Source organism: Paenibacillus sp. MZ03-122A (assembly GCF_024213325.1).
GTDB lineage: Bacteria > Bacillota > Bacilli > Paenibacillales > Paenibacillaceae > Paenibacillus > Paenibacillus polymyxa_B.
The window spans coordinates 57,672-288,357 of the sequence record NZ_JANAVI010000001.1; the positions used below are offsets into that span (position 1 = coordinate 57,672).

The 230,686-nt window shown below is 45.5% G+C and carries 213 protein-coding genes, 2 tRNA genes, 5 pseudogenes and 2 riboswitches (2 of these 222 only partly in view); of the genes and pseudogenes, 157 read left to right on the forward strand and 63 right to left on the reverse strand.

The window, feature by feature from the left end:
* Nucleotides 1-830 carry the 3' end of a DUF6382 domain-containing protein gene (locus tag NLX74_RS00295; protein ID WP_254327642.1) on the forward strand. It extends 991 nt beyond the left edge of the window, so 830 of the gene's 1,821 nt are visible here — the last part of the coding sequence; its start codon lies beyond the left edge, outside the window; its stop codon occupies nt 828-830.
* Nucleotides 831-1,027: 197 nt separating this feature from the next.
* Here the strand turns inward: NLX74_RS00295 and NLX74_RS00300 are convergent, their stop codons facing one another.
* A complete protein-coding gene (locus NLX74_RS00300) occupies nt 1,028-1,942 on the reverse strand; it encodes a TIGR01777 family oxidoreductase (protein WP_254327643.1) in 915 nt (304 codons plus the stop codon).
* A 297-nt stretch (nt 1,943-2,239) separates the two neighbouring features.
* Between NLX74_RS00300 and NLX74_RS00305 the strand changes: the two genes are divergently transcribed.
* The 4 genes from NLX74_RS00305 to ppnP all read left to right on the forward strand — a co-directional run bounded on the left by NLX74_RS00305 (nt 2,240) and on the right by ppnP (nt 7,255).
* On the forward strand, nt 2,240-3,367 hold the full coding sequence (locus NLX74_RS00305) for a deoxyribonuclease IV (protein ID WP_235307806.1): 1,128 nt from the start codon (nt 2,240-2,242) through the stop codon (nt 3,365-3,367).
* Nucleotides 3,368-3,389: 22 nt separating this feature from the next.
* Complete coding sequence (purU, locus tag NLX74_RS00310) at nt 3,390-4,289, forward strand: formyltetrahydrofolate deformylase (protein ID WP_254327644.1); 900 nt, start codon at nt 3,390-3,392, stop codon at nt 4,287-4,289.
* Nucleotides 4,290-4,680: 391 nt separating this feature from the next.
* Entirely contained in the window at nt 4,681-6,726 is a 2,046-nt protein-coding gene (gene tkt / locus NLX74_RS00315; RefSeq protein ID WP_254327645.1) for a transketolase, read from the forward strand.
* A gap of 214 nt (nt 6,727-6,940) precedes the next feature.
* Nucleotides 6,941-7,255 (forward strand): pyrimidine/purine nucleoside phosphorylase, encoded by a 315-nt coding sequence (gene ppnP, locus NLX74_RS00320; RefSeq protein WP_254327646.1) that lies wholly within the window; start codon nt 6,941-6,943, stop codon nt 7,253-7,255.
* Nucleotides 7,256-7,363: 108 nt separating this feature from the next.
* Here the strand turns inward: ppnP and NLX74_RS00325 are convergent, their stop codons facing one another.
* A complete protein-coding gene (locus NLX74_RS00325) occupies nt 7,364-8,263 on the reverse strand; it encodes an NAD(P)-dependent oxidoreductase (RefSeq protein ID WP_061829552.1) in 900 nt (299 codons plus the stop codon).
* A gap of 250 nt (nt 8,264-8,513) precedes the next feature.
* On the opposite strand from NLX74_RS00325, the gene NLX74_RS00330 reads away from it, so the two are divergent.
* The 3 genes from NLX74_RS00330 (at nt 8,514) to NLX74_RS00340 (ending at nt 11,237) form a co-directional block, all read left to right on the forward strand.
* Nucleotides 8,514-9,869, forward strand: coding sequence for a glucose-6-phosphate isomerase (locus NLX74_RS00330; RefSeq protein WP_254327647.1), 1,356 nt, complete (start codon nt 8,514-8,516; stop codon nt 9,867-9,869).
* Between the two features lie 148 nt (nt 9,870-10,017).
* Complete coding sequence (locus tag NLX74_RS00335) at nt 10,018-10,650, forward strand: YigZ family protein (RefSeq protein WP_029516377.1); 633 nt, start codon at nt 10,018-10,020, stop codon at nt 10,648-10,650.
* 5 nt (nt 10,651-10,655) lie between these two features.
* The gene (locus tag NLX74_RS00340) at nt 10,656-11,237 is read left to right on the forward strand and encodes a TetR/AcrR family transcriptional regulator (protein ID WP_061829550.1); all 582 of its coding nucleotides are present in this window, start codon (nt 10,656-10,658) and stop codon (nt 11,235-11,237) included.
* A 172-nt stretch (nt 11,238-11,409) separates the two neighbouring features.
* On the opposite strand, the gene NLX74_RS00345 is transcribed toward NLX74_RS00340, so the two are convergent.
* Complete coding sequence (locus tag NLX74_RS00345; RefSeq protein WP_069292090.1) at nt 11,410-11,811, reverse strand: secondary thiamine-phosphate synthase enzyme YjbQ; 402 nt, start codon at nt 11,809-11,811, stop codon at nt 11,410-11,412.
* Nucleotides 11,812-12,030: 219 nt separating this feature from the next.
* Between NLX74_RS00345 and NLX74_RS00350 the strand changes: the two genes are divergently transcribed.
* Both NLX74_RS00350 and NLX74_RS00355 read left to right on the forward strand, forming a co-directional pair.
* Entirely contained in the window at nt 12,031-13,092 is a 1,062-nt protein-coding gene (locus NLX74_RS00350) for a sulfate/molybdate ABC transporter ATP-binding protein (RefSeq protein ID WP_061829549.1), read from the forward strand.
* Between the two features lie 165 nt (nt 13,093-13,257).
* The gene (locus NLX74_RS00355; protein WP_023987639.1) at nt 13,258-14,028 is read left to right on the forward strand and encodes an MBL fold metallo-hydrolase; all 771 of its coding nucleotides are present in this window, start codon (nt 13,258-13,260) and stop codon (nt 14,026-14,028) included.
* 15 nt (nt 14,029-14,043) lie between these two features.
* Here the strand turns inward: NLX74_RS00355 and NLX74_RS00360 are convergent, their stop codons facing one another.
* On the reverse strand, nt 14,044-15,537 hold the full coding sequence (locus NLX74_RS00360) for an aminotransferase-like domain-containing protein (RefSeq protein WP_254327648.1): 1,494 nt from the start codon (nt 15,535-15,537) through the stop codon (nt 14,044-14,046).
* A gap of 132 nt (nt 15,538-15,669) precedes the next feature.
* Here NLX74_RS00360 and NLX74_RS00365 point away from each other — a divergent pair, with 132 nt between their 5' ends.
* Nucleotides 15,670-16,581 carry a DMT family transporter gene (locus NLX74_RS00365; RefSeq protein ID WP_254327649.1) on the forward strand — a complete coding sequence of 304 codons (912 nt, stop codon included), beginning with the start codon at nt 15,670-15,672 and terminating at the stop codon, nt 16,579-16,581.
* Nucleotides 16,582-16,720: 139 nt separating this feature from the next.
* Here the strand turns inward: NLX74_RS00365 and NLX74_RS00370 are convergent, their stop codons facing one another.
* Complete coding sequence (locus NLX74_RS00370) at nt 16,721-17,521, reverse strand: Cof-type HAD-IIB family hydrolase (RefSeq protein ID WP_061829546.1); 801 nt, start codon at nt 17,519-17,521, stop codon at nt 16,721-16,723.
* A 162-nt stretch (nt 17,522-17,683) separates the two neighbouring features.
* Nucleotides 17,684-18,685 (reverse strand): lipoate--protein ligase, encoded by a 1,002-nt coding sequence (lplA, locus tag NLX74_RS00375; protein WP_254327650.1) that lies wholly within the window; start codon nt 18,683-18,685, stop codon nt 17,684-17,686.
* Between the two features lie 159 nt (nt 18,686-18,844).
* On the opposite strand from lplA, the gene cobD reads away from it, so the two are divergent.
* The 10 genes from cobD to NLX74_RS00425 all read left to right on the forward strand — a co-directional run bounded on the left by cobD (nt 18,845) and on the right by NLX74_RS00425 (nt 29,312).
* The gene (gene cobD / locus NLX74_RS00380; RefSeq protein ID WP_254327651.1) at nt 18,845-19,948 is read left to right on the forward strand and encodes a threonine-phosphate decarboxylase CobD; all 1,104 of its coding nucleotides are present in this window, start codon (nt 18,845-18,847) and stop codon (nt 19,946-19,948) included.
* A complete protein-coding gene (gene cbiB / locus NLX74_RS00385) occupies nt 19,938-20,909 on the forward strand; it encodes an adenosylcobinamide-phosphate synthase CbiB (RefSeq protein WP_254327652.1) in 972 nt (323 codons plus the stop codon). The genes cobD and cbiB overlap by 11 nt, the downstream gene beginning before the upstream one ends.
* Before the next feature lie 44 nt (nt 20,910-20,953).
* Nucleotides 20,954-21,712 (forward strand): histidine phosphatase family protein, encoded by a 759-nt coding sequence (locus NLX74_RS00390; RefSeq protein WP_254327653.1) that lies wholly within the window; start codon nt 20,954-20,956, stop codon nt 21,710-21,712.
* 122 nt (nt 21,713-21,834) lie between these two features.
* A riboswitch (cobalamin riboswitch) is annotated at nt 21,835-22,028 on the forward strand.
* Nucleotides 22,029-22,236: 208 nt separating this feature from the next.
* Nucleotides 22,237-23,244, forward strand: a complete 1,008-nt coding sequence (locus NLX74_RS00395; protein WP_235307820.1) for an ABC transporter substrate-binding protein — start codon at nt 22,237-22,239, stop codon at nt 23,242-23,244.
* On the forward strand, nt 23,241-24,287 hold the full coding sequence (locus tag NLX74_RS00400; RefSeq protein WP_103047604.1) for a FecCD family ABC transporter permease: 1,047 nt from the start codon (nt 23,241-23,243) through the stop codon (nt 24,285-24,287). The genes NLX74_RS00395 and NLX74_RS00400 overlap by 4 nt, the downstream gene beginning before the upstream one ends.
* Nucleotides 24,284-25,117 carry an ABC transporter ATP-binding protein gene (locus tag NLX74_RS00405; RefSeq protein ID WP_235307821.1) on the forward strand — a complete coding sequence of 278 codons (834 nt, stop codon included), beginning with the start codon at nt 24,284-24,286 and terminating at the stop codon, nt 25,115-25,117. Before NLX74_RS00400 ends, NLX74_RS00405 begins: the two co-directional genes overlap by 4 nt.
* Nucleotides 25,118-25,160: 43 nt before the next feature.
* Nucleotides 25,161-26,231, forward strand: a complete 1,071-nt coding sequence (gene cobT, locus NLX74_RS00410) for a nicotinate-nucleotide--dimethylbenzimidazole phosphoribosyltransferase (RefSeq protein ID WP_068939920.1) — start codon at nt 25,161-25,163, stop codon at nt 26,229-26,231.
* Nucleotides 26,228-26,788 carry a bifunctional adenosylcobinamide kinase/adenosylcobinamide-phosphate guanylyltransferase gene (gene cobU / locus NLX74_RS00415; RefSeq protein ID WP_254327654.1) on the forward strand — a complete coding sequence of 187 codons (561 nt, stop codon included), beginning with the start codon at nt 26,228-26,230 and terminating at the stop codon, nt 26,786-26,788. The genes cobT and cobU overlap by 4 nt, the downstream gene beginning before the upstream one ends.
* On the forward strand, nt 26,785-27,654 hold the full coding sequence (cobS, locus tag NLX74_RS00420) for an adenosylcobinamide-GDP ribazoletransferase (protein WP_061829062.1): 870 nt from the start codon (nt 26,785-26,787) through the stop codon (nt 27,652-27,654). Before cobU ends, cobS begins: the two co-directional genes overlap by 4 nt.
* A 38-nt stretch (nt 27,655-27,692) precedes the next feature.
* Complete coding sequence (locus NLX74_RS00425; protein ID WP_061829063.1) at nt 27,693-29,312, forward strand: cobyric acid synthase; 1,620 nt, start codon at nt 27,693-27,695, stop codon at nt 29,310-29,312.
* 97 nt (nt 29,313-29,409) lie between these two features.
* Here the strand turns inward: NLX74_RS00425 and NLX74_RS00430 are convergent, their stop codons facing one another.
* Nucleotides 29,410-31,110, reverse strand: a complete 1,701-nt coding sequence (locus NLX74_RS00430; protein ID WP_235307825.1) for a methyl-accepting chemotaxis protein — start codon at nt 31,108-31,110, stop codon at nt 29,410-29,412.
* A 497-nt stretch (nt 31,111-31,607) separates the two neighbouring features.
* Between NLX74_RS00430 and NLX74_RS00435 the strand changes: the two genes are divergently transcribed.
* The 3 genes from NLX74_RS00435 to NLX74_RS00445 all read left to right on the forward strand — a co-directional run bounded on the left by NLX74_RS00435 (nt 31,608) and on the right by NLX74_RS00445 (nt 35,407).
* Nucleotides 31,608-32,843, forward strand: a complete 1,236-nt coding sequence (locus NLX74_RS00435) for a PTS sugar transporter subunit IIC (RefSeq protein WP_254327655.1) — start codon at nt 31,608-31,610, stop codon at nt 32,841-32,843.
* 219 nt (nt 32,844-33,062) lie between these two features.
* Nucleotides 33,063-34,460 (forward strand): L-cystine transporter, encoded by a 1,398-nt coding sequence (locus NLX74_RS00440; protein ID WP_061829066.1) that lies wholly within the window; start codon nt 33,063-33,065, stop codon nt 34,458-34,460.
* 248 nt (nt 34,461-34,708) lie between these two features.
* Nucleotides 34,709-35,407 carry a queuosine precursor transporter gene (locus NLX74_RS00445; RefSeq protein WP_069291426.1) on the forward strand — a complete coding sequence of 233 codons (699 nt, stop codon included), beginning with the start codon at nt 34,709-34,711 and terminating at the stop codon, nt 35,405-35,407.
* A 67-nt stretch (nt 35,408-35,474) separates the two neighbouring features.
* Here the strand turns inward: NLX74_RS00445 and NLX74_RS00450 are convergent, their stop codons facing one another.
* Both NLX74_RS00450 and NLX74_RS00455 read right to left on the reverse strand, forming a co-directional pair.
* A complete protein-coding gene (locus NLX74_RS00450) occupies nt 35,475-36,563 on the reverse strand; it encodes a M24 family metallopeptidase (RefSeq protein WP_254327656.1) in 1,089 nt (362 codons plus the stop codon).
* Nucleotides 36,564-36,635: 72 nt separating this feature from the next.
* A complete protein-coding gene (locus NLX74_RS00455) occupies nt 36,636-37,364 on the reverse strand; it encodes an MBL fold metallo-hydrolase (protein WP_254327657.1) in 729 nt (242 codons plus the stop codon).
* Between the two features lie 203 nt (nt 37,365-37,567).
* Here NLX74_RS00455 and NLX74_RS00460 point away from each other — a divergent pair, with 203 nt between their 5' ends.
* Nucleotides 37,568-38,080, forward strand: a complete 513-nt coding sequence (locus NLX74_RS00460) for a GNAT family N-acetyltransferase (RefSeq protein ID WP_061829070.1) — start codon at nt 37,568-37,570, stop codon at nt 38,078-38,080.
* 121 nt (nt 38,081-38,201) lie between these two features.
* Here the strand turns inward: NLX74_RS00460 and NLX74_RS00465 are convergent, their stop codons facing one another.
* The 3 genes from NLX74_RS00465 to NLX74_RS00475 form a co-directional block, all read right to left on the reverse strand.
* Entirely contained in the window at nt 38,202-38,636 is a 435-nt protein-coding gene (locus NLX74_RS00465) for a threonine/serine exporter family protein (RefSeq protein WP_061829071.1), read from the reverse strand.
* A gap of 20 nt (nt 38,637-38,656) precedes the next feature.
* Complete coding sequence (locus NLX74_RS00470) at nt 38,657-39,412, reverse strand: threonine/serine exporter family protein (RefSeq protein ID WP_061829072.1); 756 nt, start codon at nt 39,410-39,412, stop codon at nt 38,657-38,659.
* 112 nt (nt 39,413-39,524) lie between these two features.
* On the reverse strand, nt 39,525-40,379 hold the full coding sequence (locus NLX74_RS00475; RefSeq protein ID WP_250262103.1) for a hypothetical protein: 855 nt from the start codon (nt 40,377-40,379) through the stop codon (nt 39,525-39,527).
* 359 nt (nt 40,380-40,738) lie between these two features.
* On the opposite strand from NLX74_RS00475, the gene NLX74_RS00480 reads away from it, so the two are divergent.
* Nucleotides 40,739-41,470, forward strand: a complete 732-nt coding sequence (locus tag NLX74_RS00480; RefSeq protein ID WP_235307831.1) for an HAD family hydrolase — start codon at nt 40,739-40,741, stop codon at nt 41,468-41,470.
* A 137-nt stretch (nt 41,471-41,607) separates the two neighbouring features.
* The gene (locus NLX74_RS00485; RefSeq protein ID WP_069291431.1) at nt 41,608-42,288 is read left to right on the forward strand and encodes a protein kinase family protein; all 681 of its coding nucleotides are present in this window, start codon (nt 41,608-41,610) and stop codon (nt 42,286-42,288) included.
* A gap of 85 nt (nt 42,289-42,373) precedes the next feature.
* Here NLX74_RS00485 and NLX74_RS00490 read toward each other — a convergent pair whose 3' ends face one another.
* Both NLX74_RS00490 and speD read right to left on the reverse strand, forming a co-directional pair.
* Nucleotides 42,374-43,792 carry an NAD-dependent malic enzyme gene (locus NLX74_RS00490; RefSeq protein ID WP_134903719.1) on the reverse strand — a complete coding sequence of 473 codons (1,419 nt, stop codon included), beginning with the start codon at nt 43,790-43,792 and terminating at the stop codon, nt 42,374-42,376.
* A gap of 272 nt (nt 43,793-44,064) precedes the next feature.
* Complete coding sequence (gene speD, locus NLX74_RS00495) at nt 44,065-44,871, reverse strand: adenosylmethionine decarboxylase (RefSeq protein ID WP_013309324.1); 807 nt, start codon at nt 44,869-44,871, stop codon at nt 44,065-44,067.
* 693 nt (nt 44,872-45,564) lie between these two features.
* On the opposite strand from speD, the gene NLX74_RS00500 reads away from it, so the two are divergent.
* A complete protein-coding gene (locus tag NLX74_RS00500) occupies nt 45,565-46,413 on the forward strand; it encodes a hypothetical protein (protein ID WP_254327658.1) in 849 nt (282 codons plus the stop codon).
* 86 nt (nt 46,414-46,499) lie between these two features.
* Here the strand turns inward: NLX74_RS00500 and NLX74_RS00505 are convergent, their stop codons facing one another.
* Nucleotides 46,500-47,513, reverse strand: a complete 1,014-nt coding sequence (locus NLX74_RS00505; RefSeq protein WP_061829078.1) for an RluA family pseudouridine synthase — start codon at nt 47,511-47,513, stop codon at nt 46,500-46,502.
* Between the two features lie 223 nt (nt 47,514-47,736).
* On the opposite strand from NLX74_RS00505, the gene recQ reads away from it, so the two are divergent.
* From recQ to NLX74_RS00520, 3 genes are all read left to right on the forward strand, one after another.
* Nucleotides 47,737-49,635, forward strand: a complete 1,899-nt coding sequence (recQ, locus tag NLX74_RS00510; protein WP_235307834.1) for a DNA helicase RecQ — start codon at nt 47,737-47,739, stop codon at nt 49,633-49,635.
* A 56-nt stretch (nt 49,636-49,691) separates the two neighbouring features.
* Nucleotides 49,692-51,560, forward strand: a complete 1,869-nt coding sequence (locus NLX74_RS00515) for a B12-binding domain-containing radical SAM protein (RefSeq protein ID WP_254327659.1) — start codon at nt 49,692-49,694, stop codon at nt 51,558-51,560.
* 185 nt (nt 51,561-51,745) lie between these two features.
* Nucleotides 51,746-53,059: an alkaline phosphatase gene (locus NLX74_RS00520; RefSeq protein WP_254327660.1), complete on the forward strand. Its 1,314-nt coding sequence runs from the start codon at nt 51,746-51,748 to the stop codon at nt 53,057-53,059.
* 203 nt (nt 53,060-53,262) lie between these two features.
* Here the strand turns inward: NLX74_RS00520 and NLX74_RS25760 are convergent, their stop codons facing one another.
* The 4 genes from NLX74_RS25760 to NLX74_RS00535 all read right to left on the reverse strand — a co-directional run bounded on the left by NLX74_RS25760 (nt 53,263) and on the right by NLX74_RS00535 (nt 55,948).
* Nucleotides 53,263-53,352, reverse strand: coding sequence for a putative holin-like toxin (locus NLX74_RS25760; protein WP_007429455.1), 90 nt, complete (start codon nt 53,350-53,352; stop codon nt 53,263-53,265).
* Nucleotides 53,353-53,715: 363 nt separating this feature from the next.
* On the reverse strand, nt 53,716-54,006 hold the full coding sequence (locus NLX74_RS00525; protein ID WP_235307835.1) for a hypothetical protein: 291 nt from the start codon (nt 54,004-54,006) through the stop codon (nt 53,716-53,718).
* Nucleotides 54,007-54,751: 745 nt separating this feature from the next.
* Nucleotides 54,752-55,357, reverse strand: coding sequence for a DedA family protein (locus tag NLX74_RS00530; protein ID WP_254327661.1), 606 nt, complete (start codon nt 55,355-55,357; stop codon nt 54,752-54,754).
* A gap of 15 nt (nt 55,358-55,372) precedes the next feature.
* Nucleotides 55,373-55,948: a class I SAM-dependent methyltransferase gene (locus tag NLX74_RS00535; protein WP_250262004.1), complete on the reverse strand. Its 576-nt coding sequence runs from the start codon at nt 55,946-55,948 to the stop codon at nt 55,373-55,375.
* 287 nt (nt 55,949-56,235) lie between these two features.
* Between NLX74_RS00535 and NLX74_RS00540 the strand changes: the two genes are divergently transcribed.
* The 16 genes and pseudogenes from NLX74_RS00540 to NLX74_RS00615 all read left to right on the forward strand — a co-directional run bounded on the left by NLX74_RS00540 (nt 56,236) and on the right by NLX74_RS00615 (nt 67,410).
* Entirely contained in the window at nt 56,236-57,072 is an 837-nt protein-coding gene (locus NLX74_RS00540) for a hypothetical protein (protein ID WP_254327662.1), read from the forward strand.
* A gap of 81 nt (nt 57,073-57,153) precedes the next feature.
* The gene (locus NLX74_RS00545) at nt 57,154-57,504 is read left to right on the forward strand and encodes a FlxA-like family protein (protein WP_254327663.1); all 351 of its coding nucleotides are present in this window, start codon (nt 57,154-57,156) and stop codon (nt 57,502-57,504) included.
* Nucleotides 57,505-57,798: 294 nt separating this feature from the next.
* A complete protein-coding gene (locus NLX74_RS00550; RefSeq protein ID WP_254327664.1) occupies nt 57,799-58,227 on the forward strand; it encodes a GNAT family N-acetyltransferase in 429 nt (142 codons plus the stop codon).
* An 11-nt stretch (nt 58,228-58,238) separates the two neighbouring features.
* Nucleotides 58,239-58,700: a hypothetical protein gene (locus NLX74_RS00555; protein ID WP_254327665.1), complete on the forward strand. Its 462-nt coding sequence runs from the start codon at nt 58,239-58,241 to the stop codon at nt 58,698-58,700.
* A gap of 36 nt (nt 58,701-58,736) precedes the next feature.
* Nucleotides 58,737-59,549 (forward strand): helix-turn-helix transcriptional regulator, encoded by an 813-nt coding sequence (locus NLX74_RS00560; RefSeq protein ID WP_069291441.1) that lies wholly within the window; start codon nt 58,737-58,739, stop codon nt 59,547-59,549.
* Between the two features lie 105 nt (nt 59,550-59,654).
* On the forward strand, nt 59,655-60,611 hold the full coding sequence (locus NLX74_RS00565) for an aldo/keto reductase (RefSeq protein WP_254327666.1): 957 nt from the start codon (nt 59,655-59,657) through the stop codon (nt 60,609-60,611).
* A 255-nt stretch (nt 60,612-60,866) separates the two neighbouring features.
* Nucleotides 60,867-61,358: an 8-oxo-dGTP diphosphatase gene (locus NLX74_RS00570; RefSeq protein ID WP_165176227.1), complete on the forward strand. Its 492-nt coding sequence runs from the start codon at nt 60,867-60,869 to the stop codon at nt 61,356-61,358.
* Nucleotides 61,359-61,394: 36 nt separating this feature from the next.
* Nucleotides 61,395-61,595: a hypothetical protein gene (locus tag NLX74_RS00575; protein ID WP_235307842.1), complete on the forward strand. Its 201-nt coding sequence runs from the start codon at nt 61,395-61,397 to the stop codon at nt 61,593-61,595.
* Nucleotides 61,596-61,633: 38 nt separating this feature from the next.
* Nucleotides 61,634-62,155, forward strand: a complete 522-nt coding sequence (locus tag NLX74_RS00580; protein ID WP_235307843.1) for a GNAT family N-acetyltransferase — start codon at nt 61,634-61,636, stop codon at nt 62,153-62,155.
* A gap of 28 nt (nt 62,156-62,183) precedes the next feature.
* The gene (locus tag NLX74_RS00585; RefSeq protein WP_235307844.1) at nt 62,184-62,633 is read left to right on the forward strand and encodes a hypothetical protein; all 450 of its coding nucleotides are present in this window, start codon (nt 62,184-62,186) and stop codon (nt 62,631-62,633) included.
* A gap of 24 nt (nt 62,634-62,657) precedes the next feature.
* Nucleotides 62,658-63,014: a hypothetical protein gene (locus NLX74_RS00590; RefSeq protein ID WP_254327667.1), complete on the forward strand. Its 357-nt coding sequence runs from the start codon at nt 62,658-62,660 to the stop codon at nt 63,012-63,014.
* A 133-nt stretch (nt 63,015-63,147) separates the two neighbouring features.
* Nucleotides 63,148-64,182, forward strand: coding sequence for an NAD(P)/FAD-dependent oxidoreductase (locus tag NLX74_RS00595; protein WP_254327668.1), 1,035 nt, complete (start codon nt 63,148-63,150; stop codon nt 64,180-64,182).
* A gap of 73 nt (nt 64,183-64,255) precedes the next feature.
* Nucleotides 64,256-64,923 (forward strand): annotated as a pseudogene (locus tag NLX74_RS00600) (HD domain-containing protein).
* A 170-nt stretch (nt 64,924-65,093) separates the two neighbouring features.
* Nucleotides 65,094-66,155 (forward strand): SPFH domain-containing protein, encoded by a 1,062-nt coding sequence (locus NLX74_RS00605; RefSeq protein ID WP_254327669.1) that lies wholly within the window; start codon nt 65,094-65,096, stop codon nt 66,153-66,155.
* Nucleotides 66,152-67,153 (forward strand): NAD(+)/NADH kinase, encoded by a 1,002-nt coding sequence (locus tag NLX74_RS00610; protein WP_069291448.1) that lies wholly within the window; start codon nt 66,152-66,154, stop codon nt 67,151-67,153. Before NLX74_RS00605 ends, NLX74_RS00610 begins: the two co-directional genes overlap by 4 nt.
* Nucleotides 67,154-67,230: 77 nt before the next feature.
* Complete coding sequence (locus NLX74_RS00615) at nt 67,231-67,410, forward strand: hypothetical protein (protein ID WP_013309345.1); 180 nt, start codon at nt 67,231-67,233, stop codon at nt 67,408-67,410.
* Nucleotides 67,411-67,486: 76 nt separating this feature from the next.
* Here the strand turns inward: NLX74_RS00615 and NLX74_RS00620 are convergent, their stop codons facing one another.
* The gene (locus NLX74_RS00620) at nt 67,487-68,578 is read right to left on the reverse strand and encodes a LuxR C-terminal-related transcriptional regulator (RefSeq protein ID WP_254327670.1); all 1,092 of its coding nucleotides are present in this window, start codon (nt 68,576-68,578) and stop codon (nt 67,487-67,489) included.
* A 172-nt stretch (nt 68,579-68,750) separates the two neighbouring features.
* Here NLX74_RS00620 and NLX74_RS00625 point away from each other — a divergent pair, with 172 nt between their 5' ends.
* The 10 genes from NLX74_RS00625 to NLX74_RS00670 all read left to right on the forward strand — a co-directional run bounded on the left by NLX74_RS00625 (nt 68,751) and on the right by NLX74_RS00670 (nt 77,290).
* Nucleotides 68,751-69,317: a class I SAM-dependent methyltransferase gene (locus NLX74_RS00625; protein WP_254327671.1), complete on the forward strand. Its 567-nt coding sequence runs from the start codon at nt 68,751-68,753 to the stop codon at nt 69,315-69,317.
* Nucleotides 69,304-70,389, forward strand: coding sequence for a saccharopine dehydrogenase family protein (locus NLX74_RS00630; protein WP_254327672.1), 1,086 nt, complete (start codon nt 69,304-69,306; stop codon nt 70,387-70,389). The genes NLX74_RS00625 and NLX74_RS00630 overlap by 14 nt, the downstream gene beginning before the upstream one ends.
* A gap of 301 nt (nt 70,390-70,690) precedes the next feature.
* Nucleotides 70,691-71,248: an SMI1/KNR4 family protein gene (locus tag NLX74_RS00635; protein WP_061829100.1), complete on the forward strand. Its 558-nt coding sequence runs from the start codon at nt 70,691-70,693 to the stop codon at nt 71,246-71,248.
* Between the two features lie 250 nt (nt 71,249-71,498).
* Complete coding sequence (locus NLX74_RS00640) at nt 71,499-72,212, forward strand: HAD family hydrolase (protein WP_254327673.1); 714 nt, start codon at nt 71,499-71,501, stop codon at nt 72,210-72,212.
* Nucleotides 72,209-72,796, forward strand: coding sequence for a GNAT family N-acetyltransferase (locus NLX74_RS00645; protein ID WP_254327674.1), 588 nt, complete (start codon nt 72,209-72,211; stop codon nt 72,794-72,796). The genes NLX74_RS00640 and NLX74_RS00645 overlap by 4 nt, the downstream gene beginning before the upstream one ends.
* A 222-nt stretch (nt 72,797-73,018) precedes the next feature.
* Entirely contained in the window at nt 73,019-73,501 is a 483-nt protein-coding gene (locus tag NLX74_RS00650; protein WP_165176205.1) for a ribosomal maturation YjgA family protein, read from the forward strand.
* A 60-nt stretch (nt 73,502-73,561) separates the two neighbouring features.
* Nucleotides 73,562-74,773: a rhamnogalacturonan acetylesterase gene (locus tag NLX74_RS00655; RefSeq protein ID WP_254327982.1), complete on the forward strand. Its 1,212-nt coding sequence runs from the start codon at nt 73,562-73,564 to the stop codon at nt 74,771-74,773.
* 115 nt (nt 74,774-74,888) lie between these two features.
* Nucleotides 74,889-75,833 (forward strand): class I SAM-dependent methyltransferase, encoded by a 945-nt coding sequence (locus tag NLX74_RS00660; RefSeq protein ID WP_254327675.1) that lies wholly within the window; start codon nt 74,889-74,891, stop codon nt 75,831-75,833.
* A 309-nt stretch (nt 75,834-76,142) separates the two neighbouring features.
* On the forward strand, nt 76,143-76,700 hold the full coding sequence (locus tag NLX74_RS00665; protein WP_254327676.1) for a hypothetical protein: 558 nt from the start codon (nt 76,143-76,145) through the stop codon (nt 76,698-76,700).
* A gap of 29 nt (nt 76,701-76,729) precedes the next feature.
* Nucleotides 76,730-77,290, forward strand: a complete 561-nt coding sequence (locus tag NLX74_RS00670) for a GNAT family N-acetyltransferase (protein WP_254327677.1) — start codon at nt 76,730-76,732, stop codon at nt 77,288-77,290.
* A gap of 2 nt (nt 77,291-77,292) precedes the next feature.
* Here NLX74_RS00670 and NLX74_RS00675 read toward each other — a convergent pair whose 3' ends face one another.
* Together NLX74_RS00675 and NLX74_RS00680 are read right to left on the reverse strand one after the other, a co-directional pair.
* Complete coding sequence (locus tag NLX74_RS00675) at nt 77,293-77,634, reverse strand: GIY-YIG nuclease family protein (RefSeq protein ID WP_254327678.1); 342 nt, start codon at nt 77,632-77,634, stop codon at nt 77,293-77,295.
* A 33-nt stretch (nt 77,635-77,667) separates the two neighbouring features.
* A complete protein-coding gene (locus NLX74_RS00680) occupies nt 77,668-78,426 on the reverse strand; it encodes a DUF2087 domain-containing protein (protein ID WP_254327679.1) in 759 nt (252 codons plus the stop codon).
* 208 nt (nt 78,427-78,634) lie between these two features.
* Here NLX74_RS00680 and NLX74_RS00685 point away from each other — a divergent pair, with 208 nt between their 5' ends.
* From NLX74_RS00685 to NLX74_RS00705, 5 genes are all read left to right on the forward strand, one after another.
* Nucleotides 78,635-79,123 (forward strand): HEAT repeat domain-containing protein, encoded by a 489-nt coding sequence (locus NLX74_RS00685; RefSeq protein WP_235307859.1) that lies wholly within the window; start codon nt 78,635-78,637, stop codon nt 79,121-79,123.
* 27 nt (nt 79,124-79,150) lie between these two features.
* Nucleotides 79,151-79,798 (forward strand): hypothetical protein, encoded by a 648-nt coding sequence (locus tag NLX74_RS00690; protein WP_254327680.1) that lies wholly within the window; start codon nt 79,151-79,153, stop codon nt 79,796-79,798.
* Nucleotides 79,799-79,934: 136 nt separating this feature from the next.
* Nucleotides 79,935-80,303 (forward strand): barstar family protein, encoded by a 369-nt coding sequence (locus NLX74_RS00695; RefSeq protein ID WP_254327681.1) that lies wholly within the window; start codon nt 79,935-79,937, stop codon nt 80,301-80,303.
* A 331-nt stretch (nt 80,304-80,634) separates the two neighbouring features.
* On the forward strand, nt 80,635-81,009 hold the full coding sequence (locus NLX74_RS00700; RefSeq protein WP_254327682.1) for a hypothetical protein: 375 nt from the start codon (nt 80,635-80,637) through the stop codon (nt 81,007-81,009).
* A gap of 196 nt (nt 81,010-81,205) precedes the next feature.
* The gene (locus NLX74_RS00705) at nt 81,206-81,928 is read left to right on the forward strand and encodes a hypothetical protein (protein ID WP_254327683.1); all 723 of its coding nucleotides are present in this window, start codon (nt 81,206-81,208) and stop codon (nt 81,926-81,928) included.
* 692 nt (nt 81,929-82,620) lie between these two features.
* On the opposite strand, the gene NLX74_RS00710 is transcribed toward NLX74_RS00705, so the two are convergent.
* Nucleotides 82,621-82,833 (reverse strand): helix-turn-helix domain-containing protein, encoded by a 213-nt coding sequence (locus NLX74_RS00710; RefSeq protein WP_016820594.1) that lies wholly within the window; start codon nt 82,831-82,833, stop codon nt 82,621-82,623.
* 284 nt (nt 82,834-83,117) lie between these two features.
* On the opposite strand from NLX74_RS00710, the pseudogene NLX74_RS00715 reads away from it, so the two are divergent.
* Nucleotides 83,118-83,523: pseudogene (locus NLX74_RS00715) on the forward strand (hypothetical protein).
* A 32-nt stretch (nt 83,524-83,555) separates the two neighbouring features.
* Here NLX74_RS00715 and NLX74_RS00720 read toward each other — a convergent pair.
* Nucleotides 83,556-83,861: a hypothetical protein gene (locus tag NLX74_RS00720; RefSeq protein WP_254327684.1), complete on the reverse strand. Its 306-nt coding sequence runs from the start codon at nt 83,859-83,861 to the stop codon at nt 83,556-83,558.
* Nucleotides 83,862-84,026: 165 nt separating this feature from the next.
* On the opposite strand from NLX74_RS00720, the gene NLX74_RS00725 reads away from it, so the two are divergent.
* Nucleotides 84,027-84,100, forward strand: a tRNA-Pro gene (locus NLX74_RS00725).
* A gap of 248 nt (nt 84,101-84,348) precedes the next feature.
* Here NLX74_RS00725 and NLX74_RS00730 read toward each other — a convergent pair.
* A complete protein-coding gene (locus NLX74_RS00730; RefSeq protein ID WP_254327685.1) occupies nt 84,349-85,620 on the reverse strand; it encodes an MFS transporter in 1,272 nt (423 codons plus the stop codon).
* A gap of 518 nt (nt 85,621-86,138) precedes the next feature.
* Between NLX74_RS00730 and NLX74_RS00735 the strand changes: the two genes are divergently transcribed.
* From NLX74_RS00735 to NLX74_RS00745, 3 genes are all read left to right on the forward strand, one after another.
* Complete coding sequence (locus NLX74_RS00735) at nt 86,139-89,030, forward strand: 2-oxoglutarate dehydrogenase E1 component (RefSeq protein ID WP_250267858.1); 2,892 nt, start codon at nt 86,139-86,141, stop codon at nt 89,028-89,030.
* Nucleotides 89,031-89,035: 5 nt separating this feature from the next.
* Nucleotides 89,036-90,334 carry a 2-oxoglutarate dehydrogenase complex dihydrolipoyllysine-residue succinyltransferase gene (gene odhB / locus NLX74_RS00740; RefSeq protein ID WP_254327686.1) on the forward strand — a complete coding sequence of 433 codons (1,299 nt, stop codon included), beginning with the start codon at nt 89,036-89,038 and terminating at the stop codon, nt 90,332-90,334.
* A gap of 139 nt (nt 90,335-90,473) precedes the next feature.
* Nucleotides 90,474-91,004, forward strand: coding sequence for a YfiT family bacillithiol transferase (locus tag NLX74_RS00745; protein ID WP_165176181.1), 531 nt, complete (start codon nt 90,474-90,476; stop codon nt 91,002-91,004).
* A gap of 95 nt (nt 91,005-91,099) precedes the next feature.
* Here the strand turns inward: NLX74_RS00745 and NLX74_RS00750 are convergent, their stop codons facing one another.
* From NLX74_RS00750 to mnmL, 4 genes are all read right to left on the reverse strand, one after another.
* Complete coding sequence (locus NLX74_RS00750; RefSeq protein ID WP_254327687.1) at nt 91,100-92,107, reverse strand: alpha/beta fold hydrolase; 1,008 nt, start codon at nt 92,105-92,107, stop codon at nt 91,100-91,102.
* A 25-nt stretch (nt 92,108-92,132) separates the two neighbouring features.
* A complete protein-coding gene (locus tag NLX74_RS00755; protein WP_254327688.1) occupies nt 92,133-93,107 on the reverse strand; it encodes a type I phosphomannose isomerase catalytic subunit in 975 nt (324 codons plus the stop codon).
* A gap of 169 nt (nt 93,108-93,276) precedes the next feature.
* Complete coding sequence (mnmM, locus tag NLX74_RS00760) at nt 93,277-93,858, reverse strand: tRNA 5-(aminomethyl)-2-thiouridylate-methyltransferase MnmM (RefSeq protein WP_235307871.1); 582 nt, start codon at nt 93,856-93,858, stop codon at nt 93,277-93,279.
* Nucleotides 93,859-94,812: a tRNA modification radical SAM protein MnmL/YtqA gene (gene mnmL, locus NLX74_RS00765; protein ID WP_068940000.1), complete on the reverse strand. Its 954-nt coding sequence runs from the start codon at nt 94,810-94,812 to the stop codon at nt 93,859-93,861.
* Between the two features lie 306 nt (nt 94,813-95,118).
* Here mnmL and NLX74_RS00770 point away from each other — a divergent pair, with 306 nt between their 5' ends.
* Nucleotides 95,119-95,316 (forward strand): hypothetical protein, encoded by a 198-nt coding sequence (locus NLX74_RS00770; protein WP_013309373.1) that lies wholly within the window; start codon nt 95,119-95,121, stop codon nt 95,314-95,316.
* A gap of 104 nt (nt 95,317-95,420) precedes the next feature.
* Nucleotides 95,421-96,134: a tRNA (guanosine(46)-N7)-methyltransferase TrmB gene (trmB, locus tag NLX74_RS00775; RefSeq protein WP_254327689.1), complete on the forward strand. Its 714-nt coding sequence runs from the start codon at nt 95,421-95,423 to the stop codon at nt 96,132-96,134.
* 41 nt (nt 96,135-96,175) lie between these two features.
* On the opposite strand, the gene NLX74_RS00780 is transcribed toward trmB, so the two are convergent.
* Complete coding sequence (locus tag NLX74_RS00780; protein WP_442435584.1) at nt 96,176-97,309, reverse strand: MGDG synthase family glycosyltransferase; 1,134 nt, start codon at nt 97,307-97,309, stop codon at nt 96,176-96,178.
* A 51-nt stretch (nt 97,310-97,360) separates the two neighbouring features.
* On the reverse strand, nt 97,361-97,888 hold the full coding sequence (locus tag NLX74_RS00785) for a phosphatase PAP2 family protein (protein WP_254327691.1): 528 nt from the start codon (nt 97,886-97,888) through the stop codon (nt 97,361-97,363).
* 609 nt (nt 97,889-98,497) lie between these two features.
* On the opposite strand from NLX74_RS00785, the gene NLX74_RS00790 reads away from it, so the two are divergent.
* From NLX74_RS00790 to NLX74_RS00830, 9 genes are all read left to right on the forward strand, one after another.
* Nucleotides 98,498-99,736 (forward strand): glycosyltransferase family 2 protein, encoded by a 1,239-nt coding sequence (locus NLX74_RS00790; RefSeq protein WP_254327692.1) that lies wholly within the window; start codon nt 98,498-98,500, stop codon nt 99,734-99,736.
* Nucleotides 99,737-100,046: 310 nt separating this feature from the next.
* Nucleotides 100,047-100,544, forward strand: coding sequence for a translation initiation factor IF-3 (gene infC / locus NLX74_RS00795; RefSeq protein ID WP_013309378.1), 498 nt, complete (start codon nt 100,047-100,049; stop codon nt 100,542-100,544).
* A 20-nt stretch (nt 100,545-100,564) separates the two neighbouring features.
* Nucleotides 100,565-100,765, forward strand: coding sequence for a 50S ribosomal protein L35 (gene rpmI / locus NLX74_RS00800; RefSeq protein ID WP_013309379.1), 201 nt, complete (start codon nt 100,565-100,567; stop codon nt 100,763-100,765).
* Between the two features lie 52 nt (nt 100,766-100,817).
* Nucleotides 100,818-101,177, forward strand: coding sequence for a 50S ribosomal protein L20 (gene rplT, locus NLX74_RS00805; RefSeq protein WP_007429517.1), 360 nt, complete (start codon nt 100,818-100,820; stop codon nt 101,175-101,177).
* A gap of 378 nt (nt 101,178-101,555) precedes the next feature.
* The gene (locus NLX74_RS00810) at nt 101,556-102,593 is read left to right on the forward strand and encodes a BMP family lipoprotein (RefSeq protein ID WP_254327693.1); all 1,038 of its coding nucleotides are present in this window, start codon (nt 101,556-101,558) and stop codon (nt 102,591-102,593) included.
* A gap of 141 nt (nt 102,594-102,734) precedes the next feature.
* Nucleotides 102,735-104,273, forward strand: a complete 1,539-nt coding sequence (locus NLX74_RS00815) for an ABC transporter ATP-binding protein (RefSeq protein ID WP_254327694.1) — start codon at nt 102,735-102,737, stop codon at nt 104,271-104,273.
* Nucleotides 104,266-105,345, forward strand: coding sequence for an ABC transporter permease (locus NLX74_RS00820; RefSeq protein WP_254327695.1), 1,080 nt, complete (start codon nt 104,266-104,268; stop codon nt 105,343-105,345). Before NLX74_RS00815 ends, NLX74_RS00820 begins: the two co-directional genes overlap by 8 nt.
* A gap of 1 nt (nt 105,346) precedes the next feature.
* Nucleotides 105,347-106,306, forward strand: a complete 960-nt coding sequence (locus NLX74_RS00825; protein WP_010349245.1) for an ABC transporter permease — start codon at nt 105,347-105,349, stop codon at nt 106,304-106,306.
* A gap of 262 nt (nt 106,307-106,568) precedes the next feature.
* Entirely contained in the window at nt 106,569-106,916 is a 348-nt protein-coding gene (locus NLX74_RS00830; protein ID WP_023987757.1) for a hypothetical protein, read from the forward strand.
* A gap of 34 nt (nt 106,917-106,950) precedes the next feature.
* Here the strand turns inward: NLX74_RS00830 and NLX74_RS00835 are convergent, their stop codons facing one another.
* Nucleotides 106,951-107,391 carry a GNAT family N-acetyltransferase gene (locus NLX74_RS00835; protein WP_235307876.1) on the reverse strand — a complete coding sequence of 147 codons (441 nt, stop codon included), beginning with the start codon at nt 107,389-107,391 and terminating at the stop codon, nt 106,951-106,953.
* 613 nt (nt 107,392-108,004) lie between these two features.
* Here NLX74_RS00835 and ilvB point away from each other — a divergent pair.
* The 15 genes and pseudogenes from ilvB (at nt 108,005) to NLX74_RS00910 (ending at nt 128,549) form a co-directional block, all read left to right on the forward strand.
* Complete coding sequence (gene ilvB / locus NLX74_RS00840) at nt 108,005-109,750, forward strand: biosynthetic-type acetolactate synthase large subunit (RefSeq protein ID WP_061829126.1); 1,746 nt, start codon at nt 108,005-108,007, stop codon at nt 109,748-109,750.
* Between the two features lies 1 nt (nt 109,751).
* Nucleotides 109,752-110,237: an acetolactate synthase small subunit gene (ilvN, locus tag NLX74_RS00845; RefSeq protein WP_023987760.1), complete on the forward strand. Its 486-nt coding sequence runs from the start codon at nt 109,752-109,754 to the stop codon at nt 110,235-110,237.
* 163 nt (nt 110,238-110,400) lie between these two features.
* A complete protein-coding gene (gene ilvC, locus NLX74_RS00850) occupies nt 110,401-111,393 on the forward strand; it encodes a ketol-acid reductoisomerase (RefSeq protein ID WP_013309387.1) in 993 nt (330 codons plus the stop codon).
* 123 nt (nt 111,394-111,516) lie between these two features.
* Nucleotides 111,517-113,058 (forward strand): 2-isopropylmalate synthase, encoded by a 1,542-nt coding sequence (locus NLX74_RS00855; RefSeq protein ID WP_254327696.1) that lies wholly within the window; start codon nt 111,517-111,519, stop codon nt 113,056-113,058.
* Between the two features lie 204 nt (nt 113,059-113,262).
* Nucleotides 113,263-114,339 carry a 3-isopropylmalate dehydrogenase gene (gene leuB / locus NLX74_RS00860; protein ID WP_061829127.1) on the forward strand — a complete coding sequence of 359 codons (1,077 nt, stop codon included), beginning with the start codon at nt 113,263-113,265 and terminating at the stop codon, nt 114,337-114,339.
* Between the two features lie 322 nt (nt 114,340-114,661).
* Nucleotides 114,662-115,201 (forward strand): peroxiredoxin, encoded by a 540-nt coding sequence (locus NLX74_RS00865; protein ID WP_023987763.1) that lies wholly within the window; start codon nt 114,662-114,664, stop codon nt 115,199-115,201.
* 260 nt (nt 115,202-115,461) lie between these two features.
* A complete protein-coding gene (locus NLX74_RS00870; protein WP_013309391.1) occupies nt 115,462-115,878 on the forward strand; it encodes a hypothetical protein in 417 nt (138 codons plus the stop codon).
* A 342-nt stretch (nt 115,879-116,220) separates the two neighbouring features.
* Nucleotides 116,221-117,324, forward strand: a complete 1,104-nt coding sequence (locus tag NLX74_RS00875; protein WP_254327697.1) for an ATP-binding protein — start codon at nt 116,221-116,223, stop codon at nt 117,322-117,324.
* Nucleotides 117,325-117,665: 341 nt separating this feature from the next.
* Nucleotides 117,666-119,807, forward strand: coding sequence for a bifunctional diguanylate cyclase/phosphodiesterase (locus NLX74_RS00880; RefSeq protein WP_254327698.1), 2,142 nt, complete (start codon nt 117,666-117,668; stop codon nt 119,805-119,807).
* Between the two features lie 107 nt (nt 119,808-119,914).
* A tRNA-Gly gene (locus tag NLX74_RS00885) sits at nt 119,915-119,985 on the forward strand.
* Nucleotides 119,986-120,055: 70 nt separating this feature from the next.
* Nucleotides 120,056-120,142 (forward strand): annotated as a pseudogene (locus NLX74_RS00890) (hypothetical protein); the annotation flags it as partial.
* A gap of 365 nt (nt 120,143-120,507) precedes the next feature.
* Nucleotides 120,508-122,358, forward strand: coding sequence for a ribosomal protection-like ABC-F family protein (gene abc-f, locus NLX74_RS00895; protein WP_254327983.1), 1,851 nt, complete (start codon nt 120,508-120,510; stop codon nt 122,356-122,358).
* 449 nt (nt 122,359-122,807) lie between these two features.
* The gene (gene pheS, locus NLX74_RS00900; protein ID WP_269321413.1) at nt 122,808-123,839 is read left to right on the forward strand and encodes a phenylalanine--tRNA ligase subunit alpha; all 1,032 of its coding nucleotides are present in this window, start codon (nt 122,808-122,810) and stop codon (nt 123,837-123,839) included.
* A 28-nt stretch (nt 123,840-123,867) separates the two neighbouring features.
* Nucleotides 123,868-126,315 carry a phenylalanine--tRNA ligase subunit beta gene (gene pheT / locus NLX74_RS00905; RefSeq protein ID WP_254327699.1) on the forward strand — a complete coding sequence of 816 codons (2,448 nt, stop codon included), beginning with the start codon at nt 123,868-123,870 and terminating at the stop codon, nt 126,313-126,315.
* A gap of 209 nt (nt 126,316-126,524) precedes the next feature.
* Nucleotides 126,525-128,549 (forward strand): cell division protein ZapA, encoded by a 2,025-nt coding sequence (locus NLX74_RS00910; RefSeq protein WP_254327700.1) that lies wholly within the window; start codon nt 126,525-126,527, stop codon nt 128,547-128,549.
* A 150-nt stretch (nt 128,550-128,699) separates the two neighbouring features.
* Here NLX74_RS00910 and NLX74_RS00915 read toward each other — a convergent pair whose 3' ends face one another.
* Nucleotides 128,700-129,059, reverse strand: coding sequence for a phage holin family protein (locus NLX74_RS00915; protein ID WP_023987773.1), 360 nt, complete (start codon nt 129,057-129,059; stop codon nt 128,700-128,702).
* Between the two features lie 152 nt (nt 129,060-129,211).
* Here NLX74_RS00915 and NLX74_RS00920 point away from each other — a divergent pair, with 152 nt between their 5' ends.
* The 4 genes from NLX74_RS00920 to NLX74_RS00935 all read left to right on the forward strand — a co-directional run bounded on the left by NLX74_RS00920 (nt 129,212) and on the right by NLX74_RS00935 (nt 134,185).
* Nucleotides 129,212-131,581 (forward strand): endonuclease MutS2, encoded by a 2,370-nt coding sequence (locus tag NLX74_RS00920; protein ID WP_254327701.1) that lies wholly within the window; start codon nt 129,212-129,214, stop codon nt 131,579-131,581.
* Between the two features lie 58 nt (nt 131,582-131,639).
* Nucleotides 131,640-132,053, forward strand: coding sequence for a DUF350 domain-containing protein (locus NLX74_RS00925; protein WP_013309402.1), 414 nt, complete (start codon nt 131,640-131,642; stop codon nt 132,051-132,053).
* A gap of 54 nt (nt 132,054-132,107) precedes the next feature.
* On the forward strand, nt 132,108-132,815 hold the full coding sequence (locus NLX74_RS00930; protein WP_254327702.1) for a hypothetical protein: 708 nt from the start codon (nt 132,108-132,110) through the stop codon (nt 132,813-132,815).
* Nucleotides 132,816-132,931: 116 nt separating this feature from the next.
* On the forward strand, nt 132,932-134,185 hold the full coding sequence (locus NLX74_RS00935; RefSeq protein ID WP_254327703.1) for an MFS transporter: 1,254 nt from the start codon (nt 132,932-132,934) through the stop codon (nt 134,183-134,185).
* Between the two features lie 72 nt (nt 134,186-134,257).
* On the opposite strand, the gene NLX74_RS00940 is transcribed toward NLX74_RS00935, so the two are convergent.
* Nucleotides 134,258-135,496 carry an NAD(P)/FAD-dependent oxidoreductase gene (locus tag NLX74_RS00940; RefSeq protein ID WP_254327704.1) on the reverse strand — a complete coding sequence of 413 codons (1,239 nt, stop codon included), beginning with the start codon at nt 135,494-135,496 and terminating at the stop codon, nt 134,258-134,260.
* A gap of 114 nt (nt 135,497-135,610) precedes the next feature.
* Here NLX74_RS00940 and NLX74_RS00945 point away from each other — a divergent pair, with 114 nt between their 5' ends.
* From NLX74_RS00945 to NLX74_RS01000, 12 genes are all read left to right on the forward strand, one after another.
* Nucleotides 135,611-135,847 carry a hypothetical protein gene (locus tag NLX74_RS00945; protein WP_061829136.1) on the forward strand — a complete coding sequence of 79 codons (237 nt, stop codon included), beginning with the start codon at nt 135,611-135,613 and terminating at the stop codon, nt 135,845-135,847.
* Nucleotides 135,848-135,878: 31 nt separating this feature from the next.
* Entirely contained in the window at nt 135,879-136,265 is a 387-nt protein-coding gene (locus NLX74_RS00950) for a spore coat protein (RefSeq protein WP_069012837.1), read from the forward strand.
* 143 nt (nt 136,266-136,408) lie between these two features.
* Nucleotides 136,409-136,909 carry an Lrp/AsnC family transcriptional regulator gene (locus tag NLX74_RS00955; RefSeq protein ID WP_013370105.1) on the forward strand — a complete coding sequence of 167 codons (501 nt, stop codon included), beginning with the start codon at nt 136,409-136,411 and terminating at the stop codon, nt 136,907-136,909.
* A 12-nt stretch (nt 136,910-136,921) separates the two neighbouring features.
* Nucleotides 136,922-138,133 carry an aminotransferase class I/II-fold pyridoxal phosphate-dependent enzyme gene (locus NLX74_RS00960; RefSeq protein ID WP_061829137.1) on the forward strand — a complete coding sequence of 404 codons (1,212 nt, stop codon included), beginning with the start codon at nt 136,922-136,924 and terminating at the stop codon, nt 138,131-138,133.
* A gap of 114 nt (nt 138,134-138,247) precedes the next feature.
* A complete protein-coding gene (locus NLX74_RS00965; protein ID WP_061829138.1) occupies nt 138,248-138,454 on the forward strand; it encodes an aspartyl-phosphate phosphatase Spo0E family protein in 207 nt (68 codons plus the stop codon).
* 101 nt (nt 138,455-138,555) lie between these two features.
* Nucleotides 138,556-139,125 (forward strand): type 2 periplasmic-binding domain-containing protein, encoded by a 570-nt coding sequence (locus tag NLX74_RS00970; RefSeq protein WP_254327705.1) that lies wholly within the window; start codon nt 138,556-138,558, stop codon nt 139,123-139,125.
* Nucleotides 139,126-139,143: 18 nt separating this feature from the next.
* Entirely contained in the window at nt 139,144-139,707 is a 564-nt protein-coding gene (locus NLX74_RS00975) for a cob(I)yrinic acid a,c-diamide adenosyltransferase (protein WP_061829140.1), read from the forward strand.
* A 21-nt stretch (nt 139,708-139,728) separates the two neighbouring features.
* Complete coding sequence (locus NLX74_RS00980; RefSeq protein WP_254327984.1) at nt 139,729-140,688, forward strand: RluA family pseudouridine synthase; 960 nt, start codon at nt 139,729-139,731, stop codon at nt 140,686-140,688.
* Between the two features lie 43 nt (nt 140,689-140,731).
* Nucleotides 140,732-141,097, forward strand: a complete 366-nt coding sequence (locus NLX74_RS00985; RefSeq protein WP_069291482.1) for an arsenate reductase family protein — start codon at nt 140,732-140,734, stop codon at nt 141,095-141,097.
* A 72-nt stretch (nt 141,098-141,169) separates the two neighbouring features.
* On the forward strand, nt 141,170-142,066 hold the full coding sequence (locus NLX74_RS00990) for a 5'-3' exonuclease (protein ID WP_254327706.1): 897 nt from the start codon (nt 141,170-141,172) through the stop codon (nt 142,064-142,066).
* Nucleotides 142,067-142,298: 232 nt separating this feature from the next.
* A complete protein-coding gene (locus NLX74_RS00995) occupies nt 142,299-143,177 on the forward strand; it encodes an ROK family protein (protein ID WP_254327707.1) in 879 nt (292 codons plus the stop codon).
* Nucleotides 143,178-143,342: 165 nt separating this feature from the next.
* A complete protein-coding gene (locus NLX74_RS01000; protein ID WP_254327708.1) occupies nt 143,343-144,350 on the forward strand; it encodes an HRDC domain-containing protein in 1,008 nt (335 codons plus the stop codon).
* Nucleotides 144,351-144,510: 160 nt separating this feature from the next.
* Here the strand turns inward: NLX74_RS01000 and corA are convergent, their stop codons facing one another.
* Nucleotides 144,511-145,446, reverse strand: a complete 936-nt coding sequence (corA, locus tag NLX74_RS01005) for a magnesium/cobalt transporter CorA (RefSeq protein ID WP_023987788.1) — start codon at nt 145,444-145,446, stop codon at nt 144,511-144,513.
* 552 nt (nt 145,447-145,998) lie between these two features.
* A riboswitch (SAM riboswitch) is annotated at nt 145,999-146,124 on the forward strand.
* Nucleotides 146,125-146,242: 118 nt separating this feature from the next.
* On the opposite strand from corA, the gene metA reads away from it, so the two are divergent.
* The 4 genes from metA (at nt 146,243) to mqnC (ending at nt 151,210) form a co-directional block, all read left to right on the forward strand.
* Nucleotides 146,243-147,160, forward strand: coding sequence for a homoserine O-acetyltransferase MetA (metA, locus tag NLX74_RS01010; protein ID WP_061829145.1), 918 nt, complete (start codon nt 146,243-146,245; stop codon nt 147,158-147,160).
* Nucleotides 147,161-147,285: 125 nt separating this feature from the next.
* Nucleotides 147,286-148,470 carry a PLP-dependent transferase gene (locus NLX74_RS01015; protein WP_254327709.1) on the forward strand — a complete coding sequence of 395 codons (1,185 nt, stop codon included), beginning with the start codon at nt 147,286-147,288 and terminating at the stop codon, nt 148,468-148,470.
* Entirely contained in the window at nt 148,467-149,645 is a 1,179-nt protein-coding gene (locus NLX74_RS01020) for an aminotransferase class I/II-fold pyridoxal phosphate-dependent enzyme (protein WP_165176141.1), read from the forward strand. Before NLX74_RS01015 ends, NLX74_RS01020 begins: the two co-directional genes overlap by 4 nt.
* Before the next feature lie 431 nt (nt 149,646-150,076).
* Entirely contained in the window at nt 150,077-151,210 is a 1,134-nt protein-coding gene (gene mqnC, locus NLX74_RS01025; RefSeq protein WP_061829148.1) for a cyclic dehypoxanthinyl futalosine synthase, read from the forward strand.
* A gap of 96 nt (nt 151,211-151,306) precedes the next feature.
* On the opposite strand, the gene NLX74_RS01030 is transcribed toward mqnC, so the two are convergent.
* The 4 genes from NLX74_RS01030 to NLX74_RS01045 all read right to left on the reverse strand — a co-directional run bounded on the left by NLX74_RS01030 (nt 151,307) and on the right by NLX74_RS01045 (nt 154,582).
* A complete protein-coding gene (locus NLX74_RS01030; protein WP_254327710.1) occupies nt 151,307-152,170 on the reverse strand; it encodes a YitT family protein in 864 nt (287 codons plus the stop codon).
* A gap of 84 nt (nt 152,171-152,254) precedes the next feature.
* On the reverse strand, nt 152,255-153,481 hold the full coding sequence (locus NLX74_RS01035; RefSeq protein WP_254327711.1) for a cation:proton antiporter: 1,227 nt from the start codon (nt 153,479-153,481) through the stop codon (nt 152,255-152,257).
* A 4-nt stretch (nt 153,482-153,485) separates the two neighbouring features.
* Entirely contained in the window at nt 153,486-153,980 is a 495-nt protein-coding gene (locus tag NLX74_RS01040; RefSeq protein ID WP_254327712.1) for a cation:proton antiporter regulatory subunit, read from the reverse strand.
* Between the two features lie 206 nt (nt 153,981-154,186).
* Nucleotides 154,187-154,582, reverse strand: coding sequence for a hypothetical protein (locus NLX74_RS01045; protein WP_061829149.1), 396 nt, complete (start codon nt 154,580-154,582; stop codon nt 154,187-154,189).
* Nucleotides 154,583-154,822: 240 nt separating this feature from the next.
* Here NLX74_RS01045 and NLX74_RS01050 point away from each other — a divergent pair, with 240 nt between their 5' ends.
* The 12 genes from NLX74_RS01050 to NLX74_RS01105 all read left to right on the forward strand — a co-directional run bounded on the left by NLX74_RS01050 (nt 154,823) and on the right by NLX74_RS01105 (nt 167,585).
* Nucleotides 154,823-155,704, forward strand: a complete 882-nt coding sequence (locus NLX74_RS01050) for a putative sporulation protein YtxC (RefSeq protein WP_061829150.1) — start codon at nt 154,823-154,825, stop codon at nt 155,702-155,704.
* Nucleotides 155,705-155,765: 61 nt separating this feature from the next.
* Nucleotides 155,766-156,341, forward strand: a complete 576-nt coding sequence (locus tag NLX74_RS01055) for a 3D domain-containing protein (protein ID WP_069291488.1) — start codon at nt 155,766-155,768, stop codon at nt 156,339-156,341.
* A gap of 84 nt (nt 156,342-156,425) precedes the next feature.
* Complete coding sequence (locus tag NLX74_RS01060) at nt 156,426-156,734, forward strand: hypothetical protein (protein WP_069291489.1); 309 nt, start codon at nt 156,426-156,428, stop codon at nt 156,732-156,734.
* Between the two features lie 195 nt (nt 156,735-156,929).
* Entirely contained in the window at nt 156,930-158,516 is a 1,587-nt protein-coding gene (locus NLX74_RS01065; RefSeq protein WP_103048234.1) for a S1C family serine protease, read from the forward strand.
* Between the two features lie 149 nt (nt 158,517-158,665).
* Nucleotides 158,666-159,355: a response regulator transcription factor gene (locus tag NLX74_RS01070; protein ID WP_013309432.1), complete on the forward strand. Its 690-nt coding sequence runs from the start codon at nt 158,666-158,668 to the stop codon at nt 159,353-159,355.
* A gap of 1 nt (nt 159,356) precedes the next feature.
* Nucleotides 159,357-160,835: a sensor histidine kinase gene (locus NLX74_RS01075; RefSeq protein WP_061829156.1), complete on the forward strand. Its 1,479-nt coding sequence runs from the start codon at nt 159,357-159,359 to the stop codon at nt 160,833-160,835.
* Nucleotides 160,836-160,946: 111 nt separating this feature from the next.
* The gene (locus NLX74_RS01080; protein ID WP_013309434.1) at nt 160,947-161,903 is read left to right on the forward strand and encodes a 4-hydroxy-3-methylbut-2-enyl diphosphate reductase; all 957 of its coding nucleotides are present in this window, start codon (nt 160,947-160,949) and stop codon (nt 161,901-161,903) included.
* Nucleotides 161,904-162,167: 264 nt separating this feature from the next.
* Nucleotides 162,168-163,205, forward strand: a complete 1,038-nt coding sequence (aroF, locus tag NLX74_RS01085) for a 3-deoxy-7-phosphoheptulonate synthase (RefSeq protein WP_013309435.1) — start codon at nt 162,168-162,170, stop codon at nt 163,203-163,205.
* Between the two features lie 271 nt (nt 163,206-163,476).
* A complete protein-coding gene (glnA, locus tag NLX74_RS01090) occupies nt 163,477-164,901 on the forward strand; it encodes a type I glutamate--ammonia ligase (protein WP_061829159.1) in 1,425 nt (474 codons plus the stop codon).
* 265 nt (nt 164,902-165,166) lie between these two features.
* Nucleotides 165,167-166,258 carry a 3-phosphoserine/phosphohydroxythreonine transaminase gene (gene serC / locus NLX74_RS01095; protein WP_081112429.1) on the forward strand — a complete coding sequence of 364 codons (1,092 nt, stop codon included), beginning with the start codon at nt 165,167-165,169 and terminating at the stop codon, nt 166,256-166,258.
* A gap of 238 nt (nt 166,259-166,496) precedes the next feature.
* Entirely contained in the window at nt 166,497-166,961 is a 465-nt protein-coding gene (trmL, locus tag NLX74_RS01100) for a tRNA (uridine(34)/cytosine(34)/5-carboxymethylaminomethyluridine(34)-2'-O)-methyltransferase TrmL (protein WP_061829161.1), read from the forward strand.
* A 375-nt stretch (nt 166,962-167,336) separates the two neighbouring features.
* On the forward strand, nt 167,337-167,585 hold the full coding sequence (locus NLX74_RS01105) for an AbrB/MazE/SpoVT family DNA-binding domain-containing protein (RefSeq protein WP_013309439.1): 249 nt from the start codon (nt 167,337-167,339) through the stop codon (nt 167,583-167,585).
* A 98-nt stretch (nt 167,586-167,683) separates the two neighbouring features.
* Here the strand turns inward: NLX74_RS01105 and NLX74_RS01110 are convergent, their stop codons facing one another.
* Both NLX74_RS01110 and NLX74_RS01115 read right to left on the reverse strand, forming a co-directional pair.
* Nucleotides 167,684-168,751 carry a phosphodiester glycosidase family protein gene (locus NLX74_RS01110; protein ID WP_235307888.1) on the reverse strand — a complete coding sequence of 356 codons (1,068 nt, stop codon included), beginning with the start codon at nt 168,749-168,751 and terminating at the stop codon, nt 167,684-167,686.
* Nucleotides 168,748-169,155: a hypothetical protein gene (locus tag NLX74_RS01115; RefSeq protein ID WP_013309441.1), complete on the reverse strand. Its 408-nt coding sequence runs from the start codon at nt 169,153-169,155 to the stop codon at nt 168,748-168,750. Before NLX74_RS01115 ends, NLX74_RS01110 begins: the two co-directional genes overlap by 4 nt.
* 276 nt (nt 169,156-169,431) lie before the next feature.
* Between NLX74_RS01115 and NLX74_RS01120 the strand changes: the two genes are divergently transcribed.
* Both NLX74_RS01120 and NLX74_RS01125 read left to right on the forward strand, forming a co-directional pair.
* Nucleotides 169,432-170,088: a response regulator transcription factor gene (locus NLX74_RS01120; RefSeq protein WP_023987808.1), complete on the forward strand. Its 657-nt coding sequence runs from the start codon at nt 169,432-169,434 to the stop codon at nt 170,086-170,088.
* Nucleotides 170,089-170,138: 50 nt separating this feature from the next.
* A complete protein-coding gene (locus NLX74_RS01125; protein ID WP_061829165.1) occupies nt 170,139-171,392 on the forward strand; it encodes an aminotransferase-like domain-containing protein in 1,254 nt (417 codons plus the stop codon).
* 19 nt (nt 171,393-171,411) lie between these two features.
* Here NLX74_RS01125 and NLX74_RS01130 read toward each other — a convergent pair whose 3' ends face one another.
* Complete coding sequence (locus NLX74_RS01130; protein ID WP_254327713.1) at nt 171,412-172,245, reverse strand: DUF2161 domain-containing phosphodiesterase; 834 nt, start codon at nt 172,243-172,245, stop codon at nt 171,412-171,414.
* A gap of 283 nt (nt 172,246-172,528) precedes the next feature.
* Here NLX74_RS01130 and NLX74_RS01135 point away from each other — a divergent pair, with 283 nt between their 5' ends.
* Nucleotides 172,529-174,424, forward strand: a complete 1,896-nt coding sequence (locus NLX74_RS01135; RefSeq protein ID WP_254327714.1) for a PrkA family serine protein kinase — start codon at nt 172,529-172,531, stop codon at nt 174,422-174,424.
* 295 nt (nt 174,425-174,719) lie between these two features.
* Nucleotides 174,720-175,746: pseudogene (locus tag NLX74_RS01140) on the forward strand (protoglobin domain-containing protein).
* A gap of 38 nt (nt 175,747-175,784) precedes the next feature.
* On the opposite strand, the gene NLX74_RS01145 reads toward NLX74_RS01140, so the two are convergent.
* From NLX74_RS01145 to NLX74_RS01175, 7 genes are all read right to left on the reverse strand, one after another.
* On the reverse strand, nt 175,785-176,663 hold the full coding sequence (locus NLX74_RS01145) for an arylamine N-acetyltransferase family protein (RefSeq protein ID WP_254327715.1): 879 nt from the start codon (nt 176,661-176,663) through the stop codon (nt 175,785-175,787).
* A gap of 244 nt (nt 176,664-176,907) precedes the next feature.
* Entirely contained in the window at nt 176,908-177,804 is an 897-nt protein-coding gene (locus tag NLX74_RS01150) for an aminoglycoside phosphotransferase family protein (protein ID WP_254327716.1), read from the reverse strand.
* Between the two features lie 18 nt (nt 177,805-177,822).
* On the reverse strand, nt 177,823-178,833 hold the full coding sequence (locus NLX74_RS01155) for an aminoglycoside phosphotransferase family protein (RefSeq protein ID WP_254327717.1): 1,011 nt from the start codon (nt 178,831-178,833) through the stop codon (nt 177,823-177,825).
* A gap of 207 nt (nt 178,834-179,040) precedes the next feature.
* Nucleotides 179,041-179,589, reverse strand: coding sequence for a PepSY domain-containing protein (locus NLX74_RS01160; protein ID WP_254327718.1), 549 nt, complete (start codon nt 179,587-179,589; stop codon nt 179,041-179,043).
* A 119-nt stretch (nt 179,590-179,708) separates the two neighbouring features.
* The gene (locus tag NLX74_RS01165) at nt 179,709-180,302 is read right to left on the reverse strand and encodes a PepSY domain-containing protein (RefSeq protein WP_069291540.1); all 594 of its coding nucleotides are present in this window, start codon (nt 180,300-180,302) and stop codon (nt 179,709-179,711) included.
* A 22-nt stretch (nt 180,303-180,324) separates the two neighbouring features.
* Nucleotides 180,325-181,686, reverse strand: coding sequence for a sensor histidine kinase (locus NLX74_RS01170; protein WP_069291541.1), 1,362 nt, complete (start codon nt 181,684-181,686; stop codon nt 180,325-180,327).
* Entirely contained in the window at nt 181,683-182,384 is a 702-nt protein-coding gene (locus NLX74_RS01175) for a response regulator transcription factor (protein ID WP_076294949.1), read from the reverse strand. The genes NLX74_RS01170 and NLX74_RS01175 overlap by 4 nt, the downstream gene beginning before the upstream one ends.
* A gap of 326 nt (nt 182,385-182,710) precedes the next feature.
* Between NLX74_RS01175 and NLX74_RS01180 the strand changes: the two genes are divergently transcribed.
* The 7 genes from NLX74_RS01180 (at nt 182,711) to NLX74_RS01210 (ending at nt 190,411) form a co-directional block, all read left to right on the forward strand.
* Nucleotides 182,711-183,406, forward strand: coding sequence for an AroM family protein (locus tag NLX74_RS01180; protein ID WP_254327719.1), 696 nt, complete (start codon nt 182,711-182,713; stop codon nt 183,404-183,406).
* Between the two features lie 26 nt (nt 183,407-183,432).
* Nucleotides 183,433-184,383 (forward strand): aminopeptidase, encoded by a 951-nt coding sequence (locus NLX74_RS01185; RefSeq protein ID WP_254327720.1) that lies wholly within the window; start codon nt 183,433-183,435, stop codon nt 184,381-184,383.
* Nucleotides 184,384-184,399: 16 nt separating this feature from the next.
* Nucleotides 184,400-185,053 carry an aspartate/glutamate racemase family protein gene (locus NLX74_RS01190; protein WP_254327721.1) on the forward strand — a complete coding sequence of 218 codons (654 nt, stop codon included), beginning with the start codon at nt 184,400-184,402 and terminating at the stop codon, nt 185,051-185,053.
* 226 nt (nt 185,054-185,279) lie between these two features.
* A complete protein-coding gene (locus NLX74_RS01195; protein ID WP_254327722.1) occupies nt 185,280-186,803 on the forward strand; it encodes a PucR family transcriptional regulator in 1,524 nt (507 codons plus the stop codon).
* A 33-nt stretch (nt 186,804-186,836) separates the two neighbouring features.
* Nucleotides 186,837-187,523 (forward strand): response regulator transcription factor, encoded by a 687-nt coding sequence (locus NLX74_RS01200; protein WP_254327723.1) that lies wholly within the window; start codon nt 186,837-186,839, stop codon nt 187,521-187,523.
* A complete protein-coding gene (locus NLX74_RS01205; protein ID WP_254327724.1) occupies nt 187,520-189,103 on the forward strand; it encodes a sensor histidine kinase in 1,584 nt (527 codons plus the stop codon). Before NLX74_RS01200 ends, NLX74_RS01205 begins: the two co-directional genes overlap by 4 nt.
* A gap of 126 nt (nt 189,104-189,229) precedes the next feature.
* On the forward strand, nt 189,230-190,411 hold the full coding sequence (locus NLX74_RS01210; RefSeq protein WP_254327725.1) for a TolB-like translocation protein: 1,182 nt from the start codon (nt 189,230-189,232) through the stop codon (nt 190,409-190,411).
* A 135-nt stretch (nt 190,412-190,546) separates the two neighbouring features.
* Here the strand turns inward: NLX74_RS01210 and NLX74_RS01215 are convergent, their stop codons facing one another.
* The 4 genes from NLX74_RS01215 to NLX74_RS01230 all read right to left on the reverse strand — a co-directional run bounded on the left by NLX74_RS01215 (nt 190,547) and on the right by NLX74_RS01230 (nt 194,558).
* Nucleotides 190,547-191,989: a SpoVR family protein gene (locus NLX74_RS01215; protein ID WP_254327726.1), complete on the reverse strand. Its 1,443-nt coding sequence runs from the start codon at nt 191,987-191,989 to the stop codon at nt 190,547-190,549.
* On the reverse strand, nt 191,986-193,152 hold the full coding sequence (gene yhbH / locus NLX74_RS01220) for a sporulation protein YhbH (protein ID WP_025723949.1): 1,167 nt from the start codon (nt 193,150-193,152) through the stop codon (nt 191,986-191,988). The genes NLX74_RS01215 and yhbH overlap by 4 nt, the downstream gene beginning before the upstream one ends.
* Nucleotides 193,153-193,512: 360 nt before the next feature.
* Nucleotides 193,513-193,836, reverse strand: a complete 324-nt coding sequence (locus NLX74_RS01225) for an AzlD domain-containing protein (protein ID WP_254327727.1) — start codon at nt 193,834-193,836, stop codon at nt 193,513-193,515.
* Entirely contained in the window at nt 193,833-194,558 is a 726-nt protein-coding gene (locus NLX74_RS01230; protein WP_235307904.1) for an AzlC family ABC transporter permease, read from the reverse strand. Before NLX74_RS01230 ends, NLX74_RS01225 begins: the two co-directional genes overlap by 4 nt.
* 342 nt (nt 194,559-194,900) lie before the next feature.
* Between NLX74_RS01230 and NLX74_RS01235 the strand changes: the two genes are divergently transcribed.
* Complete coding sequence (locus tag NLX74_RS01235; RefSeq protein ID WP_061831444.1) at nt 194,901-195,869, forward strand: LacI family DNA-binding transcriptional regulator; 969 nt, start codon at nt 194,901-194,903, stop codon at nt 195,867-195,869.
* A gap of 220 nt (nt 195,870-196,089) precedes the next feature.
* On the opposite strand, the gene rpoN is transcribed toward NLX74_RS01235, so the two are convergent.
* Nucleotides 196,090-197,472, reverse strand: a complete 1,383-nt coding sequence (gene rpoN, locus NLX74_RS01240) for an RNA polymerase factor sigma-54 (RefSeq protein ID WP_254327728.1) — start codon at nt 197,470-197,472, stop codon at nt 196,090-196,092.
* 274 nt (nt 197,473-197,746) lie between these two features.
* On the opposite strand from rpoN, the gene NLX74_RS01245 reads away from it, so the two are divergent.
* The 9 genes and pseudogenes from NLX74_RS01245 to NLX74_RS01280 all read left to right on the forward strand — a co-directional run bounded on the left by NLX74_RS01245 (nt 197,747) and on the right by NLX74_RS01280 (nt 208,749).
* Nucleotides 197,747-198,568: a Cof-type HAD-IIB family hydrolase gene (locus tag NLX74_RS01245; protein WP_235307906.1), complete on the forward strand. Its 822-nt coding sequence runs from the start codon at nt 197,747-197,749 to the stop codon at nt 198,566-198,568.
* A 49-nt stretch (nt 198,569-198,617) separates the two neighbouring features.
* Nucleotides 198,618-201,398 (forward strand): sigma-54-dependent transcriptional regulator, encoded by a 2,781-nt coding sequence (locus tag NLX74_RS01250; protein ID WP_254327729.1) that lies wholly within the window; start codon nt 198,618-198,620, stop codon nt 201,396-201,398.
* Between the two features lie 200 nt (nt 201,399-201,598).
* Nucleotides 201,599-202,018 carry a PTS sugar transporter subunit IIA gene (locus NLX74_RS01255; protein WP_013309476.1) on the forward strand — a complete coding sequence of 140 codons (420 nt, stop codon included), beginning with the start codon at nt 201,599-201,601 and terminating at the stop codon, nt 202,016-202,018.
* A 1-nt stretch (nt 202,019) separates the two neighbouring features.
* Nucleotides 202,020-202,502: a mannose/fructose/sorbose PTS transporter subunit IIB gene (locus tag NLX74_RS01260; protein ID WP_039269822.1), complete on the forward strand. Its 483-nt coding sequence runs from the start codon at nt 202,020-202,022 to the stop codon at nt 202,500-202,502.
* A 39-nt stretch (nt 202,503-202,541) separates the two neighbouring features.
* Nucleotides 202,542-203,312 (forward strand): PTS mannose/fructose/sorbose transporter subunit IIC, encoded by a 771-nt coding sequence (locus tag NLX74_RS01265; protein WP_023988666.1) that lies wholly within the window; start codon nt 202,542-202,544, stop codon nt 203,310-203,312.
* Between the two features lie 28 nt (nt 203,313-203,340).
* On the forward strand, nt 203,341-204,165 hold the full coding sequence (gene manZ, locus NLX74_RS01270; RefSeq protein WP_165176079.1) for a PTS mannose transporter subunit IID: 825 nt from the start codon (nt 203,341-203,343) through the stop codon (nt 204,163-204,165).
* Between the two features lie 184 nt (nt 204,166-204,349).
* Nucleotides 204,350-204,970, forward strand: a pseudogene (locus NLX74_RS25975) (glycoside hydrolase family 32 protein); the annotation flags it as partial.
* Between the two features lie 645 nt (nt 204,971-205,615).
* On the forward strand, nt 205,616-207,943 hold the full coding sequence (locus NLX74_RS25980; protein WP_483311644.1) for a glycoside hydrolase family 32 protein: 2,328 nt from the start codon (nt 205,616-205,618) through the stop codon (nt 207,941-207,943).
* Nucleotides 207,944-208,158: 215 nt separating this feature from the next.
* A complete protein-coding gene (locus tag NLX74_RS01280) occupies nt 208,159-208,749 on the forward strand; it encodes a class I SAM-dependent methyltransferase (protein ID WP_254327730.1) in 591 nt (196 codons plus the stop codon).
* A 399-nt stretch (nt 208,750-209,148) separates the two neighbouring features.
* Here the strand turns inward: NLX74_RS01280 and NLX74_RS01285 are convergent, their stop codons facing one another.
* Together NLX74_RS01285 and NLX74_RS01290 are read right to left on the reverse strand one after the other, a co-directional pair.
* Nucleotides 209,149-210,123, reverse strand: a complete 975-nt coding sequence (locus NLX74_RS01285; protein WP_254327731.1) for a carbohydrate kinase family protein — start codon at nt 210,121-210,123, stop codon at nt 209,149-209,151.
* A 22-nt stretch (nt 210,124-210,145) separates the two neighbouring features.
* Nucleotides 210,146-211,180 carry a LacI family DNA-binding transcriptional regulator gene (locus tag NLX74_RS01290; protein ID WP_235307911.1) on the reverse strand — a complete coding sequence of 345 codons (1,035 nt, stop codon included), beginning with the start codon at nt 211,178-211,180 and terminating at the stop codon, nt 210,146-210,148.
* Between the two features lie 506 nt (nt 211,181-211,686).
* Here NLX74_RS01290 and NLX74_RS01295 point away from each other — a divergent pair.
* The 6 genes from NLX74_RS01295 to NLX74_RS01320 all read left to right on the forward strand — a co-directional run bounded on the left by NLX74_RS01295 (nt 211,687) and on the right by NLX74_RS01320 (nt 218,175).
* Nucleotides 211,687-212,571 (forward strand): ABC transporter permease, encoded by an 885-nt coding sequence (locus tag NLX74_RS01295; protein WP_254327986.1) that lies wholly within the window; start codon nt 211,687-211,689, stop codon nt 212,569-212,571.
* Between the two features lie 14 nt (nt 212,572-212,585).
* Entirely contained in the window at nt 212,586-213,467 is an 882-nt protein-coding gene (locus NLX74_RS01300; protein WP_013309484.1) for a carbohydrate ABC transporter permease, read from the forward strand.
* A gap of 18 nt (nt 213,468-213,485) precedes the next feature.
* On the forward strand, nt 213,486-215,105 hold the full coding sequence (locus NLX74_RS01305) for an ABC transporter substrate-binding protein (protein WP_254327732.1): 1,620 nt from the start codon (nt 213,486-213,488) through the stop codon (nt 215,103-215,105).
* Between the two features lie 92 nt (nt 215,106-215,197).
* Nucleotides 215,198-216,769, forward strand: a complete 1,572-nt coding sequence (locus tag NLX74_RS01310; protein ID WP_254327733.1) for a glycoside hydrolase family 32 protein — start codon at nt 215,198-215,200, stop codon at nt 216,767-216,769.
* 241 nt (nt 216,770-217,010) lie between these two features.
* The gene (locus NLX74_RS01315) at nt 217,011-217,559 is read left to right on the forward strand and encodes a helix-turn-helix domain-containing protein (protein WP_039269838.1); all 549 of its coding nucleotides are present in this window, start codon (nt 217,011-217,013) and stop codon (nt 217,557-217,559) included.
* Nucleotides 217,560-217,659: 100 nt separating this feature from the next.
* A complete protein-coding gene (locus tag NLX74_RS01320) occupies nt 217,660-218,175 on the forward strand; it encodes an acyl-CoA thioesterase (protein WP_013309488.1) in 516 nt (171 codons plus the stop codon).
* A 110-nt stretch (nt 218,176-218,285) separates the two neighbouring features.
* Here the strand turns inward: NLX74_RS01320 and NLX74_RS01325 are convergent, their stop codons facing one another.
* Nucleotides 218,286-219,752, reverse strand: coding sequence for an RICIN domain-containing protein (locus tag NLX74_RS01325; protein ID WP_254327734.1), 1,467 nt, complete (start codon nt 219,750-219,752; stop codon nt 218,286-218,288).
* Between the two features lie 227 nt (nt 219,753-219,979).
* Here NLX74_RS01325 and NLX74_RS01330 point away from each other — a divergent pair, with 227 nt between their 5' ends.
* Both NLX74_RS01330 and NLX74_RS01335 read left to right on the forward strand, forming a co-directional pair.
* Nucleotides 219,980-220,672, forward strand: a complete 693-nt coding sequence (locus NLX74_RS01330; protein WP_254326023.1) for a 4'-phosphopantetheinyl transferase family protein — start codon at nt 219,980-219,982, stop codon at nt 220,670-220,672.
* Nucleotides 220,673-220,724: 52 nt separating this feature from the next.
* Nucleotides 220,725-222,314, forward strand: a complete 1,590-nt coding sequence (locus NLX74_RS01335; protein WP_254326022.1) for an amidohydrolase — start codon at nt 220,725-220,727, stop codon at nt 222,312-222,314.
* 69 nt (nt 222,315-222,383) lie between these two features.
* On the opposite strand, the gene NLX74_RS01340 is transcribed toward NLX74_RS01335, so the two are convergent.
* From NLX74_RS01340 to NLX74_RS01350, 3 genes are all read right to left on the reverse strand, one after another.
* Nucleotides 222,384-224,009: an S-layer homology domain-containing protein gene (locus tag NLX74_RS01340; RefSeq protein ID WP_254327735.1), complete on the reverse strand. Its 1,626-nt coding sequence runs from the start codon at nt 224,007-224,009 to the stop codon at nt 222,384-222,386.
* Between the two features lie 157 nt (nt 224,010-224,166).
* Nucleotides 224,167-225,018 (reverse strand): DegV family protein, encoded by an 852-nt coding sequence (locus NLX74_RS01345; RefSeq protein ID WP_254327736.1) that lies wholly within the window; start codon nt 225,016-225,018, stop codon nt 224,167-224,169.
* A 32-nt stretch (nt 225,019-225,050) separates the two neighbouring features.
* Nucleotides 225,051-225,524 (reverse strand): hypothetical protein, encoded by a 474-nt coding sequence (locus tag NLX74_RS01350; RefSeq protein WP_069291559.1) that lies wholly within the window; start codon nt 225,522-225,524, stop codon nt 225,051-225,053.
* 219 nt (nt 225,525-225,743) lie between these two features.
* Here NLX74_RS01350 and NLX74_RS01355 point away from each other — a divergent pair, with 219 nt between their 5' ends.
* Complete coding sequence (locus NLX74_RS01355) at nt 225,744-226,127, forward strand: DUF423 domain-containing protein (protein WP_254327737.1); 384 nt, start codon at nt 225,744-225,746, stop codon at nt 226,125-226,127.
* Nucleotides 226,128-226,233: 106 nt separating this feature from the next.
* Here the strand turns inward: NLX74_RS01355 and NLX74_RS01360 are convergent, their stop codons facing one another.
* From NLX74_RS01360 to infC (NLX74_RS01370), 3 genes are all read right to left on the reverse strand, one after another.
* Nucleotides 226,234-226,782, reverse strand: a complete 549-nt coding sequence (locus tag NLX74_RS01360) for a hypothetical protein (protein ID WP_103048183.1) — start codon at nt 226,780-226,782, stop codon at nt 226,234-226,236.
* Nucleotides 226,783-227,154: 372 nt separating this feature from the next.
* The gene (locus NLX74_RS01365) at nt 227,155-227,925 is read right to left on the reverse strand and encodes an ANT(4')-I family aminoglycoside nucleotidyltransferase (protein ID WP_254327738.1); all 771 of its coding nucleotides are present in this window, start codon (nt 227,923-227,925) and stop codon (nt 227,155-227,157) included.
* Between the two features lie 60 nt (nt 227,926-227,985).
* Nucleotides 227,986-228,498: a translation initiation factor IF-3 gene (gene infC, locus NLX74_RS01370; protein ID WP_069291562.1), complete on the reverse strand. Its 513-nt coding sequence runs from the start codon at nt 228,496-228,498 to the stop codon at nt 227,986-227,988.
* A gap of 168 nt (nt 228,499-228,666) precedes the next feature.
* On the opposite strand from infC (NLX74_RS01370), the gene NLX74_RS01375 reads away from it, so the two are divergent.
* Together NLX74_RS01375 and NLX74_RS01380 are read left to right on the forward strand one after the other, a co-directional pair.
* The gene (locus NLX74_RS01375) at nt 228,667-229,662 is read left to right on the forward strand and encodes an ABC transporter substrate-binding protein (protein WP_254327739.1); all 996 of its coding nucleotides are present in this window, start codon (nt 228,667-228,669) and stop codon (nt 229,660-229,662) included.
* Nucleotides 229,659-230,686, forward strand: the 5' portion of a protein-coding gene (locus NLX74_RS01380) for an iron ABC transporter permease (protein ID WP_235307921.1). Its footprint extends 1,021 nt past the window's final position; the window shows 1,028 of its 2,049 coding nt (coding positions 1-1,028); the start codon lies at nt 229,659-229,661; its stop codon lies off the right edge, out of view. The genes NLX74_RS01375 and NLX74_RS01380 overlap by 4 nt, the downstream gene beginning before the upstream one ends.

A 230,686-nucleotide genomic window follows, 5' to 3' on the forward strand; every position in this document is an offset into this window, starting at 1 on the left:
GCTGGACGGGGAAATGGGAGCGGAATAGAACTTCGTCTCATATGTACAGCGATTCAGTACCTGTATTGGATTCGGAATGGTTAGGAACTACTTCTTCCCCAGCGCAGCGGAAAAATGATCGTTATCAGGTAGATAAGCTGACCGGATTTGTAGCGGGACAGCATCATCAAGACAAGCGATCTTCCGATTTGAGTGATCAAGGGCAGGAGAGCTGGAGATGGACTTTTCCAAACTCAGAATCTAAAAGCGTGGGAGACCGAGTTACGGAAGACAGGGAGAAAACTTCAGCAAATTATGACTTACACGAGCCATCGTGGAAAGGTGCGGAGCGGGGAAATGAATTGGAAGCCAATGATACCAGTGAGGCTTATTATAAGTCTCTCTCCGGGGTAACGGAGCTGCTAAATGCTGCATCTAAGCAGGAAACGATGCTGCTTCGTCCAGATCAAGAGATACAGATTTCACCTGTTCAGCAATCACCGATTGCTTGCCTGGATCGCAAGCCACCAGGTAGTGGAGGGACCGAGCGCATCCGGTTACAGCCAGACCATTTCGTTGCAGGCAGCTTTATCATCGGAAGAGACCCGCAACTGGTCCAGTTTGTAGAGCATACGGATGGAGCCTCCCGTTCTCATATTGAGCTTTGTATAGTTACAGGAGAACATAGCCACATTGTTAAGGATTTATCCTCGACGAACGGAACTGTTCTGAATGGAGAGCCTATGGTGCCTTATAAGGAGTACACAATGAAGGATGGAGACACTTTTAAAATCGCCGGGGTATCTTATACTTATCGGTTGGACTCTTTTAAATCCTCCAATGCATCATAAATAAAGGTTATATGGATATATGTCAAGAAGAGGCCTGTTATGTTCAGGGCTTCTTTCTTTGTAATAGGGGGCTATTGATAGGAATAAAATGAGCATCTTAAAAACTTGCAGTCTGCTTGAGAGATTGTGTCGGACTAAAAAAGAACTCTAAGCTGGCAGTGACACTACCTACCAGCCTGGAGTTCCTCTTTTTAGATTCAATGCTGTTTTTGGGAAGAATGGAGTTCCTCCAGAGCGTCCTTAAGTGAAGGATAGTTAAACTTAAATCCGTGCTCCAGCGCTTTGCGCGGTAGTACCTTTTGACCATCCAATATAAGCGTGCTCATCTCACCAACTAGCTTTGAAACGAGAATGCTGGGCACGGGAAACCAGTGCGGACGGTGATATACCGTAGCTACTGTCCTCCCAAACTGGTCGTTCGTCAAGGGATGTGGTGATGAAGCATTCACTGCCCCGACGATTTCCGTCGTATGGATGCAGTACGTGATCAGACGAACGATATCTTCAATATGAATCCAGCTCATCCATTGATGACCACTGCCTATTTTGCCGCCGAATCCGAAGCTATAAGGCATCTTCATGAGGGGGAATGCCCCTTTTTTTCTGTCCAGCACAAGGCTAATGCGTAACTTGATTAAACGGGCATCAGAAGGGTAGGCATTAGCGGCTTCCTCCCATTGCTCTACCACCTGAGACAGAAAATCTTCCGAACAGCGAGGGCTCGTTTCATCGAATTTTTCGGTCAGGGAAGTACCATAGGCGGCAACAGCCGAAGCCTGAATGATAACTTTCGGCTTTTTTTGTAGAGCATTCAATGCTTGAGCCAACCGTGCAACAGATAGCAGTCGTGATTGAAGAATTCTTTGTTTAGACTTATCCGTCCAGCGCTGATTCAGCGTTTCGCCTGCTAAATTAACGACCGCATCGGTGCCTTCCAGTACTTCAGGCTTTTGTTTTAATTCGTTCCAACTCATATATTGCAAACGGGGGCTCGCTTCGTGTCCTACCAGTGGCTTGCGGGTAACGACTTTCACGGTGTATCCGTCGTCTAGTAAGCTTTTGACCAGTGCACTCCCCACCAATCCAGTTCCTCCACATACGATGATGTTCATGGAGCAGCTCTCCTTCCGATTCACAAAAAAAATACATCTGTTATAGAATATAACCCTTTTCGAGAGAAAAACTTCATATGAATGTACCTTTATACGGTTAAGGATGTCAATCCATGATTTTATTTACCCTCGTTTGACTAACATATATTCGGATGTGTACTTTATCTACGTCTTCCCTTAATAGAGCCATTTAAGAAAGCTGCCATAAAAGCTATGTTGTTTGATTTCAATAATCACGTTAAAATGATTAAATTAAAATAAGACAAGCATAACAGGATAAGGGGATGAATCAGGATCATGCTGAAAATTGGTTCTCATGTGTCCTTCTCGGACAAGGGTCTGCTCAGCGCTACAAAAGAAGCGTCTTCTTACGGGTCCAGCTCCTTTATGATATACACGGGAGCACCGCAAAACACGCGCCGTAAGCCGATGGAGTCCATGTATTTGGAGGAAGGCAAGCAGTTAATGGCTGAGAAGGGAATGGAAGATATCGTGGTGCATGCCCCGTATATCATCAACCTTGGCTCTTACAAAGAAAATACCTATGAGCTTGCGGTCAGCTTTCTTCAGGAGGAAATTCGACGCACACACGCGATTGGTGTGAAAAATATCGTGCTACATCCAGGCGCTTTTACCGATAAGGATGCAGAATACGGAATTGGGCGTATTGCTGATGGTTTGAACGAGGTACTAAACGGTGTGAAGGAGACAGATGTTAACATTGCGCTTGAAACGATGGCAGGCAAAGGAACGGAAATGGGTCGTAGCTTTGAGGAGATTGCCTCCATTATAGATAAAGTAGAGCATAACGAGCGTCTTACAGTTTGTATGGACACCTGTCACATTCACGATGCGGGTTATGATATCGTAAATGATCTGGACGGTGTATTAGAGCAATTCGACCGCATTGTCGGCTTGAATCGCATCGCAGTTGTTCACATTAATGACAGTAAAAATCCAGTTGGCGCTCATAAAGACCGACATACTCCGATCGGATCAGGCTGGATTGGCTATCAGACGATTCATAATGTGGTGCATCATGAAGCACTTCAAGGACGTCCGTTTATTTTGGAGACGCCATGGATTGGGAAGGAAGCCAAAACTCAGCGTCCGATGTATGAGGTTGAAATTGCCCTGCTTCGAGGAAATGTAAAGGAGCGCTTTGGGGATGAGTTTTTGGGTCAGGTAGAGCAATTGCATTCGTTTTTCAAAAAACAGGATGTGGATGTCCGTAAATTTGTGCTGGACACCTGGACTCTGCTGAAAAATGATGCCAAAGCAAGAAAAGCCGATCCACGTGAGCCGTTGGAGCGTTTGTATGACATGATAACGGAAGCAGCACTATTTCCAGATTTGAGCGAAGAACACATTAATCAACGGTTGATTGCCTGGTTTGCCGGCAGTCATTTGCCAGTGACGGTATAAGCTAAGGGGGATTAATAGCCACATGGAAATTCACGTAAAACATCAGCCAAGTAGCACTCTATCAGCCCATGAAAACCGCGCGCGTATGCTTGTATCTTGTCCAGACGGACCAGGTATTGTAGCGGCCGTGTCCCGTTTTTTGTATGAGCATGGGGCCAATATCGTTCAATCTGACCAATATACAATGGACCCGTCCGGCGGTATGTTTTTTATGCGGATTGAATTTGATCTGCCGAATTTGAGTGCAACCCAGCCACAGTTGGAGCAGGATTTTGCCGCTGTTGCTGAGCAATTCCGTATGGAGTGGACGATTTCTGCGGTCAGCCGCAAGAAAAAACTGGCTATTTTCGTTTCCAAAGAAGATCACTGTTTGGTAGAACTGCTGTGGCAATGGCAGGCAGGAGATCTGGACGCGGATATTTCATTGGTAGTTAGTAATCATCCGGATATGAAGGAGTATGTGGAATCGTTTGGCATCCCGTATTACCATATTCCGGTAACCGCCGATACCAAACCGGAGGCGGAGCGCCGTCAACTAGAGGTCATTGGCGAAGACATTGACGTTATCATTTTGGCCCGTTACATGCAGATTATTTCTCCCAAGTTTATTGAGCATTATCGCAACCGAATTATCAATATCCATCATTCCTTTCTGCCTGCATTCGTGGGTGGGAAGCCATATGCCCAAGCCTATAATCGCGGTGTGAAAATTATTGGTGCTACTGCGCATTATGTAACTGAAGAATTGGACGGCGGCCCGATCATTGAGCAGGACGTGCAGCGGGTAAGTCATGGAGATGATGTAAATGAGCTAAAACGGATCGGTCGCACCATAGAGCGGGTCGTTTTGGCAAGAGCCGTGAAATGGCATGCAGAGGATCGTATTCTGGTTCATGAGAACAAAACGGTCGTTTTTAACTAATCTTAAAATTTTAGAAAAAAATTTGTGAGTATATATTTTTTGTTGAACAAAGCCCGTCGCATAACGGGCTTTGTTTTTCTATGTGAGTTATTTGCCTTATAAACGGTCAGTACATAATATTTTTTGTGATTTTATAATTTTTTAAATGAGGTTAATACATTACGGGTATATTTATATGAGGATCCGGTACAACATTTCCACAATCATCTTTATAAACGATCTGGCAAACTTTCACGGCAAATGGTACAATACTTAAGAATGTATAAGTCATATTGAAACATTCAAGCAGATTCACTCACTTCAATAGACATCGTTTCTATATCGGACGGTGGTGTTGAAGAGTATGACCGAATGCAATTGACATACTTTATACAATATGAGGAGGCAAACCATGACTGACCAGAATCAAGCGATTCAAAAGGATGAAAACTCCACGATCGACAATTTGTCCATCACAACTATTCGTACGTTGGCAATTGACGCCATCGAGAAAGCAAACTCGGGACATCCTGGTATGCCGATGGGCTCCGCGCCAATGGGATACCAACTTTTTGCTAAAACGATGAATCATAATCCGGATCAACCTACGTGGGTTAACCGTGACCGTTTTGTATTGTCCGCAGGACACGGTTCCATGTTGCTATACAGCCTTCTACACCTGAGCGGCTATGATCTTCCTATGGAAGAACTGAAACAATTCCGTCAATGGGGCAGCCTTACACCGGGCCACCCTGAGTTTGGGCACACTGCTGGTGTAGATGCTACAACTGGACCTCTGGGACAAGGTCTCGCAATGTCCGTAGGTATGGCAATGGCTGAAGCTCAACTGGGTGCAACATATAATAAAGACGAATTTAAAGTTGTAGATCACTTCACGTATGCAATCTGCGGCGATGGCGATCTGATGGAGGGTATTTCTCACGAGGCTGCTTCGTTGGCTGGTCGCTTACAACTGGGCAAGCTGATTGTATTGTTTGATTCCAATGATATTACACTGGACGGCAAGCTTAATCTGTCCTCTTCCGAGAGTGTTGCCAAACGTTTTGAAGCTTACAACTGGCAAGTACTGCGCGTAGAAGATGGTAACGACCTTCCAGCCATCCAAAAAGCCATTGAAGAAGCGCAAGGCGACTCGACACGCCCTACGCTGATTGAAGTGAAAACAGTTATCGGCTACGGAAGCCCGAACAAACAAGGTAAAGGCGGACACGGTGGTACTCATGGTTCCCCGCTGGGATCAGAAGAAGCTAAGCTGACTAAAGAATTCTACAAATGGGTATACGAAGAGGACTTCCACGTACCACAAGAGGTTCGCGAGCATTTTGCTAAAGTAAAAGAGCGCGGTATCGCGGCGAACAAAGCATGGGATGAACAGTTTGCGAAATACAAAGCAGCTCACCCTGATTTGGCAGCTCAGTTCGAAACAGCTGTAAACGGCGATCTTCCAGAAGGATGGGATCGTGATCTTCCGAAATACACGACTGGAGACAAAGCCGTTTCGACTCGTGTAGCTTCTGGTAATGCTCTGAATGGATTGGCTCCAAACGTACCTTTCCTGACAGGCGGATCTGCCGATCTGGAGAGCTCCACGATGACACATTTGAACAACCTGACGAACTTTACGCCAGAAGACTACGCCGGCCGTAACATCTATTTCGGTATCCGTGAATTTGGTATGGCTGCTGCGATGAACGGTATGGCGTTGCACCAAGGTGTAAAAGTATTCGGCGGTACATTCTTCGTATTTACAGACTATCTGCGTCCAGCCGTTCGTCTGGCAGCTCTGATGGGATTGCCTGTAACCTACGTTCTGACTCACGACAGTATTGCTGTAGGTGAAGATGGTCCGACTCATGAGCCGATCGAACAATTGGCTTCCCTGCGTATTATCCCGAACCTGACAGTAATTCGTCCGGCGGACGGTAATGAAACTTCTGCTGCTTGGGCTTATACATTGGAAAACAAGAAAAACCCGGTTGCTCTGGTATTGACTCGTCAAAACCTGCCAATCCTGGCTGCTAGTGCTGAGCATGCACGCGAAGGTATCAAACGTGGTGCTTATGTGGTTGCAGATGCAACAGACGGCAAACCGGTTGCTCAAATTCTGGCTACAGGCTCCGAAGTGCAATTGGCTGTTAAAGCTCAGGAAGCACTGGCAGAACAAGGTATTCAAGTACGTGTTGTCAGCTTCCCAAGCTGGGATCTGTTCGAAAAACAAGACAAAGCATACAAAGATTCCGTTCTGCTGCCAGAAGTGAAAGCTCGTTTGGCTGTCGAAATGGCGTATCCACTGGGCTGGGAAAAATATGTTGGCGATCAAGGCGACATTCTCGGTATCAGCACGTTCGGTGCATCCGCACCTGGCGACCGCGTAATTAAGGAATACGGTTTTACAGTAGAGAATGTTGTTAGCCGTGTGAAAGCTTTGTTGAAATAAAACACTGAGCATCTAAAACAGACAGTCGTAACCTGAGAAAGGCTTACGGCTGTTTGTTTCATACAGTTGATGCTTTGCAATGAAATCACTATTGAATTCCAATGTATAGGATACGGTGATACAGTGTGTATTTTCATACTGAAGCTGGAATCAAATCTATGTTATGATGCACCAATATTCATTCAACCATTGAGAGCAGATGAGGGGATAACGAATGACACAGTTCGATGGAGTAAGCGTAGTTAAAAAAGCAAACGTTTATTACGATGGTCAGGTTACAAGCCGTACAGTCATCCTGGGTGACGGCAGTAAGGTTACACTGGGTATTATGCTGCCAGGAACGTATGAGTTCGGCACGGATTCCCGTGAGATCATGGAGATTTTGGCAGGGGATGTGAGAGTGTTGCTTCCAGGTACTGAGGAATGGCTAGAAATACAAGGGACGGCAACCTTTCACGTACCTGCAAAGTCTTCATTCAAGCTGGAAGTACGAAGTGTAACTGATTATTGCTGTTCTTATCCCGAATAAAAGCTAAAAAGGGTAAGTACACTCAGCCTTCAAGCCAAGTGTTGCTTACCCTAAAGCTATGCCATATGTACACAAGCACAGCCGTATGGTTACAAAGAAAGGTGCAGCTTATTCGAGAGGTTGACCACCAATGGTGTGGCCAATCCATGCTTCGTATGTCTTCACGACAGCGGATAGGTCTTCATCGCCGTAGCCTTGAGTTTGCCCGGCTTGAAACAGGCTTTTGGCAATGGATAACATAGGTGCAGGGATGGACAGGCTGTCTGTTAGTGAGGAAGCAAGCTTCAAGTCCTTAAGCATCAAGGCAAGTGAGAACTGGTTGCTAAAATCATGTTCAATGATTTTGCGCCCTTTCAGGTCAGCGGCCTTACTACCTGCCGATCCGAGTTGTACCAATTCAAGGAAGCTGTCTGCCGGGATGCCGGATTTAGCCGCGATAGCAAAGCCCTCAGCCAGAGCGAGGTTATGAATACCCACCATCGTATTATGAGCGAGCTTGGCTACGGCCCCGCTGCCATTAGGTCCCATATGAAGTACCTTTTTGCCCAGGGTATCAAAAACATCTGATTGTGCCGCAATGGCTTCTGCATTACCGCCAACCATGAACACAAGTGTACCGTCTACAGCAGCAGGCTTACTGCCTGTTACGGGTGCATCAATGAAAGAGCAGCCCAGCTTGTCCGCTTCGGCGGCCAGTTGCTTGACCAGCTCAGGTGAAATCGTACTGTTGTCCATCACGGTCATGCCAGCCGTAAGTCCGGCAAACACGCCGTCATCGCCGTAATAGATGTCACGAATGGAGTGATCATCGCTGACCATGGTAATGACCAAGTGCTGACCTTCAGCTGCTTCACGAGGAGTTGAAGCTGTACGTGCACCTTGCTCTGCCAGTGGTTCGCAGCGCGAAGCGGTACGATTATAAACTGTGACTCCGAATCCCTGCTTTAGCAGATTGGATGCCATCGGGGCGCCCATGGTGCCCAGTCCGATAAATCCGATGTTTTTCATTGCTAATCACCTTTCTTGTTGGAAGTTGCCGTCCGATGCAGATTGCGAGTTCGGCTTGAAATGAATATAAAACAGGTTGATCTCAGTTAATTGTAGCATGGGCATGCTACCCTATCTACAGGAGGGGCTGTCAAGCACAGGATACACAGGTAACGCAAGCTTGTCAGGCCCCGCAAATTAAAGTATCCTATTCCTAAGTCCTTATGTTCGTATTCATGGTCTTAGTAATACCAAACAGGAGGTTCCAAACATGTATAAAAAAGTTAATTTTGATTACACTAAAGCGCTCTCCTTTATAGGTCAGCACGAAATTGATTATTTTGCAGAGCCCATCAAGCTGGCTCATGAGCAACTGCACAACCAAACCGGTGTAGGGTCCGATTTCTTGGGTTGGATTGACCTGCCTACCAATTATGATAAAGAAGAGTTTGCGCGCATCCAAAAGGCTGCTGCTAAAATTCAAAGCGATTCCGAAGTATTGATCGTAATCGGTATCGGTGGTTCCTACCTTGGAGCACGTGCTGCGATCGAAATGCTGTCGCATTCTTTCTACAATGCGCTGCCTAAAGATCAACGTAAGGGTCCAGCTATCTATTTTGCTGGTAATAACATCAGCTCTACATATGTGAATCATCTGTTGGAACTGATTGAAGGTAAAGACTTCTCTGTGAACGTCATTTCCAAATCAGGTACGACAACAGAGCCAGCGATCGCATTCCGCGTATTCCGTGCAGCTCTGGAGAAAAAATACGGTAAAGAAGAAGCACGCAAGCGTATTTATGCAACGACGGATAAAGAACGTGGCGCTTTGAAAAAATTGGCTAACGAAGAAGGCTACGAATCCTTCATTATTCCTGATGACGTGGGTGGTCGTTACTCCGTGCTGACAGCAGTAGGCTTGTTGCCGATTGCTACTGCAGGCATTAACATCGAGGAAATGATGCAGGGGGCGGCAGACGCTTCCAAAGAGTACAGCAACCCGAATGTAGCTGAGAACGAAGCTTATCAATATGCAGCCGTTCGTAACGCTTTGTACCGCAAAGGTAAAGCAATTGAAATTCTCGTAAACTATGAGCCGTCTCTTCATTTTGTATCCGAGTGGTGGAAACAGTTGTACGGAGAAAGCGAAGGCAAGGATTACAAAGGCATTTATCCTGCTTCTGTTGATTTCTCGACAGACCTGCATTCCATGGGACAATTCATTCAGGAAGGCAGCCGCAACATTTTCGAAACGGTAATCCAAGTAGAAAATGTACCAAGTCACATCACCATCGAAGCAGATGAGGATGATCTGGACGGGCTGAATTTCCTGGCAGGCAAAACTGTGGATTTTGTAAACAAAAAAGCATTCCAAGGTACATTGCTGGCTCACACAGACGGACAAGTACCGAACTTGATTGTAAATATTCCTGACTTAAGCCCTTACTCTTTCGGCTATCTTGCTTATTTCTTCGAAAAAGCTTGCGGCATCAGCGGCTACCTGTTGGGTGTAAATCCGTTCGATCAACCGGGCGTAGAAGCTTACAAGAAGAACATGTTTGCGCTGCTCGGCAAACCAGGCTTCGAAAAAGAAAAAGCTGAGCTTGAAGCGAGATTGTCTGAATAAGAGTGCTGTAATCTCTGATGCGAAACAGGATTTCGGTCAGAAGTGTTATAGTGTATAGCATCAATTAAAGTACAGGAAAGCAGTTCACCAGCTGCCAGAAGCGGGGGACTGCTTTCTTGTAAAATGAAGTAAGGAAGGTTATACGTGTATGTTGGAACAATACCGAACCGTACGCGGTGCCGGCAACAAGGAAATTGTGATCCGAAAATCCCGTTTTATCGGCCATATTCAGCCTGTTCAAACTGAGGAAGAAGCAGTTGCTTTCATAGAGCGCATCAAAAAAGAGCATTGGAACGCTACCCATAATTGTTCTGCTTACATGATTGGCGAAAGAGACGAAATCCAAAAGCAATCGGATGACGGAGAACCGAGTGGTACGGCTGGAAAGCCTATTTTGGAGGTGATCCGCAACCAGAAGCTAAAAAATGTCGCTATTGTTGTTACCCGTTACTTTGGTGGGATTTTGTTGGGAGCAGGCGGTCTGATTCGCGCGTATTCAGATGGTGCTGTTGCAGCAATCGAGGCAGGAGATGCAATTACACGTGTGCTGCATCGCGAAGTCTTTGTAGAATTGGATTATACCTGGTTGGGCAAAGTGGAAAATGAATTACGCAATCGCAGCATCCGCACTGGAGAAACAATGTTTACGGATAAAGTTACCTTAACCTGTCTGCCGCTGGCTGGTGATGCGGAATCCTTCAGCAACTGGATAACAGACTTGACGCAGGGGCAATCGCTTGTGTCGGAGGGAGAGCAGCTTTACTTTATTGAAGGGGAATAAATAATATGGCTAGAAGAGCAGTAGAACAGGAGTTGTCAAGAGGGCGGATTCTGGAAGCGGCCAGGCACTTGTTTATTACCAAGGGCTACCGTGCGATTTCAATGCGCAGCATTGGCCAGCATCTGGGTTACAGTCATGGTTCGTTATATTATCATTTTAAAGAGAAGGCTGAACTGTTCTATGCCATTGTAATTGAAGATTTTAATACATTGCGTGGGATTCTACTGCAAGCAGCAACAGGTACGCCTGATGATGGCTTGAGCAGGTTGGAGTACTTGATGCTGGAATTTATCCGTTTTGGTTTGGAAAATCCATATCAATACGAAATTATGTTCATGATGCACGATGAAGAACTATTTGCATACTGTCGCACAGAGCAAAACCGTTGTGTGGAACTATTTGCGTCCATGATCCGTCAAGAATTGAGTGGTCAGGGGCATTCGGAGGAATATTGCTCTAGGGTACCGAAAAGTCTGTTTTTATCCATGCATGGCTTTGTATCATTTTATATTCAGGACGGTTTAACATTTGAAGAAATTAGGCCCGCTGCTTTAGCACATGTAAAGCTGCTGTGCAGACACCTATGAGCGTACCTGCATTCACACACTTCAGCCATGAACATGTAGGGCGCTTTTCTGGGTGTATGCACTTCATGACGGTGACTTATCATTACGGTACTTTGCGAAAGCGACTGAGAATTTAACAGACGATGATGCATCCAGTAGGAAAACATCATGGTCTGTTTTTTTACCCGGTCCGTCAGCCTTTCATGATCTTTACATGGTATTGGCGTCTGCGTGGTCCGTCGAATTCACAAAAATAAAGTCCCTGCCATCGTCCGAGCAACAGCTTTCCATCATGGATGATGATCGTTTGTGAGGGGCCTGTCGTAATGGATTTTAGGTGGGAAGCCGTATTTCCCTCCATATGGCGATATTGGGGATGCTCCCACGGATAAACTTCATCTAGTGTTAATATCACATCATGTTTGACGTCTGGGTCTGCATTTTCATTAATGGCGATGCCGGCTGTCGTGTGTGGACAATAAACAAGTGCGGTTCCTTGTTGTACCCCGCTTTTTTCGATCAATGAAGCAACCTCTCGTGTAATATCGCGCATTTCATCTCGCCGTGTAGTGGATAATTCTAAAGTATGCAACAATAACTCCATCTCCTTTCTTCCTAATACTTTACCCTTTTAATTCCTAATATAATATATAGTTGACGAAAATTACTTTCCTTTGATAAAGTATCACATAAGAAAAAACATAGTATATACATTGGAATAATTAAATGATTTCAAATGAGGTACGTGCTTTGCGGAAAGCAAGGCTGCTGCTGTTCCTGAACAGGTCCAGAAGCGGAAAGGAAGTGTACGGATATGCATGTGGAAGTAAGAGGATTAAACAAGCATTTCGGTAATTTTCATGCAGTAAAGGACGTATCTTTTGATATTCAGGCGGGCCATCTTATTGGCTTACTCGGTCCAAGTGGTGGGGGAAAAACCTCCATTCTTCGCATTTTGGCGGGTCTGGAGCAACCGGATGCGGGAGAAATTCATTTTCATGGAAAAAGGGTAAACGAGCTGTCCCCGCAGGAACGTGGAATCGGATTTGTATTTCAAAACTATGCTTTGTTCAAGCACATGAGCGTCTACGACAATATTGCCTTTGGCCTGAAAGTGAAAAAAAGCTCCAAAACCCGCATCAAGGAACGGGTCACAGAGTTGGTCGAACTAACGGGGCTCAAAGGATTTGAGCATCGTTATCCGCATCAGTTGTCAGGTGGACAGCGACAGCGGGTTGCCTTTGCGCGTGCTTTGGCACCAGAGCCTCAATTGCTGCTGTTGGATGAGCCTTTTGCAGCTATTGATGCCAAGATTCGTCAGGAGCTGCGCACCTGGCTGCGAGAGTTGATTGAGCGGGTGGGTATTACTTCAATTTTTGTCACCCATGATCAGGATGAGGCGATTGAAGTAGCGGATGAAATTATGGTGATTAATCAGGGACGACTGGAGCAGAAGGGAACACCTTGGGATATTTATAAAAAACCGGGTACTCCGTTCGTGGCTTCCTTTATTGGGGAATCTACGGTGATTGAACAGGCAGGCAGTCTCCGAGGCTTCGAAGAAGCTGCTGGAGTGGGAACACGTGCCTTGATCCGTCCAGAGTATATTGATGTCGGGCCAAGCGAGGAATTTACGCTTCTGTCGGCGACCGAGGAAGGCACAGTGAAGCATTTGCATTTTCGTGGAAGTGAGTGGATGGTTGAAGTACAGGTCGGGGATCATCGTCTCATGACATACCGCTCGCTGGAGAAGTCTACGCTGGAACCTGGTCAGCAGGTGCGAGTGTTGGTGCATCGAGCCTATCTCTATAATGACCAGTCCAGCTGGATGGTGGAAAACCGCCTGAAGGAAGATCCAATGCCTATTATCATTTGAAAATAAATACGATCACGCATGAGGGGATGTCTGGCCGGATTTCACGGCTTTGGGCATGCTCCTTTTGGCGTTGGACGCTGGAAGGATTTACGCAGATGATTTACGTAGAATCGGTCTGTTCGTTATAATAGTAGTAAAAAGACCCAAGTAGATAGGAGTTAAACCATGAATCGGCTTATTTTTCTTGGCACGGGGGATGCAATGGGGGTTCCGCGTGTATATTGTGATTGTCTCGTATGCACAGAAGCTCGCACGACAGGGGCGAATGTAAGATTGAGATCGTCTGTGCTGATCGAAAGCGAGACGGAGGACTTTATGATTGATTGTGGCCCGGACTGGCGCAGACAGCTAGAATTGCGCGGTCTGCGTTTTATCCCTACGATCCTTGTGACACATGCACATTTTGACCATATTGGAGGATTACCAGAATGGGCAGATGCCTGTCGCTGGACTGGGAACAGAGGTCGCTTGTACGCGCCACAGGAAGTGATCGACACAATCTTGCGTCAATTTTCCTGGCTCTCTGGAAACTTGGATCTTATTCCAGTAGACCAGGGAGCCCAACTTGGCGGATGGAATATCCGGGGATGGCGTGTGAATCACGGGAAGAACGGATATGCCTACGCTTATCGTCTGGAAAAGGACGGTTTCTCGTGGGCTTACTGTTCGGATTCGATTGGATTGAATGAGGCGGAAATTCTGCCCTTGCACAATCTGAATTTGCTCGTCCTGGGAACGAGTTTTTATCATGAGGAGGCCGAGTATGCCACCCGTTCCGTATATGACATGCTGGAGGCTCAGGAGCTTATAGGAAGGCTTAAACCCGAAAGCACAGTGTTTACACATATGTCCCATGATGTAGATGTCACACGCAACTATGGGCTTCTGGAAGGGATTAGCTTGGCACACACCGGCATGAGTTTGCCGTTAGAATAAAGGTGACCTTTACCTTTACATCGTTTGACTGATACGTAGAAGTGTGGAGATTCCTTCTTTGATTTGTAGCTCGTTGGCGTATGAATAGGACAGCCGTACATGCGTTTTACCCTCTGCGCCGATGGGATCAAATACATTGCCGGGGACAAAGGATACAGACTCTTGTAAACTTTTGGCAAGTAATTCATTAGGTTTCAACGTAGAAGGCAGCTGGAGCCACAGGTTGAGTCCCCCTGCCGGGCTGGTCCATGTCCAACCGGAGTCGCGGAGACTGTCTTCCATCGTTTCTTTACGAATCTGGAGCGCGATACATAGCTTTTTAATATGCTGCTGCATACGTGGAGATTGAAAGTATTCTAAAAACAGCTTTTGATTCAGCAGTGGCGATCCATTGTCCACTAACGCTTTGACGTTCAGCAGGCTGTTCATGAGCTGTGGTCGGCAGGTCACGGCTGCGATTCGTAGACCGGGTGCGACATATTTACTGTAACTTCGAATGTAGACGACGCTTCCCGAAACATCATAGGCGAAAATTGGAGAAGGGGGCTTTTGCCCAAAGCTAATGTCATAGGTGCTGTCATCCTCAACAATGAGGCAGCCATAGCGCTCGGCTAGTTCAGGCAGTCGTTTGCGCTGCTCATCGGGGACCGTAAAGCCCGTCGGGTTGTGGAATGTTGGATTCATATAAAAGAGGCGTGGTTTTTCCATTTTCATGCACCACTCAATCTGGTCCAGATCATAACCTTCTGGTCGAATATCAGTCATAGTCAGACGTGCGCCGAGTCTACGGAATATTTCCATTGCGGGGCCATAGGCAGGGCGTTCGATCAATACACGGTCTCCTGTACGGAGCAGAGATCGGCCAATTAAATCAATGGCTTGCTGTGCTCCGGAGGTAATCAGCACTTCATCCGGTGATAAAGCAAAATGCTTATCCACGCTAAAATGCTGCGCCATGGCCTCCCGAAGCTCGGCATCACCCTGCACAGCGGAATAGGTGGCTGCTACTTTCGGATGCTTTTCAAATACCTGTATCATTAGCTCTTTCCAAAATCTATTGGGCAGGAGAGAGGGGTCAATCAGCGCTTTGGAAAACTGGAAATTCGTATTTACGGATTGAACGCGGCTAAGTCCATCCATTCCTCTCCAGGCTGAAACTGACGGATCATCTGCCGCATGGGCAGATTCGGAGTGAAACGTGAGGTCAATGGACGAATGTCCCGAGTAGCCAGCATATTTTGCATGCCCAGTCGCTTGGGAAGCATGAACGTAATATCCTGATTTGTCCTTTACATAGACCAGTCCCCGTTGCTTCATCTCCTGATATGCCCGGAAAACAGTTAGCCGATGTACACCCAGCTCCTGAGCCAAGCTTCGTACGGACGGCAGCTTCATGTCTGTTTGCCAATCCCCGCGATCAATCCGCACAGTTACATAATGGATAACCTGCTCATACAGCTTTAAGGCATGATCGGCTGCAAAGAGTAGTTCGCTGTTGTTCTTACCCATGCTATCCACGCTCCTTTCTGTGTATTGTACTATATAGCACTTCAAAAACGTATACAACTGTTCTGTAGTTATACATCTGTTCTGTTCGTCTCCCTGTATGCTTAAAAGCAACTGAAGGGAGAGGGACGTATCATGATAGGTATCGCGTTTACAGTAATGTGTCTTATTTTTGGCACAACGTTTTTGGCCATAAAAGTGGGAGTGGAAGCCGGACTTCCGCCATTCCTATCGGCAGGTGTACGTTTTTTCGCGGCAGGGGCGATATTGTTCATTGCTATGAAGCTGACCGGAAAAGTACGATGGTCGTTATTATGGCGTAAGGAAATGTTGCTGATTGGAGCAGGAACGACCTTCGGTACATTTTCAGCCTTGTATTGGGCAGAGCAATATGTCAGCTCCGGGATCGGAGCTATTTTGTCAGCTACCGGGCCGATGATGATCGTCATTTTACAATCTGTACTGCTACGGCAAAAAACGTCACGGATTACGGTCGTTGGCTGCATGATCAGCTTTCTTGGTGTGGTGCTGGTTGTGCTGCCCGGATTGGCGGTTCAGATCAGTGGTCTGTGGCTGGCGGGATGCCTTATCATTTTGCTGGGGGAGCTGTGTTATTCCGGGGGAGCTCTGTATTCCAAGCGAGTGATGGATGTATTTCGTGAAACGAACCCGATTGCCCTGAATGCGGCGCAAATGATCCATGGGGGATGGATGCTGCTGTTACTGTCTGCGATCACGGAACCGTGGAGTTCTGAGGGGTGGCAGTACCTTCCTGCCATGGGGTCTTTACTTTATCTGATCCTGTTTGGTTCGATGATTGCACATACACTATTCTACTGGCTCATGGAGCGTACAAATCCCCTGTTTCCGACGATGTGGCTGTATATATCACCGCCGATTGCGGTGGGCTTGGGAGCGTTGTTGTATGGAGAGCATGTAAGCTGGTGGATGCTGGCTGGGGTGCTGCTCATTGTGACCGGATTAATCCTTATGAACAATGGAATTATCCGTCTGGTGAACAGGCGTAAGGTACGTTCTGCTGCCTGATATTTTAAAGGGGGCAGGTTATTATATGATCTGACAGAAAAGGCCTCCAAACTGTCATATGTTACTGAACATGCGACGTTTGGAGGCTTTGTTGTTGTACTACTTCATTTAAGTATTATAGGAACAGTTACTTTTTACTTTATTCAACGTTGAGTACGAATTTGTCGATGGCGTGCTTAACACCGTCTTCGTTGTTGCTGCGAGTGATGTAATCAGCCAGCTTTTTCAAATCGGGAATGGCATTCTCCATCGCTATGCCGAGACCAGCGCATTCAAGCATCTCGTGGTCGTTCCAAGAGTCACCGATAGCAATTGTTTCCGACAGTTCACAGCCAAAATGATTTGCAAGGAAGGTAAGCGCATGGCCCTTAGTGCCTTCATGATGCATAATTTCCAGAAAATGAGGCTTGGATTTTGTAATGTGAACTTCATTGCCAAGCAGTTCGCGAAGTTCAGGAATTAATTCATCCAACACTTCAGGCTCGTCGATAATCAGCAATTTAGGAGCCGGCTGCTCTATAACTTTACTGAATACAGGCTCTACAAAATATTCCGTGTTGTTCAGCTCCGTGTAATCTTTGATTTTCTGATTATCTTCACGTGTGTACAATTTGTCATCAATATACGTTTGCAGATGCAGATTGCGTTCCACGCAGAATTCAAACAGACGACGTGCAGCCACGAGTGGAACATAACGCTCATACAGCACGTTTTCGTCCAGCAGGTTTTTAACCAAAGCTCCTTGGTACGTAATGATCGGCACGTTCAAACCCGTCTGGCGAGCAATTTTGTGTGCAGAGGCATAAGCTCGTCCAGTAGCGAGGGTAACCACCACACCTTTTGCTACAGCAGCTTCTAATGCCTGTTGTGTCGCTGGTGTGACTTCTTTCTGGTCGTTAATGAGTGTATCATCAATATCAATGGCAATTAATTTATACATATCGGTATTCTCTCCTTTATCTCTATCATGGGGCAATGCTAAAATTGTATCTTATAATATTCAAAATGACAATATCGCAATGAAAAGGGGACAGCTCCTATAAGAGCCTGTCCCCTTATAACCACTGAAGTATTGGCTTGAAACGATGGGAAAAAGTAACGGTTAGTCTTCCAAAAAAACAAGTCCAACAAAATCGTCCAACTCAATATTACCAAAATAGTGCTTCAAATCGAGAGAGGATAAGGCTTGACGTACCTCACCTTCATCATAGCGCTTGCCGCGCAGGATATTTTCAATATCAGCAACGTCACCCACACCGAAGAAATCCCCATAGATTTTAATATCACGGATGTAGCCTTCCTTAAGATCCATGCGGATATCAATAATACCGACCGGAAATTTACGTGTGTGCTTGATATTGCTCTCGGGGGATAGACCGTAGTTCCAATCCCACGATTGGTAGCGTTCTTTGGATATATCATGGATTTTGGCCCAATCGGTATCGGTGAGCTTATATTGAGGTACTTGATCCAATTCTGATCCGAATATGAAACGCAGTAGTTCCTCGCGAAATTGCTCTATGGTCATCTCACGGTCCATTAGTTCGCTGATGTTAGCTACGCGACTGCGGACAGATTTAGTGCTTTTGGATTTGAATTTTTCGGGATTGGCATGCAACGATGCAGCCACATTGTCCAGATTCAGGTTAAACATCAATGTACCGTGGCTGAACATACGTCCGCGTGTGGCAAATTGAGCGTTTCCTGAAATTTTACGTTCTCCGACCTGTAGATCGTTGCGGCCTGTCATTTCAGCTTCTACTCCCATTTGGCGGAGGGCATCAATCACAGGTTGCGTAAATTTGAGGAAATTATGAAAGGACTCCCCGTTATCCTTGGTAATAAAGCTGAAATTTAAATTACCGAGATCATGATATACAGCCCCACCGCCGGACAGGCGACGAACGACTTGAATATTGTTGTCCCTAACAAACTCGGCGTTGATTTCTTCAATAGTGTTTTGATGCTTGCCTATAATAATAGAAGGCTGATTAATGTAAAACAGCAAATAGCTGTCGTCCAGCGGTAGATGCTTGAGCGCGTATTCCTCAATAGCAAGATTAATGGCTGGATCGTGTATCCCCTGGTTGTCGATGAACAGCATGTCCATTCCTCCGTATATAAACTGTGTAATTTATGTGTGCCTCCTTCTATTGTAACCCAAGTGAGCCATGTACAAAAGCTCATTTGCATTGACGGGACGCAAAAAGCAGCCTCATAATGGAGCTAAATGATTGGAAACGGGCGGAAAGGATGAGAGGCAATGATAGAGGTTTACGGTCATGGTGGAGACAGGGAAACAGCTGCCGCGACTTTTGGCGGAGCTGCTGCGGATTTTGTAGATTTTAGTGCAAATATTAATCCGCTTGGTCCACCGCCAGAGGTGCTTGAGGCGCTGCAACACTCATTTGACACTGTGATTCGCTATCCAGACCCTGGGCATCGGAATTTTAAAAATATGCTCGCACGGCGACTGCATGTTCCACCGGAGTCGCTAAGTATCGGAAACGGAGCGGCTGAAAGCATGGCGCTCCTACTATTGGGACTAGCTCCTAAGCGTGTGGGTACAGTGGAGCCGTGTTTTTCGGAATATGCCGAGCTGGCTGGCAAATTCGGAGCCGAGGTCAAACGGGTGTATGGGAAGGCCTCGCTTCAATGGAAGGCGGACGTGGAGGACATCCTTCAGCTCATGGAGCAGGTAGATGTTTTGTTCCTCGGACAGCCGAATAATCCAAATGGCGTGCAATATAGTGAGCAGGAGCTGTGCGAGCTGGCAGAGGCGGCTGGCACAACGGGTACCGTGCTGGTGGTGGATGAAGCATTCATTGATTTTATTCCGCTGGAACGGCGAATCTCACTGCTGCCTGTGCTGGATCGCTATCCTCATGTGATTTTGATCCGGTCAATGACCAAATTTTATGCCATTCCTGGCTTGCGATTGGGATATGCGATTGCTCATCCGGACTATATCCGGCGAATGACGGCCAAACAGGTGACCTGGAGTGTGAATGGATTGGCATTGCTGGCTGGGGAGGCGTGTTTGAGAAGTGGGCAAGCATATGAGCGCCAAACACAGGAGCTGATTGCTGCGGAGCGCAACCGCCTGTTGACCGCCTTGGCGGAATGGGGCTGCGGTGTCGTTCCCGGCGAAGCCAATTACGTGCTGGCAAGGGCGCCGGGTACGTGGAGCGCATCGGCTATTCAGCAGGCGCTTGGACAACGCGGAATTCTTATACGTAGCTGTGCTATGTATCCGGGACTGACGACGAGCCATTTTCGGATTGCGGTCAAGGATGCAGAAGCCAACGACAGGCTGCTGTCTGTATTGGGTGAAGTGCTGGAGGAGGAACAGCGGCGTGACAGTTAGCTTGATTATCCTGGCAGCCTACCTTTTGGACAGGCTGATCGGTGACCCGAGGTGGTTGCCGCATCCAGTCATCGGTATGGGACATGCCATTTCAGCATTGGAAAAAGCGATTCGTCGCCAGGTCCGCAGTGATCGGGGGCTAAAACGTGCGGGTATACTGCTTCCGCTCATTGTGGCGGGAGGCTCCTTTGCGCTCGCCTGGGCGCTGTTGCACTTGCTTGCCTGGATTCATCCGTGGTTGTCTGTCGGCGCAGAAATGGTGCTGATTGCGACCACGATTGCTTCCAAAGGACTAAAGGATGCAGGAATGGCAGTATATCGAGCGTTGCAGGCGGATGATCTGGCAGCGGCACGGCGGGAGCTGGGCATGATTGTCGGGCGGGATACGCAACAGCTTGATGAGCCTGAGATTGTACGTGGTACGGTTGAAACGGTCGCTGAAAATATCGTGGACGCGATTATTTCCCCGCTTTTTTATGCCCTGATCGGAGGAGCACCCTTGGCGCTGGCCTATCGTGCTGTGAATACGCTCGATTCCATGGTTGGCTATAAAAATGAAAAGTATCTGCATTTAGGCTGGGCTTCAGCACGTCTGGATGATGTGGCTAACTACATTCCGGCACGCCTGACAGCGGCAATGCTTGTGGTAGCGGCGTGGATATACAAGCGAGATGCTGCTAGAAGCTGGCGCACAGTCAAGCGAGACGCTCGTCTGCACCCAAGCCCGAACAGTGGCTTCCCGGAATCAGCTGTTGCTGGAGCACTGGGGATTCGTCTTGGAGGCTATAATGTGTATCATGGCGTACGCTCTTTTCGTGCATACATGGGCGATTGGATACGACCGCTAGAGTCGAAAGATATACGGCATACAATCCAGCTGATGTTCGCCGTGTCCAGTATGTTCGTAGGATTGTGTTTGTTAGGAGCCGCAGGTTGTTTTGCCTTGGGATGGGTGCGGTGAGGGTGAGGCGTGACACACTGAATAATGATCGAGCAGGAAGTGACATGATCTTGAAACAAGATATAGCAGCAAAAAGGACGGTAGAAGACGTACAAAGTCCGAACTCACAGGAGGATAAGGTGCCGTATGATGCTAAAGAAGATCTGCATTGGGACATGGAGCTCGTGTTAGTTCGTCACGGCACAACCTTATGGAATAAGGAACGTCGATATATGGGACACTCCGACTTAGGTTTGCTACCAGGAGCAGAACAAGAATTAAAGCCTTTGCAAGAAGAATTGCAGGGGCAGTCCTTTGCTCGAATCTATTGCAGCGATTTAATGCGATGTTGCCAGACCTTGCAGATCATTGTGCCGGAGTCAGAATTGACGTCTGGAGGTTCCCTATCCACTATGTCTCCTATGATGGAACCACGTCTGCGAGAGCTTCATTTTGGCGAGTGGGATGGAAAAACGTATGACATGCTCAAGGATGTGTCGTTGTATCGCGCTTGGATTGATGAGCCGCAACGGATAACCCCTCCTGGAGGAGAGTCTTGGACAGATTTTGTGAATCGTTTGCGGAAATTTCTTGACTCTCTGTATGAATGGCGTGTTGCTATGGAAGTTCGACCCATGGATTTGACTGCTGGGCCGCTCTCTGTTTTGGTCGTTACGCATGGTGGCGTAATTCGTCAGTTAGCTTGTATGCTGATACCGGGCCATGATTTTTGGAGTCTGAATCCGAAGCCGGGAGAAGCATTTAGGATTCAATTGAGGCTGGCAGGACCGCACAATTACATAGCGGAAATGCTCCCTCGTTAGGTTAGGCACCAGTGGATAAAGAGGCTGTTTGGGTTGTAAGCCGCCTCATTTTAACCTATAATCATCAAGTAAAAGAACGGCTTGACTACCACTACATCAAATATCCAGCAGACGAGGTCGGCGCAGTGTGATGAAACTATGGTTTCCCTTGCCTGCGCTGTTAAAAGGGAAGTCGGTGTAAGTCCGGCGCGGTCCCGCCACTGTAAATGGAAACATGCCCGTTAGTCCTGCTTTATGTGCTACTAAGCATATGAAGGAATTTCAGGACATGCATCTTACCATAAGTCAGGATACCTGCCCGTCCGCCTGTCACCATAATCCTTCGAGGAAAGGATGACGTGTTCGCAGTGACTGTCCGTGCGGAAAGAAGCTGCCGCCTGCGCACGATCTGCGCTAACGTGACCCCTGTGTCCTGATATAAGGATGCGGGGGTTTTTTGATAGGAAAAGAAGGCTGGATTTAGAAGATATCTGATGATGCTCAAGTAACGCTCTTAACGATTTTTTTATGAAGGGGTGCAAATCATGGCAGGAAAAAAAATAAAGGTTTGGACAACAGGTTTATTGGTTCTGATTTTGGCAGTTGTGCTGAGTGCATGTGGCGCTAATGGGAAAAATGCTGAAAATAAAGAGAATCAGACTTCTGCACAGCAGCCGGGAAAGACCGTAACCGCACAAGAGCCTCCGGGCAAAACAGTTTACCCACTAACAGTTAAGGATGCAACAGGACAGGAATTTACATTCAAAAAAGCGCCGGATAAAATCGTTTCCGTCTCCCCGGCAGAAACCGAGGCGCTGTTCGCCATCGGACTGGATAAGGAAATAGTTGGCGTCTCCGACTACTCTGATTACCCGGAAGCAGCTACGAAAAAGCCTAAAGTAGGCGGTATTATGAAACCGAACGAAGAGGCGATCATTGCTGCTAACCCGGAAGTCGTTTTTGCAGGGATATCACTTAGTGAACAGGCTACGACCAAGCTGCGCGACATGGGAATTATGATTTTTAAAACGGAACCGAAGACAGTTGAAGATGTCATAGCTAACATCGAATTGTATGGAAAAATCACCGATCATCAGAAAGATGCGAGAGCGGTGACTGACAAGATGAGAGCAGATGTAGCGGAAGTGAAAGAAGGAGTTAAAAATATCGGTAAAGGGCAGAAGCTGCGGGTATACGTCGAGTTTTCACCAGGCTGGACAGTTGGTAAAGGTGAGTTTATGGACGAGCTGATTACTTTGGCGGGCGGCGAAAATGTAGGTGCCACGCAGAAGGGGTGGTACCAAATTAGTGAGGAAAATATTATTGCTGCGAACCCTGACGTGATTTTGTACAGCAAAAGTGTCAAGGACGACAAAACTGGCCAAACGCTCGGCGAAATCATTAAAGCTCGCAGTGGATGGGATCAAATATCGGCTGTTCGCCACAACCGGGTGTTTGCCGTGGATGATAATTTGATCAGTCGTCCGGGTCCACGCGTAACGGAAGGTCTCAAGGAAGTGGCCAAGGGCGTGTATCCTGAAATTTTCAAATGAACCGTAAACTGATCGGCTTTGGAGGGACAGGTCTTGTCTTGCTGTTGCTGACGCTGCTGCTCTGTCTTGGCATCGGCTCGGCCAAGCTTCCGGTCAGCCAGATCACGGGCATTCTGGTTAACCACCTTCCGTGGTTAGGCGATACATTTACACCGGATTGGAATACATCCTCAGAGCAGATTATTTTGAAGGTCAGATTGCCACGAGTGTTACTAGGAATGTTGGTAGGAGCAGCGCTGGCGCTGGCGGGAGCCGGATTTCAGGGTGTGCTGCGTAATCCTTTGGCTGATCCGTATACACTGGGGGTATCCTCGGGGGCTTCGGTAGGAGCGGCAGTACTGATCTATTGGGGCCTTCAATTTTCATTTGTTGGCATATGGACGCTGCCGCTAGTGGCATTTACGACCGGAATGCTGACGCTGTGGATGGTGCTGACGTTGGCACGGGAAGGTGGAAAAATTCCGACACAAAGTCTCATTTTGTCGGGTGTAGTGATGCAATCCTTTCTAGGAGCAGTTGTTTCCTTTCTGACAGCCATGTCGAAGGAGACGGTCAATGAAATATTGTACTGGACGATGGGAAGTCTTAGCCTGCGCGGTTGGTCATATACAGGAATCCTTTTACCTTATGTGGTCATAGGACTGGTATTTCTATGGAACCGGGCACGTGTACTGAATATTTTGGCTTTGGGTGAACGGCAGGCGGCTCACATGGGAGTTCATGTAGATGCGACGAAGCTATCTGTTCTGATCATTTCCACGCTGCTGACAGCTGCCGCTGTCTCGGTATGTGGAGTGATTGGCTTTGTGGGACTTGTTGTACCGCATATCATTCGTCTGGTGACAGGTCCTGATTACCGGATGATTGTTCCATTATCTGCGCTCGGTGGAGCCATTTTTATGGCTTGGGCAGATACGGCGGCTCGCACGTTGTTAGCCCCCACGGAAATTCCTCTGGGCGTGATGACGGCCTTTGTTGGGGCACCGTTCTTCGCATATCTCCTGTACCGGAACAAGAAGCTGCGCAGGGGGGAACTGCTGTGACAGAACAAAGTGAATCACAGAAGGTGCGGGATCGGGCATTAGAGGTAGCGGGTCTGACACGTGCCTATGGAGAGTTCCATGCGTTAAAGAATATAAGCTGGAGCGTCGACGAAGGAACTTGGTGGGGGATTATTGGTCCGAACGGCAGTGGAAAATCGACCTTGCTGCATCTGCTTTCGGGTGTAGATCAGCCAACTTCGGGAAACGTTCATATCTATGGCAAAAAGGTCGGTAGCTACAGCAGAAAAGAGCTTTCCCGACTCATAGCCGTACTCCAACAGGAAGGGCTTCCTCCAGTGGGATACACTGTCAGGGAAGTCGTAGAAATGGGACGTTTTCCTCATCAGGACTGGTTAGGCAGGGAAAAGGGTGTTGATGTGGAGGCGATCACGGATCGCGTGCTGGAGCGATTGGGTCTTGCCACGTTGGCGGACAGAGCATTGGACCGCTTGAGTGGGGGACAGCGACAGCGTGTAGCTTTGGCAAAAGTAATGGTGCAGGAGCCACGAATATTGCTGCTGGACGAGCCTACGACCTATCTGGACTTGCGCTATCAGCTTGAATTTATGGAACTGCTGGCAGATTGGCGCCAAGAAACGGGTGTGACGATCATTGCGGTCTTGCATGATCTTAACTTGACAGCCCAATTTTGCGAAGATTTGCTTGTACTCAAGGATGGAATGGTTGAAGGATTGGGAGCTTCATCGAAGTTATTAACCGAGGATCGGATTCGACGAGTATACGGTGTTGAGCCTGTGATGCTTCCGCATCCAGATAGCGGTGTGCCGCAGCTCTTGCTGCGCAGAAGTGCTTCGGATACAGCAGATTAAATAAACGATGAAACACACTTAAAAAGAGCAGGGAGTGGAAGGTATGAACAACAAGCTGCGTCAGCTGATCGATAGCATTGCCCAGCCGGATGGGGTGGCGGCCTCGGCAGCTTCAGCCCATTTGGACCAATTAACAAAGCCACCGGGAAGTCTTGGAAAGTTGGAAAGTGTGGCCATCAAGCTAGCAGGAATTACAGGAGTGGACAAGCCTGAATTTGATCGTAAAACGGTTATGGTCATGGCTGCGGATCACGGGGTGTGTGAAGAGGGAGTCAGTGCCTTTCCGGCTGAGGTTACACAGCAAATGCTGTATAACATGCTGTCAGGTGGCGCGGCAATTAATGTGCTGGCACGCCATGCGGGCGCAGATGTCAAGGTGGTAGATGTTGGCGTGAATGCGGATGTCGCTCACGCGAATCTGGTGGACCGTAAGGTACGCATGGGTACTTCGAATATAGCTAAAGGGCCAGCGATGCTACGTACGGAAGCGGAGCAGGCGGTTTTGGCCGGAGCTGAAGCCGTAGCAGAAGCGGTCAAAGGTGGCACACGGCTATTCGTTACCGGAGAACTGGGCATCGGGAATACGACAGCCAGCGCTGCGGTCGTATGTGCTCTTACCGGGCTAGAGCCGGAAGTTATCGTAGGCCGGGGAACGGGTGTAGATATGGCTGGGCTTACCCGTAAAATATCGGTTGTCTGCCGCGCATTGGACGTGAACCAGCCAGATGCAAATGATGCGCTCGATGTGCTCACTAAGGTCGGCGGTCTGGAGATTGCCGCCTTGGCAGGAGTCATCCTCGGCGCAGCCGCACATCGCTGTCCAGTCGTGTTGGACGGCTTTATTTCAGGCGCAGCCGCCCTTGCAGCGCGTGCACTTGCGCCTGCTAGCGCTGCGTACATGCTCGCTTCGCACGCCTCGGACGAGCGCGGGCACGCGGCGGTGCTCCGCCAGCTCAAGTTGGAGCCCATGCTTTATTTGGACATGCGGCTCGGGGAGGGCACAGGCGGTGCGCTTAGCTTGCACCTGATTGATGCGGCGTGCCGCATCATGCGCGAAATGGCGACCTTTGCCGATGCAGGCGTATCGGACGGTCAGGGGGCCGCGCAGCGATGAAAGCGCTCGTGACCGGCGGGGCACGCAGCGGGAAAAGCGGCTTTGCCGAGCGATTATGCATGTCGCGCGCTTCGCGCGCCTGCTACATTGCAACGGCGCAAGCCTATGACATGGAGATGAAGGAGCGCATCGCCCTTCATCGGGTCCAGCGCGAGTCTGCCGGGTACGACTGGCAGACGCTGGAGGAAGCGCAGGCGCTGCCGGAGCTGCTGCAGCGGCTTGGTGGCGATCAAGCGTCGCAGCCCGCGCCTATGTTGCTAGTCGACTGCCTGACCCTGTGGCTGTCGAACGTACTGCTGGCCGCAGGCGAGGACGGCGAAGCTGCGTCCAGAGCTGCCATTAATGAACTGGCGGCAGCTGTGGAGCAGTATCCAGGGCAGCTCGTCATCGTAACCAACGAGGTTGGTGACGGTATTGTGCCCGAATATCCGCTGGGTCGGCTGTATCGGGATTTGAGTGGGTTTATGAATCAGCGGATTGCCCGTCTTTGTGATGAAGTATTTTTGGTGACGGGTGGCATTCCCGTAGAACTCAAACAGTTGGAATATAAGCTATGAGCCGCGAACGTCAGGCTGTTGCTGCGGCTTTTCAATTTTTAACGCGTCTTCCGGTGAAGGCGGAAATAGATTTTTCCCCGGATTTGCTTAAACGCAGTGCAAGTTATTATCCGCTGGTGGGAGTGGTTATTGGCATCATTGTCTGGGGCTTTGCGGCGCTTACTTCTATGGTATTGCCGCCGTTGCCGTGTGCGATTCTTACGCTTGTTGTCTGGGTTTGGTTGACGGGCGGATTGCATTTGGACGGGTGGATGGATGCGGCCGATGCCTTGTTCAGCTACCGATCTCGTGAGCGGATGCTGGAGATTATGAAAGATAGCCGTGTAGGGGCTATGGGCGTTATTGCTTGTGTGCTGCTACTCATGCTCAAGGCTTCTTTGCTGTATACGGTGCTGGTTGAACGGAATGTGTCTGGCTTGCTGCTGCTTCCGATGGTTTGGAGCCGCTGGTTTATGGTACATGCAATGAAACGCTGGCCTAAAGCCCGTAATGATGATGGGCTGGCTGCGCGTTTTGCTGATATGAGTGGTGGCCGCGTAGGGTTGGCCGTATTCTGGGCAGTATTAGTGACCCTAAGTGCTGCCGTAGGACAATATCTTCTGGCAGATTTGGCTACAGCAACAAGGGGGACTGGGAATCTGTCGTTGGCAGGATCCTACTTACAGACGTTCCTTTCATATTCTGAGAGCCTTCCAATCTCGCTAGGTTTTGTGTTTCTTCCGGTCTTGGCTTACGGTGTTGGAACCTTCACGGCAAACCGTATTAACCGCCGCTTGGGTGGACTTACAGGAGATATATACGGAACTTTAAACGAATTGCTGGAGACTGTTTTATTGTTGTTTATTGTCATTTTGTACGGGTTGTGACCAGATTTGAAATGAATTCGTTAAAGGGGAAGAGGCAATTGTCAACTTTCGAACCGTCCTACACAAACCCGGCAGCCGTATTGATGCTTCAAGGAACAGCGTCGGATGTGGGCAAAAGCGTGGTGACGACTGCGCTTTGCCGTATTTTTACGCAGGACGGATATCGTCCCGCACCGTTTAAGTCGCAAAATATGGCGTTAAACTCTTATGTTACCGAGGACGGCAAGGAAATTGGACGCGCTCAGGGGGTGCAGGCTGAGGCCTGCGGTATTGAGGCCACAACTGACATGAATCCGATTCTGATTAAGCCGGTCAAAGATATGCACTCACAAATTGTTGTACACGGTGTACCTTATGCCTATATGAGCGCCTCCGATTACCGGAAGGATTTTTTGCCAAAAGCCAAACAGACCGTTATGGATGCTCTGAGTCGGTTGCGTGATACCTATGATATTGTCCTTATGGAAGGGGCAGGCAGCCCGGCAGAGATTAATTTGAAGGACCGCGATATCGTAAATATGAATCTGGCAGGTTGGGCGGATGCTCCAGTGTTGCTTATTTCAGATATCGACCGGGGTGGTGTTTTTGCCTCTCTCGTAGGAACTATCGAATTACTGGAACCCCATGAAGTACAGCGTATCCGCGGATTTATCATTAACAAATTCAGAGGCGATCTGTCTCTGCTTCAACCAGGATTAGACTGGCTGGAAGAACGGACAGGCATTCCTGTACTCGGTGTATTGCCCTATCTGCCAGACATTCGTATTGAAGCTGAGGATTCGGTAGTACTGGATAAGAAGCCCAAACAATCTGCAAAGGATAAAGAACTGGATATTGCGGTGATACGATATCCGCGGATTTCCAATTTTACAGACACGGATGCTCTGGCCGCAGAACCGGATGTGAGTGTTCGTTATGTCACAGAAGCCGGACAGTTGGGCGTACCGGACGCCATTATCTTACCGGGGACCAAAGACACCATTGGAGACCTGCTGGAATTGCGTGAGAGAGGTCTGGAGAAAGACATTCGGCAGGCTATGAATACCGGACGCACGCAGCTCGTTGGCATTTGTGGAGGTTATCAGATGCTGGGTACCGCACTATTTGATCCCGAAGCCGTCGAATCTGGGTTGCCGCAGCAGGCAGAAGGGTTAGGTTGGCTTGCTCTATCCACGACCTTTTTAAAGGAAAAGCAAACCGTACGCGTACAGGGAACCCTGTCTAATCATTGCCCGCTTTTGCTTAGCACTGCGACTGATTCAGGTTCTGCCTGCAAGCCAAGCATTGAAGGTTATGAAATACATATGGGCGTTACGGAGTATGTTACGGAACCATGCGCACCTACAGATAGAACTTTAAACCTAAGCGAAATGAAAAGGTTATTCTATATCCGGCGTGGCGAAGGAACAGCTTTTGAGGAAGGCTGGGGTACAACAGACGGTAAAGTATGGGGAACCTATTTGCACGGTGTGTTTGATAATGACCGTTTTCGCCGGTGCTGGCTGGATGGATTGCGACAAGCCAAGGGTTTGGCACCTTTAGAAAGCACTTTTACTGTACGTGAAGCCAAGGAACGAGAGTTTGACCGTGTCGCAGAGGTGGTCCGGGCTCATTTAGATATGGAGCAAATTTATCGTATTATGGGAATGGATTCATAAACTTCATGGATGATTATTAAAATCGCTTTTAAAAAATAAAGAGGTATCTCTACAGCCATTTTCAAGACTGTGAGATACCTCTTTGTATTGTATCGGCTTACGTAATTTTAAATTTTTGGACAGCCTTTTGTAGTTCGGTTGCTTGTTTGCTTAATTGGCGAACAACCTCGCTGTGGCTTTCCATTTCATTCAGTTGCTCATCGGCATTTAAACCGATTTCTTGAATCATATGCTGTGCATTGGCTGCGATGAGTGCTGTCTCTTCCACGGAAGCAGATACTTCCTCCGAGCTGGCAGATACCTGCTCTGTTGCTGCAGATACCGTTTGAATCGTAGCATTGATCTTTTGCATAAGCTCACTTAGCTGGTTAAAGGCTGAGCTCGCTTGTTGAACCATTTCCGTTCCCGAATGAATTTCACGGCTCACCTGGGTCACAGAGTCCACAGATTGTTGCGATACTTCTTGAATGGTAACCAAATAGTCGGAAATTTCTTGTGTGGCTTCTTTAGATTGCTCGGCAAGCTTACGTACTTCTCCGGCTACTACGGCAAAGCCCCGTCCATGTTCGCCCGCACGGGCAGCTTCAATGGAGGCATTCAGGGACAACATTTGAATTTGCTTCGTAATATCGAAAATAGCCGAAACGATACTGCCAATGGCTTCTGAGCGCTCATTCATACTATGGATGTATCGAAGCGATTCATCGGCAGCATGTCCTACCTGTGACATTTGAGCTACAGCCTTTTGAGCGAGCGTATTACCGTTAACCGTTTCTTTTGTCGCTTCACTGATTTGATCGGATACATCATTGGCAGAGGAGGCGATGTGCTGAACACCTTGAGCGATTTCCTCCATAGCCTGTGCATTTTCAGCAGCAGCTGTAGCTATGCTGGTACTGCCCTTTGCTACTTCCTCTGCGGCAACTGTAGAGTCCTGCACTTTTACACTGATAGCCTCAGTCCGACGAAGTAGCTCGTCCGATCCTTCAACAACCGCACCGGATGTAGAAAGTACATGGCCGATCATTTCTTTCAAGTTATGAGACATGGATTGGAAGCTGCGGGCAAGTTGGGCAATTTCATTAACTCCATGAACCTTCGCTTCTTGTGAAAGATCACCTTGAGCAATTTTTTCGCTATGACGAACCAATTCAGCAATGGGTTCTACAACTTTACGTATCACGAGGGTAGAAATAATTCCGCCCAGCAGGAGCGTTGCCACTGTAATACCTATGCAAATCCATAGAATTTGTTGGGATTTTTCCTGTACAAATCCGACGTCTTCGTTCACACCCAGAACTAGATTACTACCTGATATAGCAAAGAAGGCGGTTTTGTGTACTCCGTATGAATCGCTGTAAATTTCACTGATATTCATCTCGCCTTGTTTTGCTTTTTTAATATCCTCAACAGGAATGAGTGCATCCTTGACCTTGTATACTGATTTTACATTCCGTGCGACGACTTCGGCTTTATCATCCTTCACTACCGTGATATATGCCGATTCTAATTTGAGGGTATCGACCTTGTCCTGAAGATAGGATTCCATCTGTATAGCGGAGCCGGAATCAGAACCGCTTCCTTGCCCAGCCTGAACAGCTAAGGAAATATTGAGATCCTGATACACATTTTTAGCTCCAGTTTCTAGCAATTGGTCTACCTGAGGCATGACACTGTTATTAATGATACTCATGGATATTGCATAGAAACTGATGCTGAACAAAAGGGACGCAAAGAGCTGAATCAGCAAAAACATAATTCGTAATTTCGCGCCAATGGAACGATTAAAACGCTTCATGAAAAATCTCCTCTCACATGATGGTAATAAAATCAGACGAATTCCCTGCTTGAAGTAGGCCGCTTGTCCAATAGATACTTGACACGCCATGATCTACTTGTGTTCCTTTCCTTGCTTGAAGAAAAGACTGAAAATGTTCGGATTCTATGTATATTTCAGCTGAATTCAAGGGACAAGAATATGAAAGGGAAGTAATCCATGATTTACTAAAAAGTAGGTTAGACCTATTTTACATAATTAACAGACGGTTGAATAGTCATATTTGCCCAAAAACAAACAAAAAATATATAACTATGGTCTTAGGTGTTTAGATGTAAGTTAGATGTAAATTATCAGGTGCATAAAAACGAATAGATTACTCCTTCTTTAAAACTATTGTAAAAAAGAAGTAATATAAGTAGCATAAGGAATACGGCTTTTTTACAATATTCTTCTAAGCTTGGTTTGTAAGTTCGAAAGTGGTCTTCAATATACATATAAAAGGGGAAACGGTTGTTATGAATCGGGATTTACTTTCCAAAGAAGTGATTTCGCAGGTCAGAGGAGAAGATACACAGGAGCTGACTTCCGGCAGTTATAGAGCTGCCACAGGGAGAAATCCGATAAGTCGACTATTAGATTATGTATCAGGCGTATTTACTCCGATCTTGCCGGCAATGATTGGTGCGGGAATGGTTAAGGTAATTATATTAGTTTTAATATCCTTCGGTTTATTGTTGTTTGATCCGCAGGTATATACTATTTTAACGGCTATCAGCGATGGGATATTTTATTTTTTACCTATTTTCGTTGCGGCAAGTGCGGCAAGAAGGCTGCGCAGCAATGTGTTTGTTGCGGCAGCCATCGCAGCATCCGTATTCCATCCCCAATTAACAAGTTTACTCCAGTCTGGTGAGGAGGTACGTTTTGCCGGTCTGCCAGTTATAGACCCACAAGCTGCTTCATCTATAGTACTCATACTTGTTGTCGTCTGGATAGCATCGTATGTCGAAAAATGGTTAAACAGGTATATCCCTTATTCACTTAAATTAATGGTTGTCCCGACTTTGACACTGATGATCACTATACCTTTAATGGTGTTCGCTTTCGGGCCACTGTGGAGTTATCTCGGCCAACATGTATCCGATGGACTAGGCTGGTTGTTTGACAATGCAGAAGTATTTACAGGGTTGTTGCTCGGAGGCACGATGTCTTTGCTTATTATTGCAGGTATGCAATATATAATGCTACCGATTATGATCAGCTCGCTTACAACATTGGGTTATGATCACCTTTTTCCCGTGGTCATTGCAGCGGCTTTCGCTCAGGCTGGCGCAACATTTGGCGTATGTGTTAAATCCAAAAATGCCAAAGTCAAAACGCTGGCTGCGTCCACAGGTTTGTTGGCCATGCTGGGAATCATTGAACCGGCCATGTATTGTGTCAATATCCGTTTCAAAAAACCGTTAATAGCAGTTATGATCGGTGGAGCCGTTGGTGGGGCTTGTATGTGTCTGTTTGAAACGGAGCTTACTAGTATTGGTGTCTCTGCTGGGCTGCTCAGTTTGCCTTTATTTTCTGAACCCACGCTTGTGTACGGTATTGTGGGTATGCTGATTTCGTTTGTTACGGCTGGCGTAATTACGTATTTTGTGGGCTTTGTGGATGAAAAAGACGAGCATTCGCAAGGAGTATCTACATCTGGCATGAATGCTTCTCCGAACTCGGTTGTGGAAAAGAGCCCCGGCAGCTAAGTTGAATACATGTCGTTCTGTTCAGGACAAAAAAACAGCAAGCCCTCGAAAGATGAAGGCTTGCTGTTTGGCGTTTTCGATAAAATCCAAATTTGAAGCTGCTTAACTATTTTATTGTTAGAAAACCTACAAAAATAGTTGGTTTTGTGATATAGTATTCTTCGGATTGAAGGATCACCTTATAAAACATATTAAGTATAAGTTTGGAGGAAATAATACATGGATACCTTCTTTATTATTTTAAATGTAATCGTGCTGCTTTTGCTGCTAGGCGTATTGGTCTGGATGCAGAAAAAGCACATCTCCTTTACAAAAAGGGTATTTGCCGGACTTGGCTTCGGACTGATCTACGGGGCTATTCTACAATATGCTTATGGCGCAGGATCAGAGGTCATTACAAAATCGGTTGATTGGTTCAACCTCGCAGGTAACGGTTATGTCCGTTTGCTGCAAATGGTCGTTATTCCGCTTATCATGGTGTCGATTATTTCGGCTATTATGAATTTGAAGGGAAGACAGAACCTTGGCAAAATCAGCGTGTCCATTATTGCAGTACTACTGATTACAACGGCAATTGCTGCTTCAGTTAGTATTGTAACCAGCCTGTCGTTTGACCTAAAGGCAATTGAGATTCAAGGTGGGGAAAAGGAACAAGCACAGGGCTTGAAGATGGAAGAGCGCCTTGGAACAGTTCAGGACATGACCATTCCACAGCAGGTGCTGGAATTTATTCCTTCAAATCCTTTTGAGGATATGACGGGAGCACGTCGTACGTCGACGCTGGCGGTGGTTATTTTCTCGGCCTTTATCGGGGTGGCTGTGCTCGGATTGGATCGTAAAAAACCGGAACAGGCGCAAACCTTCCGTAAGGTGATTGATGCAGTGTACGCTGTAGTGATGCGGATTGTAACGCTGGTGCTGAGATTGACTCCTTACGGCATTTTAGCACTGATCACTAAAGTAGTAGCTACGACCAATCCAGATGAAATTTTGAAGCTAATCAAGTTTGTGCTCGCTTCTTATGTGGCTCTGTTGGTCATGTTTATCATTCATCTTATTTTGCTGGCCTTGTTCGGCTACAATCCGGTGACGTATGTGAAAAAGGTATTGCCTACACTGGTTTTTGCTTTTACTTCTCGTTCCAGTGCGGCGACCATTCCGTTAAATGTTGAAACACAAACGAAAAAGCTTGGTGTGTCCGACGGCATCGCGAATCTGTCTGCGACCTTGGGAGCGACTATTGGGCAAAACGGCTGTGCTGGTATTTATCCGGCAATGCTGGCGGTTATGATTGCTCCAACCGTGGGTATTGATCCAACGAGCTGGGATTTTATCCTCACGCTGATTCTGGTCGTTACGGTCAGCTCGTTCGGCGTGGCGGGTGTAGGCGGTGGTGCCACTTTCGCTTCCCTGATCGTGCTTTCCACCATGAATCTTCCAGTGGCATTGGCAGGATTGCTCATCTCAGTCGAACCGTTGATTGATATGGGACGCACAGCGTTAAATGTCAATGATTCTATTACTGCAGGTCTCATTTCAGGCAAGGTGCTCAAGGAGAACGATCAAGACGTATTCAATAATCATGGTATGGATTTGGATGCAACGGCACACTCTTAAGTAATGATAAATGAAGGGTGTACGATCAGTCTCATATCACATCTGTAGCCTATATAACACACGTACTGTATGTACGCTGTACAAAGAGCCGGCCATAAGGTCGGCTCTTTGTATTGAGTTTAGGGCAGTGTAAATTATGGCTGTTCACAAATCCTAATCTATGATACATTAAAATAATGTTTTTCCGGCTTGCTTCGGATGAACCGCGGTTCGCAACCATCCCGCGCTATCAAAACTAGGAGGATTTCATGTTTAATCTGTTATGGGGGGCAGCTTTTGTCCTCGTCAATTTTATGTTCTTTTTGTTATGTTTTCGGTTGTTCGGTAAAAAAGGGCTGTACGCCTGGATTGGTGTTGCTACTGTACTGGCCAACATTCAGGTAACCAAAACGATTGATCTGGTCGGCATTACCACGACATTGGGAAATACGATGTATGTTTCTATGTATATGGCCAGCGACTTACTGAATGAAAAATATGGGCCTAAAGAAGCGCGTAAAGCTGTGTGGTTCGGCTTTTTCACTCTGATTATGACGACGATAACGATGCAGATGGTGCTGCAGTTCCAGCCTACTGCAACGGATTTTGCCCAGACACCGATGCAACAGCTGTTCGGATTGTTGCCAAGACTTGCGCTTGCCAGCTTGACAGCTTATGCGGTCAGTCAATTGCTGGACGTGCGTCTGTACGCCTGGATTCGCAAGTTCTTCCCGGAACGTCATCAGCTCTGGATTCGCGGCAATGGCAGCACGATGATCAGCTCGTTTATAGATACGCTCATTTTCTGTACTATTGCCTTTTACGGTTATGCGTGGGGGATATGGCTCGAGATATTATTCACCACCTACATCTTAAAATTTGTACTGACCGCGGCGGGTACACCCATTTTGTACATCGCACGCAATTTCCGCTTTATAGAAGAGGAGGGGCAAACCCTCAAGCCATGATGGCTTGGGGTTGCCCCTCCTTTTTTTCATCCTTTTTTACATACCAATATAATGAATAGCGATGGGTTTATCCGAGCACTGTCAGTTCTTTTGGAAAAGAGGTAAGCACTTCAACACCATTAGAGGTGACCAAAACGTCATCTTCAATCCGCACACCGCCGAGGCCTGGCACATAGATGCCGGGTTCGATTGTGAACACGAAGCCTTCATGAAGCAGATCGCTATTGCCTCCGTGTACAGATGGATATTCGTGAACACTCATACCAAGGCCGTGTCCAACTCGATGGTTAAAGGCAGGGCCGTATCCAGCGGCTTCAACAACAGCCCGTGCTGCCTGATCTACGGATGCGCAGGAAACTCCCGGGCGAATGGCGGCAATTCCCGCTTCGTTCGAGCGAAGAACCGTATTATAAATCGTTTCCAGCTCAGCCGTCAGCTTTCCAAAAGCAAAAGTACGCGTAATATCCGAAGCATAGCCATCGGAATATACGCCCATATCAAACATGAGCAGATCACCAGGCTGTAGCTTGCGGGTGCCCGGAACACCATGAGGCAAGGCTGTTTTGGGTCCAGATAGCACTGTCGTGTCAAAGGACGGGCCATCTGCGCCGATTTTTTTCATCTGATATTCGATTTCGGCCACCAGCTCGACTTCCGTCACTCCTTCGCGCACATGGGTGAGGCCGTGGCGAAGAGCATCTTCCACCAAACGAGCTGCATGTTTCAGACGTTGTACTTCCTCAGGAGTTTTTCTCACACGCATTTCTTGAAGCACAGGACCCAGATCCACATATTGAACCGCGCCAATAGCAGTATGTAACTGTTCATAACGGAGGACGGAGACGTGCTCCTTTTCCAGCGCGAATGTTTTCACTCCGGTGCCTGTACGTTGACGCAACAGATCATATGGATTGTCCGTATCGGTGTGGGTGGATATACGAGTCACAGAAGAAGCAGCTTGGGCGGCTTCTGCATCCAGGGCGGGTACGATCAGTTCTGGTTCTTGGTCTCGAAGCAGCACGAGGCCAAGAAAACGCTCATGCGGATCACTGGCAAAGCCCGTCAAGTAGTAAATATGTTTGGGATCGGTCACAAGCAGGCCATCCCAAGATTGTGATTTCAGTTCATCATATAATCTTGTAATTTTATCATTCATAGAGTCTCATTCCTTTCTGTCCATGTATTCATTATAGCTCTTATTACATCTTAATTTATAGTTTTGAATGTCTTATTCTCTTGCCTGACTTAATGTTTGCAGACGTGCTTGTACGTTCTGATCATAGTAGCCGCCATGGTAGCAGATTACCTTTTCAACATCCAATACCGTCAGCTTTTCGAGGCTCTTCAGAGCCAATGGCATATCCGGCGTAGCCGACTCAGCGGGACCGACCAGTTCACCTTCGACTACCAGCAGTTCATCTGCTGCCAATAGTAGCTTTTGTGCGGGCATATACAAGCTGATATGCCCGGGCGTGTGACCGGGTGTATGAATAATCTGTATGCCCCCACCATAAGGCAGATGCTCACCGTCCTCAAGAATATGAGCAAAGCGCAAATCTGGCAGGCGGCGAATCATATCCTCTGCTTGCTGCTTGAGCACAGTATCCATTTGTTTAATCCGTTCCGACGTCAGCTTCACAAACGGTCGCTCCCCTGTCATATAAGGAACGTCATCCTTATGGGCTAACAGGGCAGTATTCGGCAGCAGATCCAGCAGTGCATGAACATTTCCGATATGGTCAATATCCTGATGTGTTAAAATAATTCTTTTCACGCGGCTGATATCTTCACCCACATCTGAGATAGCCTTGCGTAATGGCTCAAATTGGCCGAGCATTCCCGTGTCAATCAGTGTAAGTCCATCCTCGTCCTTGAGTAGTACAGGATAAATAGTCGTTTTTCCAAAAAAAGATTCCATAGGTATTTCCAAAATCAAGAGTTGAGTTCCAATATTCATATTAAGCTGCTTCAGAATCCTTGACTCCGAAACATACCTCCCGTCTCATCGTGTTAAATCGCTTTCCCCGTTTTTATTTTTCCTTATCTTCAAGCTCTATTATAAAACCCTTTGGGACTAATCCGCAAAACAACTCGATATGGCTGATCGGGCGCTTGTCTTGTACAATAAATAAATCACACCATAGGAGGCGGATACGAATAATGAATCAGGACCAATCTTTTTCCATTGAATTTGCGTGTAGAGAGGATCTTCCCGATATTGTGGATATTTATAATTCTACGATTGCAGGACGAATGGTCACCGCAGATCTGGAACCGGTGACAGTGGAGAGCCGCATTCCATGGTTTGAGGCTCATCAGGAGAACCACCGCCCTTTGTGGGTTTTAAAGCAAAAGGGGACAATTGCCGGTTGGGCCAGCCTTCAGTCCTTTTATGGGCGTCCAGCTTATAACGGTACAGCAGAAATTAGCATTTACGTCCATGAGGATTCTCGTGGAACCGGAACAGGAAGTCGACTGGTACAGCACTTGCTAAATGAATGTCCGAGACTGGGGATTACAACGTTGTTGGGATTTGTTTTTGGTCATAATGAGCCAAGTATTGGGCTGCTGCGGAAGTTTGGTTTTGAGCAATGGGGATACTATCCGCGTGTAGCTGTGCTGGACAGCATAGAGCGAGATTTGGCGATATTGGGCAAGCGAGTGGATGAATAATAGCTTATGACAGTTAAATATTTTTTGTAATGTGTACAGAAAAAGGCTGTTTCCAAAATCGTCTCATACACTGCGGATGATTTTGGGAGCAGCCTCTTTTATTTTGCTTTTTTCATCGCTTTTAACGCTGAGGTCTAAAACGTATGTTGTGAAAAATTTGATTAAGCACCTCAGACAGCACCAAACCGACAGCAATAGCTCCTGCGATCATCAGCGTGCTCAGGGCCAGCTCCAGTGCCTGAGGATAATGTTGTTGTACGAACTGGCGCATGGCATTATAGGCCATTCCCCCTGGAACGAGCGGAATCATGCCTGCTACGCTGAAAATAATCACAGGCATTTTGTACAGCCGCGCAAAGCCTTGACTGACGATGCCGATAAGGATCGTTGCTAAAAGGCTGGCGCTCACAGGTCCCATGCTGTCCGTGGTTGAATAATAGACCAGCCAGCCTAGCATACCGACAAAACCACATTGCAGTAGCGAGCGCCGGGGGGCGTGGAAAAGTATGCCGAAACCAGCGGTGGCAATAAAGCTTGTGAATAATTGTGCAAGCATAGACTTGAATCTCCTCCGAATCACATATAAGAAATGATAACCGCAACGCCAGCTCCAATGCCGAAAGACGTCAGGCAAGCATCGGCTCCCTTGGAAAGACCCGAAACAAGGTGCCCTGACATTAAATCACGAATGGCATTTGTAATTAACAAGCCTGGAACCAGTGGCATGACGGAGCCAATTATAATTTTATCCATCATCTGTCCCCAGCCTACTATCGTTAACAGAGCCGCCAGCAAGCCGATTAGAAAAGATGCAGAAAACTCTGAGAAAAACTTGACCTTAACGAGCCTGTGAAAATACTGTACGGCTGCAAATCCGATACCGCCGCATAACACAGCTGCGGGGAAGTCTCGCCAGACACCACCAAACATAATCATAAAGCAACCGCTGGCCAACGCAGCAGCCATCAGCTGTACACGGTTGGAATAGCGGAGGGGGCCACGCTCAATCTCCGCAAGCTCCTTGACGGCAGCGCGGGGAGACAAATCACCTGTGCTGATTTTACGTGAAATGGAATTGACCTCTGTCACCTTGTGCAAATCGGTGGTCCGCTCTACGATGCGGATGAGCTTGGCAGGCTCCGAATCATTAATGGCAAAAAAAATCCCAGTTGGTGTTACATAGCTATGGGACTGGGATATGCCATAGGCTGAAGCAATGCGGGACATCGTGTCTTCAACACGATAGGTTTCGGCTCCATTTTGCATCATCAGTTTGCCCGCCAACAGACAAACTTCAATGATTTCAGGAGTAGGATAGGAATGATTATTCATACTCGCTCTCTTTCATTCGTACCGGGCCGTTCGACCCTATTATTTTCATTTATTGTAGCACAAAAAGCCGCCTTTTCAGAGGCGGTTATGTTAGGGGGGATCGAAGTTTTCGTCAAGATTCTATCATATCGGGAATAACGGTATAGTAGGACTCTTCCAGATATGTTGCGGCCTCAGATAGGCCCATCAACTTAAGCTGTCCAGCTACAAAAGCACGAAGGGCAGAATGGGTGAACAGATGCCGTGTCTGGGCATCCCGAATAAAGGCCAGTCTGGCTTCACGCGAACCGTTATAGAACAATTCACGTACAGCTTCGCCTTGTTGTTCCCAAAGGAAAGGCTCCGTTACGGTCAAGAGGGTACTTTCCATAGAAGAGCTATGTTTCGCGGAAGAAGATACCTGAATGCCCAAGCCGTTCAGCGTAGGAGCTGCTTCATTGTGCTTCCGTTCTGCTCGCAAGCTGTCGATATAGGCAGCCATATCCTGAATCGGTTCGATACCAAATCGTTCCCGAAAGCATTCGCGTACAAACGCGGTGCGTTCATCTACAAGCTGAGGCAGTCGCTGACCTGCATGTCCAGAATAGTCGTCTCCGCTGGCGTAGTATCGTTTTAATGAACTGTTCTCTGTATAAACAACGCTTAAAAAATCCTGCAAATGACGGGCAACCACCCATACACCCGTCCAATCGACGGGAGATACGCATACGATAGGGGCCTGTGAAAGGTCCTTTTCAAGACCAAAATCCGTTAAAAAGCCATAATGTATTCCGTCCACTCCTGCGTGGGCAAAAGGAATAACATCTGGTGGTGTAGCCATATATCGTGGCGCGCGGCCCTGCTCCATAATCAATCCCAAATCAAAACTCAGAGAATGCCGGTTCGCTTCGAGCTCCTTTTCAAATTCTATAAGTGCCTCAATCAAAGGTGTAGCTGATCCATAGGCTAGGTTAGAACCGGAATCCATCGTGTATGCCTCCCTTATCCAATACATCCATTAAAGCGTTCATCCCTAAAAGGTACGTGATTTTACACGAAATGTAAACCTGTATGACGAATATTTTCAAAAATGTGACCTTTTACCCGTGTGTTGTCAAATAAAACGCTTTCGAGCAAAGCAGGACAAGATACCTATGTTAGCTCGGTAGAGAAGTAAAGTGGGTTTGCGAAAATGCGGTCTTTTCAGTGTATGTTAGCAACGGTGAAGTGTGATTGCAGGATGCGCAGTGTGAAGGACAGGGTGCAACGTAACAGGCCAACGGGTATAATATCAGGACAAGGTGAAAAGGAGCGTCATCCGAAGATTTAACAGAAAGAAGTGGGCATATGAACTTGCAAAAGAAGGCTGTTTTTTTTGATGTAGATGATACGATGTACGATCATTTGCACCCTACACGCGATGCATTGCGTACAGTATTAGGATTAAGTGAGCGTTTTCCTTATGAGAAAGCCTACCATCGTATTCGCTATTACAGCGATGTACTGTCGGCTAAAGGAGGACTATTGGAGGGGAAGGCAGGGCCGGATGAACTGGATGAGATGAGGGAAGGCCGTTTCATTCTGGCTTTACAAGAATTCGGGGTAGAAATCACCCGTGAGCAGGCAGTACATGTTCAGCAAGAATACTTGGATCGTCAGTACCGAATTGAGCCTTTTGAGGGGGCTACCTCGTTAATAAATGATTTGAGCTCGGCTGGCTTTTTAGTTGGATTAATTACAAACGGTCTTGAAGAACACCAGATGAGCAAGATCAAGGCGATGGCGTTGGAAAATCATGTTGCGGCAGAGCATATCTTTGTATCTGGGACTGTTGGCTATGCCAAGCCTGATCCGCGCATCTTCGAAGTAGTGAATGAGCGGACAGGAACGTTAGCAGAGCATTGCTGCTACATTGGGGATTCCTGGCGTAATGACGTGGCGGGAGCTATAGCTGCAAATTGGCAGGTGATCTGGTTCAATCACAGGAATGCTCCCCCGGAAACTGATGTGCTGGGGAACTATAAAACAGCAGCAAGCTATGCAGAGTTAAGAAGGTTGCTGCTGCCGGACGCCCGTTAGACACGGTACATACCGTATTTTTTAAAAGAATCAACCTATTTTGAAGCCATTCCAAAAGATAACCCGTAATACTATTTATCTGTTATAGAACTAACTTCATTGGTAAAGGTTTAGAACAGAGAAGGAGGGGATCGCGCATGGTAGAACAATGGAGGCAGGCAGAAGACATCATAAGTCAAGTGACCGTATACAGTACGGAGGATAATGATCCGGTTACCATTAAAACAGCCACTCAAGACGTCCGCTGTATTGGCATCGGGACAGATGCGGCCGTATTTACGCTCGATACGTTGCCAGGCTACGCGTTCAAGGTGTACTCAGACATGGCGATCGAGAAAAAAGATGCGGAGGCCGACGTATATGAGCGTTTGCGAGGGTCTGACTTTTTTCCTCATTATTACGGAAAAGGCGACAAGTATATTGTCATAAGTTATGAATCCGGTATTACGCTGCTGGATTGTTTGCTGCAAGGAATTCCTGTGCCAGAGCAGGTCATTCTGGATGTGGAAAAGGCGAGGGAATTTGTCCGGTCCAAGGGGCTGAATCCCCGTGATATTCACCTCAAGAATGTACTTATGCAAGATGGGCGTGCCAAGGTATTGGACGTATCGGAATACGTGAAGGAAGGCGATGACAAGCGCTGGGAGCATTTGGTGTGGGCGTATCATACGTTTTATTCCGGTATCTCGGAGGTTAAGGTGCCCTCATGGATTTTGGATACGATTAAAAAATGGTACTACAAGCTGGATAACTCCAACTTTAATCTGGAGGAGTTTGCTCAGCGTGCCAGTCAATTGTTCTCTAAATGGAGGTCATAACCGCTGTAAAGATAACGGATATGAAGCTTGATCTCTCGATAGCAAAAAGGATTGCACCCGCATTTAGGGGAGCAATCCTTTTCTTTTATCTGAAATCCCGAGGCACTCTTCTGGCTGTACCGCTCGCAATCGCGGCTTGAATTACCTTTTCACGTACCCGTTGAACCGCACTCTCGTTAAATACACCTGGGATAATATACAACTTGTTTAGTTCTTCAGGACGGATCGTGCCTGCGATGGCCTCTGCGGCCGCCAGCTTCATCTCTTCGTTGATTTCACGGGCACGGCAGTCGAGCGCTGCTCGAAAGATGCCAGGGAAACAAAGTACATTGTTAATTTGGTTGGGATAGTCCGAACGTCCGGTGGCGATGACACCTGCAATGTCCTCGACGTCCTCTGGCGCAATTTCAGGAACCGGGTTAGCCATAGTGAACAGCACCGGGGCTTCTTTCATACGTTTCACGTCTTCTCGTTGCAGTATTCCACCTGCCGACAGACCGATAAACACGTCAGCGTCCTTCAGAACCTCGGACAGCGTGCCAGACAGCCGTTCAGGGTTGGTATGCTGCGCATACCAGTTCCACATCGGATGCTCGTATGTTTCATCAGCTGTAAGAGCCCCATGGCGGTCTACGCCAATGATGTTGACAGCCCCTGCAGATAGCAAAATTTTGGTGCAAGCCACACCCGCAGCCCCGATACCACAGACGACAATTTTGACGTCAGACAGGGCTTTGCCGACAACTTTGAGCGCATTGATCAGCCCTGCGTATAAAACGACAGCTGTGCCGTGCTGATCGTCATGAAAAACAGGTATGTCCAGCTCTTTACGTAACCGCTGTTCAATCTCAAAGCATCGTGGCGATGAAATATCCTCCAGATTAATACCGCCAAAAGCTGGGGCCATTTGCTTAATGGCCTTAATGATCTCTTCGGTGTCCTGCGTATCCAGACAGATTGGAAAGGCATCGACGGAGCCGAGCTGCTTGAACAGCATAGCTTTGCCTTCCATAACCGGCATGGCTGCATAGGGACCGATGTTACCTAGCCCGAGGACAGCGCTTCCGTCAGAGACGACAGCGACCGTGTTGCGCTTGATCGTCAAACGGAAAGCTTTGTCGGGTTCCTCGTGAATCGCCATGCATACGCGTGCCACATCGGGGGTATATACCCGGGATAAGTCATCGCGGTTTTGAATTGGGACTTTGGGCTGCATTTCAATTTTGCCCCCGAGGTGTAATAGGAAGGTACGATCAGAGATGGATAATACTTTAACACCTTGTGCTTTTTTAATTCGGGCAATCATACGGTCGATTTCTGCTGGATCGGCAATGGTCACCGTAATATCCCTCACGGTGACCTTCTCAGAGGTGCTAATGACGTCAATGGCAATCACATCTCCGCCATGTTCGTTTACCAGCGTAATCAATTGACCAAATTGGATGTGCCCGGTGGAAATTTCCAATCGTAAAATGATGTTTTTACCGCCAATACCGCCTTGCATACAAATTCCTCCTTTGTTTTCCATAACAAAATCATACGTAGGATCAATTGATTGCGCTTACAATAAGAAGCGGATGTAAAATCCATGCTGTTATTTTAAATTAGTGGTTTCTTCCCCTATCATAGTGAACAATCTCTCGCTTGTACAGATCAAGTTGAGTAATATCTATTATTTTGTATTTAACAAAGGACGAAAGCCCGGCTATATTCCAGTCCAAGCGATCATCCTTTTTTCAATGAAATGATCTATTTTATTTTTACGCATTCGATCTGTTACGTCATATTTTTACCGTAGTAAATTTCGTCCATTTCGATTTTGAGACGTGTTGATATATTTTGTTGCTCTTTTTCACTCAGGCTTTCCTTGGTGTAGCCGAACAGGTAATTGTCCAGATCGAATTGTTTTAGCTTACATTTGGTATGGAAAATATTTTCCTGATACACATTCACGTCGATCATGTCATACTGACTGCGCACTTCGTCCGGAATATAGTTTTGAATGGAGGCGATATCATGGTCGATGAAAAGCTTATGTCCATTCGTATCACGTGTGAAGCCGCGCACCCGATAATCAATCGTCATAATGTCGGTGTCGAAAGAATGAGTCAAATAGTGGAGTGCCTTGAGCGGGGAGATTTCCCCACAGGTAGAGACATCAATATCGGCTCGAAACGTACTGATCCCCTCGTCTGGATGATATTCCGGGTAGGTGTGAACCGTAATGTGGCTTTTATCCAGCTGTATCACGACAGATTCAGGTAGGGGGCCGGGTGACTCGGCATAAGATTCAGTCGGTACCTCCACAATGGGTCCTTCTGATATAAGTACGGTCACGCTGGCTCCTTGAGGTACATAATCCTGCTGGGCTACGTTGAGCACATGGGCGCCGATAATGTCAGATACATTTTTTAAAATAGCTGTCAGTCGATCTGAGTTGTATTGTTCATCAATATATTCAATATACGCCTCGCGTTCTTCTTTGGTTTTGGTGTAACAAATATCGTACATGTTGAAGCTCAATGATTTGGTCAGGTTGTTAAATCCGTGCAGGGTAATCCGCTGTTCCGGTGTTATGGTCATAGGCTATTTCCCCTTATAGTCGCAGTATTCGTACATAATATTCCCAACACGCCTTTTCATATACCGATTCATAAAATCATTTTGTAACTGTTAGATTAAAGGCTTGAACAAGTATGTCTTACCCGTTTGGCATAATTAAAAACAGGTAGGGGAGTGGCTTTGTTTTTACATGTATGGAAATTTTAATGTATATATATTTTATTTCTTACTCAGCAATTTTTAAGTAACAGGACTTATAATGTGGACTATGCATACGAAGAAGGAACTGAATGGACAGAGGAGTCGTAGTAAGACATAAGAACCGGGTTAGTATTCATTAATTCATTAATTTAATGTGTTTCACCTTCACAATGCCGAAAGCTTAACCGAATATGATTATAGACCCAAAAAAATAGTGATTTTGTATATTGCGAAAATCGAGAAAAGCAACTTCAGCTAATAATATGCGTATAATGAAATAAACGTAAGAAGCTGAGAATTATGAAGTTAAAATGAATTTTGATAGCAAAATTCATTTTATAAACCGATCGCATGTTACTATCAGGATTTTACAAAATTCGATTCCAGTCGCTCCGAATTTGTAAGATATAGACGAACTAAACCATTTCGATCTATATCTTGTTCATTGGAGTTTGCTTATTGGATTTTTGCAAAATCCTCTACTGTAAGAAAAACGGTGGAAGGAGTATCAAGATGCTGGCTTTGTCCGATCCGGCCTGGACTCTGCTCCAAGGCCCCTACGGTTCCTCTCAATACGTCCCAAAAATGTTGAAACAGCTCCAAGCTGGATATGACGGCGAAATGGCTGACACCTTGTATTGGGAGGAACTGTATCACCAAAATACATTGTATACTTGTACATTTGCGGCTGTTCCTTACCTTGTAGACATTGCGTTAAAAAGTTCTGATATAAGGATTCGTGCAGATATCTATAACATTTGCGGAATATTCGAAGCGAAGAATAACAATCCCTTACATACCAAAGTTCCATTGGAATTTACAAGGGATCAGGTGAAAGTGGATTCTAGTGTGGCTGAATATATTTATGCGCAATATCGGTGTGCCATTGTCCGACTTGCAGAATTGACTGAAGAAATGGTGCTCTATGCGAAAGAACACGAAGGAGATGTAGGTAAACGCTATGTTCTGGCTGCGGGTGCCGCTTTTCAGGGATATCGCTGTATAGCTTATATGCTACAAAGCTTCGATACAGGTGACGAATATACGCTGGATTGTCCGCATTGCGGTACCCCGCTCTATATTTGGCCTGATGAACAGAATGACACCCTGGTTGTCTATGATAAGGACCCTGTAAATTCAGACAATCTGGTTCCCCATCCAATCCGCCCCCGTTCATTGGACCATAAAGGTGCTAATATACAGTGGTTACACGAATATGCCCAGAAAATTGAAGAGAACAAGCTTCTTGCTCAATTACCCTATTTAATCGGTTGGCTAGATTGTCCAGTGTGTAGTACGCCCATATATATATGGGATGAGTTGATGAAAATGGCTGATGGTATTCGGAGGTATACCGCTTAATCAATCAAAAAAAGGGTGCTGTTTTCTACAGCCCCCTCATTTCCTCTTCTATTTTTCCACTTAATCTCCGTATGCTTTGCTCAATTCTACTCCCGAAACGGATTCAAAAAAGTTTTAGGAATATCGGATTCAAAACGCAGCAATACTCCGGTGACGGGATGAATAAATGACAATACCCTCGCATGTAGGCCAAGGCGCCCAATCGACTTGGATTTGGAACCGTATTTTTTATCTCCAACAATTGGATGACCGATATCCTCCATATGTACGCGGATTTGATTTTTGCGTCCGGTTTCCAAACGTACTTCCAGCAAAGAAAAATGACGATTGGCTTGAAGCAGCTTGTAATGAGTGACTGCGTGCTGTCCGTCATTCGGATAAGGACTGGAATACATTTTTAGCGTCTTGCTTTCTTTCAGCCATGAGGTGATTGTACCCTCAGCTTTTTTAACCTGTCCTTCTACAAGAGCAATGTATGTTCGTTCATACACAACTTCCTTCCACGCTTTTTGCATTTCCTGCTGTATGGCTTCGCTTTTTGCAAACATCATCACTCCTGATGTATCACGATCCAAACGATGCAGTACAAAAATACGATTGTACGGATGTTCGCGCCTCACATGGGCCGTAAGCTGGCGATAGGCTGTTACTTCCTGCTCCTGCGCTGAAGCCACGGACAGCAACCCGGCATCCTTATGGATAACGATAATGGCTTCATCCTCATGCAAGATACGTAGCCCAGTCAGTGGTACGACGGGAGTTACTTTTTCCTTGGAAAGCGCGACAGTCTGACCTTGCTCCAGTGGAAAATTGTGCACGGTGCGCGGAATGCCGTTGACGGACACCTGCCCACGAGCCAGTGCTGATTTAATGGAGTTACGACCCATGCCAGTCACATGCTCTACTAAAAAGCTTAACAGCTCGGCAGGCTCCTGGACGATGTATGTTTTGGCAGGGGCTTTATCAAAAGCATTCGTTCTCCGTTGAGCTTCCGGTCTATGGGAGCCAGATCTTCCGGCAGGTTTATGACTGCGTTTGGAATGGCTTGCGTTTGACGTAGATTTTGTATGATTTTTCCGTTGGGGTTTCCGATTGTTCATAGGTTCTTTCTCCTTCTTGGAACCGTGTCTCTTCATAATTATGGACAAATTTGCGGCACCGTGTTCACTATATCATGAGAAAACAGCGAACGCCATAAGGGACTAAACCAGATTGGCAGTCTTCTAGCGGTTGAACATTACCCTGAACCCCGGTAAACTAAAGGTAACGAAAGAAAAGCCGATATGCGTCAAGGACGCTAGAAATATGAGGAGTTTTGAAACTATGAGTGTACAAGCACCAACATTGGAACGGGCGCAGGACTTGCTGCAAAAATTTTATGGCTATCCCGATTTCCGGGAGGGACAAAAGAAAATTGTGGCCAGTATGCTGGAGGGCAACGATACGTTGGGCATCATGCCGACAGGGGGCGGAAAATCGATATGCTACCAGATCCCCGCGTTGTTGCATGAGGGGCTGACCATTGTCGTGTCACCGCTCATCTCGCTGATGAAGGACCAGGTGGATGCGCTGACCACCATGGGGATTGCTGCTGCCTACATCAATAGTACGTTGAGTGGTCGAGAAGTGAATGATCGCATACGAGCCGCACGGAATGGTGACTTGAAGTTACTATATGTCGCACCGGAACGACTGGAACTGGACTGGTTTCGCGATGAAATGGCTCAGTTGCCAATTTCCTGCGTTGCGGTAGATGAGGCTCACTGCGTATCCCAGTGGGGCCATGATTTCCGTACCAGCTACCTGGCTGTGGCTCCATTCGTGGACGGGCTGTATGAACGCCCAATCGTGGCGGCGTTTACGGCAACGGCGACACCGCAGGTCATGGATGATATCGTGCGCCTGCTTCGTCTGCGCTCACCGGAGACGTTCGTTACAGGCCTTGGACGGCCCAATTTGGCGTTCAGTGTGCTGCGTGGGGAAGACAAACGCAGCTTTTTACTGAATTATACCCGTGAGCATGAGGGTGAATCGGGCATTATTTATGCGGCGACACGTAAGGACGTGGACGATTTGTACCAACGGCTACGTGACGCAGGCATGGCGGCTGGACGCTATCATGCCGGGATGACAGATCAGGAACGTGCAGATAGCCAGGAAGGGTTTCTGTACGACGATATCCGTGTCATTGTAGCAACCAATGCCTTTGGCATGGGGATAGATAAATCGAACGTACGCTATGTCATTCACTACAACATGCCTAAAAATATGGAGGCTTACGTACAAGAGGCGGGGCGCGCAGGACGTGATGGCGACCCAAGTCAATGTATTTTACTGTTCGGACCGCAAGATATTGTGACGCAGAAGTTTCTGATTGAGCAAAATCCACAGGATGAAGACCGCAAGCGCAACGACTACCGCAAACTCCAACAGATGGTTGATTATTGCTACACGACTCGTTGCCTACGTACGGCACAGCTTGAGTATTTTGGAGAAGCGGAGGAGCATGAAGCTTGCGGCATATGCAGTTCATGTACAGATGAGCGGGAATTGGTTGATATGACCATAGATGCGCAGAAGATTTTTTCGTGTATTCATCGCATGCGGGAACGTTATGGGGTCTCGATGGTCGCTTCGGTGTTGAAGGGATCGCGTAACAAAAAAGTGCTGCAATATGGTTTTGACAGCCTGCCAACCTATGGCGTGATGGGCAACCGAACGGAAAAAGAAATTGCCGAAATTATCAATGTTCTTGTTTCGGAAGGCTATCTAATGTTGTCCGAGGGACAATATCCAGTCGTACGCTTGCAGCAGCTTGCGGCTGAGGTGCTGAAAGGCCAGCGAGAAGTCATGCAGCGTGTGGTGCGACATGCCACGGCTTTTGCAGGTGGAGCAGGTTCACGCGGACGACAGGGACGCGATGCATACCCGGCTGCAGTCAACGAAACCGTGTTCGAGCAATTGCGCCTGATTCGCCGCGATCTGGCCGCTCAGGAGCATGTACCGTCTTATATCATTTTCAATGATGCAACGCTGCGTGAGATGAGCGTAGCGAGCCCGCAATCCGAGGCAGACATGTTGCGGATCAAGGGTGTCGGCGAAGTGAAGTTCCGCAAGTACGGCAAGCCGTTTCTTGATTTTTTTCAAAATCAGGGGAGTATCGGGGGAACGGTAAGCGAGGAAGAGATTTATGCAGACGATGTGTACGAGGATTTTGAATAGCTATACTAAGGTAAGGGGATATAACAGTTCATGCAAACTATAGAAGGTTGTGACCTATGAAAGTCATTTTATCAACGTTAAATGCAAAATATATTCATACCTCGCTGGCCATTCGATGCCTCAAAGCCTACAGTGAAAAGGACTTTGATATCGAGTTGGCGGAGTACACGATTAAGGACCCGGTGATGAACATCGTATCCGATTTGTTTCAACGCGGGGCAGATGTCATCGGCTTTTCTTGTTATATTTGGAACATTGAAGAGACGATCAAAGTCATTGATGTGTTGAAAAAGATTATGCCCGAGGTCAAAATTGTTCTGGGTGGTCCAGAGGTATCCTACGATACGGATCACTGGATGAAGCGCTTGGCGAATGTGGATTTTATCGTGGTTGGTGAAGGAGAGGAAACCTTCCATCAACTGCTGCAGGAGTTGGAAGGGGATGGCAAGTTCCATTTTGTGTATGGACTGGCTTACCGTAAGGGAGAAGAGGTTATTCAGATGCCCGGTCGCCCGAAAGCGGACTTGAACGAGCTACCGTCGCCCTATCGTTTTGCAGAGGATATACCGGAACTTGGGAAACGGGTTGTTTATTTTGAAACGAGCCGAGGCTGTCCGTTCAGTTGCCAGTTTTGTCTGTCGAGCATCGAAGTTGGGGTGCGCTATTACGATATCGAGCGTACAAAGTCGGATATTCTGTATCTGATCGACAATGGAGCCAACCTAATTAAGTTCGTGGATCGGACGTTTAATATTAAACGCGATTATGCGCTGGAAATGTTCAAATTTTTGATTGAAAATCACCGTGGTTGTGTCTTCCAGTTTGAGATTACGGCAGATATTATGCGTCCCGAGGTGTTGGATTATTTGGCGGAAAACGCGCCACCGGGCGTATTTCGTTTTGAAATCGGCGTCCAATCAACGAATGATCCTACCAATGAGTTGGTTAAGCGTCGCCAGAACTTTACCAAACTTTCCCGTACTGTTACCAAGGTCAAACAAAGTGGTAAAATCGACCAGCACTTGGATTTGATCGCCGGATTGCCCTTGGAGGACTACAACACATTCCGTAAAACGTTTAATGACGTTTTTGCGCTCGGCCCGGAAGAGCTTCAACTTGGCTTCCTCAAAATGCTGCGTGGCACCGGACTACGTATCGACGCAGACAAGTATAACTATACGTATATGGATGTTGCGCCGTATGAAATGTTGAGCAATGACGTCCTTTCCTTTGCCGATATCGTCCGGCTCAAGCGCTTGGAAGATGTATTGGAAAAATACTGGAACTCTCATCGTATGGATCATACAGTTAACTATCTGATCGAGCGCGAATTCTCGTCCGCCTTTGATTTCTTTCAGGAATTCGGAGACTACTGGGAAGGACAGGGCTGGCAAAAAATCGGACATCAGCTCGAAGACTTGTTCACGCGTCTCCAGTCCTTTCTAGAATCGCGTGGAACAAAGCGAATGGATATGGTGCTTGGACTGATGAAGCTTGATTATTTCCTTAACCATAAATACAAGCCGCGTAAAATTTGGTGGGAGCATACCTTGGAGAAGAATGATTGGTCCAGCTATATGAAAATGGTTCTCCAGCATCCGGATGCGCTGTTGTCACCTGCGGTTACAGATTTTGTGGCAGATGCGAGCAAGGAGAGTACAGGTGGGACGGATGTAGGCAGTCAACAGCCGCAGCCATACCGCGAGATTATTCCAGCCTTTGCTTCCTTGAAGCTGAGTGAAAAGGAACTGCAAAAGCATGCTGTGCTGGATGTTCTGCCGTTCAGTTTGGATCATATCCTAAGTGGGGGTAGCCCATTGACAGCCGAAGGCCGCACCCTGCTGCTTGTAGTCTATCAGCAAAATGGACAGCAAAAACCGCTCTACTACGCCATGCCGATCGGCAAAAATATCGCCGCCATTTAAATAAAAACGCCAGAGGGCATCGACTTTGATATACCAAGAGTCGGTGTCTTTTTTTGTTTTATAAATAAATAGGCGCTCATTCCAAATTTTACATTCGCATAATCTATTGCTTTACGATGCTTTACAAAACAAATATATGATTACTTTATCATATATGAATATCAAATTTATTGGAGTGTGACCTTGTGAAAAAGCGTTCGATGAAAAAGAGTATCCTTGCTTTAGGTGCCATTACCGTTTTGAGTGCGCCATTGTTATCTGCTAATATCCCTAACGCTTTTGCAGCCTCATCTAATACCAAGTCTACTACCGCACAGGTATCCAAAGGACTGAAAACTTCGTCAGCGAAAGTCGATGCTCCTAAGAATGTCATTCTTTTTATCGGCGATGGTATGGGAGAAGCAAGTCGCAACGCGATTCGCTTGGCGACGGTAGGGAAATCGGGATTACTTGAAATGGACAACATGCCTGTAACCGGCCTGGTTAGTACAAGTTCAGGGGATAACCTGGTTACGGATTCTGCCGCGGCTGCAACTGCCATTGCAACAGGTGTGAAAACGTATAACGGCGCAATCGGAATGGATTTGAATAAAAAACCAGTGGCAACGATTATGGAGCTGGCTAAAAAAGCAGGCATGTCTACAGGTGTCGTGACGACAAGCCAAGTGACAGACGCAACGGGGGCCGCCTTTGGTGCGCATGTCGAAAAACGCTCCGCTCAAAGCGAGATTGCCAAGCAGTATCTGGAGAAAAGCAAGCTGGATGTTATTCTGGGCGGTGGTGAGGATTTCTGGTACCCTGCCGGAACAGTAGGCAAACATCCAGATGCTCCGGCAGAAGATCCTGAGGAAGCTAGTAAGGGAACTCAAGGGAATTTGGTAGAACAAGCGAAGAAGCTGGGTTATAGCTATGTGACGGATCAGGCAGGAATGAAAGCAGCCAAAGGTTCTAAGTTGCTAGGACTGTTCGCCAATGAAGAGATGTTTCAAGCTCACAACAAGCTGGGTAACTCTTACAACCCAACCGTTTCTCTACCGGATATGACGGCTAAAGCGATTGATGTTCTTTCCAAAAACCAAAAAGGTTTTTTCCTGATGGTAGAAGAAGAAGGAACGGATGAGATGGCGCATGACAATGAAGGGGAGTTAACGATTAAGGCTGGGCAACAACTTGATAAGGCCGTTAAAGTAGCTAAAGAGTATGCCAAAGCGCATCCAGATACATTAGTGTTGGTGACGGCAGATCATGAAACGGGCGGTTTGGCGATTGAAGGCGAAGATGCGGAGGATGAATCCGGTGAAGGCATTTCCAAAGAGGATGGTCCTTTTACTGTAAAAGGCTCCGATGAGAAGTTTTATATCGATTGGACCACGGGTGGACATACATCTGTTGATGTGGCGTTAACCGCGATGGGACCTGGGTCTTCTCAGTTTAGCGGGAATTATCCGAATACTGCCATTCATGACAAGCTGGTTAAGCTGCTTCAATTAAAAAAATAGCTCGGTGTGAAAGCGGCCACTTAAAAGGTTTTCCATATTGGCAATATGGTTTTTCCTGTGATAAACTAAAGCTAATAGGTATATACTAAAAAAGAGTAAGGATGCTACCAACATCCTCACTCTTTTACAACAGCCGCTTATAAGGGCGGTGGCTGTAGGGTTGGATTAGTGAAATAGACCGCTAACCTTTTCCAGAGGGCGGTCTATTTCTTTTTGTTGAAGGAAATAATCAAGATCACCAATGTCGCAAATTGAATCATCAACATCAATGTATCTTTAACCTCCACAGGCATCACCTCCTTTGCAGGAGACTAGCCGACCGCCCATCTAAGCCATTCTGTTGTTAGTTTATAGTATATCATATGGATAGTATTGCTAAAAAGGACAAAAATGAAAACGCCTGTTTCTAGGCGTTCAGGCTGTCGAGAAACCCCCTGTTTTTTTGCAGGGGGTTTAAAACTGTCTTAGTGGTCTAAAAACTAGGGTCCTCAGATCGTTTTAAATCGATTTTTGTTTTAAAAGATGCGTCTCCCCATATAAAAATAGAAGTGTCGAAAAGTCCTCTAGACTTTCTCGACACTCTGAACGCCTGTTTCTAGGCGTTTTTTGTTTTTTCAAAAGATATATTTTTAAAGTTGAAAATTATTATGTAGTTCTTACCCAGTATAGGTGTTACGTAACTCATCTAAAATTTGCATAGCATCTTTGAATCCCTGTAAATATATTTGGTTCTCTAGAATAGATTGTAGAGAGATTTGGGCATCTTCATATAAAAACAGGGTATGTTCGAGATGCTCGGGAACGGATTCACGGATTTGTTGAAAATACTGGTTGCTTTCCGTGGAAAATTGGTTGTATTCCGGGATGGTTTTAGAAAGATTGCTATACAATGTTTCTAATCGGTTTCTGATTATGGGTTCAACTAATATTTCTAAAGAATTAGACATGATTTGCAAACCTCCGGAGGGAAAATATTTTAATGTGTAATGACAAAATATCATGTAAATATTGTATCATTGCATAGCGATTTGGTATACCGAAAGGTGACATCATAGTGACGTCAAATCAATAGGAAATTTCAATAAATATCGAATATTTCGTGAACATTCTTGATTTTACTTAAAATGATAAGCAAAAAAGAAAGTGATTGAGTTTACACAATTGTTTCTTTCGTTTTCTTCTATTTCTATAAAATGATCTTGGATGTTGATGATTTATGCGTGGATGAAGAATACCGAAAACGAGGGATCTCCCAACTATTATTGACCGCAGCTCAGCAACATGTACACTGACAGGATTCAAGGGAATTGGGTATCGATAGGAAAGAATAATATTTCAGTACAAGAGAGTATGAAGGAAATCAAAATATCAATGATGGGGGATTTTACCGTTATGAGCTGATCCTATAGCTCTGTCCTGTCATGTGAGGAAATAATAGTCTCTATAGGTTGAACTTAAAAAATGTACATGGAAAACGGAGTAGACGGAATGGTGCTGTACAAGCGAAGCGGTCGCTTTAAAAGCTTTCCGTAGGAAAGCTCACTTCGGAAGCATCACCTCCCCGGATTTCTACTGTTGAAGACTTTATTTCAGAAATCCGGGGGCGGTGGCGATGGGAAGCACCATCCGTCTGCGTATGTTCATAATATAAGCAAATTTAAAAGTTATCTTAGTGCCACTCGTATTCTACCTTTACTCCTCTGTTGTTTTCTTCCCCCATACAAATTTCATTATAAGAAATATAATTGTCAGCATGATGAGAAGCAATACCATCTGCAAGCCATAACGATGGATTAGTTCTCCTACTGCTTGTACATGATCGCCAAAGATACGTCCGAGTAGAAAGAAGATCAGCGTCCAGATCAAACCTGTTGAATAAGAGAAGAGGGCATAGCGTTTGAAACTCATTTTATTGATTCCGACAATATAAGGGATAATGTGACGGACGATCGGCAGCAAATAACTGATGCAAATAGTGAAATTTCCATACTTATGTATCAATTTTTCCGAAAACGTAATGTACCTGTCCATTTTTTTCTTCCGACGCAAACGTTCTAGAATCGGTGTGCCCACGGTTCTCCCCAATACATAACCTAAGGACAAGCCTGATACAACCCCAAGATATACAATTAAAAAAGCGGGTAACGGGTGAAGTATGCCCATGCCTGTTACAGCCCCGCCAGTCATCACGATGACTTCATCCGGGATGGGTAGACCCACAATCCCCAGCCATAGAGAAAAGAATAATGCGGCATAGCCGTATTGTTCGATGATGGAAATTAAATATTCCACGTCCATACCCGTACTCCTTTCTTAGGTTTTCTTTCGACATACATACACGAATGCGGGTGGAACATTCATTGGCACAAACTTGATTTCTTCAATATCAAACCATTCACCTAACTGTTGTTTCATCTGTTTAGAGTATTGAAAGGCCACAAACATTCCTCCATCCCTGAGCGATAGATGAATTTGTTCTACAATTTGATTCCGCATCGCTTGTGGAAAATTGAAAAATGGCAGCCCGCTGATTATGCAGTCAAGCTGTTCTATTTGGGCATTTTTCATAGCAAGCTGAAGCTCACGCGAGTCGGAATAGCACAGATAATTCGGGAATCTTCTTTTTAAACTCTGCTGCATGGTTTGGTCTTTCTCAAAGAGTAAAACCTTGGGGTGAAATTCAGCAGCAGACGGGATGTATTGGGTAATTGCCCCTGTTCCAGCACCAAGCTCGGCAACAGCATGAACTTCACTCCATGGAATGGATTCTATCATATTTTTAGCTAAAAATCTGGAACTTGGTGTTACACTACCCACGTATGCAGGCGAGTACAAAAATTTGACTAGGAACATAAGTCTCTCGTGAACCAAATGGCTAATACGGATCATACATCATTTCCCTACTTTCAATTTTTAAAATACGTTCATTTATTCTTTGCTAAGAGTAACAAATTATCCCTTTACTTACTCCTGTCTCAAGTAGGGTTGATCCCCCCGTCTTGCGGAGGGAATCTTCCTTGACTATGGTCTAGGAAATAATAAAAGGGTTACGGTATTAATGAGTTTGTATTTATTCAGTTATCATTCAGCATACCCTCAGGTTGCATTCAGATTTGTTACCGATGAAAGGTAGGTGGGCAGCTAAAAACATTATGTACACTGAGAGGGGATCTACTTTGTCACTATCCATTAACAGGCATCTCATCACGACTTCCTATGATCAATCGAATACGGTGAAGTCAAATGAGAATGGACTAAATACCGCGGGTCATACCACACACAAGAAATCTAACGATTCACTCGAATTGAGCAAGGAATTCATGGAATACACGGGAGGAATGCAGGCTCCGCTTCCTACGGAAAACTACAGTAATGATTACAAGTACGATGACCAGGATACCATTGCACTAACTACAGACCAACAGAAAACGCTGTTGTCTGATCTGCAAAGTTACCTGATGTCTTCCAGTGCTTCCACTGATACAGATGAACTCACCAACAGCACGAAGAATCCGTTGGCTTCGGTTAGCGACTTATTAGCCGGTGTGGATCTTGCGACGGCAACAGATGAGGAAGTATCGGATCTATTCGATAAGATAGCAGAAACGATCCAAAATAATCGTCCTGCACCGCCGTCTGAAGGTGACCAGTCCCATCCTGAAATGGATAGCAGTGGTCTGCCTCCTATGATGCAGGCAATGGGTGGAATTATGCCTCCATTCGCATGGAATATCCAAGAAACTTCCAATCAAGAGAATAACAGCACTACATCTGAAAAAGAGCCTACAGTAGATGAAAAAAGATCCTTACTGAGTGATTTGCAGAGCGTTCTGAGTTCCAGTCTTATATCCGGGTCAACAGCTTCGGACAAAGATCAGGAAACAGATCTGCTTTCTGCATTAAAAGACGCGTGGGGAAATAAAGATGAATCGAATGCCACAGATGAAGAAATATCGGCTTTATTCGATAAAATCGCTAAGATTTTTGAACAATCTGTATCATCGTCGTCATAGTCATTAGAGTGCAATGCCATAGCTTAGAACCGGTTAGCCCACACGTGTAAAACTCATACTTTTATAAAGGGGAAATCTCGTATGAACATTTCATCCACATCCAGCAGTTCAATATCTATTGCAAGCACATCATCATCCAGTACCAACGATACAGCTAGTCTGGAAAAGCAAAAAGCTCAACTTGAAGCGGAGTACAACAAGGTACAGCAAAGTAAGGATAATAAAGATACAAAAGAAACAAAAATGAAGCAGCTTCAGCAGCAAATTAAACAAATTGAAGCTCAAATTGCACAGCAAAGTTCGCAATCCAGCAGTACGTCAACTCCAAAAATGGAAAAGCCCGCTTCAAGTAACACAGAAAAAACTCGTATCAACAGCGCTAACAGCAGCGATATTACGGGAGTTGGGAAATCACTGGATATTTCAATTTAATCATCCCCTCTCTTCTCCTGTATGACAGACGATGTATAAACGATAGCAGGTCTCCGTTTCATAGGGGCCTGCTTTTTTCGTTTACTAAATATTTTGCATGAGTCCAGGGAGCGACTTTAATCAGCGATATTTAGATTAGAATAATTCTGTCCATCTAAATTGAATCATGTGACTAAACATAGAAAAGTATATACAATATATAACAGTAGGAAGATGAAAGTATTTTAACCCTATTATTTTCTATATTTAAATCAGTAAGTGCTAGTAATCATTTCAAATTGGAGGATTTATGCCATGACGCTGGAACCTCAGATGAATCGAAGTAGTAGAGATGAAGCACGTTTAGTCAGAAACAAGTTGATTGAGTTTAATGCGAAACACGTCCCAGCAGATATTCAAACCCGATACGAAGAGATTAATCTTACGCTCAAAGATGAAGACGGTCAGGTCATGGGCGGTCTCCTAAGTGTACTATGTTGGAACTGGGTGGAGGTTGATATTTTGTGGGTAGATCAGCGTTACAGAGGAAAGGGCTACGGTTCACAACTTCTTGGTGAAATTGAACAGATTGCTAGAGATAAAGAGTGTAATTTTATACAACTTAATACGTTTACTTTTCAAGCGCCTAAATTCTATGAAAAGCATGGGTATGAAGTCGTTGGTGTCATTGACGATGCTCCGAGAGGCTTTAAACACTATTATTATAAGAAAAGTATCTACTGAGGACTCTATATATGCGTGTACAGATCAAGGAAATAAATAAAGATCAGCATATCATCATTCGTAGTATGGGCGAGAAAAAAGTATACGGCTACTGGACATATTTTTGGCATGAACTGACTTCCGGATATGCGTATGTTGTCCCGTATGAACAAAGCTTGAATAAGATGATTCCCGGTTGTGTAATTTCGGTCGAGACTTCTCAATCCAGTATAGAGGGGTTCAGAAGGCTGAAGTCTACTGAAGAGACAGGGATTTTTCGATCTCAACCAAAGCTAGGCGACTATTGGATTCAAGGAACGATACATCAAGTGATACAGGGCGAAGCAGGCGAGATAGAATGTCTGGAGATTGTAGTAGGAGACACTACGTTTATTTTGGATTTTAAAGAAATAAATGGTGATGTTAACGTTAAGGCGGGTGAAGGTGTCGCCTTTGAAATCATAGGCCTACAGTTGTTTGACGAGGGACTGTGATCGTTCTATGGCGATTGATTGGAAAAGAGGTGACACATGTCTAATGATTATAGTAAATCGAAAACGTTGGGAGCTTTTCTGAAATCACGTAGAAATCGACTTCAACCAGAGCAGGCAGGCCTTAGACTTTCACAGGGTCAGCGAAGAACACCGGGGCTTCGCCGAGAAGAAGTTGCTATGCTGGCAGGTGTCAGTGCGACGTATTACACATGGCTGGAACAAGGTAGAGAAGTAACAGCATCTAAGGAAATTATCGAAAGTATAGGAGAAGCTCTACAATTAACTCATGATGAGAGAGCACATCTAATTCAATTGTGGAATCCCAATGAGACGGTTGCTATTTCGCCCATCCATACAACGCTGAATCCACAGTGGCAACATATTATTGATCAGTTGTCCTATCCTTCCTTCATCAGCAATGAGAAAGCGGAAGTGCTTGCTTGGAATAGCGCGGCGAATGAGGTCATTACCGATTTTTCTTCCCTGTCTATTTCTGAACGTGTCATGATTCGTTTATTGTTCGTGGATTCCGAATTACGTCGTCGAATGGTTAACTGGGAAGAATTTGCGTCCTATTCGGTAGCTGTTTTTAGAACCTATTATGACAAGTATTTAGGAGATCCTTGGTTTGAGGAGACGGTAGAACGGCTACGTGTGGAAAGTATGGAGTTTGACACCATGTGGAAGCTGCATCATATCCAGCTCAAAAAAGTGAATCGGGTTTCCTTTCAAATCCCTGGCGCTGTGGAGGCAGTTTCCTATGATATTAATTCTTTAGCAAGCATTACGGACCAACCGGGTCTGCACTTTTGTATCTACACGCCAGTAAGCCAATCCTCTGCCTGGTAATCTTGTTACTAGTATAAACGTACTGTGGTTGCCTCCATATGGGTCCATTAGAATGAGTACATGTTCATTCCATCCATTTACCCAAAGAAAAGAGGGAACCATGATATGCTGAAAAGGAAATTGGGACATGAAGGGCTGGAGGTATCAGCTCTGGGCCTTGGCACGATGATGATGCCGAACAACGAGGAGTCGGTGCGTACACTTCAGGGAGCGCTGGACCTTGGTGTAACGCTGTTTGATACAGCAGATCTTTATGGTGAGGAATACGCACAGCAGAAGTTCGGCGGCAATGAGAAGCTGGTTGGACGTGCGCTCAAGGGTCGTCGGGAGGAGGCCGTGATTGCCACTAAATTCGGAATCACGCACACTCAGGGGCCCAAAGGAGATCCGGCATATATTAAAAAATCCGTGGACGCCAGTCTATTTCATCTGGGGATTGATTATATCGACCTGTATTATCAGCATCGAGTCGATCCCAATACTCCGATTGAAGAGACCGTCGGAACGATGGCCGATTTGGTTAAGGAAGGGAAAATCCGTTATATCGGCTTGTCGGAAGCGTCGGCTGAACAGATCCGCCGCGCGCATGCGGTGCATCCAATTAGCGCGGTAGAAACCGAATATTCCTTGTGGAGCAGAGAAGTGGAAGATGATGTTCTTCCGCTACTGAACGAATTGGGAATCGGCTTCGTACCCTACAGTCCACTGGGTCGAGGTTTCCTCACGGGACAGATCAAGAAATTTGACGATCTGCCAGAGGATGATTACCGCCGTCATTTTCCACGCTTCCAAGGCGAGAATTTCAACAAAAATCTAGAAGTTGTCCTCCTGATCGAAAAACTGGCTGCCCAAAAAGGCTGTACTTCTGCTCAGTTGGGGCTGGCATGGCTGCTGGCGCAAGGCGACCATATCGTTCCGATTCCGGGAACGAAGAGACTGGAAAGAGTGCGTGAAAATCTTGGTGCTCTACAGGTCTCCTTGTCGGAAGCAGAGCTTCAAGAGATCGAGCGCATTTCGCCTAAAGGCTTCGCAGCAGGTTCTCGTTATCCGGGGCGTGTCTAGAAAACTGATTATTGGCATGATGGATAAGACCGTTCCTTTCTGGAGTCGCTTGGTAGTACCAACGGCTTTGCAGAAAGGCGGTCTTTTTTTGCTAATTTTGACCGACCTAGGCATGAGTCTTCTAAACTAGTCTATGGTTAGAGTTATTGCGCTCTACAAAATAACGAGTTAAAGTAGGAGAAATGCCATATTTAACCACAGTTTGTCGGTGTGAAAGTAAAGCAAGATTACAGTGAATCGTGAATAAAGAAAGGTATGATCGGATTGACAACAGAAGTGACACACAAAATATATACCATGTGTATGATTCAAGACGGAAGCAAGGTATTGCTTATGAATAGACCCAATCGAAAGGGGTTTCCGGGTTATATTGCTCCAGGAGGAAAAGTAGAGTTTCCAGAAAGCATTGTGAATGGGGCCATTCGTGAAGTAAAGGAAGAAACAGGCTTAACCGTTACGGAAATTGTATTTAAAGGAATCGACGAATATTGTGATCCAAATCAAGGGCTGAGGTATATGGTCTTTAACTATTTGGCTACAGCCACTGAAGGTGAACTATTAAAAAATCCCCCTGAGGGAGAATTGCTGTGGGTGGATATGAAGGAGGCGCTAAATCTGCCGATGCAGGATTGGTTTAAGCGGAGATTTCCATTGTTTTTCGAGCCGGGAACGTTTGAGGTTAGTTTCGTTTGGCTGGCAGATACGGATGAAACCCTGGAAGCAACGATTAAGAGCTATGGTGTGTAAAGATGACGACGACATCTGGAGAACGGCGAAGAAGAGTTGGCAAAAGGGTTTCTTACTGCTTACGCACAAGGGATGGAAGCCAAAGAAGGATTTACTGAGCGTTTCCGGGTGCATGTGCTGCATCAGCATGTTCTAAACTGGGGATGTGCCAAAGCGATGAAGCGAGTCACTTGGGATGATAAGCTCTCTTTTGCAGATTGGGCGCAAAAATTCATGGATATTGAATATAAGCAATAGCAGATGAATTGAACGTTTAAAGAGGAGGCCGTGAGTGGATGCAGACCGTTAGATTGGTAAAGCCGGATCAGGACTGGAAGGAAGCTTATCTTTCATTTTATGAGGAATGGAAAAAGAGTCAGGAGCATATGGTACCTTGGGTGATCTCTGTAGAGCCGTACGATTTTGAAGGTATGCTGACGTTTTTGAGTAATCAGGAAAATGGAATTAATCTGTCTGAGGGCTGGGTCAAAAGCTCAACATACTGGCTTATGGATGCGGATAATCAGGTCCTCGGAGCAGTGAATATCAGGCATGACCTTAACGAACACCTAATGAATGCCGGGGGTCATATCGGTTACGGTATTCGTCCTTCTGCACGAGGGAACAGGTACGCTGTTACAATGCTGGCCTTGGCGTTAGAAAAAGCAAAAGAGCTGGGGATTTCCCGAGCCCTGGTCGTATGCGACTCCGATAATATTGCCTCCAAAAAAACAATCATACAAAACGGCGGAACGCCGGACAAGGATTACATAGAGGAAGACGGAAACCGTGTAAACCGGTTTTGGATCGAACTGTGAGTGAGAAAGAGGGGAACGCGAGAAGCTCATGAAATTATGGCCTGAATATGCACAAAATATCATTGTTGGTGTTATTTTTGAAGGGAAATGGAATTGGTATGTGACGGAAAGAGAGTATTGGTTTTTGAATACCGAGATGGAGGAACGGTTTGGCATCTCTATTTTGGATGAAACCACAGTGGGAGCATTTTTGCATCACATCTGTGAATATAAGGTGGCTACAGGGGAACTAACTTCAATGCTTCAGTTGCTGGATGAGGCTATTCAGCATCAGGATGAATTGTTGGAGTTCTGTCCTGCTCTGTATGTTAACTTTGACGAGAAAGTTCTCTATTCGCTATTTCCTGAGCCAGCTTCGTTTGAACACTATGTCCCAGCGGGGTGGAAAGGGGAATATCAAAACTTTTTGAACGAGGTACCTTCACCTGAACAGTATTGGATGATTGATGGAAGTGATTTTTTTGAAACATTCACTTGATAGGACGAAGGAGGAAATGAATATATGGATTCTTCCATGCATGAGTTTATAATGATATCCAAGCACAGAATGTACGATCAATATTTGGTAAAGTTGCGGGCATGCATTGTGCTTTTGGATGAACAGGTGCTATGGCGCGTCGGTGAGGCGGAAACGAACAGTATTGGTGGGATCATCAACCATATCATGGTGCATGTGCGCAGAAACGCAGCCAAGCTTATGGACCCGACGATTACATACAAGCAAGGAATGGAGGACAGCTTTATACCTTCCATGCAAAACAAGGAACAACTGATGGATGAGGTAGAAGAAGCTTTTTCATCCTTCTGTGCAGCAATCCTCGCGAAATTTACGAGAATAACGGAAGTAGTAGTTATATAAACCTATAAAATACAGTTCTAAGGTCACGAAAAACTCTGTAATGGTCATGTTTCTATTTCTTAATTGATATTGATAATTATTATCACTTATAATAGGAGCAGACATATTACGCTATGATAGGGAGAGTTGCAGAGTGACAATATCCTTGGAATTATATGATGTAACGATCATCGGCGGTGGTCCTGCCGGTATGTATACCGCATTTTACAGTGGAATGAGAGATATGAAGACCAAGCTGATCGAAGCCAAGCATGAGCTGGGCGGACGGATGCGCATATACCCAGAGAAGATGATATGGGATGTCGGGGGGGTTACCCCAGTTTTATGTGAAAAGCTGATTGATCAGCTGGAGCAGCAGGCGCGGACGTTCGAGCCTACCATTGTGTTGGGACAGCAGATCACTGGTTTGGATCGGCAAGAGGATGGCACGTTCCTGCTAACTTCTGCCACAGGGGAACAGCATTGGACACGCACGATCGTTCTGGCAGTAGGCTATGGTATTCTCAAAATGGCTAAGCTGGAGATTGAGGGGGCGGACCGCTATGAGGTTACGAACCTGCATTATACGGTACAAGAGCTGGAGCCATTCCGGGGCAAGCACGTCCTGATTTCCGGTGGGGGCGACTCGGCGGTGGATTGGGCGAATGAGCTGGAGTCTATTGCGGCGAGTGTGACTGTCGTACATCGTCGGGATCACTTTGGCGGACATGAGAAAAATGTAGCTCGTATGAAATCATCTTCGGTCCGTGTTCTCACACCATACGCGGTGAGTCAGCTACATAGCAACAATGGAGAGACAATTGAACAGGTGACGATCAGTCATGTAGATACGGACGAAATACAGGTGTTGAATGTCGATGCAGTCATCGTAAATCATGGACTAAAATCCGATTTCGGCCCGCTTCGGGATTGGGGGCTGGATATGGGTGAGTGGCATGCCCGAGTGAGCGAAAAACTGGAAACGAATCTACCAGGGATTTTCGCGGCAGGCGATTTTGTTGAGTACGGAAGCAAGTTGTATCTGATTGCCGGTGCGTTCACAGATGCCGCCCTTGCACTGAACAGCGCGAAGTTGCACATTGATCCAGCAGCTGACAAAGCGGCATATGTATCTTCTCATAACAGCCGTTTTAAGGAGAAGAACCGCGAGCTTGGTGTCGTGGAGTAGAATAAGATACGGAATTAAGTTAAATAGAATCGAACCTACCATAGAAAGTATGGACGGGATTGAAAGGTGACATATGAAGAGACGAACGGAGCAACAGGAAGCGATGATGGCAGATATTATTCAAAAGGCGGAGCCGTATGTACAGCAACAGCTGGAGCATGACCACAGTGGTCACGATTGGTGGCATATATAGACCGGGTGAGAAAGCTGTCCCTTAAAATTGCTGCCAAAGAGGGCGCAGATTCGTTTATTTGTGAGCTGGCAGCACTGCTGCATGATGTAGCGGATGAAAAATTAAATGATTCCAAACAAGCCGGACTAGATAAAGTAGAGCAGTGGCTGCGTCTGCATATCAGCGATCCGAATGTAATCACGCACGTGATGACCATTATTGCTACGATGTCCTACAATGGTGGACAAAACCCGCCTATGGAGACGCTGGAAGGTCAAGTAGTGCAGGATGCGGATCGGTTGGATGCTCTTGGAGCGATTGGGATTGCAAGAACCTTTATGTATGCAGGCTCAAAAGGCAGTATGATGCATCACCCGGATAAAGACTTTTCACAGCATGAGTATCGTGCCGCAGGTAAAAGTGCCATATACCATTTTTACGAAAAGCTACTCAAGCTCAAAGATTTAATGAATACCACTTATGCCCGAGAGCTGGCGGAGGTTCGGCATCAATGGATGGAGATGTACTTGGAGCAATTTTATAGAGAATGGAATGTGGATAATAAATAAAGTGTTTCAATAAGGCTGTTTCCTCTAACCGAGTATATCGGAGGGGAAACAGCCTTTATTTTTTTATAAATGTCATATTGATATTATTGAAAATGTGTGTTATTTTAATGTTAATAACAAAATGATAATAACATAATATTATAAACTATAAAGAAAGCGGGGAAGCGGCTATGTTTGGATTTAATTTTGTTAAATTTCAGCCCAGTGAATATGTGATGAAGGTGAAAAACGGGAAGGTGGTTCGGGAGGGTGTTGGATTATCTTTTTATTATTATGCCCCGACCACCTCGGTCGTCGTGGTGCCCGTCTCTTCCATTGATGTACCGTTCATGTTTGAAGATATGACGAATGATTTTCAGGCGGTGACGGTGCAGGGACAACTGACTTATCGAATTGTAGATTATCGGAGAACGACGCAGATTTTAAACTATACGTATGACTTGAAGGAACGACGCTACATTTCGGATGATCCGGGTAAGCTGGCCCAACGGGTGATTAACATCGCCAAAGTGCTTACCAAAAAGTATTTGGAGCGTGTCCCGCTCAAAGAAGCTGTTCAGTCCAGTGAACGTCTGGCCCAAAACATGACGAAGGATATTGCTCAGCATACGGAAATGGAAAAGCTCGGCATTGAGGTTATGGGGTTGTCGATTTTGGCGATTCTACCCAATAAGGAGACGATGAGAGCGCTGGAGGCTCAAGCGAGGGAAGAGATTCTTCGCAACGCGGATCACGCTTTGTATGAGCGTCGTAATGCATCTATTGAGCAAGAGCGGCGTGTGAAGGAAAACGAGCTGAACACCGAGATTGCAGTGGAGACGAAAAAGAAACAAATCCGCGAAACTCAACTCGATGCCGAGCGTTCTGTGAAGCAAAAGCAAAGCGAGATGAAAGAGGAGCAGCTACGATTTGACACGGCCTTGGAGGAGAAAAAGCGTGAGCTGATTGAGCTGACCGTAACGAATAAAAAGGCAGAAGCCGATGCCAAGGCCTATGAGCTGACAGCAGTCATGAAATCGTTGCAGGATGTTGAGCCGAACGTACTTCAAGCTATGGCCAACATGGATATGAGCCCCGATAAGCTAATTGCGATAGCATTCCAGGAGCTTGCAGAAAATGCAGGGAAAATCGGTCAGCTGAATATTACACCGGATCTGCTGCAAGGTCTCATGTCAGATACGGGAGCAAACGGATCAGCAGGATCGAGAGGGTCTGGAGGAAGAGCACGATGAGCAGCCGAATGACAGAGCAAAAGATCATTTTAGTGAAGCGTAAAACGCGACTGGAGGAACTGATTGTTCGATACAATACGGTGCAGCAGGCTCGCTTCTTTATGGAACGGCTGGGTGCGGATTTCAGTGATTATGTGCTGGAGGACGAAAATTACCGCAGGGCGGTGGCAACGGCTACGTCGGAGTTAACGGCTTTGGGTCGAGTTCAGATTGTGGAGCGGGAGCATGTGCCGAACTTTATTTTTGGTGAGCAGGATACAGTGGTGGTGCTGGGTCAGGATGGGCTGGTAGCCAACACGTTAAAATATTTGACCGAGCAGCCGCTTATCGGTGTGAATCCAGATCCATTGCGCTGGGACGGGGTATTGCTGCCGTTTACTGTATCCGATCTGCGCTGGGTGGTGCCGGATGTATTCGTGCACAGACGGCCAATTAAGGAAGTTACGCTGGCTAAGGCCCAATTAAATGATGGCCAATCCTTGTATGCTGTAAATGATTTGTTCATTGGGCGCAAAACTCATGTCTCCGCGAGATATGAGTTAAGACTGGAGGATCAGGTAGAGCAGCAATCCTCCAGTGGTATTATCGTTTCAACCGGATTGGGAGCGACAGGCTGGCTGACCAGCGTGCTTGCTGGAGCGGCCGGGATTGTCGGCAGTGCTACACGGCATCCCATCTCGCTGACTCCAGGCCAGCTGATGCCAGGTGCAGCCTTCAGTCAGGAAGGGGCAGTAGACGGAACGAGTCAGGATCATCGTGCAACCTGGAGTTTGCCATCGCTTTATTTTACAGTGAGAGAACCCTTCCCCAGTCGAACGACTGCTGCGGATCTTGTGTTTGGTCAGGTAGCAGCCGAAAAGCCGTTACGGATTGCATCGCAGATGCCGGAAAATGGAGTTATTTTCAGCGATGGAGTGGAAAGCGACTTTCTGGAGTTTAATGCTGGCATTGAGGCAACCATTGAACCAGCGGAGAAAAAAGGGCATCTGGTCGTGTAGAGGTTTGTACAGGACGGCAATGGGTAATTATGAGTAAGGTACAACCATCAGATGAAATTAAAAAAGGAGGAATCAACATGAGCGATCACACTCAAGACGAAGCGAAAATCCGCAACAAGAAGGACGAGGACGGAGATTCCTTGATGGAGAAAACGAAGCTGGAAAATGGCGTGGATATCGAGCCTGAGGCTGATGAATGGATTGCGAAGCCCTCACCAGTGTCATACGATGATACGAACTCCTCTTCGAAGAAATAAGGCTCTTGTGTCCAAATAGAGCAGTGAAGCAAAGACAGATGACCCCTAATTGGGTCATCTGTCTTTTTTACATAGGTTAGTTGAATCTGGAATATACCTTCCATACGAGCTCACGACGGCTGCTTACATCTGTTTTCAAGAAAATCGCTTTCAGATGATCCTGCACCGTGTAGGCAGTAATATGAAGTGCGCTGGCCAGCTCCTTGGTCGAAAAGCCTTGAACAATGAGCTGGACAATTTGTCTCTCTCGTTCGGACCATGAGTACACCTCGGTCATAAGCGGCAGCATGTCAGTTGCTTTAGCAGCCTCAAACCATACGGCTAGCTGTTTCTGGCCCGTATGCTCCTGTCCGCCTTGCAAAAGGGTGGCCCTGATGGTTACCCATGGGGTTCCTGCGTCTGCGGAAGGGATACATAGTCGAGCTGGTGCAGTGGCAGTGGATAGCGCTCGCAAGCATACCGCCCGGACAGGAGCCGGAAGGCTGTCTTCATGGATTCCCTCCTGCTGCCGAAGCAGCTGTAGCCACTGCTCTGCTACTGTATTGGATGAGATCGGTTCTAGCTTATCAGAAAGTATGAGAACTCCTGGTTCAAGTTCATTTTCCGTAATCATGGCAGGGGCTGGAGATAGACCGACACTGGCCTGACGCAGATGGTAGGCTATGGACGGCGCTAACGCTTCAAGCAGTTGTTGCTCTTCCACGCTGAATACAGGCTTTCCATGATGACGGAACAACGTAAGAAATCCCCAACAGCTCCCTTTGTACATAAACGGAACACGTAGCTCGTCCCCGAATCCGGCGGGTTGCAAAACATCTCTATATCGTGTGCTCCGATCCGGTTGGCCTTGTGTAGACCCATGTAGCGTCGCTACAGACTGTCCTTCTCGCACCAACTGATCATACTTCATCATATCGTCGTGCAGATATTCGTATTCTAGCAGTTTGTTATGAATGTCCTCCACACCCGATTCTGTAAATGCCCCCGTGGAAAGCAGCGTACGCGGATCTACTGAGGTACAGCACGCCGCATCGAAAGCAACCTGAGTACGCAAGCGTTCGATTAGGGTGTGCTTGTACGTTAGGGATGAGGGGGCTTTTTTCCCCAGATCCATGATCTGCTGTCGAGCGTCCTTAAGTTGTGCAAATGGCGTGTAATGTGCGTTCATCATTTACTCCTATCGTGAAAGCTGGAGGTTCTCAAGCGCGATTATTAAATCCCACATTTATGGGATGGTGGATATTCGTATTGTCTTTATAATTGAGAATGATTCTTAATTAAATCAACAATAAACGAATGGTCTGAGAAGATCAAGGCTAAATGTTTGGAGGAAAGCACATATGAAACAAACCCCTATTGGAAATACGGACTCAAATCAACCGATGAGCTGGAATCATCCGAATGTGCATAAGTACGCGGATACGATTGCTTTAAAAATACCTGGATATGCTCATTTGTACGAGATGACAGACTGTTTGATAGCCGCACAACTTGGGGCACAAGCTCATATTCGAAATATAGATCCAAATGTGCTAATTGTCGGAGCTGGAGGCGGCCAGGAATTGATTACGCTCGGAGAGCGCCATGAAGCATGGTCCTTTACGGCAGTTGATCCCTCCGAGCATATGCTGGATTTGGCACGTAAGCGTGTGACACATGCGGGCATCAGTTCAACAATATCATTTGTTGCAGGTACGTTGGAAGAGTCATCCAGAGGACCGTCACTGGAGGATTGGGAACGATTCGCTGCTTCCATCGGTCGTGAGTCAAACCCGGTGTCCAATGCGGCAATACAGGAACTGTTGATAGATGCAGGCTTTACCCACATTACCCGGTATTATGGCGCTTTTTTAGTAAATGCATGGTTTGCGGTTAAAGAGGGAGAGACGACTTATGACAAAGGATAACATCATCATCATTGGCGGGTATGGCCATGTTGGAAAAATTATATGCACGGAGTTAAGTGAAATGTTTCCCGGCAAGGTATTTGCCGCAGGTCGTAGCCTGGAGCGGGCCACTGAATTTAGTAGACAATCGAATGGTAAGATACGGCCCTTGCAGCTAAATATTCATAAGCCGATGGACCCGTCGATATTAGAGCAAGCTAAATTGGTTATCATGTGTCTGGATCAGGACAATACGGCCTTGGTACGTGCCTGTCTTCAACATGGGGTGCATTACATGGATATTACAGCGAATGCGGCCTTTTTGAGTCAAGTGGAGCAGTGTCATCAAGAGGCCCGAGCTTATCAGGCCACAGCCCTGTTAAGTGTAGGATTAGCTCCGGGGCTGACCAATCTGTTGGCACTGCAAGCGACACAGCTCATGGATCAGACGGATGAGTTGAACATATCTTTGATGCTAGGCTTGGGAGATCAACACGGTCAGGCTGCCATTGAGTGGACAGTAGATCAGATTCATGCCGATTTGGAGGTTATAGAACAGGGACGCCTGGTGACTCGAAAAAGCTTTACTGACGGCATAGTGGCAGACTTTGGTGCAGGAGTGGGGCGCCATCGGGCGTATCGATTTCCTTTTTCGGATCAGCAGACACTTCCTCGTACGCTCAAAGTTCCTACCGTTAGCACACGCCTTTGCTTTGATTCGCGCTTGACCACCCGGCTTCTGGCAGGGCTTCGGACGATAGGAGTATCAGGTTTACTCCGACAGCAAACCGTGCGTGATGCAGTGGTTCGCAGCTTTGGCAAGGTACATATAGGAGGGAATGCTGTAGCGGTCAAGGTAGATGCCCGAGGAACGCTCAATGGCAAAGAGACGAAGGTTGAATGCCGGCTAAGGGGCCACCATCAGTCTGATTTAACCGCTAAGGCAGCCGTCTTTGCAGCGCTCGCCCTGTACCGTTCAGAACTTCCATACGGTGTATTTCACATGGAGCAGGTTTTTTCGTGGAATCGCATGCAGGCTTGGTTGGGGCAGCAAGTATCCGCAGATATTCAGGTGAACGGACAGCATGTATAGAAGTCATATTTTCAAATAAAGGACTCTCATATAATCCAAGCTTATTCAGCAACGCATTGCGGAGAGGTCTTGGATTTCTTTTCCTATTGAATTACACTAGAAAGGAGTACATATTTTTGGAAAAGACCTAAGGGGATGATATGAAATGTGAAACCCCTATGAAAATAGCAGACAGCATACGCAGGAACGAGGGGATATTTTATGGAAGGCTCGCGCCGTGTTGGTGAAGTTGAAGTTACAAGGCTGGTAGGCCTCTTGACCAATCCGGTCAACTAGCTAGCTGCTGAGGAGTCGATAAGAGATGGATATCGCTTATATCATAGATTTATTACGTAAACACGATGTGACCTTAGCTCCAGGCTTATCCATGCAAGAGGTTACCGATGTCGAAGGCAGGTATGATATTCATTTCCCGCCCGATTTGAGGGAGCTTCTGATGAGTGTTCTTCCCATCGGTAAAAGCTTTATCCCTTGGAGAGATACGTCACCACAGCGGATGGGTGTAATTCGGCAAAGGTTGAATTGGCCGCTGGAAGGTATGATTTTTGATGTGGAGCAACATATATTCTGGCCTCCCGAATGGGGCGAAAAACCGACAGATTCGGCGGAAGCCGTTGATATATGTAAACGTGAGATTTTACGTGTGCCCAAGCTAATCCCGATCAACGGACATCGATATATCCCAGAGCAGCCATCTGAAGAAGGAAATCCGGTATTTTCAGTGTATCAAACGGATATTATCGTGTATGGGGAATGTTTGCAGGAGTATTTCAAGCTGGAATTTGGAGAGAAGCCTTATGAACAAATTGATTTTAATGCCGTAAAAAAGGTGCGTTTTTGGAGCAACTTTTGTGAGTGAGTGTCAGGAAGATGAATAAGTCGAAACGAAGAAAGGGGAGCATGATGTGAAGGTGGAGCAGGATTTGGAAGAAATCAAAGAAAGGTTGACCCAGATCGAGACCAAACTGGAACAAAAGTCGACCTCCAAGAGAATCTTGAAGTACATGATCATCATTTTCTTGTCTATTTTTTTTCTTTTATTTCTAATAGGAATTATTCAATTTGTTTCAACCTAATCGGTGCAAGAGGATGAAGGAAGGGAGTTATTTATGTCCATAGAAGCGATTATTTTTGATCTGGATAATACTCTTATTCATCGTAAACAGGCGTTTGCGGCATATACAGAGCGCTTTATAGAACGATTTATTGTGGCAGAAGAACCTGCGATCCGCGCGGCTGTCGTTGAACGGATACGTTTGGCGGATCAGGACGGATATCGGGATAAGAGGGAACTGTATACCGAGCTGCACGCAGACTTGGAACTGAAAAATCCCGATACGTCAGTACAAGAGATGTTGGGCTTTTGGTATGGTGAATTTCATAAGTTTACGGTGTTGATGGACGGGGCCAAGGAAGTGCTGTCCGAACTGCGGTCGCGTGGCTTGAAGCTTGGTATTATTACCAACGGCTCACTCCGTACGCAGCAAGCGAAAATCGACCGAGTTATGCTGAGGGATTATGTGGATTCTATTATCGTATCGGGCGGCGTCAACATCCAGAAGCCTAATCCTCGAATTTTCGAGTTGGCTCTGAATGAGCTGGGCATTGTCGATCCCGGCCATGCCTGCTATGTAGGCGATCACCCGACAAATGATATTCGTGGTGCACAAAGTGCAGGATTGCATACCATCTGGCTGGAAGGCTTTATGACGTGGCAGGAAACGGGCATTGTACCGGACTATCAGATTGGGAGTTTGCGTGAAATCACAGGTTGGCTGGATCGTCGCAGTTATTCAACGAATAAGGAGGAGGGTGCATCATGAGTATGGAGCAGCAAACGAATCCCATTCTCTTATCGTTCCCTGACCAATTCCAGACGGAACGATTGACCATACGTGCCCCGCAGTGGGGGGATGGGGCGGCAGTCAATGAGGCGATGCGAGAGAGTGCGAATGAACTGCGGCCTTGGCTTCCGTTTGCAAGAAATCTTCCTACGGCAGAGGAATCTGAAATCCGTTCGCGCCAAGCCAGACTTAAATTTCTGGATCGGTCTGATATGATGTTGTATATATTTGATACGGTTTCGGGAGAATTTGTAGCCAGCAGCGGTCTGCATCGTATTGATTGGGATGCACGAAGATTTGAAATTGGGTATTGGCTCAGAACATCATGGACCGGAAAAGGCATTATCACAGAGGCCGTGCACGGTATTACGAATTTTGCCATACAGCATTTGAATGCCAATCGGGTGGAGATTCGTTGTGATTCCAGAAACACACGCAGCGCCAAGGTAGCGGAACGTGCAGGTTTTACACTGGAGGGGATTTTAAGAAACGTCGAGTATGATGAAGAGGGAAGCATGGCACACGAAATGGTTTTTGCCAAGGTGCGTGGTATTGAATTCTAGTATCCTCACATGAACAGTTTGGAAGTTGCTGATGGTTTGTACGATATTACGGAGGCTCATTATGATTAATTATATTATGAAAAATACAGACAAGTTAGTGTGCATACAATATGTCATCAGCAAAAGGTTCAGCAATCTTGCAAGCGCTATCCAAGAGAGGATGCTTTACGAATTTCCAGCAGCTTGGCGAAGATGTCCCAGCATTAGGACAGGTGATTTAGCATGAGGAGCGTTCGTAAGAGCATCATCAGGAAGGCCAATCGGGAAATAAAGGCGAAATTCCGCTGGAAGGCCCGCGCTGCGTACCTAATTGCTGTGCTGGTCACGATTTTGTTGGGTTTGGGAAGCCGGGTTTTCTCCTCCCAGTTGCCTGAATTCGTTGCTAATCACTTTGGGGATGCTTTGTGGGCGTGCATGATTTATTTTGGGCTGAGAATGTTGTGGGTGAATCGTCAATTGTCTGTAGCCCTGTGGGGCAGCTTGCTGTTTTGCTTCGCTATTGAGTTCAGCCAGATGTACCAGGCTCCCTGGATTAACCACATTCGGGCAACGACGCTGGGTGGCTTGGTGCTTGGGAAAGGGTTTCTGACCGCGGATCTGATCAGGTACACGGTTGGCATTGTGGTATCCTGGGCGCTGGATCAAGGCTGTCAAAAGCTGGCGGGGAGCAATACACGTAGAGACAATGACAAACCACTCAAATAACCTGAAAAGCGAGGGTTGCGCTTGAAACAAAAGGGAAAGCGTCACAGGTTGTTCGGTAAGATGATTGGATTATGCGCAGGATTCAGCTTGTTGTTTGCAACCATACTTATCCCAGGGCAGGCACTGGCCGAAAGACAGCTTGCGGCGCCTCTTCGTTTCGACTTTGGCCCAGGGAACGTAGCTGACGGCTACACCCAAGTGACTGCCAAGGATGTTTACACGCCTGAGCGAGGCTATGGATTTACCGATCTTTCCAAGGTGGATGAAGAGGATCGTGGTGGAAGTGATGCTATACGCTCAGATTTTGTTCGTGTTCAAGGATCATCATTTGTTGTCAATTTACCACCTGCGGATTACACGCTTTCCCTTATTGCCGGAGATACTGCCGGAAACACAGACATTACGGTTAAAGCCGAGTCCATTGTCAAGGTAGAACCTACTACCAAAACAGCAGGACAATTTGTCGAGGCTGGATTTGAACTTGCACTCATCGACGGTCAGCTCGAATTGTATTTCTCAGGTAATGAAGCGAAGATTAACGCTTTGGTTATTACTCCAAAGGATGCTCGAACGGCTGGAGAACGCCCTTCGGTATATCTTGCGGGAGATTCTACGGTTCAAACCTATAAATCCGCGATGAAGCCTCAAGCGGGCTGGGGGCAAATGATTGCTCCGTTCTTCACAGATGAGCCTATTTTTGTGAACCGTTCTATTGGTGGACGAAGCACGAAAACCTTTCTGGTACAAGGGCGATTAGATGATATTTTACGCAATATCCGACCAGGAGATTATCTGCTCATTCAGTTTGGACATAATGATGCCGCGATCAACAATCAAGAGCGTTATGTTTCACCCGCGGATTACAAAGTTTACTTAAAAACCTACATCCAAGGAGCCGTACAACGCGGTGCAACACCTGTGCTAATTACTCCTGTTGGCCGCCGGGATTATGATGCGGCAAGTGCCTCGTTTCGGATTAGTTTCCCGGAATATGTGCAGGCCATGAAGGAAACAGCATCGGAGACAAATGTTGCACTGGTCGATCTTAGCCGCTTGAGTGTAGCATACTATGATACACTTGGCCTCGAAGGAACACTCCCGTTATTTTTACATGTGGAGCCAGGGGTGTATCCTGCATTTCCTGATGGAGTGAAGGATGATACACATTTTCAGGAATACGGTGCGGAGCAAATAGCTCGGCTGGTAGCTCAGGGAATACGTGAGCTGAACATTCCTTTATCCTCTTATGTACAGGCGGAAGGTTCGCAATAAAACATTATTTCCATAGTCATGGTATACTTAGAAAATAAGCTGGCCCTACCCAAAGATAGCATTGCTTAGGCTTGGGTAGGGCTTTAATGTTCTGGATCTTAAGGAGGAAGCGAGAATGACAGTCGCTCAACTTCATAATCTTATTAACGGTCAACTCCTGTACAATCAGCATCGGAGTTTATTTTATATGCGCGAGGGTTCTGTTCTGTTAGGACCTTCAACAGAAATGACGTACTGGCTGACGCAGAGAAGCTCGGAGCTGATCCTCATGCTTCAAAGCTTGAAGCGCCAGCATACGTATAACGCTTTTGTGACGGATGTAGCGGCTAAAATACTGTCCCAGTTTGTAAATACCAATCAGTATCTACATTTTCACACAGATCATGCGAGGGAGCTTACGGAGCTGTATGATCGACTCTTCACTCGGATTGAAAAGTTGTTCCAGAAGAAATCTATAGATAGAGCAATCCTGGACTTGCTGCTTCAGCAGCATTACGGACATTTGAGAGATTTTTTAACTCGTACCAATGGACGTGAAATGTTTGCTAAGTATGCAGAGTGTGAGTATACCTTTTGGATACCTTGTGAGGAATATACGCCGGAGTTGCAAGCTAATCTACTAGGATTGGACATTGCTCGTTTACAAGAGCCTGTTCTAGATGTTGGTTGCGGATCTGAGGCACGGTTAATTACTTATTTACGTGCCTGTGGAATTGAGGCTTACGGAACAGATCGGCTGGCTGAAACAGAAGGTTGTGTCACTCGAGGAGATTGGTTAGAGACCACCTTTGGAGAAAGTGCATGGGGGACGATCATTTCACATATGGCATTCTCCAATCATTTTATACATCATCATCTGAAGGCAGATGGTAATATTCATGGGTACGCTCGCAAATATATGGAATTGCTTAGATCCATTCGGCCAGGAGGGAGTTTTATTTACAGTCCGTGCCTTCCGTTTATGGAAGAGCTTTTGGATGCCCGAATGGGTTATCAAGTAGAGTATATCCAGTCATCTGAAGGTTATAGGGCCACGAAAATAACGCGTGTACATTCATAAGCGCTAGTAGTAGTCCATTCATTTGTCAGATTCATTCTTGGAATGGTAGTATAAGGATAGATATTACTCTATTTGGGATTCTGTTAATGATAAAGTTTCTCATGACGCTAATTAGATACTATTAGAGGATGATCATTAGCAGTATGGCTGCACTGAATAATATTGATTAGCTTACGGATAACGGAATTTTCAGGAAAGATTAAATCATATTTTCCTAAAAGCCGATATATGGGAATGAGGCGAGAACATACTGTTATTATACCCGCCCGAAAATGGAAGTATATAATTTGGGTTAGGAGAGTAGAAGAAGTGTCAGATCTGTATACGAAAAAAGAAGTAGAAGATTATGTAACGAACGTGGTTTTCGAACGACCTTTAGGTGTAAGCATTTCAGCCATTTTATTGATCTTTAATGGGGCACTTCTGTTGGTGACCCAGCTATTGACGCTTAATGCATTAAATGAGGCTTCTACGTTAGTAGGCATTTGTAGGGGCATGTTTCAAGGATTTATCGCGTTACTCGGTTTGGCAGGGACGACTGCCGGTGTCGGTATGTTATTTGGCAAGAAGTGGGCTTGGTGGCTGGCAGTATTTTATTTTACATATGAGACCATGCGTTATACGTGTGCAATTCTGTTTATTCCGGATGTCCCTCCAACGTTGGGCGGTGTACAGCTAAACCCTGCTCTATACTACGTAAAATATGGTATGCGTATTATTTGGAATTTGTTGTTTACGTTGTTCATGTGTCGTAGTAAAGTCACAGGTTTTTTTCAAACAAGTGGAATCCACAAGTGGAGAGCATGTATTGTATTATTCTTCATAAATGGAGTGATGGTTGGGGTTGGCTGGTGGCTGATAAGATAGGTTCTTCGATGTGAAGAAGGAGATGGATAATGTCAATGGAAACGTTTCCGATTTTAGAAACCGATAGGCTTCGTTTAAGGCAGCTTACAGTAGGGGATGCGGCGGATGTGTTCGGCTATTTTTCCAAGGATGAGGTCACACAATATTATGACTTGGAAAGCTTTACAGAGGTAGAGCAAGCCGAAAAATTTATTCGTTCGATGCTAACCAGATATGAGAAGCAAGAGGGCTTTCGTTGGGGGATTACGTTAAAAGAAGCTCCTGAGCGGATCGTGGGTACAATTGGATTCCATAACTGGCACAAGGAGCACTCCCGTATTGAAATTGGGTATGAGCTGGCACCGGAATATTGGCGGCAAGGTCTGATGACAGAAGCGATGAAGGTGGTCGTGAATTATGGCTTTCAATTGCCGCAGGTTCACCGTATAGAAGCCTTCATTGATCCAGATAACGAAGGCTCCAGACGGCTACTGCTCAAAAGTGGCTTTACTAAAGAAGGTCACCTGAGAGACTATTTTTATGAAAAAGGTCAGTTTGTCGACGCTGTTATTTTTGGCTACCTTCGGAAGGAGTTTTCCGTGGATCGGTAAGTTTACAAATATCCCTTGTCTCCGTATGGCTGGAGTCGATCAAGCCAGGTCTGCTCCAGCTTTATCAGTGCATCTTTGACATCAAAGAACGCTGAGTCCTTTTTCTTCAAAACGTCCAGCACTTCAAATTCAAACGAATCTTCGCCATACTCATTCCATTCCTGTTGCAGTTGTTTATTCTTAAATCCACCCATGTTCAGCTCAAAACGCCGTCCATTCAGCGACTTTAAATTCGGCGTGGAAGAGACGAAAATTTTCCCATTACGTGTATTGCGAATGCAATAGATTCCTGCCTCTGTCTTCATCTCCATGTACTGCTGCACCAATTCTTTTCTTCGATTCATTGTCGAATCCTCCTATTGTATAAACGTTGAGATTCAAGATTCCTTCAACCAATATTCACTGCCATCCGGCTTACAATCCAATAGATTGTATTCAATCATATACCTTCGCACCGTGACATAATCGTCATATACTTCCTGTAAAATCGCATTGATATCCTTCTCATGATATATTTGTCCCTTTACAAAACGGCCCGCAATTTCACGCAGCACAATCAGCTTGTGCTTTTCTTGCATTTTAAAGGTCTTTAGGCGTCCGTCTGTCCCATTCGGAAAATACTTCGTGAGTACCTTTTGCCGCTCGTTTTCCGTAATGTTGTAGCGTTCGTCCACCATCCGTGCTTGTACTGGTACTTCTACAATGGCAGGAGCGTGTCGGTCTTTCTCCTTTAACAGCTCCATTAATGTGAGAAAAACCTTGGCCTGTCGTTCTTTTTCTTTGAGACCAAAGCGATGATTACGTATGGTGGATGCGCTACCGATTCCGGTTTCCTTTTGAATATCCGCATCGCCCATGCCTTGATAAAATAACTGAAGCAACCGATTCTGATGATCCGTCAGTCCAGTCAGCTTTTTGTCCAGACCGATCAAATAGTCAAAGACCGAACCGTACGTCCGCTCAATATGAAGTCGCATGTACCTCTCCGCGTCATAAAATACCCCTTGATCCTGATATATGATGCCTTGCTCGTATCGCTGTCCGTCCAGCAGGCAAATTACTTGTTCTTCTTGGCGAATATATCCTCGCTTCAGTTCTTCGATTCCAGCATTCCAGAATAGTTCGGAATGATCCATTTTAGCAAACACCTCAATTAATTGATGATTATTTTATAGACAATATAACATTTTGTTTATTTTAAATCAATGAGTGGATATTTATTTAGGGTCTCGACAATGTTCGCTATATACAAAAGAGACATCGGATTGTTATCATATGTAAATTATTGAATTGTATTAAGACTGAATAGTTGCTATATATTGTAATAAGGTGGGTTGGTAAACTATGAACAAAATGCGATTAGAAGAAGTCATAGAAAGTGGAGATTTAAAGGAAGCGGTAAAGATTATAGAGGAGATAGGTGAAAAGCTGGATTATACATTTACTCCAATATTATTGAGATATTTAGCAACGACGGATAGTGTATTGCTAAGAAATGTAATCGCCATTACGTTAGCTGATCTAGTAGACCGTGAAGCGGTGTTGCCTCTTATCGACTTGTTAAGAAATCCAAAGACCAAGGGGAATAGAGGAACACTGTTATATGCTTTAGAATTTTTTGACGTATCTACTCATGTTGTGGCGCTGGTAGATTTACTGGATGATACCTTTGAAGCGAGTAGACAATCCTATCAACTGATAAGTACCGTAAAAGATAAAATTACTAAGGCGCAAAAGGACATATGTAGACAAAAGATAAGAAGAAAGCTAGCCGATTATAAAAACAAATATAAGCGTGACTTTTTGCTGGAATCTTTAGAGCTTTTTACATGATTCTTTTATTAGAGAGGTTTGGTTGGAGTGGTAAAAAAAGCTGTTTTATTCGTGATCATTATTGTAATTGCATATACAGTTGTATCCATTACAACAGGAAGTCCGATAGAAAGAGTCCAATTTCGGAGTAACGTCACTGACTACCTACATAAAACGTACACTATGAACTGGAAAATTGATTCAATAGATTATGATTTTAAGAATGATAAATTTATAGCAAATGTGATCTCTGACTCAGGGATTTCTTTTTTGGTGGATGAAGACTATTATAGGCAAATGATGGATAACTACGCCTCTTCTGTGTGGAGGGATGAGCTAAAAAAAGCTGTAACACAAAAAACAAAGGAAGTTACAGGATCAGATGCAGAAGTCATCATAAATGTTTCTCATATGGGGCGGGATGCTTTAACCTACCATGACGAGGTTCCAAGCTATTCTAAGGTTAGTCAAAAACTCTCCTCAGAAGCTTCAATTTGTATTAAAGGTAACTTTTCAGCCACTCATTATCTTCAAGAGATGTTGGAAATAAAGCAGTGGATTGTTGAAAAGAAGTATGATGCTTCGTTAACGTTTAAGCCCAAAGATAAGGATGTTTACTTCTATTTACCTACTGAAGATCTGAAAAAAATTAAAAAGCCAGAGGATCTCAATCCTTATCGCCTTCAAATTAATTAATTATTCTACCCAAGAACTTGAAACAGAGCCCTCCCCTGTGGAATTAAGATTATGGGAGTTTTTAAAGGGTGCTCAGTCGCTTGAAAATAATATATGGCAAGGCTTTTCTAAAGAAGAACGGTCCGGGTGGCTAAACGTGACTAGAATACATTCTGCATCTAATCATTTTGCCAGACTGGATAAACGAGGAGAAGTCTACACCTTGGACGGCGAATACATATCTGATTTTACAACATTTTTCATAGCACTTGGTGAAGCGATTAATGGGCCCGGAGGGTACTATGGATTTAGCTTGGACAGTATATCGGACTATCTCTGTGGAGGTTTTGGGACAATAGGACCGTTCACGATCCATTGGAAAAACGTACATTATTTCTTGGAAAGATTCGAGGAAGAATGGGATCAAGAAGAGAGATGTTATAGATTTTCACCACAGCAATATTTTACGGATCTTCTAACGATCTTAGTATCAGGTGGTGTTACCGTGAATTTTTCTTCGCATTAAGATGGCAAAGCAAGAAGGGAATTTTGAATGGAATATAATTAATGCAACCACCTTTTGACATGAAATAATACTCTGAAATGAGTAAAAACGAAGGGAAAGAACATTTAGAAGCAGATGAACTTGTGGCAAATTCCTTAAAAGAAATTTTAATCCGGGAAATGGAACGAGAAATCTAATAAGAGATATTAATTACTTAAGGGGGAAAAAGGAGCAAGAGTGTTTTTTAGAATGAATAATGGCCAAATGAACATTTTGGCTAAGGCTAATATGGCTAACGAACAAACAGTTATTGATATCATATATAATGTTTATGGTAAATGAGGAGGCCCAAATGAGAGTGAAAAAAATTGTATATCCAACTTCACTATCTCAGATAGCAGATATTGAGGATGATAATATAGATGTATTTATTGAACTTGAAGATGGGACTAATATTTCTGTTGCTGTTTGTACCCCAAAAAATCTAATTAGTTATATGACCAAAGAGAATATTAATTTTATTCCTGCATCGCCACCAGATATTATTGTGAAGTCATTAACAGAAGAAACTATTGAACAAGCTATTGAAAATTACGCTCAGGAGGATGCTTTCTGGCTAAAGTTGTTTTTTGTAGCTGGCGTTGATAAAACAGTCATAGATTTAGACAGAATTGATTTGTGCCTTAAAGAAATGAAAAGAATAAATCAGGAACTCTTGAACGATTAAAAATTAATTGTATAGTTATTTTGACCATATGGAGTATAAAACTCTATGAGTTTCTTTTTAGCTCCTCATTCTGAAAATATATAAATTAGGAGACAACATGCTCTAAGATGATCATTTGCTCGTTAAATTGAGAGTAGGAGGATTTTTTCCTGTTCCACGGATGCATGTTCCAATTATCTTGTAAGGAGAATATTTTGTGAAAATATCAAATATTATCAGAAAAACCATAGGGAACAAATTAGCTGCTTTGAACTTTACTTATGAGCATTTAAACAATACTTGGTTTTTTACAAGAGTTGTCAATGGATTTAAGGAAACAATCCAAATCGATAAAAGTTATTGGACAGAGAATGCAATACGCATTACTTTTATGACTGAGTCCGAATCAGTGTATAGCTTTTATTTCATTGATGGATCAAAGATGGAGAAATTTCATTATTATGAGGATGAAGAGTCATTACGAGATATATTTATCACCCTAGAAAAGATTATTGATCAGTGTGCTCTAAAATGGTTTGAAGAGAATGTGCCTAAAGATACGCTTCCTCCTGCTAACTTTTTAGATAAAGGATGGTTTGAGAAGCTACAGAAATTTGTCGAGGTAAATAATCTGAACTTTAAAGATGAAAATTCATTAAAAACTATCGAAGCTTTGCTAAGTTCAGAACCGACGGAGGGAAACGTTCTGTTATCAAGCTATTTCTTAGGAGAATTTTTTATCCATACGTTAGATGGTGAGTGGTACTACGATCAGAATTATGGTCCTTCTATTGAAAATATAGGTGGAATTAGTAATTTTAATAGAGAGCCATACCAAATCTCTAATAGTTTTGCTTCTAATCCTCAAAACAACTCAATTATTAATCACTATCAAGCCATTGCTGGAACTGTAAAGAATCTTCAAGGTAATAGGAAATAATCAAATTAAATTGAGAGCAAAAACATGTTCCGATTTTTTATTCGGTCTAAGATGATTCTTTAATAGTGAGTTTGCACTCCAACCACATGGATTAATTCTGTGTGGTTTTTCTTTTCTAAGGGTTTAAAAGGAGTTGGGAATCTGCATCGATTATATAAATTTATATAGGATAAAAAAGGAGTGAAAGGAGGGAAATATATAAGTGAACTATAAATTATGCAACCACCTTTTGTCATGAAAGAATACTCTGAAATGAGTAGGAGAGACTGTAAAAAGTAATCACAGTGGGTTGGATTGGGGAGTTATTTTTAAACCAAAGTCTTATATTAGCGTTAATCGCCCAGTTATTATTGGATTCAGGAACAAAGAAATGGATGTGATCAGGATTGTATCGAATAAAATGTACGTAATTTTAAAAGGAAAACGTAACCCTAATGCATTATTTGATATTTATCATACGTGGGAAGAGTTTATTTGAAATCGCTGATAGGAAGGGATTATGATCTTCAAACCTAATTTGAATGGGAAGATCGTTAAAAATTTGAATATTATATAAAGAACAGAGAGCCGTTAAGCGTGTTAACGGCTCTCTTCGTCGTCTTCCGGCAAATATTCGATCAGTTCACCAGGGAGTCGCCAAGGGTTCTAAACCTAATTGAAACAGTTTCTCATAACAACAGAAGTTCATTTTACTAATTTGTATCATCCTCTACATACTCGATAACATCTTGAACATGGCAGTCTAGAGCTTTACAAATTTTATCTAGCGTATCAAATTTCACACCGTCTGTTTCTTCGTTGTAAAGTTTGGTGATTCCGTTTCTATGTAATCCAGTCATGCGGGAAAGCTCGGCAATATTTATTCGTTTTTCGCCCATAATACGGGAAAGATGAATCTTTATCATATTTTCCTCCAGCTAAATGCATCCTATAGTGTTAAAAAGTAACATCAAAGTATTGACAATAAACACTGTTCGATGTATTCTGAAAACAACGAAAATAACACTATAATGTGCATTTGGTTTATTGAAATGTTATTTGTGAACGTCGTAGTAATATGTTTATCGTACCAAAACGTTTGACAATTAGCAATTAATTATCGTTCAACCCCCTAGTTTGAAAAACTACCTATAGAAGAAAGTATATTGGCAAATAAGAAACTTTGAACAAAGGAATGGAGCGAGGATGTATGACAGAATGGGTAATGGGATTGGAACGGGTATCCATGGTTCAGGGGCCGTATGATTCACCTCATGCATATGAGATATGCGAAGGGGTTCTTTATGACCATCAATACTTCTTTTACCTCGAAAACGGCATACTGTGTCTGCGCCATGTGAAGAAGGTGGAGCAATCATATCATACGCATCTTTACCTAGATGGAGAGAGCGGAGGCTTGCAACTGGCAGCAGGGTGTACAAGGGGAAGTTATGCAAGTTGTCACGGAGATCATCGAATGCTTACGCGCTAAGGATGGACTAACATTTTTATTCGATGAACTGCTGTGGCTACATGGGAGGGGCCCCATTGAATTAAACCTTTTCAATAAGAAGGATGAAGTGACCCCGAGTGGCAGACAACTTGCTACGAAATAATGCTCTATATCATGGAACTTGTAGAGTAAAAATTATAATTTCAGTGAATGTACCAGTTGTTGACTGATAAAAATGAGCGGATACCGAATCAATATGGTCAATTCCACCACAACAGCATCACCAGAGGGAGTAAATCCAAAATCACCTCCCAATAATATGTTTTGCTGCTGCTTTGATGAAGGAAATTCCGGTTCATCCAAGCCATATTGTTCTTTGATTCTCTCTTTCGTTTCATGATCTATGACAAGGTTATCCTGTGCAAAGGTATAGAAGATAGGAACACTTAACTGTATTAAAAGAAGTAATGCAACGGGTATAAGCACTTTTTTGCTCCGCATGGTTAGCTCCTATGATCTCTGTTTTTGACCTCTTAACTTTTGTATCTACCATAATGAAAACAACTTAAAAATGCAACGGAAGGATGAGAAAATAATCCCTTTACAGGATTTTATGACCAGAATATAATGGTAAATAACAGCATCGATCTACATACACTTGGTTATCGGGGTATAGCGCAGCTAGGTAGCGCGCACCCTTGGGGTGGGTGAGGTCGTGGGTTCGAATCCCGCTACTCCGATTTCAATCAAAATGTCCTGCTGATGCAGCTAATGCGTCTGCCGGGCGTTTTTTTTTGAATATTATATACCCTATCGGTCTATGCATCTACTGGGTTGTGACGAGCTAGTCGTATGCAACCAACGTATGTACTTGTGGAGTATTTGAGGGGAGATATGATGAAGCCACCTCTGCACTGGATTCGGAGGCAGAAGTGGCAACTCAACAATCGCTGGCGGAATGGTCTGTTGTTTGACTTTTTTAATTTGCCTATAAAGATTCCTGAAGGGTCTTGGAAGAAGTGCTGTAATCAGCATAACGGGGAAGCACAATAGTGTAGTATATTCCTACAATAACGGTACAGACCCCAACTAATAAAAACAAGAGCTCAATTGAAATAAATGAAGGAAAGCTTATAGCAATGAAACCTAATGTAAGAGATTGGGACAGCATCATTAACGGATTAATCAAACCTTGCACACGTCCCATCATTTGAGGATCTACAATACGAGGAAGCCATCCTCCTATGCCAATGTTAATGAACGGAAGTATCAGTGCAATGACAAAGTTGATAATCAGAAAAGCGTAGATGTGGTTAACAAATCCTAGTATGCACATACCTATTCCGGCTACCAGAACTCCCGCTGCAATCATTTGGTGTAGCTTTAGCTTGGCGGAGATGAGAGAAGCGATTAGGGTACCAAGCAACACACCAGCTCCAAAAATAATACCTGTCCAAACCATATACTGCTCATAGTTGCCTGGAGCTAGCTTATATTTAAGAATAAACATCGGTAAAACGCTAAATCCACCATTTAAAATACCGAACATAAAAAAGCCTGAAACCAACCAAAGCAGTAGTCTATTGCGTAATATGTAAAGAAACCCTTGTTTAAAATCGATCATGACAAGTTTGAATTTTAATTGTTTGAAATGATGTGCCCCGTTCGGAAGGCGTACTTCCTTTGGAATTTTGCAGGAACGAATAAGCAGTGCAGACACAATAAAAGAAATAGCATCAATTAGGATGGCTCCAGTAATTCCAAAGTGCCAGTAAACGACGGCCCCCAGAGTTCCTCCAAATAACATGAAAAGACTCCCCATCATTTGATTGAGGCCTGCGGCAATAGTGTAATCATCTTCGCTTAATATTCCCTGTATAATGGCACTTTCGGCTGGGAAGAAAAATTTGGAGGCAGCACTACGGATAAAGAGAAGGGCAAATATCAAAGGAATCGAATCGATCCAAATAAAAATAAGCAAACATAAGGATAAAAAAGCGCTGATCCAGTCACAATTAACAGCAATTTTTTGTCTGTCCATCCGATCTGCCAGCACTCCAACCACGAGAAACACTACCAGCATCGGGAGCGAATACATTAACTCGGCAAGCGTTGCATAGTATGGCTGATTTGTAAACCGTTTCAACAAATAAAACATGAATGCAGTAACCCCGATAATTCCTCCCATTTGTGAGGCGAAGGTTGCCAGAAAAAACCTGACATAATTCTTGTTTCTGAGTACTTGTTTTAATCCAGTCACAGTTCCATCCCTTTCGCTTTCAAAGCGGTTTTTAGATGCCTAATTAAAATAATAGTGAAAAGTAGGAATATTGTACAGAAAAGTGACTTTAATGTCACTTTAAGTTTGAATTTGCATCGTATCGGACCCTCTGCCTTTTAAATTCTGCTGTTAACGATAATCATAGTGGGTGGACTGGGAAGTTGTTTTCAAAATGGTTTGGCGTAGTATGAGGAGCAATATAAACTTAAGTAACCAGCCGACGGTTGATATCCGACGGCTGGTTATTTAAGTTGCTAGGTGTTTGATTACAGATTAGCCCGATTCATCTCATTTACGCATGGATATGTTGAGAAAAAGGAAATGCTCATAGCTAGAAAACTTTATACAATGGAAGAGGAATAAGAATTGTGAAATTCGACTTTTGATGAAGGATTTCATATAATGTGAGCATATTGTGAACAAAATTGAAGACTTAATAAAAAATGAAAATGATTTCCGTCCAGCTATGAATTTCAAAATTTGACGGAGGGAACGAGATGACAATGGAAGAGAGCAGCAGACAGGTACCTTGGCAGGCGTATTATGGACCTAATCTAGGTTATGTGCAGGACCAGTATGAAAAGTATGTAGCGGACCCCGGAACGGTTGATCCGGCTTACCGCGAGCTGTTTGATCAATGGGGTGAGCCGCCACAATCCGAATATTCGGCTGCTTCCATGATAGACAACAAATTGCAAGGCCCCCCCACAAGTGCTTTGGGGCACCTTGATTCAAACACATTACAGAAAGCGGTTACAGCGGGGAAAATGGTGTGGAATATCCGTGAGTACGGACATTTAGCCGCCCAAATCGATCCGCTGGAACTGGATGCAGAGCAGGATACACGCTTGCTTAATCCAGCATCTTACGGTTTAACTGAACAAGACTTGAAGGCTTTTCCAGCCTCTTTAATATGGGATAACGCTCCTGCGGGAACACTTAACGGATGGGAAGCCATTCAACGGTTACGTGTAGCATACACAGGACCGATTGCCTATGAATTTAGTCATATTCATAACGAGGAGGAACGCCGCTGGCTGAACAGCTATGCAGAATCTGGCTGGTCCTCCAAGCCACTTACAACACAGGAACGCAAGTCGTTGCTAGGCAGATTGGTAGAAGTAGAACAGTTCGAAGAGTTTTTGCATAAAACATTCGTCGGACAGAAACGTTTTTCCATCGAGGGTAATGATGTGCTTGTCCCTGTTCTCGACGAGATTATTCGTCTAACGACAAATGCAGGAGCAAGTCATGTCCTGATGGGTATGGCGCATCGCGGCCGTTTGAATGTACTGGCTCATGTGCTGGGCAAGCCTTACAGTAAAATTTTCTCTGAATTTCATCATTCGCCGAATAAGGATTTGATCCCGTCAGAAGGTTCCACAGGAATTAACTACGGCTGGACTGGCGATGTGAAATATCATCTGGGTGCTGATCGTTTTGTAAAAGATGGGGAAGCAGTGCAGGCCCGTCTGACATTGGCGAATAACCCGAGTCACCTGGAATATGTAAATCCGGTAGTACAAGGATTTTCACGAGCTGCACAGGAAGATCGCAGTGAGGCTGGTTATCCGAAGCTGGATGTGAGCAAGGCAGCTACAATTATTATGCATGGTGATGCGGCTTTCCCAGGTGAAGGTATCGTGGCAGAATCACTTAATTTCACAAATTTGCGTGGCTTCCGTAATGGCGGCACGGTCCATATTATTGTGAATAATCGTTTGGGTTTTACGACAGAGAGTGTCGATTCACGTTCGACCCGTTATGCCAGTGATTTGGCTAAAGGCTATGAAATTCCAATTGTACATGTGAACGCGGATAATCCTGAAGCCTGCATTGCAGCGGCACGTATGGCTGGTGAATATCGCAATCGTTTCAAGAAGGATTTTTTGATTGATCTGATTGGTTACCGTCGTTATGGTCACAATGAATCCGATGACCCGGAAACAACACAACCGCTGGTATACCGTAAGGTGAAGAATCATCCGACGGTGAGCAAATTATATGCTCAAAAGCTGATGAAGCAGGGTATAGTGGATGAAGCGTTTAGTGCCGGTCTCATTGAAAAGGTCCAAAACAGACTGAAGGAAGCGCATGAGCATGTGAAGAATCAACCGGAACAAGAGCCGGAAATGAGTCCTGTGAAGGCGAAAAAGAATCAGAATTCTATGGTACGTACTGCAGTGGAATTGAAAAAGCTGCGCCAAATCAATGAAAACTTACTCAAATGGCCACAGGCTTTTCATGTATATCCGAAGCTGGATCGAATTTTACAGCGTAGAAAAACCGCTCTGAACGAAGGGGAAAAGGTAGATTGGAGCTTGGCGGAGACGCTGGCTTTGGCCACCATTCTCGCAGACGGCAAGCCTATTCGTATGACAGGTCAGGATGCGGAGCGAGCTACATTTGCTCACCGTAACCTTGTGCTGCATGAGCCTGAAACAGGCCGTACACATTGCCCGTTGCATACATTGCCGGAAGCACGTGCTTCATTCAGTATTCATAACAGTCCATTGTCTGAGGCATCTGTCCTCGGCTTTGAATATGGCTATAACGTGTATTCTCCTGAAACGTTAGTGATTTGGGAAGCACAATTCGGCGATTTTGCCAACTGTGCACAGGTTATTTTTGACCAATTCATCTCCGCAGGCCGTGCCAAATGGAGACAGAAATCGAGTCTGGTGATGCTGTTACCGCATGGTAGCGAAGGACAAGGACCAGAGCATACAAGCGCACGTCTGGAGCGTTTTCTCCAGTTGTCCGCACAAAATAACTGGACTGTCGCTAATTTGAGCAGTGCCTCACAGTATTTCCATCTACTGCGCCGTCAGGCTGCATTAAGCGAAAGTGAGGAAGCCCGCCCGCTTGTGATGATGTCGCCGAAGAGCCTGATTCGTAATAATCGTGTCGCTTCGCCTGCTTCTGAATTCAGCGAAGGAGCGTTCCGTCCTGTGTTGGAACAGCCTGGTCTGGGTGCACGTCCGGATCGTGTAGAGCGCATTGTACTGTGCAGTGGCAAGATTGCCATCGATCTCGAAGAAGCATTGGAAAAGGATAAGAATGAGGCAGAAGAGCGTCTGCATATTATTCGTGTGGAGCAGCTATACCCTTTCCCGGAAGAGGAAATTCGGAATATTTTCGGCCGCTTCCCGCATGTTAAGGAGTTCGTATGGGCTCAGGAAGAACCTAAAAATATGGGGGCTTGGAGTTACATTGAACCTCGTCTGCGGAATGTTGTGCCACAGGGAGCGGAAATTCGTTACGCAGGCAGACCAGATCGTTCAAGCCCGGCCAGCGGTTATCAGCAAGTACACAGCCTAGAACAACAGCGAATTATTCAATCGGCGTTGAAGCAGGATTCCAAAAACAATATTACACTTGGGAGGTAGCGGCTGTGAGCGATATTATAGTGCCAGCAATGGGAGAATCCATCACGGAAGGGACAATTTCCAAATGGCTTGTGAAGGAAGGGGATTCCGTAGGACAGGGAGATGTTCTACTGGAGCTGGAAACCGATAAGGTCAATCTGGAAATTAGTGCGGAAGAAGCAGGTGTGGTCCAGAAAATCCTTCGTCAGGAGGGAGATACTGTAGTCATCGGTGAAGCTGTTGGCTTGATCGGAAGCGGCAGTGGTGGTGCGGAATCAACCGGTGCTGGAGAAGTTGCAGCGACTCAAGCGCCTGAAGCACCGCCCGTAGCAACTTCACCGTCTTCCGTAGGAGGCGGCGTTAAAGCAGAAGAAAAGTCTGCACCGCCTATTTCATCGAATGGCGACGGGAATGGCCAGACGGCATCACCATCCGCCCGGAAGTTGGCGCGTGAGCGCGGGATTGATCTTGAGCAGGTACAGGGAAAGGACCCGCTCGGACGTGTTTTCCAGGAGGACGTAAAAACGCATAACAGCTCTGAAGTGTCACGTGCAGCATCTGTACCTGCGTCTCCCGCTACTAGCAAGCCTGCGCCTCCGTCTCCAACACAAACGGAGTACAGCAAGCCTGTGGAACGCCAGCGGATGTCTCGGCGCAGAGCGACGATCGCTAAGCGTCTTGTTGAAGCACAGCAAACAGCTGCCATGCTCACCACTTTTAATGAAGTGGATATGACCGCCATTCTCGATGTGCGTAAACGCCGTAAAGATAAGTTTAAGGAAAAACATGATGTAGGTTTGGGCTTTATGTCCTTCTTTACAAAGGCAGTGGTTGGCGCACTCAAGCGCTTCCCTACCGTGAATGCAGAAATTAACGGCGATGATATCGTACTGAAAAAATACTATGATATCGGGATCGCTGTATCTGCCAAGGAAGGTTTGGTCGTGCCAGTTGTGAGGGATGCCGACCGTCTTGGCTTTGCTGAGATCGAGAAAAGTATTGCAGATTTGGCTGGCAAAGCACGCTCCAATTCGCTTTCTCTGGCCGACTTGCAAGGAGGAACGTTTACTATAACCAATGGAGGTATTTTCGGTTCCCTGCTGTCTACGCCAATTCTCAATACGCCGCAAGTGGGTATTTTGGGCATGCATAAGATCCAACTTCGCCCGATTGCCATCGACGAGGAACGCATGGAAAATCGTCCGATGATGTATATCGCGTTGTCCTACGATCACCGGATTATTGATGGTAGCGAGGCGGTTCGTTTCCTGGTAACGGTCAAAGAATTGCTGGAAGATCCGGAATCATTGTTGCTCGAAGGATAAAATAAATCGGGCAAGTGTATCTCCCCTTTACGTGTATGACAAAAGCAGACTCTTGCGAGTCTGCTTTTTTTCCTGCATAGTTATAACATAAAGCAACTGACATTACAGGCAGTAAATGCAGAGAAGGGCGGGAACCGTTTTGGACAAAGACTTGCGCTATCCGATAGGATCATTCGTTGTTCCAGATACCATTACAGAAGAACAGCTTATCGCATGGATTCACGACATTGCTGAATTGCCTGCACAGCTGCGTCAGGCGGTCGAAGGACTGAATGAGCAGCAGCTCAATACGCCTTATCGCGAAGGGGGCTGGACGATTCGGCAGGTAGTTCATCATGTGGCAGACAGCCATATGAACAGCTATATCCGTTTTAAGCTGGCACTGACGGAGGATACGCCGACGATCAAGCCATATGATGAGGGGCGTTGGGCCGAAATACCAGACGCCAGGGAGCTTCCACTGGAACCTTCGTTGCAATTGCTGGAAGGACTGCATGAACGGTGGGTGACCGTGTTACGATCGTTGGGAGAGGATCAGCTACACCGAACATTTATTCATCCTGAATCGGGCCAGACGATCCGCCTGGAACGAAACATCGGCATCTATGCCTGGCATGGCAAGCATCACACAGCTCATATTACTTCCCTGAGAGAACGGAATGCATGGTGATTTTTAAAACTATATCCAAATGAATATAAGGCAATAAAAAAGAAACCTTCAATCCCACTTTAATCGTGGTTTTAAAGGTTTCTTTTCTTATTTCCTCACAAGGCTGATGACTTGGGCGAGGTTGAATGTCCAGGTGCCTCGGAGTCTCCAGACAATGCGGAAACAGAGGCCGCCCCTGTGTTAACATGACGGTCGAGCCAGTCCACGATGTCACTCATCACCTCGTCGCGGTTTGTTTCATGAAGCATCTCATGGCGACCGTCAGGATAGAGGCGGTATTCGATGTCCTGAAGCTCTAAGCTTCGATACATTTCCACTAGTGACAACACACCTTTACCGAACAAACCCACTGGATCACGATCCCCGGCAAAAATATAAACTGGCAGTTTGGGATTGATGTGTTTCAGCGAGGAAGGCCAGTGGATTTCTTGTAATAGCCTGAAAAAATCCAGAAAAAAGCCTGTCGTACATATAGCTCCACATAATGGGTCGTGCACGAATTGATCTACTTCCTCAGGATCACGGGACAGCCAGTCGAACGCCGTACGCACCGGACGGAAGGCACGGTTAAAGCCACCAAAGACCATAGCGTTGAGCAGCATGCTGCGATGATCCATTCCTTGCAGTTTGGCTTGCAGTAGAGCAACTTGCTCTCCGAGTTTTAGGAGACCACGTCGTCCGTTGGTTCCCGATAAAATAAACCCGTGATACGTTTGCCGATCATCATACATAATTTTCTGGGTTAAAAAGGACCCCATGCTGTGACCCAGCAAAAAACGAGACTGATCAGGGAATTCCTTAGCCGCAATTTCGCCTAGCTCCAGCATGCCGTCTGCCATTCGATTAAACGCATTAGCTCCCGGCATACCTAGCTTATCAGGATCACCAGCCGTGCGCCCGTGACCGATATGATCGTTGGCATACACGCCATAACCGCAAGCAGTAAGTTTTTCGGCCAGTCGGATGTAGCGATAGGACGTCTCGCACATACCATGCGAAATTTGAACAATCCCCTTAATGGGCAAATTCTGATCAGGCAGCCAGCGGTAGGCAAAAAGCTCTGTTCCGTCATTTTCAGCGATGGTGAAGGTGTATTCCCGCATAATTAGACATCACATCCTTTAAGCATTAAGGAAGATAAGATCTAAGTACGGTCATTCCGTCATTCAGCGTGTAATCGCTCAGGTTAGCGGGCAACAGGAAGCAATCTCCAGCTTTACAGGAAAGAGACTCGGTATTATTGTTCCATGTTATGGTCCCACTGCCTTCACAAATCACGAGAATGGTGAAGCTGTCTTCCGTTGTAGAAAGTGCCCAACTTCCATCTACGATACCCTTTTCCACAACAAAATACTCACAGGCTGCCAACTGGAGCCATTTTCCAGGCTGTAAGCCGTCCGTTTTCATCGTTGTTGCGCCTGCACCTTCGTAGGAGGTTACATTGAGGGAATCCTCGATATGCAACTCACGAGGCTTGCCGTCCAGTCCGGGGCGATTGTAGTCATATAAGCGATAGGTAGTATCCGAATTTTGCTGGATTTCAGCAACGACAACGCCTGCACACAGTGCATGTACGGTTCCGGCGGGGATGAAGAACGTATCGCCTGCTTCGACTGGAACCTGGCGCAAACTGCCAAGGATATCCCCACTTTCAAGAGCTGTGCGCAGACTCTCGCGGGTTACACCTTCGGTTAGACCATAAATAATCTTGGCATCTGGCTTGGCATCAAGCACGTACCACATTTCAGTTTTTCCTAATTCTCCGGCTGGAAGTCCTGCGTAATCATCTGTCGGATGCACCTGAACGGATAAGTCATCATTACAATCCAGCAGTTTGATTAAAAGTGGGAATCGTCCGCCTTTTTCCGATACACCCTTGGCCCCGAGCCAATCCTGCCCGTAGGTCTCGCGGATTTCATCCAGTCCTTTGCCTGCCAGCTCACCATTGATAACCGTTGTTGTTCCGTTTAGATGATCGGCAATCATCCATCCTTCCCCGATATGTCCTTCTGGTGGGGTTAGACCAAATTGCTCTAAGGCCCGTCCTCCCCAAACTCTCTCTTTGAACTCAGGTTGAAATTGCAGCGGGTATGGCTTTAGCATAATTTCTCTCCTCCATATTGAGTAATGAGTGCGACCTAACAGAATAGGGAAATCAATAACGTGCCGCTGTGGCAATAAACTGGGATGAATAGTGCCCAAACGAGCTTGAAAAATAATATATGTAAGGCGGCTTAAAAAGCCGCTCATAACCTGAGTTTAAAATCCAACATTATTTCTTCTCAACCGCCACTACGAAAGGCGAAGCGGCTCGTTGTAATTGACGATAAATAATGCTTTGACCACTGGAGACCGGGAGAGCAGAAGCCCATTGAAGAACGGCATCTGCTTCTTCACTGCCTCCGGCGTGTCCTGGATATAACACGGCAGTCAGAATGCCGCGTGGTCGCAGCAATTGTAAGGCAGCATCAAGTGCGACGAGCGTGCTGTCTGTATGGGTGATGACAGTAGGATCGGCGCCTTCGGAAGGCAAGTAGCCGAGGTTAAACATGACCGCAGCGACTTTGCCATGCAGCATGTCCGGAACGGCCTCCCGCATTTGCTCATGACCTTGTAGCAGTAGCGATACTTCTGCTAATGAAGGAGAAGCGTTTTCTTCCAGTCGACGACGGGCGCAATGGAGTGCTTCTTGTTGGATGTCGAAGCCATAGACACGACCCCGTTTGCCAGCAGCTTTTGCCAGAAATAACGTATCTGCTCCTGTGCCGACGGTGGCGTCTATAGCAGTATCGCCTGGCTGCACCCGCGCAGCCACCAATTGATGAGCGTAGCTCAGGACGGATAGGAAGCCCATTTAAGGTTGCCTCCAGTATTTTCCCTGCCACGTTTCACGTGACTTCAGTTCATGATCAATGGCATTAAGCACTTCCCATTTTTTAAGCGACCACATGGGTCCCACTAGCAAATCGCGTGGGGCATCTCCGGTTAACCGATGAACGATCATTTCGGGAGGTAAAAACTCCAGCGTATCAACTATCAGCTTCACGTATTCGTCCTTTTCCAGAAAACGTAGTAATCCCGCTTCATACTGCTTGACCATAGGCGTTTTGCGCATGAGATGCAGCAGGTGGATTTTGATGCCCTGCACATCCATAGCCGCTACTGCACGTCCCGTATCAAGCATCATTTCATGCGTCTCTTGGGGCAGACCATAAATGATGTGGGCGCACACGCGGATATTCCGCTTGCGCAGCTTTTCCACCGCATCCAGATAGCATTGAGTATCATGAGCGCGGTTAATCAGCTCTGAGGTCGATTCATGGACAGTTTGCAGACCCATTTCGACCCATAGGTACGTGCGTTCGTTTAGCTCGGCAAGGTAATCCACTACATCGTCAGGCAGGCAATCAGGACGTGTAGCGATGGACAGACCGACAACACCGGGCTGCTCCAGAATAACTTCGAAGTATTCTCGCAGTTCCTCAACCGGGGCATACGTATTCGTGTAGGCTTGGAAATAGCCAATATATTTGGCGTTTGGCCATTTTAGATGCTGCCGATCCCGAATCGTATTGAACTGGGTAACCAGATCATCCCGACGACGCCCGGCAAAATCACCCGATCCGCGTGCGCTACAAAAGGTGCAACCCCCTTTAGCGATGGAGCCATCGCGATTCGGACAGGTAAAACCCGCATCCAGCATGACTTTGAACACTTTATTTTGAAATTGCTCACGCATTTCGTAATTCCAAGTATGGAACCGTTTATCTCCCCACAGGAGAGGAGCAGGCAATAAATCTGTTTTCATGGGTGTACTCCTTTTTTTACGATCACCCTATTGTAACAAAAATCAGTCTTCATTGGGAATCATTTGACCGAACTAGTCAATAAAATGTGCGTATTTTATGGCGTTGCGGATTGAAAAAGGTTACACAATGTGTTATATTGTAAGCGGTACCAGACATACAATAAAAGGACTGTTTTCGATCCTGAAGATAAAAGTTATCCGTTGCTAATGATTATTCTTTAGGGAGGCAGCTATGCTGTTTCTATCGCCTGTTTTAGGGTAAGTGCACGTCGGTTCCATCACAAATAACCCGTGAGGTGATCTTTTATGAATGCGCAGGATAAGACGCGTATGGATAAAGTTACTGTTGAGTTAACCTTTGATGAGGCGTTGGCATTGACTGGTGTCCGTTTTGGGCAGGATCGTCAGATTGGAACGACCGCACGTCAAAAAATCAGAGCGGCTTGCCAAAAGACAATTGATTTTTCACCTGCTGATGGGGTAGACTATGAACAATTAAATTAGTTGGACCCCAATCCAAATATATTGAAAAAGGAATTTCATTTCCGTATCTTCAAGCGGGGGTGAAATTCCTTTTTCCTTGATAACAGAGTATATGGAGGAGTAACATGCGTTTACGCGGAAGAAAAGGAATTCGGGAAAGTCTGGAAGAACAGCAGGACCTAGTCATCTTGGAGCCAGCACAGTATAAGGGGAAATGGCAGCAGCTTTTTGGTAATGATCGTCCCATTCATGTAGAGTTCGGTATGGGTAAAGGGCAATTTATAAGCCAAATGAGCTTCCGGAATCCGGAGGTTAACTATATTGGCTTTGATATGTATGATGAGCTGGTTCGCCGTGCAACAGAAAAGTCTCGTCTGGCCTGGAGTAATTCAGAGGTTGATACGCCGCCTAATATCAAATTGGCACTGGCAAACATCGAACAGATCGAAAATGTTTTTGAACCAGGAGAGATTGAACGCATTTATCTGAATTTTAGTGATCCCTGGCCTAAAGCCAAACATGCACGTCGTCGTTTGACGCATCCGCGTTTTTTGGACAAGTACCGTCAGCTTTTGAACAGCAAAGGACAAATTCATTTTAAGACCGATTCGGAGACACTGTTTGAGTTTTCTCTGAATTCGTTTGCCGATAGCGGTTTGCAGATGACGAATATTTCGTTAAACCTTCATCGTGAGGGGATTAACGAGGAGCATGTCATGACGGAATATGAACAAAAGTTTATGGGCAAAGGTATGAATATTCATCGAGTCGAGGTGCTGATCGGCAAAGATGCTTTGAAAGAGTACGGAAAAACACGCCTTGAAAAGTACGGGAAATAAAAACAGATCAAATGGATAAAATAAGACAGGGTGCTTCCTTATTAGGAAAGCACCCTGTTCGGTTCCAGTATATCCAAAATACTCTGTGCGCTCTGAAGAGGATAATATCGCGCTACATTATGGACGTGCTCCTGTCGCTTGCGGACGATTTCTGGAAAATCGTGTAGCAGTCGGTTCATCCATTTAACGACAACATCCAGCGAAGTAATCGGTTCTCCGAAGCCTTGAGCCGTAAAGTATTGACAATTTTCCTCCTCCTGTCCAGGGAGAGGTTTGTGAAACAGCATCGGAATCCCTTTGGCCAATCCCTCGGTGCATGTCATTCCGCCGGGTTTGGTGATGAGCAGATTCGATACCTCCATTAATTTGTCGATTTCCCGTGTAAATCCGAAGATATGAATATTTGGATGATTAAACCTGGGATCCAACTGCATTTTACGACGAATTTTATCATTATGCCCCAAACAAAAAATAAATTGAATGCTATCTCTCCACTGAGTAAGCGAACGATGTATGACTTCGTCATTCATAAGGCCCCAGCCGCCACCCATAACGAGTACGGTCGGGATGGGTTTAAGTCCAAATTGTTCTCTAATTTCATCGTGCCCAGGATGTTCCCAAAAATTTGGATGAACGGGAATACCGGTCACCTGGATTTTCGAGACGGATACTCCGCGTGCGCGCAGCTTACGCATGACTTCAGGCGTAGATACAAAGTACCGGTCAACCTCGGGACTAATCCATGTTCCATGTGCATCGTAGTCTGTAATGACAGTACAAAGCGGAACATGTAAGCCTAAGCGCTTCAAACGTGAAATTACCGCGCTTGGGATGGGATGAGTACATACCACCAAATCGGGACGAAGCTGCCGGAGAATGTTTCGGGTCTGCGTGTAGAACAGACGGTGCAAAGCGAGCGTTGTAAGACGGTTTAATGATTTTTTGTACTGATGACGGTAAACCAATCCGACTAGACGAGGCTGCGATACAACAGTCTTCTTGTATGCTGTAATAATAAGCGGGGCCATTCTTGGATTCAAAAAACTCCCCAGCTCCAGCACTCTGGTCTGCACATTCGGAGAAAGCTTCCGCAAACTGCTTGAGAGCGCGTAGGCAGCTTGAGTATGTCCGGCACCGAAACCTTCCGATAATAATAACACTCGTTTTTTAGCCACTCTCATTTCACCTGTTCCTGCTGGGATGTTCTCAATCATACCATATCGGCTTTAAGGCCAGAATGCAACCGTTCCTATTGCTGCAGACGTTCCGATGACCGCTCCTGCGAGTACATCCGTTGGGTAGTGAAGACCCAGATAAATTCGAGAAAAACCTACAATTGTCGCTACAGGCAACAGCAGCAATGTTAGCATCGGTGACTGTAGCATAAAAGGCACGGTAGCTGAAAAAATAGCGGTCGTGTGCCCTGAGGGAAAAGAATGGTCCGACAAGGGGTTGCGGAATGTATTTGTACCTGGTAGCGCCAAATACGGGCGAATCCGCGGGTACAGCTTTTTAACGATAACTACGGGGATGTGACTTACCCCGAGAGCGATGGCTCCCTTCATACCGGTATCTTTCCACGGATTCGGAGCGAGCCACCAAATAAGGAGTGTGGAGGCTATAGTAAAGGTAGCCCCGCCTAAATGTGTGAGATAATAAAGCCAGAAGTTCAAAAAACGGTTGTGTAAGCGTCCGTTGATCCATTTGAACAACTGCTGCTCCAGATTTACAAGTTTTACGACTAGACGTTGCATTTGGTTTCCTCCGGTTGCCGGTTCAGGTCAGTCGGCAAATATTTTGAGTCATTTTGACATAATCAGACCATAAGTAATTATTCTCTTGCTCTCATCATATTTTTAAACGCTGTTCATTTCAAGAATCACTAAAGATTCATAACTTACTTGGTTCAATTCTACACAAAAATGTTAATGGAATATAAGCCAAATTGTATAACTTTCTTTGCGTTCATCCGTCTAATAAGATAGAGTGTTTAGAAGTGGTTGCTAATTGGCCTACAAAAAGGAGGGACCAAAGAAATAAAAAGTTAGCAAATGGATGAAAATAAGACCTAAGCGTCATGAATGAGAAGTCCAGCGCCGCATTCCCGGTTCAAACGGGAGTTTGTTGTGTTTTTTTGCTGCTGAGACCGGTTTAAGGGCTTTGACAAAAGATTGAAAACCAACGAAAATCGTAATGGCATTCCTGTGTCAGCCAAAAGGGGCTGCGCACAGCCAATGAAGAAAGCAAGGGTCGGGTCAAAAACTACAGAAAAGGCGCGCAAAGCGCCGCAACTTGCGCTACACAGATAGAAAACAAACAAACGCAAGATTTTAAGGGGTATAAAAAGGGGGTAACAAGAGATCATGTTAGACGCTATTTTCGTGACGCTCCAGGTCATACTGGCGGTGATCGCAGTCTATCAGTTTGCATTCTCCTTGTTCGGATTGGTTCGCAAGAAAAGGAAAGAGCACGCGGCTCCAGAAAAATCATTTGCCATTTTAGTCGCTGCCCACAATGAAGAACAGGTTGTCGGAGCATTGATGGAAAATTTGAAGCAACTTGATTATCCGAAGGAACTTTACGATGTGTTCGTAATCTGTGATAACTGTACAGATAAGACTGCGGATATCGTTCGCGCTCACGGCATGAATGCTTGTGAACGTACGAATCCGAATCTGCGTGGTAAAGGCTACGCTATTGAGTGGATGCTCAAGGAATTATGGGCTATGCCGCGCCAATATGATGCCATTGTCATGTTTGATGCTGACAATTTGGCGCATACCAATTTCTTGAGTGAAATGAACAATGATCTGTGCACAGGTGCCCGTGTTATTCAGGGGTACATTGATACTAAGAATCCTGAGGATTCTTGGATTACAGCGGCATACGGGGTATCTTATTGGTACATCAACCGTTTGTGGCAGCTGTCACGTCACAATCTGAACATGGCTAATTTCCTCGGTGGTACAGGCATGTGCTTTGAAACAAATCTGCTTAAGGAAATGGGCTGGGGTGCGACAAGTCTTGTAGAGGATTTGGAATTCACCATGCGCTGCACACAGTGCAACGTATATCCAAGATTTAATTACGATGCCAAGGTATATGATGAAAAGCCATTGACATTCAAGGCCTCGTCAAGACAGCGTCTGCGCTGGATGCAAGGTCACTTCACGGTCGCTCGTCGTTATTTCTTCCCGTTGCTGTGGCAAAGTATTAAGCATAGAAGCCTGATCAAATTCGATATGGCTCTCTATGGTTTGAACGTGTATATCGTACTGTTCACCTTTTTGATGACAGCAGCGATGTGGGTAGATATTGCCTTCTTTGGTGGGCCTAATATCGAGAACATCTATGTACAGTTACCAGCTTGGACCGGTGTTATAGCTATTGGTCTGAATGTTGCTACTTTTGTGATCGCAATGATTTTGGAAAAGGTCACATTCAAAAAAGTATATCTGTACTTATTGCTGTTCCCGATCTATGCGATTTCGTGGTATCCGATTACGGTCTATGCGTTCTTTACACAGAACAACAAGCAATGGAGCCATACCCAGCATACGCGTGTCGTTCGCCTGGAAGAGGTTCAGAGCAAGCAAGGTTAATTGGATGGTGAAATAGGACTGAAGATCGGTGTCATTCATTTTTTATTAAAGTGTTGACACCTCGATTGCACCGTGATAAGATATTCGAGTATGTTAATTGAAAAGTATGGATTAACAAGTAGAAGGACCGACTTCTCACCTGCCCGGTATTGCCGGCTGGTCATGATCCAATGATTTGTGAATTGAACTTTCATGATGAATTGAGTATCAGACAGGGATGTCGGCTGTATAGTCGTCATCCCTTTTTTGTGCTTAAACACAATACAACAATAACAGGTTCTGGAGGTGGAGGGTTATTAGTAAGGAACATATGATCAATGATGAGATTCGGGTGAGAGAAGTACGTCTAGTTGGTGCGAATGGGGAACAAATCGGGATTACACCGACGCGTGAAGCTTTGCAAATGGCGATTGACGCAAACTTGGATCTCGTAAACGTGGCGCCTCAAGCGAAGCCGCCCGTGTGTCGGATTATGGATTACGGTAAATTCCGCTATGAGCAACAGAAGAAAGAAAAGGAAGCCCGTAAAAACCAGAAGATCGTTGACATCAAAGAGGTATGGTTCCGTTCCAACATCGAGGAACATGACTACCAAACCAAGTTTCGCAATGTGGTAAAGTTCCTGAATGAAGGGGACAAGGTGAAATGCTCCGTTCGTTTCCGTGGTCGTGAAATTACCCATGCTAATGTGGGTCAAAAAATTCTCGAACGTGTGAAATTGGAAGTTGCTGATCTTTGTACCGTGGAGCGCCAACCCAAGCTCGAAGGACGCAGCATGATTATGATATTGGCTCCAAAGAGTCAATGACAAATTAAGGAGGAAGTTCAATGCCTAAAATGAAAACACATAGCAGCCTTAAAGGCCGCTTCAAAATTACCGGTACTGGTAAAGTAATGCGTTACAAAGCTTACAAAAACCATTTGCTTTCCCACAAATCCAAACGTGCAAAACGCGTTCTGGGTACTAACCCTGAGATGGCACCTGGGGACGTTAAGCGTCTGAAACAAGGTCTTGCTAACCTGAAATAGCACTAGCACTGCAATGAATGAAGTATAAACATTATTTGGGAGGTCTATTGATATGGCAAGAGTAAAGGGCGGATTCGTCGTTCGTCGTCGTCATAAAAAAGTATTGAAGCTTGCTAAAGGTTATTTTGGTTCCAAACACCGCATTTTTAAAACAGCTAACGAGCAGGTAATGAAATCGCTTGTTTACGCATACCGTGACCGTCGTCAGACGAAACGTAACTTCCGCAGACTGTGGATCGTGCGTATCAACGCAGCAGCTCGTTTGAACGGTTTGTCTTACAGCAAATTGATGCACGGCCTGAAATTGGCTGGTGTGGACATTAACCGCAAAATCTTGGCTGATCTTGCAGTCAATGATATTAATGCATTCAACTCTTTGGCAACTGTTGCTAAAGGCAAAATCAACGCTTAATTATTAATAATGAAGGCGTGGAAACCGCGAAAACGGTAAAAAGGTATCCCAAGCAGTACGCTGTGTAGGGATGCCTTTTTTTGTACATACTCAATGGTACGAAAAGACTTCGTTTTCTCCAAAATACGAATAAATATGACGTCAGATGGAAGAATGTATGTTTTTTTTTAGTTTTGTAACGCTTACATTGATGAGATTTTAAAAAAAATTGACCCAAGGTTATTAATTGTCTAGATTTTAGCCGATCATAATTGTATAATCTCTAAAGTAAGTCTTCTGTACGATCTGTCTCGTCAGTAAATGACATGCATGAGCATGTACATGTTCAAAGAAAAGAGACAGTCCAGGGATCTAACACTAAGGGGGAACAGTATCAGCATGAAGAAAATGTTCAGTATGTCTTTGGTTATGCTGCTGGCGATCTCGGTCATTCTCGCAGGCTGCGGTAACAAAAATCAAGGTGCGTCCAACGCAAATGGCGGAGACACAGGTGGTTCTGCCAAAACATCGAATGTCCAAATCGGCATGGTTACAGATGTGGGTGGAGTAAACGACAAATCGTTTAACCAATCTGCTTGGGAGGCACTACAAGCCACTGAGAAAGAATCGGGCGTTAAAGTTAAATACCTGCAAAGTAAATCCGATCAAGATTATATTCCTAACCTGAACCAATTTGTTAAGGGTGATTTTAACCTTACTTGGGGAATCGGTTTTAATCTGGCGAATGCGATTGGACAAGTAGCGAAAGACAACCCAAGCAAGAATTTGGCGATCATTGACAGTGTCGTGGATGCGCCTAACGTAAAATCGGTTGTTTTTGCTGAAAATGAAGGTTCCTTCTTGGTGGGGGTTGTAGCTGGTAAGCTTACCAAAACAAACAAAATTGGTTTTGTGGGTGGACAAGAAAGCCCATTGATCAAACGTTTTGAAAAAGGATTCGAAGCAGGAATTAAAGCTGTAAATCCAAATGCAAAATTGGAAGTTAACTACACAGGTGCATTTGATAAGCCGGATCTGGGTAAAGCAGCAGCGGCGACGATCTATAACAGCGGTGCGGATATTATTTTCCATGCAGCTGGCGGATCTGGTACAGGTGTATTTAATGAAGCACTCGCACGTAAGCAGCAAGGTCAGCAAGTATGGGTTATTGGCGTAGATAAAGACCAATCACTTGAGTTTGGTGACGACGTAACATTGACTTCGATGGTAAAACGTGTAGATGAAGCTGTAAAACGCGTATCTAAAGAAGTAATTGATGGTAAATTTAAGGGCGGTGTCGAGACACTGGCTCTGAAGGATAATGGTATTGGTTTGGCAGACACATCAACGAAAAACGTACCTAAAGACGTGCTTGATCTTGTAGAACAATACAAGCAAAAAATTATTAAGGGTGAAGTTACAGTTCCTTCGAAATAAGTTTTGGCTTGAAGAACATAGAAGTAGCGACAAGGCTGGTTCATAAGACTAGCCTTGTTCTTACGTCTGGAGTTATATGGATTATAACGGGCAAAATCAGCTCATTGGAGCACATACTATAAAGTGTATAAGGGTGATCTCATGGATGCAGCGACCCCCGTCGTTGAGTTAAAGCAAATTACAAAACGATTCCCCGGCATCGTTGCCAACGACTCCATCAGCATCAAGCTGCATAAGGGAGAAATTCATGCCCTATTGGGTGAGAATGGCGCGGGTAAATCTACGCTTATGAATATTCTTTTCGGACTGTATCAGCCGGATGAAGGGACAATTGAAATCGGAGGTAAACCCGTACAGATTGATAGTCCAAATAAGGCGATTGATCTGGGGATTGGCATGGTGCATCAGCATTTTAAACTCGTACAGCCGTTTACCGTTACCGAAAATATTGTCCTGGGCTCGGAGCCACGTAAGGGTCTGAAAATCAATTATAAAAAGGCTGCCGCAGAAGTACAGCGGTTGTCTGAGCAGTACGGTCTTCAGGTAAATCCGAATGCCAAAATTGAGGATATATCTGTTGGTATGCAGCAACGTGTAGAAATTATCAAAACGCTCTATCGCGGTGCAGATATTCTGATTTTCGATGAGCCTACAGCTGTGCTGACACCGCAGGAGATCACTGAGTTGCTGGACATTATGAAGCGCTTGGTTGCTGAAGGCAAATCCATTATTCTTATTACTCATAAACTTAAAGAAATCATGCAAATTGCAGATACCGTTACGATCATTCGTCGAGGTCAGGTTATTGATACGGTCAAGACGTCTGAAACAACACCAAATGAGCTGGCTGAGAAAATGGTGGGCCGTCGCGTGTCCTTTAAAGTGGACAAGCAGCTTGCGAAACCAGGACAAACGGTACTGGAAATGAACAATGTAATTTCTAAAAACAAGGATGGCATTAATGTTCTAAATGAGTTGAACCTGCAGGTCAAGGCGGGCGAGATTTTGGGGATTGCCGGAGTAGATGGAAATGGACAGAGTGAGCTGATTGAAGCTTTGACAGGCTTACGCAAGGTGGATGGCGGAAGCATTCGTTTGCTCGGACAAGAGGTGGCCAATCAGCCACCGCGCAAAATTTCAGAGGCAGGCGTTTCCCATATACCAGAAGACCGTCATAAGCATGGGCTGGTGCTCGATTTTTCTATGAGTGAAAATATGGTGCTGGAGACGTATTACCAGGCGCCTTACAGTAAAAATGGCTTTTTGAACAAAGATGCTATAGAGAAACAGGCCAAAAGTCTTATCGAAAAGTTTGATGTAAGGACACCGGATATTCACACGAAGGCAAGAGCATTATCTGGTGGGAACCAGCAGAAGGCTATCATTGCGCGTGAAATTGATAAAAATCCAGACCTTCTCATTGCAGCACAGCCTACACGCGGTCTGGATGTCGGAGCTATTGAATTTGTCCAGAAACAACTGATTGCCCAACGGGACCAAGGTAAAGCTGTGTTGCTCATATCTTTTGAACTGGATGAGATTATGAATGTATCCGACCGAATTGCTGTCATCTATGAGGGCAAGATTGTCGGAGAAGTGCTGCCAGAAGAAACGAATGACCAGGAACTGGGACTGATGATGGCAGGAAGTGCAGTGAAGAAAGGAGTAGAGAATGGCTAATCTATTGAAAATATTCACAAAAGACTCCTTTGTACTGGCGCTGGTCTCTATTATTTTGGGTCTCCTTCTGGGTGCTATTGTGATGCTGATTGGCGGGTATGACCCTATTGTGGCCTATTCTGCTTTGTTTAGCCGTGTATACGGAGATTCTTATAACTTTGGAGAGGCTATCCGTGAGATGACTCCGCTGGTTTTAACGGGGTTGGCATTTGCTTTTGCGGCCCGCGCCGGATTGTTTAATATTGGCGGCGAAGGTCAGTTTCTGGTAGGTATGACAGCTGCTTCGATTGTGGGCATTAAACTCCATGGGTTGCCAGCTATCATACATGCACCGTTGGCTGTGATTGCAGGTGCAGTTTTCGGAGGCCTGTGGGCTGCGATTGCTGGCTATTTGAAGGCCAAACGAGGCGTGAATGAAGTTATTACATGTATTATGATGAACTGGATCGGTCTGTATTTGGCTAATTTGGTGATCAATCAGTTCGCACTTATGGATGGTGAAAATCGTTCTGTCGATATTCAGCCTTCTGCTTCAATTTCCATCGAATGGCTGTCCCAGATGATGGGGAATGCTCGGGTACATTGGGGTACGGTTATTGCTGTGCTGGCGGCAGTCTTTTTCTACATTTTCATGTGGAAAACAAAGCAAGGCTATGAGCTTCGGGCTGTCGGATTTAATCAGGATGCATCCCGCTATGCAGGTATGAATGTAAATCGTAATATCGTAAAAGCGATGTTCATTAGTGGAGTTTTTGCCGGATTGGCAGGCGCCTTTGAAGTACTGGGAGTATTCCATTATCAATCTGTTATGGCAGGATCACCGGGAACCGGCTTTGACGGTATCGCTGTAGCCCTGATTGGGATGAATAACCCATTCGGTGTGTTGCTCGGTTCTGTTTTGTTCGGAACGCTTACGTATGGTTCTGCGGGGATGAGCTTTAGCGCAGATGTACCGCCCGAAATTATCCGGGTTGTCATTGGCTCGATTATTTTCTTCATTGCGGCCCAAGGTATTGTACGTTGGGTTGTGAAGCCGCTCTACTCCAAGCGGAAGAAAGAGAAGGTGTTGTAAAATGAGTTGGTTAACACTTGGTGAATTAATCCATACAACGCTCGTTTTTGCGACGGCGATTATTTTTGCGTCTCTCGGCGGAGTTTTTTCAGAAAAATCCGGTGTAACGAACCTCGGGTTGGAAGGACTTATGGTATTCGGAGCGTTTGCAGCGGGTGTTGGCGGATTTTATGCCGAGCAAGCTGGACTAGGAGGCACCTCTGCGGCTTGGGTAGGTGTGCTGTCAGCTGCGGTGTTCGGTATTTTGGTTTCGCTAATTCATGCTGTAGCCTCTATTACGTTTAAAGCCGATCAGGTAATAAGTGGTATAGTTATCAACTTTTTGGCAGCAGGTAGTACACTGTACATGGTCAAGCTTTTATTTGAGGGTGATGGTGACACAGGTCGGATTCAGGGTTTCAACGAAATATCCATCCCTTACCTTGTGGATATCCCGATTGCAGGAAAAGCCTTTTTCCAAGCTTACCCAACGACATACTTAGCCATTCTATTAGTTATTATTGGCTATTTTACTTTGTATAAAACACCGTTTGGCTTGCGTTTGCGTTCCGTTGGGGAGCATCCAGGAGCGGCCGATACAGTGGGTATTAAAGTAAATCGTCTTCGGTATATTGGTGTTATGATCAGTGGGGCGTTGGCTGGTATTGGTGGAGCTACCATCACCCTGACTACAACCAATATGTTCTCGCACAATACAGTTTCGGGGCAGGGATATATTGCTATTGCTGCTATGATTTTCGGTAAATGGAATCCGCTCGGCGCTTTTGGCGCAGCAGTGTTTTTTGGTTTTTCACAAGCCATTCGCAACTATGTGCAGCTGTTCGCATGGTCCCAAAGTATTCCCCAGGAAATTATTTTTATGTTGCCGTATCTCCTGACGATTATTGTACTGGTAGCGGCTGTCGGACGTTCACGTGCTCCGGCCGCTTTGGGTCAACTTTATGATCCAAGCAAGCGTTAAAACTTATAAACAGCTGATGTGTATATTTTGAAAATGTACATTGGTGTATAAAAAAATCTGGTATCTGCATGTGCAGGTACCAGATTTTTTTATATTGTGCAGGCATTTAAACATACGCCACTGGCATGAATGGAATAGACTGTGCTATGCAGATTGGACGGGACGCTCGGCCCCTGTCAGCTCCGGTCTATTTTGTGGTGGTGATGAGCTATCAAGGAGCCGTTCAATCTGTCCATCCGTTGAGAAAGAAGGAGGAAATACGATGAAACAGGCAGTAACCAGAAAGCAGGTGGAGAAGCTTGTTGGCAAAGTCATCTTTGCTACTCGCAAGGATGGTTCCCAGGTCAGCGGCAAGCTGATTCGCATTTCGGGTAACCGACTGGTTCTTCAACCAAACCGCAAGAAAAAAGTAAACACGAAGGCGATTATTCCTCTGGTGCTGTTTGACTTGCTTGCCATCGGCACAGCTCCATACATTGGTGCCTATGGTGGGGGATATGGTGGCTACGGTCCAGGTTATGGAGGACCAGGATATGGTCCGCAGCCAGGCCCGTATACAGACGGGGGGTACCCCGGAGTAGGATATCCGTATTACCCTAATTTATTTTAGTCATACAAAATCTTGAGCTCGAAAAAGATACTTTTTACAGTGACTTTTCGAGTTCGTGGCATCGGCTCAGAGCTACGTAGCGCAGCATTTGATATTGATGACGCAGATAAAAATGGATCCCCCTGATATTGTCTTCGTCCACCATAACTTTAGCCCGCTTGCAGCGACGCAGTCGTCCGTAGTGTTCGGCATGCTCCAGCAGTTTTTTTCCGTATCGCATACCTTGATGAGCCGAAGAGATTGCGATCAAATCAATGTATAATAGTTCGCCATGCAGCATAACATGAATGAAGCCAACAACCTGTGCATTATCCGGTCTGCAAGCCACAAAAGTGATGCCCCGGTTTAAGCGCCGGGGTAATTCTTTGCGTATTTGTTCCATTTCTTGGACACTTAAATGCGATAGAGGGACAAGCTCTTGCTCGATGAGACGAAAGATGATGGTGTCATCTTGATAGCTGCGTTTTCGAATCATAAACGGGCCTCCTTTTCTACCCTTTTAACAAGATAAGACGTGGCTTTGGAGGAGTGCACTGTCTCACCGTGTGGTCTTTTTTATAATATGCGGGTACCTCTTACAAGCGTGCGACTCTGAGGTGCTTCAGAAAAGAAACATAAATTTTTATGAAATATGGGTATTGACTATCCCAGATGAGAGACATATAATGTGTCTAAACATTTGAAAGAATGACATGAACTCAACGGCAATGAAGAGGACGAAGTGATTAGGGCTCTTTTGTTCAGAGAGTGAGGCATTAGCTGCAAGCTTCACCAAAATCCCTTTTTAACGAGCTCACCTTGGAGCTGTTTTCCTGAAAAGTATTTGGGCCCGATGATATTAACGGTGCGCTGAATCACCTATTAGGGAAAATCGTACGGTCTACGTTACAGACGCCAGATATGGAGATCCTTTGTGATTTCTGTACCTGCCAAGGTTCGATATTGCGAAATATCGGGCAAACACGGGTGGTACCACGGAAGCTACAGCCTTTCGTCCCTCAGTAACAGCAAGTCTGTTCTAGGGATGAAAGGTTTTTTTGTTTTTACAAATGTCAGATGTATGTAAATTTTGTAAAGGAGGATGACCAATGAGTGCACAAATTCCTGAAGTTAGGTCAACCAATGAATTACGTGAAAAGTGGATGAAGCCTGAAGTGATTACAGGTTCGGAAATTTTACTCCGTAGCCTGTTGCTGGAGGGAGTAGATTGTGTCTTCGGATATCCTGGTGGTGCAGTGCTTTATATCTATGATGCCATGTATGGCTTTAAGGATTTCAAGCATGTCCTCACTCGTCACGAGCAAGGAGCTATTCATGCGGCAGATGGTTATGCACGGGCGAGCGGTAAAGTGGGTGTCTGTATCGCGACTTCCGGACCTGGAGCGACAAACCTGGTAACTGGTATTGCGACGGCTTTTATGGATTCGGTGCCGTTAGTGGTCATCACGGGTAACGTTATATCTTCCCTGATCGGTACGGATGCTTTCCAGGAAGCCGATATCACGGGAATTACAATGCCGATTACGAAGCACAGCTATCTGGTAAGAGATGTGGAGGATCTGCCGCGAATCATCCATGAGGCATTTCATATTGCCAACACAGGGCGCAAGGGACCGGTGCTGATTGATATTCCGAAGGATATTTCTGCAGCCCAGACGTTGTTTGTTCCACAAACGGAACCTGTGACCATGCGGGGTTATAACCCGAAAGTGATACCCAACAAAATTCAACTAGACAAGCTAACTCAAGCTATTTCCGAAGCAGAACGTCCATTCATTCTGGCTGGTGGAGGAGTTGTATACTCCGGTGGACATGAAGCACTTTACGAGTTTGTTCGTAAAACGGAAATTCCTATTACGACAACATTGCTCGGATTGGGTGGTTTCCCAAGTGGACATGAACTGTGGACGGGGATGCCGGGGATGCATGGAACATACACCTCCAATCAAGCGATTCAACAGTCCGATCTGTTGATCTGTATCGGAGCCCGCTTCGATGATCGGGTAACAGGCAAGTTGGATGGCTTTGCTCCTCAAGCTAAAATCGTCCACATTGATATCGACCCTGCTGAAATTGGAAAAAATGTTGCAGCGGATATTCCTATCGTGGGTGACGTGAAGGCAGTGCTGGAATTGCTGAATCAGGATGTAAAACGTGCGGATCGAGCTGATGCATGGAGAGCGCAAATTCAGCATTGGAAGAAAGAGAAACCTTATTCATATAAGGATTCTGAAACGGTGCTTAAACCACAATGGGTTGTTGAGTTGTTGGATGAAACGACCAAGGGCGGCGCAATCGTAACGACGGACGTGGGACAGCATCAAATGTGGGCAGCGCAGTATTACAAATTCAATCAGCCACGTTCATGGGTCACCTCTGGTGGACTTGGTACGATGGGATTTGGTTTCCCTTCTGCAATCGGTGCTCAGATGGCAAATCCCGACAGATTGGTAATATCGATTAACGGGGACGGCGGTATGCAGATGTGTTCGCAGGAATTAGCCATCTGTGCAATCAATAACATTCCGGTTAAAATCGTAATTATCAACAACCAGGTTCTTGGAATGGTTCGCCAATGGCAGGAATTGATCTATAACAATCGGTATAGTCACATTGACCTGGCTGGAAGTCCGGATTTTGTGAAACTTGCCGAAGCATACGGAGTCAAAGGACTGCGTGCTACGAATAAGGAAGAGGCACGTCGGGCTTGGCAGGAGGCGCTTGATACACCCGGACCGGTCGTTGTCGAGTTTGTAGTCAGCAAGGAAGAGAATGTATATCCGATGGTGACGCAAGGTTCGACAATTGATCAAATGCTGATGGGGGACGAGTAAAATGACAACAAAAAATACCATTGCTGTACTGGTAAATGATCAACCCGGCGTTTTGCAACGTGTGTCCGGCCTGTTCGGTCGCCGAGGCTTTAACATTGAGAGCATAACTGTGGGACAATCGGAAGAAGTTGGATTATCCCGTATGGTCATTGTGACTGTAGGGGATGAGAACAACTTGGAGCAGATTGAAAAGCAGCTTTACAAGCTGGTTGATGTGATCAAGGTCATCGATCTCAGTTCCAAGCCGATGGTAGCTCGGGAATTGGCGATGATAAAGGTAAAGGCAGAACCGCCTCAGCGGCCAGAGATCATGGGTGTGGTAGAAACATTCAGAGCAGCTGTAATTGATGTTGGAACGACGAGCTTGATCGTACAGGTCATTGGCGATACAGAAAAAATTGATGCCATGATCGAGTTGTTGAAGCCTTACGGTATTCGGGAGTTGACTCGAACCGGGGTTACAGCTATGATACGTGGCAATGCTTAATATGGAGCTTTAACGAATTACCGCTTATAGCGCATTACATCAATAAAGAACCGCCCGCATAAGAGCGGGGGCTCGAAGAGATTTTTGGATACTGAGCACGAGGGAAAGTCTCTTGGGGTACCCGCTCATTATGAAGGGTCCAATTAAAAGGAGGAAATTAACCATGGCAGTTACAACGTACTACGAAAAAGATGCAGAACTCAGCGTATTGAAAGGAAAGACAGTGGCCGTTATTGGTTACGGTAGCCAAGGACATGCTCAAGCACAAAACTTGCGTGACAGTGGTGTGAATGTTGTTATTGGTTTGCGTGAAGGCAAATCAGCTGATGTCGCAAGAAACGACGGTTTTGAAGTTCTGAACGTAGCTGATGCAACAAGCCGTGCAGATGTGGTTCAAATTTTGTTACCTGATGAAACTCAAGCTTCTGTGTACAAAAATGAAATTGAACCTAACCTGAAAAAAGGCGCAGCTCTTTTGTTCTCCCATGGTTTCAACGTTCATTTTGGACAAATCGTAGCTCCTAAAGATAGCGATGTATTGCTGGTTGCTCCAAAATCCCCAGGACATATGGTACGTCGTACCTATGTAGAAGGATTTGGAGTACCGGGGTTGATCGCAATTGAGCAGGACGCAACGGGTCAAGCCAAAGAAATCGGTCTTGCATACGCAAAAGGCATTGGCTGTACACGTGCGGGCGTAATTGAAACCTCCTTCCGTGAAGAAACGGAGACGGATCTGTTCGGTGAGCAGGCGGTATTGTGTGGCGGCGTGAGCGCACTCGTAAAAGCGGGCTTTGAAACATTGACTGAAGCAGGTTATGCTCCTGAGATGGCATACTTTGAATGCTTGCATGAGCTTAAGCTGATCGTTGACCTGATGTATGAAGGTGGATTGGCAACGATGCGTGATTCCATCAGTAATACAGCGGAATATGGCGATTATGTAACTGGACCACGCGTGGTAACGGAAGATACGAAGAAAGCCATGAAGGATGTATTGACTGACATTCAACAAGGTAAATTTGCTCGTGACTTCATCCTTGAAAATCAATCTGGACGTGCATTCCTGACGGCTACTCGTCGTAATGAAGCTAACCATCCGATTGAAGTGGTGGGCGGACAATTGCGTGAAATGATGCATTGGATCAAAAAGTAATAATCTTTTGTTCTATGAATTCGACAATATGAATTATTATAAATATTAATTACAATGCGGCCCTGCTTATTGCGTGAGCCGCATTGTAATTTAAGGGTCCTAATCCTGAGGAGGTGCGTTAGGTTGCGCAAAATATATATATTTGACACAACGTTGAGAGACGGAGAACAGTCACCTGGCGTGAACTTGAATACTCGTGAGAAAGTGGAGATCGCTCATCAGTTGGAGAAGCTGGGAATCGATCGTATGGAGGCTGGGTTCCCGGCTGCTTCTCCGGGTGATCTGGCGGCTGTTAATGCAGTAGCAAAAGCTGTGAGAAATTCGACGGTTATTGGTCTTTCGCGTGCAAGGGAACAGGATATTGATGCGGTTCGCGAGGCACTTAAGGGAGCTCAGGACCCGTGTATCCATATCTTCTTGGCAACTTCTCCTATTCACCGTCAGCATAAGCTGCGGATGGAGAAGGCACAGGTCTTGGAAACTGCTCGTGCTGCCATACGATATGGGTTGAAATATTTGCCTAAAGTGGAGTTTTCTTTGGAGGATGCAGGTCGTACAGAGCTTGATTTTGTGGTTGAAATGGTTACCATGGCTGTACAAGAAGGGGCTTCTGTCGTCAACATTCCAGATACGGTAGGTTACTTGACACCCTACGAGTATGGAAATATATTCAAACACATTAAGGAAAATGTGGTCGATGTGGAGAAGATTCAATTGAGTGCACATTGCCACAATGACCTGGGAATGGCTACTGCTAATACACTCGCTGCCATCCTGAACGGCGCGGATCAGATCGAGGGAACCATTAACGGTATTGGTGAACGCGCCGGAAACACGGCCATTGAGGAAATCGCCATGGCACTGGAGACGAGACAAGAATTTTTTCAGGCCAAAACATCTCTGCAATTGTCTGAAATTGCGCGCACGAGCCGTTTGGTTAGCCGTTTGACGGGGATGGTAGTGCCGGGCAACAAGGCGATTGTTGGAGCCAATGCTTTTGCGCACGAATCAGGTATTCATCAAGACGGCATGTTGAAAGAGAAAACGACTTATGAAATCATGACACCAGAAAGTATCGGTCTAAAAGAAAGCAAGCTGGTACTCGGTAAGCACTCAGGTCGTCATGCTTTCCGTGAGCGTTTGATCGAGTTGGGCTACGAATTGAACGAAGAAGATCTGAATCGCGCTTTTGGGCAGTTCAAGGACTTGGCTGATAAGAAGAAGGAAGTTTCGGACGATGATATTTTGGCATTGCTGGAAGAAAAATTGGCCGATGCACCTGAAGTATTCAAGCTGGAAACCATTTTTGTTACCTATGGAAACAAAGCTACGCCTTCCGCACAAGTACGTCTGGTTAACGATGAAGGTCAGGTTATCGAGACAGAAGCTGAAGGAAATGGTTCAGTCGATGCGATCTACAATGCGATTGACCAAGCCAGCAGCGAAAGCGTTGTACTTTCAGATTACTCCATCAAGTCAGTTACCCATGGTAAGGACGCCCTGGGTGAAGTCCATGTAGTGCTGACGCAAAACGGACTGTCTGTGCAGGGACGTGGGGTAAGTACCGATATTCTGGAAGCAAGTGCTCGGGCTTACGTAGATGCGCTAAATGGTTTGATCGACAAGCGTAAAAATTACAGTAATCGCGTAGATTATAAATCTTAATTTTATGCAGACTTAAGAGTTGGATATATACAGGATCGGATGTTTCCGGTCCTGTTTTCTTTTTCTCTGATGAAAAAATCAACTTATAGGCTGTGCCTATTGAATTGATAGATTCTATATCTTGGTCAAAGCCCTGCCATATATGTTACAAAGAAGGTATGAAAAATACGGTTGTATAGCTGTATAACAAGAGGAGTGTACGTGATGGCAGACGTTAAAAAGATTGCGGTAATAGCGGGAGATGGAATTGGACCGGAAGTGGTCGCAGAGGCAGAGAAAATTTTGAAACGTACGGAAGAAGTGTTCGGCCTTTCATTTGAAACGGAGCATGCGCTGTTCGGTGGGATTGCCATTGATAAGAAAGGCACACCATTGCCGGAAGAAACACTGGCAGTATGTCAAGCTGCAGATGCCGTTCTGCTGGGGGCGGTAGGAGGACCACAATGGGACAACAATCCAAAGGAACTTCGTCCTGAAACCGGACTGCTGGGCATTCGTAAAGAGCTCGGTCTGTTTTCGAATCTTCGTCCTGCTGTCGTCTTTGACTGTCTCAAGGACGCATCTACATTGAAACCGGAAGTGTTGGAAGGAACGGACCTGATCGTGGTGCGCGAACTGACGGGCGGCATTTATTTCGGTGAGAAGTTCAGACGAGAAAGTCCACAGGGTGAGGAAGCAGTCGATACTTGTGCATATAATGTAACAGAAGTAGAGCGTATAGTGCGCCAATCTTTCGAAATTGCACAAAAACGTCGCAAGAAACTAGCATCGGTGGATAAGGCTAATGTACTGGAAACCTCCCGTTTATGGCGTGAAGTCGTTAACCGGGTTGCTGTAGACTACCCGGATGTCGAGCTGGAGCATGTATTGGTTGATAACTGCGCCATGCAATTGCTGCGTCGTCCATCTAGCTTTGACGTCATCGTGACGGAAAATATGTTTGGTGACATTCTCAGTGATGAAGCGGCTATGCTGACCGGATCCATCGGCATGCTCTCCTCCGCATCACTTGGAGAAGGCAGCTTCGGCCTATACGAGCCGGTACATGGCTCGGCGCCTGACATTGCAGGTCAAGGGCTGGCGAATCCCATTGCAACGATTTTGTCCGTTGCTTTGATGTTCCGTCTCACCTTCGGGTACGAGAAGGCAGCTGATGCCATTGAGAAAGCGGTAGCTGAGGTATTGGATGCAGGGCACCGTACGGCGGATATTGCGGTGGATAAATCTCAAGCGATCTCGACAACTCAAATGGGAGATCTGATCGCAGCAGCTATTCGTTAAAAGCTCCGTAAATCACCTGTTCTGAAAAAAAGCTTCCTATTATATAGTAAGGTTATACAGTACAGCCTTTTTCGGCAAATGTTTAGCACAGTAGCTCCTGAGCAATCAGGAGCTACTTGTATATTCAAAAGTTCAAAATGTGAATAAACCGTGAATTTTTAAGCTAGTTTAAAATAATTATAAAAAAGTAATGGTTATAATGTTGACTTTGATTTCAGCGAATGATAACATTTATCAAGTAAGTTGTTCATTACAATACAGATGATTGAGGAAAACACATTCGGTGTTTTTCTTACATATTTTAAAGGAGGATTTCATTATTATGGCAGAAAGATTGGTAGGAAGACCCGCCCCTGATTTTGCATTGGAAACAGTGACTGGAGACGGTCAAGAATTTGGTTCGGTAAAGCTTTCCGATTACCGTGGCAAGTGGCTCGTATTTTTCTTCTATCCACTGGATTTCACTTTTGTGTGCCCTACGGAAATTACAGCGTTGAGCGATGCTGCTGACCAATTCAAAGAGCTGGATACTGAAATTCTGGGTATCAGTGTAGACTCCGTGCACAGCCACAAAGCATGGATCAACACAGCTAAAGAAAACAATGGTCTGGGCAAACTGAACTTCCCATTGGCTTCTGACATCACGAAGAAAACAGCAAGCGATTATGGCGTTCTGATCGAAGAAGAAGGCGTTGCATTGCGCGGCTTGTTCATCATTGATCCAGAAGGCGAATTGAAATATCAAGTGGTTAACCACAACGACGTAGGCCGCAGTGTGGAAGAAACTTTGCGTGTACTGCAAGCTTTGCAATCCGGTGGCTTGTGCCCAATGAACTGGAAACCAGGCGATCAAAATCTGTAATATAAGCTTCACAAGTTGAAATTAAACAAGCAAGCCCCCAACTAGCGGTTACTCTGCCGTTATTGGGGGCTTGCTTGCCTGCTCTGTGCAGCGCAAGATGTGAGGATATCCTGTTTAAATGAGACAATATAGAGTGAAGTAACAAATAATTATGGAAATGTTGTTGTGTTCTGGAGGAATTTTGCCTGATGAAAGCGAATAAGGTATTGTAGAAGATAAACAAGGCAGAACAGGTTTTGTTCAGAGGAGGCTGAGCCCGGATGAGTTATTGCTGTGGAGCAAGCATGGTAGGAACCAAGGGAACGCTGAAGCATTACCGCACCCAAGTTCATAATGTTCCTTTGCTGTTTTGCCCGGTATGTCGTCGCATTGAAGTTCATTATAAAGTCGAAAATGAGTATGAAATTCTGGCTGAATATGCACATGGAGATGGGGCAACCGAGATTGATTTTCAGGATTATGTCATGGAAGACGATGATACGATATTTGAAAATTGTGTGAATCGTGAAAGTGAAGATGCCTTTGAAATTGTGAAGCGTCAAATTGACATATCTCTGGATTTATTGATGGTAGCCAAACAGATGAATGATGAAAAATGGCAGGGAGAGCTTAAGAGAAGACTGGCCGTTATGAGCCAAAGACGATCCCGACTTCAACATAATAAGAGCGGCAGTTGACATCCTACACACCAAAGAAGCTCTCAATTCTGGAGAGCTTCTTTGGTGTGTAGGGCGCTTGTTCCTAACGTAATCTTTCATTTTGGTAATGTTGCGCAGATATTATGACGAAAGAAAACAGGATAAAAATTTGGATTCGACACTTTTTCCGATTGACTGCGATCCTTAATCTTGTCTATCATAAAATAAGACTCGACTCGAATTGGAAAGAGATGGTCGGATTTCTGTGAAACTGTTTTCTACATCATTGAAGGGTAGTCGATAGATGCCTTTCTCTTCTTCAAGATTATTACGCGTCCGAAACGGCCAGTTTGTCATTCCGAAACAAGGGGGAAGCCTGGCATGATCAGTGAATTCCAAGAAGCCTTGCTTGATACCGTGGGAGCTTGTCCTTCCACACAGATCGCCAATAACAAGTATGAAAATGTGCTGGAGAACCTGGATAGTGGTATCATGCTGTTTGACAGTGACGGGGTACTGACCTTTATTAACGTGCAAATGGCGAAATTGCTGGAGCTACCACGGAGTTCGCTAGCAGGTCGCAATTTGATGCAAATTTTGCATCATCCTGAGTTAAGTCGGTTTAAGAAGAAGAAAATCATGCGGATTTATAAAGAAACTATCTTTCATAGAAAGCGCTATCATGAGTTGATTGATGAGTATGGTCGGCATTGGTTGATAACAGTGACCTATGGTGATCAGATGGATGGGGACTTTTTGTTTAGCGTCAAGGATGTGTCGGATTATAAGCAGATTGAGCAGACGGCGTATCAAAACGATAAGCTAGCGATGCTGGGACGCATCTCTGCCTCTATCGCCCATGAAATCCGTAACCCGCTTACCGCAATTCGGGGCTTTATTCAATTGCTTCGGCCACATTTGGTGGAGTTGGGCAGGGACGAGTATGCCCGCATTATATTAACAGAGATTGATCGTGCGAACGACATTATTTATGAGTTCTTAAATTCGTCCAAGCCTTCGGCTCCGCAAAAAACAGCTGTATCTGTGATGGGCTTGCTGAAAGAGGTAGTGATGCTGACAGAAAGCGAAGCATTAATGAAGGGTTGCCAGATTGCATTGGACGAAAATGATGAGCTCATGAAGGTTTCCATTGATGTGAAGCAAATTAAGCAGGTTATCCTCAATATGATTAAAAATGCGATGGATGCCATTGAAAGCATCAGTGGGGAACGAGAGGGCTGCATCGATATCCATACAGTGCTTGAGGGTAACTATGTCCACATTTGTATTGAAGATAACGGATTAGGTATGGATCACAATACATTGGCGCGTTTATTTGATCCTTTTTTTACAACAAAAGAAAGTGGAACCGGATTGGGATTGGCTGTGAGCTATCGAATTATCAAAAATCACGGAGGCTTCATACATGTAGACAGTAGACATGGAAGTGGCACACAATTCAAAATCACGCTTCCTGTAGTTTAATATGGGGAGGTTATCGCAGAGGGGTCCTGTACATACTATTTCTTTTATGTTGTGCAGCGTTGGGGTATAGGTATCACCTTTTTGGAAAAGGTTGTCTGAAGCGCATAATCTGACAAGATGATGCGCTTTTTTGGTGCTGTAAGCTCGGTTATTTGCGTAAATGCGAAAATGAATTCATGAATTTAAGACAAAAAAATGATTCACCTTTCACAGATTAAATGCTATTATATACCAGAATACAACATTATTTTTGATACTATAGACTTAAACAACGGCTTCCAAAGCTGTCAAACGTCTTAGATGATCGGAATCTCCGATATGCAGGGGGCTGAAGAGGCTGAATGAGTATACGGCTGGAAGTAAAAAAAACGATAGGTATCGGCATTGCTTCGATAGTTTTGTTTGTCTTGGTTCAGTTATTTCACGTAACTTTGAATAAGATATACTCCCATAATGTTTTTTTCTTGTTATATCCGATTGTAGGATTTTCCTGTGCTGCGATTTGTTTTTCTATTTTTTATCAGTCCTGGTCCGTTTTACTGGAACAGTTATCCTTGCAGAGACTTCTTATTGCCCCGACGTTTTTGGTGGCTGGTCTGCTTTACCTTGTTCATATTGTTTCGTTTAGTTTCGTAAGCCTGACGGACTTTGCTTTGTCTCCGGGCATTTCGTTATGGCTGCTATTTGTAAATCGTGCCTTTACTTCTGTCTTGCTCTTATGTGTTTGTTTCCTCCCGTTTAGCAAGACGAAGTCTGAATACAAGACAGTGGCTTTGTGGGCAGGGATAGGCTGCACTTTGCTGATTCTAGGAGTTATTAAGACATTTGGTGCAGACTTACCGGATCTACGTATACGATACGAAATAGGCAACTTAGGCTGGACATTAAATCTGGCTGTCATGTTACTGCTTGTGCTCACTTTTATTTTCGGGGTGCGAAAATATCGGAAAGCCCGCCCGGCGGAGTTGGGCATGTTGCTTATTGTTCGTGGGATTGGGCTGTGTGTTGTGAGTCAGTTGTTCTATTTATTTTCTGAGCAAATGAGCGATATTAATCACCTTTTGGGACTTTTGACCAACGCGGTAGCATTTTATAATATGTTGAGCGGGCTGGTTCGGTTGATGGTTCTGGTTCCTTATCGTGAAAAGCAAGCAGCAGAATCTGAGTTTAATCACATTGCCTATAATGATGATATAACAGGACTCCCCAATCGTCGTCGCCTTTCCCAACGCTTAGATAAAATATTGCGCAAATCATTGAAATCGGATGAGACAGTAGCGCTTTTAGTGCTAAATATTGATCGTTTCAAGGCGATTAATGACTCGCTTGGACATATGGCAGGGAATTATTTGCTGTATGCGGTAGGCGAACGCTTGGGGCATTTTAGCCATGAAGGGGAAGCAGTCTTTAGCATGGGCGGAGATGAATTTGCCTTTCTTCTAACGGGATACGAAGATACAGATGCTATGAGAAATCGTATTGATGATATGGTGAAGCTGTTCGATCAGCCTTTCGATATTAATGGCGAATCTTATCATGTGATGGTGAGCGTTGGTATAGCTTTATACCCGTTGGATGCGAATCAGAGCGAACAGCTTATTCAGCAGGCGGATACGGCTGTCCATAGTGCCAAAGAGCAGGGAGTGAATTTTCAGCGGTATGCTAGCGCGATGCAGATGCGAGCGCATGAAAGACTCCAGCTGGAAAATGATCTGCGGCGAGCACTTGAAAATGAGGAATTTTCATTGGTATATCAACCACGTGTCCACCTGCAAAGTGGCGAGCTAACGAGTTTGGAGGCGCTGGTGCGGTGGAATCATCCTCATCGTGGGATGGTGATGCCGGGCGATTTTATTCCGGTGGCTGAAGAAAGTGGCTTAATTGTGCCCTTGGGGGAATGGGTGTTAAGGGAGGCCTGTCTGCAAAATAAGCAATGGCAGGAGCTCGGGTACCCACCCATCCCGATTTCGGTCAATTTATCCATGCGCCAATTTCAGCAAAAAAAGCTGGTGGATGTCATTCGGGGCATTTTGACCTATACGGAACTTGAAGCACGCTATCTAGAGCTTGAGATTACCGAAAGTATGACCTTTGATAAGGATCGGGCCTTTGAACAGTTGAAAAAAATAAAGGCTATTGGTGTCGCAATCAGTATTGATGATTTTGGAACTGGCTATAGCTCATTGCATTATTTGAAGAATCTCCCGATTGATCGTCTAAAAATTGACCGTTCCTTTGTAAAAGAGGTACTGGTCGACAGCAAAAATGCGGCAATTGTATCTACTATTGCCTCCATGGCTCACCATTTGAAGCTGAAGGTTACGGCTGAAGGAGTGGAAAATGAGGAGCAGCTTCATTTTTTGCAGGCACAGGATTGTCATGAGGGTCAGGGATATTACTTTAGTCGCCCCATTCCTGCAGAAGTCTTTGAAAAATTGTTTTTACGTAAACCTATGAATTGGCTGGCTCAGGATAGTATGTAGTATGCTTGCATTTTGCTGAAAGGTAAGTTATACTAAATAACATCCTGATTCAGCTGGTTGACGATAGGTTAAGCGTGTCATACATAAGAATCGAGATGTTATAAAATGCGGGTGTAGTTCAATGGTAGAACTTCAGCCTTCCAAGCTGATAGCGTGGGTTCGATTCCCATCACCCGCTTACTGTTTTAAGAAATTCGAAACCCTTGTGACACAAGGGTTTTTTGTTTTGTTTGGAGCTAGATAAATGCTATCAGGTTCAGATCCCTGAATATACTAAAGAGTTTGTAACGAAATATGCAGGTTCGTCCAATACAACTTTGGTATTTGAAAAATAACGTGGGTTATTTGCAAATGTGCTGTGATCTGCTATACTGACTGCAAGTAAGTATCCCATGAAAAGGAAGGTAACCATACGTCCGATGAAGTAAGCACACTGATTTTCCCACTTAACTGCACAGTTACTGGCAGGCGGCTGTAAGCTGCAACGGGAGAAGTGTGTCTGAAAATGAATATAGGGACGTATGCGTTTATTCCGGAACGGGATTTGGCTTATTCGTTTGCGGTGTTATTTTTCATAAGCGTATGTTCTGAGACGATTCATAACAGTCATTCTATATTCCTTGTATGCAAGCCGCAGCCTTCTGCGGCTTTTTTTATTGCTTCCGGGGTCAAAAAACCGGACTGGGAAAGGATGATCGGTATGAGAACGATTTTGCGTATTCGCAATGTAGTAAAGGATTGGAACGGGACATCTTTATTTGAGAATGTGTCGTTGGATGTGATGGAAGGAGAACGGCTCGCACTGTTTGGAAGAAATGGAGCAGGTAAAACGACGCTATTGCGAATTCTGCTGGGAGATGAAGCGCCAACCTCTGGTCAAGTAGAGCATGATTTGCCACTGGAAGAGCGGGGCTGGCTGAAGCAGCAGGATACGGTGGATTGGTCTCGAACCGCACTTGAGGCCGCACAGCAGGCCAGCCCTCGGCATTGGCTTCTCAAGCAAGCATTGGGACAGCTGGAAGTTGACCTAGCCGATGCTGGGAAGGATATGGAGAATCATCTGGAGCGTTACGGCGAGCTGATGGATGAATACGAACGCCTGCAAGGCTTTGCCTGGGAGTCTGAGGTGGAAAAGGCGCTCACTCGAATGGGAATGCCTGTCCAGACGTGGTCCATTGCTTATGGTGACCTGAGTGGCGGACAGAAGACGAGAGTGCGATTAGCCGGACTCATGGTCAGGCAGCCGAAGCTACTGGTGCTGGATGAGCCGACTAACCATTTGGATGCCGAAAGCTTGCTTTGGCTGGAGCAGTGGCTGTCCACGTATCCAGGAACACTGCTGTTTGTATCGCATGACAGAGCCTTTTTGGATCGGGTGGCTACGAGTATAGTTGAGCTCACATCGACAGGTATTGGGCGCTATAAAGGCGGCTATAAGGAATATAAAGCGCAAAAGGAGCGAGAACTGCGAGAGCAGGAAGCCAACTATCGGAAGCAGGAGCTGGCGAAACAGGCGCTGGAGGAAACGATTCGAAATTACAGGGAATGGTTTCATCAGGCGCATCGTGGCGCATCCAAGGTTGAGATGGCCGTTACACAGAGCTTTTATAAGGCCAAGGCTAAAAAAAATATTTCCCGTTACCATGCGAAGGAGAAGGAACTGGAGCGACTGGAAGCCAATAGAGTAGAGCAACCGCGTGAGGCTGCGTCTTTGCACATGAAATTAAGTGACAGCGGGTTTCAGGCAAAATATTTGCTGCGTGCTGAGCAGGTTGACTTTAGCTACGACGACCGTATCATTGTGAAAAATCTAAATCTGATCGTTGCACGTGGAGACCGTCTGGCTGTTCGGGGGCCCAATGGAATTGGTAAAACCACGCTGCTTCGGTTATTAACAGGTCAACTGGAGCCGCAGACAGGAAAAATCACAACCAACCCACAGTTGAACATCGGATATTTTTCACAGGAGCTGGAGCAGCTTCCGGAGGATCAAACGTTGCTGGACAGTCTGCTTGCACTCCCGACGATGACTCAAACAGAAGCGAGAACGGTGTTGGGCTGCTTTCTTTTTGCGAAAGAGGACGTATTTAAAAGGATCGGGACACTCAGTATGGGAGAAAAATGCAGGGTAGCTTTTCTGCGTCTGTACTTTAGTGGAGCCAATCTGCTGGTGCTGGATGAACCCACGAATTATTTTGACATTGAAACCCGTGAAATTGTAGAGGATTCTTTGCGTAACTATGATGGAGCACTGGTGCTCGTCTCACATGATCGGGAGCTGGTGAGGTGCACGGCAACTCGGTTACTGGATATGAAGCCGGGGGGCGGATATGAAATCTATGAGGGGACAGCTGACGAAAAGCAAGAAGATGAGCGGAGCCGTCAACGGGAGCCAGAAGACCAGGAGCGGCGTGAGGAACGGCTTCGATTACAATTGCGTCTTACAGAGTTGATGGGAATGACGGGCACGAATGACGAAAACGAGAAGTTGTTGAGCGAAATCAGGCGCATTCGTGCAAATCTGGAACGGTTGGATGATCTCGATATCTAAAGAAATGAAACGTATGCCCTGCTTGCCAAAGCGCGGTAGTTTGCATATAATAATGAACAATAGTTCGAATTTTTGAAAATGTCTTGATGGAGAAGAGTAGACAGTGTCCGATTGAACAGGGAGGAAGCGCCGTAGGATTGAGAGCGTTTCTGCAAATACTGGGCTGTTGAAGTTCGCTCCGGAGCAGTTCCTTGAACCTCAGGCGCCATGTGAATGGCGAATGTGCAAGTAGGGGATACCGGTTCACGACCGTTACAACGTGTAGAGCGAGACGATGATGCATAGCATGAAAATCACCTGTAACTAGTTGCCGTAAGGCAGAACGCTGGGTGAGCTGAGCTTATTGTCTAACGAGGGTGGTACCACGGTCTTTTCGTCCCTTACCGGGAGAAAAGACCTTTTTTTGTTGTCTGAAAAGCTGGAAATGAAGAAAGGGGACTGAACAGGCGATGAGCGAAACCATCCAAATGAAGGAACATTTGCTGGCCTTGAAGGAAGAAGCACTGGAAGTATTGGAGAAGGTGGCAACACCCAAGGAGCTGGCTGATTTACGGGTCAAATATTCGGGGAAAAAGGGCGCATTGACTGAAATCTTGCGCGGTATGGGCAAGCTGAGCGCGGAAGAGCGTCCAGTTGTTGGACAGGTAGCCAATGAGGTGCGCGAGGCGATTGAAGAAGTGGTTAACCGTAAGCAGGACGAGTTCACGAAAGCAGAAACAAATGAGCGTTTGCAAGCGGAAAAGATCGACGTTACGCTGCCTGGACGCGCGTTGCCGCAAGGTGGACTGCACCCGCTCAACAAAGTGATTGAGCAAATCGAGGATATTTTTACAGGTATGGGCTATCGAGTGGCTGAAGGTCCACAGGCAGAGACGGATTATTATAACTTCGAAGCATTGAACCTGCCTAAAAATCACCCAGCACGGGATATGCAGGATTCATTTTACCTCACCGAGGATCTGTTGATGCGTACCCATACGTCACCGGTTCAGATTCGTGCAATGGAAGCGATGAAGGGCGAAACGCCTATTAAGGTTATCTGTCCGGGTACGGTTTTCCGACGTGATGATGACGATGCAACGCATTCTTTTCAATTCCACCAAATTGAAGGGCTTGTCATTGGAAAAGACATTCGTATGAGTGATTTGAAAGGAACCTTACTTCAATTTGCACGCGAAATGTTCGGAGAATCGACCGAAATCCGTTTGCGCCCAAGCTTCTTTCCGTTCACAGAGCCGAGCGCTGAAGTAGACGTGACTTTTGTGAAGAAAAATGGCGAACGTGTATGGATTGAAATTTTAGGCTGTGGCATGGTCCATCCGAAAGTGTTGGAGATGGGCGGTTTTGATCCCGAGGTTTACAGCGGCTTTGCATTCGGTATGGGTGTAGAGCGGATTGCTATATTGAAATACGGTATCGACGATATTCGTCATTTTTATAACAGTGACCTGTCGTTCCTGAAACAGTTTGCGCGTCAATAAACAACTATATCAAGGGAAGTGAACCCATATGAAAGTATCATTCGAGTGGCTGTCCGAGTATGTATCGCTGGATCAGGTAAGCGCGGAGGATCTAGCAGAGAAAATCACCCGTTCGGGCATAGAAATTGATGAGGTCGAGCAGCGCAATCAAGGAATTACTGGTGTCGTTGTCGGCTATGTTAAAAGCAAGGAAAAGCATCCAGATGCTGATAAGCTGAATGTATGTATTGTCGATGCAGGTCAAGAGGAAGATCTGCAAATCGTGTGTGGTGCTAAAAACGTGGATGCAGGTCAAAAGGTTCCTGTTGCAGTTGTAGGTGCAAAGTTGCCGGGAGATTTCCACATTAAAAAGGCCAAGCTACGTGGTGTTGTATCCATGGGCATGATCTGCTCGGCCAAAGAACTGGGCATGAATGACAAGCTGCTTCCAAAGGAATTGCAAGAAGGTATTTTGGTGCTGCCTGAGGATGCTGAAATTGGTATGCCAATTACGAAGCTGCTGGCGCTAGATGATCAGGTGCTGGATTTTGATCTGACACCCAACCGTTCGGATTGCCTGAGCATGCACGGAGCAGCATATGAAGTGAGTGCGATTCTGGGACGTGACATTTCGCTGGCTGACCCGGCTAAGGATTTGGTTGAAATTAGCGATGCAGCGGCAGATCATCTGTCTGTGAAGGTAGATACTCCTGAACTGTGTACGCACTATGCGGCCCGTTATATCACAGGTGTAAAAGTGGGGGCTTCCCCGTTATGGATTCAAAACCGTCTGATGGCGGCAGGTGTTCGTCCGATCAACAACATCGTAGATATTACGAACTACGTTATGCTGGAATACGGTCAGCCGTTGCATGCTTTTGATGCGGATAAGCTGGAAAATGGAAATATTGAAGTTCGACTCGCTCGTGCAGGCGAAACATTGATTACACTTGACGATCAGGAACGTAAGTTGGAGCCGCATATGCTGCTGATTACAGACGGTGTGAAACCCATTGCATTGGCAGGCGTGATGGGTGGAGCCAATTCCGAGGTTACGGATGCGACGATCAGCATTGCGCTGGAATCTGCCAAGTTTGACGGCGGTACAGTTCGCAAAACATCCCGTCAACTTGGACTGCGTTCAGAAGCAAGTCTGCGTTTTGAAAAAGAGGTTGATCCAGGCGCTGTTGTGCCTGCTGTGAATCGTGCAGCTGCGCTGATTCAGCGTTATGCGGGAGGCACTGTACACCAGGGCATCGTAGAATCAGCGTCTGCAAAAGCTGAAAACCGCATTATCAAGCTGTCGCTAGATAAAATAAACCGATATTTGGGAACCGAACTGTCGCTGCTTGAGGTGAAAACGATTTTCGGTAGACTTCATTTCGGATGTGGCGACGCAGAGCAAGGTGTACTGGAAGTTCAAGTTCCTACACGCCGTGGAGATATTACCATTGACGTGGACTTAATCGAAGAGGTAGCTCGTCTGTATGGTTACGACAATATCCCGACCACGCCGATTGAAGGTCCTACAACTCCGGGAGCTTTGACAGCATCGCAATCATTGCGCCGCTCCCTGCGCAGATTGCTGGCTCATGGTGGTTGGCAGGAGACGATCAGCTACTCTTTTGTACATCCGCAAAGTACGGGGTTATTTAATGCCCTGACAGAAGGTAGCCATCCGGTACGTTTGGCTATGCCTATGAGCGAAGATCGTAGTGTTTTGCGTACGAGTATCATTCCACAGATGCTGGATACAGCGGTGTACAACATGAATCGCAAGCAAGACAATCTGGCGATTTTTGAAATGGGAACTGTATTTTATACAGAGGAACAAACATTAACCCGTCAGCCGCAGGAAATTCAAGTGCTTAGTCTATTGCTGACTGGGGTACGCCGTGAAAAACAATGGAATATTGGTGCTGAAAAGGTTGATTTCTTTGATATTAAAGGCGCGCTTGAAACGGTGTTTGACTATTTCGGATTGAGTGCCAGCATTCGTTATGTGGCTGACCAACCACAAAGCTACCATCCGGGCCGTTCCGCTTCGGTATGGCTGGATGTGAATGGAAACTCTCAACGGATCGGTACCATTGGGCAGATTCATCCGGAGCTTCAACAATCTTATGGGCTGAATGATACGTATGTAGCGGAAATTGCGTTGCAACAGGTCGTTGAACACGCCAACTCGCATATTCAGTTCAGAGAGCTGGCTCGCTTCCCATCCGTGGAACGTGACATTGCCCTCGTGGTAAATAAAGACGTTGAGGCAGGCGAACTGCTTCGTGTTATTCACGCTGCAGGCGGAGAGCTGTTGCAGGATGCACGAGTGTTTGATGTATTTACAGGCAGTAAGCTTGGTGAAGATAAGAAGAGCGTAGCTATCTCTCTGACCTATCGTCATTGGGAACATACGTTGACGGATGAAGAGATCAATGCGGCGCATACTCCTGTCGTTACGTCTCTGGAACAAACTTTTGGAGCGGAATTGAGAAAGTAGCAGGAAATGCGGGAAGCCGTATCGAATCTTAGTGACAGAGGTTCGATACGGCTTTTTGGCCTATCATCATAGAAGCTCTCTTACTCTGATATTTACCCGCTGCGGGGAAGCCGGACTAATAAGGTTGAACGCTTCACGGAAGGCGGGTTACCATAGTACCGGACACACCTTAGAATCAACATACAGTAGTATTGAAGGAGGGCATAATTGTGACTACACCAGATCGTACTCGCGTCACTGTAGAGATCTACGGTACTTCTTATAAACTCGTCGGCAGCAATACCGATTATATGAAGCAGGTTGCCAATTACGTGGATGAGCGTATGCACAGCATTTCTCAAGCTCATTCGCGTCTGGATATGCCCCGAATTGCCGTGCTGGCTGCGGTTCATATGGCAGAAGAAGCTGTACAAATCCAGGAAATTCAGAGTCATATGAACCGCTTAGCAGCGGAACGAGCAGAGCTCCGGGGAGATCTGGCGCAACTCCAGACGGCTCTAGGGGAACAGCAGCAAAAAAATACAGATCTGCATCAATCTTTTATTCAACTAAAGGAAGAAAAGGAAGCAACGCAGAAGAAGCTGATGGAAACCGAATCTGTATCAGCCAAAGAGATTGCCCAATTGAAGGCAAAGCTGGAACAGCAGGAGAAAAAAGCGACTGAACTTGAAAATGGACAAAAACAAGCTAAACGTGAATTGGAGGAGTCTCGTCAAGAAGCTTCTCGCAAGCTGAAAGAGCAGCAGGAGGCGGCTAATGCCCGTATCCGGCAAATAGAAGAGCAGATGAAGAAGGAAGTAGCTGAAGCGACTAAACAGGCTGAAGCCAAGCTGTCAGCTGCAGAGAAGACTCATCAGGAGCAAAAGCGTACAGAACTGGACAAGCTGCGATCTGCTTTGCAGCAAGAGCATAGTAAGAAGGTAAGCGAATGGCAGACCAAGTGCTCAGGGCTGAATGAGCAGCTGGAGCAGGAACGTAAACAGGCTGAATTGGCGTTGAATGAAGAAAAGATCCAGCATCAGGAAGCTCAGAAGCGAGCTGATGAAGCTGCACTGGAGCAGGAGATTCGGGTTGAGGAGCTTCAGGAACAATTAGAACAAGTACAAGCAGGCAGTACAGAGCTTGCTTCTCGTCTGGGAGAGGCTCAAGAACAAGCAAGAGTACTGAAGCAACAACAGTCCGAGCTGGAGTCTGTGCTGGAAACACAGCGACAGGCTGCGATAGAGCGAGAGCAGGCAGATACGCTTGCGCGTGAAGAACTGCAAAGCCGATATGATCAATTAGAAGCTGAAGCCAAGGCTACGCAGCAGCAGACGGCTAAGCTGGAGGAAGAACAGCGGCGGATGCAGAAGCTGCTGGAGCAAGCTCACGTATCTTCTCGCAAACTGCAAAGTGAGCTGGCTACGCTAGCTGAAAGCGAGAAGTCATGGAAGAAACTCGCAGAAGAACGCCAGTTGGCAGTTGATGAGCTGGAGCTCTCCCTGCTGGAAGCACGTGAACAGAAGGAAGCGATACAGGAGCAATTACAGCACGCAGAGGCTGAGCTCGAAGCTATTAATGATAAATTTGCTTCACAACAGCAACGGCTAGTTCAACTTGAAGCGAGAATCAAGGAGCTTTCACCTGAGCTGATTCGCGTTCAGGATGAGCTTGAGAAAGCCAAAGTCCGAGAGCAAGAGGGAGCTAAGGCATATCAATCGCTTCAGGAGCAATATGGAAGCATGAAGAGCCGAGCTGGACAGCTGGAGCAGAATATTAAGCAGCTTCAACAGGAAGATCACGAACGGCGGAGTAAACTGGAACGTGCTGAGGAAGAATCTTTAGAGTGGCAACTTAAATACGATCAGTTGAAGGCAGAAGCGGAACGTCTGGAAGCTGAAGATGCTGCCCGTAAGGAAGAATTTGCATCTTGGGAACGGGAAATAGCGGTAACCGTTGAACAAAAGGAACAGCTTCAGGAGGAGACTCGTTTGGCGGTTGAAGCTGCCAAAACAGCGAAAGCTGAACAGCAGTCCATAGAGCAGGAACGAATGGCCTTGCAGTCTGAATTGGACGAAGTGGGTCAAAAATATGAAATGGCGGCGCATCAGCTTCGTCTGTTACAAGTACAACAGGACGTAGATCGGGAAAATACGGAGAAGATTTCTACAGAATTACGTCAATTACAGGAAGAATACACTAAACTTCAAACGGAGTACAATGAATGGATTGAACTTATCGAACAGGATCAGTAGATATGGATTAAAAATGTAAGGCAATCCCCGGCTGCTCATCGCCGGGGATTGTTTGCTTATTGTATCCACTCAGAAGTTATATGACACAAAGCTGTCCTTTGGCAGACGAAATCTGCTTCGGGACAGCTTTGTCGGGAGTGTCTATTGAAGTTATTTCCCGTCTTTGCGACCGGCTTCAAACGGTGTCGATACCGGAATAAACAGGTCGATAATCCCGATAACCAATGCAGCGAGCAATGCGCCCAGAACGGAAACACTGACATTGGTCACCACATATTGAGCGATCCAGATCACCAGAGCGCTCACAAGAAAACCTACGATACCGCGTCCAAATGGAGAAACGCGTCGGCCGAACACTGCCTCGATAATGTAACCAACCAAGGCAATGACAATGGCAAGAATCAGCGCGCTCCAAAAGCCGCCTACACTAAATCCGGGAACGATCCAGCTTACGACCATCAGCACCAGAGCGGCAACGATGAAACGTACAATGTGCCCGAGAATGCTCACGGAATAACCTCCTTTGTTTTTTGAATTTACAGGGTTAGACAAAGGTTAGTGTGTGGCATGAAGAGCTTTCTTATGTGTAAAAGAGAGTTGGCAAATAGCGTAAGTTTGCTGCTTTCGGTATAATATAGATATATGTGAAAGGAGTAGTGAAGTTGGACTCTAAAATTTTTAAAACCCTTGAATATCAAAAAATTCTAAATAAACTAAGTCACTATGCTCAAACGGCAACGGGACAACAGACAGCCCTTCAACTACAGCCCAGCGATGATTTGGAGCATATCAAGAAAATGTTGAAAGGTACGGATGAGGCCTATGCTGCTGATCGACTCAAAGGAGTGCCTTCATTTAACGGAGTAGTGGATATCACTCCGGCAGTGAAGCGTGCCCGTATTGGCGGAACGTTAAGCCCGCAGGAGTTGCTTGGCATTCGGACAACAGTTCAGGCCGCACGCCGTATACAGGTATACGTGGCAAGTTTGCATGAGGAAAATCCTGTCGAAACATTGCTGTATTGGAGCGAGCAGCTTTCGGAGCAGAGAGGTTTAGAAAACTCCATTAAAGGCTGTATTGATGAAAATGCAGAGGTGCTGGATTCTGCCAGCACAGAGCTTTCTCAAATCCGTCGGGAGCTGCGCTCGGGAGAAGTGCGTATTCGTGAAAAGCTGGATTCCATGATTCGTTCCTCAACTGTATCCAAAATGCTTCAAGATCAGTTGATAACGATTCGTGGAGATCGGTTTGTGATCCCAGTTAAGGCCGAATACCGTTCTTATTTTGGCGGAATTGTTCATGATCAATCCGGGTCTGGTGCAACATTGTTTATCGAGCCTGAATCCATTGTAGCCATGAACAATAAGCTGAGGGAAACAAGGCTGAGAGAAGAGCGTGAAATTGAAGTCATTTTACAAAAGCTGACCGCACTTGTCGCAGAACAAGCAGATATGTTGCTGTATGATGTGGACATATTGGGTAATCTTGATTTTATTTTTGCAAAAGCGCGTCTCGCCCGTGAAATGAAAGCAACCTTGCCTTTAATGAATGACCGCGGATACTTGAAGCTGAAAAAGGGCAGACATCCTCTAATTCCGTTGGAGCAGGTTGTTCCCATTGATGTGGAGCTGGGCAATTCATACACCTCCATTATCGTTACCGGACCGAACACAGGGGGGAAAACCGTTACCCTGAAAACCATCGGCCTACTTAGTTTGATGGCGATGTCTGGACTGTTTGTACCTGTGGAGGATGAAAGCCAGCTGTGTGTATTTGATGCAATCTATGCCGATATTGGTGACGAGCAGAGCATTGAGCAAAACCTGAGTACATTTTCTAGTCACATGACCAATATCATTAGCATCCTGAAAAATATGACGCCCAAAAGTCTTGTATTACTTGACGAAGTGGGGGCAGGAACGGACCCTGCGGAAGGTTCGGCTCTGGCTGTATCCATTCTGGAGCATATACATGCCATGGGTTGCCGCATGGTTGCGACGACTCACTATAGTGAATTGAAGGCGTATGCCTATGAGCGCAAAGGAATTATTAATGCAAGCATGGAGTTTGATGTCGCTACATTAAGCCCGACCTACCGCCTTCTGGTCGGTGTACCCGGACGAAGTAATGCATTTGCTATTGCCGAGCGATTGGGATTGCCAGGGCGTATTTTAGACTATGCCCGTGGTGAGGTAACGGAAGAAGACCAGCGCGTCGAGCACATGATCGCGTCACTGGAGCAGAACCGTTTAACCGCTGAGCAAGAACGGGAAAAAGCGGAGCAGCTGCGTAAGGAAATGGAAGCATTGCGTAGCCGTCATCAGACGGAGTTGGATAAGCTGGAGTCCCAACGGGACCGTATGCTGGAAAAAGCTGAGGACGAAGCAAGAGTTCTCGTGGATAAGGCTCGTAGTGAAGCAGAGAAAATCATTACTGATTTGCGTAAATTGGCTCAGGAAGAAGGGGCCTCGGTTAAGGAGCATAAGCTGATTGCAGCTCGCAGAGAATTGGATGAGGCTGAACCGAAGCAACGCAAGAAAAGTACCGTCAAACGTCCGGCCGCTACACGTACTCGTTCTATCATGGCTGGCGATGAAGTATCCGTTCACAGTCTGAATAAAAAAGGCCACGTGGTTGAACTGTCCGGTACCAAGGAAGCTGTGGTTCAACTGGGGATCATGAAGATGAAGGTCAGTCTGGATGATCTGGAACTACTGCAACCTGCCCAAACAACGACTCCAAGAGTTCAAAAACCAGTGACTGGCGTTAAGCGGACACGGGATGATAACGTACGAAGTGAACTTGATCTTCGGGGGGCGAATGTGGAGGAAGCCTTGATGGAAGTGGACCGCTTCATGGATGAAGCGTTTCTGGCCAATCTGGGTCAGGTACACATTATACATGGCAAAGGTACAGGTGTCCTGAGAACCGGTATTCAGGAGTACCTCCGCAAGCATAAACATGTGAAAAGCTACCGTATCGGTAATTACAATGAAGGCGGCACAGGCGTAACAGTTGCTGAATTGGAATAGCTATGGGTTGCCGGCTTTGCCCGGGAACGCTTGGTAGAACGGGAGGGACGAAGTGAAGATGGCGATTGATGAATTGCTGTCGCATCCGTTGGGGATGATGCTGGGTTATTTCTCGGTGGCGGTGCTGGAGCTAATTGTATTTTTGTCGTGTTTTGAGCTGGTAACCCGCTATAAATGCTGGGAAGAGATCAAGCGCGGCAATGTTTCGGTAGCCATGGCTACGGGAGGGAAAATGTTCGGTATTTGCAACGTGCTCCGCTTTGCGATGGAAGCCAAATCTAGTGTGTATGATACGATGATTTGGTCGTTCGTTGGCTTTTTACTGCTACTTGCGGCGTACTTTCTTTTTGAGTTTCTAACACCGGTATTTTCTATCGATCAACAGATTAAAGAGGATAATCGTGCTGTCGGCTTGTTCTCCATGATTATTTCCATATCTTTATCTTATGTGATCGGTGCCAGTGTAACTTGACACATCTTGTATACTAGAGCTTGGTATACGCTTGGAACGGAAGGATGATAAAGCTTGGAAATGACTATTTGTCCATGGTGTAACATGGAAATTATTTGGGATGAAGAATTAGGACCTGAGGAAGAATGTCCTTATTGCCATAATGATCTGAAAGGGTACTCTGACATCACCGATGATGAAGATGAGTCTGTTTCTCCACCTGTGCATAGACATGCTAGTGAGCATGGACATGAAGAGACGAAACATGATCATGTGGCTTCTGTAACCCCGGCGCCCCACTCTCATGGAAAAGAAGACCTGAAGGGTTATCGGACATTGAGTATTCAGCTCGGTGATGATGAGGAGCAGGATATTTTATATGAGGCAGAGGATGAAATCGTAGCTGAAAAACCGGTTGATGCACCGTTGTTGCAGGATAATGAGCTTCATAAGTTGCCTGTGCTGCATACTTTGCAAAAATTCGAAGAAAGCGGTGCGGATCTGATGGCTTATGAACAAGGTGCTGAACAAATACTCGACAGACAAGATGAGGTTCTTGAATGTTCCCAATGTGGAGAGTACATGCTGCATGCGGGTTCGCAAACCGTAACCAGAGAAGGCTTTGAACCGTCGATGTCTCCAGCGCTTGGCAAGCCTGTTCTGGATTTGCCGTTCGTCTTGAATGTTTATGTGTGTCCTAGCTGCTTCCATGTACAGCAGACACTATCAGAGAATGACCGACTGCGGATGCTGGAGAAGCTCAGCGGTATTTCCAACAATTAAATAGCAATCCCCCGGATAGGCCCAAGCTCAATACGGGCATCTTAAATCGAATAAATCTTTGAACAAGCTGGCTTGAAATAAGCTGATTGGTGATTTTTCGGTTAGGGGGAACTGCATTGAAATCAAACCTGAACGGACAATCCATTCTGCTATTAAGCTTGAATGGATTGTTTGTGTTTGCAGCAGCATTGTCAGGCACATTTCTTAACGTGTATTTGTGGAAAAGCAGGCAGGATTACGCGATGATCGGCTGGTTTAATGTCAGTCAACAAATTGCACTGGGAATTATGGTCTGGGTGGCTGGAAAGTGGGTCAAGGAACATAATAAAATGAATGCCTTGCGCGTGGGGACCGCATTATCCGGCCTATTTTATCTGATCGTGTTATATACGGGACCGCAGGCTGTGAACTACATATGGCCGCTCGGGATGTTGCTGGGTGCAGCATTAGGTTTATTCTGGCTGGCGTTTAATGTGATTTTTTTCGAAGTCACGGATCAGGCAAGTCGTGATCATTTTAACGGTTGGGTGGGTCTGCTAGGCTCGTTTTCCGGTATAGTGGGACCTTGGCTGTCCGGTTGGATTATTGCCCGTATGGAGGATGACGCAGGTTACCGCGTGATATTCAGTATTTCCTTGGCCTTTTATGTCGTAGGAGTGGTGCTTAGTTTCTTTCTTCGCAAGCGTAAGCCGACAGGAAATTACAATTGGAAGGAGCCCAAGCAGCGATTGTCACAAAAAGGGAGTATGTGGCGTCCGTTGTCGTTATCACTTGTTGCCCAGGGCATCCGTGAAGGGGTATTTGCCTTCCTGATTACGCTGCTCGTGTATGTAGCTACTCAACAGGAATGGAAGCTGGCGCAGTTTTCACTTATTACATCGGCGGTTTCATTTTTCAGCTTTTGGGCTGTCGGAAAATGGCTCAAGCCACACTATCGTTCGGCGGGTATGCTTTTGGGTGCTGTGTTGTTAGTGATCGCGCTTTTACCGTTATTGTGGCGTATGGAGTATAGTACACTACTGATTATGGGGATCGGCACCGCTTTATTTATGCCCCTGTATTTAATTCCCATGATTTCTGCCAGCTTTGATTTAATGGGTACGAGTAAAGGAGACGCCAATCAGAGAGTGGAACTGGTTGTACTGCGCGAACTATGCTTAATGGTAGGCCGATTGACCGGAACACTCATTTTCTTGGGTGTCCTAAGTATCAGCAAGGCTCCTACGGCGATGATCTGGTTGTTGATTGGACTGGCATTGATGCCAGTGCTCGGATGGTTTTTTATGCGAAGTGTGCTGAAAATGGAACAAAAGACAAAGCAGAGCCAGTCTCATTCCCACGCACGACGCTTGCACAAGCAAACCGAATAGTCTGAAAATATATTTAAAAAGACCTCCAGACCCACTTAAAGGGAAAGGAGGTTCTTTTTTTGTTTCCACACGTTAAACCATCGGTTCCGTTGTTTCGGGCGAGGGCTTGGTAGTACGGGTCAGAGAATAAAGCTCCATTTCAGGTCGATGTGTGCCCGTCAGTTCATCAGCCAAAAGTTGTGCGGCCATCATACTCGTGACTGCTCCATTTCCCCCGTAACCTTCCAAAAAGTAGCAGTTGGGAAAACGCGGATGTGGACCAATATACGGCAAACCGTCTTGAGAGGAGCCGAATACAGCAGCCCATGCAAAGTCGATCTGAAATGGTATACCCGGAAAAAATTCCCGTAATGTTTGTAGCAGCTTTTGCTGTTGGTGCAGCAGCCTGACTTCACGTTGATTGGCGTCCAGTACAGGTTCGTCTAAACCACCAATAATGATGCGTCCTTCCGGTGTGGAGCGCATATATAGATAAGGACGAGCAGTTTCCCAGATGAGACACTGTTCATGCCACAAGGGTGTATCTCCGATTGGATTGGTGGCGATAGCATATGAGCTTTCTAGAACGGCTCCGCGGTCTTTTTTAATCTCTTGTGTTTCATAACCTGTTGCAAAAATAACTTTTTTCGCTCGGATAATCCCACCGCTGGTATGACAAACGACCTCATTATCGTTGAATTCAAAATGCTCAGCTTCTGTATGCTCGTATAAGCGAACACCAAGACGGCTGGCAGATCGCAGCAGTCCTTGGGCGAACAAAAATGGATTAACCTCGGCATCTTCGCGTGTATATAAGGCTGCTGGTTTTCGGAAAGGAAATCGGGCAGCAATCTGTTGATCATCCCAGTATTCGACGGGAAATCCAAACCGGGTTAGCTGTTTGTACTCTTCCTGAAGTGTCTGCACATCCTCCGATGTACTTGCATAGTACAGGCTACTTCGGCGTGAAAAAGACGGATCAATTTCCAGCGTGGTAGACAGTTTTTCCAACTGATCCAGAGCATCTTTACTCATACGGTAAAACAGTACACCGTTCATTTCACCAAACGTATTGATGAAGGAAGTTAAGGTCTTATCATTGCTATATTGCAGCAGTCCGTTATTGGCCGAAGAACTTCCATGTACTAGCTTGCGTTTGTCAATAACCACGGCGTCTACCTGTCGTTCTCCCAACAGTCGGGAGCAGATGGATCCACCCATGCCGCCACCTATGATCAATACATCACAATTTAAATCCTCTGCCAAAGGCGGGAAATCCAACATTTGCTCCAAGGTACTGGGCCAATATGTATTCCCGCTTATCAATTCCATATAAATAGCACTCCTCATAAGGTAATATGTAATATTTCTTAGGTGTACATAGTATTTCGCCAAACGGACAAGATAACCAGCGTGCAACAAAACATTCAAGGAGGCACAGAGATTATGCAATCTACGAACATGCAACCCTTGTCAGGCAAAGAGCTGGAGTACATCGTGGACTCCATTTCCAATGAAGAACTACTACTCAAACAAAGTGCGGCGACAGCGGCTTCTATTCAGCACCCAGCCATCCAACAAGCCTGTTTGCAACTGGCAAGAACTCATGAGCACCACTTGAATCTGCTTTCTAATGCTCTTCAACAGCATCAGCAGCTTGCCCCAATGCAACCGCAGCAGTAATTTGGATTTACAATAAAGGAGGTTTGACAGAATGTATTCACAAAACAATATGTCATTTATGCCCGAAGAAGATTTGCTCTATACCATTCTTGCTGATATGAAACGTACGGTGCGCGAGTACACAACGGCGACGACAGAATCCAATTGTCCGTCTGTGCGTCAGATGTTCACCGACCTTACGAATGATACATTGCGTCTGCAAGGTGATTTGTATCATCTGATGAGCCAAAACAATATGTATGCCACTCCGACTAAAGCACTGCGCATCGATTTGGACAAACAGATTCAAGAAGCTCGCAAGACCCAACAAGAATGCCAACAGTTCATTCAGCAAAAATCGACATCCGCGGGAGTATATGGCCAATCTATGCACCAGCAAGGCCAGTCTACTCATCAAAACAACCCTTATTATATGTAAACGGGATTTTTCGTTTTTGAAGCAGATTCCCATAACAGCCGTCCATCTGCCGGGTTTACCGGAGTGGACGGTTTTTCTTTGCAGGTTTAAAGTGCGTATTGTATGATGTATAGTAATCTCTTTCGATGGAGGCCTTATGTAGAATGACAGAACTGAATGAATTGAAATTAAAAGTGCTGGAATTGTTAAAAGAAGATGCAAGAAGAACACCGACTCTATTAGCTACTATGCTGGGGGTTGACGAGCAGGATGTTCGCACCTCAATTAAAGAGCTCGAAGACCAACATGTGATCGTCAAATACGCCGCTGTAGTCAATTGGGACAAAGTCGACGACGAAAAGGTTACCGCTTTGATCGAAGTACAGATTACACCTGAGCGTGGAAGAGGCTTTGAAGGGATTGCAGAACGGATTTATTTGTATCCGCAAGTTAAATCGGTCTATCTCATGTCTGGAGCATACGATTTGCTGGTAGAGGTTGAAGGCCGCAATCTCCGTGAGGTTGCTAATTTTGTGTCGGAAAAACTGTCGCCTATTGATTCGGTCTTGTCTACCAAGACTAATTTTACGCTTAAAAAATACAAGCAGGACGGAATTATCTTTGAGGACCATCAGGAAGATAATCGTCTGATGATTTCGCCGTAAAGGAAGATCATGATGAATCTCAAAACAGAAGCATTTACCGACAGTAACAAAGCCATGAGTTCCTATTTGTCCCCGTTGGTGCGCGAGATCCCATCTTCGGGTATTCGTAAGTTTTTTGACTTGGTGGGTGGCAACAAGGATATTATTACCCTTGGTGTGGGCGAACCGGATTTTACAACCCCTTGGCATATGCGGGAAGCCTGTGTCTATTCATTGGAGCGAGGTTTTACCAGCTACACGTCTAATGCGGGAACGCCAGAACTGCGTGAAGCGATTAGTGATTATCTGAATGAGCAATTTGAAGTCCGTTATGATCCCAAAAATGAGATTATCGTGACCGTTGGGGGAAGCGAGGCGATTGATCTTGCTTTGCGTGCTTTAATTGTACCTGGCGACGAAATTCTCGTGCCCGAGCCATGCTACATTTCATATTCTCCAATCACTTCGATTGGAGGCGGGATTCCAGTAGGTATTGAAACATTTGCTAAGGATGAATTCAAGCTGACGGCTGAAGCACTGGAGGCAAAAATTACACCTAAATCCAAGGTGTTGATTTTATGCTATCCGAGCAATCCAACTGGGGCTACGATGACTTATGAAGATTGGCTTCCGATTGCCGAAGTCGTGGAAAAACATGATTTGATCGTCATTTCTGATGAAATTTATGCTGAATTGAATTATGGAGAAAAGCATGTCAGTTTTGCCGCTATGCCTGGTATGATGGATCGTACGATTCTCGTCAGTGGTTTTTCCAAAGCCTTCGCCATGACAGGCTGGCGTATTGGATATACATGCGGGCATCCAGATCTGATTGCCGCTATGCTCAAAATCCATCAGTACACCGTAATGTGTGCGCCTTCTATGGGTCAAGTTGCGGCACTGGAAGGCTTGCGGAATGGTTTGGGTGAGAAAGATCGTATGGTAGAAGCCTATAATCAGCGTCGCCGTCTGATGGTTGAAGGGTTCCGGGAAATCGGCCTGGAGTGCCATGAGCCAAGAGGGGCTTTTTACGTTTTCCCTAGTATTCAAAGCACGGGACTCAGCTCAGATGAATTTGCACAGCGTCTTTTGGCAGAGGCTAAAGTTGCGGCTGTACCGGGTAATGTGTTCGGTTTGGGAGGCGAAGGCTATCTTCGTTGCTCATACGCGACTTCTGTTGCTCAGCTGACGGAGGCACTGGATCGGATTGGTCATTTTGTAGAAAAAGTAAGAAAAGAAGGTTAAAATTATTTTTTTATGGGTAATTCATAAAAAATAGTCTTTTATTTCTAAATTTCTATGCTATAATTTGAAATCGGAAGCAGGAAGTTCAATTTTTCAATTGTAGGAGGAATGCTCATGTCATATGTTGGATATAATTCATCTAGTTCAATAGGATACGACATTTCCCTGGAAGATGAAATTTTGTTCCTGCGCAATGAGATGATGCGGACGTTTCAGGAAGAGCAGTCCTTCACCTCTGATCTTGTTATCCAGATCAGTTGCAAGCTCGATTTGAAAATCAATGAATATATGAAGCTGTATGGTACGGAATGCAAGGTTTAACCGTATGAAGTCAGCCAAATGTAAGAAGAAGGCCGTCGGGCCTTCTTTTTTTGCGTTCACAACTTATGATATATTAATGGCATGGAAGAGGGGGCGTACATATGAGAGCAGGGCTAAAAAGGCTATCGCCATGGATCATCGGAATGCTTGCACTTGTATTATTGGCTGGATGTGGGGGACGGGACAAGGACAGCTTCTCCATTTTTATTATGGATAAAGGGGATGCTTCAGTCATCCGTGAAGAGCTGGAACAAAAGCTTAAGGATAAGCTAGGCGAACAGGCTCCGACTATTGAGATTTCAGTCAGTCCGCTGTATAACCAGCAGAAGCTGGTTGTAGAATATGCGGCCGGGGAGCATGATCTGTTTCTTTTGCCGGAAGAGGACATGAAGCTGTATGGACAGAATGGCTCGAATCTGCCGTTAGATGATGCTTTTGACAAGAAGACGTACGCTCGGGGCGTGTTCGAGGGCGGCGTATTTAAGAAGAAGGGGCAGGAGGAAGAAGGATCAGATGTAAGCAAGGAAACTCATTTGTTCGGAATTCCGGTGGAGCAGATGAAGATGTTTAAGGAGCTAAAATATAACTCCAAAACATTATTTGCTACCGTGCCGCCTCGTACAAGCAATAAGGAAGAAGCCATCAAGGTGCTGAAAGCACTTACGGAATGATAAAGGAGATGGAATGAAATGGGCATATATACTAGAACAGGTGATGAAGGACAAACTTCTGTGATCGGCGGTCGAGTGTCCAAAGATGATGATCGTGTGGAGGCATACGGTACAATTGACGAGCTGAACAGCTTTGTAGGACAAGCGATCAGCTTTGCCGAAGGGGAAGAGTTTACGGATATTCGGACTCAATTGGAAGAAATACAGCAGGAGCTGTTTGATTGTGGTTCGGATTTGGCGTTTGTTAAAATTAGTGAAAGCAAATATAAGGTGAAAGACGAGCTGGCAGAGCGTCTGGAAGGCTGGATTGATGCATGTCAGGAGGAAAATCCGAAGGTGGAGCGTTTTATTATACCGGGTGGTAGCACATTATCCTCAACGCTTCATGTTTGCCGTACAGTTTGCCGACGCGCGGAACGCCGTGCTGTTACACTAGGTAAACATACGGACATTAATCCGGCGGTACGTCGGTATTTGAACCGCCTTTCTGATTATTTCTTTGCCGTTGCTCGTACAGCGAATGTCCGTCAGGGTGTGCCCGATGTCGAATATGTGCGCAGCAAAAAAGTGTTCCGCAAATAAGGAGGCAACCGGGAATTTGTGATGAGCTTGTATTATGAACCTATCGTATATACGATCCCTCCTGAGGAGGAGGGCATGCTGTTGAAGACTATTTTACAAAAACGTATGAACATTTCTCGAAAGTTAATATCCAAACTCAAGCTGACCGAGCAAGGCATTATGCTGAACGGGACACGTGTGTACATCAGCGTAAAGGTGAAGTCCGGGGATCGAGTAGAAATTCGTATGGAGCGCGAGCGTTCTGATGATATTTTACCTGAACCCATTCCTTTTGAGATATTGTTTGAGGATGAACATCTGTTAGTGGTGAACAAAGCGGCGGGCATGATTGTCCATCCGACTCACGGTCATTACACAGGAACGCTGGCTAATGGGGTTGTGCATTATTGGCAGGCCAAGGGAGAACTGTTCCGGTTTCGTCCTGTTCATCGTCTTGATCAGGAGACGACGGGTGTGCTGGTAGTAGCCAAAAATCCGTATGTACATCAGCATATTTCTGAGCAAATGATTGCGGGAACGGTGGATAAGCGCTATACAGCTCTGGTGCATGGACGGCCTGAGCTGCAGGAAGGAAAGGTAGACGGACCGATTGACCGCAACCCGCATGATCCGCATTTACGTATGGTGACCCCGGATGGTTATCCTGCCCTTACGCTGTATAAGCTGGAGGAAGTGTGGAACGGGGGAAGCCGCATTGGGCTAAAGTTGGAATCCGGGCGTACGCACCAAATTCGAGTGCATATGACTTATATCGGTTGTCCGTTGATCGGAGATAAAATGTATCGGATTACACCCGATGACGCTGCGCAACGTGAGCGATATGATCAGCTTGATGCCAGGATGCCTCGACAGGCTCTGCATGCCTCAGAGCTATCCTTGGAGCATCCTGTTACCGGGGAGCGGCTGACGTTCTATGCTCCTCTACCTGACGATATGGCTGAAATGCAGGAGCTATTAAGAGCGCAATATCTTTCAGAATAAAATATAAATAAGCGATGAAAACCAAATGGAGGTTAATCTAGCGATGAGCCAACTGAAAGTATATCAGTATTCTAAATGCAGTACCTGTCGTAATGCAGTGAAATGGCTGCAAAACAAGGGACATGAGACGGAACTTATTCCTATTTTTGAACAACCGCCCGGCCCGGAGGAATTGGAAGACTTGATTCGCAAAAGCGGGCTGGAGCTGAAAAAGTTTTTCAATACAAGCGGTGAGGTGTACAAAGAGTTAAAGCTGAAAGATAAGCTTGGAGACATGAGCCGTGAAGAGCAAATTTCGCTTTTATCCTCGAATGGAAGATTAATCAAACGCCCGATTGTAACCGATGGTAACAAAGTAACGGTAGGATTCAAAGAGGAAACATTTGAGGGCACATGGGGAGCTCAATAACGCCCAATTTACCCCCACGATATGTTATACTGTGGGGGTTAAATATTATGATGAATGGGAGCAATACAATCTGTGACACAACGCAATGAACAATCCGTAATGCTGGTTGACGGCATGGCCCTGCTATTTCGCGCTTATTATGCAACCGCCGCAAACGGTTATATCCGTCGTACAAAAGCTGGAGTGCCAACGAACGCCATATATGGTTTTATTCGATATTTTTGGGATGCAGTCCAAACATTTAATCCTACACACGTCATTTGCTGCTGGGATATGGGCGGAACGACATTTCGTGGGGAACATTTTGCTGCGTATAAGGGAAACCGAGCCGACGCACCAGATGATTTGATTCCCCAATTTACATTGATTCGGGAAGTAACGGACAGCCTCGGCATTCCCAACATTGGAGCGGAAGGTTTTGAAGCCGATGATTGTATCGGTACGCTTGCACGCCATTATTCGCAAAATGAGGACATGGATGTAATGATTCTCTCGGGAGATCATGATTTACTTCAATTAGTGGATGATTGGACACGGGTCATTATTATGAAAAAAGGGCACGGCAATTATATGATATACACCCCGGAGACCCTGCTGACTGAAAAAGGGCTTAAGCCACGCCAAGTGGTGGACCTTAAAGGCCTGATGGGGGATGCAAGCGATAATTATCCAGGAGTACGAGGTATTGGTGAGAAAACGGCACTCAAGCTGGTGCAGGAATACGACTCTATTGAAGGCATTCTGGAGAATTTGGATCAATTAACACCCTCGGTCCGTAAAAAAATCGAGAGTGATTTGGATATGCTGCATCTTTCACGCAAGCTTGCTGAAATTCACTGCGGTGTACCTGTAGCATGTGCTTTGGATAGTTGTCTGCTAACGCTGGATCACGTGCAAATTGTAGACAAGTTTGAGCAGCTTGAAATGAAAAGCTTGTGTACATTGATGGGTGTCGCAACCGGATCATAATGAAGCTGTTAGGCTTGATACGGACAATTACGGACAATTTAAGTGAAGTAAGTTTATAGGGATGCTGACGCTGGGTGCGTTAGTGTCCTTATTTTTATACCGTTATGTCAAGGGAGTTGTATAGTCATGTGAAGGATTATATACAATTGCCATAAGGGGATTGACCTCGGGCACATTTCAGGTGAATATAGTGGAGAGAGAACCGGATTATTGAAAGGGGACAACAGCAACTATGACAGTATTGGGAGCAATTGAGGCAGGCGGTACCAAATTTGTATGTGGAATTGGCAACGAACATGGGGAGGTACTGGAACGAGCAAGCTTTCCAACGACCACCCCAGCAGAAACAATGGAGAATGTCATCGCATTTTTTGAAGGCAAGGGCATTGAAGCATTGGGTGTAGGCTCGTTCGGGCCGATTGATCCTATCGAAGGCAGTGATACATATGGCTATATTACAACAACGCCAAAGCCACATTGGGGAAATTACAATTTAATTGGCAAACTGAAACAGCATTTTGACGTGCCTATGGGGTTTGACACGGATGTGAATGGAGCAGCACTTGGTGAGTCTATTTGGGGTGCCGCCAAGGGATTGGACAACTGTCTGTATATTACGATAGGTACAGGCATCGGGGCAGGTGCTTTGGTTGGTGGAAAGCTGATACATGGATTATCCCACCCAGAAATGGGGCATATTCTGGTACGTCGTCATTCAGAAGATACTTACAAGGGGACATGTCCTTATCACGGAGATTGTTTGGAGGGACTGGCAGCAGGTCCTGCGCTCGAAAAAAGATGGAAGGTTAAAGGACATGAGCTTTCTGTCGATCACGCAGCCTGGGAAATGGAAGCGTACTATCTGGCACAGGCTTTAATGAGCTATGTATTAATCCTGTCACCGCAAAAAATTATTATGGGCGGGGGAGTGATGAAGCAGGACCAACTGTTCCCGCTCATTCGTACCAAGCTTCAAGAACTTTTGAACGGATACGTACAGCATTCGAGTCTGACAACAGATATTGAGCAATATATCGTATCTCCGGGATTGGGTGACAATGCTGGATTGTGCGGTGCTCTGGCATTGGCAAAGGAAAAGCTGAATCATTAGAATTTATGGTTGACGGCACTCCGAGGTACGGTTATTATATAGGCAACAGCATAGTACGGCTCAAAAAGGGAAGCACCTTTCTTGCGAATACGCAGGATAGGTGCTTTTTTTGCGTTTTTGTGTTGTGCGGGACTGTCTTTCAACGATATGAGGGAGGAAGAAATCATGGAGATTGTATTTTTAAATCGCTTGTCCAAACGGAATGAACAGGGCTATGAGGACTTTGCTCAGGTATGGATTGGGCAACATGAAGGGGGATGGAGTGCAGGCTGGAGCACACACCATGTCCCGGATGAAAGTATAGACGACCTTTGGTATGAGGGCAGCTTGTGGCAGGAATTACTGCATGTATACCGTCATGAGCTGGCGCTCAAAATGGCTGAGGGCTACAGGCCCTTAATCCATGGCGTATTTCATGAGCAAGAAGGATCATCAGGACGAGGACAAACGCTGCAAAAGCTGTATTGCTACAGTGATTTGTTTCCACGTGATGAAGTGTATGAGCAGTTGACAATGTGGAGACGGCAAAAAGCAGCAACGGAACGAAAAGCGCCTTATTTTATTGCTACGAATCGGCTGCTTCGGCTCATTAGCGTCTATCTTCCCCATACCGAAGAAGAATTGTTGGAGCTGCCTGGTATGGGTCAGGGTAAGGTGTCGCAATATGGGACGGAGCTATTGGCTATTACGACACAAAATGACCGGACCACGCCATTTCCGTTGAACTGGGTAACAGAGACGCTGGAAGAAGAAGTTTTCTTGTCATGGCTATACAAGCAAAAAGAGAACCAATACAGGCAGGAGCTGAATAAGTTCAGCCTAACTAGAACGATTATCGAAGGTATTTCGGACGGTCTTTCACTGGAGCATATCGGGATGAAGACAGGTTTGCATCGTAGAGAAATGATTGAAGCTGTGGAGCATTTGGACAGGGATGGCATTGATATGGAGAAGCTGATCCGCAAGGAATTGGTGAATGTATCTGAGGAGGAGCAGGCAGTCATCTGGTCTGCTTATGAAGAGTTGGGGGATACGTTGCTCAAGCCTGTCATGCTGAAAGTGTATGGGGAAGAAAAGGCGACAGAAACAGGATTGGATCAAATTTATGAGCGTCTGCGTCTGATCCGTATACGGTTTCGCCATCAGCAGGTACCCGACCGACATGTTGGATAATATAGAACTGATTGGATAAAGCTAAAGTATTAAAGTACATTCAGGGTCCAACATACTAAAAAGCAGCAGCCAGTTCCTCATAGGACACGGCTGCTGCTTTTTATGATCAAGCTTGAAAATCGAAATAGGTATCCAACTCCGTACTTTTCCCCTTTTCTTTTTAAACCCAGTCTTTCTTACGGAAAATACAGAACATACTGACACCTAGTGCCACCATAATACCAATGACGACAAAATAGCCATAACGTGTATGAAGCTCAGGCATATTATCGAAGTTCATCCCATATATTCCGGTAATGACCGTCAATGGCATAAATACGGTCGTTATTGCCGTAAACACACGCATAATTTCATTGGCACGATTGGCGATACTGGATTGATAAGCTTCTCGAAGGTTACCCATCAAATCGCGGTAAGTTTCAAAAGTCTCCGAAATTTTCACAGCATTTTCATAAATGTCGCTGAAATATTTTTGTAATTGATCGTCGATGAGTCGCAAATCCCGTTTGTTCAGGGTATTGATGACTTCCTTTTGCGGACCCAGCACCTTTTTCAGCCACAGAATCTCACTTCGTAAGCCGATGATTTCGTTCAAATGCGACTTTTTCGTATGCATTAGAATATCTTCTTCCAGCTTTTCAATGCGGACCTCAATCCGGTCACCAACCAGAAAATAGTTGTCAACAATCAAGTCGACCAACAGATACATAAAACGGTCAGGCTGGCTGACTTCTTGCTCCCACAGCATAGGCTTGAGGGTACGAAGCTCATTGATTTTCTGCTTGGTCACCGTAATGATAAAATGGCGGCCGAGAAAAATGTTCAAAGCTCGCAAAAATATTTCTTCATCATCAAAACGAATGCTATTTACAACGATAAAATAATGGCTTTCATAAATTTCGATCTTCGGACGCTGTTCTTCTTCACTCAAACAGTCTTCTACTGCAAGATCATGCATGGAAAATAAAGGTTGGAGCACTGCCAAATCATCGACATCAGCATCAATCCAATAAAAACCTTCTGCCGGTGCAGTAAGCGCCATTTCAATTTCTTCGACAGGGGTAAAAACCCCGTTGTTGACCAAACGGATTTTCATATATGTCACTCCTTATGCTCCGTCGTAACGGAAATACGTTTACCTTAAGCATAAGGAATGAACTCAGTTAGCCAGTTAGCCGGTGCGGGTAAGCGTGCATTCTCATCAAAAGCCGGAGGCTTTTGGAGCATGCAGAGCCTGGCGTCCCGTCTTTCGGCAAGCTGAAGTCATTCCTATGCTGTTGTTCAGGGATCGCCGCCTATTCGGACTCGGGTCGCCTTCCATTCCGGATTCACCTCTCAAATGTTCTTTTTTAGATTGCCACAGTATCGCAGGAAACACTCAAAGTCTGCACTACTGCTCCATATTTTTGCCTAATAGCACTTGTATAGTATAACGCTCGGCCTACGGCCTTTCAAGCGCAAAATCATGGGCTAAATCGACAGTAGTGGCAAGAGCTTCAGCGAAAGGAGGGATATGATTTAACCTATGGAAAAGGTAGACAAAATGTGATTGCAGGGCACAAATTTAAAAGTCCCATCTTGACGAAGCCCAGCCGATGCATTAAAGTGAACAACAAGAACTTTGTGAACCCAAAATGAATATAGCGAAATCTTATCAAGAGCAGGTGGAGGGACTAGCCCGATGATACCCGGCAACCGGCGATTTTAATCGCACGGTGCTAATTCTTGCAGGACGCGCGCTTTGTACAAAGAGCGTTGCCCTGACAGATGAGAGAGGCGCATATGGATACAAATATGACCTTTCTCTAACCAGAGAAAGGTCTTTTTATTATATGCCCGGCATCTCAGCAGGACGATTTTCGCAAAACTTACCGAACAAGGAGTGAGTTTACATGCCGATTAAAATCCCAGACACGCTACCTGCCAAGGAAGTGCTGGAGGGCGAAAATATTTTCGTAATGGATGAAAGCCTAGCTTATCATCAGGACATTCGTCCGTTGCGCATCGCCATTTTGAATTTGATGCCTACAAAGGAAACGACGGAAACCCAACTATTGCGCCTGGTCGGCAATACGCCGCTGCAAGTGGACGTCACGCTGGTACACATGAAGTCTCATGTATCCAAAAATACATCGCAAGAATATTTGAACATGTTCTATAAAACGTTTGACGAGATCAAGAACAGTCGTTTTGACGGCATGGTCATTACAGGAGCTCCGGTTGAACAGCTTGAGTTTGAGGATGTGAACTACTGGGAGGAGATCCGGCAAATCTTTGAGTGGACGAAAACGAATGTAACTTCGACCATGCATATCTGTTGGGCCTCACAGGCAGGTTTATACCATCATTTCAATGTCCCGAAATACGGGCTTGACTACAAATGCTTTGGCGTATTTCCACACACCGTGATTAAACCTAAAGTAAAATTGCTACGCGGCTTTGATGAACTGTTTTATGCCCCTCACTCCAGACATACGGAGGTTCGGCGGGAAGATATTGATCATATCGCCGAATTAGAAGTTTTATCCGAATCCGAGGAAGCCGGAGTGTACCTCGTAGCCACGCTTGACGGTAAACAAATTTTTGTAACTGGGCATTCTGAATATGACCCGCTTTCATTGAAATGGGAATACGACCGCGATGTGGCCAAAGGAATGGATATTGAAGTTCCCAAAAATTATTTTCCTAATGATGATCCTGAGCGCACACCGCCCTCAATCTGGCGGGCGCACGCCAATTTATTATTCTCGAATTGGCTGAACTATTATGTATACCAAGAGACACCTTACGATATCGGGCCCCAGATTTAAAAAAGGGGCTTGTAGTTTACCCTTGTACAGTACCACCTTGCAGTAGCGCAGCAGTATAGTCTTTGACATCCATTTTTGCAGGATTGGTTATAGCACCCACTATGGAAGTTAACAGGAGGATTCATATGAGTGAAAAACAGTGGAAAATCGAAAGCAGATTGGCACAAATCGGTTCAGTAGAGGAGCCAGTAACCGGGGCTGTTAATTACCCGATTTACCAATCTACGGCGTTCCGCCATCCCCGTCTGGGTCAAAGCACAGGATTTGATTACATTCGGACGATCAATCCCACGCGAAAGGTACTGGAAGAGGCTTCTGCTGCACTTGAATCTGGTGATGCAGGCTTTGCATGCAGCTCAGGTATGGCGGCGCTTCAAACGGTATTTGCATTGTTTGGACAGGGAGATCATCTCATAGTATCGCTGGATCTGTATGGCGGGACATATCGTTTGCTGGAGCGCATATTATCTAAATTTGGTATAACAGCCAGTTATGTGGATACGAACGATCTTGAAGCACTCGAACAGTCATGTCGACCGAACACCAAAGCTGTATTCATAGAAACACCTACAAATCCGTTAATGATGATTACTGATATTCAAGCGGTGGCTGAATGGGCATCACAACATCAGTTGCTTACCATTGTAGATAATACGCTGCTAACACCATACTTCCAGCGGCCATTGGAACTGGGCGCGGATATTGTGGTACATAGCGCAACCAAGTATTTGGGCGGACACAACGATGTGCTGGCAGGGTTAATCGTAACCAAAGGCAAAGAGCTATCAGCTGAAATTTCCTTTCTGCACAATTCCATAGGAGCCGTGCTTTCCCCGAGTGACTGCTATCAGTTGATGAAGGGGATGAAGACGTTAGCGCTGCGTATGGACCGACATGAGCATAATGCAACAGTGTTGTCTAACTATTTACTGACGCATCCGGCGGTGGCAGAAGTATTCTATCCAGCTCTCGAAGGCCACCCAGGTCGTGAGATTCAAAATAAACAATCCAGCGGAAATACAGGTATCTTCTCCTTTAAAGTAAAGGATGCTCGTTATGTGGAACCTTTGCTTCGTCACATTAAGCTCATTGCGTTTGCGGAAAGTCTCGGCGGTGTGGAATCGTTAATGACCTATCCCGCTGTGCAGACACATGCGGACATACCAGCAGAAATTCGGGATGCTGTCGGGGTAGATGACAGGCTATTGCGTTTCTCCGTAGGCATTGAGCATACAGACGACCTCATTGAAGATTTGCGTTCGGCGTTGGAAGCGGCACGTCAAGAAGTAGAAGGAGGAGAGCTGCAATGATAGAGGATGCGAGGAGGATCGGGCAGGATTTGAACAAAGAGCGGAAGTTCGCTACCAAGCTGCTGCATTTTGGTTCTGAAATTGACAGCGTTACGGGGGCCTCGAGCGTCCCGATCTATCAAGCTTCTACCTTTCACCATCATGATATTTTTAATCCTCCCCAGCATGACTATAGCCGTTCAGGTAATCCGACACGACAAGCTTTGGAGGATTATATCGCTTTATTAGAAGGCGGGGCGTGCGGCTTTGCCTTTGCGTCAGGTATGGCGGCCATCTCTACTACCTTTATGCTTTTATCCGCTGGAGATCATGTCATTGTTTCCGAGGATGTATATGGGGGAACATATCGACTGCTGACCTCCATTTTGAAACGGATGAATATCGAAACGACCTTCGTCGACATGACGGACCTCAACCTTGTGAAAGAGGCGTTGCAGGAGAATACAAGGGCTGTATATATGGAAACCCCGTCCAATCCGACACTCAAAATTACCGATGTAGCAGGAATAACCTCTTGGGCACAGGACAACGGACTTTTAACTTTATTGGATAATACTTTTATGACACCTTATTATCAACGTCCGATTGAGCAGGGAGTCGATATTGTATTGCACAGTGCGACCAAGTTTCTGGGCGGACACAGCGATGTGCTGGCAGGACTTGCGGTAGCGCGTACCGAATCGCTCGGGAGACAAATCAAGCAGCTCCAAAATGGACTGGGTACCGTACTGGCTCCGCAGGAGTCATGGTTGCTCATGCGCGGTATGAAGACACTGGAGGCTCGTATGGCTCACAGCGAAAAGAGTGCAGCTAAGCTCGCTAACTGGCTGAACGAGCGCAACGACATTGAGGCAGTATACTACCCTGGTCTGGAAAATCATCCAGGGCGTGAAGTTCATGAGCGTCAATCCAGCGGTTATGGTGCAGTGATATCGTTTGATGTGGGTTCTGGTGAGCGTGCAAAAGAAGTCCTCAGTCGCGTACGTATTCCAATTGTAGCGGTGAGTCTGGGAGCTGTGGAAAGCATCTTGTCGTATCCGGCGATGATGTCACATGCGGCTATGCCCCATAGTGTACGATTGGAGCGCGGGATTACGGACGGACTACTTCGTTTCTCCGTAGGTTTGGAGGATATTGATGACCTGATCAGTGATCTGGATGAGGCGCTGCGATAGAGCGTTAGCACATCCGCAGCATCTTTGTCGTTTTCACGCCGAGAGCAAATATGTACAGTGCTAAACAGCAAGTTTCCAGTATTTCTGGAGGCTTGCTGTTTTGTATAAGAATGACATGAAGGACAGTGTGAAAAAAGGCACTTTCAGTCCTGCTTTGTTATTTCTTGGCTATACGCAATGTTGAGATAAGCTTGCAGTTGCCTGTTTTCCTAGGTGAAAAGCAGAAAGAAGCGGGAATAAGTATGGTTCCTTACCTAAAGATATGTTAGTATTATCATTAGGTTTTACTATGCTAAATAGCACAGACAACATACAAGGCCAGTCATGAACATACATTACGGCAGGGTTCGAACGCAGGTTTGTGAAAGCATTCTCGTTCATAAGTCCTGTCGTTCATTTCGTCGCCCTGTGACAGCGAAGGAGGATACACCATGAGTGTAATCGACCATATTTTAGATAAAGCCCTACGCGGTGAACGCCTGAATTTAGAGGATACCGTTGCTTTGTTCGAATCAGACGAGGTAGAAAAAATAGGTCACGCGGCGAATAAAGTCATGAATCGCATGCACCCCGATCCCATTAAAACCTTCGTCATTGGACGAAATATTAACTATACGAACGTATGTGACGTATACTGTCGCTTCTGCGCTTTTTACCGTAGACCGGGTTCCGATGAAGGTTATGTTTTGCCGGATGAGGTGATCTTTCAGAAGATCAAGGAAACGCAGGAGGTAGGTGGCACCGAAATTCTAATGCAAGGCGGTGTAAATCCCAATCTGCCGTTCAGTTATTATACGGATTTGCTGAAAGCTATTAAGGAGCGTTTTCCCGATATTACGATGCACTCCTTCTCGCCAGCTGAAATTCACAAAATGAAGGAAAAATCCGGTCTATCCATGGAAGATACGATTCGAGCCATTCATGAAGCTGGATTGGATTCGCTTCCGGGCGGAGGCGGAGAAATTTTGGATGACCGCACACGCCGCAAAATTAGCCGTCTCAAAGGCTCTTGGCGTGATTGGATGGATGTCATGCAAACGGCTCACAAGGTTGGGATGAACACAACTGCTACGATGGTCATCGGCTTCGGCGAGTTGATGGAGGAGCGTGCGCTGCATTTGTTGCGTGTTCGTGATGCTCAGGATGAATGCATTGAAAACAAATATAATTCTGAAGGATTTTTGGCCTTTATTCCTTGGACCTTCCAGCCAGACAATACCAATCTGAAGAAGGAACGCCAGACGCCAGAGGAATATCTGAAGACCGTTGCCATCAGTCGTCTTGTATTGGATAACATCAAGCATATTCAATCCTCATGGGTAACTATGGGACCTGAAATCGGTAAAAAATCGTTATACTACGGTTGCGATGATTTTGGCAGCACCATGATTGAGGAAAACGTAGTATCCGCTGCGGGCGCAACATATAAGGTTAACATCGAATCCATTTTACAGTTGATCCGCGAGACGGGTCACATTCCGGCACAGCGCAATACCCGTTATGATATTATTCGTACTTTTGACAGTGCCAGCAGTATTGAACATGATTTTATCATGCAAAATTAATATCCGTTAATATATTGTTAATTACAAAACGCTTATCCATCACTAATCTATGTACAAGGATTAGTGTAGATAAGCGTTTTTTGATGTGTTACTTTGCTATGTTTTCCATCGTTTCATATACATGATCTCAGCCTGCGGGTCAGCCATTTGGATGACTACCTTAAAGCGCTGCAAATCCAACAGATGAACGCTGTAAACGATGACTATTTGTTCTTTTTTATCCTCAGATTCGCTTTTAATCTTACTCTCTATCTGTGCAGAGCCTCCAACAGGTGTGCTGTGTATACGCAGCCTGCGATATATGGCATCCTCGACGGTTTGCTGTTTCTTGCTGACAACACAAACCATACGCGTCAGACCGGTAAACATCAGCCGGGTCGTTTCATAGGCGGCGAGGCAGGATAAGGCTGAATAGAGAGCTGGCTCCCAGCCTAGCACAAAGCCAGCTGTAATGAGCAACAGACCATTACACAGCATAACAATCTGTATTAATGGAATCTTGCGGTGTGTTAGCAACAATGTGGATGGACGGCCATCGTCAGATTCGTTAAGTCCTAGTGAATCGAGCAGACCACCATGACGAGCTGCCAGCCCTGCGCCAAGCCCTATACAGATGCCGCCGCCCAAAGCGCATACGACCGGATGGCCACTCACTGCCGGAAAAGGCGAAAGAATAATGGCTGAGCCCGAAAAGGCGAACAAGCCGGGTAGTGCCCGAAGCAGCATGGGTTTGTGAGTAGACAGAGAATACAGCAACATGAGTGGCAAGTTCAAAACGAATAGCAGTAACCCAAAATGCTCCTGTGTATAAAGCGACATGAGTCTGGAGATCCCCGTGACGCCTCCAGCGATCATATCATGCGGATGTAAAAACAATTCCAGACCGACGGATGCCGTAATTCCACCAATCACCGTATAAAAGACAGGGAACCTGCTCGCATCTCCTGAAGCGGGCTTCACAAGCCGCCTCATAGAGTTTCGGCATGTTTTACAGCGTGCGGCATAGCCTTCCCTCCTATGGATTGTCGTATCCAGCTTTTGCAGTTATGCCGAGTTACTTTCTTCCTTTCGTAGGCGGGGGTCCTTGAACTTAAATATTTTGTTTAACATATTAAAGATAGGTTTTGACTGCTTTGTCAGAAGTGGTCCAAGAATCGCCAGTATGAGTACATAGATAGCTGCAAAGGGTTGAACAATATCAAGCAAACCGTCCTCCTTGCCCAAGTTGGCCATGATAATCGAAAATTCACCCCGTGCCACAATGGTCAGACCGATATTTGCTGACGCTTTGGGAGATAAGGAGGCCGTACGCCCAGCCAGCATTCCTGCCCAAATGTTACCAAACAACGTGAGGGCGATTGCTGCCAGCGCAAGCCATATCGCGTTTCCTCCCAGGGACAGTGGATCGATGGATAGTCCAAAGCTGAAGAAAAACAGGGCACCGAAGAAATCGCGGAAAGGAACAATTAAATGCTCGATTCGTTTGGCATGTTCCGTTTCGGCCAGTACCAGACCGACCAACAGGGCGCCGATAGCTTCCGCCACATGAATCGTTTCCGAAAAACCAGCCACCAGAAACAGAGAGCCAAAAACAACAAGTCCGAATACCTCATTGGAGCGAATACGGAGAATCCGATTTAACAGAGGGACGGCCTTACGACCGATAATAATGACTGCAAGCATAAAGCCAAGCGCGATTAGCACTGATAGCAGCACACCCCCGAGCGAGGATGAATCACTAAGAACCAATCCGGAGAGGATGGAGATGTATACGGCGAGGAAAACATCCTCGAACATAATAATGCCCAAAATCATTTCTGTTTCTGCATTGGCAGTCCGCTTGAGATCTACCAGCACCTTCGCAGCAATAGCACTGGATGATATTGTTGTAATTCCGGCGATAACCAGTGTCTCTGCTACAGGAAAGCCGCTCAGGAAGCCAAGAGCCAGCCCCAGTGTAAAATTGATGCCAATATAAATGGTGCCGCCCACGGCAATGGAACGGCCTGATTTAATTAACCGACCTACTGAGAACTCGAGACCCAAGTAGAAGAGAAGAAACAGCACTCCGATTCTTCCCAGAAAATCAATAAATGGGGCGCTTTCGATAAAGCGAAAATCAAAATGCCATAGCTCCATCGCATGCGGCCCAACTGCCATTCCGATCAGGATATAAAAAGGGATGACCGAGAAGCGCAGTTTGGAGGAAATAAGTCCAGCTGCAGCGATGAGAGCAATTGCCAATCCAACCTCAAATACCAGATGATCCATCCAATCACCCGCTTCCGTTCATAAGGATTTGTTTAAAGCGTTTTTGCTGATCGCGTTCCCCAACAACGACTACAGTGGCATCATCGTTAATAATCACTTCAGGACCAGGATTTACATATTTCATTCCTTTTTTCTCCACAATGGCAATAACAGTGGCTCCCGAATTTTGCCTTACATCCAGCTCACCGATGGATTTGCCGACACTTGCATAGTGGGATTCCACTCTATACCATTCGATAATAAAATCATCAAACGTCATTTCTACACTTTCAAGCTGTTTGGGCTTATATGTCATACCCCCGATGATGGAGGCTACCAATCGCGCTTCCTGATCATTCAGGGTTGTCATAGAAATACTTTGTTCCAGATCCTCGTAATCAAAGTGATACAACTCGCGTCTGCCATCATCATGAATAATAATGATAATTCGGTCGCCACTCTCTGCATCTATTCGATACTTAATCCCGATTCCTGGCAAAATAGACTCTCGAATATCCATTTATAAAGCCTCCTGTACGATACGTTATTTAAATGAATGGTATGGGAAATAAATCACATACTCTGGGAGTGACATGGAAACTTTCTTTTTGTATTAAATTTTATGAATTAACGTAAAAAACCTGATACATACACTTACGTATTACAATTATCGGAAAATATTAACAAATAGACATGCGAATGTGGTGATGTGCATGCAAAGGGAGGTTAAGCCACATAACTAGAGGTGAATTTGATGGGGAACAAGTACAATTGCTTCTTTAGTTTGCAAATGACAGGAATAAAAGGTAGACGTAGTTTAGGGATGCTCAATAGCAGCACAAGCGCTATCAAAATGGCAAAGGGAAGTGATTTGGCCGCAGCGATCGCCAGATGAAGTAAAGGGGAGGATTTGCGTATAGCTGGTTTGGAATGGTGCTCCAGACCGTGAGAATCTGTTTCTAACGAGGAAACATCAGCATGAGGCACAACAGAAGATCCCGCAGTAAACTGAAGGGATTGAGTGGTGTCTTCCGCATGAAAAGTCACAGGAAGGGACAAAATCTGAACGAGGCTCAATATGACGATCATGAATGTACGCAGCATGTTCAGCATCGTTAACATCTTATCTCCTCCCTCTTGTGAAAAATTCATATTACTTTAACCTTAACATACCCCACCCTAAATATTCAAACGTCTTTCGTTATTTTCCTATATCACAGTAATTGTTTATAACACGCCAACCAGCTTTTTGAAGCTTGATCATCCTCTTTTGGATATGTCTTTCTGTTTCCAGTCGTTCACTTCGTATAACCCTTTAGAGGCCGCCATATACTGAAAGCAGTGATCGAAAGGAGTGAGCCAATGGAACTGTTTACAGTGTGGACCAATACAGACGGAGATCAGGAAACCGACCGGTTTTATGAAGTGGTCAAAAGTAGAACAAAGGGACTACATATGTCACGGCGCGGATTTCGATTCACTTTCAGACAGCTGGACAACAAAGTGGCATGGACCTGCAAGGGCACAGAAAGCAATTCGGCGTTTGAAAGCTTTCTCCCCTGTGTATACAGCATCATGTCTTCGGCAATAGCGGATTATATTATCGAAGTCAAGGAGTGGGGATTGCTCAATCTCATTCTCACCAAAGCCTGTTCGCTGCTGGAGAAAGAGGATACAGAGCAAATTCGCAGTATGATTCGTTCACTGTTAAACGATGATGGCCCGAGAGGCCGTTTGAAGCGTCATGGTAAGCTGACCACTCTTCTGGAGAAGGATTTTAAGGAGCTTCATGTGATCAATTTGGAAGGACTGATTCAATTTAGGCTCCATGCGTATAAAAAAGAGCTTGAAGAAATCGTCGACTATGCCATGGAAGAATTCTGGGCAGATCGGCAATACGAAGAATTTATGGGGCTGCTTAAATATTTTGTTTTTTTTCAGGAAAGCAAAGTTCCGCTCGTACACGTACTTCACCAAGGCGGACATAATTTTACGATTCTGGATAGTGCCATGGTGCCCATTCCGACTCCTGATGCAGATGACATCATTGTCGAGATGCCAGGCATTGAACTAGAAATGGAGGTCGAAGATCGAATCGTAAGTACCCTTATTTCGATTTCTCCTGCTTCCATTATATTGCACACAGACGATGAGCACACCCCCATAGTGCGGACCCTCCTGCATATTTTTGAAGATAAAGTGAAGCTGAGCAGACTTTATCCAGGTCAGGATGTTCAAAAATAATAATCTTTTCGTATAAAGCAATGGATTTCTGGAAAGCCTTTGCCTCAAGGGGAGGTTTTTTATGAGATCCATGTTGGTATGGAAACGGATTTTGGGAACCGTGTTAATTGCAACCTGTCTGGTATTGCCCGGCAATGAAGTTTACGGTCACAAAGAACCGGTCCAGCATAAAAAATGGCAGTCCACACCTGTTTTGGCTCCACGCGAAGAGCAGGTTATTACGACCATGACGGTCACGGCAACAGGATATACAGCAGGCTATGAATCGACTGGCAAACGACCAAGTCATCCCGGCTACGGTATTACGTATTCCGGTGTAAAAGTGCGTCGTGACAAGAACACACTGTCTACGATTGCGGCTGATCCCAAAACGTTTCCTTTGGGAAGCATATTGTACATTCCAGGTTATGGATACGGGATTGTAGCAGATACAGGTTCTGCGATTAAGGGCAATAAAATTGATCTGTATTTTAAAACAACCCGGCAGGTGTATTCTGAATGGGGCAAGAAAGATGTGGATGTTCAAATTATAAAAAAAGGGAACGGAAAATGTACGGAAAAGATGGTAAAATCGCTCCAAAAGGCGATAGAAACGCATAAAACCATTCCGAGTGCGACACTGGATGCTTCCATATAATCCTTGAATATTGTTTTTTCCAACATCACATACTATGTTGCGGGATGAGCTTATCCCGCAAAACATACTGGGAGGTTGAGAATTATGCCAAATCAAGGCGGAAGTTCTTTCACGAACAAAGGCTTCAAGGCAAGCACAGGAAATCAGTTCAAAGCGGAATTTGCACAAGACAATACGGTAGGTGTCGTTTCACAAAAGGTAAAGCAGTCTGAACAAAATAAAATTCAAGACAACTTCCAGACACCAAATGAGAAGTATGATGAAGAATTTGCAACAGATCAAGGCGGTACAGGTGCAGTAGCACAAAAAGTTCAAAACTCCAGTCGCAACAAAATTCAAAATAATGCTCAAACACCGAACGAAAAGTTCGATGAAAACTTTAACACGAAATAAAAAAGCATATACAATCGATAATGCTCCGGATTATATCCGGGGCATTTCGTTTTAAGTAAAAGTGATTAGGTACAATAGGTCTAAGGTTTTATCTCCTTTTTAATTTTTTTTAAGGTGGAATTAAGGTTTAAAGTGCAAAATAAAGTCAGTTAAACAACACCACCTTGAAGCATAGGGTTTGGGAGGAGATATACAATGGACGAATTTAAAAATAATAACTCCGGACGCCGGAACGACAACGATCAGGTTGATACCGATAACGCAACTCGCCAAAACGATTCGAACGGTTCCTCATATTATTATTCTTACGGCCCTTTTTCTTCAGTTCAATCGGACGGACAACGTAAGGAAGGGCAGTCGGTGGAAAAGGATGTTGAGATTACGCCACCGCAGGCAGTGAGACCTCTTCCTCCCTCTTACCATCGGGCTATGCCTGAGCAGCAGGATGGTTCGGGTCGGAATGGCGGCAACTGGCAATTCAAACCGAATAAGCCCAAGTCGCAGGTTAAAACAATATTCTTATCTTTTTTGGCCGGGATGCTGGTCATTACGGTATTGATGTATACAGCTGACCGAACAAATATGTTCACACCCGAGACGGCGTTGACTTCGGCGGCAGCTGAAAGCGGAGAAACGACTAATTCAGGAACCACCAGCTCGACTCCAAGCGCAGTTCCGGCTGTGATGCCTTCAGGTACCGCTGATGTTCAATCTGTTGTGGCCAAGGCTGGACCGGCAGTCGTCAAAATCGAAACGCTTGCCAAACAAACCAGTGGTAGCAGTGGCAGACAAAGCAGCCCTTATTACAATGACCCGCTGTATCAATACTTTTTCGGTAATCAGTATGGTGACAGTGGCAGCAGCGGTAACAGTAATGAAAATGAAGGTAGCAACAGCGGGCAGCTGACTCCGCTTGGTATTGGTTCCGGCTTTATTTTTGATAAATCGGGTTACGTTCTAACCAACAACCATGTTGTTGAAGGCGCGAGTGTGGTTCAGGTTACAGTAGAGGGAACTAATAAGCCTTACGAAGCCAAAGTCTTGGGCAAAAATGCTGATCTTGATTTGGCGGTACTTAAAATTGAAGGCAAAAACAACTTTCCGACAGTAACTTTGGGTGACTCCGATAACGCTAAAGTCGGCGAATGGATGGTCGCAATCGGCAATCCTGAAGGCTTTGAACATTCGGTAACAGCCGGGGTGCTAAGTGCGAAAGAACGTACGATCACTATTAATAGTGAATCGACTGGAAAACCGACGCAATACAAGCATCTCATTCAGACGGATGCGTCCATTAACCCTGGTAACTCTGGCGGACCGCTGTTAAATCTGCAAGGGCAGGTTATCGGTATGAACGTAGCAGTTAGTGCAGACGCACAGGGAATCGGGTTTGCGATTCCGTCCAATACGATTTTGGAAGTCGTCGATAAGCTGAAAAATAACCAGCCTATTCCGAAAGAACCTGTACCTTTCATTGGTGCAAGTCTGTTAAATTTGAGTCCTGAAGTAGCCAAAGAACTGGGTACATCCCTGACCGAAGGCTCGGTTGTACGGGATATTATATACAAATCACCAGCTTATCAGGCCGATCTGCGTCCTTACGATGTGATTATCGGAGCGAATGGCACGCCTTATAGCACATCACAAGAGCTGATCCAGTTCATTCAAAAACAAAAAGTGGGTACAGCGCTGACACTTAACATCGAACGAGCGGGGCAGAAAAAAGATGTTCAGCTGAAAATTGGCAACAAAAATGACTTTAGCTCGACGCTTCAGCAATAAGATGAAAACTCTACAAAAATGAACAAGTGCACGTAAGAAACGGAAGGAAGATCCCTTCCGTTTCTTGCTGTATGAAGCAGCCAGATGCTACACGCGTCTACTCCTGCTACAATAGAAGGAAAAGAAGAGATAAAGGAGTTCGATCGTGTATGCGTTCTACTATTCTAATCATTGATGACGATGAAAAAATTGTTTCCATGCTGCGCAGAGGGCTGGCATTTGAAGGCTATGAAGTGCTGACAGCCGCCAATGGAGCAGAAGGATTAAATAAAATGTTGACAGCTGAGCCTGATGTGGTCGTGCTGGATGTAATGATGCCGCAGGTCGATGGTTTTGAGGTATGCCGTCGTATGCGGGAGGGTGGAAGTACGGTACCTGTCCTGATGCTTACAGCCAAGGATGAGGTTGAGAATCGGGTTAAGGGGTTGGATCTAGGGGCCGATGATTATCTCGTTAAGCCGTTCGCTCTAGAGGAGCTACTGGCACGAGTGCGAGCGCTTTTGCGGCGTAAAACCGAACAACAGGACAATAACGGAAATCGGCTTACCTTCGAGGATTTACAACTGGATAACGAATCCCGTGAAGTGGTTCGTGGCGGCAAACGTTTGGAACTGACGGCCAAAGAATTTGAACTGCTCCATTTGTTCATGCAAAACCCGAAGCGTGTTCTGTCGCGTGATCTGATTATGGACAAAATTTGGGGCTATGACTATAGCGGAGAATCGAATGTGCTGGAAGTATACATTGCCATGCTACGACAAAAAACGGAGCAGGATGGCGGTAAACGACTCATTCGTACAATTCGGGGAGCTGGCTATATTTTAAGAGGTGATGTGTAATATGTCTATTCGGTGGCGGCTGACGGCCTGGTATTCGAGCATCTTGGCTATAGTACTAGTCATTTTTGGTCTGGTTACTTACGGACTAGTATATTACTACACATATAATGAAGTGAAAAGTCAGCTTATGACTCAGGCGCCACAGATTAACAAGCAATTACGCCTTATTATAAAAGGGGGATTGTTTGAAGTCCCCAACCTGGATTTGGGATTAGAGCAGGGACGTGGAATAGATGACTCACAGCTATATGTACAAATTTACAATTATACGTCTGGTGTAACGAAAACGACCCAAAATATGAAAGACCTCAATATCACCTTCCCTGTCCCCTCCACAGCGGCAGGAGCAGTTCAAAATGAGGGAATTCGACGTGTGAACGTAAATGGGGATTCCTTTATGATTATTCAACAGCCGATCAAATCCGAGGAGTTGGGCTTGGTGGTCGGGCTGCTACAGGTAGGACAATTCACGGGCTCTCAGGACCGACTCATGAACAGGTTACAAAATGTGCTTGTATACGGCTCGTTGTTTGCATTACTCGCTGCTGCGACTTCAGGTCTCTTTCTGGCTCGAAAGTCTATGAAGCCGCTGGTCAAGGTCATTGAGGGGGCCAATCAGATTCAATCCAGTAATGATTTGAGTGTTCGGATTGAATATGACGGACCACCAGATGAAATTGGTCAATTAATCGGGACAGTTAACAACATGCTGGGGCGCACAGAGGTGTTTTACAAGGAGCTGGAAGATGCGTACGGTGCACAGCGCCGTTTTGTGGCTGATGCTTCCCATGAGCTTCGTACGCCGCTAACGACGATCCGTGGCAACGTTGATTTTTTACTCAAAATGTGGACTACCGAACCAGGAGAGCGACCGAATATGGATGAAGAGATGATTCGCGAGCTTTCTATGGAGGCATTAAATGACATGGCGGATGAAGGCAAACGGATGAGCCGTTTGGTGAGTGATATGTTGTCACTCGCGAGAGCGGACACAGGGAAAACGTTCGATAAGACTCCCGTTGCGCTGGAACCACTTGTAAGTGAGGTTGCCCGTCGTGCTCAGTTTTTAGAGCGAACGGCCGAATGGAATGTGGGAGATTTTTCTTTGCTGAATGGTATTTATATGGATGGCAGCAAGGATTATTTGCAGCAAATGCTATTCATTTTCATTGATAATGCATTCAAATACACGCCTGAAGGCACAGTCCGATTTGATGCCATTGTTTATCAAGGACAGGTGGGCCTACGGATCAGTGATACGGGCATTGGAATGGACAAGAGTGAGGTTCCCTTTATTTTTGACCGCTTTTACCGGGCAGATGAATCACGCGGGGTGACAGAGGGAATTGGGTTGGGGCTATCTATTGCCAAGTGGATTATTGATGAACATCACGGGTCTGTGGAAGTGGTTACGCGGCAAGGAGAAGGAACGACATTTGTCATCTGGCTTCCGGTCAGCTTTTCCGCGCCTTTGGAATAGGCTATAATAGGGAGGCAACTACATCATAGAATTGGCCGGTAAAGGCTAGGATGCCCACAGCTACCGAGTTATCGGAGCTGTATACTGTGTCGAAGAAAGCGGGGGCTCATTTTGGAAGTACTCAGAATTTCGCCCCGGGGTTACTGCTACGGCGTAGTCGATGCCATGGTATTGGCTCGTCAGGCAGCCAGAAATCTGGACTTACCCCGGCCTATTTATATATTGGGCATGATTGTGCATAACAGTCATGTCACCAATTCCTTTGAAGACGAAGGAATTATTACACTGGACGGCCCGAACCGTATGGAGATTTTAAGCCAGGTAGAGAGCGGCACTGTTATCTTCACTGCTCATGGCGTATCACCAGAGGTTCGCAAGCTGGCACGAGACAAGGGGCTGACTACGGTAGACGCGACTTGCCCTGATGTCACAAAGACGCATGATCTGATTCGGGAAAAGTCTGCCGAAGGCTATCAGATTGTTTATATTGGTAAAAAGAATCATCCAGAGCCAGAGGGAGCTATTGGTATTGCTCCTGACCATGTTCATCTGATTGAAAAGGAAGAAGAGATCGACAGTCTTACGTTACCAGCTGGCAAAATCCTTATCACGAATCAGACGACCATGAGCCAATGGGACATCAAGCACATTATGAAAAAGCTGCTGGAGAAGTTCCCGGGTGCTGAGATACACAATGAAATCTGTTTGGCGACGCAGGTACGTCAGGAAGCGGTAGCTGAGCAGGCTGGGCAGGCGGATCTGGTGATCGTTGTCGGTGATCCGCGCAGTAACAATTCAAACCGATTGGCTCAGGTTTCGGAGGAGATTGCTGGTACAACAGCTTATCGTATTTCTGATGTAACCGAGCTGAAGAGAGAGTGGCTTGAAGGTGTAGCCAAAGTGGCTGTGACTTCTGGGGCTTCGACCCCGACACTGATTACCAAAGAGGTTATTACGTATTTGGAGCAGTATGATGCGGCTAACCCGGATACGTGGGAGATTCAGCGAACCATAGATATGAAAAAACTACTGCCTCCTGTACGAGAGAAGTCAAAAACAACGAAATAGTATATGATTGATTACAGCCGTTATTCGGATACAACCATCCGGATAGCGGCTTTTTAAATTGTTTTAATTTGTAGATATTTTCCGGTTAGCTTCGCTAAGTTAGAATATTGAATAATTCGGGATAATTAAGCCTTGACGAGTATAGCTAAAACAGGTATAGTTACTTTAACGAATAAAAGCTTAAAAGCGAACAAGCGTCTAAGTGTCATAATATTAACCTGTATGTTGGTTTATAAAATATGTTTTATAGAGAGGAAGAAAAAAATGATCGTTATCGCTGGTGTTCAAACACCTGAAGAGCATATTCAAGCTATTGTTGAAGTTATTGAGAAAGAAGGATTGCAGGCTCATGTATCAAGGGGATCGGATCGCACGATCATCGGACTGATCGGTAGCGTAGAGCCCAAGCTGGCTGAACATCTGCGTCAAATGAAAGGCGTAGAAAATGTGGTTAAAATATCGAAGTCCTATAAATTGGCCAGCCGTGATTTTCATCCGGAAAATACGGTTATCTCTATTAAAGGTGTAAATATCGGCGGGGGCGAGCTTGTCATTATGGGTGGACCATGTGCTGTTGAGTCTGCTGCACAGATAGATGAAATTGCCGGATTGGTCAAAGCTGCAGGCGCGCAAGTTCTCCGTGGGGGTGCTTTTAAGCCGCGTACAGGGCCATACAGCTTCCAAGGAACGGGTGTAGAAGGTTTAATCATGATGGCTGAGGCGGGGCAAAAGCACGATCTCTTGACCATCACAGAGGTCATGACACCTGAATACGTAGACATTTGTGCGGAATATGCCGATATCCTGCAAGTAGGTACTCGTAATATGCAAAACTTCGATCTGCTGCGCAAGTTGGGTACTTGCGGCAAGCCAGTGTTGCTCAAACGCGGTTTTAGCTCGACTTATGACGAGTTCTTGAATGCTGCCGAGTACATCTTGGCAGGTGGCAATCCGAATGTTATGCTGTGTGAGCGCGGTATTCGTACATTCGAAACCTACACTAGAAATACGCTCGACTTGTCCGCGATCCCTGTTTTGCAACAGTTGAGCCATTTGCCGGTCATTTCCGATCCTAGCCATGGCACAGGTAGACGTGAACTGGTTGTTCCTATGACGAAGGCTTCGGTAGCTGCCGGAGCGGATGGTTTAATTATTGAGATGCATACAGACCCCGACAACTCGATGACGGGTGACGGCGTACAATCCCTGTTCCCAGATCAATTTTCAGATTTGCTAAAAGATTTGGAAATATTGGCTCCTGCTGTGGGGAAAACATTTCACACGCCTACTACCATTGCTTAAAACCAATGTTTAACATTAATGCATAAAAGTTTTGCCGCAACGCAGCAATGAGTTTTAAATTGCCTAAAAGCCCGATGTTTCGGGCTTTTTGTGCTATTCAAATGTTATCAAGGGCGTAAGCATATCTAACATTAGTTTAAAAAATACCTTACATAGCTATTGACCCGTGTCATGTTTGAGATTTATAATGACGACAGAAAAAAACATTCGATCATGAACATTTCAGGGTTGTATAAGACTTAATGTTCGGAAAAATTGGGAGGAAGAAGACATGTCCGTTGAAAACGTATTGAAAACAATTCAGGAAAATAATATTGAGTGGGTAGATTTTCGTTTTGTAGATTTGTCTGGTCGTGCTCACCATATTTCATTGCCAGCTTCCGAAGTAGATGAAGAGACATTTGTTAACGGTGTTGCTTTCGACGGTTCTTCCATTCCCGGCTATCGTGGCATTGAGGAATCCGACATGGTTATGCTGCCCGATCCAGAAGCGGTTTTTATCGACCCTTTCACTCAGCATCCTACACTGAATATCCTGTGTGACATTGCTACGCCAGACGGCGAAAAATACGACCGCGATCCTCGCGGCATCGCAAAAAAAGCTGAGGCATTTCTGCAATCGGCAGGAGTGGGCACAGCAGCATTTTTTGCACCTGAGTCCGAGTTTTTCATCTTTGATGATGTACGCTACGAAAGCGGCATGAACAGCTCCTCCTTCTTCGTAGATTCCGAGGAAGCAGCTTGGAACACGAACCGTAAGGAAGAAGGCGGCAACCTGGGCTTTAAAGTGGGGGTGAAGGGCGGATATGTACCTGTAGCGCCAGTAGACACCCAACAAGATATCCGTAGTGAAATGTGCCGTTTGCTTGAAGAAGCAGGTCTGAGAATTGAGCGCCATCACCATGAGGTAGCTACGGCAGGCCAAGCGGAAATCAACTTCCGTTTTGATACACTCAAGAAAACAGCAGACAACCTGCTCGTTTATAAATACATTGTACACAACACAGCTCGTCAATATGGTAAAGTGGCAACATTCATGCCGAAACCGATTTTTGGGGATAACGGAAGCGGTATGCACGTTCACCAATCTATTTTCGATGGCGACACTCCTTTGTTCTATGAAAAAGGTGGTTATGCTAATCTGAGCGAAATGGCTCTTCATTACATTGGCGGTATTCTGTACCACGCACCTGCGTTGATCGCTTTGACCAACCCAAGCACCAACTCGTTCAAACGTCTCGTTCCTGGCTACGAAGCACCAGTTAACCTGGTATTCTCCAAAGGTAACCGTTCTGCGGCTGTACGTATTCCAGTAGCAGCTGTTACTCCTAAAGGCTGTCGGATCGAGTTCCGTACACCGGACTCCACAGCTAACCCTTACCTTGCCTTCTCAGCAATGCTGATGGCGGGTCTGGATGGCATCAAGCGCAAACTGAACCCAATCGAATTGGGATATGGTCCACTTGACAGCAACATCTACGAGCTGTCTGATGCTGAAAAAGGTAAAATTCGTAGCGTACCTGGTTCATTGGATGAGGCTCTGGACGCTCTGGAAGCTGACTACGAATTCTTGACTGAAGGCGGCGTATTTACGAAGGACTTTATTGATAACTATGTAGAGCTCAAACGTTCTGAAGCTAAATCGGTGAACATCCGTGTTCATCCACACGAATACAGCCTGTATTTTGACTGCTAATAAGTCGATAGCATAGCTGCTTTGAATAACAAGCATTAGCTTACGGGTAACAGTTGTTATTCAAAATAGGTCTCCGGTCTTATGTCGGGGACCTTTTAATATTAAAGTGAAAATCACAGAATAAAGATGTTAAATATGTTAACATTCACAACTCTGTCACATCATAAATGAAATTGAAAACATTTTTATACAAGTCTTGAACGCATTTATGAATACTGCTATCATAGCGATAATATCCACACCAGAGTAGAGAAGGGATGGGAATTTGTTGAGTAAGAGAGCCTACAATTTTAATGCAGGACCAGCGGCATTGCCGCTCAAAGTACTAGAACGTGTACAAGCTGAATTCGTAGATTTCCAGGGAACAGGGATGTCGATCATGGAAATGTCTCACCGTGGAGCTGTGTATGAATCTGTTCATAATGAGGCGCAGGAACGCCTGTTATCTTTGCTGGGCAATCCACAAGGCTACAAGGTGTTATTCCTACAAGGTGGCGCAAGTACGCAGTTTGCGATGCTGCCTTTAAATTTCTTGAGCGAAGGACAGACTGGGAGCTATGTAATGACAGGTAGCTGGTCGGACAAGGCATATAAAGAAGCCAAGCTACTGGGCAAGGCTCATGTTGCTGCATCCTCCGCTGATGAGAAGTACATGCGTCTTCCGAATGTGGATTCCTTGGACTTGCCTGAGAATACTGCTTATGTGCATATGACGTCCAACGAAACGATTGAAGGTACACAATTTAAGCAATTCCCGGATACGGGTTCCGTACCCTTGATTGTGGACATGTCCAGTGATATTTTTTGCAAGCCTTTCGATGTTACTCAATTTGGATTGATTTACGCTGGCGCACAAAAAAATCTGGGACCTTCTGGTGTGACGGTCGTGATTGCCCGTGAAGAGTTGCTGACTTCCTCACCGGACAATATTCCTACGATGTTGCGTTATAGCACATATGAAAAAAATAACTCTCTCTACAATACTCCCCCATCCTTTGCCATATACATGGTGAATGAAGTGCTGAAATGGATTCAGGAAGAAGGCGGTTTGGAAGGCATTGAGCGTGTGAACCAGCAGAAAGCTGCTTTGCTATACAACCGTATTGACAGTAGCGAAGGCTTCTATCGTGGTTGTGTGGACAGCGCTGATCGCTCTATCATGAATGTAACCTTCCGCCTCGCGAACGAGGATCTGGAAAAACAATTTATTAAGGAATCCGAACAGGCCGGGTTTATCGGACTGAAGGGGCATCGCAGTGTAGGAGGGCTTCGCGCCTCGATCTACAATGCTGTTCCACTGGAGAACTGTCAAGCATTAGCCGAGTTTATGGACGGATTCAAGCAACGTAACAGTTGATTACACGGACATATATTTCGATACACGATATTTGAAATCGAAAATGTAAATGTAGAGCCTTCCCTGAATGTGTATAGGGGAAGGCTTTTAGTGGTGTGGGTTGAAATTTTTGTCGTTTGATGTTCATATCTGTCTGATTTTGTTAAAATAAAAGAATGTGTATGTTTTCAATGTATACACTTTGGTTAAACTGTAGGTTATTTGTCTGATGAATTTAAAATGAAGGGAACGAAACGTGATGCCATTACATATTGTGCTTGTCGAGCCGGAAATCCCGGCTAACACAGGGAATATTGCTAGAACGTGTGCTGCAACCGGAACTCATCTACATCTGGTGAAGCCACTGGGCTTCCGTACCGACGATGCTACGTTAAAACGGGCCGGACTTGATTATTGGTATGCTGTCCACATTGAATATCATGAGTCTTTTGCTGAAGTGCAGGAGAAATATCAGGAAGGTCGCTTTTTTTATGCGACGACCAAAGCGAATCAGCGATATAGTGATATTGCATTTCAGGATGGAGACTTCTTGGTATTTGGTAAAGAAACGAAAGGTTTGCCGCCAGAGCTGCTAGCTGCTAATCCAAATACATGCATCAAGATGCCTATGTCAGATAAAGTAAGATCTCTAAACTTGTCGAATTCCGCTGCGATTATCGTATATGAAGCGTTGAGACAAATGGATTTTCCAGGTTTATCGTAAAGAACATCGAGTGAACAAGTATAAATGCGAATAAAGAACCAGGACCTTAGTTGGTAATAAAAGTTTCACCTATATTGCTCAAATCTACATGATAGTGGAACTAAATAAGGGTTGTATGGTCAAAAATTTGCGAAATTTCTCAGCGAGGGCTAATGATAATTGGCTTTCCGGTCGATAAAAATATTACAGACATTCTGTACCATACTTTGATATGGTTCATGATTTTATGAAAAAATGTAATAAAATTTCCTGTGATCAGCAGGATTCGACAAAAAGACAGCGAATACTACATAAAGAATAGTGTCTTTGTACCTAGTTTTTCGCATGGTAAGAAATTTGTAAGTTATTACTCAATAGGAGAGGTGTACGATCACGATGAAACCTGCCGGTGTGGTACGTAAAGTTGATCAGCTGGGGAGAATAGTTTTGCCTAAGTCACTGCGTAAAAGATATCAAATGAATGAGGGAGATCCTGTCGAAATTTTGGTTCAGGGTGACCACATTATTTTGGAGCGTTATCGTCCAAAATGTGTATTCTGCGGGTCAGTAGAACAAGTGAACGATTTCAAAGACCGTTATATTTGTGCTCAATGCCTGACAGAAATGACACAGTATTCCTCCTAAATGAGGCAAAAGCATCACGACATTCGTTCGTGATGCTTTTTTTCGGATTGAGCCGTACGTCGGCAAGCATATTTAATTTGTTAGCAGACTACACATAGCTATTTATAGAACAAAAAATGAGTAGGGACTGGACGCAAATTACCATCTGACGGTTTGTTTACGACTCGACCGTTAAGTATAAGCGACGAGGAACCGCCTCCGTCCAAATTATAGGCATCTTGAACACCTAGATTGTACATTTTTCCTTGCAGTTCTTCGAGCGTCGCGCCCGAACCCCCGCTTTCATTGTAGCCGTCTACGACAATAATGAGCAACTGATCATCTTTGTAGTTGCCAATGACCGTACGTGGGGCCCGCTTGGGGGAGACTTTCCATTTGTCAGGAATAGGCATTTTTTGTCCCCTTTGCAGCAGGACGGGAACGAAGGTAGCACCAAAGGCAGGCTTTAAGCTGTCAAGAGCACCTTGACTGTAAAATTTGCCACCGATAAGCTTGCCATCGTTACTCAGTCCGACGAAGGACAAATCCTTAAAACTGGACTGAAAGCCAGTAAGGTAGTGGCCGTTCAAGACAGTAGTGCTTAATGGATAGCGTTTGCCGTCTCCATCCGCAAAGCCGCCTGCATTGATGCCTGCAATAGCTCCGTGTCTCAAGACTGCACGCATGGTGGTTTCGGAGCCACCCAATTTGTCACTTCCCAAAGACATTTTCATAGCAGTAGGATCTTTAAGTTTGACCTTCATAGCGTAGCCATGATAAATTCCCGGGTTTACCTTAAATAATTCAATGGTAATCCGATTGCTATCTACCCGCTCATAGGGAACCCCCAGTTTGGCGGTGATGCGTCGATCATAGATAATCGCGGGCCGCTTGGACTGCGTAGAGGCAGTCACGACAAGCTGATTCATCGTTTGAGTCGTTTGCTTGTATAGCTCAGAAGTCCGGCGAATTGTAGACAAGGTGTATGTTGCCGTTTGCTTGGCTTCATCAAGCTGCTTGCCTACTGATTGCATTTGTAGAGTGGCTTCAGCTTTTTGCAAACTCAAAGAAGTAGACCCAGGAAAGCTCAATGAGGGATGCACTAACAAAATATACCCCAACAAGCCGATAAAAGGAGCAAGGGCCAACATAAAGAACCGGTTCACTTGTTTTGCGTCTACATTCATTTTAGCAAGTCCATTTTTTTCTGAAGTGTATTGAGCTGCTGCTTGACTTCGTTTAATTGGGTATACAGTTTGTTGCTGTTATCGGTCTTATTGTTTGCATTATCCTTCGTAAAGGTCAGTAGTTCATTGAAGGACTGGACTTTGCCCTGCAATCCGCTAACTTCCTTGGAAAGAGCAGTCAGTTGCTTTTCATAGTCAGATTTGAGTGCTTGAATCTGTTGGTCTGTATGGGTTTGCATCTCGTTTAGCATTTGCTGTTTCAAGTGATTGCTATACAGATAGGTTGCGAGAGCACCTAGTATAATAAGAATGAACCAAAATAGCAGAAAAGCCTTTACGGGTAACCCCTTTCTTGAATTGCTCCGCCGAGCTTCGGCAGGAGGACGTTCAGGTGAAGCTTGCATACGATTTTCAACTCCCGTGTAAAGTCAAATTTCCAGTCCTTTATTTGCAGTACCAATTCTATCATGGGCCTATTTATTTCGCAAAAGCGAAATAGTCGTATAAAAATATTGGAAAAAGAGATTGCATCGGAAGGAAGTCCTAGGATACAATTTCCTTAAACGTTTTTCGCTTCCTATACGTTCACATTCGCGCAATTTCTACATATGCAATCCCTAATTTTAGAATTATTTTCGCTACTAACTATGTATTTTTTTGTAAACTCAGGAGGTTTAGATATGAGAAAAGTATGGCAGGTGGTCATCATAGATATCCATCCTACAAGTATGCTGGGAACAAAGCTTATTTTGGAAGACCAGCAGGATTTGCTTGTCAGAGGGATGTCTTCCTCCGGAACGGAAGGCTTGGAGCTGGCTTGCTCCATTCGACCGGAAATCATTTTAATGGACTACAGGTTGCCTGAGGGAACGGCGGAACCATTTTTGACACAAATGCGGGCCTTGTCTCCGGACAGCCATATTGTTATTATGACGGATGAGGATAATATTACGTTGTTTCAGCAGCTAATTTCGCTTGGAGCAAATGGAATGTTATCCAAACAGGCATCACCGAGCCAGTTAATCCATCTGATCAACGGTTTGCGCGAAGGATTTGCTTCTTTACCGATGGATTGGATTCGATGTGGAAATTGGCCCTTTATGCCGTTAATGGCGTCCGAGCCTTTTGACGAATTGACACAAACCGAAGTGTTTATTATGGAACGTATTGTACAAGGAATTACATATGACAAAATTGCTATTGAGATCGAAGTTAGCCGGCGCTCCATTGATAATTATCTACGTAAAATTTATGCGAAATTAGGCGTGTCCAGCCGGGCGCAGGCGATTGAACGTTATGCCTTATATGCGCGTCAGATGAAGCAGCTATACGCCTGACGCGTCAGCCCGGAGATCATGACCTATTTTTCAGGAGAAGGAGGATGTTCATGCAATATTCCTTTGCTTCACGAACGGCTGCGATGTTGGCTTCTCCAGTGCGTCATATCCGGGAAAATGCGAGAAGACACTCCTTTATATCTCTGGCTGAAGAACTACCTGCACAAGAGCTGTTTCCGGTGAAGCTGCTGGAAGAAGCGGCCCATGATGTGTTTGGCTCCGGCCCTGACGCCCTCCAGTATGGTGAACCGGAGGGCTATTTCCCTTTGCGAGCATGGCTTGCGGGAGAGTGGGAACAGCGTAAAGGAGTAAGAGTACCACCAGGTCAAATCCTCCTCACGACAGGCAGTCAGCAGGCCATTGACCTGATCATAAGGCTGATGGTGGATGAGCGTGATCCGGTATTGGTCGAAAACCCTACGTCTCCTGGATGTTTACAAGTGCTATCTATGCAGGGTGCGCAGATCGTTCCTGTAGAATCAGATGGGGAAGGTGTCATTCCTGATAAGCTTGAAGCTTTAATGATCCGTTATCGACCCAAGCTTTTTTTTGCCACGCCGACGTTTACGAATCCGACGGGCTCCTTATGGAGCGCGGCTAGGCGGCAGGAAATTTTGGACCTGTGCAGGCATCATGAGGTGCTAGTAGTTGAGGATGATTCTTATGGTGAATTGCATTTGAAGCAAAAAAATGAGTTCCATGACAAGAGTCCACATGGTCAGAGTCGAAAATTTGCAGAGACTTACCCCTCTCTATTTGCGCTGGATCATGCGGGTCAGGGCGGCCAAGTGCTCTATATCGGTTCGTTCAATAAAACAGTTGCTCCTGCGCTGAGAACGGGTTGGGCTGCTGGTCCTGCACCGCTGATTGAAGGGATGTACGCCTTGAAGCAGCTGGCCGATATGCAATCCAGTACGATGAACCAACGGCTGCTGTTCCAATTGCTGACCAGCTCGCGTTTTCAATGGCATGAGCACTTAGCGATGCTGAACAAGGAATATTCGACTCGACTTCAATTAATCTTGGAGCTGCTCAAGCGCCCGTTTTGGAAAGACGTGACGTATCATATTCCGTCCGGTGGCATGTATGTATGGGTGCAGTTGCCCGATGGGCTGGACAGCGCATTGCTGCTAAAGGCGGCGTTACCCAAAGGCGTAGCCTTTATGCCAGGTGCGCTATGTGCGGTTGGCAGTGAAGGCGCGTCCCATATTCGCCTTAATTTTAGCCATCCGGGCCGTGAGCAATTGCTTATGGGCATGAATCTGATCGGTGAGACGATTAGCGAATTTACTGCGCGGAGCTAGCGAAAACCATCGCCCCATGTCAGTCATCCTCCGCTTCCACAACAACGGTGGAGTAAGTGATTGGCGCTTCCGCAATCTGGAGCTGTCCACTGTCCTCGTCAAGCTTTGCGGCCATTTCAGCGGCCGTTTTTATGCCATGCTCTTGCAGTACTGCCGCATACTCGTTCAGGGCAGCTTCGCCAAACGGAGTCAGTCGATAGCGGCCGCGGGATACGCGCTCAAACCAGCCGTAGTAGTTGTGCTGAAGTACGGCAGCAGCTGTGCTGACGGCTGCTATGCGAGCGAGCTGCGCCGGGGCAGCTTCCCCCAAGCCCTGCAAGGCTGCGGCTACGCGCAGCGCTTTTTCCCGGTAGGCAGTGACCAGCTTGCGTCGGGTGCTGCCGCCGGTATTGTGGTCACCGCTGCGTGCGTGAAATTCCCGCAGCAGCTTTTCCTTGCGCGAGCCGTGGCGTACCGTTGCTGCATTGTGGACATTGTCGCTATGCGCCGCAGGCTTACACAGTACCTCAACGAGCGGCGGCTTCGTTTTGAAATGGGTGACGGTGAGCAAGCCAAGTCCCAACTGGCGGCACAGTCCGACCAGCTCGTTCCAGCGTTGATTCACGGCCCCTTTTTTGGCACGATTTCGTTCTACAGCTACATATACATTGCTGCTTAGTTTCAAACGCTGCATGCCTTGCAGCACAAGCGCCAGGTTAAACGTCTTTTTGATCTCCACAATCAATGGTGTCTGTTGCCCTGGCTTGATACCCACCAAATCGCAGTTGCGCACCTCTCCTTTGACTTCATATCCCAAGTTCTCAAAAAAGGCTTTCACCGGAGCGTACAGCTCCGTCTCATGCCGAACCGCCATGACTTCTCCCGCTCCTTTATCCCATTATTCCGAGCTTATATTGTACCATATTGCGTCAGGTCCGCGTTGTTGTTGTATATTTTAGCACAGTGTATCCCTTGGTTTTTTTGAAAAAGCAGAGAGACCTGTCACAAAAAATAGGTCAATTCTGAAATCAATCTGCATAGGTATGTATTACACTTTTTTTAAGGGGATTGCATCATATCCTGAAAGGCGTGACGAGTGTAGCCATAATCATCAGGAGTGGAGGATAGTCATTACGCAGTCATGGGAGGAACCGAGCATGAATATTTTTGAACGCGTTGCGGAGTACCGGGCGGAAAACAACCGTCTGGCCTGGAGCGGCACTTTTAGAGAGTATATTGAGATACTCAAGAAAGACCCGACGCCGGCGATGACAGCTCATGCACGGGTTTACAAGATGATTGAATCTTTTGGTGTAGAAGAGGTTGGGGGACATAAGCGATACAAATTTTTTGAGCAGGAGATCTTTGGACTGGATCGAGCGCTAGAAAAGTTGGTGGAGGAATATTTCCATTCCTCAGCCAGGCGGCTTGATGTTCGCAAGCGTATCCTTCTTTTGATGGGACCCGTCAGTGGGGGGAAATCGACACTGGTCACGTTGCTAAAACGTGGTCTGGAGAAATTTTCAAGAACGGATCAGGGAGCCGTATACGCGATTGAAGGCTGCCCCATGCACGAGGACCCGCTTCATCTGATTCCCCATGAGCTGCGTCCCGATTTTGAAAAGGAGCTGGGTGTACGGATTGAAGGTAATCTCTGCCCATCCTGCCAGATGAGATTGCGCACGGAATTTGATGGTGATATTGAAAAGGTCCGCGTGGAGCGGGTATTTATATCTGAAGAAAACCGGATTGGTATTGGTACGTTCAGCCCTTCTGATCCGAAGTCACAGGATATTGCTGATTTGACGGGCAGCATCGACTTTTCCACGATTACAGAGTATGGTTCGGAATCTGATCCGCGTGCGTATCGGTTTGACGGAGAATTGAACAAAGCGAATCGTGGACTGATGGAGTTTCAGGAAATGCTGAAATGCGATGAGAAGTTTTTGTGGAATTTGCTTTCTCTGACCCAAGAGGGAAATTTTAAGGCTGGGCGGTTTGCGCTCATCAGTGCAGATGAACTGATCGTGGCTCACACCAATGAATCCGAGTATAAAAGCTTTATTGCAAACAAAAAGAACGAGGCGTTGCAATCACGGATGATTGTAATGCCGATTCCTTATAACCTGAAAGTATCTGAGGAAGAAAAGATTTACGCCAAGCTCATTGACCAAAGTGATATGAGACATATCCACATTGCGCCTCATGCGCTGCGAACGGCTGCCATTTTCTCCGTGCTTACCCGCTTGAAGGAGACGAAGAAACAGGGGATGGATCTGGTCAAAAAGATGCGCATGTATGACGGTGAAGAGGTCGAAGGATACAAGGAAGCCGATCTGAAAGAAATGCAAAGTGAGTTTCTGGAGGAAGGTATGTCCGGGGTAGACCCGCGGTACGTCATTAATCGTATTTCTAGTGCATTGATTAAGCAAAATGTGGAATCCATCAATGCCCTGGACATTTTACGAGCAATTAAGGATGGTCTGGATCAACATGCCTCCATCACAAAGGAAGAACGGGAGCGGTATCTGAATTTCATTTCCGTGGCTCGTAAGGAATATGACGAATTGGCGAAAAAAGAAGTGCAGAAGGCCTTTGTGTACTCTTTCGAGGAATCAGCCAAGACGCTGTTTGACAACTATTTGGATAACATCGAAGCTTTTTGCAATTGGGCGAAAATTCACGATCCGCTTACAGATGAGGAACTCGACCCGGATGAGCGGCTCATGCGCTCTATTGAGGAGCAAATCGGGGTATCGGAAAATGCGAAAAAAGCGTTCCGTGAAGAAATATTAATCCGTATTTCCGCGTATTCTCGCAAGGGACGAAAGTTTGAGTATCATCATCATGATCGGCTGCGAGAAGCCATTGAGAAGAAGCTGTTTGCCGATTTGAAGGATATTGTGAAGATTACGACTTCGACCAAAACGCCTGACGCTAATCAGCTCAAACGGATGAATGAGGTGATTAAGCGACTGATTGAGGAGCACGGCTACACAGGAGCCAGCGCCAACGATCTGTTAAGGTATGTAGGTAGCCTCCTGAATCGGTAAGACGAATAATAAACAAGTACAGTATGGTGAAACCATGGGTTGATTTGGATGGTGTCATACGGTTGTGAGGTATCCGATGAACGTGTTTCGTAGAGGGAATTCGGCAAGCACAGGGGATTTCAGGTGCTGCCGGATTCTTTTTTTGTATCATTAAGCAGTTGAGTTTCTATATATTTTTTCTGAAATTGCTATGAAAAAAATCATAATCAATCTTCTGCTTTTTTAACATTTTCTAAAAAGTTGCCGATAAATATGGTAATGTAAAATCTATGTAAACTATTATTTGGAGGAACTTATGATTCATGTCGCGGAGAGTAGATTAAAACAGATACAATATATTGGTATTACTGATGATGATTTGGCTTTATTGCATCATTATCAGGGACTATTCCAAAAAATCTATTGTGAATGAGGTGGTCGATCGGTTTTATGAGCATGTAGAAAAGGTTCCGCATCTCATGTCGATTATTTCCAAATGGTCGAATATTGAGCGACTAAAACAAACACAACGTGAATACTGGCTTTCTCTCGCAGATGGAAAAATAGATGATCAGTTTATCGAGCACCGTCTTTTTGTGGGGCAGGTACATTCCCGAATCGGACTGTCCTCCGATTATTATTTAGGCACTTACATTGCTTATCTTGATATTGCAGTCGACATTTTAAAGCGTTCGGGGATAGAGGATTGGTTTTCTATTGTGCATGCTCTTTCCAAAATGTTCAACCTGGATTCCCAGCTTGTACTGGAAGCTTATCAGGAAAAGGAAAAGGAACAAATCAACGAGCTGGCCGACGAACAAACGCAGGTGCTGACCGTTGTGTCCCGAATTGCGCAAAATTTGACCGGGATGATTGCTGAGCTTAGGGAAAATACGGATAATATCGCGGAGAGTGCCTGCAACACTGCTTCTTCGCAGGAACATACAGAGGAATTGGTACAGCATTTGAGTGACGAGATTAAGCATATTGAGCAGATGAGCGGTACGATCCGGGAACTGTCCGATCAGACTCATCTGCTGGGACTGAATGCGGCGATTGAGGCTGCCCATGCGCAGGAAGCAGGGCGCGGGTTTCAAATTGTGGCACAGGAGGTGCGAAAGCTTGCATCTAATTCGAAGCAAGCACAGGAGCAAATTCAGCGCAAGGTGCTGGATATTGCCCGTATGCTTGACAGTGTGCAATCCGAAACAGCTGTCACAACAGCCAGTGCCCGGCAACAGGCTTCCAGCTCAGAGGAATTGGCTTCGTTCACAAAGCTGATCGAAAACATGGTGAAGGAATTGGAAATGCTGCAGCACTCCTCGGAAATGCTAAAGGTGTAAGATGTGGCTTGAAGGCTATCCTTACGTTGGAGGCTTCACTACTGTAACGATTCAGTCATAGACTTTTTCCATTCAATATGAGCCGCAAGTACTCTTTTCCATAACTCGTCCCGTTCCTGGCGACTGTAGTTAACGAGCGGCTCGCCAAATACATCTGCCAACACTTCCAGCCACTGCGACTTCTTATCCAGTTCTATTTTTTCCAAACTGTGTAGCCCGCGTCTTTTCCAAATACATCCTCTGAGTTCATTCGCCTCTAATGCTTGCCTTTGCCGAATCAGAAACAGGTTAACCCATGGAGATTCCGCTGAGCGGCTATAAAAATGATGTTTCGGCATAAATTCTTCCAAATCCTGAACAACCGCAGGGGCAAAATCAACGCCAACAAATGAAGCAAGTGAGTCATGCTCTAAGCGCCAACCTTTTGTAACAACTCCGGATTCCATAACTTTATAATGAAGAGGGGTTTGTTCATAAGTCCCCATACGGAGTGGAAGAGGCTCATATGGCATATCGCCTAGCCCGACATCAACAATCCATACTTCATCTTCATGATGCTCATTTAGCAAGTTCACTGTTAGCCCAAGATGAAATGAATTAATGCGTGGTTCAGCTCCCAGAGGTTGTACCCCGGCACGATGCAGAGAGACTTTGTACCCTAGTGAATATAGTAGTGCACTAAAGGCACCATTCAGATGAAAACAATAACCACTTCTCCCATGTAGAATGAGTTGAATGGATTCTCGAAAACCAATGGCTGCCGGCTTCCTTGCAAAAATATCCAATGTTTGCCATGAAAGATGTTTTACATGAGCCTTATGCAGCTCAACTAAATAGGAAAGGGTAGGAGGCTGAATTTCGGGAATTCCGATTCTGTTTAAATAAGCTTTTATTTCTTCTATTGTCATGGTGTACATGTACCATCACCTCTATTGTTAGTTTCCCAAATTCTCTTCTCGAAACCATGGAGCATTGAGTCTTAGCATCATTGTAGAAGGGGGAAGTGCTGTTTACAATGCTATATATTTTTGGTTGTACCGGTACAGTCAGCAATTCGATTGGCTTTAGCGGCATGCGCTTTTCCTGTAGCTGGTTGTCAGAACACAAAAAAACAGACCGCTTCATCGGGTCTGTTTTTTTGTTTAGTTCCAAGCTGACAGATTATAAGAGCGATCTAAGTTCACGTCGGTATTTGTTCAAATGCGCGAACGACGGAATGACTCGCTTGGCAGAACGGAAGCCGCCTATTCTGATATTGCGGACCACATGATAGGGAGAGATCAATAGTGCGTGAAGCAGATGCAAATCATGGGTGCTCAATGGACGATATCGTTGATAGTAATCTATCGCGCGCAGCATCTTTGTCCCATTCCAAAGACAATTCCGATGAAGAAGATGGGAGAGATCTTCCATCCTTACATGTAGGGAGCAATTTTCAAAGTCGATCATATGGATTTTGAGCTGTTTGTCTTTAATCAGATTGGGATAATTATAGTCGCCGTGTATAAATGCGGCGGCTTTTTGCTCCTGAGCAATGGCTTCTCTAACTTTGGGCTGCTGTAGGCGATGGGACACTTCCTCACAAAGAGCTACGAGGTGTGCTGTGCCTCTGTATGGGATGAGGCGTTTTTTGTATCCAGCTATTTCATCGCTCAAGCCTTCATAACGGATTCTAGATGGCGGAGCTTCAGTGACAGGAAAGCCCACGGCACTGGAATGGAATTTGGCTAAAGTAGCAATTCCCTTTTTGAAGTCTATTCTTTTTGTGAATTCTGGTCTGAGTCCATGAACCCAATTGGTTAATGTATACGAAACACCTTCATAGGTCATGTAAGCCGCTCGTTGTACTGTTGGATAGACCTTTTGGCTGCGTGTAAACCCGCGCTCATCCAAGTAGGACAAGACACGTGTAATAAAACGGATCTCTTCTTCCGGGAATTTGTAGGGTTTTAAGCAATAAGTCGTATTAGCGGTCTCAATCTTGTGAATGTCCTTCATTTGACGGCTACGCTGAATTTTGATTCCGTACATCTGCTCAACGTTCGATAAAATCGACATTTTGCTCCTCACTTTCTTTTATGCATGAGCCCACTCCTGCAAAATATGGATGATTTGTAATCGAAGAGGCCACGACTGATCCCAATTGTCCAGGATTTCGCGATCTCTTGAACGATTCGGGTGTCGGGAAGCATGCCAGGCTTCTCGTGGTAGTTTATATAAAGCTGTAACAATCTTCCGTTCAGTACGGCTTAGCGGTTTGCGTTTTTGGTATGCCTTCAGCAAGGATTGCACAAATTCAGGGTTGAATTGAGTCGTATTCATAAGGGCCTTTGCCAAATCAGCATAGGCTGAGCCGATCTTAACCCGATCCCAATCAATGATTTTGAGATGACCGTCATCCGAAATAATGACATTCGGGGTAGTGATATCACTGTGTATCAAGGAGGGATGCCGATGTTCCATCCGAAGCAGCCTGATAATGGATGCATCTTGCAAATCCTTCCATGCTCGCCTGGATAAACGTTTGCAGTCTTCGCCGTGAGCATTGTACCAGTTGCGGTACGTTTTATCATGGCGACTGGTTTTTGTCATTTTTTTTTGAAAAAGACGATCCTGGTTTTTCCATATCCGCAATTGTTGAATGGTTGGAGGGGACTTTCCTTTATCTATCTGATGCAAGCCGGTGGAGGTGGCGTGAAGTGTGGCAAGTGCCCGCCCCAGTTTTTCGAAATCTTCAGCGGTCTCCAGTCCCCGTCCTTTGATCCACTGACTTACATAAAATGGCGTTCCCTGATACAGAGTCCATAACTTGCCGGAATGAGTGGGGAGCCATGCGGGCATGTAGGTATACTTTCTCTTTTTCAAAAGCCTGATATGGCTCGCAGCTCGTTCCATCTGTTGAATCGTATTTGAACGGACCATCTTTGTACGACTAAAGGGCTTTAGTGCATAAGTTCCCTTTTTCGTTTTCACCTGGATCACTGCATTTTTTCGGTATAATGATGAGACTAAGCTTGATTTTAACGGGATCAGGCCGAAACGACGGGTGATTTTGCGAATCTGTGCTTTAGTATAGGATTTCGCCATAAGAACCTCACTTGACTTTGGATTGAAGAAAAAAGGTAATCCTCTGTTAGTTATCAGTCTATTCATGAAGAAATAATAGGTGCAGTTTTATGGAGCCATCTTCGTTCTTTTCCTGTGTCACATTGGTCAAAAAAACGGAGCAGCGAAAGTTCGCTGCTCCGTTTTAATTAGCTCTGTATTTAGTTACCCTAATTATGACCTGGGTAATTAATATTCGTTGTCATCATCATCGTCTGTATCCACGATTGCGCCAGATGATGCATGGATATCAAGCTCAACGGTTCCTTCGTTGGTGAGTACCTTTACCTCGTAGATGAATTGTCCATCTTCCTTATCCAATTTAGAAGACAAAAGGGTACTCCCGGGCACGTGCTTAAGCGCGATTTGTCCAGCCTGCTTTTCAGTCAGGGTGATGTGATTTGGCTTGTTAAGGGAGGACTCGTTATTAGAGTCATGATCAAGCTCAGAATGGGAACGGATGGTTTTCCCGGTATGAGCATCAATATCTATATCCCAATCTTTATCCCCTTGCTGGAGATCCACCTCATAGTAGACTTTTCCGTTCTTGCGCTCCAGTTCGACATCTTCAACTTGTGCATTATTCCCCACAGCCTTCTTGGCAATGTTGGCAGCGGCGGTCGCTCCAATAAGGCCCGTAGGTTTAGCGGCCCATACGGCATTCGCTGAGACACCCGTAACCGTAACTCCAAGCAGAACCGTAGCTGCCATAATTCCTAATGTATAGTTTTTTTTCATTACATTGTTCCTCCTTGTGCTATAAGCATGAATACAGCTTATCTCTTAAACATGAGAGGAACATAATAGAATCATGAGAAAACCATGAGAAAACATGAGCTGAGATGATCATCAAGTCGTCATGATTCGTCGTGCTCCTGTTTTGCTTTTTCCCACGTTATAGAGTCGATAGAGCCCGATACTGCATTGACCTGTACCACTGCTTCACGCCCATTTTTCACCTCAACCTCAACCAGATAATAGAGGCCTTTGTCGTTGCGGTGAAGCTCAATATCATCGGATGTTCCGTTAACTGCTTTGGCAGCAAGCTTGGCTGCTTCTTTCTCTGTAATAACGAGAGAAACCGGGTCAGGTTTATTAGCTGGATTCGATGTGTCTCTGGTTGGTGAGTTACCGGGATTGTGGTCTTGGGGCTCCTGCTTCACATCTGTATAAGCTTGTGTCCGCTTAATGGAGTCGATGACACCGTCATAGGCATTGGCTTTTATATCGTACTTCCCTTTGGCGCGTTCCAGCCTGATCAGATAAAAATCACCCAAGCGTTGGGATTCGAGCACCTCGCCGGGATACTGATGCAAAACGGATTGGATGACGACCTTTTCTTCCAATGGAGAAGCTGCTAACGACCGTGCCCAAGGCCACTGTAAAAGACAAATTGTAATCAATACAGCCGCCAGCGTACCCCCAATCATCCACACATAGATGGCTTTCATCGTTATTCCCTCCTTTGGCTTATTATTTTGGAACGGTAGGGAGGATGATCGTTGCCGTTGTTCCGCTCCCCTCTACACTTTCTAGCCCAATTTGAGCATGTATAGCTTGTGCAATTCCTGTAGCCAATGATAAGCCTAGTCCAGTCCCACCTTCCTCGCGGCTTCTGGCTTCATCCACACGATAGAAGCGGTCGAATACTTTAGATAACTTTTCTTCTGGGATTCCAATTCCTTGATCTGTGATTCTTATGCAGGGTTGAGCTGTATCGCCTATCGTATCAATCATCAGGTGTATCGACTCGTCACTGTATTTGCGTGCATTATCCAAAAAGATAAATAGGAGCTGCTTCAGCTTATTTTCATCGGTATAGCCAATGCAGTCTGCCTGTACATCCAGTTGAATTTGTCGGGCGAACGCATTTTCAAATGTAGCCTTTAATTCTGTCGCTATTCTGGTCAGGCGTACAGGCTCCAGCACGACATTCCACTGTTCTTCGTTTCTGGCCAACAGAAGAAGCTGCTCTGCCATGTCCTTCATTCGGATCGCCTCGGAATGGATCGCTTCAACGGATTCGGCAAAAATCTTGGGATGCTGCAACCCCCGCCGTTTGAGCAGGCTGGCATAACTTTCAATAATGGTGAGTGGCGTCTTCAATTCATGGGACGCATTAGATACAAATTGTTCTTGCCTGACGAAATTTCGCTCCAGTAGTTCAATCATGTCATTAAATGTTTCACCCATTTCGACCAGTTCGTCGCGTGATGATGAATGGAGCGGAAGACGTTTGAATTTCCCGCTGCGCTGAATTTCTTTCATCGTGCTAATCATAGATGCAATTGGACGTGTAATCAGTCTGCCGAGCAGTCTTCCCGATACCACGACAGGAATGAGCGCAATTCCAGTGACAGCAACAAGTACGATTCTGAGTACCTGTAGCGTCTGCATCGTCGGTTGCAGACTTTCGGTCACCTGGAGATTGACAACCTCGCCATTGGTCCAAATCATGGGGAGCGATACAAGAATGTAACGGTTGCTTTCATAGGTAATGATGCGAACCTGCCGTGTTTCATCAAAAACGCCCTTCATCAAGCTAAGAGATTGCTCGGAAGAAGAGGTGATAGGGGGAAGAAAGTCGCCTTCTGGTTTCATTAGCCGAAGCATGCCATCCAGCGGTACATAGGCTCGGAGAAGATCCTCAGCGGCTACGGATACCGGAGCACGTTGAATCCCACGAATCATGTTTTCTGCTGCGGCCTCTACCTGGTCTTTTCGACTGTCTATCGAAAGTTGGCTGAATAGGAAATAGACTGAGAAGTTAATGGCCACAAGTAAAATCCCGAATAATAACGAGGTATACGTATGGATTTTGTTTTGTAGCTTCATAAGGATTCCTTCAGAACATAACCAATTCCGCGTACAGTATGGATCAGCTCAGGGAGCTGGCGCGTAGGGTCGATTTTATTGCGCACGTAGCGAATATACACATCGACCACATTGGTATCGCCCATATAATCTATGCCCCATACATTCTCCAGTAATTGTTCACGGCTAAGTACCTGCCGCTGGTGTCTGAGTAAATGAACGAGCAAGTCAAACTCTCGCGGTGTAAGCTCAATGTTGTGCTCTCCCCGAAGAACTTCACGAGTACCTTCATGGAGACGTAAATCCCCGGCACTAAGCCATTTATCTACCACTTGTGGAGCCATGTCTTTCGTTGCACCCACTCTGAGTGCGGCCCGTACACGTGCAAGCAGCTCTTCGATCACAAACGGTTTGGTAACATAATCATTGGCTCCCAAATCGAGTCCCTCGACCTTATCTGCAATGGAACTTTTAGCCGTCAGCAAAATGACAGGAACGTTCGCATCATGCTTGCGAATCCTCCGAAGTAGCTCGATGCCATTGAGACCGGGAATCATAATATCCAACAACACTAGGTCCCAATTGCCTTTGCAATACGTCTCCAGCCCATCAATTCCGTTTTTTTCTTTACATACTTGATAGCCTTCAAATTGAAGTTCGATCTCTAGAAGCCGGGCAATCTTTTCTTCGTCTTCTACGATCAAAATAGATTGTTTCATGATCATGCCCTCCTGTAGGCGAATAGCCGATACGGAAGTATTTTAGCATATACGGACAGGTAAGACACTTCAAAGCGCAGGGCAGTGAGGGAAGAGATATTTATAATGCGTTATATTTCTTGACATTAAAAAGGGATAAAATGTAATGATAGCGCTATGATTTTGTTTTTTTATCCTTTATGCACAACAAATAAGCCTTTGTTTTGGTCAGAACGAACATTGTTTATGTTAGGAAAGTTGCAGTAACATAAGTTAAAACTATTCACCAGAACCGAAATAAGGGCAGACCGCGGGCTTGCCCTTTGTCGTCAGGAGCGTAAAATAAAATGAAGCGAAAGCAGGGGTTCAAAATGCATAAGCTTGGGATGATTACGATTGGGCAAGCCCCTCGGTCAGATGTGGCCCCTATCGTAGAAAGGGCGTTGGAAGGACGGGCAGAGCTGGTACAGGCTGGTGCGCTGGATGGGCTCTCATTGGACTATATACAACAGCATCTATCACCGTCACCGGGAGATTATGTATTAACCTCGCGCTTGACGACCGGGGAGTCGGAGGTCATTTCACGCGAAAAAATCCAGCCGCTGCTCCAGGAAAAAATCACACGTTTGGAGCAGCAAGGCATACGTACGATTTTGCTACTCTGTACCGGTGTGTTTCCTGGATTGCATACCCGAAGCGCTTTTCTAATTGAGCCAGATCATGTGCTTCCTCCTGTACTAAAGGCTATGTCCAGCGGAAGAAGACTAGGCCTCATTGGACCGCTCGAAGAACAGAAGAACAATCTCAAGCTTAAATTCAGTCCATATGGATTGAATCCAGAGTTTGCGGCGGTCTCACCTTACAGTGGCAGTGAGGAAGAATTTTGCCGAGCAGCCGGACAGTTCAAGAATCAAGCCGATCTGATCGTGCTGGATTGCATGGGCTATACGGAAACGCATAGAGAGCTAGCGGCGCATTACTCGGGGGTTCCCGTTGTATTGTCCAATGCCTTGATTGGCAAACTGGTATCGGAAATGGTGTAAGGAGCTAAAAATTGGAGGTAAGAACTATGAGTCAACAACGTATTGAAATCAGTAAAAATGTATTGCAAAAATGTTTGGGACTTACCGCTGGGGAGACGCTTCTGGTCGTAACCGACGATGATAAAAAAGAATTGGGCGAGTCCATATATGAGGCTGGCAAGGCACTGGGGGCAGAAGCAGCTATTTTGACGATGAAGGTTCGCTCCAAATCGGGCGAGGAGCCTCCAGTCCCTGTTGCCGAAGCCATGCTTCGTTCCAACGTTGTTGTATGTGTCACCCGGTATTCGCTGACACATACAAGTGCCCGTAAGCAGGCCGCAGCTGCTGGAGCACGCCTGGCGACCATGCCTGGCATGACAGACGATATGTTCATGAATGGAGCAATCGCTGCTGATTATCCGAAGGTCAAGGCGCTGACCGAAGAGGTAACCGCATTGCTGACTGCTGCCAAGCAGGTACGGATTGAAAAGGATGGATATAGCTTGAACTTTACCATAGAAGGGCGCAACGGCGTTCCCAGCACAGGTATGTATTTGAATCCTGGCGAATCGGGCAATCTGCCTTCCGGTGAAGCGTATATTGCTCCACTGGAAGGAACGGCACAGGGTCAGATTGTGGTGGACGGTTCTGTAGCAGGAATCGGTGCTTTAAAAGAGCCGCTGCTGCTGACGGTGATAAATGGCAGATTAATCGCCGCAGAAGGGGAAGCCGGACAGTCCCTGTTGGATATGCTCGGCGAAGGCGATGGTAGAATGCTGGCCGAATTTGGTATTGGAACGAATGATAAAGCCCGCATTACAGGTGTTGTGTTAGAAGACGAGAAAGTGTATGGCACGATTCATGTCGCTTTTGGCAGCAATAATACCTTTGGGGGAACTGTCGCTGCGGGTGTACATATTGACGGAGTCGTACAAAAACCGGATGTATATCTGGATGATCGTCTGATGATGAAGGCTGGTCAGTTGCTAGAGAGATAAAAGGGAGGAAGTTATCATGCTTGGAATGATCAGAGTGCTTACCATGCAGGACAAAGCAGCTATCGACCTTCACGGCCGGGTCATTGAGCAGCGCTACGGGCTGCCTGTCACCAGTGTATGTATCCCTGATCAGCCGAAAGGAATCTACGATGATATCACAGACCGGGAAGCGGTGCCTAAAATTGTGTTTGCGGCGCAACAACTCGTTGAACAAGGCTGTACGTCTATCGGTATTAGCTGCGCGGCTGATCCGGCGCTAGAGGAAACTCGTCAAACTGTATCTGTACCTGTATACGGGGCGGGGTCTTGTGCGGCACTCTTGGCTCTGACATCGGCCAGCCGTGTAGGCGTGTTGACCATTTTGGAGGAGGCTCCGCCGCTGATTCGCCACATTTTGGGCAATTCCTATATCGGTACAGAGCGTCCCATAGGTGTGCAGACGACACTGGACTTGAACACTCCACAAGGTAAAGAGGCGGCTATGGCAGCAGCGTTGCGGCTTCAGGAGAAGGGAGCTGAGGTCATCGTACTTGCCTGCACAGGTTTTGTAACGATGAACTTTGCGCCAGAGCTGGAGCGTACACTGGGTATTCGGGCTATTGATCCGATTGTGGCGTTGGGTGCAGCCGTGTCGCTAGCAGTTGCTTCGTGTGGAGAACAAGCAGGATAGTTCTTAAACCTCATTATAAATAGTTGAATATTAAAATAAACCGCCTTTTCCAGAAAAGGGCGGTTTATTTAGGTTCCATTGAGCTCCTAAAGATAGGAATGGGCTGGTGTGGATAGACTTGACCAAGCGGTAAAAGGTTTTGTTTTGTACACTTTTTTGGTACACTATCCTGAAAATTAGATGAAGTAAGGATTTTGCAAAATAAATAGCAGGGTGGTCTGTCTTTATGAAAATACCGGGTGTAACAGTTCAAGAGCTCATGGCAATACCCGTGTTGAAGGAGGCGAAGGTATTAAGCGGAGAACAGGGGCTAAGCCGGGTTGTCCGGTTTATTGACATTATGGAAGTCCCTGACCTGAAAGGCTGGGTCCGGGAAGGTGTATTGTTGATGACAACGGCTTATTCGATCCGTCATGAGCCTGAGGTATTGTGCCAAATTATTCAATTACTGCATCAGGGCGGAGCGGCGGCGCTTGTGATCAAGCCTACCCGCTTTCTCACGGAAATCCCTCATAGTGCGCTGGAAGAAAGCAATGCCTGCGGTCTTCCTGTGATTGAGATTCCAGCCGATATTCCCTATACGGATATTACGCAACGTGTCATGGATATGGTGTTGAACCGACAGGCAGAGCTGCTGCGACGTTCGGAAGAAATCTATCGAACGTTAACGACGATGGTGCTGGAGAACAGTGGCATACAGGCTGTAAGCGATAATATAGCAGAGCTTTTTAAAGCTCCGGTTGCTTTGATTGACAATGGAGGTCAAGCCATTGTCACTTCACCACAAGAATGGGATTGGACAAAGGTACAAGATGCTCGTCATTTTCCCATTAGTGTAGATAAACGCACAGTCGCCAAGTTGGTCATTGCGCGCAATGAGCTGGATGATATGGAGCAGGTTGGTATTGAGCAGGCACGGCTGGTGATGGCGTTAGAATTAATGCGTGAAAAGGCGGTAGAAGATACGGAAAGCAGACTACGGGGGAACTTTATAGATGAGCTAATGACACCTCCGTTGCCGCTGCGGCATGAGGTTGAGCGGAGAGGTCGTCAATTGGGATTTAACCCGGAAGATGACTGGGAGGTGGCTGTACTGGAAAGTGCTGCGGCTCCGCCAGAAGAGATTCTTTCTGGGCTACTGAGTATGGAATCGACCCGACGGCGTGTGGTATCTCATATTGAGTTTCGTTCAAATCGGGCGATATTATTTCTGCCAACTCTTCAGCAGAATGTACCTGGCTCTGATCAGGAAATGTCCTGGAGTGATACGCTGAAAAACTGGTCGACTGAAAAGGCCTGGGGTACCGCCGATTATTATTTAGGCATCGGAAGTGCCAAAAAGTTATGGGAGCTGCTGCAAAGCTACAATGAAGCACGTCGTGCCATTACTGTAGCCCAGCGGCTGTATCCTGATCAACGTGTATGCAAATACAGCGATATAGAGATGCACTATATGCTTGGAGAAGCGATGGACAAAGAGGAATTTTCAAATGTATTTGAACGCAAGCTGGGGAGACTTCAGCAATATGATCGTTCACATGGCAGTGACTTACTCAAAACGTTATTTTATTATTTGGAAAACAGGGGCAGTCTGGTAGATACAGCCAATTACCTTTTTATACATCGTAACTCAGTAAAATACAGATTAGAACGGATACGCGACATGACAGATTTTGATCTTAACGATCCACGTGAGCAGTTTATATGTCATACATGTCTGATTCATTATTATTTGCGGGAACATAGGTAGCTGGAGCGGTTTTTTATGCAGGGAGGGCAGGACATGGATAAAAAAATACTGATAGCGGACGATGAGGCGAGCATTCGAAATGCGCTGGCTTATGCATTAAAGCGAGAGGGTTTTTTGGTGGAAACCGCCGTTGATGGGGAGGACGCCTTGGAAAAAGTGCGTTTGTTCCACCCGGATGTGCTCATACTGGATGTGATGATGCCCAAACTGGGTGGATATGAGGTGTGCCGCCGTTTGGAAAATCGGAAGGGCATCGGTATTTTACTGCTGACGGCCAAAAACGATATCGTTGATAAGGTACTCGGGCTGGAGCTGGGTGCGGACGATTTTATGAGCAAACCGTTTGACCTGAGGGAGTTGCTTGCTCGTATTAAAGCATTGGTACGGAGACTGGAGCGAGAAGGAGCGCCTGCCCCGGAAGGAACAGAAGTGGTCCTCGGCCCATTACGGGTACGTCCGTCCAGTCGAACAGCTGAACTTGGAGCCATAGCGCTGGATCTGACCCCCAAGGAGTTTGATGTGCTGGCGCTGTTGGTGTCTCATGCCGGGAAGGTATATACACGAGACGATCTGCTGGAGCAGGTATGGAGCTTCGATTATGTGGGCGGAACGCGGACGGTGGATATTCATATCCAGCGCTTGCGCAAGAAGCTTGAGCCACATCAAGCGATATTGCAGACTGTGTATGGTATCGGCTATAAGGCAGAGAAAATTACGTGAACGAACATCATTCACTCCATCAGCAAGGAAGCTTGCGGTCCACCGACCAACAGAAGCGCAAACGCAAACCTACAGGCTTGAGCCTGCGTTGGAAATTTCCGTTGGTACTGGCGGCTTTGCTGCTGTTTACTGTGGGTGTGCTGAGTTGGCTCGTGCTTACTGGTATTCGCGCTAACCAGACAGATCAAATGGAACGCAGCTTAAAGCGTCAGGCCGAAATTGTAGAAATGCGTGTAAAACAGTCTTACCTGTTGGGAGTGCGCCAATCACCGGAAGACTTTATGAAGAAGCAGGCACCTGGGCTCGCAGTGGAACTAGGGGTATCCAGTAATATGCGCGTTATTTTATATGATAGTCAGGGGCATGAGGTTGGCAATTCTCTACCGCTGGCTTTTAGAACAGATGTCAGCCAGGCGCTCTCCTATGCGATCCAAGGCAAAATTGCGTATATTACGGAAGGAAGCGCAATCACTTATTTGGCTCCGCTTCAAGGTCCAGACGGCTTACTGGGAGTGGTACAGCTTCACAGCTCAACAGAAGCACAGCAGCAGTTCTACCGGGCCATTGCCCACTTGTTTCTATGGACGGGGGGTGCGGTGCTGATATTGAGCTTTATTTTGGGTTTAGGCTATGTTAGTCGCCAGACGAGGGACATCGGACGACTGACTCGGGCTTCCGAACAGATATCGGCAGGGCATTATCCAAAAGCCAGACTGCTGCGGTGGCAGGATGAACTGGAAAGAGTGGATGAAGGAATGCTCCAAATGAGTCATGTGATCCGGATGAGCATTACCGCGCTGGAAAACGAAAAGCTCCGGCTGGAAGAAGCGGTTCAGCGCTTGAGAGAGATAGAGCAGCAGCAAAAATCTTTTATTGGAAATATCAGCCATGAACTAAAGACCCCATTAACCTCTATTCAAGCTTATGCTGATTTACTGGATATGTATGGGGATGATCCTGAACTGGTGCGTGAAGCGAGAGAAAGCATCAGTAAGGAAACAAAACGGTTGTACGAGCTTGTCGAGGACTCGCTGCGGCTATCTGTGCTGGATAAATATGATTTTGAATTGCATACGGAGGCTGTGGAACTGCATTCGTTACTGGAAGATGCAGGGATCCGTATTCGAGGAAAAGCGGCAGCGCGTGGACTGAATTTTTCGATAGATACCGTTCCTGCCCAGGTGTGGGGAGACCCTAAGCATCTGATGCATATTATACTGAATTTGCTGGATAATGCAGTGAAGTACAATCGGGACGGTGGATGGATTACGTTATCGAATCGGGTAGAACAGGACACTGTGATGGTGTATATACGTAATTCCGGTCCATGGATTCCCAGGGAGCAATGGAACATGATTTTTGAGCCGTTCGCTACCTTGAGTCGTGATCGATCTCGTCAGGACAGCGGTACGGGACTCGGTCTTCCTCTGGCGCGCAGACTGGCGGAGCGCATGGGGGGAGAGTTGCAGCTTACAGCTTCAGATCATGGCGGGTTGGAAAATGGCAACGGCCATACGAATGTAAGTGGGAATGAATTTTCGCTTAGACTCCCCCTGTTGGTTCACGATGGCTCCCTGTAAACGGCCGATTGTTAGCACAGGGCTAGATAGAATGATGTCTTGTTTACAACTTGGAAACAATTCGATGTATTCATGAGATGTTCTGGCATTAAACTGGGGGTATCGTTAACAAGGAGGCCGTTGTACATGATAAAGAAAAACATAGACAGCTATAGGCATAAGAACGGCTTCTCTCATCGCGAAGATTCCCGTACAAGAGTTTTCAGACAGAAAGCCACGCGGGTGCTCATGACCGGCTTAATAGCCGGGGGATTGCTCAGTGGTTGCGGCATGAAGAGCGCAGAAGAGACAAATCCAGCATTCGGTATGAAACCGGGCCAACAGCTTACTGTGATTGACACGGATGCAGCCCAGCAGCAAGTAACGGACGAGCTGGTGGTATCGTCTATCGACAGGCTGGGTGATGTCTACGCGAGGTCTTGGCTGAGCGACGAAGAGCTGATTGTCGAGCGTAATACCCAGCTGTGGATTCATAATGTAGAGACAGACAAGGAGCGGATTTTAACACCAGGTCGTAAGGCTCCACAGTTACTTGCTGTGGTATCACCGGATCAGCGCCATGTCTTTTTTACTGAAGGTAGCACCAGTAGCAAATATGATATCCAGGGCTACATTTTGGAACTAAGCAGTGGTAAGGTTACATCGATTGGCAAGCTGGATATGACTAACGAAGTGAGCTGGAGCGATGAGAATGATCTCATTACAGGCACACCGGATGGTAAAATCCAGCTGATTGGTCTGGATGGCAAGGCTGAAGAATTGAGTTTTCAAGATCCGAATCGCTCTGAATTGATGTCTCATGTCGAAAAAGTGGGTAACGCCATATTTTATACAGGCAGTGATAAACAAGGGTATCCGGTGCTGAATCGGTTCACTCTCAATCATCCTCAGGCTGTGACCATTGCAGAGGGTGCCATGTCCTTTGCCGTGTCGCCTGACGGTAAGTCTATTGCCATTGAAAAGCGAAAATGGAATACATCCGAACCAGCCCGTATGATCATTTTGGATGAACAGGGCAAAGAGAAAGGAATCGTCGGTCAAGGTACTTTAATGAGTCGTGGAAGCTGGTCCAGCGACGGGTCCAAGCTTGCTTTTTCCATTTATGATGAGGATCAGCAAGGCATGAGAGGGCTGTATGTGTTTGACCAGTCCACGGGTAAAACCACTCCGGTTACGACCGATATCCAATCCTATGACAGCCCAACGGTATGGAGCCCATCCGCCCGGTTTTTATCCATGTACCAGAACATTTCGGAAGGTGGAAAACAGCTCAATCAAAGCTACATTGTCGAATTTAAGAGGAAGTAGTTTCTGGAAGAATATGTCCATCCAGTCCGTAAGAAATGGTGATTGCTTAGAGCTGTTATTAAGTAGTAAAAAGGCGCATATCCGTTTTTTCGGAATGCACCTTTTTAAATTAGGATGGCTATTGATTTTATATATCTATACAAACTTGCGATGATGTTTCTTACCGTCATATGAGAATAAGGCGAGCTTACCCTCAATCATGGTTTCCAAATGAACGGTGCGCCCCCACAGCTGATATACATACGGAAGTGTGCGCTCCATATATTTTAAATCCAGCTCAATGCCTTCGTACTGGTGCTTGAGCTTCAACTCGCCCGTATGCAGGTAATCTCCATCCTCGACGACGATATAAGGGGAGCCTCCATTCACACGTGAAAACACGAGCTGATCCCGTATGTTTTTCCAAGATTTATCGGTAATTTTCCAATCGGGTCCCCGTTTCTCAAACACGTACAGATCCAAATCCTCTGTCAGTTTCTTGGTCATGTAATTGCGTATAAAAGAGGTGTCCGAGTCGAATTCTCGCACCTCGAACATTTTAGCTCGACCCTCGCCTGGTTTGCGTCCTTGTCGCTCTTGCTCCTCACGGGTTGGGTTATCCCATCGTTTTTCAATATCCTCAAATATTTTCAGTCCCAAATAGTATGGGTTCAGGCTTTGCTTGGAAGGCTGTACGACTGAAGCGTTCAGCATCGCAAATTCAACGGTTTCCTCCCCGGTCAAATCCAGTTCCCTTACAATCCGCTGATGCCAATAGGAGGCCCAGCCTTCATTCATGATTTTGGTCTCCATTTGGGGCCAGAAATACAGCATTTCGTCCCGTAGCATCGTCATAATATCCCGCTGCCAGTCCTCCAGCACCTCCGAGAATTCCTGAATAAACCAGACGATATCTTTTTCAGGTTCCGGTGGGAACTTGCGTACCTTGATGCCCTCGGTCTCGGCGGGATCATGCTGCTTCACTGTGTCCAGTGACCACAGATCATCGTAAGGCCCAGGGGGACGGTGGCGTTTTCCGGGTTCTTTCTGTTCCCGAATTTTGAGCTCCATGTAGCGCTGCTTATCCAGATGCCTTGGTTTGATGATCTGTGGATCCACATGCTCTTGTATCGCCAGTACAGAGTCAATGAAGGATTCCACAGCCTTTGAACCGTATTCCATTTCATAGCTGTTGATTCGATCTGCTGTGGCCGACATACTCTCCACCATATTGCGATTAGAAGCTGAAAAGCGGGCGTTGTGTTTGAAAAAATCACAGTGTGCCAGCACATGGGCGACAATTAGTTTATTCTGCACCAAAGAATTTCCTTCCAGCAGGAAGGCATAGCAGGGATTGGAGTTAATGACCAGCTCATAGATTTTGCTCAATCCAAAATCGTACTGCATTTTCATCTTGTGAAACGTTTTTCCAAAACTCCAGTGGCTGAAGCGTGTGGGCATACCATAGGCTCCGAACGTGTATACAATATCCGCCGGACAAATCTCATACCGCATCGGGTAGTAGTCGAGCCCGAATCCATCTGCAATCTCCATAATTTCTGATATCGCATATTCTAGCTCCTTCTGGTCGGTGCTCATCCCACCGTTCCCCCTTCCCGTTTGCGAAAAAAGGTACGTAAGGCTTGGTATACCTCACCTTTTTCCTTGATGACATAGTACATAAACTGATCCTTTTTAATATTCTTGTAGGCTGACATCAGCGTGCTGCTGCGATTATATTGATTCACTTCTCCATAGCCGAACATATTGCTTCGCTTTATAAGTTCCTCGATTAGCTTCACACACCGCTCATTGTCTGAGGTCAGGTTATCGCCATCCGAGAAATGGAAGGGATATATATTGTAGCTGGAAGGAGGATATCGTTTGTCGATAATCTCTAGTGCTTTCAGATAAGCCGAAGAGCAGATCGTGCCGCCACTTTCTCCGCGGGTAAAAAATTCTTCCTCCGTAACCTCTTTAGCCTCGGTATGATGCGCGAGAAAGACAATTTCCACCTTTTCATACTGACGGCGCAAAAAGCGGGTCATCCAGAAAAAGAAGCTGCGAGCGCAATATTTTTCAAAAGAGCCCATCGAGCCTGATGTGTCCATCATGGCTATAATCACCGCGTTGGATTGGGGAATGGTCTTCTCTTCCCATGTTTTGTAGCGAAGATCGTCCGGACTAATATGATGAATGCCCGGTTTCCCCTCACGGGCGTTGCGGCGCAGATTTTCGAGAATAGTTCGTTTCTTGTCAATGTTCGCTTGCATGCCTTTTTTACGTATATCATTGAACACGATAGATTCAACCTCAATTTGATCCTTGTCTTTTTGCTGTAAATTCGGTAATTCCATTTCCTCGAACAGCATATCTTCCAGTTCTTCTATGCTGACTTCCGTTTCCATAATATCGTGTCCCGGCTGGTCGCCGGCTTTCTCACCTTTACCAGGCTTCTGGGAGGCAGGATCACGTCCGATGACATCCCCCACCTGACTATCTCCATCCCCTTGGCCTACATGCTTTTGCTTTTGATAGTTATAAATGAAGCGATATTCATCCAGACTGCGAATCGGCACTTTGATAATCTGTTGACCGTCCGACATAATAATATTTTCTTCCGTTATCAGATCGGGTAGATTTTGCTTAATGACATCTTTGACCTTCTGCTGATGACGTTGCTGGTCCTGGTACCCTTTGCGATGCAGCGACCAATCTTCGCGGGATACGACGAATGAATATGGCTGGCGTGGTTCCGGCATTATTAGGCACCCCCCAAGTGGATACACGGCACAGTTTGGCCTTGTTGGTTATTAAGTATATTCACGGGGATGAACGATATGTGATGGAACTCGATTTAAATTCTGCCCGTTTGCTTTTATAATGAAAGTAAAAGATGTAAAAAAAGAATGGAGAACCTTGGGTTAATATTGATTGATTGTGCTTGAAGATATGCTTACTGGTAGTAGAGGTATGCGTCAGATGCGTCAATTTACGGATTGCCACATTCTTCGAGAATGTGACTTTGAGGAAGAAGATCTGTCGCCCTCGTTAGTAAGGACGACAGGTGGATCATAAGAAATGGCAGATGCCCTCCTATTGTAGGAGGGTAATTTTTATCTTCACCACAATAGTCGAACTACAGCCATACTCACAATACCGACAACGACGGTAGCCAGCAGGTTTTTGCTCCACAAGGCGGTCACTAGCGTGGGAAAGACAGCCATAAGTACTTGCCCATTAAGAGTGACTGAGGATTCGGTTCGGACGAGCAAATTCTCCATCACGAGGGCCGTGAATATGCAGATGGGAATATAGGAAAGCCATTGTAGAACTGGTTTGGGAAGCGCCAGTCTTTGCAGCACGATAAAGGGAATGATCCTTGGGATCGCCGTGACAATCATGGCACCGATAATGATATACAGGACATTGGGATTAATGCTCATTTGTCGGTTAACACTCCAATCGTTGCGGTGATCATGGTTGCTACAATGACGGCGATATGTGATGGCACCCACCAGGACAAAAGGTACATCAGAACAGCCATACATAGCACAAGCAGCAGGCGATGCTTGAGTTTGGAGGTCTGGACACTTTGGAGCTGGGAAATAAGCAGGGCAAGGAACATCGCAGGCAAGGCAAAGTCCAGACCAAAAGCCTCCGGCCGGGAAATCCAGTTCCCGAGAACCCCTCCCGCCACACAGGATGCAATCCAAGCGAGATAAGCTGTAATATTAAGCCCGTTCATCCAGCGGTCACTGACCTGCCCGCCTTTAGCCAATTTATCCGACGCTACTCCAAAGGATTCGTCCGTCAAAAGTGCGCCGATGCCTATGTTTTTCCACAATGAGTATTTAGAAAAGTAAGGAGCCAGCGACGCACTTAACAGCAGATGACGAGCATTCACAATGAATGTCGTTAAAATAATGACGGATGGAGGACTGGATGCAGCCAGCATCGAGCACATAATAAACTGAGAGGCTCCGGCGTATACAAGCGCCGACATGAAGGCAATTTCCATGGTGCTAACCCCTGATGAGGCACCCACAATGCCTGCCGCGAACCCAATACATACATAACCAAGCAATGTAGGAATACAATCTTTAACCCCATGTAAAAAGCTGAGTGAATCGGGCTTCGTTTCGCTCAACTCCGAAGCTATGGACATTTTAACCTTACCCCCAGTGTATAAATTTATAATAGTATATAACGTAAGTTGTGAAGTATCAATATATTATACGTTTGTGCGTTATGTTGAATAATGTCTATAGCGAACACACAGGGAGAATGTTTATTTTATTGCTTTTTAGAACTTGACCCTAAGGATAGAGATGAATATGAACAGATGTAGAGGACAAGGACGTATACCTAATGGAATCCGCGCTGGTGCTTCAGCCCGGTAAGGAAGATAAAGAGCTTCAGCGAAAAAAGAGCATCAACAAAATTGAAACGTTTCCATCTTAGTGTTATTATAATTTTCATAAAGAGAGATAGGGGGAGGGAGATGCCGATGCCAAGTATTAAAGATGTAGCTAGCTTAGCTGGCGTAGCTGTAGGAACTGTATCCCGAGTTATTAACAACTCGGGCTCTGTAAAACCAGATACACGCAGAAAAGTGGAGGAAGCTATACAAGAACTGAATTATTTTCCTAATGAAGTCGCTCGAAATTTCAAGATGAGGAAATCCAAGATGGTAGCCTTGCTGCTTCCAAGTATCTGGCATCCTTTTTTTTCTGAACTGGCTTATTACATTGAGGATGAGTTGGATCAGGAAGGCTTTAAGCTCATGTTGTGTAATAGCGGCGGCAAGCCCGAAAAAGAACTGTATTATCTGGATATGCTACGGCAAAACAAAGTGGCTGGTATTGTCGGCATTACTTACAATGATATAGAAAATAGCGTAAGCAATGACATTCCGATTGTAAGTATTGATAGGCACTTCAACAAAAAAATTACTTGTGTGACCTCCGATAATTATGAGGGAGGGCGTCTGGCTTTGAGGGAGCTTGTTAAAGTGGGGGCCCAGAAACCGGCTTTTATGGGAAGCGTCACTTCCATTTTCAGTGAAACCATGAATCGGAGAAAAGGTTTCATTCATGAGGCGCAAACATTGGGAGTCGATTATGTAATCTACGAGAAGCCCGACCCTATAGTGGACGACGATGCCTATTTTAACGAGTTCCTAAATGAGCATCGCGATGTGGACGGCATTTTTGCTATTACCGATATGTTAGCCGCCAACTATATAGAAAGAGCACGCAGGGAGGGCATTCGCGTTCCAGAGGATGTAAAGGTTATCGGCTACGACGGGATTCAGGACCATCCTTATTTTCATCCGATATTGTCTACAATCAGGCAGCCAGTGGAGGAGATGGCACGTATGACAATCAGACTGCTTTATAAGAAAATCGAAGGTGAAACTTTAGATCAGCAAGTGTATCGTCTCCCCGTTGTCTTCAAGCAAGGCGAAACTACATGATTTTATTGTAAAAATATTAGCTCATTCGGTCGATTCATAGTATGGATCTACTAACTGATGTTTTTCTCACAGCAAATTGGAAGCGTTTCAAAAGTGAAAACATCCTAGTTCAAGAAAGGAGGTGTAATGGTGAATTCAAGAACTAGCGAGTCGGATCATTCAGGATCAAGCCAAATCGAAAAATATGGAACCGGATCAAACGCGACTATTCCTTAAACATTCAAACTTCAAACTTTTTTCTTTTGGCAGAAGAAAGATATCTCAGTTCTTCCCGATATTTCGCCACGGTTCTGCGTGATAGATGCAAACCTTCCTTTCCCAGTAGGGTAGTAATAGCCTGATCCGATAACGGTTTTTGCTTGTCCTCATCATCTATCAAATTTTTGATACGCTTTTTTGCACTCTCCGATGAAGCAGCATCTCCGTCCGCTGACGTCAAGGAGGAAGTAAAGAAAAATTTGAGCTCGAACAATCCGCGAGGCGTCTGTATAAATTTATTACTGACCGCCCTGCTGACCGTGGATTCGTGTAAGCCCGTCTTATCGGCAATCTCCTTTTGGGTGATTGGTTTGAGGAAATACACGCCATGCTCAAAAAAATCCTGCTGCTTTTCCACAATGGCCTTGGCAACCCGTAGAAGGGTCAGCCGACGTTGCTTCAGGCTATTGACCAGCCATTTTGCCGTATTCATCTTCTCATGGATAAAACGTTTGGTTTCACTATTCGGTAGATCCTGCATCATTTGCCGGTAAAAAGGGTTAATCTCAACCCGCGGCGCACTAATGTCATTAATCAGGACAAGATATTCCCCGTTGGCTTTTTCGACCGTTATATCTGCTATGATGTATTGCTGCTCTTTATGAGCAAATGCTGCGCCCGGGCATGGATTTAGCTTGCGAATTCGATCGGCCATCTGTATAACCTCTTGCCTACCGATTTCAAGAGCATCCGCAATTTTTTGTATCCGATTGTTCGCCAGATCGGCCAGATGGTTGCTTACCATTCTGACTATGCATTCATCATCCATGCCAGCAAGCTGGAGCTGGAGAAGAAGACATTCTTCCAAGCTGTAAGAGGCGATCCCCGGTGGATCAAAACTCTGTATCACCAAGAGCATATCCTCAATTTCGGCTATGGGAACGTCCAATAGTGAGGCGACCGTTGGAACATCAAGTTCTAAATATCCCATTTCGTTCAAATTGCCAATGAGGTACCGTGCCACCATACGCTGTGAATTTGTAAGCCCACATACCAGTCCAAGCTGCCTGTTCAGATGTTCAAACAGGGTATCATTCGGATTGGGGACAAAATCCAGAAATGTAACGGGGTTTGCTCGCTGGACCGATGGATATTTTTCTCCGCCACGATAATGTTCAAGCAGATCTCCTTGATCTTTCTGTGAAAACCGCTCTGCTTCTTCTTTGATACTGCCTATGGACATATTAAACTCCGGCAAATCAATGACTGGATTATTGTTCGCCTGTTCATGCAGAAAGGATATTAAATCAGCCGAAGAATATTGCAAGATCGTGATTGCTTGTCGCAATTCGGGCGTCATCACCAGCTTGAATCCTTGTTCCTGTTGTAATCCATATCGTATCATTGACTTATTCAAACTCCTTTTCCATACATTTCCGGTACGAATTCACAGTCAGTCATTTATGAAAGATCTACTTCTCTAAGCCTATGCAATTCTCCTGCCTAGATGTTAACGTTACCGAGTAATTTTATCTGATAGAAACGATTCATAAACAAGCCAAAGCTTGTCGTAATAAGTAACAGTTATTATGTGTGTTGTATTTTTGGTTATATACACTATCTTTCTTGTATACTCATTCATTGAATAACAAAATACACTGGAGCTGGAGGAATCATTTATGGAAACTTATAAAATTGTCTGCATTGATATTGACGGGACGCTGCTTAACTCGGCGCATCAAATCACGGAAGCAACCAAAGAAACCATTCTCCAGGTTATAAATGATAAGCAGATTCCAGTGGTTCTTGTCTCTGCGCGAATGCCAAAAGCAATTATTCCATTGCAGAAGCATCTTGGTATTTCTGAGCCTCTCATATGCTACAGTGGGGCACTTGTTATAGATAAACACGGGAACAAGCTGAACACCCGTTATATAGATAAGAAAATGACACAGTGTTTGCTTGACAGCCTGGCTGAGTATGATCTTCACGTAAGCCTGTATAAGGATGATGAGTGGTATATTGAACAATTGGATGCATGGGCGCTTCAAGAACGTGACATCACCAATATCGAGCCTCGCATTTATAGTTTTTCTAAGCTTACCAGTGGTTGGAGGGAAGAGACTGATGGAACCAGTAAAATTTTGTGCATGGGTGATCCCGAAGAGATCAGACGCGTCCTTCAAGTATTGCGACCCCTATACGGCGAAGAAGTAAATCTCTACTTATCCAAGCCTACTTATCTGGAAATCATGTCAAAAAAGGCTTCCAAAACCGCAGCCATTCAAATTCTGCTAAAAGAGTACCAACTGAAACAAAGCGATTGTCTGGCTATGGGTGACAATTACAATGATATCGACATGCTGGCCTTTGCAGGACTTGGCATTGCCATGGAAAATGCTCCCCTTGAGGTCAAAGCTGCTGCCAACACCGTTACTCTCTCGAATGACGAGGATGGAGTAGCTCATGCGCTGAAAAACCATATTCTGTTCCCTAAATAAGCAGGTTGGAATCAATTTCCAATGACTGATTCAGGCTGGAGGAATACAGGTGAAAAGAATAGATAAGATTTTAGAGTATATTGCCGAAAGCACCAAGAAAATTTCCAAAGAGGCTTTATTTGCGGGGGAAGGGATTACGGCTGCGGAAATTGCTGATGATCAAAAGATGTTGAGAAACAATGTGAGCAAAGAGTTGAATAATCTGCTGCGTGACGATCTAATCCTTAAAATCAAAGGAAGACCGGTCAGATTTCTGCATAAGCAGATTATCGAGGACACCTTTCGGGTTCGGCTGAAAGAGAAACAAATTGAGGTCAAAAGCATCAAAGAGGTATTGCTGCCTGACGAACAGGTCGATCCGTTCCATGCCTTGATCGGTTTCAGGGGCAGCATGCGTAACCAGGTTGAGCAGGGGAAGGCAGCGATTCTGTATCCTCCTAGAGGTCTGCATACCCTGATAGTCGGGCAGACGGGTGTTGGAAAAACTATGTTTGCCAGGTTGATGTACCATTATGGCAAGTATATGAAGCGGTTTTCAGAGCATGCGCCATTTATCGTTTTTAACTGCGCTGATTATTTCAATAACCCCCACTTGTTACTTTCCCACATCTTTGGTCACGTTAAAGGGGCGTTTACAGGCGCTGATCATGAAAAAGCAGGGCTGGTGGAGAAAGCTGACGGAGGCATCCTGTTTTTGGATGAGATTCACCGTTTACCCCCAGAAGGCCAGGAAATGATTTTCTATTTCATGGATACTCACACCTATAACAAATTGGGCGAAACGGATCGAAAAAGAGATGCGAGTGTGTTATTGATTGGAGCTACGACGGAAGATCCCGGATCATCCATGCTGAAAACCTTCATTAGGCGCTTACCCATCACGATCAATATCCCTTCCCTTCAGGAACGTGCTATTGAGGAGCAAATGCTGATTTTGAAGCATTTGTTTGCTAACGAGGCCAATAGGGTAAACAAGCCGATTAGGATTGAACCAGAGGTAGTAAGAGCACTGATCGGCAGCGTCACCTACGGCAATATCGGCCAGTTAAAGTCGAACATCCAGCTGGTATGCGCTAAAGGTTTTTTAAACAGCATACATGAAAACAAAGAAGAAATAGGACTTGATTTTAAAAACCTGCCGGGAAATATCCGAGATGGTTTGTTTAATATTGATAAAACGCAATATAAGATGAAGGAAATCGGATGTATTTCCTCGTGCCTATACATTACTCCAGAAGGAAGAAAAGCTTTGGATGAAGAGGTTGTTTCCGAGCTGCCGTTTAACCTTTACAAACTAATTGAAGACAAGATTGGCATGCTGAAGGAAGAAGGGCTCGACGACGCCTACATCCACAGATTTATTGCTACGGATGTCAATATCCATATTAAAAGCTTTTATAACCGTTTTTATAACACCAAAGGGAGCAGGGAACGAATTCTGAAAATTGTGGACAAAGACATCCTTGAATTCTCCGAGCAGATTAAGGAAATGGCCAAAAAGGAACTAAACCGAATTTACAGCGAGAGATTCGTGTATGCTTTCAGTCTTCATTTAAGCGCCTTTTTCAAGCGCACCAGAGAGAAAAAATACGGTGATGCCCGAATCTATGAACCGATGAATGAACATGATGAAGAGTACAGACTGGCCCAGACTATCAAAAGTTTGATCGAGTCTAAGTTTGGTGTACATGTACCGGAGGCCGAAATAACTTATATGGCGATTCTTCTGAAATCTGTTGAGGAAGAACGACAGGGTAGTGTGGGAATTATTGTGGCAGCACACGGTACCAGTACAGCGAGCAGCATCGTCGGCGTCGTAGACAGCTTGCTGGGCAGTTCTAATCTTTGTGCTGTTGATATGCCCCTCGATGTCAGTCCTAGGGAAATTTTGGAGCTTATTATCGATAAAGTAAAGAGCATTGACCGTGGTAGAGGCGTGTTGCTGCTGGTTGATATGGGCTCTTTGCTCAATCTTGAAGAAACTATTATGGAACGTGTTGGAATCAATGTAAAGACTATTGATATGGTTTCAACTCCGCTCACGCTGGAGGCTGTCCGAAAGGCCAGTGTTTTTGACATGGGGATAGAGGAAATATACCAATCGCTAAAAGATTTCAGGGGATATAACAATAGCAGCGCCGCAGTGAAAGTAGTCCATAAGGCAATTGTGACGGTTTGCTCCTCCGGCAAAGGTGCAGCGGTCAAATTGAAAGAGTTTGTAGAGAAAGTTGTCTGCGATTTGACGGATGAGGAGATACTGGTTGTCCCGGCAAACGTAAGAGAGTTGGATAAAGTGGTCCAGGATATGCGGTCTAAGCGAACCATTCTTGCCGTGATTGGAGTAAAACGGCCAAGCGAGCCGGAAATCCCGTTTATTCCCTTGGAAAAGCTGATTGAAGCGAGCGGTGAGCAGACATTGAGAGAGCTACTGCTGAATAACAAGCAGATCCCTGCTGTGGATCAAAGTGTAGTCGTCAGGGAGTTATGCGAGGAAAGTCTGAAAGAATTTATGACTTATTTGAATCCCCACAAAATTCTGGGAATGGTGATGAGATTTGTGCAAGAGCTGGAACTTGGATTAGAAGTCAAATTTGATTATGCAACAAAAGTCCAAATTTCTACTCACACAGCTTATGCGCTGGAACGTATGGTTATTCGCGATGGACTTGTTTATCAGGGGGAAGTGAAACAGCTCGACCAGCACATATTCGAGGTGGTAAACCGTTCATGCAGCATATTTGTTTCTGATATGAATCTTATACTTTCTGAAGACGAAAAATATTATATTTGCGAAATGTTGAGCGAAGTATATAACTTTATTCCACAGTAATGGCCAAAGAGTATAAAACGCTTTCATATGTGTATGAAAGCAGTGGAGATTGATAAATAATGATCTGTTCAGACTGGAAAAAAACCTCCGACGCAACGGGGGTTTTTTTGTTGTTTACAAAATTTCTTCTGATCTATACAGAAGTTTGGCACAGAACTTGCATCATAGATATGTGGAGAGAAAAAAAGGGGGTGAGACAGATGATCGGTGTAATTGTTGGGACACACGGGAAATTTTCTGAAGAAATACTGAGGTCAACAGAAATGGTTTTCGGCCAATTGGATAATGTGGCAGGTGTTACGTTTGAACCAGGTGAAAGTGTCAGCGGACTTGTAGAGAAATATAAGGCTGCGTTGGCATCGCTGGATTGGACGGACGGTGTTATCTTCCTTGTTGATCTATTCGGCGGCAGTCCTTATAATGCTGCCAGCCGAATTGCAGTTAACCATGAAAAAATGGATATTGTGACAGGAGTAAACCTGCCAATGATCGTTGACCTTCTTGCAAACAGAGGAATTGAACAAGTGGAGAATTTGGTAAATTTAGCGATCCATGCAGGGCACGATTCCATGATGTCTTTTCGTGCCATTCGAAACAGTCAATTAGAGGAGGAATTATAGAATGGAAATTGCATTAGTTCGTATTGATGACCGTCTGATTCACGGTCAGGTGGCGACCGTTTGGGTGAAAGAAGCGAAGTGCAATAAGATTATCGCCGTTAGCGATGATGTCGCAGCGGATACATTACGCAAAACCTTATTGCTTCAGGTGTCGCCGCCTGGAATTAAGGCGTATGTCGTAACGATTAACAAAGCGATAGAGGCTTATAATAATCCCAAATACAGTGATTTTAAAACATTGTTTCTCTTTACCAACCCTACGGATGTACTGCGGGTTGTGGAAGGGGGAGTACCCATCCGCTCGGTGAATGTTGGAGGAATGTGTTTTAAGGAAGGAAAGACGCAGATTACCGGGGCGGTATCCGTAAACCAACAGGATGTAGATGCATTTCGTAAGCTGCATGAAAAAGGCATTGAGCTGGAAATCAGAAAAGTAGCCAGTGATCCGAAAATCAACTTGATTACCAAACTGCAAGATATGTGATCGTAAATACCAGGCGGCAACTAGAGAGGAGTTATAGAAATGACTGTTTTTCAAATTGTGATGGTAACACTGGTAGCGGCCATATGTGGCATGGGTAGCGTTCTAGATGAAGGGCAAACCCATCGTCCTCTGATTGCGTGTACGTTGATTGGCCTTGTCCTAGGCGATCTCAAAACTGGCATTATACTTGGCGGTACTCTGGAATTAATGGCTTTGGGATGGATGAATGTAGGAGCATCCATGGCACCAGACGCTGCTCTAGCCAGCGTGGTTTCAACCATTTTGGTCATCGTCGGCCATCAATCGATCGGCGCCGGAATTGCCGTTGCGATTCCAATTGCAGCCGCCGGACAAGTGCTTACCATTTTTGTCAGGACGATTACTGTCTTCTTCCAGCATTTAGCTGATAAGTATGCGGAATCTGCAAATTTCAAAGGAATTGAGCTATGTCACTTTATTGCCTTACTTTTGCAAGGTCTGCGCGTTGCTTTGCCCGCTGTTTTGGTGGCAGTTGCCGCAGAAACGGGCCTGGTGACTGCTATGCTTAACGCAATTCCGGAGGTTATCACCAGAGGACTACAAATTGCGGGCGGCTTTATCGTAGTCGTAGGGTATGCGATGGTCATTAATATGATGGCAGCCAAATACCTGATGCCATTCTTCTTTCTGGGCTTTGTCATTGCAGCTTTTACCAGCATTAATCTGGTTGGTTTTGGGGTCATTGGCGCGGTTCTGGCTCTGCTTTACATCCAGTTGAGCCCAAAATACAACCAGCGTAATGAGAAGATGGAAGAAATTGAAGAGTTATAGTAACTACCTGAAGGGAGAGGAGAGCACTATGAAAGAAAAGAAGCTGACTAAAAGTGATTTAAATAAGATGTTTGTCCGTTCATGCTTCCTGTTAGGCTCGTTCAATTTTGAGCGAATGCAGTCGATCGGTTTCTGTGTCACCTTGATCCCTGCGATTAAGCGGCTGTACAGCAAGAAAGAAGATCAAAAAGAGGCATTGAAAAGACATCTGGAATTTTTCAACACTCAACCGTTTATCTCGGCGCCTATTATGGGTGTAACGGCTGCGATGGAAGAGCAGAAAGCGAGCGGCCAGCCGATTGACAATGCGACCATAAGTGGAGTCAAAGTCGGTCTAATGGGACCTCTTGCGGGAGTGGGTGACCCCATTTACTGGGGGACTTTACGTCCGGTTCTGGCTGCTCTCGGAGCCTCAATCGCCTTATCCGGGAGCCTTGTCGGACCGGTTCTTTTCTTCCTTCTCTTTAACACTGCACGCTTGGCAACGAAATGGTACGGTCTGAAATACGGTTATCACAAAGGTACGGAGATTGTCTCCGATATGTCGGGAAACCGGTTGCAAAAACTCACGGAGTCAGCCTCCATACTGGGGCTTTTCGTTATGGGTGCACTTGTTTCCAAATGGACCACCCTGAATGTGCCGCTGGTGGTATCAAGTTATGTGGGAACGGATGGAAAAGAGGTTATTACGACCGTTCAGATGATTTTGGATCAATTGATGCCCGGACTTTTGCCACTATTATTGACCTTTTTATGCATGAGGCTACTGAAAAAGAAAGTGAACGCAATCGCTCTGATTTTTGCTTTATTCGCAGTAGGCATTATTGGGTACGCATTTGGTGTTTTGGCTTAAAACGTGCCGGTCAGGGAGTTATCCTTGGCCGGACTTCGTCGGATTTTTGTGACCAAAACAGCGTAAACAGAAGATATTGAGTTATTGCGATAAATGTAAACGCTTTATTTGTGATGTTAAGAATAACACTTGGTGTTCAAAATATTAAAAGAGGATGTGAAAGATGGTGAAGAGGAAGTTAAGTATGCTGCTTATTTGCTTTATGGTATTTGGTTTACCGTTAACTCCTGCCTTTGCAGCGGATCTTGGTTATTACGATGAACCTTACCGTAATCAGATTCATTTTTCGCCTGAGGCTAACTGGATGAACGACCCGAATGGAATGGTTTATTATAAGGGTGAATATCATCTTTTTTACCAGTATAACCCGTATGGAACGACATGGGGATCGTTACATTGGGGGCATGCGGTGAGCAAAGATCTTATTCATTGGAAACACTTACCTATTGCGTTATATCCAGATGAAAACGGTCAGATTTTTTCGGGAAGTGCCGTGATCGATTGGAACAATACAGCAGGATTCGGAAAAGAAGCGATGGTTGCGATCTTTACTCAACCCGGGGATAAAGGCCAGGTTCAAAGCATTGCGTATAGCTTAGATAAAGGCAGAACCTGGACTAAGTATAAAGGAAATCCGGTAATGCCGGATCCCCCGATATCGGATTGGCGAGACCCTAAAGTATTCTGGCATGAAGACTCCAAACAGTGGGTGATGTCTTTGGTTGCAGTGAACAAAGTAATGTTGTATACCTCACCCAATTTAAAAGAATGGACCTATGCAAGTGAATTTGGCAAAGATAACGGAATACAGGCCAATAGTCTGGATACCACTTCGTACGCTATGTCTTCACAGGAAGGTGGTTCATTCACCTTAGAGGGAGATATTACCCTTAATAAAAAAAATGGCCGGGAAGGCTCAGGAGGTCTGGTTTTTCGTGCTGACAAGAATGCGAAAAACGGTTATGTCGTCAGCCTGGATGCCAAAAATGATGTCGTTACTTTAAATAAGAATATCGATGGATCGAATACAGAAATTGCAAGCAAGTCTTTAACTCTAGGAACCTCATCAACTTACAACGTGCAGGTAGACGTATATGGTCATGACATTCAGGTGTTTGTAGATGATCAGTCTGTAATTAAAGAAACGGATACTGAATTTGATTATGGTTATTACGGTCTGACCGCCTGGAATTCAACAGCTTCCTTCCAAAATGTGAATTTCAAGAACACCTCTAACTTTACAACCAATCTATCTAATTGGACAGCTGTAACCGGCCGATGGGAAGATACCATGGAGGGGAAAAGCGGCACATCTGCAGATGATGCTTTTATCATAAGTGGTAAGACTGGGGACAACTTTATATATAATGCGAATATAGATTTGTCAGAGGGAGGAGATGAAACAGGATCACTTGTTTTCCGGACGGATGCTGATGCGAAAAATGGATATATGGCGAGTATCGATGCTTTAAACGATAAAGTGAAAATTGTGAAAATGGAAGACGGGAATAGAACGGTTCTGGCTGAAACCACAGTAACGCTGGATACTTATCAAAGCCATGCTTTAAAAGTGAGCACATTTGGAACAAATATAAAGATGTATCTGGACGGAAATCTCATTCATGATATCAATGACACAACCTTCTTGTCTGGCCATTTTGGATTACATCTTTTACACTCTTCTGCGATATTTCAGGATGTTCAGTTGGGTAGAAATATCATGACCGATGAGAAAGAAATCACCAATCATGATTTTGAAACAGGCGATTTAACCGGATGGACTGTGACCCAGGGTGATACTTTTTCGGATGATCATGTATCCAGTGAAGCGACTTATTGGGGTGGACCCTTCGGACATGAGGGGAATTATCACTTGTGGGGATATTCCAAGCTTCACGAGGGAGATGAAGCAACGGGTGAACTGCATTCTTCCTATTTTAAATTAAGCGGATCCGGAGAAATCAATCTGTTACTAGGAGCAGCCGATGATGGCGACAATACCTATGTATCATTGGTCAGAGCAGCCGACGACCAAGAATTGATTCGCCAGGACAATACAAGATTTAATGAGGAAAAATACTCGAAATACGTATGGGACGCGTCCAATTATATTGGTGAAGTGTTATATATCAAGGCAGTAGACCATGCAACAGATGGTTACGGTCATCTAAATATTGATGATGTTAATGTTTATAATGAAGGAGCCCTGCCGGATAAAGTTGACCAGGTTGCAAAAGAGCCGGAGAAAACAGATACGAAACAAAGCGGACTCCTCACAGACTGGTCTGCTATTTCTGGACAGTGGATTCCTTCCTCAAACGGCAGCATCGGAGGAATATGGGAATGTCCTACGTTAGTCGAATTGCCGGTTGATGGCGACCCTTCAAAAAGAAAGTGGGTCCTACAGGTAAGTATAAATGATGGTGCTCCGGCAGGCGGATCGGGCATGCAGTATTTTGTAGGCAGCTTTGACGGAAAAACGTTTAAAAATGAGAATACTTCCGATAAAGTATTATGGACTGACTATGGGGCTGATTATTATGCTGCTGTGGATTGGAGTGGAGTAGAAGGGGAGAATGGTGAGAAATATTGGCTCGGCTGGATGAGTAATTGGCAGTATGCCAACGATACACCCACCTCAACGTGGAGAAGTTCAACAACACTGCCGCGGAAGATGGAGCTCACTCAAACCGCAAAGGGTCTACGTTTAAAACAAACCCCTATTTCTCTAAAAAGCATTCGCGACAGAGGGGATCGTATTTCGTATACCAATAAAATCATATCGGGTAACAGTCGTCTTCTTTCTAATTTATCAGAAGATACATTTGAGATGATCGCTTTGTTTGATGTATCGGATACTAAGGCAACAGAATTTGGCTTCAAAATCCGTGAAGGAAGTGAGCAATATACTACTGTCGGTTACGATGTCTACAACGAGCAATTATTCGTTGACCGGACTCATTCAGGAAATTTTGATTACGGAAGTAATGTAGTTGGTAAGCATGGGGGACCATTACAGCCAAAAAACGGCACGGTTAAATTGCAGGTAATTGTTGATAGATCAGCTGTAGAGGTGTTCGGTAATGATGGTACGACAGTGATTACCGATCAGATATTCGCGGATTCTGCAAGCAAAGGACTAAAGATCTATAGTAAGGGCGGAAATGTAAAGCTGAAATCTTTGCACCTATATCCTCTAAAGAGTGTATGGAAAGAAAAGAACTCTTCTTTTAAATCCAACTTATCAGGTTGGACCACCGTTAACGGGAAGTGGGCGAACACCATTCATGGAAAACAGGGACAGAGTAAGAGAGATTCTTTTATAGTATCAGAAGTGACCGGTAGGAATTTTGTATATGAAGCCAATATAAACGTGCCGGATACAGATTCGCACCCTAGTGATTCTAAAAAAGATTCGATAGACAACTCCATTGGAGCAGGTTCGTTGGTTTTTCGTTCTGACTTAACAGCAAAGAATTCCTATGCAGCAACTGTTGATATAAAAAATAATATAGTAAAATTAATTAAATTTGTTGATGGGACCGGATATGAAATTGCGACATATAACAATGATGGAAAACTGGATTTACGGCCAAATACAGATTATCATCTCAACGTAGAAGCGCAAGGCGATATCACTAAGGTTTATTTGAACAATAAATTAGTTATCGACACAAAAGATCAAACTTATAAGGAAGGACACTTTGGTCTCAATGTACGGGATACAACGGCTTTTTTTAATGAAGTTAAAGTGAAACTAAAACATAAAGATGAATGATTAAAGTTGGTTAAATAATGACATTTGTAACTCTATGAGTTTAGTTTGTGTCGCCGCACAGCGACACAAACTTTTTTTAATTATTTGGGGCGAAGAATACATTGTAAGCAAAATATCAAGTGGAAAAGGTATAAAGTTGGAAGAGCAATTTTTGTTCGTATTTAATCGAATTGAACAAACCAAACATAACTTAATGAAGGAGGTATTATCAATGTATGAATGATGAGAAATTACTGCAATATTATCTGGAACTCAAAGGTCCAGAGGCGGGAGAATGGAACTCCTCTCCACAGTGCATTCACACACAGTTGGTGACAAGGGATTACGTAAAGAAGACATTCGATATTTTTGATGAAATCCAAGTATGTAATGTTGGTATCGGAACTGGGGATTGGGACGATTACCTTGGATATTGGCTTAAGGAAAGAGGTGGTTTAACCAGCATTGATATTGACGAAAGTATTTGCGAGATATTTAAGTATAGACAACAGAGGGAGCGGCATCCGAATCCGTCAAAGGTTTTATGCAAGAGTATATTCGATTCCGATTTGCCTCAAGAAGCCTTTGATATTGTAACCCTAATTGGGTCCGCTATTAATGAAACAGGGGACCTTAAAAAATGCTTAGATTCGTGTTTTAGTTTAATCAAGCATGGGGGATATTTGATGTTTATGGCAAGTTTAAAATATACATCCGTTGAAATGTTGGAGGAATACATAAGTAATACTAAATATCATATTGTGCAAAAAAATGTATACGAAGTGTTCCCTGAATATCCGTTTTTCATCAGCAAAATCAGAAAATAATCAGGCTAAGTGTAAATTGACTTACTGCAACCACTCTATTTGTATAGGATTGGTTGCACAATCTTTGGTACTTCGCGAATACTTTTTTCTTTCATTTGCGATATAAAAGTTTTCATTTGTAAAGTGATTATATATATTCTTACCTTCCTTCAGTCATTTTCATCGACCTATCAATTATAAGGACGCGATGCTCTCGCTTCATTTTATTAATCGAGACTAATAGAGATCCGCATCATAAATAATAAGTTTAAATATTTACCAAGCTTTCCGTCATTCATTGGAAGGTGCCCTGATCAGTAGCATCTTTCCAATGAATGACGGATCTCTACATAAAAAGGTGTCCAGCGACCTTAGAGATCGTCGGACACCTTTTGCTGTTCTTACGCTTCGTTCCTTGATTCAACCTTGCGCTACGAAACGATTAACTTCTTCTAACGACGGCAAGGCTGCAATCGCTCCAACTTTAGTGCACACGATGGCGCCGACTTGATTGGCAAGTGTCACAAATTCCTGCTGCTGCTTCGCGTTGGAGGTAAATGCCTTAGGCTGACTCAGCTGGCTGATTTGATACAGCATTGCTCCGACGAAGGCATCTCCGGCACCAGTAGAGTCGATCGATTTGACAGCGATACTGCCGATTAACGAACGGGAGGCACCACTTGAGATGAGGGTTCCTTCTTTCCCTAAGGTAACCGCCACCGTCTTGGCTCCCAACCCATGTAAAAGATCCAATGAAGCATCGCGGTCAGCCAGCCCTGTAATGATGTTTAATTCCTCTTCGCTTACCTTTACCAAATCCGCATTGTGTATTCCTCTTCTGGACAGTGTGATAAATTCCTCCTGCCTGTCTTTCCAGAGGTCCCCCCGGTAATTGGGATCAAAGGAGGTGAATTGCCCATTGGCCTTCGCTCCATCCAATAAAGACAAATACGCTTCTCGGAAAGGATCGGCGAGCAAGGCCGTTGCCGAGCCAAAATGCAGAATGGCAGCCTGCCGGGTCCATTCTCTATCAATATCCTGCAGAGACAGTTGACGGTCAGCTCCGCGGTTGAACACGAAATCCCGTTCGCCGTTAGCGGCAAGGGAAACAAAGGCCAGTGTAGTCGGCGTTGACGGATCAAAAAGGAGCATGGACGTATCCACATGCTGCTCATCCAACGTTTGCTTCAGGTACATGCCAAAGGGATCAGCCCCAACTTTCCCCAAGAATGACGCTTTTCCTCCGAGCTTGGCTACGGCTGCGCTTACATTTGCCGGAGCGCCGCCGGCCTGCTTGGAGAAATGCCGGCCCTTGGCAAGATTAACATCAATATCCGTGCAGAAAAAATCAATGAGCAACTCGCCCACACAAAGAACCGTTCTGTCATTTTTCACTTTAATTCACCTCTTGGTAGATTTAGTTTAGAACAGGGGTCGAGTCCCGGTATACGATATCCGTTGCGACATGAGTCACTCGGTATGGCATGGTATTGTCTTTGATTCTGGACAATAACATTTCGGCTGAAATAATACCCATCTGACTACTATAAATATGCACGGTTGTAAGATGAGGCTCGACAACCCGGGATTCCGAAGCATCATCGAACCCGCAAACAGCAACATCTTCCGGGACTTTAATCCCTTTGTTTTTCAAAGATTTGATCACGCTGATGGCAATGAAATCATTGGCGCAAATAAAGACGGAGGGACACTTCCTCAGGGCATCCAACTGCTGTTCCATCCAGTTCTCCTCTATAAAGAAGTTGCGGTCAGGCGCTACAATGCTAAGGGCAGGATCTACGGCGATTCCTGCTTCTGCTAAGGCCTTATTAAATCCGGCCCAGCGTTCATTGAAGCTTTTGCAATGATTGTAATCGCCTACAAAACCGAAGCTTTCATAGCCATGATCGATCAATTTCCGGGTAACACAGTATGTGCTGTGTTCATTTTCCATTAATACCAGATCCGCCTTCAATTCTGGATACATCATATCCGCAGCGCAATCAATAAAAATGGTTGGGATGCAAAGATCTGTGATCAGCTTGCTGTATTCCTTGCTGAACATTTCGATGCAGAAGATGCCAGCCACATTCGAAGGTTCAAAATTGCCGGGTAGAGTCATTGAATTGATATCATTCTCACGAACAAAATAAATAGATAAAGTATAGCCCTGTTTGCTGATTTCCTTCTCCAGTCCGCTGATCAACAAAGATCCAAAGTGTGAGCTATTAGGAAGATTACAGGTCAAAAGTGCGATATTGCCCTGTTTTTCAGAAGCTGTTTCCATATAAGAAAATTGTTTGTATTTAAGCTCCATTGCTTTTTTGACCACCTTGTCCCTAGTAACGGCGGGAATACTCTCCACTCCATTAAGCGCCTTGGAGGCAGTGTTTCTGGAAATCCCCAAGGCATCAGCGATATCTTGTATCGTAACCTTTGACTTTCTCGTCATATTGTTCACCTTATTCTCCGAATTAAGATTCTTCATATTTCTAAATATATAGTATTTTCATGTTTTTAACAATGTATTTATTCAAATGAATAATAAAAGTTTACGTTTGTTTATTTATATTGTGCAATTTTGATAGATTTTTGCTGAAAACATTACAATTATCTTGAAATACGCTTTTTAAATGAATTTTTCACCCGAAATATATTGACTAATTAAATGTACATCTGATAAATTGTAAGAGTAAAATATGTTCAAATGTAAATTGTAAGCCCATTCATTTTGGGAATGTGTAAAATTCTCGTTCTGTTGGAGGTGTGGATATTACAAGCAAGTATTTGAAAAACATCTTGGTTAATTATGTCAGAGAGATGACATAACATGGCTTATATTTTGTGTCGTATAACAAGCCGTGAACAGTAGGAGGGAAAATATTGGCAAATTCGATCGTTCAAAAAAGGGGACTAAAGGCTTCAGAAACAAAAAAAAGAAACCATTGGTTAAGCTATATGCTTCGAAATTATATACTGTATTTGTTTCTGCTTCCGTCCATAATTCTTACCGTCATTTTCAAGTATGTTCCCATGTACGGCTCGATCATTGCGTTTAAAAATTTCAGCCCAAGAAAAGGCATCATCGGCAGTGAATGGGTTGGATTTGAACATTTTCAGCGGTTTCTTTCATCACCAAATTTTTATGACATTTTAATGAATACGCTTAAATTAAGCGCTTACGGTCTTATTCTCGGTTTCCCAGTACCAATTATTCTGGCCTTAATGCTAAATCTGGTCAGAGGAGCGAAGTTCAAGAAGAATATTCAGCTTATTGTATACGCACCTAACTTCATCTCGGTTGTTGTTGTTGCCGGTATGCTGTTTGTTTTTCTATCGCCAGCTGGAATAGTGAACGCTTTGGTAACAACCTTCACCGGCAAGCCGATTGCTTTTATGACTGATCCTGCCTATTTCCGAACGGTATATATTTTGTCCGGTATATGGCAAACAGCGGGCTGGTCCTCTATCATTTATGTGGCCACCTTAGCCAATGTGGACCCGCAGTTGCATGACGCTGCAACAATTGATGGCGCTTCATTGATGAAGAGAATCTTCCACATTGATCTGCCAGCTCTTAAACCCGTCATGGCCGTCCTGTTCATTCTCGCTGCAGGAGGTATTATGTCGATCGGCTATGAAAAGGCTTACCTGATGCAGACGGCTTTGAACACACCTACCTCGGAAATCATCGCGACTTACGTATACAAGGTGGGGTTGCAATCCGGCGATTATGCTTATTCTACGGCAATCGGGTTGTTCAATTCCGTAATTAATGTATTCCTGTTGATTTTCGTAAATACCGTCGTTAAGAAGCTGAACGAAGGAGAAGGGCTGTATTAAAGAAGGAGGTATTTATGGATATTCATTACACCGGGAAGGACCGGATTCTGCTCATCATCAATTATATTCTACTTGGTTTGTTTGTTCTCGCTATTCTGTTACCGCTGGTTTATGTGGTGCTTTCGTCCTTTTTAACTCCAAATACCCTGATTACCAAAGGGTTTGCCATTACATCATCAGACTGGACACTCACGGGATATGCCAAAATCCTAAGCAACAGTGCCATGATCCGCGGTTTTTTTAATGCTATTTTTTATTCAGCAGCCTTTGCGTTCGCAACCGTATTATTTTCCGTCTTCGCGGCTTATCCGCTTGCGATTGAAGAGTTGGTAGGGAAACGGTCCATTATGATCTTTTTCCTGATAACGATGTTTTTCGGTGGCGGTCTGATTCCTACCTATCTGGTGATTAAGGATTTAGGCATGTTGAATACGGTCTGGGCCATTATTCTGCCCGGCTCGATCAGCGTATTCAACATTATTCTGGCAAAGACTTATTTCCAGGGACTTCCGAAAGAACTGTTCCAGGCGGCGAGTATAGACGGAGCTTCCGAGCTCAGTATTTTCTTTAAAATCGTCCTGCCGCTTTCCAAGCCTATTATTTTTGTTCTAGCTTTATACGCTTTTGTCGGACAGTGGAATTCTTATTTCGACGCCATGATTTATCTGGATGATCCGAAGCTGTTTCCGCTTCAACTGGTACTGCGCTCCATTTTGATACAGAATCAGGTTCAGCCCGGCATGATTGCCGATGCGATGGCACAAGCGGAGCTTAAGAAATTGTCTGAAATGATTAAGTACTCTGCCATTGTTATATCAAGTTTGCCTTTGATTGTCATGTATCCATTCTTCCAAAAGTATTTCGAAAAGGGTGTCATGGTAGGTTCGATCAAATAACAAATCGGGGGAATAGAGATGAAAAAAACATTACTAACCTTGTCTGTGTTGGCACTTTCTACTTCACTGCTTGCCGGATGTGGCGGTTCAGGCAATAATTCTGCGGCATCCGAAGATTACAAGCTGGAAAATGTTAATCTGCCGCTTAAAGAGAAAGTTACTTTGCATTTTATGACTCAAAGCTCGCCGCTGGCACCTTCTGATCCAAATGAAAAGTTGATTTATAAAAGACTGGAAGAAAAAACAGGGGTGCATATCGATTTTACCAACTTCACCTCCGATTCCTTCATTGAAAAAAGAAACCTTGCTGTTGCCAGTGGAGATCTTCCAGATGCCATACTGGATGCCGGATATTCCGATTATGATTTGTTGAATCTCGGAAAGGATGGAACTATTATCCCTTTAGAGGATTTGATTCAAAAATATATGCCGAATCTGCAGAAGGTATTGAAGGAAGCACCTGAGTACAGATCCATGATAACCGCACAGGACGGGCACATTTATGCCTTTCCTTGGATTGAAGAACTGGGTTCTGAGAAGGAGAGCATTCATTCTGTAAACGACATGCCATGGATCAATGTGGAGTGGCTGAAAAAGCTGGGACTTAAAATGCCAAAAACCACCGAGGATTTAAAAAAAGTTCTGCTCGCATTTAAAAATGGCGACCCTAACGGAAATGGCCAAGCGGATGAAATCCCGCTGTCCTTTATGCTCAATAACGGCAATGAGGACCTGAATTTTCTGTTCGGATCATTCGGTCTTGGGGACAACGGCGATCATACGGTAGTGACCAATGAGGGGAAAGTGGTCTTCACTGCCGATCAGGATGGTTATAAAGAGGGGATTAAATATCTTAATGAGCTGTATAAGCTGAACCTGATCGACGAAGAGTCATTCGAGCAGGATTACAATACGTATCTGGCCAAAGGCCAGAATGAAAAATATGGTCTCTACTTTCAATGGGATAAGGCGAACATCTCAGGAGATAACGATAAATATGAATTGATGAATCCGCTCGCCGGGCCAAGCGGTGAAGTTAATGTGACCCGCACGAACAATCTCGGCTTTGACCGGGGGAGAATGGTGATTACCAGTGACAACAAAAATCTTGAGCTTACGGCAAAATGGATTGACCAACTGTATGATCCTATCCAGTCCGTACAGGACAACTGGGGCACCTACGGCGACAAAACTCAGCAGAACATTTTTGAATACGATGAAGCGAGTCATATGCTGAAGCATCTTCCGCTTAAGGGAACGGCCCCTGTCGAGCTGCGGCAAAAAACGAATATCGGCGGTCCATTGGCAATTCTTGACGAGTATTACGGAAAAGTAACGACCAAGCCCGATGATGCAGTGGGACGGCTTAAGCTCATGAAGGAAAGACTCGTTCCTTATATGAAGGCTGACCATAATTTCCCGAAAGTCTTCTTCTCGCTGGAGGATCAGAAGCAGATCTCCACATTGGAAACCGATTTGTTTGCTTACGTTAACCGCAAGCGGGCGGAATGGATCAAGACGGGTAAAGTGGAAGAAGAATGGACCGAATATAAAGCCGAGCTGTCCAGACTGGGGCTAGATAAATGGCTGGAAATCAAACAAAAAGGCTATGACAGATATCTTAAAGATCAAGGCTGAAACATTTAAATGGTAGTATCTCAAATTCATTTGCAAAAACTCAAATTATTATGTTAAATACCTTATCAACAATCAAAAGGAGAGCGGATACTATGAAAGAATTAAACCTAACGGACGACTATAGCGGCAGAAAGAGAAAAAGTAACTATAGTGAGACGTACAGGCCTCAATTTCATTATTCACCGGAGAAAAATTGGATGAACGATCCCAACGGCATGGTTTACTTTGAAGGAGAGTACCACCTGTTCTACCAGCATACCCCCCATGATACGCAACCTGATTTTGGCAACATGCATTGGGGGCATGCGGTAAGCAAGGATCTAGTGCATTGGACAGAGCTTCCACCGGCAATTCCACCTGGGGAGGACGGAGCGATCTTCTCGGGGAGTGCAGTGGTGGATAAGAACAATACCAGCGGATTTTTCGACGAGGAAGGATCAGGCTTGGTTGCCATTTATACGAATGAGGGCAACAAGGCTCAGCCTGGAAAGCCGCAGGTGCAAAGCATTGCTTACAGCAAGGATAAGGGTAGAACCTGGACAAAATATGAAGGTAACCCGGTTTTATTTCCAACGGACACGCTAGACTTTCGTGATCCGAAGGTGATTTGGCATGATGAATCATCAATGTGGATCATGGTTCTTGCCGTAAGGGACCGTGTAGAATTTTACACATCTCCAAACCTGAAAGAATGGTCTTTTGCAAGCGAATTCGGTTCCGACATTCCGCATATCCACCGAGGGATATTTGAATGTCCTGATATATTTCGAATTCAAGTGGATGAGGATCTTAATACCACGAAGTGGATTCTGATGCTAAGCGTCGGGGATAGAAATGGTGTGAATCCAGACGATCCGGAACCACCGGCAGGCGGTTCTGGCATGATGTATTTCGTAGGCAGCTTTGACGGTAAGTCGTTCACGCCAGATGAAGCGTTGGAATCTATCGATACTATCAAATGGGTAGACTATGGATCAGACTTTTACGCGGCCGTGTCCTGGAATGGCATTTCGAACGAAGACGGACGGAAAATTTGGCTCGGCTGGATGAATAATTGGCGTTATGCTACCACGCTTCCTTCAAAGGAATGGCGTGGCAAGACATCAATTCCCCGGGAGCTACAGCTAAGGACTTACCCGGAGGGACTTCGCCTAATCCAAACACCCATAAATGAATTAAGTCAGCTAAGAAAACCGATTTTGTCTCTGCAAGATTTGACGATTAAGCCAGGTATGAACGTGTTGTCTGATATTTCCGCAGCCAAGGCAGAAATTATTGCAGAATTTGAAATCGGTACTGCCGTGGAATTCGGGTTTAAAGTACGAAAGTCCGCCAATCAAGAGACGATCATCGGATATAATATCTCGAATGAGGAATTGTTCGTCGATCGGACGAAGTCGAGCGCCACTGATTTTCATTCCGATTTCACAGCAATACACAAGGTCACTATGAAGCCAGAGCATGAGAGGATACAGTTGAGCATTTATCTGGATTGGTCAAGTGTCGAAGTCTTCGGCAATCATGGAAAAACAATCATTTCAGACATGATTTTCCCGGACTTCGAAAGTAAGGGTCTAGAACTCTACGCCATTGGTGGAGAACTAAGGGTCGTGTCGCTTCAGATCAATGATCTGGTAAGCATTTGGGGAAATGAGAATGTTTAGACGTTAACTATTGATATCATTCAAATTTTATTTATCTCACGCCAGAACTCATTGAGTAGCGAGTGTCAAATTGATTTTTCAATTTGACACTTTTTTATATTGGATAAGATAATGAGTTTGTGTAAGCTAGATAGCAATAGTCTGTTAAGACTTAGTTGTAGAATCATTTTCGAATGAACCTCTCTCGAGTAAATTGTGTATTCTTCTTATATAGACTTTTGGATACAAGGAGGCAACGTCCGTGGATTCAATGCAGCATATTATTGGCTCTAATTTGGCTCAAATCAGGAAGACTAGAGGATTAAGTTTGGATAAGGTGGCTGAACTGACAGGGGTCAGCAAAGGGATGCTGGCTCAGATTGAGAAGGGGAAATCCAATCCTACGGTAACAACCCTTTGGAAAATTGCAAACGGTTTGCATGTATCCTTCTCCACCTTTCTCAAAGAAGACCCGCCGCAAATCACGAAGATTCGGAGGGAAGACCTGCATCCGGTTATTGATGAGGACGGTAACTATTTTGTTTACCCTGTATTCCCGTATCACGCTGAAAAGAAGTTTGAGGTGTTCACGGTAAGTCTGAAGCCAGGCTTTACACACCAGGCAGAGAAGCATCTGGGTGAGGAAACGATTCTCATGATCCGTGGGGAGATGTACTTTGAAATGCAGGGGCAACAGCTCAAGCTGAGTGCAGGGGATGCTGTGCAATTTCAAGTATCTGACATACATACCTACCGCAATGATTCGGAAGAGGATGCCGATTTTTATGTATTGATTTATTATGCGGATTAGTGGGATGATTAGCATAGTCTAAAACAGGCTTCCACATCAGGATTTTGCAAAATCCAGAAATATAAAAAGAGAGCAACGAGGAAAAGAGAGGAAAGAACCCATGGAAAGCAAGTACATCCGAGAAACCTACTGCTTCAAGACGTCCCGAGTATTTCCCAACGATATCAACAATCATAACACGCTCTTCGGCGGCCGATTGATGTCGTATATCGACGATATCGCATCTATTGCAGCTGCTAAGTTGTGTCGTACGAACACAGTTACAGCCTCTACGGATTCGGTGGATTTTTTGCTACCTATCCATCCGAGTGATTCTGTCACGCTGGAAGCGTTCGTAACCTGGACAGGCCGTAGCTCGATGGAGGTGTTCGTAAAGGTAATTCGTGAAGGACTGATGACTGGCGACCGAAAAATCGCAGCCACAGCCTTCCTGACCTTTGTGGCATTAGACGAGAACAACCGTAAAGTGACCGTGCCGCAGGTGATTCCAGAAACAGAAGAGCAGTTACAATTGCACCAGACGGCTCCATCACGCGCAGCCATACGGCGTCAGCGGAGGGAAGAAAGCAAGCAGCTGGCTAGTTTTCTGACAACAGATTATCCGTGGGAACTGTAACGTACTAGAGATTATCAATTTCATCGTTTTACGTAAAAAGGAGCCGTCTTTTCCGTTAGCAGTCTACCATGATCTGCTTGGAATACGGCTCCTTTTGAAAATAACTTGAGCTATTCTACTTTAACTACACGGAAATGCTGATTTGTCCCACCGTTATCGCCCCATTGGATGGCTTTAGCTCCATCGGCGGTGGCGCCTTCAGAAATATCGATCAGCTTGCCAGTTGCCCGATTTTTCAGCTTGTAATAACCACCGGTTACGGATACTAATTGCCAATGCTGACTGGACCAGCCTCCGTCGCTCCACTGCTCAATAACTGTACCGTCTGTTGTCGTACCGCTTTCAACACCAATTAGCTTTCCGCTGTTGCGGTTCATAATTTTATAATATCCGCTGCCTGCATCTTTGAGCTGCCATTGCTGGTTTGCTGCCCCGGAATTTGCACGCTGCTCCAGATCTGCGCCGTCCGTCGTTGCATTGCCAATAATGCTTAGTGGCTTATTGCTCTTGCGATTCACTAGCTGATAATAGGCATCCGGATCAATGGCAGTTGGCGTCGTTATCCCCTCGACCACACCACTGGCGGTGTCAATATTAATGCTGTCGAACCAATCCATGGCTAATGAAGTCGCTGTTGGAAAACGTAGTGGCAACCATACATATTGAGAATCCTGCACAGGACCGCTCCACGCACCCGCCCAACGGTCGCCCAAATACAGGTATGAAGTTGTCTGGGCACCTTCAACAGGGATCACGTAAGCCGACTGTGAACCATATGTCGTACCATCCCCGAAGTTTATCGTATTACTCCAGGTTCCTTCAATGCTGGATGCGGTAGCATACTTGGCCTGATTGGGATTCCAGCCGGTTGCCCCGGATGTAATCAGGAAGTAGACGTCTCCTTTTTTGAACATCGCCGGAGCTTCACGATATTGTCCAGGCCAAAGTGTAGTCACCAGCGATTCAACTTGCAGAAAATCCGGTGTCAGACGATAAATGTTCAGATCTGCGTTTACCCGGGTAGCCGAAATGAGGTAAGCTGTACCGTTATCGTTGTATACGGTCATATCGCGCGAATCGTAATCCAGAGGACGGAAGCTGCCCTGATACGTGTAATCGCCGTCCACCGTATCGGAAGAGGCGACAGCCACTCGGGCCTCGTTGTAATTAACCCCATTTTCCTTGTGCATCCATAATACGTATTTACGTGTTTTTTCATTATAAATCACTTTCGGACGTTCAATATTCGAAACATTCAGCTCTACGGCGGAGCTGCTGGTTAGTACGTTTTTACGAAACTCCCAGTTTTTTAAATCAGAGGAACGGTAGGCGGATATCGCCTTGAACGTGCCGTTGGGATTACGATTTTCACCAAACCAATAATAGTAACCGTCTACTTTAATCATACCACCCCCATGGGCATGGACCACGTTTCCATCTGTATCTTTAAACTGAATGCCATTCACGACATTCGCTGAAGCGGCTGAAGCGATCTTAGGTGAAAACATCTGAAAAATGCTCAACGTCAGCAAAATAGAGAGCATAATACACAGCAAGCGGGCAAAATCATATTTCATTGTTTCGTCCTCCTCTGTATGTGTTATTTTAAAGCGCTTTCATTAATGGACTCTATGAAGTAGTTTTAATAGAGCTACTTATCCCAATTGTATCCATATTGAATTGAAAGTGCTAGAGTAGTATATTGACCATGTACACGGCACACGCCATCCATATCTAACAGACTTCCATCGAGCGGTGAGTGTTACAAACTGGCTGATATTCATTAGGTATACAGGAGGCAACCATGAAAATATACGCGATTGATACGAGCAAGCCGGAGGCTGAGGAGCATTACGAATCACTGGTAAATCAGGTTTCGCTGGAAAAGCAGCAGAAGTTAGATCGTTTTTTACATCGGGAAGATGCTTTGAGGGGGTTATATGCCGATGTGCTGCTAAGATGGTTGGCCTGCCGGCAATTGAAGGTATCTAATGCCAGTCTTCAATTTACATACAATGCATTCGGTAAGCCTTCCTTGATTAATGCACCCGCATTCCATTTTAATGTTTCTCACTCGGGAAAATGGGTGGTATGCGCTATTGATGATCACCCGCTTGGAATTGACATTGAGCAGCTCCGTCCTATTGATTTGGAGGTAGGTAGAGTGTGCTTTTCGGACACAGAGTATGATGCGTTAATGCGTCAGGACGCAGACAGCCGCTTATCGTATTTTTACGATCTATGGACGCTTAAGGAAAGCTTTGTCAAGGCCGAGGGGCAGGGACTAACCCTACCGTTGAAGTCTTTTTCATTTGAGCTAAAGGCACAACCATTCATAGGCTTCACGACAGAGGGCTTTACCACCGAGTATTGTCATTTTAAGCAGTATGAGCTGGATCAGGATTATAAAATGGCTGTCTGTGCAGCTCATGACCAATTTGCCCAGCAGGTGCAGCAGATAGATATAAATACACTACGCTTGGAAGTGGCAACATAGGCGTAATATGAAGTGGATATGCGTATAGTTGAAAAAAAGGAGATGAGTGGCGTTGACATTCGTTTTGTTCAAGCACGGCCGTTTGTATGGGGAGTGGGCTTTCAAAGGAGACTCTATCGTTGTACAGCATGGACGGATACAGGCCATCGGGTATGCTCGGGAGCTTGAATTACAGTTGTCCGGTAAGGAATATGAAACTGTGGATTGGGAAGACGCCTATGTACTGCCAGGCTTAACCGATTCACATATGCATTTGTCTATGCATGGTATGAAGCTGGCTATGCTGGATTTAACATCAGCTACCTCCAAGGAAGAGATGCTGGCTATGCTGCGCAAACGGGTCGCTGTAACACCGCCGGGAGAATGGATTTTAGGACTCAACTGGAATGAAAATGCGTTTATTCCTGTTGAAATACCGGATATAGCCGAGCTGGATGCCATTACAGATCAGCATCCGGTATATCTCACTCGTACGTGCTTTCATACGTTCTTGGCCAATTCAGAGGCATTTCGACGTGCGGGTATTAACGAGGACACCCCTGACCCGGCTTCGGGAGCCTATGGGCGAGATGCAGATGGACGGTTGAACGGATTGATTTATGAGGAAGCATCCTTTGCCTTTACTAGTGTGCAGCCAGAGCCGGATTATTCGGTTAAGAAGGATACGATTCGGCGGGCTTGTATGGATGCGCTAAGGCTTGGTTTGACTGCTGCGCACACAGAGGATTTACGTTTTTTGGGCAGCGTGGAGACGATGCAGCAAATTTACAGGGAGCTGAGGGAAGAAGGTCTTCCTTTTCGCACACACCAGCTCATCTATCATCCATTTTTGGAAGAAGCGAAAGTGCAAGGGCTGCGTTCAGGTACCGGAAATGAGTGGTTTAAAATCGGTGCGATAAAAATGTTTGCCGATGGCGCTATTGGTGGAAGAACGGCTTTATTATCCGAACCTTACAGTGATGCTCCACATACCTGTGGAATGGCGATCCAACCGCAGCCAGAGCTGAATCAGATGGTGGCTGCTGTCAGAGCAGCAGGCTATCCGGTGGCTGTGCATGCCATAGGGGATGGGGCGGCGCACATGATTTTGACAGCGATGGAGGCTCATGCGCTCACGGAGGAAAGCGGTTTGCCAGACCGCCTGATCCATGGACAGGTGCTTAGGGGTGATTTGGTCAAGAGAATGGCGAAGCTGCCGCTGATCGCGGACATCCAGCCCCGTTTTGTCGCAAGTGACTTCCCTTGGGTACTGGGTCGGGTGGGGAAAGAACGGACTGAATATTTATATGCCTGGAAAAAGCTACTGGAAGCAGGCATTCCATGTGCTGGAGGTAGTGACGCGCCGATTGAGCCGTTAAACCCTTTTCTTGGTATTCATGCGGCAGTGACTCGTGCCAAGCCGGAAGAAATGCATGAGGGCTATCTTCCCGCTGAAAAGCTGGATGTACATGAAGCCATTCATTTGTTTACCACGGGAAGCGCAGTAGCAGCCGGTGAGGCTGATGAAAGAGGGACGATAGCTGAAGGGAAAGCCGCTGACTTTACAGTCATTGACCGTGATGTATCGGAAAGCCCGCAAGCTTTACTTGATGTTAAGGTACGAATGACAGTTGTAAACGGGAAAGTTGCATATCGGTCATAGGCTGGGAATAAGTATATATGTCAAAAGCCTTCAACTTCACTTTTCATGTGAGGTTGAAGGCTTCGTATTTTATAAACCACGCTGTATAAATCGGTCTGCGTTTTTTACACTGGACCACAGATCAGAGCTGGCTCCGCCCGGATACCAGTAGGCGAAGCCAGCAAACCCAGCATCCTGTCCCAAGCGATACTTACGAGTGAAGGATCGTCCTTCCTCGAGCCACAGCTTATGAAGCTGCGTGTCTTTGTAAGACACGGTATACTGCTGAATATCCTCATTCCAGATTGGTTTGGAGGCGGAACGGGATACTAGCTGGTTTTGCTGATCTAGTGAAATATCAGAGGAAGCGATTGACTTTCCGCTAGCGTTAAGCGTCCAATTCCGTGTAAATAATGGCAACGCCAAGATCGCTTTCTCCGGATGGGTGGTTTGTACAAAACGCCGCACGCTATCACGGAGCCATGGCAGTGAGGACACAGAGCCGGGGATCGAGCTACCTCCCCAATGCTCGTCATATCCCATCAGGATCAGATAGTCTGCCGCAGCGCCAAGCTGTTTATAATCAAACGCGGCAGTCCAGTCCGTTCCATAATCAGGAGATACACAAATCGCCAGTACCGTATTCTGACTCTTCAACTTAGCTTTTAATTGTTGGACGAACAATGTTAAATTGGCACGATCCTGACCATCTACATTTTCAAAATCAATGACAAGTCCGTTCAAACCGTACACAGATACGGCATTAGCAAGCTGAGTTATGGTTGTATTTCGTAGAACCTCACTGGACAGAATTTGGTGCGTCAGTGCCAGGTTGGAACGGTTGCCTACCATCGCCCAGATATTTTTATGATGCTGTTTGGACCAGGCAAGCAGCGACGAATTGGTATAATCGCTGATAATACCTGTTTCATTTAGAAAAAACCAACGTGGTGATAGGGTGTTGATGTTGGATTGGAGCACCGTATTTTCAAACTGCTGAACGGTTTGATCATATTGCCAGCCTATTCGGATGGAAGAAGCGGTGGAAGCAGTTTGGTTAGCATGCTTTGTTGAATACGTTAGCAGTCGTTCCAGCAATACTGCTGTTTCTTCACGGGTCAGAGAGGATGCAGGACGGAAATAGTTGCTTTCACCTTTCATAAAGCCGTAACGATTTACGGTGGTTACCGCATCAAGGGCCCAATCTGCAATTTCGCCAGTATCTGTGAAGGAGGAAGTAGCATCTCCTGATCCGCCCGAAGAGCGGATGAGACGTGCGATCATCAAGGCCGCTTCTTGACGGGTTATAGGACTATTAGGTTGGAATGTGGCAGACGTTCCCCCCTGAACGATATTGAGTTGAGAAGCCGCTTCAATCCATCCATAGTACCACGTCTTTTTGGCAACATCTCGGTAGGAGGAAACGGCCGCTTGTACAGGCTCCAGACCGAGTGTACGGTCCAGTGCGGTAACCCATTCGGCTCTGGTAACAGCCTTTTTAGGAGAGAAGTAACCAGGTTGTGTACCATTCAAAATTCCTTTAGCGTGCAGGGAAATAATAGAATGATAGGCATAGCTGTGTGTAATATCTTGGAACGTAGCGCCGGATGCTGCTGCTGGAGCAGCTAAGTACGAAGTGAATGTTGTGAATATTGTGATGGCTGCAGTTGCTGAAAGCGTGAGCCTGGTTAACCAACGTGATCGTTTGGAACTCATACCAAATAACCTTCTTTTTTATGATAGATTGTAGACTCATATATCGTTACTCGACGAATAATACTATCAAAAAGAGGAAAGTTATTCATTGCTAAATTGCTGGAAAAATACCAAAAAACCCGCCACCTATGCGGCAACGGGTTTGATATTGGATAAACTATGCTTTTTTGGCATACATAATACCGATGGTCTGTGGACCACAATGACTGGAAATGACACAGCCTGCTGTAGTTAGCAGTACCTCTTGTGCGTTCGTTTCTTCTTTCAAGCGAGCTTGCAGCATTAGCGCGTCTTCCTCGGCCAAAGCGTGCACGACAATAATGATATCGTTATCCATCTGATCTCGTTGATTCAGTGCATTTTGCAGCATCTGATCCAAAGCTTTTTCACGTTTGCCGCGGACTTTGTAGGCAGGCGTCATTTTTCCGTCAATCACTTTGATCACCGGACGAATTTTGAGCAGACTTCCGATCAGGTTTTGCATGCCTGAACATCTTCCGCCTTTATACAGATATTCAAGTGTATCAATGACAAATTCCGTGTCTATGAGCGGCCTGGTTTTCGTCAACATGTCTACAATCTGCTCTATCGTATTACCGTTGGTTGCCAAACGAGCAGCTTTCATCACAAGCAGGCCAAAGCCGCACGATAGATTCAAGGAATCAAAAACCGTAACGCGGCCTTCCGGAAATTCAGAGGCAGCGAGTAGCGCATTCTGGTATGTCGATGATAGCTCGGAAGACAGACTGATATATAAAATGTCGTCCCCTTGTTCTATGTAGGGCGCAAAGGCTTGAATAAAATCCGATGGAGAAGGTGCGGCGGTACGCGGTAAATGTCCCTCGCGGCTTACACGTTGAAATAATTGTTCCGGGTGAATGTTCACCCCATCCTGCAATGCCTCATCACCAAATACTGTATACAATGGCACAATGCTAATCTCGTACTGTTGACGCCAGTGAGCAGGAACATCACTGGTACTGTCGGCAAAAATTTTAATTTTGTTCATACATTGAATCCTCTCTGTGTGATGCAGAAAAATTATAAAGATTGCACGGAGGAAGGATAGATATCCGCTGTGCTATTCGGAACGGAAAGACCGATGGCCAGAAGAGCAATAAAGCCCACAATAATAAGTGCATTAATGATTAAGCCTGTAATAGCAAAGGTTTTCTTACGGTTTTTTAACGCAATTCCAATGATACCGACCACAAGTCCGCTACAATTCAGCAACAGGCTGCCTAAAAAAATAAAAGGAAGCAATACCGTTCCGGTTTGCTGCAGAGCGACTTCCGGGTTCAACGTTTGGTATTGGCTGAAATGAGCCAGCAGATTAATGACCATAATAGCCAGAATAATATATCCGATCAGGCTGACAAGCGACATAATAAAAGAAGCAATTCCGGGACCCGAATGTTTGAGCTTGACCGGAGGCTGAAACACAGGAGCTTCTGAAAAAACAGGGTGCTCCTCAGACGCAGCAGGTTTTTGCAAATTAGGATCTTGGTAACTCATTTTTTCCACTCCTTGAACATAGTCCGAACAGGTACTAATTTTCCACAAAATAAACAAAAAAGCAAGCCATCTTACACATTACCCTTCAAAAGACAGGGTCTAATCATCCAATTCTGTATGCGGTCTGTTCACACACGCTGGCTGGTAAACTTCATACGGTTTCGATAAAATAAGAAGAACATTCGGCTAAAAGGATGAGATGAAAAGGAGTACACAAACATGCAACGAAAATGGATATTTGTGGGATCTATAATGATGATGTTGGCGGTAGCCATTGGAGCGTTCGGGGCACATATTGTGAAAACCCGGATCGACGCGGATGCTTTGGCCGTGTATGAAACAGGTGTGAAATATCATATGATTCACGCTGTCGGTTTGCTGATCATTGCGTTGGCTGCCGGACAGTGGGGTCCTTCCAACCGTTTAAGATGGGCGGCGCGCCTGTTATTGACGGGTATCATTTTGTTTTCTGGTAGCTTGTATGTGCTAAGTTTGACCGGAATCCGTGTGCTGGGGGCTATTACCCCTCTAGGAGGCGTGTGTTTTATTGCAGGATGGGTATTGTTGGCATGGGCTGCCATGGGTCTGAAGAAAGAGAATTAGAGTTCTTTTCGGATAATGCAAAAAAAGAGAATGGACAAGAAAGACGTCATGTTTTTCCTGCCCGTTCTCTTTTTTCATGCTTCGTTTTTTTGTGAAGTATTTACATTTACGATGTGATTTCATCGATCTCATTCATTTTAAAGGAGTACACTTGCTTCTCATCTACATGATACACACTCAGCAGGCTATTATCATGATCCAGGTTGAGGATGCGGCAAGGAATGCTGCGCTGTCCGCCATAGCGGTTCACGATTAACCGTACAAGCGTATTATCATGTATATAGCGTTTGATCCATTCATACGTACTAAGGTCTTGTTGTGTTGCAGGCTTTGGCTGTACGTGGGATTGTTTGATTTCTTGAACGACTGGTGGCTTGTTCGTAATTGCGGCTGATTTCTTTTTAGAGAATTTTTCCGCGAGCGTAGCGGCTGCATCAGATGGGCTATTCACGGCTGACTGTTTTTTTAGGTACAGTGCAGCTTCAATTAAATTGCCAAGTTCGATACCGGATTGAATCCGGCTATCCGCAATTTGCTCATTTTGGCTCAAGAGATTAAGCAGGAACTGAAGGGCCTCTACGTTCGAACGACCTTTAACTAATACATCTACATTAAATAAATAACTGGTTTCGTCTTGATTTGATTCCTTTTTCATACATCCTCCAGCCCAAGCCATGGGTAATTAGTCTTTTATAGTACCTATCAATATATCATTAAAACGTAATCTATCATAGTGCCTAAGGCCCTGTTGTTGGATATTAACAAAAATAAAATCTATATAAAGCCCTATGCGTAAAATTTTCACAGATAAGCAAAGCCAGAGTTACATATACAGAGAATAAAGGAGGTAGGGGGTGAAATCAAGTAGTTTAAATTTTAAATATATTACAGTGGGGAAATATAATATAACGAAGCAGTATCATCCATCCAGAAGAAAAGTAAGATCCCCCTTAACGAAAGGGGGAGGGGGCATATCAAAAACATGATATATTATAGTAAGCGTAATTAAAGTAAATTTTATTTTCGATCAAAAGGGGATTCGTTGTGATCGAATAAGGTAATCATGTTCGACTGCCCAACTCACAAGACCACTCCAGAAATCTTCACAGGCTGAAATGATCTTCGCTGGTTCAGCTAAATCTCCGGACATTACCAACTTAACTACATCATCAAATCCTTCTGGACGACTCGGCAGTTCCAAGGCCTCCGGTAGAACCATTGAACCCGTTGAGAAAAGCTTCTGATTGTGCAACCCAACCAACATAGCCCCATATTGGGCAAACTGCATTACCAAGTACGGCAAGTAGGTACGAGGGCCATTTACACGGACATTTCTCAGCTTTCCTATAAACTCGTACATTTCACCTACAAGCACTTCGTTGATGGCATGCCTGAAATCTTCCTTTGTTGGGGATTCGGCCGCTTCCTTTAATATAGAAAAAAAGTTTTTAGGATCATACAGACGAAGTGGGGAAAAGAAGGGTCCATGTGTCAACGGCCAATCGCCCTCAACAGTAGAGGCAATTTTAAGAAGAATGTCTGAACTACAGACGTTCACCTCAGCTTTCCAGGGCCCTGCCGACCATTCATGGCTAAATTCTACGGGGCCGTTTGGTTCACTCAGTACGCAAAACATTTCAATGTCCGAAAAAGGGCCGTCAGTACCTTTGGCAACAGATCCATAGACCCCTATAGCCAGAATTTTGTCTCTGTATACTTCATGTAACCTCGCAGCTATTTCGTGGCAAGTCTGAAGTCTCTCACTTCGAGAAATGTTGACAGGTCCATTCATGTCCATTAGTGACCTCCCTCTGTTTCCTACGGTCTAAGTGACTTGTCCAATTTACGGATTCGCCATTCAGCGCGGGTTTAATTTCACTTGCGAGCCCTTGCCGCCCGTCTGGATTCCAGTTTCCTTCACCCCTGCTTCCTTCAGATCGACCAGTAGCCGCTCTAGTACCGCTTTGGCGACGGGGGCTTCTTTTGCTCCAGACGCTTTAACGACCAACTGCACCGGTTTGCCGGAACGCAGATGTTTGTCTGCCTGACGCAGCTTCGTGTCGTAATCATGCTCCTCAATATGAGCAGTGAAGCGAAGCTCCTTGACCTTTTCTTTGCCGCTGTTTCTTGCGGCTCGGCCGACATTTTTGCTTGCTGCGGTTTCTTTTTGCGCCAGCGCTTTTCCTTTGCCCTTTGCCACCAAGCTACAGGGCGGTGGACTGCTCATGAGTGAGGTACATACCAGGTCCACCCCTTGGGATCGGGCCATAGCCAAGGCTTCTGACTTGGAGACAACGCCGAGCTTCTCTCCCGCGAGTCCAGTGAGTACCACTTCGTCAGCTTTAATTTGCTCGTTGATTAATACTGCCACGTAAATGTAGCCTCCCTTAAACAATGATAAAGCTATCATATACGGAACCTGTTTGTGATTCAATTTTAGATTTATCCGTATTGACAAAAGTCACTAACCCCTATAATCTTTTACTGATAATGATTATCATTTTCCGATGCAATATACATACAGGGGTGACTGAAAGAAATGAAAAAGATGTTGAATAGCCTATTATTATTTGTAGTTTTGACTATTGTATTGGCGGGCTGCGGTGCAGCTGGGGATAGCTCGAAGACGGAAGGTACTGCAGGGTCTGAGCAGACATCCACAACGGCTGGTCCGGTTACGGTTAAGGACGACCACGGGGAAGTCAAACTGGACAAGCCAGCGGAACGTGTCGTGGTACTCGAATGGACGTTTACCGAGGACCTCATTGCACTTGGCGTACAGCCGGTCGGCAATGCAGACAATGAAAACTACAAGCTGTGGGTAACGCCGGAGGCGAAGCTGGCTGATACCGTAACTGATATCGGCACACGGGGCGAACCGAATCTAGAAGCGATTGCGGCGCTCAAGCCGGATCTTATTATCTCTAACGCCGATAACAATGCAGCGATCTATGCGCAGCTTAAAGGAATTGCACCAACGATAGAATTCGATCCTTACAAGGGGAACGGCTATGATTACGACCGTATGGTTGAAATCTTTAAGCAAGTGGCTGTAGCTACCGGTAAAACGGAACAGGCTGATAAGGTCCTAAGCGAACTTGACCAGCACTATGTAGATGCAAAGGCTACATTGGAGAAGGCGGGCAAAGCAGACTTTCACTATGCGCTGACACAGGCCTTTACAGCTCAAAATGCTGCCAGTCTACGAATGTTCAAAGAAAATTCGGTTGTAGTGGGAACGCTTGCGAAAATCGGCATGGTGAACGACTGGAAGTCGGACAAGACCGAGAAATACGGGTTTAGCACCGTTGGCATTGAAGCTCTTCCAGCTGTACAGGACAGCAATTTTATCTATATTACACAAAAGACGGACGATGTATTTGGAGCCGCGATGAAGAACAACTCGGTATGGAACGGACTGAACTTTGTCAAAGAAAAACGTACCTATCCGCTGGACGGTACAACATGGACATTCGGTGGTCCTATCTCATCCAAAGTACTGGTTGATCAAGTAGTGGGAGCTCTGACGAAATGACCCGAACAGACACAACGGGTTTATCGAAGACTTGGCGTGTAGGAAGCATCTTTGGGGGCGGATTGATCGTCCTCATCGTGCTTTTTTTTGTAAGCTTGTGTTATGGAGAGGCTTCAATCCCGCTGCATACAGTAATTGAGGCGTTGACCCAGCGTCAGAATACGCTTGATCATAACATGGTGTGGGATCTCCGAATGCCGCGTACGGTCATCGGAATCCTAGCAGGTGGTGCGCTGGCCATCGCCGGTGCTCTGCTCCAGGCCATCACCAAAAATCCGCTGGCGGCTTCTGATACACTAGGAATTAACGCTGGTGCCTACTTTGTGGTCGTCCTTGGCGCGGTGATGTTTCCCGGATTGCTGCATCAGGCGCCGTTTCTATTTGCCGCTGTCGGCGGCCTGCTTGCAGCGGTACTCGCTTACTTCATGGGCGGGGGACGAGCTGGAAGTCCGATTCGGTTGGCGCTTGCCGGCTTGATTGTATCCATGGTTCTCGGTTCGTTTACCGGAGCTTTGCATATCTTTTATTCATTTGAAACCCAGGGACTGTTTCTCTGGGGCTCTGGCTCGCTTGTGCAAAACGACTGGAGCGGAACAACTTACGCCTGGCCCTGGGTCGTAGGGCTCTCGGTCACTGCCGTTCTGCTGTCAAGGCAGTTTGATGTCCTGGATCTGGATGAGTCCACATCCACGTCCCTCGGGCAAAAGGTTAGCTTGACCCGGGCGGTGGGAATTGTATTGGCTGTCCTGCTGTCGACCATTACAGTCAGCGTCATTGGACCCATTGGTTTTGTGGGTTTGGTAGCTCCGCATTTGGTGCGCTTAAGCGGTCTAAAAATGCATCGATGGGTGCTGCCCGGTTCCTTCCTCTGGGGGGCATTGCTGTTGACGGGCGCTGACGTGCTGGCGAAAATGGTCCATCAATCAAGCATGGACCTGCCGACCGGAGCCGTGATGGCCTTGATCGGTGCTCCTTGGTTAATTTGGCTGATTCTGTGGAAAATGAAGCTGCCTTCTGGTATTAG

What these genes read in the sequence shown, in the direction of transcription:
- NLX74_RS00300 (WP_254327643.1), bottom strand. Translation starts at nt 1,942, where the DNA reads ATGAACATCATCGTATGTGGAGGAACTGGATTGGTGGGGAGTGCACTG.
- NLX74_RS00305 (WP_235307806.1), top strand. Translation starts at nt 2,240, where the DNA reads ATGCTGAAAATTGGTTCTCATGTGTCCTTCTCGGACAAGGGTCTGCTC.
- purU (WP_254327644.1), top strand. Translation starts at nt 3,390, where the DNA reads ATGGAAATTCACGTAAAACATCAGCCAAGTAGCACTCTATCAGCCCAT.
- tkt (WP_254327645.1), top strand. Translation starts at nt 4,681, where the DNA reads ATGACTGACCAGAATCAAGCGATTCAAAAGGATGAAAACTCCACGATC.
- ppnP (WP_254327646.1), top strand. Translation starts at nt 6,941, where the DNA reads ATGACACAGTTCGATGGAGTAAGCGTAGTTAAAAAAGCAAACGTTTAT.
- NLX74_RS00325 (WP_061829552.1), bottom strand. Translation starts at nt 8,263, where the DNA reads ATGAAAAACATCGGATTTATCGGACTGGGCACCATGGGCGCCCCGATG.
- NLX74_RS00330 (WP_254327647.1), top strand. Translation starts at nt 8,514, where the DNA reads ATGTATAAAAAAGTTAATTTTGATTACACTAAAGCGCTCTCCTTTATA.
- NLX74_RS00335 (WP_029516377.1), top strand. Translation starts at nt 10,018, where the DNA reads ATGTTGGAACAATACCGAACCGTACGCGGTGCCGGCAACAAGGAAATT.
- NLX74_RS00340 (WP_061829550.1), top strand. Translation starts at nt 10,656, where the DNA reads ATGGCTAGAAGAGCAGTAGAACAGGAGTTGTCAAGAGGGCGGATTCTG.
- NLX74_RS00350 (WP_061829549.1), top strand. Translation starts at nt 12,031, where the DNA reads ATGCATGTGGAAGTAAGAGGATTAAACAAGCATTTCGGTAATTTTCAT.
- NLX74_RS00355 (WP_023987639.1), top strand. Translation starts at nt 13,258, where the DNA reads ATGAATCGGCTTATTTTTCTTGGCACGGGGGATGCAATGGGGGTTCCG.
- NLX74_RS00360 (WP_254327648.1), bottom strand. Translation starts at nt 15,537, where the DNA reads ATGGGTAAGAACAACAGCGAACTACTCTTTGCAGCCGATCATGCCTTA.
- NLX74_RS00365 (WP_254327649.1), top strand. Translation starts at nt 15,670, where the DNA reads ATGATAGGTATCGCGTTTACAGTAATGTGTCTTATTTTTGGCACAACG.
- NLX74_RS00370 (WP_061829546.1), bottom strand. Translation starts at nt 17,521, where the DNA reads ATGTATAAATTAATTGCCATTGATATTGATGATACACTCATTAACGAC.
- lplA (WP_254327650.1), bottom strand. Translation starts at nt 18,685, where the DNA reads ATGCTGTTCATCGACAACCAGGGGATACACGATCCAGCCATTAATCTT.
- cobD (WP_254327651.1), top strand. Translation starts at nt 18,845, where the DNA reads ATGATAGAGGTTTACGGTCATGGTGGAGACAGGGAAACAGCTGCCGCG.
- NLX74_RS00390 (WP_254327653.1), top strand. Translation starts at nt 20,954, where the DNA reads ATGATCTTGAAACAAGATATAGCAGCAAAAAGGACGGTAGAAGACGTA.
- NLX74_RS00395 (WP_235307820.1), top strand. Translation starts at nt 22,237, where the DNA reads ATGGCAGGAAAAAAAATAAAGGTTTGGACAACAGGTTTATTGGTTCTG.
- NLX74_RS00400 (WP_103047604.1), top strand. Translation starts at nt 23,241, where the DNA reads ATGAACCGTAAACTGATCGGCTTTGGAGGGACAGGTCTTGTCTTGCTG.
- cobT (WP_068939920.1), top strand. Translation starts at nt 25,161, where the DNA reads ATGAACAACAAGCTGCGTCAGCTGATCGATAGCATTGCCCAGCCGGAT.
- cobU (WP_254327654.1), top strand. Translation starts at nt 26,228, where the DNA reads ATGAAAGCGCTCGTGACCGGCGGGGCACGCAGCGGGAAAAGCGGCTTT.
- cobS (WP_061829062.1), top strand. Translation starts at nt 26,785, where the DNA reads ATGAGCCGCGAACGTCAGGCTGTTGCTGCGGCTTTTCAATTTTTAACG.
- NLX74_RS00430 (WP_235307825.1), bottom strand. Translation starts at nt 31,110, where the DNA reads ATGAAGCGTTTTAATCGTTCCATTGGCGCGAAATTACGAATTATGTTT.
- NLX74_RS00435 (WP_254327655.1), top strand. Translation starts at nt 31,608, where the DNA reads ATGAATCGGGATTTACTTTCCAAAGAAGTGATTTCGCAGGTCAGAGGA.
- NLX74_RS00440 (WP_061829066.1), top strand. Translation starts at nt 33,063, where the DNA reads ATGGATACCTTCTTTATTATTTTAAATGTAATCGTGCTGCTTTTGCTG.
- NLX74_RS00445 (WP_069291426.1), top strand. Translation starts at nt 34,709, where the DNA reads ATGTTTAATCTGTTATGGGGGGCAGCTTTTGTCCTCGTCAATTTTATG.
- NLX74_RS00450 (WP_254327656.1), bottom strand. Translation starts at nt 36,563, where the DNA reads ATGAATGATAAAATTACAAGATTATATGATGAACTGAAATCACAATCT.
- NLX74_RS00455 (WP_254327657.1), bottom strand. Translation starts at nt 37,364, where the DNA reads ATGAATATTGGAACTCAACTCTTGATTTTGGAAATACCTATGGAATCT.
- NLX74_RS00460 (WP_061829070.1), top strand. Translation starts at nt 37,568, where the DNA reads ATGAATCAGGACCAATCTTTTTCCATTGAATTTGCGTGTAGAGAGGAT.
- NLX74_RS00465 (WP_061829071.1), bottom strand. Translation starts at nt 38,636, where the DNA reads ATGCTTGCACAATTATTCACAAGCTTTATTGCCACCGCTGGTTTCGGC.
- NLX74_RS00470 (WP_061829072.1), bottom strand. Translation starts at nt 39,412, where the DNA reads ATGAATAATCATTCCTATCCTACTCCTGAAATCATTGAAGTTTGTCTG.
- NLX74_RS00475 (WP_250262103.1), bottom strand. Translation starts at nt 40,379, where the DNA reads ATGGATTCCGGTTCTAACCTAGCCTATGGATCAGCTACACCTTTGATT.
- NLX74_RS00480 (WP_235307831.1), top strand. Translation starts at nt 40,739, where the DNA reads ATGAACTTGCAAAAGAAGGCTGTTTTTTTTGATGTAGATGATACGATG.
- NLX74_RS00485 (WP_069291431.1), top strand. Translation starts at nt 41,608, where the DNA reads ATGGTAGAACAATGGAGGCAGGCAGAAGACATCATAAGTCAAGTGACC.
- NLX74_RS00490 (WP_134903719.1), bottom strand. Translation starts at nt 43,792, where the DNA reads ATGCAAGGCGGTATTGGCGGTAAAAACATCATTTTACGATTGGAAATT.
- speD (WP_013309324.1), bottom strand. Translation starts at nt 44,871, where the DNA reads ATGACCATAACACCGGAACAGCGGATTACCCTGCACGGATTTAACAAC.
- NLX74_RS00500 (WP_254327658.1), top strand. Translation starts at nt 45,565, where the DNA reads ATGCTGGCTTTGTCCGATCCGGCCTGGACTCTGCTCCAAGGCCCCTAC.
- NLX74_RS00505 (WP_061829078.1), bottom strand. Translation starts at nt 47,513, where the DNA reads ATGAACAATCGGAAACCCCAACGGAAAAATCATACAAAATCTACGTCA.
- recQ (WP_235307834.1), top strand. Translation starts at nt 47,737, where the DNA reads ATGAGTGTACAAGCACCAACATTGGAACGGGCGCAGGACTTGCTGCAA.
- NLX74_RS00515 (WP_254327659.1), top strand. Translation starts at nt 49,692, where the DNA reads ATGAAAGTCATTTTATCAACGTTAAATGCAAAATATATTCATACCTCG.
- NLX74_RS25760 (WP_007429455.1), bottom strand. Translation starts at nt 53,352, where the DNA reads ATGCCTGTGGAGGTTAAAGATACATTGATGTTGATGATTCAATTTGCG.
- NLX74_RS00525 (WP_235307835.1), bottom strand. Translation starts at nt 54,006, where the DNA reads ATGTCTAATTCTTTAGAAATATTAGTTGAACCCATAATCAGAAACCGA.
- NLX74_RS00530 (WP_254327661.1), bottom strand. Translation starts at nt 55,357, where the DNA reads ATGGACGTGGAATATTTAATTTCCATCATCGAACAATACGGCTATGCC.
- NLX74_RS00535 (WP_250262004.1), bottom strand. Translation starts at nt 55,948, where the DNA reads ATGATCCGTATTAGCCATTTGGTTCACGAGAGACTTATGTTCCTAGTC.
- NLX74_RS00545 (WP_254327663.1), top strand. Translation starts at nt 57,154, where the DNA reads ATGAACATTTCATCCACATCCAGCAGTTCAATATCTATTGCAAGCACA.
- NLX74_RS00550 (WP_254327664.1), top strand. Translation starts at nt 57,799, where the DNA reads ATGACGCTGGAACCTCAGATGAATCGAAGTAGTAGAGATGAAGCACGT.
- NLX74_RS00555 (WP_254327665.1), top strand. Translation starts at nt 58,239, where the DNA reads ATGCGTGTACAGATCAAGGAAATAAATAAAGATCAGCATATCATCATT.
- NLX74_RS00560 (WP_069291441.1), top strand. Translation starts at nt 58,737, where the DNA reads ATGTCTAATGATTATAGTAAATCGAAAACGTTGGGAGCTTTTCTGAAA.
- NLX74_RS00565 (WP_254327666.1), top strand. Translation starts at nt 59,655, where the DNA reads ATGCTGAAAAGGAAATTGGGACATGAAGGGCTGGAGGTATCAGCTCTG.
- NLX74_RS00570 (WP_165176227.1), top strand. Translation starts at nt 60,867, where the DNA reads ATGATCGGATTGACAACAGAAGTGACACACAAAATATATACCATGTGT.
- NLX74_RS00580 (WP_235307843.1), top strand. Translation starts at nt 61,634, where the DNA reads ATGCAGACCGTTAGATTGGTAAAGCCGGATCAGGACTGGAAGGAAGCT.
- NLX74_RS00585 (WP_235307844.1), top strand. Translation starts at nt 62,184, where the DNA reads ATGAAATTATGGCCTGAATATGCACAAAATATCATTGTTGGTGTTATT.
- NLX74_RS00590 (WP_254327667.1), top strand. Translation starts at nt 62,658, where the DNA reads ATGGATTCTTCCATGCATGAGTTTATAATGATATCCAAGCACAGAATG.
- NLX74_RS00605 (WP_254327669.1), top strand. Translation starts at nt 65,094, where the DNA reads ATGTTTGGATTTAATTTTGTTAAATTTCAGCCCAGTGAATATGTGATG.
- NLX74_RS00610 (WP_069291448.1), top strand. Translation starts at nt 66,152, where the DNA reads ATGAGCAGCCGAATGACAGAGCAAAAGATCATTTTAGTGAAGCGTAAA.
- NLX74_RS00615 (WP_013309345.1), top strand. Translation starts at nt 67,231, where the DNA reads ATGAGCGATCACACTCAAGACGAAGCGAAAATCCGCAACAAGAAGGAC.
- NLX74_RS00620 (WP_254327670.1), bottom strand. Translation starts at nt 68,578, where the DNA reads ATGAACGCACATTACACGCCATTTGCACAACTTAAGGACGCTCGACAG.
- NLX74_RS00625 (WP_254327671.1), top strand. Translation starts at nt 68,751, where the DNA reads ATGAAACAAACCCCTATTGGAAATACGGACTCAAATCAACCGATGAGC.
- NLX74_RS00630 (WP_254327672.1), top strand. Translation starts at nt 69,304, where the DNA reads ATGACAAAGGATAACATCATCATCATTGGCGGGTATGGCCATGTTGGA.
- NLX74_RS00635 (WP_061829100.1), top strand. Translation starts at nt 70,691, where the DNA reads ATGGATATCGCTTATATCATAGATTTATTACGTAAACACGATGTGACC.
- NLX74_RS00640 (WP_254327673.1), top strand. Translation starts at nt 71,499, where the DNA reads ATGTCCATAGAAGCGATTATTTTTGATCTGGATAATACTCTTATTCAT.
- NLX74_RS00645 (WP_254327674.1), top strand. Translation starts at nt 72,209, where the DNA reads ATGAGTATGGAGCAGCAAACGAATCCCATTCTCTTATCGTTCCCTGAC.
- NLX74_RS00650 (WP_165176205.1), top strand. Translation starts at nt 73,019, where the DNA reads ATGAGGAGCGTTCGTAAGAGCATCATCAGGAAGGCCAATCGGGAAATA.
- NLX74_RS00655 (WP_254327982.1), top strand. Translation starts at nt 73,562, where the DNA reads ATGATTGGATTATGCGCAGGATTCAGCTTGTTGTTTGCAACCATACTT.
- NLX74_RS00660 (WP_254327675.1), top strand. Translation starts at nt 74,889, where the DNA reads ATGACAGTCGCTCAACTTCATAATCTTATTAACGGTCAACTCCTGTAC.
- NLX74_RS00670 (WP_254327677.1), top strand. Translation starts at nt 76,730, where the DNA reads ATGTCAATGGAAACGTTTCCGATTTTAGAAACCGATAGGCTTCGTTTA.
- NLX74_RS00675 (WP_254327678.1), bottom strand. Translation starts at nt 77,634, where the DNA reads ATGAATCGAAGAAAAGAATTGGTGCAGCAGTACATGGAGATGAAGACA.
- NLX74_RS00680 (WP_254327679.1), bottom strand. Translation starts at nt 78,426, where the DNA reads ATGGATCATTCCGAACTATTCTGGAATGCTGGAATCGAAGAACTGAAG.
- NLX74_RS00685 (WP_235307859.1), top strand. Translation starts at nt 78,635, where the DNA reads ATGAACAAAATGCGATTAGAAGAAGTCATAGAAAGTGGAGATTTAAAG.
- NLX74_RS00700 (WP_254327682.1), top strand. Translation starts at nt 80,635, where the DNA reads ATGAGAGTGAAAAAAATTGTATATCCAACTTCACTATCTCAGATAGCA.
- NLX74_RS00710 (WP_016820594.1), bottom strand. Translation starts at nt 82,833, where the DNA reads ATGATAAAGATTCATCTTTCCCGTATTATGGGCGAAAAACGAATAAAT.
- NLX74_RS00720 (WP_254327684.1), bottom strand. Translation starts at nt 83,861, where the DNA reads ATGCGGAGCAAAAAAGTGCTTATACCCGTTGCATTACTTCTTTTAATA.
- NLX74_RS00735 (WP_250267858.1), top strand. Translation starts at nt 86,139, where the DNA reads ATGACAATGGAAGAGAGCAGCAGACAGGTACCTTGGCAGGCGTATTAT.
- NLX74_RS00750 (WP_254327687.1), bottom strand. Translation starts at nt 92,107, where the DNA reads ATGCGGGAATACACCTTCACCATCGCTGAAAATGACGGAACAGAGCTT.
- NLX74_RS00755 (WP_254327688.1), bottom strand. Translation starts at nt 93,107, where the DNA reads ATGCTAAAGCCATACCCGCTGCAATTTCAACCTGAGTTCAAAGAGAGA.
- mnmM (WP_235307871.1), bottom strand. Translation starts at nt 93,858, where the DNA reads ATGGGCTTCCTATCCGTCCTGAGCTACGCTCATCAATTGGTGGCTGCG.
- mnmL (WP_068940000.1), bottom strand. Translation starts at nt 94,812, where the DNA reads ATGAAAACAGATTTATTGCCTGCTCCTCTCCTGTGGGGAGATAAACGG.
- NLX74_RS00770 (WP_013309373.1), top strand. Translation starts at nt 95,119, where the DNA reads ATGAATGCGCAGGATAAGACGCGTATGGATAAAGTTACTGTTGAGTTA.
- trmB (WP_254327689.1), top strand. Translation starts at nt 95,421, where the DNA reads ATGCGTTTACGCGGAAGAAAAGGAATTCGGGAAAGTCTGGAAGAACAG.
- NLX74_RS00785 (WP_254327691.1), bottom strand. Translation starts at nt 97,888, where the DNA reads ATGCAACGTCTAGTCGTAAAACTTGTAAATCTGGAGCAGCAGTTGTTC.
- NLX74_RS00790 (WP_254327692.1), top strand. Translation starts at nt 98,498, where the DNA reads ATGTTAGACGCTATTTTCGTGACGCTCCAGGTCATACTGGCGGTGATC.
- infC (WP_013309378.1), top strand. Translation starts at nt 100,047, where the DNA reads ATGATCAATGATGAGATTCGGGTGAGAGAAGTACGTCTAGTTGGTGCG.
- rpmI (WP_013309379.1), top strand. Translation starts at nt 100,565, where the DNA reads ATGCCTAAAATGAAAACACATAGCAGCCTTAAAGGCCGCTTCAAAATT.
- rplT (WP_007429517.1), top strand. Translation starts at nt 100,818, where the DNA reads ATGGCAAGAGTAAAGGGCGGATTCGTCGTTCGTCGTCGTCATAAAAAA.
- NLX74_RS00810 (WP_254327693.1), top strand. Translation starts at nt 101,556, where the DNA reads ATGAAGAAAATGTTCAGTATGTCTTTGGTTATGCTGCTGGCGATCTCG.
- NLX74_RS00815 (WP_254327694.1), top strand. Translation starts at nt 102,735, where the DNA reads ATGGATGCAGCGACCCCCGTCGTTGAGTTAAAGCAAATTACAAAACGA.
- NLX74_RS00820 (WP_254327695.1), top strand. Translation starts at nt 104,266, where the DNA reads ATGGCTAATCTATTGAAAATATTCACAAAAGACTCCTTTGTACTGGCG.
- NLX74_RS00825 (WP_010349245.1), top strand. Translation starts at nt 105,347, where the DNA reads ATGAGTTGGTTAACACTTGGTGAATTAATCCATACAACGCTCGTTTTT.
- NLX74_RS00830 (WP_023987757.1), top strand. Translation starts at nt 106,569, where the DNA reads ATGAAACAGGCAGTAACCAGAAAGCAGGTGGAGAAGCTTGTTGGCAAA.
- NLX74_RS00835 (WP_235307876.1), bottom strand. Translation starts at nt 107,391, where the DNA reads ATGATTCGAAAACGCAGCTATCAAGATGACACCATCATCTTTCGTCTC.
- ilvB (WP_061829126.1), top strand. Translation starts at nt 108,005, where the DNA reads ATGAGTGCACAAATTCCTGAAGTTAGGTCAACCAATGAATTACGTGAA.
- ilvN (WP_023987760.1), top strand. Translation starts at nt 109,752, where the DNA reads ATGACAACAAAAAATACCATTGCTGTACTGGTAAATGATCAACCCGGC.
- ilvC (WP_013309387.1), top strand. Translation starts at nt 110,401, where the DNA reads ATGGCAGTTACAACGTACTACGAAAAAGATGCAGAACTCAGCGTATTG.
- leuB (WP_061829127.1), top strand. Translation starts at nt 113,263, where the DNA reads ATGGCAGACGTTAAAAAGATTGCGGTAATAGCGGGAGATGGAATTGGA.
- NLX74_RS00865 (WP_023987763.1), top strand. Translation starts at nt 114,662, where the DNA reads ATGGCAGAAAGATTGGTAGGAAGACCCGCCCCTGATTTTGCATTGGAA.
- NLX74_RS00870 (WP_013309391.1), top strand. Translation starts at nt 115,462, where the DNA reads ATGAGTTATTGCTGTGGAGCAAGCATGGTAGGAACCAAGGGAACGCTG.
- NLX74_RS00875 (WP_254327697.1), top strand. Translation starts at nt 116,221, where the DNA reads ATGATCAGTGAATTCCAAGAAGCCTTGCTTGATACCGTGGGAGCTTGT.
- NLX74_RS00880 (WP_254327698.1), top strand. Translation starts at nt 117,666, where the DNA reads ATGAGTATACGGCTGGAAGTAAAAAAAACGATAGGTATCGGCATTGCT.
- abc-f (WP_254327983.1), top strand. Translation starts at nt 120,508, where the DNA reads ATGAGAACGATTTTGCGTATTCGCAATGTAGTAAAGGATTGGAACGGG.
- pheS (WP_269321413.1), top strand. Translation starts at nt 122,808, where the DNA reads ATGAGCGAAACCATCCAAATGAAGGAACATTTGCTGGCCTTGAAGGAA.
- pheT (WP_254327699.1), top strand. Translation starts at nt 123,868, where the DNA reads ATGAAAGTATCATTCGAGTGGCTGTCCGAGTATGTATCGCTGGATCAG.
- NLX74_RS00925 (WP_013309402.1), top strand. Translation starts at nt 131,640, where the DNA reads ATGGCGATTGATGAATTGCTGTCGCATCCGTTGGGGATGATGCTGGGT.
- NLX74_RS00940 (WP_254327704.1), bottom strand. Translation starts at nt 135,496, where the DNA reads ATGGAATTGATAAGCGGGAATACATATTGGCCCAGTACCTTGGAGCAA.
- NLX74_RS00945 (WP_061829136.1), top strand. Translation starts at nt 135,611, where the DNA reads ATGCAATCTACGAACATGCAACCCTTGTCAGGCAAAGAGCTGGAGTAC.
- NLX74_RS00950 (WP_069012837.1), top strand. Translation starts at nt 135,879, where the DNA reads ATGTATTCACAAAACAATATGTCATTTATGCCCGAAGAAGATTTGCTC.
- NLX74_RS00955 (WP_013370105.1), top strand. Translation starts at nt 136,409, where the DNA reads ATGACAGAACTGAATGAATTGAAATTAAAAGTGCTGGAATTGTTAAAA.
- NLX74_RS00960 (WP_061829137.1), top strand. Translation starts at nt 136,922, where the DNA reads ATGAATCTCAAAACAGAAGCATTTACCGACAGTAACAAAGCCATGAGT.
- NLX74_RS00965 (WP_061829138.1), top strand. Translation starts at nt 138,248, where the DNA reads ATGTCATATGTTGGATATAATTCATCTAGTTCAATAGGATACGACATT.
- NLX74_RS00970 (WP_254327705.1), top strand. Translation starts at nt 138,556, where the DNA reads ATGAGAGCAGGGCTAAAAAGGCTATCGCCATGGATCATCGGAATGCTT.
- NLX74_RS00975 (WP_061829140.1), top strand. Translation starts at nt 139,144, where the DNA reads ATGGGCATATATACTAGAACAGGTGATGAAGGACAAACTTCTGTGATC.
- NLX74_RS00980 (WP_254327984.1), top strand. Translation starts at nt 139,729, where the DNA reads ATGAGCTTGTATTATGAACCTATCGTATATACGATCCCTCCTGAGGAG.
- NLX74_RS00985 (WP_069291482.1), top strand. Translation starts at nt 140,732, where the DNA reads ATGAGCCAACTGAAAGTATATCAGTATTCTAAATGCAGTACCTGTCGT.
- NLX74_RS00995 (WP_254327707.1), top strand. Translation starts at nt 142,299, where the DNA reads ATGACAGTATTGGGAGCAATTGAGGCAGGCGGTACCAAATTTGTATGT.
- NLX74_RS01000 (WP_254327708.1), top strand. Translation starts at nt 143,343, where the DNA reads ATGGAGATTGTATTTTTAAATCGCTTGTCCAAACGGAATGAACAGGGC.
- corA (WP_023987788.1), bottom strand. Translation starts at nt 145,446, where the DNA reads ATGAAAATCCGTTTGGTCAACAACGGGGTTTTTACCCCTGTCGAAGAA.
- metA (WP_061829145.1), top strand. Translation starts at nt 146,243, where the DNA reads ATGCCGATTAAAATCCCAGACACGCTACCTGCCAAGGAAGTGCTGGAG.
- NLX74_RS01015 (WP_254327709.1), top strand. Translation starts at nt 147,286, where the DNA reads ATGAGTGAAAAACAGTGGAAAATCGAAAGCAGATTGGCACAAATCGGT.
- NLX74_RS01020 (WP_165176141.1), top strand. Translation starts at nt 148,467, where the DNA reads ATGATAGAGGATGCGAGGAGGATCGGGCAGGATTTGAACAAAGAGCGG.
- mqnC (WP_061829148.1), top strand. Translation starts at nt 150,077, where the DNA reads ATGAGTGTAATCGACCATATTTTAGATAAAGCCCTACGCGGTGAACGC.
- NLX74_RS01035 (WP_254327711.1), bottom strand. Translation starts at nt 153,481, where the DNA reads ATGGATCATCTGGTATTTGAGGTTGGATTGGCAATTGCTCTCATCGCT.
- NLX74_RS01040 (WP_254327712.1), bottom strand. Translation starts at nt 153,980, where the DNA reads ATGGATATTCGAGAGTCTATTTTGCCAGGAATCGGGATTAAGTATCGA.
- NLX74_RS01045 (WP_061829149.1), bottom strand. Translation starts at nt 154,582, where the DNA reads ATGTTAACGATGCTGAACATGCTGCGTACATTCATGATCGTCATATTG.
- NLX74_RS01050 (WP_061829150.1), top strand. Translation starts at nt 154,823, where the DNA reads ATGGAACTGTTTACAGTGTGGACCAATACAGACGGAGATCAGGAAACC.
- NLX74_RS01055 (WP_069291488.1), top strand. Translation starts at nt 155,766, where the DNA reads ATGAGATCCATGTTGGTATGGAAACGGATTTTGGGAACCGTGTTAATT.
- NLX74_RS01060 (WP_069291489.1), top strand. Translation starts at nt 156,426, where the DNA reads ATGCCAAATCAAGGCGGAAGTTCTTTCACGAACAAAGGCTTCAAGGCA.
- NLX74_RS01065 (WP_103048234.1), top strand. Translation starts at nt 156,930, where the DNA reads ATGGACGAATTTAAAAATAATAACTCCGGACGCCGGAACGACAACGAT.
- NLX74_RS01070 (WP_013309432.1), top strand. Translation starts at nt 158,666, where the DNA reads ATGCGTTCTACTATTCTAATCATTGATGACGATGAAAAAATTGTTTCC.
- NLX74_RS01075 (WP_061829156.1), top strand. Translation starts at nt 159,357, where the DNA reads ATGTCTATTCGGTGGCGGCTGACGGCCTGGTATTCGAGCATCTTGGCT.
- aroF (WP_013309435.1), top strand. Translation starts at nt 162,168, where the DNA reads ATGATCGTTATCGCTGGTGTTCAAACACCTGAAGAGCATATTCAAGCT.
- glnA (WP_061829159.1), top strand. Translation starts at nt 163,477, where the DNA reads ATGTCCGTTGAAAACGTATTGAAAACAATTCAGGAAAATAATATTGAG.
- trmL (WP_061829161.1), top strand. Translation starts at nt 166,497, where the DNA reads ATGCCATTACATATTGTGCTTGTCGAGCCGGAAATCCCGGCTAACACA.
- NLX74_RS01105 (WP_013309439.1), top strand. Translation starts at nt 167,337, where the DNA reads ATGAAACCTGCCGGTGTGGTACGTAAAGTTGATCAGCTGGGGAGAATA.
- NLX74_RS01110 (WP_235307888.1), bottom strand. Translation starts at nt 168,751, where the DNA reads ATGAATGTAGACGCAAAACAAGTGAACCGGTTCTTTATGTTGGCCCTT.
- NLX74_RS01115 (WP_013309441.1), bottom strand. Translation starts at nt 169,155, where the DNA reads ATGCAAGCTTCACCTGAACGTCCTCCTGCCGAAGCTCGGCGGAGCAAT.
- NLX74_RS01120 (WP_023987808.1), top strand. Translation starts at nt 169,432, where the DNA reads ATGAGAAAAGTATGGCAGGTGGTCATCATAGATATCCATCCTACAAGT.
- NLX74_RS01125 (WP_061829165.1), top strand. Translation starts at nt 170,139, where the DNA reads ATGCAATATTCCTTTGCTTCACGAACGGCTGCGATGTTGGCTTCTCCA.
- NLX74_RS01130 (WP_254327713.1), bottom strand. Translation starts at nt 172,245, where the DNA reads ATGGCGGTTCGGCATGAGACGGAGCTGTACGCTCCGGTGAAAGCCTTT.
- NLX74_RS01135 (WP_254327714.1), top strand. Translation starts at nt 172,529, where the DNA reads ATGAATATTTTTGAACGCGTTGCGGAGTACCGGGCGGAAAACAACCGT.
- NLX74_RS01145 (WP_254327715.1), bottom strand. Translation starts at nt 176,663, where the DNA reads ATGTACACCATGACAATAGAAGAAATAAAAGCTTATTTAAACAGAATC.
- NLX74_RS01150 (WP_254327716.1), bottom strand. Translation starts at nt 177,804, where the DNA reads ATGTCGATTTTATCGAACGTTGAGCAGATGTACGGAATCAAAATTCAG.
- NLX74_RS01155 (WP_254327717.1), bottom strand. Translation starts at nt 178,833, where the DNA reads ATGGCGAAATCCTATACTAAAGCACAGATTCGCAAAATCACCCGTCGT.
- NLX74_RS01160 (WP_254327718.1), bottom strand. Translation starts at nt 179,589, where the DNA reads ATGAAAAAAAACTATACATTAGGAATTATGGCAGCTACGGTTCTGCTT.
- NLX74_RS01165 (WP_069291540.1), bottom strand. Translation starts at nt 180,302, where the DNA reads ATGAAAGCCATCTATGTGTGGATGATTGGGGGTACGCTGGCGGCTGTA.
- NLX74_RS01170 (WP_069291541.1), bottom strand. Translation starts at nt 181,686, where the DNA reads ATGAAGCTACAAAACAAAATCCATACGTATACCTCGTTATTATTCGGG.
- NLX74_RS01175 (WP_076294949.1), bottom strand. Translation starts at nt 182,384, where the DNA reads ATGAAACAATCTATTTTGATCGTAGAAGACGAAGAAAAGATTGCCCGG.
- NLX74_RS01180 (WP_254327719.1), top strand. Translation starts at nt 182,711, where the DNA reads ATGAAGCGAAAGCAGGGGTTCAAAATGCATAAGCTTGGGATGATTACG.
- NLX74_RS01185 (WP_254327720.1), top strand. Translation starts at nt 183,433, where the DNA reads ATGAGTCAACAACGTATTGAAATCAGTAAAAATGTATTGCAAAAATGT.
- NLX74_RS01190 (WP_254327721.1), top strand. Translation starts at nt 184,400, where the DNA reads ATGCTTGGAATGATCAGAGTGCTTACCATGCAGGACAAAGCAGCTATC.
- NLX74_RS01195 (WP_254327722.1), top strand. Translation starts at nt 185,280, where the DNA reads ATGAAAATACCGGGTGTAACAGTTCAAGAGCTCATGGCAATACCCGTG.
- NLX74_RS01200 (WP_254327723.1), top strand. Translation starts at nt 186,837, where the DNA reads ATGGATAAAAAAATACTGATAGCGGACGATGAGGCGAGCATTCGAAAT.
- NLX74_RS01210 (WP_254327725.1), top strand. Translation starts at nt 189,230, where the DNA reads ATGATAAAGAAAAACATAGACAGCTATAGGCATAAGAACGGCTTCTCT.
- NLX74_RS01215 (WP_254327726.1), bottom strand. Translation starts at nt 191,989, where the DNA reads ATGAGCACCGACCAGAAGGAGCTAGAATATGCGATATCAGAAATTATG.
- yhbH (WP_025723949.1), bottom strand. Translation starts at nt 193,152, where the DNA reads ATGCCGGAACCACGCCAGCCATATTCATTCGTCGTATCCCGCGAAGAT.
- NLX74_RS01225 (WP_254327727.1), bottom strand. Translation starts at nt 193,836, where the DNA reads ATGAGCATTAATCCCAATGTCCTGTATATCATTATCGGTGCCATGATT.
- NLX74_RS01230 (WP_235307904.1), bottom strand. Translation starts at nt 194,558, where the DNA reads ATGTCCATAGCTTCGGAGTTGAGCGAAACGAAGCCCGATTCACTCAGC.
- NLX74_RS01235 (WP_061831444.1), top strand. Translation starts at nt 194,901, where the DNA reads ATGCCAAGTATTAAAGATGTAGCTAGCTTAGCTGGCGTAGCTGTAGGA.
- rpoN (WP_254327728.1), bottom strand. Translation starts at nt 197,472, where the DNA reads ATGATACGATATGGATTACAACAGGAACAAGGATTCAAGCTGGTGATG.
- NLX74_RS01245 (WP_235307906.1), top strand. Translation starts at nt 197,747, where the DNA reads ATGGAAACTTATAAAATTGTCTGCATTGATATTGACGGGACGCTGCTT.
- NLX74_RS01255 (WP_013309476.1), top strand. Translation starts at nt 201,599, where the DNA reads ATGATCGGTGTAATTGTTGGGACACACGGGAAATTTTCTGAAGAAATA.
- NLX74_RS01260 (WP_039269822.1), top strand. Translation starts at nt 202,020, where the DNA reads ATGGAAATTGCATTAGTTCGTATTGATGACCGTCTGATTCACGGTCAG.
- NLX74_RS01265 (WP_023988666.1), top strand. Translation starts at nt 202,542, where the DNA reads ATGACTGTTTTTCAAATTGTGATGGTAACACTGGTAGCGGCCATATGT.
- manZ (WP_165176079.1), top strand. Translation starts at nt 203,341, where the DNA reads ATGAAAGAAAAGAAGCTGACTAAAAGTGATTTAAATAAGATGTTTGTC.
- NLX74_RS25980 (WP_483311644.1), top strand. Translation starts at nt 205,616, where the DNA reads ATGGCGAGTATCGATGCTTTAAACGATAAAGTGAAAATTGTGAAAATG.
- NLX74_RS01280 (WP_254327730.1), top strand. Translation starts at nt 208,159, where the DNA reads ATGAATGATGAGAAATTACTGCAATATTATCTGGAACTCAAAGGTCCA.
- NLX74_RS01290 (WP_235307911.1), bottom strand. Translation starts at nt 211,180, where the DNA reads ATGACGAGAAAGTCAAAGGTTACGATACAAGATATCGCTGATGCCTTG.
- NLX74_RS01295 (WP_254327986.1), top strand. Translation starts at nt 211,687, where the DNA reads ATGCTTCGAAATTATATACTGTATTTGTTTCTGCTTCCGTCCATAATT.
- NLX74_RS01300 (WP_013309484.1), top strand. Translation starts at nt 212,586, where the DNA reads ATGGATATTCATTACACCGGGAAGGACCGGATTCTGCTCATCATCAAT.
- NLX74_RS01305 (WP_254327732.1), top strand. Translation starts at nt 213,486, where the DNA reads ATGAAAAAAACATTACTAACCTTGTCTGTGTTGGCACTTTCTACTTCA.
- NLX74_RS01310 (WP_254327733.1), top strand. Translation starts at nt 215,198, where the DNA reads ATGAAAGAATTAAACCTAACGGACGACTATAGCGGCAGAAAGAGAAAA.
- NLX74_RS01320 (WP_013309488.1), top strand. Translation starts at nt 217,660, where the DNA reads ATGGAAAGCAAGTACATCCGAGAAACCTACTGCTTCAAGACGTCCCGA.
- NLX74_RS01325 (WP_254327734.1), bottom strand. Translation starts at nt 219,752, where the DNA reads ATGAAATATGATTTTGCCCGCTTGCTGTGTATTATGCTCTCTATTTTG.
- NLX74_RS01330 (WP_254326023.1), top strand. Translation starts at nt 219,980, where the DNA reads ATGAAAATATACGCGATTGATACGAGCAAGCCGGAGGCTGAGGAGCAT.
- NLX74_RS01340 (WP_254327735.1), bottom strand. Translation starts at nt 224,009, where the DNA reads ATGAGTTCCAAACGATCACGTTGGTTAACCAGGCTCACGCTTTCAGCA.
- NLX74_RS01345 (WP_254327736.1), bottom strand. Translation starts at nt 225,018, where the DNA reads ATGAACAAAATTAAAATTTTTGCCGACAGTACCAGTGATGTTCCTGCT.
- NLX74_RS01350 (WP_069291559.1), bottom strand. Translation starts at nt 225,524, where the DNA reads ATGAGTTACCAAGATCCTAATTTGCAAAAACCTGCTGCGTCTGAGGAG.
- NLX74_RS01355 (WP_254327737.1), top strand. Translation starts at nt 225,744, where the DNA reads ATGCAACGAAAATGGATATTTGTGGGATCTATAATGATGATGTTGGCG.
- NLX74_RS01360 (WP_103048183.1), bottom strand. Translation starts at nt 226,782, where the DNA reads ATGAAAAAGGAATCAAATCAAGACGAAACCAGTTATTTATTTAATGTA.
- NLX74_RS01365 (WP_254327738.1), bottom strand. Translation starts at nt 227,925, where the DNA reads ATGGACATGAATGGACCTGTCAACATTTCTCGAAGTGAGAGACTTCAG.
- NLX74_RS01375 (WP_254327739.1), top strand. Translation starts at nt 228,667, where the DNA reads ATGAAAAAGATGTTGAATAGCCTATTATTATTTGTAGTTTTGACTATT.